This is a genomic window from Paenibacillus sp. sgz302114, from assembly GCF_056120345.1.
In genome coordinates, this window is sequence record NZ_JBVYOI010000004.1 from 173,015 (window position 1) to 403,700 (window position 230,686).

The 230,686-nt window shown below is 48.0% G+C and carries 219 protein-coding genes, 7 pseudogenes, 2 riboswitches and 1 other annotated feature (1 of these 229 only partly in view); of the genes and pseudogenes, 189 read left to right on the forward strand and 37 right to left on the reverse strand.

The window, feature by feature from the left end; genetic code table 11:
• Positions 1 to 683, forward strand: partial view of an SDR family NAD(P)-dependent oxidoreductase gene (locus AC0LWF_RS12825; RefSeq protein ID WP_474651923.1) — the 3' portion only. It extends 91 nt beyond the left edge of the window; the window shows 683 of its 774 coding nt (coding positions 92-774); its start codon lies beyond the left edge, outside the window; the stop codon is at positions 681 to 683.
• Between the two features lie 265 nt (positions 684 to 948).
• Positions 949 to 1,176, forward strand: coding sequence for a hypothetical protein (locus AC0LWF_RS12835; RefSeq protein ID WP_474651924.1), 228 nt, complete (start codon positions 949 to 951; stop codon positions 1,174 to 1,176).
• Positions 1,177 to 1,295: 119 nt separating this feature from the next.
• Here the strand turns inward: AC0LWF_RS12835 and AC0LWF_RS12840 are convergent, their stop codons facing one another.
• On the reverse strand, positions 1,296 to 1,526 hold the full coding sequence (locus tag AC0LWF_RS12840; RefSeq protein ID WP_474651925.1) for a hypothetical protein: 231 nt from the start codon (positions 1,524 to 1,526) through the stop codon (positions 1,296 to 1,298).
• Positions 1,527 to 1,616: 90 nt separating this feature from the next.
• Between AC0LWF_RS12840 and glgP the strand changes: the two genes are divergently transcribed.
• A complete protein-coding gene (gene glgP, locus AC0LWF_RS12845) occupies positions 1,617 to 3,800 on the forward strand; it encodes an alpha-glucan family phosphorylase (protein WP_474651926.1) in 2,184 nt (727 codons plus the stop codon).
• 66 nt (positions 3,801 to 3,866) lie between these two features.
• On the opposite strand, the gene AC0LWF_RS12850 is transcribed toward glgP, so the two are convergent.
• Complete coding sequence (locus tag AC0LWF_RS12850; RefSeq protein WP_474651927.1) at positions 3,867 to 4,511, reverse strand: YjgB family protein; 645 nt, start codon at positions 4,509 to 4,511, stop codon at positions 3,867 to 3,869.
• A 234-nt stretch (positions 4,512 to 4,745) separates the two neighbouring features.
• On the opposite strand from AC0LWF_RS12850, the gene AC0LWF_RS12855 reads away from it, so the two are divergent.
• The 7 genes from AC0LWF_RS12855 to AC0LWF_RS12885 all read left to right on the forward strand — a co-directional run bounded on the left by AC0LWF_RS12855 (position 4,746) and on the right by AC0LWF_RS12885 (position 11,313).
• A complete protein-coding gene (locus AC0LWF_RS12855) occupies positions 4,746 to 5,048 on the forward strand; it encodes a hypothetical protein (protein ID WP_474651928.1) in 303 nt (100 codons plus the stop codon).
• Positions 5,049 to 5,306: 258 nt separating this feature from the next.
• The gene (locus tag AC0LWF_RS12860; protein WP_474651929.1) at positions 5,307 to 6,314 is read left to right on the forward strand and encodes a ubiquinol oxidase subunit II; all 1,008 of its coding nucleotides are present in this window, start codon (positions 5,307 to 5,309) and stop codon (positions 6,312 to 6,314) included.
• Positions 6,315 to 6,335: 21 nt separating this feature from the next.
• Entirely contained in the window at positions 6,336 to 8,309 is a 1,974-nt protein-coding gene (locus AC0LWF_RS12865; protein WP_474651930.1) for a cbb3-type cytochrome c oxidase subunit I, read from the forward strand.
• Position 8,310: 1 nt separating this feature from the next.
• The gene (gene cyoC / locus AC0LWF_RS12870) at positions 8,311 to 8,937 is read left to right on the forward strand and encodes a cytochrome o ubiquinol oxidase subunit III (protein ID WP_474651931.1); all 627 of its coding nucleotides are present in this window, start codon (positions 8,311 to 8,313) and stop codon (positions 8,935 to 8,937) included.
• A gap of 1 nt (position 8,938) precedes the next feature.
• Positions 8,939 to 9,283, forward strand: coding sequence for a cytochrome o ubiquinol oxidase subunit IV (gene cyoD, locus AC0LWF_RS12875; protein ID WP_474651932.1), 345 nt, complete (start codon positions 8,939 to 8,941; stop codon positions 9,281 to 9,283).
• A gap of 163 nt (positions 9,284 to 9,446) precedes the next feature.
• Positions 9,447 to 10,403: an ATP-binding protein gene (locus AC0LWF_RS12880; protein ID WP_474651933.1), complete on the forward strand. Its 957-nt coding sequence runs from the start codon at positions 9,447 to 9,449 to the stop codon at positions 10,401 to 10,403.
• Positions 10,404 to 10,431: 28 nt separating this feature from the next.
• The gene (locus AC0LWF_RS12885; protein ID WP_474651934.1) at positions 10,432 to 11,313 is read left to right on the forward strand and encodes a tetratricopeptide repeat protein; all 882 of its coding nucleotides are present in this window, start codon (positions 10,432 to 10,434) and stop codon (positions 11,311 to 11,313) included.
• A gap of 254 nt (positions 11,314 to 11,567) precedes the next feature.
• Here the strand turns inward: AC0LWF_RS12885 and AC0LWF_RS12890 are convergent, their stop codons facing one another.
• Positions 11,568 to 12,371, reverse strand: coding sequence for a GerAB/ArcD/ProY family transporter (locus AC0LWF_RS12890; protein ID WP_474651935.1), 804 nt, complete (start codon positions 12,369 to 12,371; stop codon positions 11,568 to 11,570).
• Positions 12,372 to 12,613: 242 nt separating this feature from the next.
• Here AC0LWF_RS12890 and AC0LWF_RS12895 point away from each other — a divergent pair, with 242 nt between their 5' ends.
• The 20 genes and pseudogenes from AC0LWF_RS12895 to AC0LWF_RS12990 all read left to right on the forward strand — a co-directional run bounded on the left by AC0LWF_RS12895 (position 12,614) and on the right by AC0LWF_RS12990 (position 29,741).
• On the forward strand, positions 12,614 to 13,075 hold the full coding sequence (locus AC0LWF_RS12895) for a carboxymuconolactone decarboxylase family protein (RefSeq protein ID WP_474651936.1): 462 nt from the start codon (positions 12,614 to 12,616) through the stop codon (positions 13,073 to 13,075).
• Positions 13,076 to 13,096: 21 nt separating this feature from the next.
• The gene (locus AC0LWF_RS12900) at positions 13,097 to 13,783 is read left to right on the forward strand and encodes a YjjG family noncanonical pyrimidine nucleotidase (RefSeq protein ID WP_474651937.1); all 687 of its coding nucleotides are present in this window, start codon (positions 13,097 to 13,099) and stop codon (positions 13,781 to 13,783) included.
• 173 nt (positions 13,784 to 13,956) lie between these two features.
• Positions 13,957 to 14,106 (forward strand): 50S ribosomal protein L33, encoded by a 150-nt coding sequence (gene rpmG, locus AC0LWF_RS12905; RefSeq protein WP_474651938.1) that lies wholly within the window; start codon positions 13,957 to 13,959, stop codon positions 14,104 to 14,106.
• Positions 14,107 to 14,164: 58 nt separating this feature from the next.
• Positions 14,165 to 14,433, forward strand: a binding site (T-box leader).
• 62 nt (positions 14,434 to 14,495) lie between these two features.
• Complete coding sequence (gene metG / locus AC0LWF_RS12910; RefSeq protein ID WP_474651939.1) at positions 14,496 to 16,127, forward strand: methionine--tRNA ligase; 1,632 nt, start codon at positions 14,496 to 14,498, stop codon at positions 16,125 to 16,127.
• Positions 16,128 to 16,149: 22 nt separating this feature from the next.
• Positions 16,150 to 16,569, forward strand: a complete 420-nt coding sequence (locus AC0LWF_RS12915) for a GNAT family N-acetyltransferase (protein WP_474651940.1) — start codon at positions 16,150 to 16,152, stop codon at positions 16,567 to 16,569.
• Positions 16,570 to 16,580: 11 nt separating this feature from the next.
• Complete coding sequence (locus AC0LWF_RS12920; protein WP_474651941.1) at positions 16,581 to 17,075, forward strand: DinB family protein; 495 nt, start codon at positions 16,581 to 16,583, stop codon at positions 17,073 to 17,075.
• 212 nt (positions 17,076 to 17,287) lie between these two features.
• Positions 17,288 to 17,713 (forward strand): DMT family transporter, encoded by a 426-nt coding sequence (locus AC0LWF_RS12925; RefSeq protein ID WP_474651942.1) that lies wholly within the window; start codon positions 17,288 to 17,290, stop codon positions 17,711 to 17,713.
• 33 nt (positions 17,714 to 17,746) lie between these two features.
• Positions 17,747 to 18,454, forward strand: coding sequence for a Crp/Fnr family transcriptional regulator (locus AC0LWF_RS12930; RefSeq protein ID WP_474651943.1), 708 nt, complete (start codon positions 17,747 to 17,749; stop codon positions 18,452 to 18,454).
• Entirely contained in the window at positions 18,448 to 18,948 is a 501-nt protein-coding gene (locus AC0LWF_RS12935) for a DMT family transporter (RefSeq protein WP_474651944.1), read from the forward strand. Before AC0LWF_RS12930 ends, AC0LWF_RS12935 begins: the two co-directional genes overlap by 7 nt.
• A 340-nt stretch (positions 18,949 to 19,288) precedes the next feature.
• A pseudogene (locus tag AC0LWF_RS12940) lies at positions 19,289 to 19,486 on the forward strand (GNAT family N-acetyltransferase); the annotation flags it as partial.
• A 131-nt stretch (positions 19,487 to 19,617) separates the two neighbouring features.
• Positions 19,618 to 20,373 (forward strand): SDR family NAD(P)-dependent oxidoreductase, encoded by a 756-nt coding sequence (locus AC0LWF_RS12945; RefSeq protein ID WP_474651945.1) that lies wholly within the window; start codon positions 19,618 to 19,620, stop codon positions 20,371 to 20,373.
• Between the two features lie 14 nt (positions 20,374 to 20,387).
• Entirely contained in the window at positions 20,388 to 21,398 is a 1,011-nt protein-coding gene (locus tag AC0LWF_RS12950; RefSeq protein WP_474651946.1) for a sugar phosphate isomerase/epimerase family protein, read from the forward strand.
• Positions 21,395 to 22,177: an SDR family NAD(P)-dependent oxidoreductase gene (locus AC0LWF_RS12955; RefSeq protein ID WP_474651947.1), complete on the forward strand. Its 783-nt coding sequence runs from the start codon at positions 21,395 to 21,397 to the stop codon at positions 22,175 to 22,177. Before AC0LWF_RS12950 ends, AC0LWF_RS12955 begins: the two co-directional genes overlap by 4 nt.
• 23 nt (positions 22,178 to 22,200) lie before the next feature.
• Positions 22,201 to 24,195: a YjhG/YagF family D-xylonate dehydratase gene (locus tag AC0LWF_RS12960; RefSeq protein ID WP_474651948.1), complete on the forward strand. Its 1,995-nt coding sequence runs from the start codon at positions 22,201 to 22,203 to the stop codon at positions 24,193 to 24,195.
• Positions 24,196 to 24,201: 6 nt separating this feature from the next.
• Entirely contained in the window at positions 24,202 to 24,975 is a 774-nt protein-coding gene (locus AC0LWF_RS12965) for an SDR family NAD(P)-dependent oxidoreductase (protein WP_474651949.1), read from the forward strand.
• A gap of 118 nt (positions 24,976 to 25,093) precedes the next feature.
• Positions 25,094 to 25,948, forward strand: coding sequence for a phosphotransferase (locus AC0LWF_RS12970; protein WP_474651950.1), 855 nt, complete (start codon positions 25,094 to 25,096; stop codon positions 25,946 to 25,948).
• Between the two features lie 25 nt (positions 25,949 to 25,973).
• Entirely contained in the window at positions 25,974 to 26,813 is an 840-nt protein-coding gene (locus AC0LWF_RS12975; protein WP_474651951.1) for an MBL fold metallo-hydrolase, read from the forward strand.
• 131 nt (positions 26,814 to 26,944) lie between these two features.
• Complete coding sequence (locus AC0LWF_RS12980) at positions 26,945 to 27,889, forward strand: phosphotransferase enzyme family protein (protein WP_474651952.1); 945 nt, start codon at positions 26,945 to 26,947, stop codon at positions 27,887 to 27,889.
• Positions 27,890 to 28,143: 254 nt separating this feature from the next.
• On the forward strand, positions 28,144 to 28,776 hold the full coding sequence (locus AC0LWF_RS12985) for a phosphotransferase (protein ID WP_474651953.1): 633 nt from the start codon (positions 28,144 to 28,146) through the stop codon (positions 28,774 to 28,776).
• A gap of 35 nt (positions 28,777 to 28,811) precedes the next feature.
• On the forward strand, positions 28,812 to 29,741 hold the full coding sequence (locus tag AC0LWF_RS12990) for an aminoglycoside phosphotransferase family protein (protein ID WP_474651954.1): 930 nt from the start codon (positions 28,812 to 28,814) through the stop codon (positions 29,739 to 29,741).
• Positions 29,742 to 29,898: 157 nt separating this feature from the next.
• On the opposite strand, the gene AC0LWF_RS12995 is transcribed toward AC0LWF_RS12990, so the two are convergent.
• From AC0LWF_RS12995 to AC0LWF_RS13005, 3 genes are all read right to left on the reverse strand, one after another.
• Positions 29,899 to 30,267 carry a VOC family protein gene (locus AC0LWF_RS12995; RefSeq protein WP_474651955.1) on the reverse strand — a complete coding sequence of 123 codons (369 nt, stop codon included), beginning with the start codon at positions 30,265 to 30,267 and terminating at the stop codon, positions 29,899 to 29,901.
• Between the two features lie 85 nt (positions 30,268 to 30,352).
• A complete protein-coding gene (locus tag AC0LWF_RS13000) occupies positions 30,353 to 31,114 on the reverse strand; it encodes an SDR family NAD(P)-dependent oxidoreductase (RefSeq protein WP_474651956.1) in 762 nt (253 codons plus the stop codon).
• A 29-nt stretch (positions 31,115 to 31,143) separates the two neighbouring features.
• Positions 31,144 to 31,839, reverse strand: a complete 696-nt coding sequence (locus tag AC0LWF_RS13005; protein WP_474651957.1) for a GntR family transcriptional regulator — start codon at positions 31,837 to 31,839, stop codon at positions 31,144 to 31,146.
• Positions 31,840 to 32,054: 215 nt separating this feature from the next.
• On the opposite strand from AC0LWF_RS13005, the gene AC0LWF_RS13010 reads away from it, so the two are divergent.
• The 16 genes and pseudogenes from AC0LWF_RS13010 to AC0LWF_RS13085 all read left to right on the forward strand — a co-directional run bounded on the left by AC0LWF_RS13010 (position 32,055) and on the right by AC0LWF_RS13085 (position 51,676).
• Positions 32,055 to 32,849 (forward strand): SDR family NAD(P)-dependent oxidoreductase, encoded by a 795-nt coding sequence (locus tag AC0LWF_RS13010; RefSeq protein WP_474651958.1) that lies wholly within the window; start codon positions 32,055 to 32,057, stop codon positions 32,847 to 32,849.
• A 48-nt stretch (positions 32,850 to 32,897) separates the two neighbouring features.
• Positions 32,898 to 35,831 carry a glycoside hydrolase family 2 protein gene (locus AC0LWF_RS13015; RefSeq protein ID WP_474651959.1) on the forward strand — a complete coding sequence of 978 codons (2,934 nt, stop codon included), beginning with the start codon at positions 32,898 to 32,900 and terminating at the stop codon, positions 35,829 to 35,831.
• Between the two features lies 1 nt (position 35,832).
• Positions 35,833 to 37,407: an RICIN domain-containing protein gene (locus AC0LWF_RS13020; protein WP_474651960.1), complete on the forward strand. Its 1,575-nt coding sequence runs from the start codon at positions 35,833 to 35,835 to the stop codon at positions 37,405 to 37,407.
• 368 nt (positions 37,408 to 37,775) lie between these two features.
• Entirely contained in the window at positions 37,776 to 39,260 is a 1,485-nt protein-coding gene (locus tag AC0LWF_RS13025) for an amidase family protein (RefSeq protein WP_474651961.1), read from the forward strand.
• Between the two features lie 187 nt (positions 39,261 to 39,447).
• Positions 39,448 to 40,001, forward strand: a pseudogene (locus tag AC0LWF_RS13030) (undecaprenyl diphosphate synthase family protein); the annotation flags it as partial.
• 36 nt (positions 40,002 to 40,037) lie between these two features.
• Entirely contained in the window at positions 40,038 to 40,709 is a 672-nt protein-coding gene (locus AC0LWF_RS13035; protein ID WP_474651962.1) for an HAD family hydrolase, read from the forward strand.
• Entirely contained in the window at positions 40,688 to 41,302 is a 615-nt protein-coding gene (locus tag AC0LWF_RS13040) for a GNAT family N-acetyltransferase (protein WP_474652243.1), read from the forward strand. The genes AC0LWF_RS13035 and AC0LWF_RS13040 overlap by 22 nt, the downstream gene beginning before the upstream one ends.
• Positions 41,303 to 41,376: 74 nt before the next feature.
• The gene (locus tag AC0LWF_RS13045; protein WP_474651963.1) at positions 41,377 to 42,309 is read left to right on the forward strand and encodes a phosphotransferase; all 933 of its coding nucleotides are present in this window, start codon (positions 41,377 to 41,379) and stop codon (positions 42,307 to 42,309) included.
• 41 nt (positions 42,310 to 42,350) lie between these two features.
• Positions 42,351 to 42,698: a VOC family protein gene (locus AC0LWF_RS13050; RefSeq protein WP_474651964.1), complete on the forward strand. Its 348-nt coding sequence runs from the start codon at positions 42,351 to 42,353 to the stop codon at positions 42,696 to 42,698.
• 197 nt (positions 42,699 to 42,895) lie between these two features.
• On the forward strand, positions 42,896 to 44,641 hold the full coding sequence (locus tag AC0LWF_RS13055; RefSeq protein WP_474651965.1) for an ABC transporter ATP-binding protein: 1,746 nt from the start codon (positions 42,896 to 42,898) through the stop codon (positions 44,639 to 44,641).
• Positions 44,638 to 46,422 carry an ABC transporter ATP-binding protein gene (locus tag AC0LWF_RS13060; RefSeq protein WP_474651966.1) on the forward strand — a complete coding sequence of 595 codons (1,785 nt, stop codon included), beginning with the start codon at positions 44,638 to 44,640 and terminating at the stop codon, positions 46,420 to 46,422. Before AC0LWF_RS13055 ends, AC0LWF_RS13060 begins: the two co-directional genes overlap by 4 nt.
• Positions 46,423 to 46,565: 143 nt before the next feature.
• Positions 46,566 to 47,012 (forward strand): NUDIX domain-containing protein, encoded by a 447-nt coding sequence (locus AC0LWF_RS13065; RefSeq protein WP_474651967.1) that lies wholly within the window; start codon positions 46,566 to 46,568, stop codon positions 47,010 to 47,012.
• The gene (locus AC0LWF_RS13070; protein ID WP_474651968.1) at positions 46,990 to 47,166 is read left to right on the forward strand and encodes a DUF402 domain-containing protein; all 177 of its coding nucleotides are present in this window, start codon (positions 46,990 to 46,992) and stop codon (positions 47,164 to 47,166) included. Before AC0LWF_RS13065 ends, AC0LWF_RS13070 begins: the two co-directional genes overlap by 23 nt.
• 375 nt (positions 47,167 to 47,541) lie before the next feature.
• A complete protein-coding gene (locus AC0LWF_RS13075; RefSeq protein WP_474651969.1) occupies positions 47,542 to 48,396 on the forward strand; it encodes a sugar phosphate isomerase/epimerase family protein in 855 nt (284 codons plus the stop codon).
• Positions 48,397 to 48,402: 6 nt separating this feature from the next.
• Entirely contained in the window at positions 48,403 to 51,111 is a 2,709-nt protein-coding gene (locus AC0LWF_RS13080) for a UxaA family hydrolase (protein ID WP_474651970.1), read from the forward strand.
• A gap of 25 nt (positions 51,112 to 51,136) precedes the next feature.
• Positions 51,137 to 51,676: a P-loop nucleotide/nucleoside kinase family protein gene (locus AC0LWF_RS13085; protein WP_474651971.1), complete on the forward strand. Its 540-nt coding sequence runs from the start codon at positions 51,137 to 51,139 to the stop codon at positions 51,674 to 51,676.
• A 108-nt stretch (positions 51,677 to 51,784) separates the two neighbouring features.
• Here the strand turns inward: AC0LWF_RS13085 and spoVB are convergent, their stop codons facing one another.
• Entirely contained in the window at positions 51,785 to 53,332 is a 1,548-nt protein-coding gene (gene spoVB / locus AC0LWF_RS13090; RefSeq protein WP_474651972.1) for a stage V sporulation protein B, read from the reverse strand.
• 195 nt (positions 53,333 to 53,527) lie between these two features.
• On the opposite strand from spoVB, the pseudogene AC0LWF_RS13095 reads away from it, so the two are divergent.
• Positions 53,528 to 53,731: pseudogene (locus AC0LWF_RS13095) on the forward strand (zinc-ribbon domain-containing protein); the annotation flags it as partial.
• A 96-nt stretch (positions 53,732 to 53,827) separates the two neighbouring features.
• Positions 53,828 to 53,986, forward strand: a complete 159-nt coding sequence (locus AC0LWF_RS13100) for a hypothetical protein (RefSeq protein ID WP_474652244.1) — start codon at positions 53,828 to 53,830, stop codon at positions 53,984 to 53,986.
• A gap of 74 nt (positions 53,987 to 54,060) precedes the next feature.
• On the opposite strand, the gene AC0LWF_RS13105 is transcribed toward AC0LWF_RS13100, so the two are convergent.
• Positions 54,061 to 55,131 (reverse strand): lactonase family protein, encoded by a 1,071-nt coding sequence (locus AC0LWF_RS13105; RefSeq protein ID WP_474651973.1) that lies wholly within the window; start codon positions 55,129 to 55,131, stop codon positions 54,061 to 54,063.
• A gap of 111 nt (positions 55,132 to 55,242) precedes the next feature.
• Here AC0LWF_RS13105 and AC0LWF_RS13110 point away from each other — a divergent pair, with 111 nt between their 5' ends.
• From AC0LWF_RS13110 to AC0LWF_RS13130, 5 genes are all read left to right on the forward strand, one after another.
• Positions 55,243 to 56,001 (forward strand): hypothetical protein, encoded by a 759-nt coding sequence (locus tag AC0LWF_RS13110; protein WP_474651974.1) that lies wholly within the window; start codon positions 55,243 to 55,245, stop codon positions 55,999 to 56,001.
• 111 nt (positions 56,002 to 56,112) lie between these two features.
• On the forward strand, positions 56,113 to 57,090 hold the full coding sequence (locus tag AC0LWF_RS13115; RefSeq protein ID WP_474651975.1) for a phosphotransferase: 978 nt from the start codon (positions 56,113 to 56,115) through the stop codon (positions 57,088 to 57,090).
• Positions 57,091 to 57,143: 53 nt separating this feature from the next.
• The gene (locus AC0LWF_RS13120; protein ID WP_474651976.1) at positions 57,144 to 58,592 is read left to right on the forward strand and encodes an RCC1 domain-containing protein; all 1,449 of its coding nucleotides are present in this window, start codon (positions 57,144 to 57,146) and stop codon (positions 58,590 to 58,592) included.
• A 9-nt stretch (positions 58,593 to 58,601) separates the two neighbouring features.
• Complete coding sequence (locus AC0LWF_RS13125; protein ID WP_474651977.1) at positions 58,602 to 59,234, forward strand: P-loop nucleotide/nucleoside kinase family protein; 633 nt, start codon at positions 58,602 to 58,604, stop codon at positions 59,232 to 59,234.
• Positions 59,235 to 59,263: 29 nt separating this feature from the next.
• Positions 59,264 to 59,884: a GNAT family N-acetyltransferase gene (locus AC0LWF_RS13130; protein WP_474651978.1), complete on the forward strand. Its 621-nt coding sequence runs from the start codon at positions 59,264 to 59,266 to the stop codon at positions 59,882 to 59,884.
• An 80-nt stretch (positions 59,885 to 59,964) separates the two neighbouring features.
• On the opposite strand, the gene AC0LWF_RS13135 is transcribed toward AC0LWF_RS13130, so the two are convergent.
• On the reverse strand, positions 59,965 to 60,813 hold the full coding sequence (locus AC0LWF_RS13135) for a helix-turn-helix transcriptional regulator (protein ID WP_474651979.1): 849 nt from the start codon (positions 60,811 to 60,813) through the stop codon (positions 59,965 to 59,967).
• A gap of 151 nt (positions 60,814 to 60,964) precedes the next feature.
• Here AC0LWF_RS13135 and fabF point away from each other — a divergent pair, with 151 nt between their 5' ends.
• From fabF to AC0LWF_RS13215, 16 genes and pseudogenes are all read left to right on the forward strand, one after another.
• On the forward strand, positions 60,965 to 62,215 hold the full coding sequence (gene fabF, locus AC0LWF_RS13140) for a beta-ketoacyl-ACP synthase II (protein ID WP_474651980.1): 1,251 nt from the start codon (positions 60,965 to 60,967) through the stop codon (positions 62,213 to 62,215).
• Between the two features lie 164 nt (positions 62,216 to 62,379).
• Positions 62,380 to 64,044: a glycoside hydrolase family 13 protein gene (locus AC0LWF_RS13145; RefSeq protein ID WP_474651981.1), complete on the forward strand. Its 1,665-nt coding sequence runs from the start codon at positions 62,380 to 62,382 to the stop codon at positions 64,042 to 64,044.
• Between the two features lie 166 nt (positions 64,045 to 64,210).
• Positions 64,211 to 65,221, forward strand: a complete 1,011-nt coding sequence (locus tag AC0LWF_RS13150) for a phosphotransferase (protein WP_474651982.1) — start codon at positions 64,211 to 64,213, stop codon at positions 65,219 to 65,221.
• Positions 65,222 to 65,432: 211 nt separating this feature from the next.
• The gene (locus AC0LWF_RS13155; RefSeq protein WP_474651983.1) at positions 65,433 to 66,413 is read left to right on the forward strand and encodes a GyrI-like domain-containing protein; all 981 of its coding nucleotides are present in this window, start codon (positions 65,433 to 65,435) and stop codon (positions 66,411 to 66,413) included.
• A gap of 139 nt (positions 66,414 to 66,552) precedes the next feature.
• Complete coding sequence (locus tag AC0LWF_RS13160) at positions 66,553 to 67,143, forward strand: isochorismatase family protein (RefSeq protein ID WP_474651984.1); 591 nt, start codon at positions 66,553 to 66,555, stop codon at positions 67,141 to 67,143.
• 242 nt (positions 67,144 to 67,385) lie between these two features.
• Positions 67,386 to 67,949, forward strand: a complete 564-nt coding sequence (locus AC0LWF_RS13165) for a hypothetical protein (RefSeq protein WP_474651985.1) — start codon at positions 67,386 to 67,388, stop codon at positions 67,947 to 67,949.
• 156 nt (positions 67,950 to 68,105) lie between these two features.
• Positions 68,106 to 69,116, forward strand: coding sequence for a Delta(5) desaturase DesA (gene desA / locus AC0LWF_RS13170; RefSeq protein ID WP_474651986.1), 1,011 nt, complete (start codon positions 68,106 to 68,108; stop codon positions 69,114 to 69,116).
• A gap of 257 nt (positions 69,117 to 69,373) precedes the next feature.
• Entirely contained in the window at positions 69,374 to 69,718 is a 345-nt protein-coding gene (locus tag AC0LWF_RS13175) for an ArsR/SmtB family transcription factor (protein ID WP_474651987.1), read from the forward strand.
• Positions 69,719 to 69,735: 17 nt separating this feature from the next.
• Positions 69,736 to 71,046 carry an arsenic transporter gene (locus AC0LWF_RS13180; protein ID WP_474651988.1) on the forward strand — a complete coding sequence of 437 codons (1,311 nt, stop codon included), beginning with the start codon at positions 69,736 to 69,738 and terminating at the stop codon, positions 71,044 to 71,046.
• Positions 71,047 to 71,062: 16 nt separating this feature from the next.
• Entirely contained in the window at positions 71,063 to 71,497 is a 435-nt protein-coding gene (arsC, locus tag AC0LWF_RS13185; RefSeq protein ID WP_474651989.1) for an arsenate reductase (thioredoxin), read from the forward strand.
• A 266-nt stretch (positions 71,498 to 71,763) separates the two neighbouring features.
• Positions 71,764 to 72,129 (forward strand): DUF2089 domain-containing protein, encoded by a 366-nt coding sequence (locus AC0LWF_RS13190; RefSeq protein WP_474651990.1) that lies wholly within the window; start codon positions 71,764 to 71,766, stop codon positions 72,127 to 72,129.
• Positions 72,130 to 72,142: 13 nt separating this feature from the next.
• Positions 72,143 to 72,565 (forward strand): hypothetical protein, encoded by a 423-nt coding sequence (locus AC0LWF_RS13195; RefSeq protein ID WP_474651991.1) that lies wholly within the window; start codon positions 72,143 to 72,145, stop codon positions 72,563 to 72,565.
• A gap of 3 nt (positions 72,566 to 72,568) precedes the next feature.
• Positions 72,569 to 72,856, forward strand: a complete 288-nt coding sequence (locus AC0LWF_RS13200) for a hypothetical protein (RefSeq protein ID WP_474651992.1) — start codon at positions 72,569 to 72,571, stop codon at positions 72,854 to 72,856.
• Positions 72,857 to 73,003: 147 nt separating this feature from the next.
• A pseudogene (locus AC0LWF_RS13205) lies at positions 73,004 to 73,252 on the forward strand (DUF1801 domain-containing protein); the annotation flags it as partial.
• 139 nt (positions 73,253 to 73,391) lie between these two features.
• Positions 73,392 to 74,288 carry an aldo/keto reductase gene (locus AC0LWF_RS13210; protein ID WP_474651993.1) on the forward strand — a complete coding sequence of 299 codons (897 nt, stop codon included), beginning with the start codon at positions 73,392 to 73,394 and terminating at the stop codon, positions 74,286 to 74,288.
• 437 nt (positions 74,289 to 74,725) lie between these two features.
• Positions 74,726 to 75,642, forward strand: a pseudogene (locus AC0LWF_RS13215) (glycoside hydrolase family 183 protein).
• A gap of 50 nt (positions 75,643 to 75,692) precedes the next feature.
• On the opposite strand, the gene AC0LWF_RS13220 reads toward AC0LWF_RS13215, so the two are convergent.
• Complete coding sequence (locus AC0LWF_RS13220) at positions 75,693 to 76,295, reverse strand: YjgB family protein (RefSeq protein WP_474651994.1); 603 nt, start codon at positions 76,293 to 76,295, stop codon at positions 75,693 to 75,695.
• Positions 76,296 to 76,895: 600 nt separating this feature from the next.
• Here AC0LWF_RS13220 and AC0LWF_RS13225 point away from each other — a divergent pair.
• The 14 genes from AC0LWF_RS13225 (at position 76,896) to AC0LWF_RS13290 (ending at position 90,598) form a co-directional block, all read left to right on the forward strand.
• A complete protein-coding gene (locus AC0LWF_RS13225) occupies positions 76,896 to 77,396 on the forward strand; it encodes a hypothetical protein (protein WP_474651995.1) in 501 nt (166 codons plus the stop codon).
• A 174-nt stretch (positions 77,397 to 77,570) separates the two neighbouring features.
• Positions 77,571 to 78,662, forward strand: a complete 1,092-nt coding sequence (locus AC0LWF_RS13230; RefSeq protein ID WP_474651996.1) for a nucleotidyltransferase domain-containing protein — start codon at positions 77,571 to 77,573, stop codon at positions 78,660 to 78,662.
• 460 nt (positions 78,663 to 79,122) lie between these two features.
• Positions 79,123 to 79,461, forward strand: a complete 339-nt coding sequence (locus tag AC0LWF_RS13235) for a hypothetical protein (RefSeq protein WP_474651997.1) — start codon at positions 79,123 to 79,125, stop codon at positions 79,459 to 79,461.
• 251 nt (positions 79,462 to 79,712) lie between these two features.
• Positions 79,713 to 80,618, forward strand: coding sequence for an aldo/keto reductase (locus AC0LWF_RS13240; protein WP_474651998.1), 906 nt, complete (start codon positions 79,713 to 79,715; stop codon positions 80,616 to 80,618).
• A gap of 78 nt (positions 80,619 to 80,696) precedes the next feature.
• Entirely contained in the window at positions 80,697 to 81,269 is a 573-nt protein-coding gene (locus tag AC0LWF_RS13245) for a 2-phosphoglycerate kinase (protein WP_474651999.1), read from the forward strand.
• A 128-nt stretch (positions 81,270 to 81,397) separates the two neighbouring features.
• Positions 81,398 to 82,642 (forward strand): multidrug effflux MFS transporter, encoded by a 1,245-nt coding sequence (locus tag AC0LWF_RS13250; protein WP_474652000.1) that lies wholly within the window; start codon positions 81,398 to 81,400, stop codon positions 82,640 to 82,642.
• Positions 82,643 to 82,932: 290 nt separating this feature from the next.
• Entirely contained in the window at positions 82,933 to 83,943 is a 1,011-nt protein-coding gene (locus AC0LWF_RS13255) for a LacI family DNA-binding transcriptional regulator (protein WP_474652001.1), read from the forward strand.
• A 35-nt stretch (positions 83,944 to 83,978) separates the two neighbouring features.
• Positions 83,979 to 84,803, forward strand: a complete 825-nt coding sequence (locus AC0LWF_RS13260; RefSeq protein ID WP_474652002.1) for an ABC transporter permease — start codon at positions 83,979 to 83,981, stop codon at positions 84,801 to 84,803.
• Positions 84,804 to 84,920: 117 nt separating this feature from the next.
• Positions 84,921 to 85,958, forward strand: a complete 1,038-nt coding sequence (locus AC0LWF_RS13265; protein ID WP_474652245.1) for an ABC transporter ATP-binding protein — start codon at positions 84,921 to 84,923, stop codon at positions 85,956 to 85,958.
• A 32-nt stretch (positions 85,959 to 85,990) separates the two neighbouring features.
• On the forward strand, positions 85,991 to 87,193 hold the full coding sequence (locus AC0LWF_RS13270; protein ID WP_474652003.1) for an extracellular solute-binding protein: 1,203 nt from the start codon (positions 85,991 to 85,993) through the stop codon (positions 87,191 to 87,193).
• On the forward strand, positions 87,193 to 88,035 hold the full coding sequence (locus AC0LWF_RS13275) for an ABC transporter permease (RefSeq protein ID WP_474652246.1): 843 nt from the start codon (positions 87,193 to 87,195) through the stop codon (positions 88,033 to 88,035). The genes AC0LWF_RS13270 and AC0LWF_RS13275 overlap by 1 nt, the downstream gene beginning before the upstream one ends.
• Before the next feature lie 205 nt (positions 88,036 to 88,240).
• Positions 88,241 to 88,705, forward strand: a complete 465-nt coding sequence (locus AC0LWF_RS13280) for a glycerophosphodiester phosphodiesterase (RefSeq protein ID WP_474652004.1) — start codon at positions 88,241 to 88,243, stop codon at positions 88,703 to 88,705.
• A 146-nt stretch (positions 88,706 to 88,851) separates the two neighbouring features.
• The gene (locus AC0LWF_RS13285) at positions 88,852 to 89,574 is read left to right on the forward strand and encodes a class I SAM-dependent methyltransferase (RefSeq protein ID WP_474652005.1); all 723 of its coding nucleotides are present in this window, start codon (positions 88,852 to 88,854) and stop codon (positions 89,572 to 89,574) included.
• A gap of 115 nt (positions 89,575 to 89,689) precedes the next feature.
• Entirely contained in the window at positions 89,690 to 90,598 is a 909-nt protein-coding gene (locus AC0LWF_RS13290; protein WP_474652247.1) for a dihydrodipicolinate synthase family protein, read from the forward strand.
• A gap of 156 nt (positions 90,599 to 90,754) precedes the next feature.
• On the opposite strand, the gene spoIIP is transcribed toward AC0LWF_RS13290, so the two are convergent.
• Positions 90,755 to 92,236 (reverse strand): stage II sporulation protein P, encoded by a 1,482-nt coding sequence (gene spoIIP / locus AC0LWF_RS13295; RefSeq protein WP_474652006.1) that lies wholly within the window; start codon positions 92,234 to 92,236, stop codon positions 90,755 to 90,757.
• Positions 92,237 to 92,475: 239 nt separating this feature from the next.
• Here spoIIP and AC0LWF_RS13300 point away from each other — a divergent pair, with 239 nt between their 5' ends.
• Complete coding sequence (locus AC0LWF_RS13300) at positions 92,476 to 92,742, forward strand: hypothetical protein (protein WP_474652007.1); 267 nt, start codon at positions 92,476 to 92,478, stop codon at positions 92,740 to 92,742.
• A 587-nt stretch (positions 92,743 to 93,329) separates the two neighbouring features.
• Positions 93,330 to 93,731, forward strand: a complete 402-nt coding sequence (locus AC0LWF_RS13305; protein WP_474652008.1) for a VOC family protein — start codon at positions 93,330 to 93,332, stop codon at positions 93,729 to 93,731.
• A gap of 87 nt (positions 93,732 to 93,818) precedes the next feature.
• Here AC0LWF_RS13305 and AC0LWF_RS13310 read toward each other — a convergent pair whose 3' ends face one another.
• The 3 genes from AC0LWF_RS13310 to AC0LWF_RS13320 are packed head-to-tail and all read right to left on the reverse strand — an operon-like array spanning position 93,819 to position 95,209.
• Positions 93,819 to 94,460 carry a ThuA domain-containing protein gene (locus AC0LWF_RS13310; protein ID WP_474652009.1) on the reverse strand — a complete coding sequence of 214 codons (642 nt, stop codon included), beginning with the start codon at positions 94,458 to 94,460 and terminating at the stop codon, positions 93,819 to 93,821.
• Positions 94,461 to 94,485: 25 nt separating this feature from the next.
• On the reverse strand, positions 94,486 to 95,079 hold the full coding sequence (locus AC0LWF_RS13315; protein WP_474652010.1) for an SDR family NAD(P)-dependent oxidoreductase: 594 nt from the start codon (positions 95,077 to 95,079) through the stop codon (positions 94,486 to 94,488).
• On the reverse strand, positions 95,042 to 95,209 hold the full coding sequence (locus tag AC0LWF_RS13320) for a hypothetical protein (protein WP_474652011.1): 168 nt from the start codon (positions 95,207 to 95,209) through the stop codon (positions 95,042 to 95,044). Before AC0LWF_RS13320 ends, AC0LWF_RS13315 begins: the two co-directional genes overlap by 38 nt.
• A 337-nt stretch (positions 95,210 to 95,546) precedes the next feature.
• Between AC0LWF_RS13320 and AC0LWF_RS13325 the strand changes: the two genes are divergently transcribed.
• From AC0LWF_RS13325 to AC0LWF_RS13395, 15 genes are all read left to right on the forward strand, one after another.
• On the forward strand, positions 95,547 to 95,876 hold the full coding sequence (locus AC0LWF_RS13325) for a low molecular weight protein tyrosine phosphatase family protein (protein WP_474652248.1): 330 nt from the start codon (positions 95,547 to 95,549) through the stop codon (positions 95,874 to 95,876).
• Positions 95,877 to 95,887: 11 nt separating this feature from the next.
• Complete coding sequence (locus AC0LWF_RS13330; RefSeq protein WP_474652012.1) at positions 95,888 to 96,364, forward strand: hypothetical protein; 477 nt, start codon at positions 95,888 to 95,890, stop codon at positions 96,362 to 96,364.
• A 207-nt stretch (positions 96,365 to 96,571) separates the two neighbouring features.
• On the forward strand, positions 96,572 to 96,772 hold the full coding sequence (locus AC0LWF_RS13335) for a cold-shock protein (protein ID WP_090577021.1): 201 nt from the start codon (positions 96,572 to 96,574) through the stop codon (positions 96,770 to 96,772).
• A 315-nt stretch (positions 96,773 to 97,087) separates the two neighbouring features.
• A complete protein-coding gene (locus AC0LWF_RS13340) occupies positions 97,088 to 97,441 on the forward strand; it encodes a DUF952 domain-containing protein (protein ID WP_474652013.1) in 354 nt (117 codons plus the stop codon).
• Positions 97,442 to 97,477: 36 nt separating this feature from the next.
• Positions 97,478 to 98,440 carry a homoserine kinase gene (locus AC0LWF_RS13345; protein ID WP_474652014.1) on the forward strand — a complete coding sequence of 321 codons (963 nt, stop codon included), beginning with the start codon at positions 97,478 to 97,480 and terminating at the stop codon, positions 98,438 to 98,440.
• Positions 98,441 to 98,604: 164 nt separating this feature from the next.
• A complete protein-coding gene (locus tag AC0LWF_RS13350; protein WP_474652015.1) occupies positions 98,605 to 99,513 on the forward strand; it encodes a helix-turn-helix transcriptional regulator in 909 nt (302 codons plus the stop codon).
• 32 nt (positions 99,514 to 99,545) lie between these two features.
• The gene (locus AC0LWF_RS13355; protein WP_474652016.1) at positions 99,546 to 102,020 is read left to right on the forward strand and encodes an alpha-mannosidase; all 2,475 of its coding nucleotides are present in this window, start codon (positions 99,546 to 99,548) and stop codon (positions 102,018 to 102,020) included.
• A 148-nt stretch (positions 102,021 to 102,168) separates the two neighbouring features.
• Positions 102,169 to 102,525: a YciI family protein gene (locus AC0LWF_RS13360; protein ID WP_474652017.1), complete on the forward strand. Its 357-nt coding sequence runs from the start codon at positions 102,169 to 102,171 to the stop codon at positions 102,523 to 102,525.
• Positions 102,526 to 103,301: 776 nt separating this feature from the next.
• Positions 103,302 to 104,180: a methyltransferase domain-containing protein gene (locus AC0LWF_RS13365; protein WP_474652018.1), complete on the forward strand. Its 879-nt coding sequence runs from the start codon at positions 103,302 to 103,304 to the stop codon at positions 104,178 to 104,180.
• Positions 104,181 to 104,282: 102 nt separating this feature from the next.
• Positions 104,283 to 104,906: a hypothetical protein gene (locus tag AC0LWF_RS13370; protein ID WP_474652019.1), complete on the forward strand. Its 624-nt coding sequence runs from the start codon at positions 104,283 to 104,285 to the stop codon at positions 104,904 to 104,906.
• A complete protein-coding gene (locus tag AC0LWF_RS13375) occupies positions 104,842 to 105,315 on the forward strand; it encodes a hypothetical protein (RefSeq protein WP_474652020.1) in 474 nt (157 codons plus the stop codon). The genes AC0LWF_RS13370 and AC0LWF_RS13375 overlap by 65 nt, the downstream gene beginning before the upstream one ends.
• 532 nt (positions 105,316 to 105,847) lie before the next feature.
• Positions 105,848 to 106,744, forward strand: a complete 897-nt coding sequence (locus tag AC0LWF_RS13380) for an AraC family transcriptional regulator (RefSeq protein WP_474652021.1) — start codon at positions 105,848 to 105,850, stop codon at positions 106,742 to 106,744.
• Between the two features lie 199 nt (positions 106,745 to 106,943).
• Positions 106,944 to 107,384, forward strand: coding sequence for a hypothetical protein (locus AC0LWF_RS13385; RefSeq protein WP_474652022.1), 441 nt, complete (start codon positions 106,944 to 106,946; stop codon positions 107,382 to 107,384).
• A gap of 113 nt (positions 107,385 to 107,497) precedes the next feature.
• Positions 107,498 to 107,983, forward strand: coding sequence for a 2'-5' RNA ligase family protein (locus AC0LWF_RS13390; RefSeq protein ID WP_474652023.1), 486 nt, complete (start codon positions 107,498 to 107,500; stop codon positions 107,981 to 107,983).
• A gap of 27 nt (positions 107,984 to 108,010) precedes the next feature.
• The gene (locus AC0LWF_RS13395; RefSeq protein WP_474652024.1) at positions 108,011 to 108,928 is read left to right on the forward strand and encodes a phosphotriesterase family protein; all 918 of its coding nucleotides are present in this window, start codon (positions 108,011 to 108,013) and stop codon (positions 108,926 to 108,928) included.
• A gap of 108 nt (positions 108,929 to 109,036) precedes the next feature.
• On the opposite strand, the gene AC0LWF_RS13400 is transcribed toward AC0LWF_RS13395, so the two are convergent.
• Positions 109,037 to 110,449 (reverse strand): MFS transporter, encoded by a 1,413-nt coding sequence (locus AC0LWF_RS13400; RefSeq protein ID WP_474652025.1) that lies wholly within the window; start codon positions 110,447 to 110,449, stop codon positions 109,037 to 109,039.
• A gap of 173 nt (positions 110,450 to 110,622) precedes the next feature.
• Positions 110,623 to 111,168: a TetR/AcrR family transcriptional regulator gene (locus tag AC0LWF_RS13405; RefSeq protein WP_474652026.1), complete on the reverse strand. Its 546-nt coding sequence runs from the start codon at positions 111,166 to 111,168 to the stop codon at positions 110,623 to 110,625.
• A gap of 259 nt (positions 111,169 to 111,427) precedes the next feature.
• Here AC0LWF_RS13405 and AC0LWF_RS13410 point away from each other — a divergent pair, with 259 nt between their 5' ends.
• Both AC0LWF_RS13410 and AC0LWF_RS13415 read left to right on the forward strand, forming a co-directional pair.
• On the forward strand, positions 111,428 to 112,528 hold the full coding sequence (locus tag AC0LWF_RS13410; protein ID WP_474652027.1) for a phosphotransferase enzyme family protein: 1,101 nt from the start codon (positions 111,428 to 111,430) through the stop codon (positions 112,526 to 112,528).
• A 250-nt stretch (positions 112,529 to 112,778) separates the two neighbouring features.
• Positions 112,779 to 116,024, forward strand: coding sequence for a carbohydrate-binding protein (locus AC0LWF_RS13415; RefSeq protein WP_474652028.1), 3,246 nt, complete (start codon positions 112,779 to 112,781; stop codon positions 116,022 to 116,024).
• 254 nt (positions 116,025 to 116,278) lie between these two features.
• Here AC0LWF_RS13415 and AC0LWF_RS13420 read toward each other — a convergent pair whose 3' ends face one another.
• A complete protein-coding gene (locus tag AC0LWF_RS13420) occupies positions 116,279 to 117,466 on the reverse strand; it encodes an MFS transporter (RefSeq protein ID WP_474652029.1) in 1,188 nt (395 codons plus the stop codon).
• Positions 117,467 to 117,583: 117 nt separating this feature from the next.
• Here AC0LWF_RS13420 and AC0LWF_RS13425 point away from each other — a divergent pair, with 117 nt between their 5' ends.
• The 8 genes and pseudogenes from AC0LWF_RS13425 (at position 117,584) to AC0LWF_RS13460 (ending at position 123,338) form a co-directional block, all read left to right on the forward strand.
• Positions 117,584 to 118,474: a LysR family transcriptional regulator gene (locus AC0LWF_RS13425; RefSeq protein ID WP_474652030.1), complete on the forward strand. Its 891-nt coding sequence runs from the start codon at positions 117,584 to 117,586 to the stop codon at positions 118,472 to 118,474.
• 80 nt (positions 118,475 to 118,554) lie between these two features.
• Entirely contained in the window at positions 118,555 to 119,160 is a 606-nt protein-coding gene (locus tag AC0LWF_RS13430; RefSeq protein WP_474652031.1) for a pentapeptide repeat-containing protein, read from the forward strand.
• Positions 119,161 to 119,295: 135 nt separating this feature from the next.
• On the forward strand, positions 119,296 to 119,835 hold the full coding sequence (locus AC0LWF_RS13435) for a sigma-70 family RNA polymerase sigma factor (protein ID WP_474652032.1): 540 nt from the start codon (positions 119,296 to 119,298) through the stop codon (positions 119,833 to 119,835).
• A 4-nt stretch (positions 119,836 to 119,839) separates the two neighbouring features.
• Positions 119,840 to 120,535: a DUF4367 domain-containing protein gene (locus AC0LWF_RS13440; protein ID WP_474652033.1), complete on the forward strand. Its 696-nt coding sequence runs from the start codon at positions 119,840 to 119,842 to the stop codon at positions 120,533 to 120,535.
• A gap of 387 nt (positions 120,536 to 120,922) precedes the next feature.
• Complete coding sequence (locus tag AC0LWF_RS13445) at positions 120,923 to 121,810, forward strand: fructose bisphosphate aldolase (protein ID WP_474652034.1); 888 nt, start codon at positions 120,923 to 120,925, stop codon at positions 121,808 to 121,810.
• Between the two features lie 70 nt (positions 121,811 to 121,880).
• A pseudogene (locus AC0LWF_RS13450) lies at positions 121,881 to 122,156 on the forward strand (glycoside hydrolase family 2); the annotation flags it as partial.
• Positions 122,157 to 122,322: 166 nt separating this feature from the next.
• Complete coding sequence (locus AC0LWF_RS13455; RefSeq protein ID WP_474652035.1) at positions 122,323 to 122,634, forward strand: DUF1806 family protein; 312 nt, start codon at positions 122,323 to 122,325, stop codon at positions 122,632 to 122,634.
• On the forward strand, positions 122,631 to 123,338 hold the full coding sequence (locus tag AC0LWF_RS13460) for a PIG-L family deacetylase (protein ID WP_474652036.1): 708 nt from the start codon (positions 122,631 to 122,633) through the stop codon (positions 123,336 to 123,338). Before AC0LWF_RS13455 ends, AC0LWF_RS13460 begins: the two co-directional genes overlap by 4 nt.
• Before the next feature lie 140 nt (positions 123,339 to 123,478).
• Here AC0LWF_RS13460 and AC0LWF_RS13465 read toward each other — a convergent pair whose 3' ends face one another.
• Complete coding sequence (locus AC0LWF_RS13465) at positions 123,479 to 124,642, reverse strand: acyl-CoA dehydrogenase family protein (protein WP_474652249.1); 1,164 nt, start codon at positions 124,640 to 124,642, stop codon at positions 123,479 to 123,481.
• A 6-nt stretch (positions 124,643 to 124,648) separates the two neighbouring features.
• Complete coding sequence (locus AC0LWF_RS13470; protein WP_474652037.1) at positions 124,649 to 125,629, reverse strand: aldo/keto reductase; 981 nt, start codon at positions 125,627 to 125,629, stop codon at positions 124,649 to 124,651.
• Positions 125,630 to 125,831: 202 nt separating this feature from the next.
• On the opposite strand from AC0LWF_RS13470, the gene AC0LWF_RS13475 reads away from it, so the two are divergent.
• Positions 125,832 to 126,275 (forward strand): cell wall hydrolase, encoded by a 444-nt coding sequence (locus tag AC0LWF_RS13475; RefSeq protein WP_474652038.1) that lies wholly within the window; start codon positions 125,832 to 125,834, stop codon positions 126,273 to 126,275.
• Between the two features lie 42 nt (positions 126,276 to 126,317).
• Here the strand turns inward: AC0LWF_RS13475 and AC0LWF_RS13480 are convergent, their stop codons facing one another.
• Positions 126,318 to 126,953 (reverse strand): lysoplasmalogenase, encoded by a 636-nt coding sequence (locus AC0LWF_RS13480; RefSeq protein ID WP_474652039.1) that lies wholly within the window; start codon positions 126,951 to 126,953, stop codon positions 126,318 to 126,320.
• 233 nt (positions 126,954 to 127,186) lie between these two features.
• On the opposite strand from AC0LWF_RS13480, the gene AC0LWF_RS13485 reads away from it, so the two are divergent.
• The 19 genes and pseudogenes from AC0LWF_RS13485 (at position 127,187) to AC0LWF_RS13575 (ending at position 148,314) form a co-directional block, all read left to right on the forward strand.
• A complete protein-coding gene (locus AC0LWF_RS13485) occupies positions 127,187 to 128,056 on the forward strand; it encodes an AraC family transcriptional regulator (protein WP_474652040.1) in 870 nt (289 codons plus the stop codon).
• A 238-nt stretch (positions 128,057 to 128,294) separates the two neighbouring features.
• Positions 128,295 to 130,307, forward strand: a complete 2,013-nt coding sequence (locus AC0LWF_RS13490; protein ID WP_474652041.1) for an ABC transporter substrate-binding protein — start codon at positions 128,295 to 128,297, stop codon at positions 130,305 to 130,307.
• 104 nt (positions 130,308 to 130,411) lie between these two features.
• On the forward strand, positions 130,412 to 131,410 hold the full coding sequence (locus tag AC0LWF_RS13495) for an ABC transporter permease (protein WP_474652042.1): 999 nt from the start codon (positions 130,412 to 130,414) through the stop codon (positions 131,408 to 131,410).
• A complete protein-coding gene (locus AC0LWF_RS13500; RefSeq protein ID WP_474652043.1) occupies positions 131,407 to 132,567 on the forward strand; it encodes an ABC transporter permease in 1,161 nt (386 codons plus the stop codon). The genes AC0LWF_RS13495 and AC0LWF_RS13500 overlap by 4 nt, the downstream gene beginning before the upstream one ends.
• A gap of 12 nt (positions 132,568 to 132,579) precedes the next feature.
• A complete protein-coding gene (locus AC0LWF_RS13505) occupies positions 132,580 to 133,599 on the forward strand; it encodes an ABC transporter ATP-binding protein (RefSeq protein WP_474652044.1) in 1,020 nt (339 codons plus the stop codon).
• A gap of 43 nt (positions 133,600 to 133,642) precedes the next feature.
• A complete protein-coding gene (locus tag AC0LWF_RS13510; RefSeq protein ID WP_474652045.1) occupies positions 133,643 to 134,662 on the forward strand; it encodes an ABC transporter ATP-binding protein in 1,020 nt (339 codons plus the stop codon).
• On the forward strand, positions 134,659 to 135,066 hold the full coding sequence (locus AC0LWF_RS13515) for a hypothetical protein (protein WP_474652046.1): 408 nt from the start codon (positions 134,659 to 134,661) through the stop codon (positions 135,064 to 135,066). The genes AC0LWF_RS13510 and AC0LWF_RS13515 overlap by 4 nt, the downstream gene beginning before the upstream one ends.
• A complete protein-coding gene (locus AC0LWF_RS13520) occupies positions 135,041 to 135,505 on the forward strand; it encodes a hypothetical protein (RefSeq protein ID WP_474652047.1) in 465 nt (154 codons plus the stop codon). Before AC0LWF_RS13515 ends, AC0LWF_RS13520 begins: the two co-directional genes overlap by 26 nt.
• 33 nt (positions 135,506 to 135,538) lie before the next feature.
• Entirely contained in the window at positions 135,539 to 136,303 is a 765-nt protein-coding gene (locus AC0LWF_RS13525; RefSeq protein WP_474652048.1) for a DeoR/GlpR family DNA-binding transcription regulator, read from the forward strand.
• A 14-nt stretch (positions 136,304 to 136,317) separates the two neighbouring features.
• The gene (locus AC0LWF_RS13530; RefSeq protein ID WP_474652049.1) at positions 136,318 to 137,457 is read left to right on the forward strand and encodes an acyltransferase family protein; all 1,140 of its coding nucleotides are present in this window, start codon (positions 136,318 to 136,320) and stop codon (positions 137,455 to 137,457) included.
• A 364-nt stretch (positions 137,458 to 137,821) separates the two neighbouring features.
• Positions 137,822 to 138,961: a Gfo/Idh/MocA family protein gene (locus AC0LWF_RS13535; protein WP_474652050.1), complete on the forward strand. Its 1,140-nt coding sequence runs from the start codon at positions 137,822 to 137,824 to the stop codon at positions 138,959 to 138,961.
• A 205-nt stretch (positions 138,962 to 139,166) separates the two neighbouring features.
• Positions 139,167 to 141,806: a phosphoenolpyruvate synthase gene (gene ppsA, locus AC0LWF_RS13540; protein ID WP_474652051.1), complete on the forward strand. Its 2,640-nt coding sequence runs from the start codon at positions 139,167 to 139,169 to the stop codon at positions 141,804 to 141,806.
• A 203-nt stretch (positions 141,807 to 142,009) separates the two neighbouring features.
• A pseudogene (locus tag AC0LWF_RS13545) lies at positions 142,010 to 142,602 on the forward strand (thioredoxin family protein).
• Positions 142,603 to 142,713: 111 nt separating this feature from the next.
• On the forward strand, positions 142,714 to 144,000 hold the full coding sequence (locus AC0LWF_RS13550) for a M20 metallopeptidase family protein (RefSeq protein WP_474652052.1): 1,287 nt from the start codon (positions 142,714 to 142,716) through the stop codon (positions 143,998 to 144,000).
• Positions 144,001 to 144,178: 178 nt separating this feature from the next.
• Entirely contained in the window at positions 144,179 to 145,513 is a 1,335-nt protein-coding gene (locus AC0LWF_RS13555; protein WP_474652053.1) for an LLM class flavin-dependent oxidoreductase, read from the forward strand.
• Between the two features lie 37 nt (positions 145,514 to 145,550).
• Positions 145,551 to 146,213: an SDR family NAD(P)-dependent oxidoreductase gene (locus AC0LWF_RS13560; RefSeq protein ID WP_474652054.1), complete on the forward strand. Its 663-nt coding sequence runs from the start codon at positions 145,551 to 145,553 to the stop codon at positions 146,211 to 146,213.
• A gap of 14 nt (positions 146,214 to 146,227) precedes the next feature.
• Positions 146,228 to 146,758, forward strand: coding sequence for a GNAT family N-acetyltransferase (locus tag AC0LWF_RS13565; protein WP_474652055.1), 531 nt, complete (start codon positions 146,228 to 146,230; stop codon positions 146,756 to 146,758).
• 134 nt (positions 146,759 to 146,892) lie between these two features.
• Positions 146,893 to 147,909: a Gfo/Idh/MocA family protein gene (locus AC0LWF_RS13570; protein ID WP_474652056.1), complete on the forward strand. Its 1,017-nt coding sequence runs from the start codon at positions 146,893 to 146,895 to the stop codon at positions 147,907 to 147,909.
• Positions 147,910 to 148,035: 126 nt separating this feature from the next.
• A complete protein-coding gene (locus AC0LWF_RS13575; protein ID WP_474652057.1) occupies positions 148,036 to 148,314 on the forward strand; it encodes a hypothetical protein in 279 nt (92 codons plus the stop codon).
• Positions 148,315 to 148,413: 99 nt separating this feature from the next.
• Here the strand turns inward: AC0LWF_RS13575 and AC0LWF_RS13580 are convergent, their stop codons facing one another.
• Both AC0LWF_RS13580 and AC0LWF_RS13585 read right to left on the reverse strand, forming a co-directional pair.
• Positions 148,414 to 148,845, reverse strand: a complete 432-nt coding sequence (locus AC0LWF_RS13580) for a hypothetical protein (RefSeq protein ID WP_474652058.1) — start codon at positions 148,843 to 148,845, stop codon at positions 148,414 to 148,416.
• The gene (locus AC0LWF_RS13585; RefSeq protein ID WP_474652059.1) at positions 148,842 to 149,048 is read right to left on the reverse strand and encodes a helix-turn-helix transcriptional regulator; all 207 of its coding nucleotides are present in this window, start codon (positions 149,046 to 149,048) and stop codon (positions 148,842 to 148,844) included. The genes AC0LWF_RS13580 and AC0LWF_RS13585 overlap by 4 nt, the downstream gene beginning before the upstream one ends.
• Before the next feature lie 288 nt (positions 149,049 to 149,336).
• Between AC0LWF_RS13585 and AC0LWF_RS13590 the strand changes: the two genes are divergently transcribed.
• Together AC0LWF_RS13590 and AC0LWF_RS13595 are read left to right on the forward strand one after the other, a co-directional pair.
• Positions 149,337 to 150,218 carry a TolB family protein gene (locus AC0LWF_RS13590; protein WP_474652060.1) on the forward strand — a complete coding sequence of 294 codons (882 nt, stop codon included), beginning with the start codon at positions 149,337 to 149,339 and terminating at the stop codon, positions 150,216 to 150,218.
• A 135-nt stretch (positions 150,219 to 150,353) separates the two neighbouring features.
• The gene (locus tag AC0LWF_RS13595; RefSeq protein ID WP_474652061.1) at positions 150,354 to 151,133 is read left to right on the forward strand and encodes a squalene/phytoene synthase family protein; all 780 of its coding nucleotides are present in this window, start codon (positions 150,354 to 150,356) and stop codon (positions 151,131 to 151,133) included.
• A gap of 301 nt (positions 151,134 to 151,434) precedes the next feature.
• Here the strand turns inward: AC0LWF_RS13595 and AC0LWF_RS13600 are convergent, their stop codons facing one another.
• Entirely contained in the window at positions 151,435 to 151,617 is a 183-nt protein-coding gene (locus AC0LWF_RS13600) for a hypothetical protein (RefSeq protein ID WP_474652062.1), read from the reverse strand.
• Positions 151,618 to 151,728: 111 nt separating this feature from the next.
• Between AC0LWF_RS13600 and AC0LWF_RS13605 the strand changes: the two genes are divergently transcribed.
• On the forward strand, positions 151,729 to 152,583 hold the full coding sequence (locus AC0LWF_RS13605; RefSeq protein ID WP_474652063.1) for a serine/threonine protein kinase: 855 nt from the start codon (positions 151,729 to 151,731) through the stop codon (positions 152,581 to 152,583).
• 48 nt (positions 152,584 to 152,631) lie between these two features.
• Here the strand turns inward: AC0LWF_RS13605 and AC0LWF_RS13610 are convergent, their stop codons facing one another.
• Entirely contained in the window at positions 152,632 to 152,994 is a 363-nt protein-coding gene (locus AC0LWF_RS13610; RefSeq protein WP_474652064.1) for an ArsR/SmtB family transcription factor, read from the reverse strand.
• A gap of 124 nt (positions 152,995 to 153,118) precedes the next feature.
• Here AC0LWF_RS13610 and AC0LWF_RS13615 point away from each other — a divergent pair, with 124 nt between their 5' ends.
• From AC0LWF_RS13615 to AC0LWF_RS13635, 5 genes are all read left to right on the forward strand, one after another.
• Positions 153,119 to 154,252, forward strand: coding sequence for an NADH:flavin oxidoreductase (locus AC0LWF_RS13615; RefSeq protein ID WP_474652065.1), 1,134 nt, complete (start codon positions 153,119 to 153,121; stop codon positions 154,250 to 154,252).
• Between the two features lie 479 nt (positions 154,253 to 154,731).
• Positions 154,732 to 155,160 (forward strand): DUF1641 domain-containing protein, encoded by a 429-nt coding sequence (locus AC0LWF_RS13620; RefSeq protein ID WP_474652066.1) that lies wholly within the window; start codon positions 154,732 to 154,734, stop codon positions 155,158 to 155,160.
• 38 nt (positions 155,161 to 155,198) lie between these two features.
• Complete coding sequence (locus AC0LWF_RS13625) at positions 155,199 to 156,377, forward strand: NAD(P)/FAD-dependent oxidoreductase (RefSeq protein ID WP_474652067.1); 1,179 nt, start codon at positions 155,199 to 155,201, stop codon at positions 156,375 to 156,377.
• Positions 156,378 to 156,531: 154 nt separating this feature from the next.
• On the forward strand, positions 156,532 to 157,896 hold the full coding sequence (locus AC0LWF_RS13630; RefSeq protein ID WP_474652068.1) for an immunoglobulin-like domain-containing protein: 1,365 nt from the start codon (positions 156,532 to 156,534) through the stop codon (positions 157,894 to 157,896).
• Between the two features lie 191 nt (positions 157,897 to 158,087).
• On the forward strand, positions 158,088 to 158,624 hold the full coding sequence (locus AC0LWF_RS13635) for a DUF6688 domain-containing protein (protein WP_474652069.1): 537 nt from the start codon (positions 158,088 to 158,090) through the stop codon (positions 158,622 to 158,624).
• A gap of 100 nt (positions 158,625 to 158,724) precedes the next feature.
• Here AC0LWF_RS13635 and AC0LWF_RS13640 read toward each other — a convergent pair whose 3' ends face one another.
• Positions 158,725 to 160,314 carry a phytoene desaturase family protein gene (locus AC0LWF_RS13640; RefSeq protein ID WP_474652070.1) on the reverse strand — a complete coding sequence of 530 codons (1,590 nt, stop codon included), beginning with the start codon at positions 160,312 to 160,314 and terminating at the stop codon, positions 158,725 to 158,727.
• 347 nt (positions 160,315 to 160,661) lie between these two features.
• On the opposite strand from AC0LWF_RS13640, the gene AC0LWF_RS13645 reads away from it, so the two are divergent.
• Both AC0LWF_RS13645 and AC0LWF_RS13650 read left to right on the forward strand, forming a co-directional pair.
• The gene (locus AC0LWF_RS13645) at positions 160,662 to 163,505 is read left to right on the forward strand and encodes an alpha-L-rhamnosidase (protein ID WP_474652071.1); all 2,844 of its coding nucleotides are present in this window, start codon (positions 160,662 to 160,664) and stop codon (positions 163,503 to 163,505) included.
• Positions 163,506 to 163,895: 390 nt separating this feature from the next.
• The gene (locus AC0LWF_RS13650; RefSeq protein ID WP_474652072.1) at positions 163,896 to 164,882 is read left to right on the forward strand and encodes a hypothetical protein; all 987 of its coding nucleotides are present in this window, start codon (positions 163,896 to 163,898) and stop codon (positions 164,880 to 164,882) included.
• Between the two features lie 68 nt (positions 164,883 to 164,950).
• On the opposite strand, the gene AC0LWF_RS13655 is transcribed toward AC0LWF_RS13650, so the two are convergent.
• The gene (locus AC0LWF_RS13655; RefSeq protein WP_474652073.1) at positions 164,951 to 165,721 is read right to left on the reverse strand and encodes a TIM barrel protein; all 771 of its coding nucleotides are present in this window, start codon (positions 165,719 to 165,721) and stop codon (positions 164,951 to 164,953) included.
• A 24-nt stretch (positions 165,722 to 165,745) separates the two neighbouring features.
• Positions 165,746 to 166,714, reverse strand: coding sequence for a Gfo/Idh/MocA family protein (locus tag AC0LWF_RS13660; RefSeq protein WP_474652074.1), 969 nt, complete (start codon positions 166,712 to 166,714; stop codon positions 165,746 to 165,748).
• Positions 166,715 to 166,940: 226 nt separating this feature from the next.
• Between AC0LWF_RS13660 and AC0LWF_RS13665 the strand changes: the two genes are divergently transcribed.
• The 7 genes from AC0LWF_RS13665 to AC0LWF_RS13695 all read left to right on the forward strand — a co-directional run bounded on the left by AC0LWF_RS13665 (position 166,941) and on the right by AC0LWF_RS13695 (position 173,389).
• Positions 166,941 to 167,291: a VOC family protein gene (locus tag AC0LWF_RS13665; protein ID WP_474652075.1), complete on the forward strand. Its 351-nt coding sequence runs from the start codon at positions 166,941 to 166,943 to the stop codon at positions 167,289 to 167,291.
• A 45-nt stretch (positions 167,292 to 167,336) separates the two neighbouring features.
• A complete protein-coding gene (locus AC0LWF_RS13670; RefSeq protein WP_474652076.1) occupies positions 167,337 to 168,092 on the forward strand; it encodes an alpha/beta fold hydrolase in 756 nt (251 codons plus the stop codon).
• A 428-nt stretch (positions 168,093 to 168,520) separates the two neighbouring features.
• On the forward strand, positions 168,521 to 168,817 hold the full coding sequence (locus AC0LWF_RS13675) for an alpha/beta hydrolase (protein ID WP_474652077.1): 297 nt from the start codon (positions 168,521 to 168,523) through the stop codon (positions 168,815 to 168,817).
• Between the two features lie 365 nt (positions 168,818 to 169,182).
• Complete coding sequence (locus tag AC0LWF_RS13680; RefSeq protein WP_474652078.1) at positions 169,183 to 170,805, forward strand: RNA polymerase sigma factor; 1,623 nt, start codon at positions 169,183 to 169,185, stop codon at positions 170,803 to 170,805.
• 99 nt (positions 170,806 to 170,904) lie between these two features.
• Positions 170,905 to 172,317 carry a VOC family protein gene (locus tag AC0LWF_RS13685; RefSeq protein ID WP_474652079.1) on the forward strand — a complete coding sequence of 471 codons (1,413 nt, stop codon included), beginning with the start codon at positions 170,905 to 170,907 and terminating at the stop codon, positions 172,315 to 172,317.
• Positions 172,318 to 172,488: 171 nt separating this feature from the next.
• The gene (locus tag AC0LWF_RS13690) at positions 172,489 to 172,794 is read left to right on the forward strand and encodes a YolD-like family protein (protein ID WP_474652080.1); all 306 of its coding nucleotides are present in this window, start codon (positions 172,489 to 172,491) and stop codon (positions 172,792 to 172,794) included.
• A gap of 25 nt (positions 172,795 to 172,819) precedes the next feature.
• A complete protein-coding gene (locus AC0LWF_RS13695; protein ID WP_474652081.1) occupies positions 172,820 to 173,389 on the forward strand; it encodes a dihydrofolate reductase family protein in 570 nt (189 codons plus the stop codon).
• Between the two features lie 99 nt (positions 173,390 to 173,488).
• On the opposite strand, the gene gcvPB is transcribed toward AC0LWF_RS13695, so the two are convergent.
• The 3 genes from gcvPB to gcvT are packed head-to-tail and all read right to left on the reverse strand — an operon-like array spanning position 173,489 to position 177,461.
• Positions 173,489 to 174,952 (reverse strand): aminomethyl-transferring glycine dehydrogenase subunit GcvPB, encoded by a 1,464-nt coding sequence (gcvPB, locus tag AC0LWF_RS13700; RefSeq protein ID WP_474652082.1) that lies wholly within the window; start codon positions 174,950 to 174,952, stop codon positions 173,489 to 173,491.
• A complete protein-coding gene (gcvPA, locus tag AC0LWF_RS13705; RefSeq protein ID WP_474652083.1) occupies positions 174,949 to 176,313 on the reverse strand; it encodes an aminomethyl-transferring glycine dehydrogenase subunit GcvPA in 1,365 nt (454 codons plus the stop codon). The genes gcvPB and gcvPA overlap by 4 nt, the downstream gene beginning before the upstream one ends.
• Before the next feature lie 44 nt (positions 176,314 to 176,357).
• Positions 176,358 to 177,461, reverse strand: a complete 1,104-nt coding sequence (gene gcvT, locus AC0LWF_RS13710) for a glycine cleavage system aminomethyltransferase GcvT (RefSeq protein WP_474652084.1) — start codon at positions 177,459 to 177,461, stop codon at positions 176,358 to 176,360.
• A 122-nt stretch (positions 177,462 to 177,583) separates the two neighbouring features.
• Positions 177,584 to 177,695, reverse strand: a riboswitch (glycine riboswitch).
• Positions 177,696 to 177,698: 3 nt separating this feature from the next.
• Positions 177,699 to 177,802: riboswitch (glycine riboswitch) on the reverse strand.
• A 202-nt stretch (positions 177,803 to 178,004) separates the two neighbouring features.
• Here gcvT and gcvH point away from each other — a divergent pair.
• From gcvH to AC0LWF_RS13770, 12 genes are all read left to right on the forward strand, one after another.
• Positions 178,005 to 178,391, forward strand: a complete 387-nt coding sequence (gene gcvH, locus AC0LWF_RS13715; RefSeq protein ID WP_474652085.1) for a glycine cleavage system protein GcvH — start codon at positions 178,005 to 178,007, stop codon at positions 178,389 to 178,391.
• Entirely contained in the window at positions 178,372 to 179,289 is a 918-nt protein-coding gene (locus tag AC0LWF_RS13720; RefSeq protein WP_474652086.1) for a lipoate--protein ligase family protein, read from the forward strand. The genes gcvH and AC0LWF_RS13720 overlap by 20 nt, the downstream gene beginning before the upstream one ends.
• Positions 179,290 to 179,417: 128 nt before the next feature.
• Positions 179,418 to 180,254, forward strand: a complete 837-nt coding sequence (locus AC0LWF_RS13725) for a gamma-glutamyl-gamma-aminobutyrate hydrolase family protein (protein ID WP_474652087.1) — start codon at positions 179,418 to 179,420, stop codon at positions 180,252 to 180,254.
• Entirely contained in the window at positions 180,196 to 181,680 is a 1,485-nt protein-coding gene (locus AC0LWF_RS13730) for an NAD-dependent succinate-semialdehyde dehydrogenase (protein WP_474652088.1), read from the forward strand. Before AC0LWF_RS13725 ends, AC0LWF_RS13730 begins: the two co-directional genes overlap by 59 nt.
• Before the next feature lie 3 nt (positions 181,681 to 181,683).
• Positions 181,684 to 183,102, forward strand: a complete 1,419-nt coding sequence (locus AC0LWF_RS13735; protein WP_474652089.1) for a glutamine synthetase family protein — start codon at positions 181,684 to 181,686, stop codon at positions 183,100 to 183,102.
• On the forward strand, positions 183,050 to 183,892 hold the full coding sequence (locus AC0LWF_RS13740) for an SDR family NAD(P)-dependent oxidoreductase (protein WP_474652090.1): 843 nt from the start codon (positions 183,050 to 183,052) through the stop codon (positions 183,890 to 183,892). The genes AC0LWF_RS13735 and AC0LWF_RS13740 overlap by 53 nt, the downstream gene beginning before the upstream one ends.
• Before the next feature lie 191 nt (positions 183,893 to 184,083).
• Positions 184,084 to 184,770, forward strand: coding sequence for an ankyrin repeat domain-containing protein (locus AC0LWF_RS13745; RefSeq protein ID WP_474652091.1), 687 nt, complete (start codon positions 184,084 to 184,086; stop codon positions 184,768 to 184,770).
• Between the two features lie 171 nt (positions 184,771 to 184,941).
• Positions 184,942 to 185,175, forward strand: a complete 234-nt coding sequence (locus tag AC0LWF_RS13750; protein ID WP_474652092.1) for a hypothetical protein — start codon at positions 184,942 to 184,944, stop codon at positions 185,173 to 185,175.
• A gap of 174 nt (positions 185,176 to 185,349) precedes the next feature.
• Positions 185,350 to 186,093 carry an SDR family NAD(P)-dependent oxidoreductase gene (locus AC0LWF_RS13755; protein ID WP_474652093.1) on the forward strand — a complete coding sequence of 248 codons (744 nt, stop codon included), beginning with the start codon at positions 185,350 to 185,352 and terminating at the stop codon, positions 186,091 to 186,093.
• A 97-nt stretch (positions 186,094 to 186,190) separates the two neighbouring features.
• A complete protein-coding gene (locus AC0LWF_RS13760; protein ID WP_474652094.1) occupies positions 186,191 to 186,808 on the forward strand; it encodes a TetR/AcrR family transcriptional regulator in 618 nt (205 codons plus the stop codon).
• Positions 186,809 to 186,934: 126 nt separating this feature from the next.
• Positions 186,935 to 187,336: an epoxide hydrolase N-terminal domain-containing protein gene (locus tag AC0LWF_RS13765; RefSeq protein ID WP_474652095.1), complete on the forward strand. Its 402-nt coding sequence runs from the start codon at positions 186,935 to 186,937 to the stop codon at positions 187,334 to 187,336.
• Positions 187,302 to 188,135, forward strand: coding sequence for an alpha/beta hydrolase (locus AC0LWF_RS13770; protein WP_474652250.1), 834 nt, complete (start codon positions 187,302 to 187,304; stop codon positions 188,133 to 188,135). The genes AC0LWF_RS13765 and AC0LWF_RS13770 overlap by 35 nt, the downstream gene beginning before the upstream one ends.
• Before the next feature lie 25 nt (positions 188,136 to 188,160).
• Here AC0LWF_RS13770 and AC0LWF_RS13775 read toward each other — a convergent pair whose 3' ends face one another.
• From AC0LWF_RS13775 to AC0LWF_RS13790, 4 genes are all read right to left on the reverse strand, one after another.
• Positions 188,161 to 189,252: a Ger(x)C family spore germination protein gene (locus AC0LWF_RS13775; protein WP_474652096.1), complete on the reverse strand. Its 1,092-nt coding sequence runs from the start codon at positions 189,250 to 189,252 to the stop codon at positions 188,161 to 188,163.
• A gap of 20 nt (positions 189,253 to 189,272) precedes the next feature.
• The gene (locus tag AC0LWF_RS13780; RefSeq protein ID WP_474652097.1) at positions 189,273 to 190,652 is read right to left on the reverse strand and encodes a spore germination protein; all 1,380 of its coding nucleotides are present in this window, start codon (positions 190,650 to 190,652) and stop codon (positions 189,273 to 189,275) included.
• Positions 190,645 to 191,727 carry an endospore germination permease gene (locus tag AC0LWF_RS13785; protein ID WP_474652098.1) on the reverse strand — a complete coding sequence of 361 codons (1,083 nt, stop codon included), beginning with the start codon at positions 191,725 to 191,727 and terminating at the stop codon, positions 190,645 to 190,647. Before AC0LWF_RS13785 ends, AC0LWF_RS13780 begins: the two co-directional genes overlap by 8 nt.
• A gap of 167 nt (positions 191,728 to 191,894) precedes the next feature.
• Positions 191,895 to 193,241 (reverse strand): APC family permease, encoded by a 1,347-nt coding sequence (locus AC0LWF_RS13790; protein WP_474652099.1) that lies wholly within the window; start codon positions 193,239 to 193,241, stop codon positions 191,895 to 191,897.
• A gap of 200 nt (positions 193,242 to 193,441) precedes the next feature.
• Here AC0LWF_RS13790 and AC0LWF_RS13795 point away from each other — a divergent pair, with 200 nt between their 5' ends.
• From AC0LWF_RS13795 to AC0LWF_RS13835, 9 genes are all read left to right on the forward strand, one after another.
• Positions 193,442 to 194,257, forward strand: coding sequence for an XdhC family protein (locus AC0LWF_RS13795; RefSeq protein ID WP_474652100.1), 816 nt, complete (start codon positions 193,442 to 193,444; stop codon positions 194,255 to 194,257).
• 11 nt (positions 194,258 to 194,268) lie between these two features.
• Positions 194,269 to 194,586, forward strand: coding sequence for an XdhC family protein (locus tag AC0LWF_RS13800; protein ID WP_474652101.1), 318 nt, complete (start codon positions 194,269 to 194,271; stop codon positions 194,584 to 194,586).
• A gap of 20 nt (positions 194,587 to 194,606) precedes the next feature.
• Positions 194,607 to 195,218, forward strand: coding sequence for a nucleotidyltransferase family protein (locus AC0LWF_RS13805; RefSeq protein WP_474652102.1), 612 nt, complete (start codon positions 194,607 to 194,609; stop codon positions 195,216 to 195,218).
• A gap of 23 nt (positions 195,219 to 195,241) precedes the next feature.
• Complete coding sequence (locus AC0LWF_RS13810) at positions 195,242 to 197,392, forward strand: xanthine dehydrogenase family protein molybdopterin-binding subunit (protein WP_474652103.1); 2,151 nt, start codon at positions 195,242 to 195,244, stop codon at positions 197,390 to 197,392.
• A gap of 6 nt (positions 197,393 to 197,398) precedes the next feature.
• Positions 197,399 to 197,863, forward strand: coding sequence for a (2Fe-2S)-binding protein (locus AC0LWF_RS13815; protein WP_474652104.1), 465 nt, complete (start codon positions 197,399 to 197,401; stop codon positions 197,861 to 197,863).
• Positions 197,857 to 198,723 (forward strand): FAD binding domain-containing protein, encoded by an 867-nt coding sequence (locus AC0LWF_RS13820; protein ID WP_474652105.1) that lies wholly within the window; start codon positions 197,857 to 197,859, stop codon positions 198,721 to 198,723. Before AC0LWF_RS13815 ends, AC0LWF_RS13820 begins: the two co-directional genes overlap by 7 nt.
• A 411-nt stretch (positions 198,724 to 199,134) precedes the next feature.
• Positions 199,135 to 200,151 (forward strand): Gfo/Idh/MocA family protein, encoded by a 1,017-nt coding sequence (locus AC0LWF_RS13825; protein WP_474652106.1) that lies wholly within the window; start codon positions 199,135 to 199,137, stop codon positions 200,149 to 200,151.
• 92 nt (positions 200,152 to 200,243) lie between these two features.
• The gene (locus AC0LWF_RS13830; protein ID WP_474652107.1) at positions 200,244 to 201,098 is read left to right on the forward strand and encodes a phytanoyl-CoA dioxygenase family protein; all 855 of its coding nucleotides are present in this window, start codon (positions 200,244 to 200,246) and stop codon (positions 201,096 to 201,098) included.
• Positions 201,099 to 201,135: 37 nt separating this feature from the next.
• Positions 201,136 to 202,719 carry an FAD-dependent oxidoreductase gene (locus AC0LWF_RS13835; protein ID WP_474652108.1) on the forward strand — a complete coding sequence of 528 codons (1,584 nt, stop codon included), beginning with the start codon at positions 201,136 to 201,138 and terminating at the stop codon, positions 202,717 to 202,719.
• A gap of 332 nt (positions 202,720 to 203,051) precedes the next feature.
• On the opposite strand, the gene AC0LWF_RS13840 is transcribed toward AC0LWF_RS13835, so the two are convergent.
• Both AC0LWF_RS13840 and AC0LWF_RS13845 read right to left on the reverse strand, forming a co-directional pair.
• On the reverse strand, positions 203,052 to 203,429 hold the full coding sequence (locus AC0LWF_RS13840) for a hypothetical protein (protein ID WP_474652109.1): 378 nt from the start codon (positions 203,427 to 203,429) through the stop codon (positions 203,052 to 203,054).
• Positions 203,430 to 203,477: 48 nt separating this feature from the next.
• Complete coding sequence (locus tag AC0LWF_RS13845; RefSeq protein WP_474652110.1) at positions 203,478 to 203,735, reverse strand: hypothetical protein; 258 nt, start codon at positions 203,733 to 203,735, stop codon at positions 203,478 to 203,480.
• Positions 203,736 to 204,449: 714 nt separating this feature from the next.
• Here AC0LWF_RS13845 and AC0LWF_RS13850 point away from each other — a divergent pair.
• The 12 genes from AC0LWF_RS13850 to AC0LWF_RS13905 all read left to right on the forward strand — a co-directional run bounded on the left by AC0LWF_RS13850 (position 204,450) and on the right by AC0LWF_RS13905 (position 220,828).
• Positions 204,450 to 204,953, forward strand: a complete 504-nt coding sequence (locus AC0LWF_RS13850; protein ID WP_474652111.1) for a HEAT repeat domain-containing protein — start codon at positions 204,450 to 204,452, stop codon at positions 204,951 to 204,953.
• 104 nt (positions 204,954 to 205,057) lie between these two features.
• Positions 205,058 to 205,873: a CPBP family glutamic-type intramembrane protease gene (locus tag AC0LWF_RS13855; RefSeq protein WP_474652112.1), complete on the forward strand. Its 816-nt coding sequence runs from the start codon at positions 205,058 to 205,060 to the stop codon at positions 205,871 to 205,873.
• Positions 205,874 to 206,075: 202 nt separating this feature from the next.
• Positions 206,076 to 207,137 (forward strand): DUF4184 family protein, encoded by a 1,062-nt coding sequence (locus tag AC0LWF_RS13860; RefSeq protein WP_474652113.1) that lies wholly within the window; start codon positions 206,076 to 206,078, stop codon positions 207,135 to 207,137.
• A 228-nt stretch (positions 207,138 to 207,365) separates the two neighbouring features.
• Positions 207,366 to 209,591 carry an ABC transporter ATP-binding protein gene (locus AC0LWF_RS13865; RefSeq protein WP_474652114.1) on the forward strand — a complete coding sequence of 742 codons (2,226 nt, stop codon included), beginning with the start codon at positions 207,366 to 207,368 and terminating at the stop codon, positions 209,589 to 209,591.
• A complete protein-coding gene (locus AC0LWF_RS13870) occupies positions 209,588 to 210,151 on the forward strand; it encodes a DUF1854 domain-containing protein (protein ID WP_474652115.1) in 564 nt (187 codons plus the stop codon). Before AC0LWF_RS13865 ends, AC0LWF_RS13870 begins: the two co-directional genes overlap by 4 nt.
• Before the next feature lie 37 nt (positions 210,152 to 210,188).
• On the forward strand, positions 210,189 to 212,435 hold the full coding sequence (locus tag AC0LWF_RS13875; RefSeq protein ID WP_474652116.1) for an ABC transporter ATP-binding protein: 2,247 nt from the start codon (positions 210,189 to 210,191) through the stop codon (positions 212,433 to 212,435).
• A gap of 145 nt (positions 212,436 to 212,580) precedes the next feature.
• On the forward strand, positions 212,581 to 213,513 hold the full coding sequence (locus AC0LWF_RS13880) for an acetamidase/formamidase family protein (RefSeq protein WP_474652117.1): 933 nt from the start codon (positions 212,581 to 212,583) through the stop codon (positions 213,511 to 213,513).
• A 422-nt stretch (positions 213,514 to 213,935) separates the two neighbouring features.
• A complete protein-coding gene (locus AC0LWF_RS13885) occupies positions 213,936 to 215,024 on the forward strand; it encodes a GerAB/ArcD/ProY family transporter (RefSeq protein WP_474652118.1) in 1,089 nt (362 codons plus the stop codon).
• Complete coding sequence (locus tag AC0LWF_RS13890) at positions 215,021 to 216,493, forward strand: spore germination protein (protein ID WP_474652119.1); 1,473 nt, start codon at positions 215,021 to 215,023, stop codon at positions 216,491 to 216,493. The genes AC0LWF_RS13885 and AC0LWF_RS13890 overlap by 4 nt, the downstream gene beginning before the upstream one ends.
• Positions 216,490 to 217,638 carry a Ger(x)C family spore germination protein gene (locus AC0LWF_RS13895; RefSeq protein ID WP_474652120.1) on the forward strand — a complete coding sequence of 383 codons (1,149 nt, stop codon included), beginning with the start codon at positions 216,490 to 216,492 and terminating at the stop codon, positions 217,636 to 217,638. The genes AC0LWF_RS13890 and AC0LWF_RS13895 overlap by 4 nt, the downstream gene beginning before the upstream one ends.
• 562 nt (positions 217,639 to 218,200) lie before the next feature.
• A complete protein-coding gene (locus tag AC0LWF_RS13900) occupies positions 218,201 to 218,842 on the forward strand; it encodes an HAD family hydrolase (RefSeq protein ID WP_474652121.1) in 642 nt (213 codons plus the stop codon).
• Positions 218,843 to 219,109: 267 nt separating this feature from the next.
• On the forward strand, positions 219,110 to 220,828 hold the full coding sequence (locus tag AC0LWF_RS13905) for an ABC transporter ATP-binding protein (RefSeq protein WP_474652122.1): 1,719 nt from the start codon (positions 219,110 to 219,112) through the stop codon (positions 220,826 to 220,828).
• 78 nt (positions 220,829 to 220,906) lie between these two features.
• Here AC0LWF_RS13905 and AC0LWF_RS13910 read toward each other — a convergent pair whose 3' ends face one another.
• On the reverse strand, positions 220,907 to 221,851 hold the full coding sequence (locus AC0LWF_RS13910; protein WP_474652123.1) for a ribose-phosphate diphosphokinase: 945 nt from the start codon (positions 221,849 to 221,851) through the stop codon (positions 220,907 to 220,909).
• 339 nt (positions 221,852 to 222,190) lie between these two features.
• On the opposite strand from AC0LWF_RS13910, the gene AC0LWF_RS13915 reads away from it, so the two are divergent.
• The 9 genes from AC0LWF_RS13915 to AC0LWF_RS13955 all read left to right on the forward strand — a co-directional run bounded on the left by AC0LWF_RS13915 (position 222,191) and on the right by AC0LWF_RS13955 (position 230,390).
• The gene (locus AC0LWF_RS13915) at positions 222,191 to 222,565 is read left to right on the forward strand and encodes a hypothetical protein (protein ID WP_474652124.1); all 375 of its coding nucleotides are present in this window, start codon (positions 222,191 to 222,193) and stop codon (positions 222,563 to 222,565) included.
• A 317-nt stretch (positions 222,566 to 222,882) separates the two neighbouring features.
• A complete protein-coding gene (locus AC0LWF_RS13920) occupies positions 222,883 to 223,740 on the forward strand; it encodes an aldo/keto reductase (protein ID WP_474652125.1) in 858 nt (285 codons plus the stop codon).
• Positions 223,741 to 223,940: 200 nt separating this feature from the next.
• Complete coding sequence (locus tag AC0LWF_RS13925; RefSeq protein ID WP_474652126.1) at positions 223,941 to 224,876, forward strand: phosphotransferase family protein; 936 nt, start codon at positions 223,941 to 223,943, stop codon at positions 224,874 to 224,876.
• Positions 224,877 to 225,181: 305 nt separating this feature from the next.
• Complete coding sequence (locus AC0LWF_RS13930) at positions 225,182 to 227,431, forward strand: glycoside hydrolase family 76 protein (RefSeq protein WP_474652127.1); 2,250 nt, start codon at positions 225,182 to 225,184, stop codon at positions 227,429 to 227,431.
• A 165-nt stretch (positions 227,432 to 227,596) separates the two neighbouring features.
• On the forward strand, positions 227,597 to 227,881 hold the full coding sequence (locus tag AC0LWF_RS13935; RefSeq protein WP_474652128.1) for a hypothetical protein: 285 nt from the start codon (positions 227,597 to 227,599) through the stop codon (positions 227,879 to 227,881).
• 218 nt (positions 227,882 to 228,099) lie between these two features.
• Positions 228,100 to 229,119, forward strand: a complete 1,020-nt coding sequence (locus tag AC0LWF_RS13940; RefSeq protein ID WP_474652129.1) for a potassium channel family protein — start codon at positions 228,100 to 228,102, stop codon at positions 229,117 to 229,119.
• A gap of 49 nt (positions 229,120 to 229,168) precedes the next feature.
• Entirely contained in the window at positions 229,169 to 229,441 is a 273-nt protein-coding gene (locus AC0LWF_RS13945) for a hypothetical protein (RefSeq protein ID WP_474652130.1), read from the forward strand.
• A gap of 57 nt (positions 229,442 to 229,498) precedes the next feature.
• Positions 229,499 to 229,666, forward strand: coding sequence for a hypothetical protein (locus AC0LWF_RS13950; protein ID WP_474652131.1), 168 nt, complete (start codon positions 229,499 to 229,501; stop codon positions 229,664 to 229,666).
• A gap of 487 nt (positions 229,667 to 230,153) precedes the next feature.
• The gene (locus tag AC0LWF_RS13955) at positions 230,154 to 230,390 is read left to right on the forward strand and encodes a hypothetical protein (RefSeq protein ID WP_474652132.1); all 237 of its coding nucleotides are present in this window, start codon (positions 230,154 to 230,156) and stop codon (positions 230,388 to 230,390) included.
• The last annotated feature ends 296 nt before the right edge of the window (positions 230,391 to 230,686 follow it).

The following is a 230,686-nucleotide window of genomic DNA, read 5'->3' on the forward strand; positions in this document are numbered from 1 at the left end:
GCGCGAACGTCGTCGTTGCCGGCCGGAGTGAACAAGAAGGTGCGGCGGTTATCCGGGACATCGAACAATTGCATGGCTCAGCCGGATTATTCGTACGGACCGATGTGAGCAAGACGGAGGATTGTCAGCAGCTGATTGATAAAGCTGTAGAGCGATTTGGTCGTATAGACGGTCTCGTGAACAACGCAGCTATCTTCCCGCGTGGGAATCTGCTTAATACGTCTGAAGAATTGTTCGATACAGTGTTTGATGTGAACATCAAAGGATCTTTCTATTGTTCTAGCTACGCGGTCGCCTCGATGCAGGAGACAGGGGGTGGATCAATCGTTCATATTGGCTCTACCAATGCCTATATGGGTCAGATGGATCTTGCCGCTTATTCTTGCTCCAAAGGCGCGATGCTGACGCTAAGCAAGCATATCGCTTCGAATTTCGCAGCGCAGCGTATTCGCTCGAATTGGATCACGGTAGGCTGGGTTGCTTCAGATGGCGAAATCGAGCTGCATCAGAAGATGGGAATTAGCGCTGAACAATTGGCTTCCATGGGGGAAGCAACCGTTCCTCTTGGGCGGCTTCAAACGGAAGAGGATATTGCATACGGCGCGGTCTTCCTGCTAAGCGAAGAGTCCGCTTCTGTGACGGGTACGGAGCTGGCGATTACCGGTGGACATCGGTTGCGATAACATGGCTTCGAAGCCTAACACGGCAGAATGTCATAATTCTAATACCATTCCTTTCGTTCCTATAGCGTCAAATCCGGTCCGCTCTGGCAATAGAATATAGCCGCTCATTGACGGAGAGCCTGCTTGATGTCCTGAATCGGGCAGCGGACAGAGGGCTCTGCTTCGACCATTCGTATTCGCTGGGATCGAGCCAAGCCGGGCTATTATCAGCATCAGAAGAGATGGATCATTGACGCAGACAATGCAGCGGAGACGGCGTTCCTGGGTGGAATTAATCTCAATCCCCTTGAATGCCGCTTTCTGGTGCAGCGAGACAGCTCGTGCACTTCTAGATGAACTGCTCTATGAGCATCTCGGCATGGCTGTAGCTGAGCTGGATGATCTTGCTGCGCTGCAGCTCTTCGGGAGGATTGCCCGAAGCAATCGCCAATTATTCGAAATCGGCGACAGCAGTTGGCAAGGCCTCGCTTATAGCTTAATTCCAACGTTATAACTTGCTCTCAAGCCCGCGGGAATCGCGGGCTTTTTGTATGGCCATCGTAGTAGGCATCTATACCCGAGCAATTGCACCCCTGCCAAGTACCCAATCCATTCATGCACCTCGGACATATTCTAAACAGACTCTAATTCTTCAGGAGGTGCAATACATTGAACGGTTTTAACGGTGGTCACGTTGGTGGTGCGTTTACTAGCTCCGGTTCGATTCTGGTGCTTTTCATTCTGCTTGTCATTGTCATCTGCGGTTGCTTTAGATAACTTGAGCAATGAGCATAGATCAATAGTTCGATCCAAGAAGGCAGTTGTCCAATCGGACAGCTGCTTTCTTTCGTTTTCGATCTCCATGGGCACTCGCACCACCAAGCGGCATATAGTAAAGGGGCGCCAGTTAGGCGCTTACATGACGAAGTGCATCTTGCTAAAAGAGGTGACATCATGAAAAACGCAAGTATCGCGTATTTCTCGGCAGAGTTTGGACTCGATGAATCATTACCGATTTACTCGGGCGGCCTTGGCATATTGGCGGGCGACCATATCAAGGCAGCAGCAGATAAGAATATTCCGCTCACGGGCGTAGGTATATTTTATGGCAAAGGATATTTCCAGCAGCGAATCGACGAGGGGGGCTGGCAGCAGCATCTATACCCCGAGGTCAATCTAGACGCAAGTGTTTATCCGGTTCAGCTCGTAAGGGACGATAATAATCAACCGCTCGTTATCGAGGTACCGTTAAAAGGCAGAAAAGTGTATGCAAACGCATGGGCTGTCCAAGTGGGCTCAGTCACCGTGTATTTGCTTCATACAGATGTTGAATCCAATAGCGAAGCAGACCGCCGCTTGACGGATACGTTATACCCGGGCAATCAAGATGTGCGCATCAGCCAGGAGATTCTACTCGGCATCGGCGGTACACGCCTTCTTGCGGCTCTCGGCATCCAGCCGGAAGTTTGGCATATGAACGAGGGGCACTGCGCGTTTCTGACGCTCGAGCGAATTCGGGTGTTGTCTGCACAAGGTGTGTCTTTCGAGACAGCACTTGAAACGGTCAAAGCAAGCACTGTCTTCACGACGCACACTCCGGTGCCTGCTGGTCATGACGTGTTCTCCATTGAGATGATGGACCGTTACTTCGGCGAATACTACTGGCAGCTCGGGGCAGACAGAGAGAAGATACTGTCGCTTGGTCGCATGGACGGTGCATTCAATATGACACGGCTTGCTGTCAGCGCCTCTTCGAAGGTGAACGGGGTGAGCAAGCTGCATGGCGAGGTGACAAGGGAGCTGTTCCACCACTGGATGCCGCATATTCCGACGCAAGACATTCCGGTAGATTCCGTTACGAATGGCATTCATATTGAAACATGGCTGGCTGCTGGAATGAAGGAGCTGTTCGACCGGCATCTCCCTTCGGACTGGACCTCTCGCACAACGGATCCGAAGATCTGGTCTGCTGTTCGAGATATTCCAAGCATAGAGCTGTGGCAGGCGCATCTGAAGGCAAAATCAGACATGTTCGAGGAGCTTGGACTACCACTTAGCTTGGCTAGCAGAGGTCCGCTCGTCATTGGTTTTGCCAGACGGTTCGCGACTTATAAACGGGCGCTCCTTATCTTCAGTGATCCGCAGCGGCTTGCGCGTATTTTAGGCGATCCTGCGCGTCCGGTATGCCTTATTTTCGCTGGAAAAGCACATCCCGCAGACGCACCCGGACAGAATATGATTCGCCAAATTGTAGAATTGTCTCGAGAAGACAGGTTTAAGGGCCGCGTTCATATTGTGGAGAACTATGCGATGGATAAGGCGAAGAAGCTTGTCCAAGGCGTCGATGTCTGGCTCAACACGCCAACAAAGCCAATGGAAGCTAGCGGTACCAGTGGGCAAAAGGCTGCGGTTAACGGCGTACTCAACTGCAGCGTGCTGGACGGATGGTGGGCAGAAGGCTATAACGGGCGGAATGGATGGGCTATCGATGGTGAGATAGACCGCGACTACGATAGTCAGGTGAAGCAGGATAGCGAAGCGCTTTATCGGCTGCTTGAGGAAGAGATCATACCGCTCTACTACAATCAGGATGAACAGTCGCTCCCCATAGAATGGGTCAGCTTGATGAAGGAATCGATTTGCACACTTGCGCCGGCTTTCAATACGCACAGAATGATCAACGATTACTGGCACAAGGTGTATGTTCCTGCCATGGCAAGAGGGAAGAGGTTCGCATCGGATCACTTCGAGGTCGCGTCAAGAGTCGCAGCATACAAGCAATTCATTCGCAATAACTGGACATTCGTCCGCGTCGGCAAAGTAGATATTGTGACAGACAACCATAGCGGCAGAATTGGGCTGCACAAGACGACCTTTCGAACTGAAATTAGGCTCGGTCCGATATGGCATAAAGACGTCCGCGTGGAGGCGGTCGGCTCGGATGGCCGCGAAGGCATATGGAAAGTGAAGCTGGAGCCGGTACAGCAATCGGCAAAAGGGACATTCGTCTACGAAGGCGCCACTTTCGACACTTCGATCAACTTCTGGAAGGCGAACGTGAACGTGCGGGTCACGCCGATCAGCCCGGACTTCGAGAACGACTTCGAATTGGAGCTGGCTGCGTGGGGTTTCCAGTGAAAAGCGTCTTCTAGCAATAAAGGAGATATCCCGCCAAGATAGACGAGGAAATCTCCTTTTGTTTGTTTAGCCTGCCATATTGTTGACCGCATCCGCAGGTGCATATACGGAGATATGGTCAACCTTACCTGTATGCTTCGAGATAATGAAGCGCAGCTCGAAGGTTTTGTTGGCTTCATATGCGTAGATCGTGTCGCTGCCATTCTTGGTGACATTCTTCGCCTTGCCAAGTGCTGCTTCGATTTGTTGAAGCGTCAACGACTGCAATTCAGGTGCATCGGAACGGACATCAAAGATCTGGCTCCCTTTATTGAAGCCGATCACCGCGTGCTTCTTCGCATAAGTAGCATACATGCCTTTGCCTGCGAAATCCGTCTTGTCGGATTTGCCCCAATCTTTCTCAACATCCTCGATAAGCCCTGTATCTGCCTTAAACGGAATCCCTTTGATTTTCCCATCCTTCGCGAGCGTTAGAATCGCCTTGAGGTCCTTAGTCGATTGGCTTTGCTCATTGGATGGCGAAGTTGCATTGTCAGGCGCCGAATTCGAGTTCGTGTTTGTATTCGCCGAATCTGCAGGGGAAGTGGCATTATTGGAATTGGCTGAACCCGTATTGTTAGTCGTAGTATCGCCCGAACATGCAGTAAGCAGCATTGTGCTTGTCAGCAGCACGGCGGCCACGAGTATTTTCACAGATTGGTTCTTCTTCATTCGGTCCATCTCCATCTCCATCGTATATAAGTTTCGATGCTACATCCTCTAAACGAGAATAAGGGCGACAAGGTTACAGGCAATAGTATCGTCCAGAAGATACCAGACTATTACATGGAGAAAGTGAATGAGGGATAAGCATCTATTTCGAAAAAAATGAACAAAAAGTGAACACCCGGTGACAAATTTGTGATATAGTAAACGTATACAATACGTCATCGGGAGTGTTTCATAATGAACAAGAACACGAAAGCAGCAGGTGCTGACATTCAAGTTCCGTCGCAAGCACAGAAAATAAACTACTGGACATCGCTGATGCCTCGCATCGGTTTCGGCTTGATGCTGCTTGGCATCATCCTTAGCGCTTGCTTTGCTCACGACTTCAAAGATACGAATCTAGGCCTTATGATTGGCTTCGGCTTCATTATCGGAGGCATTCAAGTGCTGCTTCTCGGCTCGTTGTTCCATGCTTTGCAGCCGAGCTTCGCTAAGGAACGGCAGAAGCTTCACGCCGAACAGCAGGCAGAACGCGTTTAATCTTTGACAGTCATACACAATCTTAATCAGCTCTTTCACTTCCCCAGGAAGTGGAAGGGCTTTTTTGTATTTCCTGAATTTGAGTATGAAAGCCCTTTAATGTCCTAATCTTGAACGACTGTTGAACACAAAGTGTCTGAAAAGAAACAGAAGATTGACGGTTTTGTTAACGACGGTAACAATTGCACAAGACTCTGATATGCTAGCGACAAAGGGCCATGAAAGCACGCCTCGAGCGTGCAAGGAGATGAGTAGCATATGAAGAAAAGATCCAAACTCCGCGGCTTGCTGCTGCTGATTACCGGACTACTAAGCGTCATCCTTTTGTCCGGATGTGAAGGCAAATTTGTTGTGTTTGATCCGCAAGGTCCTGTCGCTGAAACGCAGTATCGGCTGATCATTCTGTCCGCAATCCTTTGCGCGATCGTCGTGATCCCTGTGCTCGCGATAACAGCGTTTATCGTCATCCGATATCGCGACAAGCCAGGAAATACGGCTCCATACAAGCCGCATTGGGACGACAGCAAAGTGCTTGAAATGCTTTGGTGGGGCATCCCGATTGTCATTATCGGCATCCTCGGCGCCTACACGGCTCGCGATACTTACGGTCTTGCGAAGAAGCCGCCAGTAACGGATGTCAAACCGATCAAGATCCAAGTTACATCACTTGACTGGAAGTGGTTGTTCCAGTATCCAGACCAGAACATCGCGACGGTCAACTACGTGCATATTCCGGCAGGCGTACAAGTCGACTTCGAATTGACAAGCGATGCACCAATGAACTCGTTCTGGATTCCGCAGCTCGGCGGACAGGAATACACAATGCCAGGTATGGCGATGTCATTATGGCTGCAGGCTGACCGTCCAGGCACGTATTACGGAACAGGCGCTAACTTTACGGGTAAAGATTTTGCACATATGAGATTTAACGTTGTCTCGGAGTCGCAAGCAGACTTCAACAAATGGGTTGAGAACGTCAAGGGCTCGAACAACGAGCTGACGAAAGCCGGCTATGAGGCGCTAGCTAAGCCAGGTCAATCCGAAGAGCAATCATTCTCCTCGTATCCATCAGATCTGTTTGATTCCGTCGTGATGAAGAACGGTGGTCACCATATGGATATGAACAAAGATGAAGACACAACAGATCCTGCCGAATCAGACGACAAGGCGAAGTCCGATTCCAATGAAGCTCACGATATGGACGATATGAGCGGCATGGATATGAATAATTCGAATTCAAGTGAAATGAATCACAATCATCAGTAGGATGAGGGAGGAGCACAAGCTATGTATGCAAGTATCAAATCATTCGCTTCCTCTTTTTTTGTGACAGGCGATCCTCTAATTTATGGTGCAGACGTCTCTATCGGACTAACTACCGTCGCGATTCTCTTCGTACTCTTCTACTTTAAGAAGTGGGGCTGGCTTTGGCGGGAATGGTTAACGACCGTCGATCACAAAAAAATCGGAATGATGTATCTTATCGCATCGCTGCTTATGCTGTTCCGCGGCGGGGTTGATGCGCTGCTTATGCGGGCTCAGCTCGCGATGCCGAACGTGCATTTTCTACAAGCGGAGCATTACAACGAAGTATTTACTACACATGGCACAATTATGATTCTGTTCATGGCGATGCCAATGATGTTCGGCTTGTTTAACATGGTTGTCCCGCTGCAGATCGGAGCGCGCGATGTCGCGTACCCGTACTTGAACGCCGTCAGCTTCTGGCTCTTCTTCTTCGGCGCGATGCTGTTCAACATCAGCTTCGTTATCGGCGGTTCGCCGGACGCGGGCTGGCTGAGCTATCCTCCGCTATCGGAGATGTCGCATAGTCCGGGAGTCGGGCAGAACTTTTACATCTGGGGCATTCAAATCTCGGGCATTGGTTCACTTGCAACGGGGATCAACTTTATCGTTACGATTCTAAAAATGCGTGCGCCAGGCATGAAGCTGATGAAGATGCCGATGTTCTCCTGGTCGGTGCTCTCCAGCAGCATCATCATTATCTTTGCTTTCCCGATTCTAACGGTTACGCTGGCATTATTATTCATCGACCGCTTCCTCGGCGGCCATCTGTTCACAATGGATGGTGGAGGCAATCCGATGATGTACGTCAACTTAATTTGGATGTGGGGACATCCGGAAGTCTACATCGTCGTATTGCCGGCGTTCGGAATCTTCTCCGAAATCGTAGCAACGTTCTCGCGTAAACGGATTTTCGGTTATAAATCGATGGTGTTCGCACTTATGAGTATTAGCATTCTGTCGTTCTTCACATGGGTGCATCACTTCTTCACGATGGGCGCTGGAGCGGACGTCAACGTCTTCTTCGCAATAGCGACCATGGCAATTGGTATTCCAACCGGGGCCAAGGTGTTCAACTGGCTGTTCACGATGTTCCGAGGCCGGATTAGGCTCGAGCAGCCGATGCTGTGGACGCTTGCGTTCATACCTTGCTTTGTGGTCGGTGGGGCAACAGGCGTCATGCTCGCGGTAGCGCCTGCGGATTACCAATATCACAACAGTTACTTCTTAATCGCGCACTTCCATCAGGTGCTGATTGGCGGCGTCGTGTTCGGATATCTCGCGGGCATCTATTACTGGTGGCCGAAGCTGTTCGGCTTCAAGCTTAATGAGCGGCTTGGTAAATGGGCGTTCTGGCTATGGAATATCGGCTTCTATGTCTGCTTCATGCCTCAATATGCACTTGGATTCATGGGCATGACACGCCGAGTATACACATACGGCTGGGATTTGGGCTGGGGACCGCTCAACCTCGTGTCGACGATCGGTGCATTCTTGATGGGCATTGGCTTTGTGTTTCAAGTATGGCAAATCCTATATAGCGTCAAATATGGCGAGCGCGATACCACAGGCGATCCGTGGAATGGTCGCACGCTGGAGTGGTCGATTCCGTCGCCTCCGCCGATGTACAACTTCGCAGTTGTTCCTTATGCAGATGAGCAAGACTCGTTCTGGGAAGAGAAGGAGCGCCGTAATTTTGAATCGGCTCCGCCAGTTCCAGTCGCACAGCTGGAAGCGATCCATATGCCGAAAAACTCCGGTGTTCCGTTTATCTTCTCCGCTTGCTGGTTCGTTGCGGGCTTCGGATTCGTGTTCGACTGGCTGTGGATGGCGATTTTAGGAATGGTAGGCGTTGGCGTAACGCTGCTGGTTCGTTCGTTCCAATATGATACCGATTATTATGTTCCGGTCGAAGAAGTTATCGAGACCGAAGTAGCAGCAGGGAGGGCGATTTAACATGCAGCATGCCATTCATAACGGTCATTCGCACGGCGCGGATTCGCACTCGCATGACCATGGTCATCACGACCAAGAGTCGATGAAGGTGCTTGGCTTCTGGATCTTCCTCGTCACCGACTGCTTGCTGTTCGGTACTTTGTTTGCCACTTATGTCGTCCTCAAGGCGCATACAGACGGAGGCCCGACAGGGAAAGAGCTGTTTGAAATTCCGGGCTTCGTAGCGGAAACGTTCATCCTGCTTACGAGCAGCTTTACGAGCGGACTCGCAGTACTCGCTATGAATCGGAAGAAGGTCAATCAGCTCATCGGCTGGCTGATCGTAACTGTCTTGCTCGGCGCAGCGTTCGTTGGGCTCGAAATCAACGAGTTCGTGAACATGGTACACGAAGGCGCGACGATCTCGACGAGTGCATTCTTAACAGCCTTCTTCGTCTTAGTTGGTACGCACGGATTACACGTATCGGTCGGACTCATCTGGATGATCGCGCTCATGGTTCAATTGAAGATGCGCGGAGTCACGCCTGTCACAAGACGTAAAATAACGGTTATCAGCTTGTATTGGCACTTTCTCGACGTGGTCTGGATCTTCCTCTTCACGATCGTATATTTGATGGGGGTGATGTAACATGAGTCAGCATCATGCAGGCACAGCTGGACATGGCCATCATGACGAACAGGAGGATCATGGTTCTCTGAAGGCTTATATCACTGGCTTCATTATCTCCATCGTATTAACGGTGATCCCGCTGCTGGTCGTGTTCGAAACGAGCATGAATAAGACCGGTGTCATCGTCACCATTATTACGATGGCGGTCATCCAACTGATCGTGCAGTTGTTCTTCTTCATGCATATCCGAGAAGGAGAAGGCCCTAAGTACAACGTCATGGCGCTTATTCTCGGGCTGTTCATTGTACTCGTTATCGTAGCCGGTTCCGTATGGATTATGTCCTTTAACTCGGTCGTTCAATAAGCGAAGGAAAAACAGAATGAAGCACGGCTATGCTCCTCCGAAGCGAGTAGGCAAGTCGTGCTTTTTTGTTTGAGAATAACTTCCATTTTACGAGCATCATCTATGATTTTTGCTAAAATTGGTGATATGATTTGTGTAATGCGTACCGAGGGAGGCTAACAACATGTCAGATCATGATGAATTAAATGAACGACGCAAAAATAAATTAAAGCTCATTCAGTTCAGCAAGGATGATCAATCTTTAATCGAGTCGGATAAGCCGAAGGAAACCTTCGAGGATGTAGGCGGACTTGATGATGTGAAGAAGAAGATTCGGATGAACTTCATTCTCCCGCTTAAGCAGCCTGAAGTATTCAAAGCCTATGGTAAAGAAGCAGGAGGCAGCTTGCTGCTGTACGGTCCACCGGGATGCGGGAAGACGTTTCTCGCACGTGCAGTAGCAGGGGAGATTGATGCGAATTTTATTCATATCGAGCTGCAGGCCATACTGTCGATGTACGTTGGGCAAAGTGAACATAATTTGCACGATGTATTCCAGAAAGCACGCGAGAACAAGCCTTGCGTCATCTTTATTGACGAACTCGATGCGATGGGCGGCAGTCGGCATCAGATGAGGCAGCATCATGAGCGTATGCTCGTCAATCAATTGTTGACTGAGCTCGACGGACTGCAATCAGGCAATGACCAGGTGTTCGTCATTGGCGCAACGAATACTCCGTGGTATCTGGATTCCGCATTGCGTAGGCCGGGAAGATTCAATCATCTTGTGTTCGTTCCGCCTCCGGAGGAGGAAGAACGGAATACGATACTGGGGCTGAAGCTTGCAGGCAAGCCGACCGGTTCGCTCAATTTGTCGAAGCTGGCAGCAGAAACGAAGCTGTTCTCCGGCGCCGATCTAGAGCAGGTAGTGAAGGATGCTGTCGATTCCGCGATGGAGCGGACGTTCGAGACCGGAGAAATCCAACCGATCGAACAGGACGATCTACGCAAATCGCTCAAGTCACGGAAGGCTACGACCATTGATTGGTTCTCGACGGCAAGAAACTATGCCACTTTCAGCGATATGAATGGCGACTATCAGATCGTGCTTGATTATATAAAGAAGCATGGAATTAAATAGCCGGGCAGGCAGGAGGATGGATATCTAAGTGGACGAGCTAATAACTCCAGCATCTGCTTCATCCTATAGCGCCGTCTATCAGCTCATTGCATGGAGGCGTTATAAGGAAGCTTTGGCAGAAACGGAAGCGCTGCTGCGGGATGACCCTCATGATCCATATCCGTATGCCTTGTATGGACAGATCCATCTGTTGCTGAGCGATTACGAGAAAGCTCAGCATTGGGCGACTGAAGCGTTAAAGCGGGATCCTGAGCATGAATTAGGGTGGTATGTACGTGTATCGGTATATTATGAGACCGAGAATGAGAAGGACTTCTATAAAGCACTTCCGGAAGTGCAGCGGATTGACCCCTATGAAGCCCACTATTATTTCTTAGACGCGAATCTACTGAATAAGAAGGGGAAATTCAAAGAGTCGAAGGAGCGAATGAAGGCTGCGCTTGAGCTGGATTCCGAGAATCCTCAATATCTTGCGATGCTCAGCTATATTGAAGCGCTGCTAGGTGATGATGACGAATCAAGAAGGTTGGATCGTGAGGCCATTCGCTATGGGACGGAAGAGCCAATGGTACTCTTGTATCTCGCTTGGGCAGCTGCTCGCCGTTGTGACTATAAGCTGCAAGAGACCTACATGCGAAGTGCGGTCCAATTCAATCCAGATAACAAACAGTATCAGGTCGAATACTTGGAAGCACTTCGCCATCGTTATGTATTTTATCGAATCTGCTTGTGGCCCAATAAGCTATTGCGCCGACTGAAGCCATGGCAGCTTTTTGTGGCATGGGCAGTCAGTTGGATGTTGTTCAAGCCTCTCGTAGTCGTCTTTATTGTCCTTCATGTTCTGGCACACTGGTCGACTAGAGCCATTATTCATATCAGAATATTCGGCTGGCGTAGACGGCGCAAATAACTTGCAACCATTTAGGAAGACTTGCCGGAAGGCGAGTCTTTTTTTATTTTCACAGCGATCCAATGGATGACAAACAGTAGCGGGATATAGGCGAAGATGAAATAAAATCCGAGATCATTGATGAACGATTCCAAAGCTTTGATCTGCGTTCTCTCATTAATGGTCAAAATCGCAATGTAGAGGGCCATCAGTACGATAGGTAACGAAATTCGCGGTTTAAGAGAAGTAACTCGCTTCATAATTCGTGTACAGCATCAGATGGGGATACAAACCGTGGGAATGATAATTAACAGCCACATAAAAATAAACAGATACTCGAACCTGGCAAGAAACGATAGCTCAATGATCTTCGTCATCGCAAGCGTTGGCCATAGCGTATGTTTCAGAAGTCCTTGATTGAAATACATAAGCGTTATGATCATGATTGCCGCATACTTAATTGTTGAGAACAGGATGGCAAGGTGAGCCCACTTGACGTTCTTCTCGGAAGCTTTCAAGAAAGGAAAGTAAATAAGCATTGCTTCGATTCCGAAGAAAATGAAGCCAATAGATCTGGAGCCTTGAATTAAATCAAGCAACGAATGATTGAGTACAGGCAGCAATCGATGGAGTTCGCCCTGGCGGACGGGGAAATTGAACCAGATAAGCATCGGGAACATAGCCGCGTAGAAGAAGCTAACCCCCGCGACAACTCTGAACCCGCCGGAAACGACATAATAGATCAAACAAATGATGAGTCCTGTCATAGCCCATAATCGAGCGGATGGAAAGACCCACACTTGAATAATTTCGATATAAGCGCGGAGGAAGAACAGCGTCATCAAGAAGTAATAACCGACTAATAGCAGAGAAACGGTATTGCCAATGAATTTGCCGAACAGCGTTTGGTGGATTTCGATCGCATCTTTCGATGGATTTCTAAGCATTCGATATATCATCCAGACGATTAGATGCATGCTCAATCCCAGCATAATGATGGATATCCAAGCATCTTGACCGGCGCCGACAAGCACAAGACTTTGAAAATTAAATATGGTCGCTGCAGGTGTGCCGCCCAAGATATACCCTTATATGCAATGTAAAAAGCCTTAGTAAGGTATCAACCGTACTAAGGCTATTCATGCTGTTTTCCGCACTACTGAGTATTAACTGCTGCTGCCGTTAGCAAAAAACGAAGCGTTTCTTGGCGAGCCTGAGTTGTTAGCGGAATGAGGCATTAGCCCGCAGGAAATTCTTGAATCGATTGAAGTTGAACTTGTTTTGATTATTAAACTAAACCACTTAAGGAGCGTGTCTACAAATGGAAATCAGAATGGATTATATGAAAGTGCGCCCGGAATCCTTGCAAGCCTTGTTGAAATTAGAAGGGTATGTAAATAAAAGCGGTCTAGACAAAACGTTATTGGAGCTAGTGAAAACTCGCGCATCGCAAATCAATGGTTGTGCCTTCTGTCTGGACATGCATACGAAAGATGCTCGTGCGATGGGGGAGACAGAGCAACGACTGTATTTGCTCAATGCTTGGCGTGAAGCGCCGTTCTATACGGATGCAGAGCGCGCAGCTCTGGCGTTGACAGAAGCGGTAACCAAGATTTCGGAGGGCGGCGTGTCCGCTGAATTGTATGAGCAAGTGCGCAAACATTTCGATGAAGGACAATTTGTCGATCTGCTAATGGCGATCAATGCGATCAACGCATGGAATCGTATGGCGATCTCGACAACCATGGTTCCGGGAGCTTATCAGCCAGCAGCTCATAAATAACGGATCATAAATGGAGGCACTATGGGCTACAAAATACTTCTATTTGATCTTGATGACACGCTGCTGGATTTCGGAGCGAATGAGACGGATTCACTGACTCAATTATTTCAGCAATATGGTCATACATTCTCGGATGAGTTGTTTCAATTATATAACTCCGTGAACAAACAGCTGTGGACCGAATATGAGAATGGAACGATAACGCTCGACGTCGTTCTGAACTCGAGATTTTCAGAGACGATGTTGAAGATGGGATCTGTCGTGGATGGTCCTGAATGGGAGAGTCGATATCGAGAATTGTTAGGAGATGGAGAACAGCTTCATATCGAAGGCGCTTTGGAAGTGTGTCAGCGCTTATCTGCAACCCATCGACTGTTCATCATTACGAATGGGATCACCCGCACGCAGATAAAGAGACTGAAGACGGCGGGGCTATATGACTACTTCGAAGATATCTTTGACTCGCAAAGTATTGGCTATTCGAAGCCTTCTCCTAAGTTCTTCGATCACGTCATCAACCAGATCTCGAATTTCAACAGAGAAGAAGCGCTTATTATTGGGGATTCGCTTCAAACAGATATCAAAGGCGGCTTGCTGTCAGGTATAAATACTTGTTGGATCAACCGAAATTCGAAGCAGAATCCAACAGATATTCAAAGCACTTATACGATCTCGAACTTAACGGAGCTATTCGCAATCTGCAAATAAATTACCGTATTTGGTGGCACTGGCCTTATTTGTAAAGTCTGTCTAAGCTGCTAGAGAAAATGTACAAGCAGAAATTTGCCAAATTCTCGCATATTTGATCCGTTCCATGTGCCTTCGATTGTCACCCAGATTCCTTCAGTCATACCATATGACAAAGGAAGGTGATAATCATCATGCGCGTAATTATTACATTGGCATGCACAGAATGCGGTGGACGCAACTATATGACGACCAAGAACAAGAGAAACAACCCACAGCGTCTGGAGCTTAAAAAATATTGCCCGACCCATAAAAAGATGACGCTCCACAGAGAGACAAGATAGCTGGGATGATCGTTGACAACATGAAATTAACTGTATATAATTGGAAATAACTTTAATAAATAAGGCAACGATGAGAACGAGTAACGGGAAGACGACTTGACCAGAGAGCTCCGGACCGGTGAAACGGAGTAAAGAAGTCACCCGCGAATATGGTCTCTGAGCCGCGCACCGAACCCTCAATTAGCAATAGGCTGCGCCGGGAACCTGCACCCGTTATCGTGCTAGAGTATAACCGTTTGCGGCGGCGTACTCGAAGAGGTATATGCCGTGAGGCATCTACGAAACTGGGTGGTACCACGTGAGTGATAACAGACTCTCGTCCCTTTTGGGATGGGGGTCTTTTTTGTGCGCAAAATAGTCCGCTAAAAGGGAATTAAGGAGGGGATACGATGAGAAAAATTTTTATTGGAGGGGCATGGCCTTATGCGAATGGCTCACTTCATCTAGGGAGATTAGCAAGTGTTCTGCCTGGGGATGTGTTGGCGCGGTACCACCGAGCACGTGGAGATCATGTATTATACGTTTCGGGAAGCGATTGTCATGGTACACCAGTTGCTGTGCAAGCCGCGCAAGAGGGAGTGAGCCCGAAGGAAATTGCTGATAAATATCATAATGAGTTTTTGGATTGTTTCTCAAGGTTAGATTTCTCTTACGATCTATACGCTCGAACCGATGAGGAACATCATCACAGGACGGTTGAGCATCTATTCCTTCAGCTTCTGGATAACGGCTATCTTGACCGCAGAACCGTACTACAAACTTATTGCGAGAATGATGCGCGTTTCCTTCCAGATCGTTATGTTGAAGGAACCTGCCCAGTCTGTGGAGAAAAGGCAAGAGGTGATCAGTGCGACTACTGCTCTACTTTGTTGGATCCATCGGAGCTACTAGACAGAACATGCAAGCTTTGCGGACATTCGCCGGTCGACAAGCAGACCGAGCATTATTATCTGTTGCTATCCAAGCTTCAAGAGGAGCTTCATGCTTATAAGAAAGAGGCCGTAGGCTGGAGAGACAATGCGGTTCAGATGACAGAAAGGTATTTGAAGGAAGGGCTTCAAGATAGGGCAGTAACCCGGGATTTGGACTGGGGAGTCGATGTTCCCGTCAGTGGATTCGAAGGCAAGAAGATCTATGTCTGGATAGAAGCAGTGAGTGGGTATCTATCAGCAAGTATCCGATGGGCGGAAACTAATGATACAGACTGGAAGCCATTCTGGGAGCGGGACGATAACACGACCATTGCCTATTACGTACACGGTAAGGATAACATACCCTTCCACACGTTAATTTGGCCTTCCATTCTATCAGGAGCCGTTGATTTGCATCGTCCAGATCGTATCTTCTCCAGCGAATATATGACTCTGGAAGGTAAGAAGTTTTCCACGAGTCGGAATTGGGCAGTTTGGGTTCCGGATATACTTGAGCGCTATTCCAACGATTCGATTCGCTACTTCTTGATTGCCAATGGTCCTGAGAAACGAGACAGCGACTTTTCGTGGAGAGAGTTCATTCACAGTCATAACGGAGAGCTTCTTGGAACTTTCGGGAATTTTGTGAATCGGACCCTTGCTTTTGTTATGAAGTCCTTCGATTCCCGGATACCTGCTGGAAACCTTGATTCGGACTGGTCGTTGACACTCGAAAACCTTTATCACCAAGTAGGTGAGCTGATTGAGGCGGGGCGCTTTAAAGAAGCGTTGGAAATGATATTTAGTGCAATTCGGAGAGCAAACAAATATTTCGACGAGGAGAAGCCTTGGCTCACCTATCACGACAATCAAGCAGCTTGTTCCCAAACCCTGTTCGTCTGCACGCAAATTATCGCCAATCTTAGTTATTTGCTGAATCCGTTTATACCAGCATCATGCAGACAAATACGAGCTTTTCTAGCTATCGGAGATCCGGGCTGGAAGCTTACTTCCGTTCCGACAGGCTTGCAAATATATGGCGTGAATCACTTATTTGATCGCATTCCAGTTGAGCGGATTAAGGAAGAGGAAGCTCGTTTACGTAAGTAATAACCTCGGGGGGGTGGTCCAAATGAACAGTAATGAGCAATGGCAGCAGCCGCAGCAAGAGATTGTCATTAATTTATCGATCGAGCCGGACGAAGTCCCCAAACTAAGAGAGACCGTTGGTTGGGAGGGGAGACATTCTGATTATCCGATTTTGTTTGAGCGCTGCAATTTCTGGGCGGGAGTCCGGGATGAGCGTAATGAACTGATTGCCTTCGGTTATGTTGCAGGAATGGGCTTGCAGCATGGCTATATGGAGGACATTATCATACATCCGGAACATCAGAGGAAGGGGATTGGCGAAGCACTTGTAAAGCGATTGCTTCAAGAAGCAGAGCTTGCCGGTCTTGAGATTGTAACGTTGACGTTCGACACGAAGCACGCATCGTTCTATACAAACTGCGGGTTCGTTCCTTGTGGCGGCGGGGTATGGAGAAAAAAATAGGAGGTTAGTCCATGTTGAAGCTATTTCAATATAACTGGCAAGTTCGAAATGATTGGTTTAGCTGGTGCGAGTCAGTGGCCGAAGAAGAGCTAATGAGAAAGCGCACCGGTGGACTAGGTTGCATTTTGCCCACACTCTATCATATTGTTGCAGTCGAATATGGCTGGCTAAGTGGCGGAATCCAAAACAAGCAGATCACAATCCCGTCATTTGAGGAAATAGCCACGTTGCAGCAAGTAAAGGATTTCTCCGCACGCTGCCATCAGGAGCTTATGCCATTTGTCCAATCGTGGAATGACAGTCTGGAAGATCGCATTATGATTGATATTACTGACGATGGAGAACAGGAAGCCCATACTTACGGAGAGGTGATGCGACACGTGATCGCTCACGAAATTCATCACATCGGTCAATTGTCGGTGTGGGCACGGGAGGCCGGAAAGAAGCCGGTGACAGCGAATTTTATTGGAAGAGGATTAATTACGATAGACGGAGCAGTGAAGTAATAATGCTGATACCATGCGAAACTGCGCCCACGAAGCGCAGTTTCGCTTTTTTAGTATGAGAACAAGTTCGTTTTATTTGCAGGTATGATGCCAGACGATGCGAAAGCAAGTATGTTTCTGCTACCATGAACAGTTAGGACATATGTCCTTTTCGAAATCAACCGTCCATTGTTAAATAAAGAGAGCAGTTGGATTGGGGAGGAAGAAGAGGAATGAAAGGAATTGGTTATGCGATACTTGGCGGCGTATTTCTAACGATGCAAAGTACCGCCAATGCCGTAATCGGCACTCGGCTCGGAACATGGCAAGCGGCGACTTTAACGCAAGGAACAGGGTTTGTTGCTGCTTTGATGGTCATATGGATGATGAAGGATCAATCTTGGAGGAAGCTCTCTCAGGTAAAGTTCCATTATCGGATGGGCGGCATGCTGGCAGCGATTATCATATTCAGCAGCATTACTGCTTTTCATCACAATGGCGCAGCTTTAACGGTATCTTCATTAATGATCGCTCAAGTATTGGCCACGCTTGGCATGGAGAAGGCCGGATGGTTCGGGACGCGCACGCTGCAGCTTCGTTTGCCGCACTGGATTGGAATTGGACTCATGATTACGGGAATCTTATGTCTATCCTATTAGGCTGCGATCGCATGAAGGAGAGAGGACGCTAAGATGAAGGAATTCGATAACGCAGATCGGATAAAACAATATCTCGACCAATATGAACTGGGTAATGTCTTCCCGAATGCACTTCGACAGCATCTCGTGCTGTTCAAGTTTGGCCCAGAGGAAGCTCTATGCAGGCAAGGCGAGACGCAGGAATGGATATTCGTACTCGTGAGCGGGAAAGTGAAGGTTTATACGACGTCATCGGATGGGAATACGCTGCTGGTCAATTTCAACTCGCCGCTCGGGGTCATTGGCGAGATCGAGTGTCTAAGCGGGCTGGACACGTTGAATACGGTAACGGCCGTTACGGCCGTTGAGGCGATTGGTATTCATCAACGTTCGCTGCATCTGTACCGGGAAGAAGTGTCGTTCCTGCAGTTTCTGCTGCATCTGGTCTCGCACAAGTTTCACAGCAAGTCGATCTCACTCAGCTTCAATCTGTTATATCCGGTTGAGGTGCGATTGGCCAGCTACTTGTTATCCGTGACAGCTCCGGAAGAAGCGAAGGTGAGCACTACGAATTTGAAAGATATAGCGAGTTTAATCGGCACAAGCTATCGGCATTTGAATCGAGTCATTCTGAAGTTTTGCAAGTCGAAGCTTCTTGAACGAAGCCGGGGAGCACTTATTGTTCTTGACCGTGCGGGGCTTGAAGCAGTCGCCGGCCAAAATATATACGAACGTGGAGAACGGAGGAAGCAGCATTGCTAATCGGTATTGTATTGGCACTCATGGCAGGTATGCTCGTAAGCGTACAGACTTTGTTTAATAATAAAGTGAATCATGCGGTTCACACTCGCACGACAACCGCGCTCGTGCTGGGGATGGGGTTCATCGCTTCGCTGGGGATGGGATTGTTAGTAGAAGGCGCTGATTTCACAAAATGGCCATCGATGCCTGTCTGGTTCTGGTTCAGCGGTTTATTAGGAATTGGCGTAGTGACCTGTGTCGTTAATGGAGTTCGACTTCTCGGTCCAAGCGCTTCGACTACGATAGTCATGGCGTCTCAGCTGATTTGCGCGCTATGGTGGGATTCAGCAGGCTGGTTCGGACTCGAACAGGTTCCGTTCAGCTGGCAGAAGGCTCTCGGGATAATGGCGCTGATCGCAGGGTTACTTTTATTTAAAAGGCCGCATAAGGTGAAAGTTCCAATGGATAGCTCGAGCAGCCATAAACAACCTGACATCTCCAGTGCTTTATCATGAAAAATCCGCTTCCCTAGCGGATTTTTTTCGTTTCTAAAAAAACGATACATCGCCGAAAGTAATTATCACTATTCAGCTTCGGCTTTTCTCGTTTAAGATGGGGCTAACTACAGAGCTAACTCAAACTTGAAAGCGCTTAACCAAGCTGGATATTTGACTAGAGGAGGAGGGCACAATTCGTTTCGCAATCTCCCATACGTCAAGGAGGTATTGAGACATTGAAATTGAGAAGAAGAATTTCTGGTTTCGTCGTCCTAACTATGCTAGTCGCATTATTCTCGGTATTTGGCGCTTCAACGGCTAGCGCTTACAGTGTTCCGAACTTGAGAGGAGGCATCAGGGGAAAGGGATGGGGAAGGAGCTTCTGAACCTCGCCAAACAGCAATCTGATGGAACTTTGTTCTTATACACCTTTGACGTTAATAAGAAAGCAGAGCGATTTTATGAGCGAAACGGATTTCGAATTGTTGGCAGAGGATTTGTTAATGAAGAGCAGCTAGATGATATCAAGTACGAGTGGAACAAGCCGCGCCATTAGAAAAATTTTACGATTCGACCTATTTCGACAGACTTTGCACTTATAAAGTATAATATTGGACATGAACAAGGAAGCGCTTTCCTAATAGACTTTACTATGATGAGGTTGTGGAAGGAGTGTACGCTGCAAACATGTTTACTTTGGAAGGAAAAACAGCGCTAATTACGGGGGGCACGCAAGGGTTAGGTCTTGAATTCGCCCGTGCGCTAGCCTCTGCCGGAGCACAGGTTGTCGTTACCAGCCGGGATCTCGGTAAAGCTGAGCAAGCAGCAGCGTTGTTGACCGAAGAAACGGGCATTAGAGCGGCGGGAGTGGCGCTTGATGTGCTGGATTACACACAGATCGAACGAGCAGCCTTGGAAGTCATCGAGAAGTTCGGGCGTATTGATATCTTAATTAACAATGCTGGAGTGAACGTGCGCAAGCCGATCCTCGATTACGATGAGGCGAGCTGGGATCTCGTGCAAGGGACAAATTTGAAAGCGCCTTTTTTGTGCGCGAAAGCAGTTGTTCCGCATATGATCAAGCAGAAATTCGGCCGTATTATTAACATCGCATCCATGCTGGGAACGGTTGGTCTTGCAGAAAGATCCGCATACTGCTCCAGCAAAGGCGGTCTTATTCAACTGACGAAAGTAATGGCGCTGGAATGGGCGGAGCATAACATAACCGCGAATGCAGTCTGCCCGGGTCCTTTTGCCACGGAACTTAACCAAGTCGTTATGAACAATCCTGAGGCCAATCAATTCTTTATGAATCATCTGGCGATCAAACGCTGGGGCAAGCCGGAGGAGCTAGCGAGTTTATTAGTATACCTCGCTTCCGACGTATCGAGCTTTATGACTGGGTCATCCATCGTCATAGACGGCGGATGGACGGCAGAATAAGGAGGAGATCGTAGATGAGATTCGGACTTACTGCTTACGGAACGGTATATCATATGGGGCTTGCTGGCGCTTCTAATCGGGTGCGCATTACGGCGAAGGATCAGATTGACATGGCTGAAGCTTACGGCCTTGAAGGCGTGGAAATTCCTCTAGATGTGTTAACGCAGAGCGACCCTGTGGAAGTTGCCGCTTACTCGAAGCAGAAAGGGATGTTCGTCAATGTTGCGATGGGCGGTTTCGAGCCTGCCGCACTTGTGAAAGCGCTTCATGTTGCGAAGCTTGCTGGCGCGATTACGCTCCGTACTGTCGTAGGCGGTGCTAAATTCGGCGGAGATCGCCGTCATATGGCGGGAACCTGGCAGCCTTTTCTCCAGCAAATCTTGAGCTCCTTCCAGGAAGCTACGGAAGTCGCGGAGACACTCGGCGTCAATCTCACTGTGGAGAATCACCAGGATATCGCTTCCGAAGAAATACTGTGGCTATGCGAAACGATCGGCTCCGAGCGGTTCGGGATCACGCTTGATACTGGCAACCCGCTTGCTACAGCCGAGCATCCCGCCGATTTCTTCCGAAAAGTTGCACCGTATGTCAAGAATGCTCATCTGAAGGATTATAAGATCTACCGTTCAGAAGATGGATACCGTCTCGTTCGCTGTCCAGTCGGGCAAGGCGTCATCGACTTCCCGGGCCTCTTCCAGCTATTAAGCGAGGTTAACCCGAATGTAACGATGTCTGTTGAACACGGTGCGCTTGAAGCGCGGCATGTGCGGGTGCTTCAGGAGGATTACTGGACTGAATATCCACCTCGCAGCGCAGCTCAGCTAACCCGAATTCTACGCTTTGTGGAGGATAACGCCCGAGCAGGCGGCGATTGGAGAACGCCATACGAGCAAGGGAAGACGCCGGATGAAATCGCCCAGTATGAGCTGGAAGAGATGGATATCGCGATGGGTTACCTTTCGAATCAGATCCGTAAGTTTGGAAGCCGCAGCGAATCTACAATATCGCAGGGGGGATCATTGTGAATACGACAGGATTGCAAGGTAAAAATGCGCTAGTTACCGGTTCGAGCAGGGGGCTTGGAAAGCAATACGCGCTTGATCTCGCTCGCGCTGGCGCTAACGTGATTATTCATGACATTTCGGATACCTCAGCAGCTGAATTCAATGAAGCGGCTTCCGGCCATGCGGTTGCCGAGGAGATCAGGCAGCTTGGCGTGAAATCGGCGTTTATCACAGCTGATCTGGCCGATCCGGCTCAAGTCGAGTCGCTCATCAACGGCGCCATTGCCGAGCTAGGCTCCTTGGATATTCTCGTCAATAACGCGGGAGGCGACATCGGTCTGAACACGCCTCGCCCTGATCCTAACGATGCGCTTGATATATCCGTCGAAGATATTCGTTCGGTTGTCGAGCGGAACCTGTTGTCGACCATGTATGCCTGCAAGTTTGCGGGTTCGTATATGAAAGAGAGAAGATCGGGCAAGATCGTGAATGTCGGATCGATTGCAGGACATGTACCGGTGACGTCGGGAATTATCTACGCATCGGCTAAGGCTGGCATTTCGTTCTATACACGAAGCCTTGCTGAGCAGCTGAGAAAGTATGATGTAAACGTGAACTGCATCTCGCCTGCTCCAACTTATACCGGAAGATTCCTAGCAACGCGGACTGTAGGCAGCGAAGAAGGACGGTCCCGCCTGCAGCGCATCGCGCAGCCAGAAGATATGTCTAGCATCGTTATGTTCCTGTGCGGCTCCGCTTCGGATGCCCTATCTGGCGAAACGATCGTATGCTGGAAATAACAAACCTGAGGTGAGGTAACACGATGTCCGAAGCAATACGTTTCATTATGGGCGCAGAAGATCCGAATCGTTATGACATCTTCACCCACGCAGCCGGTCCAGAGGGTAAGCTTCCGCTAACTTCCGATATGCTGATGAATCTCCCAAGCGGAGATTTATTCGGCATGAGTCAAAATGTCGGCATGGGGTGGAAGCCCGAGCGACTTCTCGGCAAGCAGGTACTTATCCTTAGCACGCAAGGCGGTCTCCGCAGCGAAGACGGCACGCCGATCGCGCTCGGCTACCATACGGGCCACTGGGAAGTAGGCATTCTCGTCAAAGAGGCTGCGCTTGAAGTGAGCGCGCTTGGCGGAGTTCCCTTCGCCGCCTATGTAAGTGATCCTTGCGACGGCCGGTCACAGGGGACGACCGGTATGTTCGATTCACTGCCCTACCGCAATGATGCCGCGATGGTGTACCGGCGCTTGATCCGTTCGCTTCCGACAAGAAGCGGCGTCATTGGGGTGGGAACCTGTGACAAAGGACTTCCCGCCATGATGATTGCCCTTGCAGCGATGCATAATCTTCCTGCAATAGTCGTGCCAGGAGGCGTTACGCTTCCGCCGACTGTCGGTGAAGACGCGGCGAAGATCCAGACCATCGGTGCACGCTATTCCCATGGTCAGATCACGCTGGAAGAGGCGGCAGATCTAGGCTGCCGTGTATGTGCGACGCCAGGAGGCGGCTGCCAGTTTCTTGGCACCGCCGCCTCCGCACAGGTTGTCGCCGAGGCGCTTGGCATGTCACTGCCGCATTCGGCGCTCGCACCGTCCGGCCAGCAAATCTGGCGTGACATTGCTAGTCAATCTGCTAGAGCGATTCAGCGGATGAATGAAAACGGCATTACGATGCGAGATATCTTAACAGATGCTGCCATCGAGAATGCGATGGTCGTTCATGCGGCATTCGGCGGCTCGACGAATTTGCTGCTGCATATCCCGGCAGTTGCTCATGCGGCAGCATGCCGGATACCTGATGTTGCGGATTGGACCCGGGTTAACAAGGCGGTTCCGCGGCTTGTGAGCGTGCTGCCGAACGGACCTGAGTATCATCCGACCATCCGCGTGTTTATGGCAGGGGGCGTTCCGGAGGTTATGCTTCATCTGCGTAAGCTCGGTCTGCTCAATCTGAACGTCAAAACAGTTTCGGGAGAAACGCTAGACAACGTCCTAGACTGGTGGGAAGATTCGGAGCGGCGCCAAATCGTTCGCAAACGTTTACAAGAAATCGACGGCATTGATCCAGATGAAGTCATTATGAGTCCGGAACGTGCATATGCAAGAGGATTGACGTCCACGGTTACTTTTCCAATAGGCAATCTGGCTCCAGAAGGCTCGGTTATCAAGTCAACTGCAATTGATCCAAGCGTTGTCGGGGAAGACGGGGTATACCGCCATCTCGGTCAGGCCAAAGTATTCACCTCCGAGAAACAGGCGGTTAAAGCCATTAAGCTCAGTCAAGTTCAGGCTGGCGATATTGTCGTATTGATGGGCAGAGGGCCTTCAGGTACAGGGATGGAAGAAACGTACCAGTTGACCTCCGCGTTAAAACATTTGCCATTCGGCAAGCATGTGACACTGCTGACAGATGCAAGGTTCTCTGGCGTGTCTACGGGAGCTTGTATCGGGCACATCAGTCCCGAAGCGTTGGTTGGCGGTCCAATCGGCAAGCTGCAGAACGGCGATTGGATTGATGTCCGTATTGATATCAATAAGCTGGAAGGCAGCATTGATTTCGTAGGTCAAGGCGAAGCGCGCTTCAGCCCGGAGGACGGCGCCGCGATATTGGCAGCTCGCCCGTCTCATCCGGACCTTGGTGCCGACCCAGGACTGCCTGATGATACGCGGTTATGGGCTGCACTTCAAGCAGCAAGCGGAGGAACGTGGAGGGGCAGCATCTACGATGTCGATCGAATCGTCGAAACGCTGCAAGCAGGTATGGAAGCGCTAGCGAGATCCAAGCAGGAGACGGGAGGCTAATTATTCATGGGTAATAATCGTCTGGAAGGCAAAGTGATCGTAGTTACCGGCGGAACGAGAGGAATTGGAAAAGGTATCGCGCGAATGTGCGCAGCCGAAGGCGCGAAGGTTGTCATTAGCGGCAGGAACGAGCAGGACGGAAGCCAAGTCGTCTCGCTGATTGCCGAGGATTTCGGTGCGGAAGCGCTGTTCATTAAGAAAGATATTAGCAGCGAGGCAGGCTGCCGCGAATTAATCGAGGAGACGGTCGCGCATTTCGGACGCGTAGATGGTCTTGTCAATAATGCAGGCATCTTCCCGAGAAGCTCGATACTGGAAACGACGGAGGAGTTCTTCGACTCCATCTTCGATGTCAACGTCAAAGGGGCATTCTTCTGTTCGAAGTATGCGATTGCAGAGATGCAGAAGACAGGCGGCGGCTCCATCGTTCAGATTGGTTCCACGAATGGCTATAAAGGCTCCAAGGATCTTGTGGCATATGCTTGCTCGAAGGGCGCGCTGCGCACTCTTAACCGTAATATCGGCGTCCATTATGCCGGGGATGGCATCCGTTCGAACTGGGTAACTGTTGGCTGGGTGGCGTCCGAAGGCGAATTGGAGCTGTATGGGAAATTGGGCTATTCCGAGGAGCAGCTGCAGGAATGGGCGACAACGCGCATTCCAACTGGACGCATGCAGACTTCGGATGACATGGCCTATGGCGTCGTCTACCTGCTGTCGGATGAATCTACTCAGGTAACGGGAACGGAGCTCTCTATCGCAGGTGGAATGGGCATCTAGTCTCTAGTATGGAATTGCTAGCACTCTTTAAGCTTCTCATGCGTTCTTAATGAGAAGCTTTTTTTTCTAGCGCACGTCGTAACTAATCCACTTACAGCTGTTAGGGAGAGGGACTCACTTGTATAAACATCCGTATTTCGATTTGCTTTTGCACGATGACGAAGAGCTTGAATCCATCCTGGGAGCTTCCATTACAGAGCGATCGACGCTACACCAATGGCCGCTTTCCTGTGTCCAGCGTATTCGTATGAATGATGAATCGACGATTATTTATAAAGTGCAAGGTGAATTTTCGGTTGAGGCTCCGTTCTATCGGGCAGCGCGATCTTCTCTCTTAGTAAACGCGCGAGCGATTGAGCAGAATGATTCGCTTCATGCGTTGCTCTTAGAGGATATTCAGGCTCCTTGCCTATCCGAGCTTACTCTGGATAGAGATGAAGCGCTACGGCTCGTCGATGACATTACCGATCAAATCTCTCACATTGAAGTTGGCGGAGATCTCCCTTTTCTAACTAACATTAGCGGTCTATCTAATTGGGAACGTTACACTAGCGCGTTAATAAGAGATCTTGAAACGTTAATTGAGCGTGGAACCTTCCATGAGACCAATCGAGATGTACTGGGTCGAATCGCAGAGGTGTGTAAGCATTTCTCGGTTCTCGCCGTGATCCAATCGGAGAGCGGTTTAGTACACGGAGATTTGAACCGCGGCAACATCATTATGCATCCAGATGGAATCAAGGTCATTGATTGGCAGAAAGCATTTTACGGACCCATTGAACTTAATCGAGCAAATCTGTTAGAAGAATTAGGTATGGACCCTAAACCACATGTAAACGCTGGTGTGATAGACTTGTTAGGTATTCTGAAGATTTCCTGGTTCACTGACTGTGCGCTGCGCTGGTTTCCAGATGGTGCGGAAGGTTATGACAGAGAAATTGCCAAGCTCCGCTTGTGTTTAACTGAATGCTGAAATTTTAAGGGGGAACAGAGAGAACATGGACAATCCTAACGTTCGTACGGGCGAAGCGTTAATTCAGGAGATCAACGAAACCCGAGTCCCTTATGGCATGCTCGCTATTTGGTTTCTCGGGCAAGTAAGCGTCGTCATCAAAGGTGGAGATACGATTGTATATATAGATCCCTATTTGGCCGATGCACCTTACAGGCGGTTCAAGCCACCGCTCCGACCGGAAGAGGCGGTCAATGCCGACTGTGTGCTGATTACCCATGATCATATTGATCACATGGATCCAGATACGATTCCAGGGATGGCGAACAATCGCAGCGATACGGTATTTGTTGCGCCAGGCTATTGTCTGAACGCCCTCGCTGAATATGGCGTGCCACTGGAGCGACGCGTTCATGCGAAGACAGGCGAGTGGCAGGAGGTAAAAGGCCTTCGATACATGCCGATCCCGGCTGCCCATGAGGATCTAGAGTATGATGAGGCGCTTGATCATCGTTTCGTCGGCTACGTGATTCAGCTGAACGGTGTGACATTCTACCATGCGGGAGATACGACGATTTATCCGGGAATGATCGATGCCGTGAAAGCGGAGAACGTCGACTGCGCGCTGCTGCCGATTAATGGCCGCGATCCTTTCCGTTTGGCGCGTGATATTGTGGGCAACATGAACTTCCGCGAGGCGGCCGAGTTCGCAGTCGCTGCGGGTATCGACACCGTCATTCCAGCGCATTACGATATGTTCGAAGGCAATTCGGAGAATCCGGGCTATTTTATCGACTATTTGTACAAGAATCACCCTACACAGAAGAGTCATGTTCTGGCACGATTCGAGAGGTACGTTTACGTATCTGATCGAGCACTGAAGTAGGAAGATAATGAGTCGTAAAGTCCGCGTATTCTGCGGGCTTTTTGATTGGGTATTTCGACAAATAGAGGTAGGAAAGTCTCGTACATATACGGAAATATGGAGATAAGCTTTAATTGAGAAAGGGGATTGAAATGCTAAAGGATAGCGTATTGGACGCAGCAGCAGACGCCTTTGGGCTGGATGCTAGTCTTCTTACTTATATAGGCGGCAATGTTAATGCTGTATTTCAATCTCCCGCACATAACGGTCACGGTGATCAGATATTACGTGTATCGAGAGAAAGCTGGCGTAGCGAACAAGAGATCGTTGCTGAACTGCACTTTATGAAATACATGTTTAAAAATGGAGTATCTATTCCTCAGCCGTTCACATCAAGAACAGGTAGATGGGTTGAGCATGTTACAGAGGGCTATCATGCTTCATTATTCGCTAAAGCTCCTGGCAGAACTCCGACGGAGGAAGACTGGACCCCGAACATGTTTATTCACTGGGGACGGACTCTCGGACAGATGCACTTGCTAACCCAATCCTATGTTCCCTTGCACAATGCCAAACGACGGGATTGGAAGCAAGAGCCGTGGATGGATATGTTGCAGCACTTGCCGGAAGAAGAGGTTATTGCAAGGAAACAAGCGACCGAGTTGTTAAATTGGTTGGAAACGCTTCCGACAGACTCGCGGAACTACGGCCTTGTCCACTGTGATCTGCATGCACACAACATTTTTGTAACGGAAGATGGTACCATTACCGCGTTTGACTTTGACGACTCCTGCTACCATTGGTTCGTTTATGACATTGCCATCATCTTATACTCGGTCAGCGTAAGGCATAAGCGACTGAATATAGAGGGGAATCCGAACAACCATGCAGCGTGGTTCCTAGAATGGTTTCTGAAGGGCTATCAAGAGGTACAACCCATCGAGAATTGGTGGCTTGAAGCATTGCCGAGATTCATTAGTTACCGAAGGCTGCTCGATTATAATTTCTTATTCCAACGTTATGATTGGGAGACGGTAGATAGTGAGCTGAAGGTGAAATGGCTGCGCTTGAAAGCTGAGATTGAAGCAGATGTTTAGCAGACCTAACAGGAGAGGTGTATACAGTTATGTACAGACATCCATCATACGATATATTGCTGCATGACGACGACGAGCTAACCAAATTCCTGCATAGTTCGGTATCGGAGAGAACCACGATTCACGAATGGCCTCTATCATGCGTCCAGCGCGTTCGAACCGCGAGTGGCAATAGCTACATCTACAAGGTGCAGGCTCCGCCGACAATTGAAGCAAGCTTCTACGCTCAGGCTCGATCGGAGATCTTGGTGTCTGTGCGAGCGATCGAAGCAGAAGGCGGCATGACGGCAATAATCATGGAGGATGTCACTGCACCGCGGTTGAATGACATTGGGCTAGAGCAGACAGAAATCCTAAGTATTGCTGCAGAACTACTAAGAAAGATCGGGGAGATAGAGGGAGATCTGCCGATATTTTTAGATATTAGTACTGAAGAGCGCTGGGTTGCTTATACCGAAGAGGTCTTCGAGGACATGCGTTTCTTGATTCATGAAGGGAGTTTTAAGCAAGTCGATCTCGAGCTGGTAAGCAGCCTCTCTGAATGGAGTAAAGGTTCTACGATTATGAATGCGCTCCGCACTCAGGCAGGCTACGTCCATGGGGACTTGAAAGCAGACAATGTCCTGGTTACATCTGATGGTTACAGAGTCCTCGACTGGCAGCGGCCGATTCGTGGACCGGTCTTATTGGATACGGCTACGCTGCTTCTATCATTGGGAATTGATCCAACACAGCATGTTCCCATTGGGATTGTACAACTCTATCATTTCCTTTATCTTGCTTGGTTTGCACAGGCCGCTAGGAGATGGGTTCCTCAAGGTAAAGCATGGTTCGATGGCATTGTTAAAGGCATGAGCGGAGAAATCGCACGTTTGCAGCACCAATGAGTTCATTTCCGATATTCATGAGGGAGAAATAGAGAATGGGGACGCTTTTTCACAAAGAAATCTTCGATTGGCCCACCTGGTCATCGGTCTTGCAGTCCATAGAAGAGTTCAGTCCGTTAATCCGCGCCATATTCGAGAGGGAAACGCTTGTTGGTAGCGACCAGCTCGCATTGCTTACGCCTGCAACGAATGCGGTGTTTAGAGCCGGAAGCTATGTCATCAAGATCTTCGCACCGGAAGAACTTGGCATGGGATCTGACGCAAGTTACGAATTGGAGGTACAATCCACGCGAAGAGCGCATGAGCTAGGCATTCGTACGCCGAAGATCGTTGCAGCTTCCTACTTGCAAGACAAGTACTTATTTCCGTACATCATCTCGGAATTCATTGAGGGCGAGGTCGCGGGAGAAGTTTTCAAGAAGCTCGATGCTGCCAAGAGGATGCGGTTTATCCAAGATCTTAAGAGCAATATGGCTCTGTATAACACCAAGCCTGAGCAGGAGATGGATGCTTCGGGCATTCGTGATCAGGCAAAACTAAACCACAGATGGCAGCCGTACCCGGAGTCCGTGAGGAAGCAAGCTGCAGCGCTTATCGACGAGCTCGACTTGTCTTCTTGCGTCTGTGTACATGGAGATATCAACGCCAACAATCTCATAGTCGATAAGAATGCCGAGCTCTACATGATTGATTTTGCGGAAAGCTCATTCGCCCCAGCTTGGTATGAGTATCCTCCCATATTGTTTGATCTCTTCGACCAAGATCCAGCAGCGATCCAAGCATTTGTCGCAGATGTCGATCATCCGGATACGGTTACGATGGTGTTTGCCGCATTGCTCCTGCATGATTTCGGCGCTGACTATATGAGGGAGATCTACGTAAGACATACAGGGAAAACGGTTCAAGAGATGAGAGATATTTACGAAATCAGGGGAATATTGCAGGGGTTGCTAGGCTTGACTTGACGGTTAAACGGAACGTAGAGCTCTTATTCGCCGTTAGAGGAGGAAGCGGAGCCATTGTTAAAAAAACCGAGAGGAAGTCCCAATAGCCTTCTTTCTCGAGCATGAACAGGCTGCCAATACGGCAGCCTGTTCTGCGTTATTGTCCATTCTGCGTGAACTAAAGCGCCTCGCCAAAATATATCGTATGTCCCTGGTCATCCTCAATAATAAATTCCTTCGTATTCCATTCCGTCTCGCACACATCTCTAGCCAGAGTAACTCCGCGGGCTTTTAATTCCTCTGCGAAGCTAGCTACATCGTCCGTCTGCAGGTAAAGATGGAAATGATCACCGTCTCGAGTAAAGGGGATCGAGGGGTCCTGTTCATCAGCGAGCTTTAGATGGATGACCTGGTTCCCTGCACGAATGCCGGCATAGAAATCCTCATATCGGAACTCGAGCTCGAAGCCTATCTTCATCGTGTAGAATTGAATCGTACTGTCAAGATTCATCGTTCGTAGCTGCGGAATAACACCTGATATGGTCATTGTTTTCCTCCTACAGGATAGTGACTTCGATTGCTGATCATCTCGGCTCGTCTCTAATTATATCATCTCAATTGGTATATGTTCTTTATTGCAGGAAAAATCGAGTGCTCGATCCACCATCGACGGTAAGGATCTGACCTGTAATAAAGTCAGCGCCAGAACTCGCTAGAAAAGAGACTGCGGCGGCGACGTCTTCTGGATAACCGATTCGTCCAAGCGGGATTTGCTTGCCCACCGCATATTTGTCATGATTCGGATTTTCTGAGAATTTCTCTACTTCCGTCGCACCTGGAGCAACTGCGTTAACGTTGATGTTATAAGGGGCCAGATCGAGAGCGAGTTGTCGGGTCAATGCGTTCATACCGCCTTTGGTCGAGGCATAGACGGCGTATTGCGGCATTGTAAGGTTACCATGGACGGAGCTTATGTTAATGATTTTGCCTCTACCGGTCTGTCTCATTGCAGCGGCGCAAGCTTGCGCGCAAAAAAACGCGCCTTTCAAGTTGGTGTCGACAACCCGATCCCAGAAGCTTTCCGTCACTTCGAAAAAATCGATCGTCGGATCGATAGCGGCATTATTGACGAGAATATCGATTTTGCCGAATCTTTCAATCGTTTTCTCTACCATTTCGTGAATCTGACTTACATCGGATACGTCTGCCTTGTGGGCAAAGCTTTGCCGGCCTAACTTTGTAATTTCACTAACGATTTCGTTTGCTCCTTGTTCGCTGTTCGCATAGTTTACGACAACAACCGCGCCGCACTCAGCAAGTTTCAAAGCAATTCTCTTACCGATACCTCTCCCAGCGCCTGTGACAAGCGCTACTTGCCCTGTAAAATCATACATTTTGCAAGTCCCCTTTTGTGTGGTATCTATTAGCGGCTCTTAAGTCGATCAAGAACGAGTCTCTTGGCTTTCGAAATATGTTCCACGATTTTTTCGAGCACGATCGGGTTGCGTTGAATGATCAGATCCGAGAAGGCTTTGTGATCTTTGTAATAATCATGAAAACTATTGAAATTGCTGCTATTCGAAATCGTTAAAGCCGTATACATCGTGCTCGCCATTAGGTTCCAAGCTTGCAGCATGGGAACGTTCTCGCTCATGATCATGATGCTGCGATGAAACTGAATATCCACTGCTGTAGTAGCTTGCACCCAGTCCTCGGCAGGTTCGTTCCCTTCTTGGATGGTTGCGTTCATCTCACGAATTTGCTCAATGATGGAGAATAGGGGATAGAAATCAACCATATCGTTCTTAATGATCAGCTCCAATGCTTTGTATTCAAGCATTAAGCGAAAATCGAACGTATCCTCGGCAGCTTTAAGCGAGAATCCAACCACGACGGTACGACCATTAGGCAGCGAACGGACAAGACCCTCTTGTTCCAGGTTTTGCAAAGCGGTTCGAACAGGACCGCGACTGACGCCAAGCTCAGCAGCGATTTGGTTCTCCACGATATGAGAATCCGGTGCTAGCACGCCTAAAATGATGTCCGTACGAATTTTATTCAAAACGTCTTTTGTATGTGGAGTCCTTGCGTAGGGTTCAGGTGACGGTTTTTTCAACATACTCTAACCTCGTTTCTCTTTCGTTCAATTTCGTCTGCGTATCTTTGTCTAATAGTATAGCGAACATCGCAGCTTTAGCCAACAAATATGAAGGAATGAAATCAAATAAATTAATTTGTTAACAAATAAACTGTTATGTTGACGATAATGCACGCCAGGAGTAAGATGGAACCAGATACGAATTGAAAGCGTTTACGGATTGGGAGGGGAAGACGATGAGATTGCTTGAAGACCGAATTGCGGTCGTCACGGGAGGCGGAAACGGAATAGGAAAAGCCATCGCATTAGCGCTTGCTGAGGAAGGAGCGCGAGTCGTCATCGCCGACATCAAAATAGAGGCTGCACTAAAAGTCGAGGAGCGAATTCGTCAAAATGGGGGAGCCTGCCTAGTTATTGAAGCGGACGTTGTTCGTAAAACCGATGTTGAACGCGTAATCGATGAAACGTTACGTGTATTCGGCAAAGTGGATATTCTCATTAACAATGTCGGAGGCACAATTCGAAAGGCAATGGTCGATTTCTCGGAAGATGAATGGGATCAAATTATCGACATTAATTTAAAAAGCACATTTCTTTGCTCACAGGCAGCCGGAAAATTCATGCTTAAGCAAAAACGCGGAGCTATCGTTAATGTTTCTTCGATTCACGGATTGGGAGGGATTCCAAAACGGAGTCCTTATGCCACGGCAAAGGCTGCGATAAACAGCTTCACCAGTACGATCGGCTGTGAATGGGCAGCGGATGGGGTTCGCATGAACGCGGTTGTGCCCGGCTATATTTTGACGGAAGGTCTAGATCGTACGTTTAACGCGGGATTGCTCAGCCGGGAAGATATGGTTAGACGTACTCCCCAAGGGAGACTTGGGACGCCCGAAGACATCGCAGAAGCGGTTCTGTTTCTCGTATCCGATAAAGCGAAGTTTATAACAGGCACGACCCTATACGTGGATGGCGGTTACTCCGCCTATCATGCCCCTGAACTGCAAACCTCCGTCTATCATGAAATTTGATCATTTATAACATAACATTTCAGCATCCTTAAGAGAGGAAGTACATGCGTGAAGAATAACCTGCAAGTTCTGTCGGGGGCGTGGTGTCTGGCGAGAGATCCCGAGAATAAGGGTAAAGCAGAGAAATGGTTTGAATCGAATATCGTGGAAGAATCGGAGCTCGCGCCGGTTCCCGGTCTCATTCAACAAGTATTTCCAGATTACCAAGGCGTGGCCTGGTATTGGCATCGGTTCGTCCCGAGTGTTCCATTCGCTCTGGAGCATAGACAATTTCTGAAGTTCGAATTCGTAGATTACTACGCGGAGATTTGGCTCAATGGCATTTATGTAGGCTGTCATGAAGGCGGGGAAATGCCTTTTGAATTTGATGTGACCGATCATTTGATCAGATGCAGAGAGAATTTATTAGCCATTCGGCTTCTTAATCCAATTGATGTCGAAATCGACGGGATCTTACAGAAACAAACGCCAAACCGCCATAAAAGTACGAGAGAGGTTGCGCCGGGAACGGGTTTTAATTTTGGCGGAATTTACTCGGACATCCATCTGATCGAGCTGCCGCAAGTCCGTATCTCCGATTTATTTGTAAGACCCAATATCGAGACTGGCGAAATCAATATCCGATTAACGGTCGCGAACAGTTCTTCTTCACTAGCGAAAGGCAAAATCGCGATAGACGTAAGTCCAGGTGAAGCTGGTGAGGTACTGGTATCGTCAATTGGAGATTACCAATTTGCTTTCGGAGAATCATTCATCGATACGGTGCTAACGATCGATAAGCCTCGTCTCTGGAGCTTGGAAGTTCCGAATTTGTACAGAGTAAACGTTACCTTGGAAAGCTCATCGAGTGAATGTAAGCAAACCCATCATTCTTCCGTGAGATGCGGTTTTCGAGATTTCCGAGTTGAGAAGGGTTTCTTCCGCTTGAACGGCAAACGCATGTTTGTTCGGTCTACTCACACGGGAAATCACTACCCTGTCGGAACCGCTGTTGCGACGACAGATCCCTATCTCATAAGGCAGGATCTCATCTATGCCAAAGCGAGCGGATTCAATATGATCCGATTTATCGCCACGGCGCCTCTGCAAGAACAATTGGACTTTTGCGACGAGATTGGACTGATGGTTTACAACGAGTGCGCCGCATCATGGGGAATGGAAGATTCGCCTAAGATGCAAGAGCGATTCAACAGCTCCACACTAGGGCTCGTAAAGCGTGATCGCAATCATCCCTGCGTCGTGATCTGGGGACTGCTGAACGAAACGATGGATGATCCGATATTCCGGCACGCGGCATCGATTCTGCCTCAGTTAAGAGCTGTCGACGATACAAGGCTCGTATTGCTCGGGAGCGGCCGTTGGGATCGCCAGCTAGGAATAGGTACGGTATGTAATCCGGGTGAGGTTAATTGGCAGTTTGAATGGGGAGCCGAGGAAGCCGGTGCGGACGAAATACCGAACAGATCGCCGTTTACTTGGGAGTGGGGTTATCCGACAGGGCTTTACGAAGGGATGGGAGATGCCCATTTCTATCCGGTCGAGCCTCGCACAGCTCCGATTAACGAACTGGTGCGAACGCTGGGGAAAGAAACAAAGCCAGTCTTCTTGTCGGAATGGGGCTATGGCAGTCTGCTAGATGTTATTCGGACAACGAGATTCTTCGAACAATATGGGGCCCGCAGCGACCTGCACGATGTCGCATTGTTTCGTAGGATGGCAGATCGATTCGAATCGGAACGGAACCGCTTTGGCACGCAGGATGTCTATGCATTCCCGCAGCATATGCTCGAAGAAAGCAATCGACTGCATAGCAAGCAGAGGAGAAGGGTGTTCGATCATGTACGCTCGAATCCGAAATTGTGCGGTTACAATTTAACGGGAATGTTAGACCATGGCTATTCCGGCGAAGGACTTTGGACTTTCTTCCGGGAATGGAAGCCCGGCGTAATCGAAGCTTTGCAGGACGGGTGGTCACCGCTGCGCTGGTGTCTCTTTGTGGAGCCGATGCATGTATATGCAGGAACTCCATTCCAGGTAGAGGCTGTTCTGGCCAATGAAGACGTGCTTCAGCCTGGCGAATATCCGGTTTGCTTCCGAATCTCCGGCAAGAGCGGAGTCGTATGGGAGAAACGCGCCAATGTTTGTATTCCGGTAACAGAGAGCGGTGAAGACGGTCCTCTAGCAATTCCTGTCATCCTCGAACAAGTCGTATTGGACAATGTGAGAGCAGGAGAATACGAGCTATCGGCATATATGGAATCCGGAGGAGCGCCATCAGGAGGTCGACTAAAGTTTCATGTGGCAGACAACCGATTGCAACGGACGACTAGCGAGGAACCCATTACGGTTATCGGACTCGATATTAATACCGAATCTTGGTTAGGTTCGCAAGGTATCCAGAGAAAGCCGCTCACAGACCGCTCTTCTGAGATTGATAGCCTTATCTTAGTGGGGGACTTTTCCGGAGAAGAGCAGACCGCGGCAGTTTGGAATTCGTTAATGAAACAAGCCGAAGCAGGCAGTAGCGTCATCTTCCTCTCACCGCATGTTTGGAAGCGTGGAGAAGACAGCATGGGCTGGTTTCCATTTACCAATAAAGGAAGGTGCTATAAATTTATCGATTGGCTGTATCACAAGGATTGCGTCGCCAAGGAGCATCCTTACTTCGAGGGTCTGCAAGCAAAGGGAATTATGGACATTGATTATTACGGTCAAGTCATTCCCGATTATATTTTTGACGGGCAAGATACGCCTGACGAAGTTATTGCTGCTTCTTTCGCTGTCGGTTACCCGTGCGAGACCGGTGTCGCAACCGGAGTATTGCTAGGAACCTATGCTGTAGGCGCCGGACGTATCGTGCTGAATTCGTTCCGTATTATGGCTAATCTTGGCGTTAACCCAACTGCTGGCATGCTGCTTATGAACTTGATTGCATATGAACAAAGCCGAACAGCTCCTATATCAATAAAAATGGAGGTTTAGCATGATGAGAATGCACAAGAAAATTTCATTGGCCCTCGTTATTGTATTGTTCGCGGCAACACTACCGGTTCTTCAGATTGTTCACGCATTTGGACCTGTTACGATATGGCAGCAACCTAATTCATCTGTCAATGCGAAGTATCCTCGGGCAATCAAGCTTGAGCATCAGAGCAATGCAGCAAACAATGGCAAGCTACTCGCTTCAGAGCAAATAGACGCCTATACCAGCTTACCCATACATATTAGCTCAGATCGAGGGCAAAGCTGGTCGATCGTTTCAACAGTAAGCGATGTCCATTCCGGCGAGAAGCTGGTTAATGCTAACAATCTATATGAATTGCCGCAAGCGATTGGGAGTATGCCGCAAGGCACGATTCTTTTTACCCCAACCGCAGCAGACAGCTCTGGTAATTTAATGATCGAGCTTTATAAAAGCAACGATGTCGGGCAAACGTGGCAGTTTGTATCGAAGATCGTCGTTGGCGGTCCATATGCAGGCGCAACTTTAGCGAGTCAAGGTGTTTGGGAACCGCAGCTTCTTGTTGCCAATAATAAGCTGATTTGTTTCTATACCGATGAGACGGATGCTAATCATAATCAGAAGGTTGTCCATAAGACAACTACGGATGGCGTGAATTGGTCGAGTGTCGTAGACGATGTGCGGATGGGCTTGAATTATCGACCTGGCATGGCTGCTGTTACGAAGATGGGCAATGGAAATTATATTTTGGCGTATGAGATCGTAGGGTATGCCAATTCTCAGGTTTATTACAAGATCTCATCCAATCCTGAATCATGGGCTCCTGATAATGCGGGCTCGCCAATTAATAGCCCGGGATATACGATTGGAAGCACGCCGTATATCATTTGGACGCCGCTAGGCGGACCGAATGGGTCGCTGATCTTATCCGCATGGTCCGATAATCATTTGTTCGTGAACTACAACAATGGAGTAGGGGATTGGTCTGCTCTTGATAGCATTATTCCAACAGCTTATAGCAGAAGCTTAGTATATACAGGCGGCTCAAAAGTAGGCGTGCTGGCTTCTGATTCTACGGATTCCAAAATCGTATTCGGAACTGTCGACATCGGGGTGGCTAGCAGCATCATATCAGGTCGCACGTATAAGCTTTTGCCGCAAGCAGGTGAAGTGAACAATCAGGCGCTAGATGTAACGGGATGGGGATCCACGAACGGAACAAATGTGGAGACGTGGGAGGATCTTGATAATCCTGCGCAAAAGTGGAAAATCGTTGACGTAGGCGGCGGATATTACAAGCTGCTGCCGAAGAGTGGTGAAGTAAACAGCCAAGCACTTGATGTTGCAGGCTGGGGGTCGACGAACGGGACGAACGTAGAGACTTGGCAGGATAACGGTACCCCTGCACAGAAATGGAAAATTGTTAATGTAGGCGGCGGGTATTTCAAGCTGCTGCCACAGTGCGGCGAAGTGAACAATCAGGCACTTGATGTAACCGGTTGGGGATCCACAAACGGGACGAATATCGAGACATACGAAGATAACGGAACTCCAGCACAGAAGTGGAAGCTTGTTGAGGTTACTCCGAATTATTGAACCGTTCTACTAAAGTGAAGAAGATAGTTGATCAGAGATGATCGACTGTCTTTTTCTTTTTTACTTGCACGCAATAGGATAATATTAGTAGAGAGGGGCTGTACATCTCACTCCCTAGGGAATTGCTCACGAATGAGTACATCCGCAACTACCAGATTACTCTCGATCGAATGAAGTCAGCTAAGCCCAATGCCATATTGAATCCGTGTCACCCGTTTTCAGAGGAGAAGAGGTAAGCGAAGACGCAATTGATTCGGATTATTTCGTTGGTTATTCATTTAAGAAGAATCTACTCTATGTACAACAAGCAATCGTGCTATATAGCTGTTGGAACGAACCTAACTAGCAGTGAAGGAGAGATGCTTTAAATGGAAAAAACAACAAATGAATTATTAATGGAAGCAGACATTGCTTCGTTGCAGCTGGCGATGGAATCAGGTGAGTTAACGTCGGAGGCTTGCGTTCGCTGGTATTTGGAACGGATTGAACGGCTCAATCCAAAGCTGAAGGCGGTGCTGGAAGCTAACCCGGATGCGATTGCTATCGCGGTGGAGCTTGATGCAGAGCGGCGGGATAGCGGATCTCGCGGACCCCTTCATGGAATCCCGATTTTGCTCAAGGACAATATTGATACAGGCGATCGTATGCATACGAGTGCGGGCTCGGTTGCTCTAGCGGAGCATATTGCTCTGGCGGATTCGGCCGTGGCATCGCAATTAAGAGCAGCAGGAGCCGTTTTTCTTGGCAAGGCAAACATGACAGAGTGGGCGAATTTCATGTCGAAGTGGATGTGGGCAGGGTATAGCTCCAGAGGTGGTCTGACACTTAATCCATACGGTCCTGGCGAGTTGTTCGTGGGCGGCTCGAGTTCGGGGTCTGGAGCTGCGGTTGCCGCGAATCTTTGTACCGCTGCCATCGGCACTGAAACTTCGGGTTCGATCATCAACCCGTCCTCGCAAAATGGAATTGTCGGCTTAAAGCCGACGATCGGACTCGTAAGTCGTACAGGCATCATCCCGATTACGCATAGCCAAGACTCTGCCGGTCCGATGACACGTACAGTCAGAGATGCCGCGATCTTGCTCAGCGCCATGACGGCGGTTAATCCAGAAGATACGGCCATGCATGAGAAACGGAGAATTGCGTATCCGGATTATACCACTTTCTTGGACGAGAATGGTTTGCAAGGCGCACGGATTGGTTTTCCAAGGCAGTATTATCAAGGATTGAACGAAGCTCGTGCGGAGATTATCGAGAGGGCGATTACGTTGTTCAAGGAATGTGGGGCAATCGTCGTCGACCCGATATCATTGCCAAGTGAGAATTCGAATTGGGACTTGGAAGTCATGCGACATGAGTTCAAGAGTGGACTGAACCATTATCTGGCCAAAGCGGGTCCAGGCGCTTTCGTTCGGTCGTTAGATGAACTCATTGCCTATAACGAAGCCAATCACGACGTCGCGATGAAGTATGGGCAAGACCTCTTAATCTGGTCGAACGAGACAAGTGGAACATTGTCTGAACCGGTGTACAGCGAGAGCTTGCGCCTTAACCGTGAGATATCCCGGGACCAGGGCATCGACCGCTTGATCCGCGAACATCGTCTGGACGCGCTGCTCTTCCTAGGGAATGAAGATGATCTCGATTTGTCCGCGCGCGCAGGTTATCCAGCCATTACCGTGCCTGCCGGGTACACAGAAACAGGCATCATCGCACCAGGCGGCTATACGACCAAAGGACCGCAGGGAATCACTTTCATTGGCACCTCTTACAGCGAGCCCGTGCTTTTCCGACTTGCTTACGCCTACGAGCAAGCGAGCAAATTCCGTTTTGCGCCTTGTGATCCAGTTTAGTCCTGAACTGAATTAGGTGTTAAGTATAATGGAACCATCTTTGGAGCAGTTTGCCGTCGGCTGCTGCTCTTTTTTTATTATGCTAACGAGTACTTTTAAGTGGAATTGCCCAATTGAAAATATGTAATAACGGATCCCTAAAGTTACAGTTTTTGGGTTAAGCCGCATGTAATATAATGGACATCTAATAAACGGGGATGCATTACCAAAGCATGTTGCCATTATGATGGACGGAAATGGTAGATGGGCTACAAGACGAGAACTGCCTCGTACTGCGGGACATTTTGCGGGAATGAAGGCAATGGAAGATACGATCTTCGTCCGTAATAAAGTGAAAATTAAATACTTGACGCTGTAATAGGGGACATATCAAGGTTCTCAGAAGACACGCAGCAAGTCATGCGTAGCGTGGTAGACAGCACCGGTGGGAATACAGGAATGATTGTTATCTTTGCTATGAATTACGGGGGACGCGCGGAGATTATCCAGGCCGCAAGGGCAATCGTTGCCAATGGTACAGATAATATCACGATAGGAGAGTTTGAAAAATACCTACATACAGTTGACTGTCCTTCTCCGGAATTGATAATAAGAACAAGCGGTGAGAAAAGACTCAGCGGCTTCTTGTTGTGGCAAGCTGCCCAATCCGAATTGTGGTTTACCAATGAACTGTGGCCAAGTTTTAATGAATATCTTTATTACCAGGCTTTTTATGAGTACCAGCAGCGTATAAACCGGGCGTAAGTGGAATCGAATGAACGTAAAGAGGTGACAAAGTTGAACTCATTCAAGGTTAGAGGAATTATTTTTGATATGGACAATACGATCCTTCGGTCTAAGATAAATTTCAGTGCGATGAAAGATGAGATTTCCCGTTATTTAATAGACAATAGACTCCTACATGAGAGTTTCCCTATAAATGACCACACAACCTCTACAATCATCGAACATGTCCAGCGTTCAGAGCATTGGAACAAACGATTGCAGGAGATTTTATGGGATATTGCCAAAAAGCATGAGCTAATGGGCATGTCGGACGCAGATTTAGAGCCAGGCGCGAGAGAAGTGCTGCTTGAATTACATGGTAAGTTCAGAATGGTCATTCTAACGAATAATTCATATGCGGCAGCGATGTCAGCTTTAACAAACCATCGTATAAATCAATATTTTGATTCGGTTATTGGCAGAGAACAGATGAAGTTTATGAAGCCAGCCCCAGACGGCGTGCATGCTATTTTTGAGAAATATCCCGACTTCTCTCCTGATGATTGGATATCTGTAGGCGATGCATGGATAGATGGTAAAGCGTCGCAAGATGCGGGGGTAAAGTTCATCTCCTACAAAGGGGATGTCGAGAAGATGAGGAGTAGAGATGTTTATCCAATCGTATTTATTCATGATTTAGCTGAGATAACCGCTTGGATAGAATGGGCAGGAGAGTTTCATTAAGAGGAGGCGCGATTAATTTGAATACCGACCCGATATTAATTTCAATACCTGAGGCATTTGAAAGCGAGCGGTTAATCATACGTGCTCCCTTATGGCATGATGGAAAGATGCTGAATGAAGCAATTAGAGAAAGTCTCGATGAATTGCGTCCATGGATGGACTGGGCTCAAAGCTCGCCTTCAGTTGAAGAATCGGAAATAAATATACGTAAGGCACGATTGAAATTCATAGACCGCAGTGACTTAAGAATGCTGCTATTCCTTAAGGATACAGGACAATTAGTAGGAAGTAGCGGCCTTCATAATATAGATTGGCAATCTCGAAGATTTGAAATTGGTTATTGGGTTCGAACATCATTTGGAGGAAAAGGTTACATAACGGAAGCAGTGCAATCTATTACTGACTACGCCATCCAGCATTTACAAGCAAACCGCATTGAAATTAAATGTGATGCCAGAAACGTAAGAAGTTCACGGGTAGCTGAGCGTCTAGGTTTCACCTTAGAAGGAGTTTTACGTAGTATTGAATTGTCTGTAGATGGTTCATTAAAAAATAAGATGCTTTATTCTAAAATTCGCGGTGTAGAGTTTTAATGGAATTCCAATATGGTGAATGTCTAGGTCAGCGTCATACAATCCTCTTCATTTAGAGAAAAGGGTGAGAGTCTATGGAGTTAGCTCTAGGGCATTTTGGTGCAATTGAAACTCGCTTAGGAACTCCGAAGACGCTTCTACCCATGTCTAGCGGATTCAGTAACAATAATTACATCTTAACGACGAGTCAGAGGAAGTATAGAGTCAGAGTTTCGAAGTATTCGAAGCCTACAGATGAACTGCTGGCAGAACAATTGATTCTGAACAAGGCGGCGGAGCAAAATAATTTGATCGTTCCGATACTTGCTCTGTTAAAGCTGGCTAATGGGATGGACGTTAGCATTTTCCCCTACATAGAAGCTGATTCGGATTTCAATATTTATAACGAAGAGTTAATGCGTGACGCGGGTGTGGCTTTAGCAAAGTATCACCTATCTGTTGATGGGTATACGTCTAACTTGCCGTGGAAACCCTTAACGGAAGCATTTAGTCATGAGTCGATCCACGCTGGTGAACTAAGCGAATTTATAGATGACCAGGCGTTATCAGAGTATCCAAACTTATGGACAAGCATTGAAAGCCTGCTGCAACGTATGGAAGATGCAGATGTTCTAATGAACGCAGAGCCATACACGTCGCTGCCCCAACTCCCTTGTCATGGAGATTTTGCACCTGCTAATCTGCTGACACACGGTAATTATATAGCAGGCATTATTGATTTTGAGTGCTGTCGCTGGGCACCGAGGATATATGATTTATCTACTTTTTTATTGGCTTTGCAGGAAGGCGAAGGATATGAGCTCCAAATGACAAACTGGTTTATGGACGGCTATGACTCCATCCTTCCGTTATCTGAGATAGAGCGGAAACTAATACCTAAGCTTCAATATATCCGTTCGTTAGAGGCAGCAAGAAGACATTTAACTAAAGTCATCAACGGAGATCACCACATGCACTTTGGTTTAGTTATGTATTGGGAACGTGTTACGATAAACTTGATGAAATAGCGGTTTAGTGAAAATTTGAAGATAGACTGGAGCCAGATACGATGATAAAAGGTTTTGGAGGAGTCTTCTGGAGAACGAAGAATATGGAGGCTGTGAAAAAATGGTACAGCGAGGTCTTGAAGCTTGATATCAATGATTGGAACGGAACCATAATCAAACCCGAGTTAGGAAATGAGACGATCTTCTCTTTCTTCGCTGAGGATAACGATTATTTTCCAACAGATCAACAAGTGATGTTGAATTTCCAAGTACATAGTCTGGACGAGACGATTAAGCATCTTGAGCATGTTGGTGTGTCTCTTGCTAAGAAAGAGGAGAGCGGTGATTTCGGGAGATTTGTTTGGATAGAAGATCCTGATGGACGATTAATCGAGCTTTGGGAGAAATAACGAATAGGCAGTCCCTGCAGAGCATGTTCGCGGGGGCTGCCTATTTTGATGAGAGCTGACAAGACGAGAGAAAATTCATTTATAATCGTTTCTTCTTTACTCTTCATTGGTAAAACCAGTTAAACTATATTTTAGGGGATTAGCAACGTTATAGTGCCTATTATCTAAAGTCATGTGTCGAATTGGGAGTGTATGTTTTGAAACCTGAACGAAAATTATCAATCTTCTGGCTGTTACGTTATCTCGTTCCCGTCAAGGGGCGAATCGTCATTCTATTGGGAATGCTGCTTACTTCAACAGCACTTCAATTGATCAATCCGCAAATAGTCCAACAGTTCATCGACACGGCTTCCGCCAAAGGAGCAATCGAGGGTCTGCTCAGGCTCGCCGGCATCTTCCTCGTCATAGCTGTTATCAACCAACTTCTCACCGTGGCCGTTAGCTACATGGGTAACGACGTGGCCTGGCGAGCTACTAATCGGCTGCGGGCCGATCTGCTTAAGCACTGTCTACGGCTCGATATGCGCTTTCATAATCTGAAAACTCCTGGTGAAATGATTGAGCGCGTTGACGGCGACGTGACAAATATGTCGAACTTCTTCGCCTTATTTATTGTGCAGATTATCGGCAGCTTTGTTCTCCTTGCAGGCATTCTGGGTTATATGTTTACTACGAATTGGCAGATTGCGATCACAATGACCGTGTTTACCTGTATTTCCATAGGGGTCATGGTATATATTCGCGACCTCGGAGTTACCGCAACGCAAGCTGAACGTCAAGCCAGAGCATCGCTGCTCGGTCTTATCGAAGAACGTATCTCCGGAATAGAAGACGTGCAGGCGAACGGTGGCGTACCGTATGTGATGAATCGCTTTCATCGAGCCATGCGCAGTGTGTTCCTGACCGGGCGCAAGGCATGGATGCTTCGCGTAGTCCCTTGGAACGCCACGGTCGTCTTATTCGCGGTAGCTGTCACCGTGGTACTGTTGATTGGCATTAATATGTATCTCAAAGGTCAGATCACCCTTGGTATGTTATATCTTGTCTATCAATATACACAAATGCTGAACGATCCGATCGAACAGCTCGGTAACCAAGTGCAGGAATTTCAAAGAGCCAAATCGGGAATGCGCCGCTCCCGTGAGATTCTATCTTTGCAAAGCGAGATTCGTGAAGGAGCGGAGGAGACGCTTCCTGATGGAGCTCTCGGTGTTGATTTTGACCAGGTGAGCTTCAGCTATAACAATGACAACTGCGTTCTTCAAGACATCAGCTTCTCCTTACGACCGGGGGAACGGCTTGGCATTGTAGGACGTACGGGGAGCGGGAAGTCTAGCATCAGCCGTCTACTGCTTCGTTTGTATAACACGGATAGCGGCGTAATTCGAGTAGGCGGTACGGATATTCAAGCTTTACGGTTGGAAGCGCTGTACAAACGGGTCGGCATGGTCACGCAGGATGTACAGTTGTTTGACGGAACGCTCAGGGACAACTTGACGCTGTTCAACAGCAAGGTCTCGGATGAAGAAATTATGGAAACCACCGGAAGACTTGGATTACGAAAGTGGATTGAGAAGCTGCCACACGGATTGGATACTCATCTGGCGGCTGGCGGAGCTTCGTTGTCTGCGGGTGAAGCTCAGTTGTTCGCGCTGACGCGGGTTTTCTTAACGAAGCCTAGCCTTGTCATTCTGGATGAGCCTTCTTCCAAGCTCGATGCAGCGACGGAAGCCGCCTTGCAAACCGCTGTAGATCAAATTATGGAACAATGCACAGGTATCGTTATCGCACATCGTTTATCAACGTTGAAGAAAGCAGATAAGATCATGGTGCTTGGCAACGGACGTATTCTCGAGTTTGGTGAGCGGGAAGCGCTAGCGCAAGATTCATCTTCCCGTTTCGCGAAGCTATTACGAACGGATCGTCAGGAGGAATTGGCATGAATGTAGCTCATTTTGCAAAGCAGCTGCTTCGATTTCGATTATCGTTATATATAATGAATGCGGTGCTATGGTGTTTGTTTCACTCCATCCCTTTGCTATTCGGCATTGGAATGCAATGGTTCTTCGACCGTGTTACAGGCGAATCACATAACTTTATTTGGATTGCGACGCCGCTGTTGATTGTTGCAGTTATTCGATTTACCAGGGTAGGCATGTTTTTCATCGCCTTCTATAAATGGATTACCTATTCGTATCACTTGCAAGCCATATTGCGTACGAACATGCTGACTGGCATCATGCAGTGGCCAGGGCGAAATCTTCCCGCCTCTCCGGGCGAAGCGATGACCCGGTTCCGGGATGATGTTGACGAAGCCGTAGAATATATGGAATCCTGGGTAGATTTCTGGGGAAAGTTAGCTTACGCGATTGTTGCCATCGTAATTATGGCACGAATTAATTGGCCTATCACCGTTGTTGCGATTATTCCCTTGTTATTGGTTACGCTGCTGAACAACCTCTCCAGGGGCAGGGCGAGAAAATACAGTCAGCTAAACCGCGAAGCGACCGGCCGTATCACCGGTTTTATTGCTGAAACGTTTGGCAGCGTTCAAGCCGTGAAGCTTGGGCGGGCGGAAGAGAATGTCTTAAATCACTTTTTAAAACTTAACGAAGCTCGTAGACAGGCGGCACTTAAAGATAACTTGTTCATGCAATGGATGCGGTCACTGTCTCAGCACGTGTTAAACATAAGTACCGGGATCATTTTATTGATGTGTGCTGCACAGATGCAGGCCGGCCGTTTTACCGTCGGCGACTTTGCTCTATTTACGATGTACGTGGGCTCCTTCGCAACCGGGATCTCCCTATTCGGCTATATGGTCTTTCAGCATATGCGTTTGAAAGTGGCCGTTGACCGGATGCGGATGCTGTTTCGCCCAGGAACGCAAGACAGCATTGTGGCGCATAATGACATCCACTTGGACGATGCGCCGCCGGATGTACCTGTATTTGATAAGAACAAGGAGGAGCATCTGAACAGCCTAGAGGTAAAAGAACTCTCCTATGCATATCCGAATTCCGATAATGGGATTCAAGACGTTAGCTTCCGCTTGAAGCGCGGTACATTTCTCGTCATTACAGGGAGAGTCGGTTCTGGCAAATCAACATTAGTACGCACGCTGCTTGGACTTCTTCCCAAAGAAAGCGGGACGATCGCTTGGAACGGAAAGACGGTTGACCATCCGGCTTCATTCTTGGTTCCACCGAGAGCGGCATATACACCGCAAGTACCGCGCCTGTTCAGCGATCCGCTTCGCGAGAACATTACTCAAGGCAGCGGAGTTTCCGCGGATTCACTAGACAATGCGATACACATGGCCGTGATGGAGCAAGATGTTCAAGATCTCGAGAACGGCCTCGAGACGATGGTGGGTCCGAGAGGCGTCATGTTGTCCGGCGGACAAATTCAACGCTCGGCTACCGCAAGGATGATGCTAACGAAATCAGACCTGTTCATCTTTGACGATTTATCCAGCGCGCTGGATGTAGAAACGGAGAATGTGTTATGGGAGCGTCTGTTTAACGAACAGGACGTTACCTGTATTGCCGTATCTCACCGCAGAGAGGCGCTGGCACGTGCGGATCATATTATCGTCATGAAAGACGGACGTATTGAAGCGGAAGGATCACTGCAAGAGCTGCTGACCTTCAGCAGTGAGATGCAGTTACTATGGCAGGGGGAAGAACGGAACGCTGAGGAAGATGTGGAGCAGCTGGTATAAGGAACTAGACTTCGGGAGCGCATTCGGAAATGTAATCATTTCTGGTTGCGCTTCTGTCTTTTTGCGAATACGTACATAGAGATAAGAAGGTTTTACCATATTTTTGATGAATAGTAGCTGATGAATGAGATTGGAGGGATAGAATGCTAATACCTTTAAATGGCACTATGCCAACTGATAAAAAAATTGCGGGTATACACAGCATTCCAATTACTGATGATGGCTCAATTGTTATGGTTTGGGATAAGAACGAGAAAGCTCTCACGACAGTAGGTGGACGGATTGAAGCCAACGAAGAGATTGATCGTGCCTTAAACCGTGAGACCATTGAAGAAGCAGGCCTTATTTTGGAGTCGAAAAGAGTGCCGATTGCAGCTTGGTATTGGGAGAATACGGATACATACACTGTTTTTGTTATGGCTAAAGTAAAGAGTTGCGAACAGATGCCTGATGGGTTCGAAACAACTGGAAGAGTGACCATGAATTTCGAAACTGCGCGCCAAATCATATCAAAAATTGAAGGTGATGGTTTTCGACTTGAGCTTCTAGAGATTGCTGAATCGATATTTGAACAACAATTCAAACGTTAAAACTCGCTCACATATCAACGTAACCAAAGGGGGATATAATGTGCCATGGATGGACGATTTGTTTCTGGATTTAATCGTATTGCCTTCTGGCGAGATGATTCACAATGACACTGATGAGCTTGGAAGAAGCTTTTATAAACGGGATTATAGATAAGCAGCTGTATGAATAGCTATGGATGAATCGACCAAGCTCAGTGAATTAATTAGCGAGAATGAGTTTGCTCTGTTAAAGCTATCGCAAGTACATAAGGATTTATTGCTTCAGAAGATGTAATTTAAGCGAACGCTAGGAGGCCATGAAAATGACTTTTCCGACACATATCGTATCCGCAGGCGGAATTGTAGAAGACGGGAATGGAAATATTCTATTGGTTAAGCGGGTCTTAGTTTGTATTCGCTTGATTTTATTAACTCCTTCCTGCATGAATGGGAGGAAAAGACATGATGTAAATGGAATATGTTCCAATAAGAATCGACACAAATAGATTCGAATCACTCATTACCGACGTAACCATAGGAGGGATACCGTATGAAAATCAGTATTTGTTCTTTCAGTTTTCACAGAATGTTGGCGGCAGGGGAGCAAGATATTTTCCAATATATCAAGGATTGTAAACAATTAGGATGTACGCAGCTTGATCCTTGGAATGCGCATCTCGCGCAGTTGAATCATGGAGCCGATGCACTGCACGCTGGTGCCAACCCGGACCAATCCCAGCATCTGAAGGCGGTTGACGATGAGTTTCTAGAACGTGTGAAGCTAGCGGCCGACGAAGCTGGCCTGCCATTCGGGTGTATCGCCGTTGACGGGGCGCATATCTATGAAGATTCGGAAGAAGCAAGACATAGCAACAGGCAGCGCGCATACCGCTGGATCGACATTGCCGAGAAGCTCGGCGCTTCCTCTATCCGTATCGACTCAGGCGGACCACAGCAGTGGACGGACGAAGTGTTCGACATCGTTGTTGAAGGATATAAAGATATCATTGCCCGTGCAGATAAGGCTGGAGTAAAGGTAGTCGTAGAAAATCATTGGGGTCCAACCGTAGATCCGGATAATACAGTCAAACTTCTGGAAGCGGTTCCAGGGCTCGGGTTGTTGCTGGATTCTTGGAATTGGGCGCATGGGAAGCAAGCGGATGGCTGGTTGAAATGCGCGAAATATGCAACTGCCACCCATATCAAAACATTCCGTTTCACGGAGGATGGTCAAGAACTAACCCAGAATGTTACCGCATTCTGCAAATTGCTGGTAGAGAACGGGTTCGAGGGCACTTGGGGCGTCGAGAGCGTGCCAGCAGACGGCAACGAAATCGAAGGTGCTCGCAAGACGATTCAGCTGATCGAGCGGTCAGTAAACCATAATCTTTCAAGTCAAAGGTGAGTGAACATGATGACCGCAATATTCCCATTCCATGAGGTAGCCAGACTCCCCTTGCCGGGAGATAACTGTGCCATAGCCATTCGGCGACTAGAAGCCGGCTCCGCCATCGAATTTGAAGGGCAAACATTGACTTTGGATTATACGGTGTTGGAAGGCCATCGCTTCGCAGTCAAGACCATAGAGCCGGGCGAAAGCCTGCTTTCTTGGGAAATGCCCTTCGGCGTGGCAGTGCAGACAATTCCGCCTGGACATTACGTAATTAATGGTGCCGTATTGGGCGAGCTTGGTGTGCGCCAGCTGAACTTCGCACTTCCAGCCGAGGCGAATTTCGAAGACCGCGTTCCGGACTATGTGCTGGATGAAGCGAGCTTCCAGCCTGCACCGGCAGCGCCAGCCTATTCGGACACGCGCACGTTCATGGGCTATCGCCGCTGTGATAGCCGGGGCGTCGGTACACGCAATCACGTGGTATTGCTCGGCATTTCGTCACGTACCGGCAGCTACGTGAAGCAGCTTGCGCATCGTCTGCAGGACGACTTGAAGCAATACTCGAACATCGACGGGATCGTTCCCGCGGCGCATACGGAGGGCGGCACCGACAACCCGAATAACCTCGATTTGCTGCTGCGGACGCTAGCCGGATTCACAGTGAATCCCAACGTCGGGGCCGTCTTGGTCGTTGATTACGGTATCGAAGCAGTTACGAACGAGATGGTCCAAACCTATTTGCGCGATAATAGCTATCCGATTGACGACGTCATTCATAAATTCGTGTCGCTTCAAGGCGCATTCGAAGCAGATTTATCCGCAGGCGAAGCGATCGTGCGGGGGTGGCTGCCGGCCGTAGACGCGATGCAGCGGACGAGCGAATCCATCAGCCACTTGAGAATCGGCTTGCAGTGCGGGGGGTCGGATGCGTTCTCCGGAATTTCCGCAAACCCGCTTCTAGGCTGGATCTCGGAAGAATTGGTTCGGCACGGAGGCGCAGCCAGCATTGCGGAAACCGATGAGTTGATTGGCGCGGAGCCATATGTGCTGTCGAAAGTGCGAAACGTAGAAACCGCTCGTAAGTTTCTGGAGCTGGTAGACCGTTTCAAGGAGCGCACATCCTGGCACGGGTCGAGCGCGGAGGGGAACCCATCCGGCGGCAACAAATATCGCGGACTCTATAATATCTATCTCAAATCGATCGGCGCTGCGCGCAAGAAAGATCCGATCACTCGCCTTGACTTTGCCACGGAATACGGGGAGCTGATGAAGGACGGCGGCTACTATTTCATGGACAGCCCAGGCAATGACCTCGAGAGCATCGCGGGTCAGGTCGCTGCAGGCTGTAATATGATCTTCTTCACGACTGGCAATGGTTCTATCACGAACTTCCCGTTCGTCCCAACCGTTAAGGTTGTCACGACGACGAACCGTTTCCAGCTGCTGTCTAATGACATGGATGTCAACGCGGGGCAATATTTGGAAGGTGCATCCATGGATCAGCTTGGCCAGGAGACCTTCGAGCTGACGCTCCAAATCGCTTCCGGTCAACGCAGCGTAGGTGAGAAGGCGGGCCATGCCCAGGTGCAGATTTGGCGAAATTGGCAGCAAACCGACGCTAGCCGGTTGGAAGAACTGCTTCATGCTTCGGCACCGTCGGGAGAACCGATCGACATTCAAGCCTACGCGGAATCGGAAGTCAGCCCAATCCAATTTACCCTTGCAAGGCATGCGGACAACAGCGTGGCTAGCGACAGTATTGGTTTGATTTTGCCGACGAGCCTGTGCGCTGGGCAGGTAGCTACGATGATTACGCAGCGGTTGAACAAGCAATACGCCGATCATCCCGAGGTTTCGCGATTCGTTGCTTTAGCCCATACGGAGGGCTGCGGGAATTCAGGCGGACAAGCCGAACAGCTGCATGCGCGAACGTTGATCGGCCATGTCACCCATCCGATGGTGAGCCATTGTTTGCTGCTCGAGCATGGGTGCGAGAAAACCCATAACGACTTCATGCGCCATGAGATGGAGGAGATGGGAGTTGACGCAAGCCGTCTCGGGTTCGCGAGCATTCAGCTGGACGGCGGCATCGCGAAGGTGTCGCAGAAGGTGGAAGCATGGTTTGCCGAGCGGCTCACGGCAGGCGTAACGTCCGATGAGGCGATCGTCGGATTGGAAGGGCTGCGAATCGGTATAATGAGCGACGGTGCCATCGAAGGAGAGGCTGGAGCGCTGCTGGCGAAGCTGACACGATTGGTCGTAGGCGCAGGCGGTTTGGTCGTCGTGCCGCAGAACAGCGGATTGTTGTCTGCCGATGCTTATCGCTCATCGGTAATCGCGAAGTCCGATGTCCAGCCGTCCCTTGCATACGGTGAGCATGTTCGCCGAAATGGCTTCCACATCATGGAAACCCCTACTGAGCATTGGGTAGAAACGGTGACCGGCCTTGCGGCTACAGGCATCGAAATCATAATCGCGCTCGTCGGCGAACGTCCGATGCAGACGCATCCGTTCGTGCCCATGCTGCAAATCGCAACAACCTCGGCGAATGCAGCGATCAACGAGAACGATTTGGATCTACGGCTGGCAGGTAATTCGGAGGCTTGGACGTCGCAGCTGCTAGAGCGTATCAAACAAACATTGGAGCATGACTATACGCCGCGTCTGTACCAGCAAGGCAATGTCGATTTCCAATTAACGCGCGGCTTCCTCGGCTTCTCATTATAAAAGATATAGAGGGGTTTTCTATTCGATGGGCAATGTAATTCTAATTTCTGGTCCTAGCGGCAGTGGCAAAACATCGCTTTCGGAATATTTCGGCGATAAAAGTCATTTTGCCGTCGTAAGCGAGGATAAATTCTGGGGTGAATATAAGGCGAACTGTCCGGTGAATGAGGGACGAACCCTTGAAGAGGAGCTTATTATTCAGAAGCGAGTTGCAGCTGAAGTACAACAATTGCTTGACGAGGGAAAAAATGTCGTGCTTGAATTCATTCTGTATTGTGATCCGCCAAGACCGCTACTTGCATATCAGAATGCTCTCCAAGCTAAGGCTTCGAACCTTGTGACGGTTCTGCTCAAACCAACTGTGGACGTTATACTGGATAGAAAAAGACTCCGTGGGCGTATAAACGAGCAGAATGCCGCGAATGAAACGGCTATAGGCGTGAGCCAACTAAGCTGTCTGGACAGCCCTTACATTAAGAAGGAATGGATAGTTAACAACGATTCCCTCACAATATCAGAAACTTATGAAATGCTTGCCCGTGACCACAGGAACATCTTTGAGTAATTTAACCAACCCATTCGTCCTTTAGGAGAGTGTTGGTTCCTTAAACTTGTACCAGAAACGTATAAAAAACCGACTCTGGCCATTGCCAGGTCGGTTTTTCTTCATTATTTAACGGGGTATTAATATCGAACGGCTTACTCTTCGCAATGCATTCATCGATAGAAGTGCAACGAAGTAGACGAGCAAAGAACTGAGAATGGAGCAGGTGACGCTCCATATGAGCGAGAGGTGCTCTACAACGGTTAAATATTCGAGCGCCCATCGCCCGCTAATCGCCATCAGCAGCATGCACGCGCCAACCTTCAGGTAAGGCCCAATACTCATATAGATGCCGATCGAGCTAGATATCGAGAAGAAGTTGAGCATTGCTTGCATCATAATTCCGATTCCAATGCCGAAGGTGACGCCGACAATGCTGAATTGGCTGCCAAATACGAATATGGCGATCGCCTTAAACGCCGTGGACACAACATAGTTCCAAAGCGTGGCATTCGCGCGGCCAAGTCCCAGTAAGATGGCATGCATGGGAGCGTCGAAATAGTGGAGGAAAAATATAGGCGCTAAAATCTTCAGCAGCAGTCCCGCTTCAGGCGCATGATAGACAAGTGTCGTAAGCGGTGTTGCCCATTGAAATAGGATAACAGTAGCGGGAGCGCCGATCAGTAAACCTAAGCTGAGCGCTTGATTCATCCGTTCATGCATCAGCCGGTCATCCTTATTCGCAGCAGCCTCTGAGGCAGCCGGCACAAGTGCAGTAGATAAAGATTGCGTAATAAAGCTAGGCATGTATAGCAGCGGAAACGCATACCCAGCCAACATCCCGAACTGCTTCGTAGCGAGCGCCGTGCTTACGCCGGCCATCGCGAGGCTAGTTGCAATGAGCAAAGGTTGGAAAGCGCTATACACCGAATGCACTAACCCTGTACCCGTTGTAGGCAGGCCGATCTGCAGCAGCTCGGTGAGGGTTTGTTTGCCATTCCTCAGATGTCCAGACCATGTCTCGCCCGCAGCTTTGGCTTCACCGTATAGTTTGTAGCTAATAACGAGGAACGAGAGGCTGATCGCCTCGCTAATAACAGAGGCAGCCATTGCGCCGGCTGCCGCGTAAGCAACGCCATAAGGCAGCAGCAAATGGACTAATGCGAGAACGCAAGCAATCTGAACCGAATACTCGAGCACATCGGAAGCGGCGATGACTTTCATTCGCTGAATGCCTCGGAAGTATCCTTTCAGCACCGCGGATACTGCGACAATCGGGGCAATCGGTGTTATCGCAAGCATGGCATAATAAGCGCGCTGATCGCTCAGCATGATTGAAGCAATCCAATGGGAGCCAAGCAAGGAAAGAGTCGTCAGCGCTACACTCAAGAAGCCAGTCAGAGCAAGCGATACGTGCAGAATTCGCCTGACTTTCAACAACTCATCGCGGGCATAAGCTTCCGCAACCAACTTGGATATTGCTACAGGTAAGCCGAGCTCCGTAATGGTAATGACAAGCGGCACGAGAGGATGTGCCATCATTAACAAGCCGATTCCTTCCGCTCCAAGAAAGCGAGCCACGTACATGCCGCTAATAAAACCAAGAATGCGGTTGATAAAAGCAGCGACAGATAAGGCCATCGTCCCTCTCATGAACGATTCCTTCTTTTGTGCCATCTCCTTGTCCTCCTGATCCTCGAATACTTAAATGTATTCATGAATCGGAAAAGCATGCGGACATGTGGCGGAGGAGATGCCTGCGTTGATTATTGCGGCGGTCCAAAAAAACGCAACTTTATCTTGCTTCATACGTCTTATCTGTAAAAGGAACCCATTAGTGGGCATTTTATTTAATCTTCATTGCAAAGAAAGGTGGGCTGCAAATTGGCTGTTAAGGTATGTACGAAGTGCGGTGAATCTAACTCCGAAGGTTCATTATTATGTATGGGCTGCGGCAGCTCCCTCAAGGATGCAACAATAGAAGGCATTCCAAACGCGGATAAGTTGTATTCAGGCAACGCGAGTACCATTTGCGGCCATTGTAATGAGTCTTTAGAACAAGGAGCTTTAAAATGTAAATATTGTGGAACCGTCGTATCCAGAAGTGTAAAAAGCTCTCGTTATTATAGTGATCAGCCTCCTTCTAGCGCGGTGAGAGGAGGGTCCTCATCCATGGAAACGTTCGGAAGAGGCTGCTTATGGCTTATACTTGGTGCAGTAGGATTGTTGTTCCTCGCTTTCCTCACCCATAGTACGATTAACATTCCCTGGTTCATATTTATTCCAATCGTGATTGTCGTCTTCTGGTTGGCGTCAAAGAAAAGCAAATAATAATCTCCAAACAAAGAAGAGGGCAACCGCTGCATAAACGGTTGCCCTCTTCTTTAAGAACCGAAATTTAAGCTTTACACGATTTCTGTGAAACGGATGCATACCGGCTTCGACACATGAAGCTCGCTGCCAGTCGGCTTAAGCTTGCCCGACTCCGCATCACGGCTGAACGTCACGATATTGTTGCCATCACGATTCGCGACAAGCACGAAGCGGCCGTCCGGTGAGATCCCGAAATTCCGCGGGTGTCCTCCGAGTGTAGGTGCATATTCAATCGGCTCGATTCGGCCATCAGCCGAGTCGACGCGGTAGACAGCCAAGCTGTCATGCCCGCGGTTAGAGCCATATAGGAATTTACCATCCGGTGATAGATGGATGTCCGCAGTAGCACTGTTTCCCGCGAATGATTCCGGCAGCGTGGAGATCGTTTGAACGACGCGGAGTTTTCCTTGATCTGCATCGTACGCATAGACTGTGATCGTGTTGTTCAATTCATTAATGCCATATCCGAATGGCAGCACGGGATGGAAGACAAAGTGTCGCGGACCAGATCCGGGTGCGATGGTTGTTTTATTGTGCAATTGCATACGTTGATTCGGTGAAACTAACTCATAGACGAAGAGAGTATCAAGTCCGAGGTCGGACACTACTGCATACTTGCCAGCTTTATCGACCATGACCGAATGTGCTCTTGCTTGTGTCTGTGCGGGATGAACGCTGGAGCCTTCATGCTTGTGTATGTCGGTCGTTTGACCGATGCTGCCATCTTCGAGAATAGGCGAGAGGCTGATCATACCGCCGTGGTAGCTCGCAGTCATAGCGAACTGGTGTGACGGGTCAAGCGTAATATGGCATGTCGTTGCGGGAAGCGTGATCGCTTCATTCTTTTTTAGCAGGCTGCCTGTTGCAGGATCGAAGCGGTAAGCAGCGGCTGCACCGCATTTATTTCCTTCGGAATCTTTTCCCTCCATAATCGTATAGAGCGTCTGGTTCGTCTCGTTAGGAACGAGGAATGTCGGATTCTGAAGGCCATCCGCTTGACAGATCAAGGTTAATGCGCCAGTTTGTTTGTCATAAGCACAAGCGTAGATACCGGGCTCATTCGCGTTCGCATAGGAACCGATAAAGGCAAATGTCGAAGCCATAATCAAGCATACCTCCAAGATTCTAATTATAATCGTTCTAAGTTAGCATTTTACCATTATTCGCTTCATATGGCACTCTTGGATCGTTAGGACAGAGTGGCGGGATTCCTTTTGACATTGATAATCATTACAGATGTGACCGATTGTCCATCTCCAGATATTTTGTCCGTCAGCGCCAGCTCGGATGTCATGTTCGCTGCTGCTTTTCGCAAAGGCATTTTCCGTAAAAGCAATGATGATACATGGTCGGAAGCAGTTCAAGGGCTTCCAGACGGAGTCATTGTCAACCGATTGCAGGTCATTGACAGGTCGGTTTACCTCTGCACGAATAAAGGCTTATTCTACTATGTCGCGAATTGCTGGTACCCGACCGATATTACGATTGCGTGCTACCAAGTCGTCAAACAAGGCGTATTCTTCGCTGCAGCTACGGCGTACGGGATTTGGTGCAAAATCGGAACAGTTTGGAAGAATATCGCTTATCCGAACCTGCCAGTGTATGATCTGCTTCTTACTCCGCAGTATTATATCCTCGGATCGAATCAAGGAATATCCCTCTATGACCGTTATACGGATTCCGGGGCAGAATTCCCTCTCGGAACAGCAGTTACAAGCTTGGCGGTGGTTCAAGGCCGATTGGTTGGCGTTAGTATGGATGGAAAGCTGGTTCAAGGAAACCAGAGGGGCGGTTTCACTCTAAATAGCTTCGAAGGGTTAAGCATGTATGCCTTGAAATCAACCGAAACCTCGTGTGATCATGCGATCTATGCTCACTGGTTATCCGGTAACCGATATGTGTTGTTCCGGGGAGTGCATGTATGTCTCTACTATAAATTGGGGACTAAAAAAGGTTGTTCTCTGAGAAGTTAAGGCAGCTGGCCGTTATGGTCAGCTGTTTTTCTTTAATCATTTGAATATGGACACCTATTGGATAATGAATTATATTGAAAATACTAAATATGGTAGCGGGTACTCGGCATTTTGAAAATAAAGATCCGCTACTTTTGGCGGATTTTTATTTTGTATTCTCTAGTCATACTAAAGGGTGTGTTGAAACTGGTCTCAAGAGATGAGTTCGTTTCTCAAGTTGTAGCATTCGTAGAGACAATCGGCTTAACGGAAGTGAAGCCAGTTGTTCTTAGTGAGGGTGGTAACCTCATTATTCATCTAGCTCCACATCCAGTTGTAGCACGGATTTCAACAATTTTATCGTTGCACGACAGAGATCATGCTTATACGGTACTTAATCGAGAATTACACGTAGCGAGCTACCTACATAACAATGGTGTTCCCGTGTTATTACCGGCTGGTCGATTAGGTTCTACCCCATACAACGTAAATGGGACATGGATGACTTTGTGGAATTATGAACCATGGACAGATTTGCAAGCGCTATCATCCAGTGAAGGGGTTCAATTGGTGAGCTTACTATCAGGAGCGATGTTGCATTATCCGGGTGAACTGCCCGCACTTGGCGTTTGGGAAAGAACCTGCCAATCCGCTGCAAGACTTGCGAAACAATCCGATCCCCGAATAAAAAGCTTGTTGAAAGTCTTTCAAAAGATTAATGAACAGTTACATGCACAGGAGACGGACCTCGTTCCTTGTCACGGAGACGCTCATAAGCGAAATCTATTACCAAGCCCGAGAGGCTGGCTATGGATGGACTTTGAAGATGTTTCTCTGATGCCGATTCACTGGGACATGGCTTCTTATGTTGGTAATCTCGTGCTGTTTGGAGGTCTTCAGGAACTTACTTTCAGGTTCGTGTTAGAACAGTTAGCACAAAACGATATTTCGTCTGATGCTGCGTCATTTACATTTACAGTGTCCGCACGAATATTGATGTCAACGCTTGGAAATCTGGATTTTGCGTTAGAAGGACATGGCGATTTGCAATTTGCTATTCGGCAGCTTGAACTCGCAGAAGGCATTGTGAGTGAGCTTCGGCGTTTTTGACTATTGCAACTCACGTTGCGTGAGGATGTACGATGATTTCGGAGGTGATGTTAATGTCCTTAAAGGTGAAGGAAGTCGCAGCATTGATAGGGGTGAGCATCCGTACTCTGCATCATTATCATGATATCGGTCTTCTTCTGCCGGAAACGGTAAATCAAGCGGGGCATCGGCGATATTCCGACGTGCAGCTTGAACGGCTGCAGCAGATTCTATTCTTTCGGGAAATCGGATTCTCGCTAGAAGAGATCAAGGAAGTACTGGACCGTCCTGACTTCGATCGCAGCCAGGCGCTTATCATTCATAGGGATCTGCTCCTTCAGAAGAAGAAACGACTGGAAGAAATCATTGAAACGGTCAATCGTACGATCAAATTCGCAGCTGGAGGAATGAAGATGGACGCAAAGGAAATGTTCGAGGGCTTCTCTGCAGATGACATCATGAAGCATAAGAAAAGATATGCAGCTGGAGGCTTTGAGCACACATTGGCAGTGAAAGCGGACGGTACGGTTTGGGGCTGGGGAAATTTCGGAATAGGCAAAGATTCCAGCGATTCAGAGGCGGCACCGATTCAACTTCTATCTGATGTCCGAATGGTGGCGGGAGCATCGGGTCATTACCATTCCTTCGCCGTGAAGACGGACGGTACCGTCTGGGGTTGGGGAAGCAACAGCCATGGGCAGTTAGGGAGCGGCGGTAAGGATGCGGTGTATGTGGAATCGCCAATCCAAGTTGAAGGAATCGAAGAGGTTGTTTCTGTCTCAGCTGGCGTCTTTCACACATTGGCGTTAAAGGAAGATCACACGGTCTGGTCCTGGGGACCAAACTGGTATGGACAGCTTGGCGACGGAACAGATACGACGCGGAATGAACCGGCACTGGTAAAAGGAATGACGAACGTGCAAGAAGTCGCTGCGGGGTTCTTTCATTCGTTAGCTTTGAAAGCGGACGGCACCGTTTGGCGCTGGGGAGGTTACGGCGATAGCACGGAATCGTTCCCGGTATTGGATGAGAGCTGGGTTCCTGTGAAGTTGAAAACACTGAAGCACATTGTTGCAATTGCAGCCGGCGGATCGCATGGCGTTGCATTGAAGAAAGATGGCACCGTATGGACTTGGGGCTACAACAACGAAGGGCAACTAGGTGACGGTGAGGTAGTGAACGGCTCTTCATCTGAATCGCGTATCGTATCTGGTTTGACGGAAGTTGTAGCCATCGCGGCAGGCGGCGCTTTTACAATGGCTCTACGTAAGGATGGAACGATATGGTCATGGGGAGACAATACGTTTGGCGAGCTCGGCGACGGAACGACTGAGCGCAGAAGCAAGCCCGTACAGATTGAGGATCTTGCTGATGTCGTACAGATTTCCGCAGGAACCAAACATGCAATGGCGATGACCAAAGACGGACAGATCTGGCTTTGGGGAAGTAACGACCATGGTCAATTAGGTGATCGTACGGTTATGATAAGGAACCGTCCGCATCAACATTTTCAGGTGGGATAGGTGAGATGAATGTTCAACGTATGTCCAGCTTGTGGTGAATATCGTGTTGATAAAAGCATTCAGCAAACCGATGGCGGCACCTACGCTATCTGTCCCGTTTGCGAGCATCCGCATCCCTTTCTGCAATTGCCGCTGTTTATCGTGACGGGAGCGAGCGGTGCGGGGAAATCCTCTTTAGTTCTTCAGTTCTCTAATCTAACGAAGGACCTCGTAGTGATGGAAACGGATATTCTGTGGGACAACCGATACAATGAGCCGGAGACGAATTATCGCGATTACCGGGAAATGTGGCTGAGGATGGCTAAGAACATTGCGCAAGCAGGGAAGCCTGTTGTACTTTGCGGATCAGTGACACCGGAGCAGCTTGAGAATTGCGTGGAGAGGCGTTATTTTGGTGAAATCCATTACATCGCACTCGTTTGTGAGAGTGGCTTGCTTGAGGAAAGGCTGCGGAGTCGCCCTTCATGGAGAGGCAGCAGCAGTGATGATTTTACAAAAGGCATGATCGGTTTCAATCAGTGGTTTATCGAGCAGAGTCAGGTGACAAGCAAGCCTACGATTAAAGCTATCGATACTAGCCACGACACTCCTCAAGAAACGGCGCGCAAGGTCTATGAGTTGATCGGTGAATTATCCTCTTGATTGGACGTGATCAAATGAGTATCCAAAGCTTGGATCTATTTATGATGTGTACATCATTAGATCGATCAGCCATGCGAGAAGTACCGCAAGGATTTCACGTTAGAGCCTGCAGGAAGGATGAGCTGGATTTCTGGAAAACGATCCATTTCGATGATCCCGAAACCGCGAGAAACTATGACGAGTTCATGACGAATTACTTTCAAGCTGTGTATGCGCAGGAAGGTGAATTGTTCTTCGATAAGTGCTTGTTCATCTGTAATGAAGAGGATGCGCCTGTTGGAACTTGCTTCATATGGAAAGCTTACGGCACGATCAATACCCTTCATTGGCTCAAAGTGCTAAATTCATACGAAGGCAAAGGGTTAGGCAGGGCTTTAATTTCTGAAGTGATGAAGGAGCTTGGAGAGGAAGACTACCCTGTTTACCTCCATACGCATCCAACGAGCTATCGTGCTATCAAGCTTTACTCGGACTTCGGTTTCTCTTTATTGTCAGACCCTGTAATCGGAAGCAGGAAGAACGACTTAGAGGAATCTCTCCCTATCTTGCAAGAACATATGCCTGCTGAAGATTTTAACAATTTGCGCATCTGCCAAGCGCCAGAAGAATTCTTAGAAGCGGTATGCTCGTCAGCCATTAATCAGTTTTAAGTTATGCTAGGTAGTCTTTGAAACGAGAGAGAAGCTGTCAACTGAATGGGCAGCTTCTTTCTTTTTGCGTTGCGGCTTGATTAGCTGCGGGATGGCGTATCAACCAGCTTTCGCAGCTTTGCTTCGGTCTTCGTGTCTGCGGCTGGGGTATACACGCTGCAGCGCAGGTCATCTTCACCTTGTACTTGAAGTGAGGTCAGCTGGAACAGCATTTTGCCAGCAGCTGCATGGCGGAACTCGATCAGCATATCTGGTGAGAGACTGACGCGGCTTTGCTCCCAGAGGGAATCGAAGTTGGGGTATGACTCCCTCATTTCCGCGAGGAAGCTGCTATACCACTCATCCTCCACGTATCGTCCATAGTAGGCTCGGAAGATCGCTAGGAAATCCAATACAAAATGCTCCCAATTAACCGCTAGCCTGCGGAAATCCTTACGCTCGAATAATAATCGGATCAGGTTGCGCTCTTCCGCATGCAGCGTGTTGAAATCAATAAATACGCGCGAAGCGGCTTCGTTCCAGCCTACGATTCGAAATCTCCGATCCGTAACGATGGTCGGGCAATAACGGAGCTCCTGCAAGATGCGCTTCAGGGATGGATTAATCTCCAGCGTCGGCTCTAGTCCCGGAGCCGGCGCACTCGTGGACTCCATCGCCAGCGAGAAGAGATACTTCCGTTCGTCTGTCGTTATGCGGAGTGCCGAAGCAACACAGTCCAGCACGGAAGCGGAAACTTGAATATCGCGGCCTTGTTCAAGCCACGTGTACCATGTGGTACTCACGCCTGCGAGCTGCGCGACTTCTTCACGACGCAGCCCCGGTGTCCGTCGACGAGTGCCAACGGGAAGGCCGACCGTCTGAGGCATCAGCTGTTCGCGGCGCTTTTTAAGAAAGTCGGAAAGAGCTTGCAGTCTAGCTTGGCGATTCATGATTCGGATCGCTCCTCATTTATGGTGTGGGATAGTCTGGTAGTCTTTATACTAGGATAAACGATAACTTGTAATAGGATAAATTCTAGCGCAATATAGGACTGTAAGCAAGAACGGCGCGTATAGTTAATGGTGAGAAGGAGGAATTAGGATGGAACGTGTAGTCATTACGGGTATGGGGATTATTTCGCCGCTTGGCAACGAAACGGCTTTGTTCTGGGAGAAATTGAAGAGAGGCGATTCCGGGATCACCGCGATTGATACGATAGATGCGAGCCGGTTGAAGTCACGCATAGCCGGTCTCGTACGCGATTTCGACGGAGAAGCGAGATTCGGGCGTAAGGAAGCGAGAAGAATGGACCGCTTCGTTCAGTTTGCGCTGGCGGCGGCCGAGCAAGCTTGGACGGATGCGGGATTGAATGCCGCTTCCATCGATCATGAACGATTAGGCGTGTATGTCGGATCGGGGATCGGTGGACTGCATACGCTGCTCGAACAAGATGGTGTCCTGCGAGAGCGGGGCGCGGACAGAGTTAGTCCGACACTCGTGCCGATGATGATCTCGAACATGGCATCTGCTATGATCAGCATTCACTACGGCGCGCTCGGACCATCGATGTCGCCTGTGACCGCATGTTCGATAGGCAACACCGCGATCGGCGAAGCTTTCCGGCTCATTCGATATGGAGGCGCCGACGTCATATTCGCCGGGGGCTCGGAAGCTGCGATAACGGAGCTGTCGCTCGCCAGCTTTGGAAACGCGACTTCGCTATCGACCAACAATCAGAATCCAACCGGAGCGAGTCGTCCATTCGACCGCGGGCGCGACGGCTTCATCATTGCCGAAGGCGCGGGCATTGTGATACTAGAATCATTAACCCATGCGCTTGCAAGAGGCGCTTCGATATATGGAGAAGTGATCGGATACGGGGCCAGCTCGGACGCTTATCATATCGTTGCCACACATCCGGAAGGAACAGGCGCTTACCTCGCGATGAAAGCGGCGCTGCGAGATGCGGGATTAACACCGAACGACGTGGACGTCATCAGCGCTCACGCGACAAGCACGCATGTAGGCGATATATCCGAGACCAGGGCGATCAAGCGGCTGTTCGGTGAGCATGCTTACCGCGTGCCGGTTACGGCAAACAAATCGATGACTGGGCATATGCTCGGCGCAGCGGGCGGAGCCGAAGCAATTGCACTCACAAATTCGCTTCGAGAAGGGATCATACCGCCGACGATCAATCAAGAAGAGCGCGATCCGGACTGCGATTTGGATTACGTGGCGAATACCGCGCGCGAAGCGGAGCTTCGAATCGGCATGTCCAACTCATTCGGATTCGGGGGACATAACGCCGTTATCGTGCTTCGACGCTATGACGACGAGAAAATAAGATGAAAATTTGCAATAGCAGACATAATCATTTAGTGTATAAAAGTCGCTCAAAAAAAACGGCTTTTTTGTTTGGCAGCAATCGTCGTTCATTGCAGCTCCAAGGTATGTGCAGGAGAAAATATGGGCATGAACGAGGTAGGAAAATGTTTGAAAGGCGGAATAAGGCAATGAACAAGGTTTGGTGGAAAGAAGCGGTAGCATATCAAATTTATCCTCGCAGCTTTATGGACAGCAACGGGGATGGCATAGGAGACCTGCAAGGCATCATCTCGAAGCTTGATTATTTGAAGGACCTAGGCGTCGATGTGTTATGGGTATGCCCGTTCTTCAAATCTCCGAACGACGATAATGGTTATGATATCTCCGATTATCAGGACATTATGGAAGAATTCGGAACGATGGATGACTTTGACCAGCTGCTGAAGGAGACACATGCGCGGGGCATGAAGCTCATTCTTGATCTGGTCATCAATCATACGAGCGACGAACATCCATGGTTTATTGAATCCCGCTCATCCAAGGACAGCCCGAAGCGAGATTGGTACATATGGCGGGACGGTAAGAACGGTCATGAACCGAACAACTGGGAAAGCATCTTCAGCGGTTCCGCATGGCAATTTGACGAGAAGACGGAGCAGTACTACTTGCATATTTTCTCAGTGAGACAACCGGATTTGAACTGGGAAAACTCCGACGTGCGCGATGCGCTCTACGATACGGTCAACTGGTGGCTCGACAAAGGCATTGATGGCTTCCGCGTCGATGCGATCAGCCATATTAAGAAAATTCCGGGGCTGACGGATATGCCGAATCCAGAGAAACTCGACTATGTTCCTTCGTTCGAAGGCCATATGAATCGCGAAGGAATACAGACGTTCCTGAAGGAGCTGAAGGAGCGAACGTTCGATAAATACGACATCATGACGGTCGGCGAAGCGAACGGCGTCAGCATCGAACAGGCGGATGATTGGGTTGGCGAGCAGAATGGCAAGTTCGATATGATTTTTCAATTCGAGCATTTGGGATTATGGGATATCGGTATCGACAACGGAGTTGACGTGCTTGCACTCAAGGAGACGTTAAGTAAATGGCAGAAAGGGCTTGAAAATCGCGGTTGGAACGCCTTGTTCTTCGAAAATCACGATCAGCCTCGCTCGGTATCCACATGGGCGAATGACGCCGAATACTGGGAGCAAAGCGCCAAAATGCTTGGAGCCTGCTACTTCTTCATGCAAGGCACGCCATATATTTATCAAGGCCAGGAGCTTGGCATGACGAATGTCAAATTCGAATCCATCGATGATTACAATGATGTCGGCATGATCAATTATTACCGCATCGAAACGGGAAAAGGGCGTCCGCATGAGGATGTAATGGAGGTCGTCTGGAAGCGAGGCCGTGACAATTCGAGAACGCCGATGCAATGGTCGGATGCGGCGAATGCGGGCTTTACGACAGGCAAGCCGTGGATGGGCGTCAATCCGAATTACGCGAAGATCAATGTAAAACGAGAGCAGGAAGATCCAAACTCGGTGCTGAATTTCTATAAAGATATGATTCGCTTGCGCAAGGAATATCCGCAATTCGTATACGGCACATATGAACTGCTGTTGGAGGACGATAAGCAGATATTCGCTTATACGCGCAGCGGCGAAAGCGGCAAGGCGCTCGTTATTTGCAACTTCTCGGCGGAAAACGCAGAGTTGAAGCTTCCAGCGGGGACGGCAGAAGGCAAGCCTCTGCTTATGCTGCATAACTATCCGGTCGAAGAAACAGAAGCGCTTCGGGATTGCACGTTAAAGCCTTATGAGGCGCGTGTGTATGTGATGTAATATTTCGAGTCATCGTGGCAACAAGAGAAGAGGTCATCCAGATAATCTGGCTGACCTCTTTTATTTAGGTGGAAATCCTATAAAAACTATTTACAACCGAACATATATTCGCTATTCTGAATTTGGATAAGAATTCCATGTTTCTAAAAAGGGGAATCATCATCTAATGATTGATATTCAATACAACATACAATTTAATAAATTATGTCATGGTTTGCAGCTCGGCGAATTAATCGGTATTCCTGAGCCGATATCTGGTGGACTATTACACAGAATGTATAGGGTTGATACCGATCAAGGGAGCTACGCTGTAAAAGCATTAAATCCTCAAATTATGATTAGACCTACTGCTATGAAAAACTTTATAAATTCAGAACGAATTGCTAATATTGCGGCTAATCAAGTACCTGCTCTTCCAGCTAAGCAATTTAATGGAGCTTCCATACAGGAAGTAGACAATCAATACTACCTTGTATTTGATTGGATAGAGGGCAGAAGTCTAAAGCCTGACGAAATTAAGACAACTCACTGCGAGAAGATGGGTGAGCTTGTTGCGGGTATCCATCTGACTGATTTTTCCGAGTTAGGTATGACTAGTCATGGATCAATAAGTGCGCAACTGACGGATTGGAGTGAATATGTGCAGCAAGGACAAGACAACAATGCTCCGTGGATAGACCTTCTACGTGACAATATGGATCAGCTTCACATATGGAACAATCAAGCAAACCAAGCAGCGGAGCTGCTTTTATCTAATATGCTCATTAGCCACGGGGATATGGATTCCAAAAATGTGATGTGGCATCAAGATCGCCCAGTCATTATTGATTGGGAAGCATCCGGCTATATAAATCCGATGCAAGACTTGGTAGAGACGGCTATTTACTGGTCTGAAAATGAAAACGGTGTCATTGACGAAGAACGGTTTTTAGCATTTATTCGCGGTTATAAAGTAAGATGCGGAAGCCTTCAAGCTAACTGGAAAGCTGTATTAGAGAATGGCTTCCTCGGCAAGTTAGGTTGGCTAGAATATAACTTGAAACGGTCTTTATGGATCGAATGCTCGGACGAGAAAGAACAACAGCTGGGAACGGAGCAAGTATTCTCTACAATTAATGCCATTAAGTGTTACGCAGATCAGATCTCGCAAATAAAAAAATGGCTAACTGATAGATAATCTGTTCTTCTGGCATCCCCTTTCGGTAACGCTTACAGGGGGGACAACCAGACGATCCGAAGGTTGCCGAGCAATCGGTACAACTGCTGCGGGCAGCCAAGGAATCCGAGGTGTTAGGGGTAGAGGTCTTGGAACGATTGCTCGATTTCATGAAGGGATATTGGTCGGAAACCTGGGTTAACTAATTCTGCTGCTTATGGATAAGGAGACGATGATTACAGTGAATATTTCACCAAAGCTCATTGAATATACAGAACGTAAGATTGTTGGCATAGGCAATATTGGTGAACCTACCAATCCGGGAGATGTCTGGCCTGCGTTGTTTCAGAGGATCGAGGAAGTTAATGGAAGGGTAAATCAACTAGAAACGATCGGTTTGATGAAACGAGATGTTCTTGGTTATTTGGCTGGCGTTGAGACTCAGCTAGAAGGTGCAGACGGTGTAGTACCAGAAGGAATGTATTCTTATACAATTCCTGCTAGCAAATATGCAACAGCCGTACATCGGGGACCAATAAGCAAGATTAATGAAACGTTCGAACAACTCATGAGCTGGCTCGGAACAAACCATTACGAACAATTCGATATTGTCTGCTTCGAGGTTTACGACGAAAGATATAAAGGCGAAGAAAGCGATAGTGAATTCGATATGTTTGTTCAGATTAAACCGGTTGTGCAAGAATCGATAGTGATTGATCTGGTAGAAGTAGCCCCATTCAAAACATTGGCAGTTAGAACGGGAATGACACCGGACAAGAGCGGGACCCGTGTAGCCTGGAACAAGCTTACAGCGCAAATTCCGCTGGAAGATGCACGACTTTCAGAGAGCCCGTCTGCGTATGTGTTCATTCCGCAAGAGCAGTGGAGCAAGGAAGTCGAAACGCTGTGGGTTGGATTGGAAGTTCGTGAATTTGGGGATGTTCCGGATGGAATCGAGCCATTGGAAGTAAGCGGAGGGCTTTGCCTGAAAGCCAGAGTATATGGGAATGAGGCCCATATGTGGCGAGTCTATGATGCGGTATTCGCTTGGCTTGAGCAGTCACATGAATTTGAAATCGATACGCGTGAAGGTGTTCTAGGGATGGAGACAGTCCCTCTGGAACCAGTGAACGCACTTACGATTCCGTATTCAGAGATCGAGATATTTGACTTTACGATGCTCTATCCGATTCGTAAGAAAGCTGTCGGATGACAAACTATACCTGTCTAAGCAGCCGCTAACAGCGGCTTTTTTTGACGATAGATTGGTCCGCTTTGTGGCAGGACAGTATTATCCCTTAATCGAATAACTATCATGCAGCTACAAGAAGCATGATCTGCGGAGGTGCAGGATGTCGGTCATTTTCCTATCTATCGATTTGCAGAACGACTTTGCATCAGAAGGCGGTGCCCATTACAGCCCACGGCCTTGTGTACAATTCATTAGGGAAACCATATTCCCGTATGTTCGCGAGCGCGGTTACAAGGTTGTTGAGATTATATCGGACTATCGTGATACCGAGCCTGGCAAGGGTACTTCTGTGTGCGTACCAGGTACGTGGGGGTATGAATCTCTCGTCCCTAACGACTTGAAACAGCAGTCAACGTGGGTCAAATCCGAACCATCGCCAGTGTGGATACGTGAAGGAGCTGGGCAAGTGAACGAACTCCCAGGTGTCCCATATCCCTCTCCAAATGACTTCGACAGGTGGTTGTCCGAAACGATCGGACCACCGAGCTCCGAGCATGAAATTGTCTTAATCGGACTGGTGTTCGAAATCTGCGTTCTGAGCACTCTCCAGGAACTGCATCATCGCGGCTATCGTGCCAAGGTTCTGTTTGAAGGCGTGGACACTTACACGGGTAATGTGGATCAGAAGAGGGGACTTTTCGAGACGCTCTTCCCATTCTGGGGTTCGCCTCTTTATTGGAACGAGTGGTAAATACGAACCATTTCGAAATTGAAATTGTTTGTGAGTGAACAAACTCAGAAACAAGCTAAAGATTTAATTCTCCGTGGTTTAGAGGATACGGCAAAAGGATTTTCGAAAGCTAACCTTGAAGGTGAAAGTATTACAATGATTAAAAATTTGTCTTAAGAATCGATACATGAGCCCTCTTAAACAGCAACACTCTTTTGTCCCATTGGAATATAATGTTAGCAAAAAAGATGGGAGAGAGGAGCATGAGTGGAGAACCACCCAAACCTCAGTCTTGGTGGCAAACGTTGCCGGGAATATTGACAGCAATGGCTGGAATTATTACTGCAGTAACTGGTTTAACTATCGCACTAACTCAAGCGGGTGTTTTCTCTATTGGTGACAAACATGAATCTCCCTCTACGGAGACGAAGACGATAACCTCGCCTGCTGAGATATCTAAGCCTTCAACAGAAGGCATTACAAACGATGTAGGCGAGTTGGAGAAGAGATTGAAAGGTGTCAACATCGAGCTTGGTCCAACATCTGCAGACGCCGCGAAAGTACGGGGATATCTCGCAGGCACGAACAAAGCTTACCGCCTGCTTGCCGCCAGCTGTATACAGATTTTGGACAATCAACGTTTGAGAGAAGTAGGCTATCTGGATGTAATAGATGACCAATATACAAGGCTAGTCGGCCAAGAGAATTACGCTTCCTCCGATGGTAAATTGAATTTGGAGAAATTGAAAGAAGCGATGGTTAATGCGCAAAATGAGATCCACGGTGCCGAAGCGACGACTTACGATCAAATCGTAGTGTCTCATTAAAGTTGCAAAGGACAAAACATATAGGCTTTAGAAGCCGTAAATTGGCAAAAAAGAAAAAATAAAAATAATTGGAACTACTTTGCCCTATCCACGTAATACCGTTGTTGGTACAATTAAGTTCTATGATGGCAGGCAAAGAGAGGATAACCTTACAACATGAAGGATTCAGAGCAGGATAACTGGCGCAAAGAGATTGCAGCCTACGAAAAACCGCGATTAAAGAACAGTATTTGGCAGCTCGTCAATACGATCGGGCCTGTCGTGCTGCTGTGGCTTGCCGCCTATTGGAGCTTATCTCTTTCGATTTGGCTGACTCTAGGACTATCCGCCGTCGCCGGAGGATTTCTGGTGAGGACGTTTATTATTTTCCATGACTGCTGTCACAAATCGTTCTTCAAGCAACGCAGAGCTAATGATATTGTAGGGACCATAACTGGAATTATGACTTATGTGCCTTATCTTCAATGGAAGCATAGTCACACTGTACATCATGCGACTTGCGGCAATCTCGAGAAGAGAGGCACAGGCGATATTTGGACGATGACGGTTGACGAATATTTAAAGGCTTCACCATTGCGCAAACTCGTGTACCGGTTGTACCGCAGTCCCTTTATCATGTTTACGATCGGGCCCGTGTATATCTTCTTGATCGACTACCGCTTTAACCGGAAGCGCGCGAACGCGAAAGAACGTTACAATACCTATTTGACCAATGCAGGTATCGCCGCTGTTGCGGGATTGCTTTGCTGGGCAATAGGCTGGCAATCATTTCTCCTTATTCAAGGAACGGTATTCTTCGTTTCAAGTGTGGCTGGGATTTGGCTGTTCTACGTTCAGCATCAATTCGAGGACTCCTATTATGAAATGAACGATAAATGGGATTACGTACAAGCTGCGATGCAAGGCAGCTCCTACTATAAATTACCCCGTGTCCTTCGTTGGATATCTGGCAACATCGGGTTCCATCATATTCACCATTTGAGCCCAAGGATTCCGAACTATAATCTCGGAACTGTCCATCATTCCAATCCGCGAATGCGGCAAGTGCAGGAAATTACGCTGCTCTCGAGTCTAGCTTCGCTAAATTTCAGACTGTGGGATGAGACGAGTAGAAAGTTTATTGGATTTCGGGCATTGAAGCGGATACAGAATGCAGCAGCTAATTAGCTGTAATGCTTTATAAATAGTAGGATCACTAGGCAGCCGATCTCGAGAATCGGTTGCCTTTTTTCGCTTTAATAGCAATAGCACAATAGAAATTGGTTAAATCAATTTTATTTGATTAAACATTGATCTGAAGATGATTGTGTGGTAAGTTTTACTCAAGCTTTTAAATCAAGAAAATTTGATTAAATACTTTTGATTAATCCCATCTGAATAACTGGTGCTACACCAAATGCAGAGAAGAAGGTGAAGTGTTCGTGATGAAGAGAACAATTCCAGTCAATGAACAAACAACTCAACCGATTTCATTTGAAAAATACGAACAAAAATTCAAGGCACTAGCTGATGCAAAGAGACTTCAAATTCTGTATGAGCTGTGTCAACGCGGCAATACTTGCGTCTGTGATTTAACTGAGGTAGTGGAAATGCCGCAGTCCAAGCTGTCGTATCACCTTAAGATATTGCTAGACGCTGGCCTTATTACGAAAGAGACAAGAGGGACTTGGAGCTATTATGAGCTGAATCCTAACGAGATAAACGCTTTACTTTCTGAGCAGCTCTGCTGCATTTTTAGACCGGCGGACAATAATTCAAGATGCTGCTAAGTCAAATGGAGGGCCAAATGGCATTTATCGCATTACTCATTTTTCTTCTCACATTACTGTTTGTTATTTGGCAACCGAGAGGGATTAATATTGGATGGTCCGCGAGCGGTGGAGCAATTCTTGCTTTGATTTTTGGAGTCGTTGATATAGCAGATGTCGGTACGGTTACGGGTATCGTCTGGAATGCAACGCTCGCTTTCGTCGCCATCATTCTGATCTCACTCTTATTAGATGAGATTGGATTCTTTGAATGGGCGGCGCTGCATATGGCACGTCTTGCCAAAGGCAACGGTAAGCTGATGTTCGTGTACGTCATTCTTCTTGGTGCGGCCGTAGCTGCTTTCTTCGCAAATGATGGTGCTGCGCTCATACTGACGCCTATTGTTCTCTCTATGGTGCGCGCGCTTAAATTCGATCAAAGAATGATATTGCCGTTCATCATGGCGAGCGGTTTTATTGCAGATACGACGTCATTGCCGCTTGTGGTCAGTAATCTCGTTAATATTGTGTCAGCCGATTATTTTGGTATCGGATTTGTCCAATATGCTAGCCGGATGATCGTTCCGAACATCATTTCTTTATTGTCGAGCCTTCTTGTATTATTCCTATTTTTCCGAAAGAGCATTCCAGCCAATTACGATCTCAATCAGCTCAAGCGACCGGTCGATGCCATCAAGGATAAGATGATGTTTCGTCTTTCTTGGGTGATCTTGACTGTACTGCTCGTAGCGTACCTTGTGAGTCAATTCATTCACGTTCCTGTATCTGTACTTGCAGGAGGCGTTGCCATTTGGTTTATTCTCTCCGCGAGGCGCAGTCCTGCGATTCATACCTGGAAACTTGTTAAAGGCGCACCTTGGGCAGTCGTCATCTTCTCAATTGGAATGTATGTTGTCGTTTATGGACTCCGAAACGTTGGGCTGACAGATGCCCTTGGAAATGTTATACAAGCGATCGCAAATCAAGGCTTGTTCGTTTCTACGGTCGGTACAGGGTTTTTAGCCGCGATATTATCATCCATTATGAACAACATGCCGACAGTTATGATTGATGCGCTTGCTATTAAAGGGACGTCCGCGCAAGGCGTTATTCGTGAGTCACTCGTGTATGCCAATATAATCGGTTGTGATTTGGGACCAAAAATTACGCCAATCGGTTCACTGGCAACGCTTTTGTGGTTGCATGTATTATCCCGTAAAGATGTGAAGATTACATGGGGCGGATATTTCAGAATCGGTATCATACTGACTGTTCCGACATTATTAATCACGTTAACCGGATTGTATTTCTGGCTTCACTTGATTCAATCAACTGGCATTTCAAGATAGGAGGAGATCACCAATAATGAACACGAAGCAGAGCAAGCCACTCGTTTATTTTCTCTGTACCGGAAATTCTTGTAGAAGTCAGATTGCGGATGGTTTCCTGAGAGCACTTGGCGGTGAAAAATTCGAAGTGAAAAGTGCTGGACTGGAAGCCCACGGATTGAATCCCCGTGCGGTACATATCATGAAGGAAGCAGGCATCGATATTTCATCTCATACATCGGATGTTATTGAACCTGAAATCCTGAAACAGGCGGATTACATTATAACCCTCTGTGGACACGCAAACGATAACTGTCCGGTTGTCAGCAATGACAAAGCGCAGCGATGGCATTGGGGCTTCGATGATCCAGCAAAAGCAACCGGTTCTGAAGAAGAAATCAATAATAAATTTCGTGAGGTGCGCGATTCGATTCGAAACCGAATCGAGCGATTTGTGGCAGAAGGAAAATAAAGCCTTCAACCTGAGATCGAGTCGCAAATGAAACGCGACAATTATGAAAAAAGTCTCGTCGAGTCGATAGGGATGGACCAGGTTGAAACTTGGCTCATCTCGATGAATTCGACGAGGCTTTCTTTTTTTAATGGAACACTTAAAGATTTCTAGTGGTACTACGTCCAAAATCAATAAAATTAATTTTCTTATTAACTTTATTGATTCAAATCGTTTACAAATTGAATATATTGATTTATACTTTAAGAAAAGGAAAGGAGTCGGGTATGAAATATCCCATCATTACACAATGCCCTGTATGCGACAATTCGCTGTACGCCGTCAAGCTGGAATGCGGACATTGCAGGACGAGAATTGAGAATACATTTGAATTATCAACGCTCGCTCAACTTTCGCCCGAACAGCTCCATTTTGCGATCACCTTTCTAGTGAACAGAGGCAACATCAAGGAAGTGGAGAAAGAGCTCGGCATTTCTTACCCGACGGTGCGCGGCAAGCTCAATGACATCATCACGGCCCTCGGATACGATACGCGGAAGAAGTCGGAATTCGATGAGAAGAAGGTCATATCCATGCTGGAGAATGGTGAAATCACTGCGGACGAAGCGGTCAAATTGTTGAAGCATGAATAAGGAGGATGAAACGATGAAAGAAGAAATCGGTAAAGTGCTGTCCATGATGCAGGAAGGTAAAATTGATTCAGCCCAGGCTTCAGAATTGATTAACGCGTTAAAGGAGAAGCAACCAACTCAAGCCGTACAGGTGCTGGCGAGACCCGACTATTCGAAGAGACTCTCATCGACATCCGGCGGTTATTTATCTAAGACGCTGAAAATACGAATTACCTCCCAAGATAACGACAATGTCAACATTAATGTGCCTATCAAACTGGTGAAGGCAGTACTCGGAGCGGGGCACAGCATCGCGTCCAATATTCCGCAGGCTGCGCAGTATGTGAAGGATATCGATATCCATCTGCTGATCGATGCAATCGAGAACGAGCTTGACGGGCAAATCATTGACATCCGCACCGGTGACAATGATACCATCAACGTAGTGATTGAGTGATAAATGATGATAATGGTGAAGGTTAAGAATAATGAGCATGCTTTTACGATTCTCGTTCCATATTTAATATTGCGCATAGGGAGCGTAATTCTGACCTCCAAATTCGTCCATCGCAAAATGATGGATTGGCTGCATAAGAAGAACGGAATTGAGCTGGTGCTGTCCATTCTCGGCAATCGTAGCACGAAGCAAGCGATCAGGCAGCTTATTAAGGAGTTGCAGCGTTCCAGAGGGACAGTGCTAGTCGATGTCCGGGCTCAGGACGGCACGGAAGTGTTGATTCGTTTGTAAGTCGTATGAAGTCCGCGTAAATCGCGGACTTTTTTTATTATATGCGATGATAGCGATTAACTGATCGGTAAAGACCAGCAGCAGGATAGTTTAATCTTCTTGAAGAATTTGTTTATTATAGTCTTCAATAAATGACGATTTATGTGGAGAGGAGAGTACAAGAAGCCACATTTTCTGCTAAACAAGAAGTATGCAGCAGTGATCTCGACTTCTAAGGACGCCGTAAGCTTCACGATCTTTAACGCAACTGGGCTCGAATTGCCTGAAGGGCTGTTCGATGGTCCTCCGGAACGAAAGACGATCAAGTTCCGTAGTGGTGGGCAAATGGATGATGGAACATTAACTCAATTAGACAAAAACAAGCCTCTAGTACGCTCTAGCATAAATACCGCTTAATTGAACCCCGCTAATTCGAGTTACTATACATAAGTTTAGCTGCTGACAAAATTTTCACTTCTTTCTAAACATTAGCGAGCAGCCTATAATGAGAGACATCAATCCAAGTCCAATCATCGAAAGTGAGGCGGCATGCAGGGTGGAAAAAAGGCAGTACGGCAGAACGGACATGAAAGTGAGTATTCTAGGCTTCGGCGGCGCAGAGATCGGCTTCGAGGGCATCAGCGTTGAACAGGCGGACAAGCTGCTCAGCAGTGCGCTCGACGCGGGACTGAACGTCATCGACACGGCGGAATGTTACGCAACTAGCGAGGAGCTGATCGGGAAGACGATTGCGAAGCGGCGTGGGGATTATTATTTGTTCACCAAATGCGGCCATGCGTCCGGCTTCGACCAGCCTGACTGGGATCCGGCCATGCTGGAGGCCAGCATCGACCGTAGTTTGAGAAGGTTGCAAACAGACTACGTCGATGTCGTGCATCTGCACGGATGTTCCGAGGAGCTGCTGCGCCAAGGCGACGTCATTGACGTGCTGAAACGGGCGAAAGAGAAAGGCAAGACGCGCTACATCGGTTACAGCGGAGACCATAAAGCCGCACTCTACGCCGTGCAATGCGGTGCTTTCGACTCGCTCGAGACGTCGGTCAACATCGCCGACCAAGAAGCGATAACTCTGACGATTCCGGAAGCTCAACGCCTTGGCATTGGCGTCGTCGCGAAACGGCCGATCGCGAACGCGGCGTGGAAGACGGGCATGAAGCCGGAATCCGGGTATCATCACACCTACTGGAATCGGCTGCAGGAGCTCGGCTACGATTTCCTTCAAGAAGACCTGAGCGATTCAATCGGCACGGCACTCCGCTTCACTCTCTCTGTTCCAGGTGTGAACGCTGCAATCGTCGGCACGACAAAGCCGGACCGTTGGACGGAGAATGCGCGGCTGCTGGCACAGGGCTTGCTGACAGTGGAACAATACGAAGCAATTCGTGAGCAGTGGAAGGCGAAGGCATTGGCTGATTGGATCGGCCAAGGCTGAGAACACAGATATGGCTGCCGAAAAAGGCGGGCAACGAATAGGGAGGCTGGCGAATCTGCCAGCCTCCTTTTCGAATGCATATCGAACGCGCGTGCAGCAACGAGCAGAAGCATGTTCATCCAACTGGCAGGAAACGATGGGAAATTCTTGAAGTAGTAGTAGATGTTCATAACAGCATCCACGATTACAATACGGAAAGGCAGTGACACCTTGAAATCCAAAAGTTTGATCGCAGCCGTAGGCTTGGCTACTGCAATAGCCTCGCTGCTCTTATCGGCTGGCTGCGCGGAAGATGGCAACAATGCTATGTTGGACGCAAGGGGAAGTCTCTTGTCTTGAAGAACGTGACCGATGTTCAGAAAATATCGCAAATTACAGGTGCAGATTCATCTAGTAAAACGGAACGTTACGGAGTACACGGTACGGATCTCGGTTCGATGTTTAGCGTTGGGGACAAAACATACTTCGTCTTTGGCGATACGTTCGGTGCACGCGACACAGATCAAATCGGCGCCGGAGGCAGTTTCTGGCGTTCCAATACAATTGGCTATACGACGGATGATAATCCGGCAGATGGCATTAAGCTGGACGGCATGATAACAGACGATACGGGGCTTGCGAAAGAGCTTCTGCCGTCCAAGAAGATCGACAATGACGAAATGACGACTATACCGACGCACGGGTTGGCGGCGAACGGCGAAATGTACATCTATTATATGTCGTTCAATCATTGGGGCGCCCCCGGCAATTGGGATGCAAACTTTGCAAGCGTAGCGAAATCGACGGATAAGGGCCGGAATTGGACATTGCTGGATCAGTTGAAATGGCCGGGTGAGAGCAACTTCATCCGAGTTAGCCCGTACAAGACTGAGAATGGTGCTGGTATCTCGGACATTTATTTCTGGTGTATTCCCTCGGGACGGTTCGGCGGTGTGCAGCTGATGAAGGTGTCCGAGCCGGATATCGAGAAACCGGATGCTTATTTGTACTATGCTGGAAGCAGTGAGCAGGGCAAACCCGTCTGGAGTAAGGAGCAATCGAAAGCGAAGACGATCATTGATGCGAACTGTCAGTAGTATGGAACTCCTATTTGAACCGCTGGTTAATGACGTATTTGAAGGAAGGCGAAGGTGTTGTCCTTCGCGAAGGGCTTACGCCTTGGGGACCATGGGGAGAAGCGCTCGATCTCGTTACAGCCTCGGAGCAGCCCGGACTATACGCTCCTTTCATGAACAGCCGTTATACGACTGATGGGGCAAGACCATATATTTCACTTTGTCGCTGTGGAACCCGTACAATGTGTTCTGGTTTAAGGCGACCTTGCAGAAATGATAAAAAAACATGCTGCCGATAATGAAATTCGGCAGCATGTTTAGCTAATGGGTAGTTTTTCTATGTTAAGTGTTACGTGTTCGCTTTGGCAGAGTAGACGTTGATGTGGTCAATATGCGCGATTTTACCTTTGGAGACTTTGCTTGGGCCGACGAATTTCAGTTCGTACGCTTTCGCAGGATTGTATACGTAAATTTTGTCTGTTCCTGAGAAGCGAACTTCTTTGGGCATGCCGAGTGTTTGGATGACCGAAGCGAAGGTCAGCGACTTGACGCCAACTGTCTGATCAATGGACTGCCCGAAATTGCGCAAATCATAGATCACACCGGATTTGTTGATGCCGAAGCCGTAAGCGCCTTGTCCCATGCCGAAATTGTACATTTCGTAATGGTTCCCTTTCAGGTCGCCGCCAACTTCCGGATCGCCCCATTTGTAATGAACGGCCGAGATCGGCGTTTTGCCAGCGATGGCGTTTAATCCAGGGATTTTCCCAACACTAGCAAGTTTGTAGATGTTCTTAATATATGTGCTGCCCTTCTGCGCGCTAAGGCCGGCATCGGCTGTTGCTGCGTGGGCATTCAGATCGGAGATAGCGGTCGTGGAGCTTACCGCAATCAAAGCGGCCAATGCAATCTTATTGACTAATTTCAAGGAGTTTTTGGGTTTGTTCTTCATAAATCAATCACCTCTTCAAGTTTTGTGGAGACTAGGGACAGTCAACTTACAACCTTATAGTAACTAACCTTGTCTCGGAAGAGGTGACAGAATGGTAACGAAAGAGTTACAAGAAGGTAACAAGCCTCCACTCATGAAATGCTGGCTTACAGTGGCTGCCGAACTGCGCAGCGTATACTTCCGATCATCCATAAAATCAAAGGGATAACAATGTACACGAAAGGGTAGAAGCAGCAAATGAGGTAGAAGTTATTAGTATTCGCAATCTCAACAACGATCTTCACGTTCGTCATTATGTTGGCAGCGTATCGAATACAGATGCAAACAAAGCTACTTAATGGTGCTGTGACAAATCGCAAAAAGACAGATACGCTCATAATCAGCATCATTCTATGCCTTTGGATTGGATTCGCATTCGTCAAGAAGGCTGAGCCCAGGGCGGCGCAGCCTTCTTGCGTTCAGTAAATGGAGCATATTCCACGCAACCTCCGCCTTGCAGCGGGTTATTTTTTTGGTCGAAACAGGAAGATTTTTGGCGCATAAGTGGCTTGAGTGTGGGAGAGCGCATATACATAAGAAAACCTGGAAGGGGTGAATGCCATGAAATATACGGTTCAGTATATCCCCCTTAGCAAGATCAAACCCGGATTAACGGGTGGGCTAACGAATCGAATCAAGGAACTCAAACGGACCGCACAGGATTGCATGCAGCTCATGATTGTTCGCAAGAGCAGGAAAGCTGGTGGCTACGTCTTGGTAAGTGGCAGCAGCCATTATGATTACCTCAAGAAGTACACGAGGAAAACAGCTGCAGCCTGTCTTGTAGACGAGTCTAAGGCGTCGGCCAAGCTAACTTCGTTGATTCAACGGATACGCAAGCAGAATTTGCCGTATGAAGTGCCGTACATCAAGCGGGAACGAACCCCGTCAAGCAGCTGGGCGATTATCCGGCGCTTCATGAAGCAGGAACCTCGGTTCAAGAGCCTATCTCGCAGGGAGCAATTACAGGTGCTTCGGCTGGGACTTCAATATAAGAGAACGACCGTATCTGCGATGAAAGAGATGGTTAACAAACACGTAAATAACAAGAAATCGGGATGAAATTTTGTGAAAAAGACGAATCACATCCGCTAAGCAGTCAAGAAGACTGTTTAGCGGATTTTTGTGTATAAGATGAGTTAAACCAACTTCTACATAGCAACCGCAGGGCGTGATCGATAGACTTAAGTTGAAAGTGCTGCCTGGGAATGACGGCTCCAAGAAAGGGTGTAACGAATGAACGAAATGATAAAAAAACAGCTGATGGACAAAAATGAAAGGCTAATCAATATGGTGATTGAACGTGCGAAGAGGGATTTTCCCGACGATATAGCAATCATTGGGCTAACAGGTTCTATGAGCACCGGAGATTTTCACGAGAAGAGCGATCTTGACTTAATTATCATTAATAACACAGACCGGGCTTGGGGAATATCCTATTGCTTTATATTAGATGATGTCGGATATGATATCTATTGCACACCGTGGGATACTCGAATACAGGCGCAAGCAAGCTTGGAGAGTCCGGGGGTTTCGAGCCTTACCGAGCTCAAAATACTCTATTACGCAAAGCCTGAGGATTTGGTGAAATTTAATCGATTTAGACAAAAAGCTCTAGATGCGCTCGCGAATCCAATTGGAGAAGAGTGTCTTAATCGAGCCCGAAAATGGATCGATATTGCAAAGCAAGAATACAGCAGTACCATGCTGGCTGATGATATCGGCTCTGTGCGTCATGCATCTGCTGGTGTTGTCTATAATCTGGTCAATGCTTTGGTTAGCATGAATAACACTTGTATCAAACGGGGGATCAAGCGGTATTTGGAAGAAGTTAAACAGTATCGCTACATCCCGGATGGGTTTGAGTCCTTATACATGGCAGTAATAGAAGCTCGTACGATCGAAGATATTCGAACTGCGACATTAAATATTTTGAAAAGCGTTACGGAGTTGCACAGTGCGATGTGTAATAACTTTATCGTTAAGCCTACTCCGACTTTCGATAATCTTAGGGGAACTTACGAAGAATTGTGGTGCAACTGTCGCAATAAAATTATGAACAGTGTTGAGTCTAACGATGCATCGTATGCTTTTCATGCGGCGTTAGGAGCTCAACAATATCTCGATGAAATGGCTGCCGTCATCGGAACGCCAAGGTTTGATTTGATGCAGCACTTTGATGCGAGTGATTTGCAAGTTATGAAAGAGAAGTTCCTTGAAATAATGGATGAGTACATGGACGAATATGTAAAGGTCGGCAGAAAGGTAGAGCGCTTCGAAACCATTAAGCAATTGCATGCACATTATATGAGTGCGTTTAAGTTCTGAAGGGCTGCCAATGGCAGCCTTTTCCGTTATTTCCATACCTGTCAATGAATGGCCGGAGGGATGAGTGACCACACGTCCGGTAGCTCGGCAGAATACGTATGTTTAGGAGAATACATGGTGCGATGAGCTCAATTAAAGGATGTGATTCCGTGGAGCAGCGTGTGACACTGCAAGCCATCAGCATGCGGTTGCGTTCCCGTCAATTCCGGTATTTTATAAAAAAGCTTGGTTGCCGAAGAAGCCAAACTTTGCATTTTACGCTTGTCCACGACACAATGCCACGGAAATCTGTTCAGCCGACTTCACAGAGCAAGAAGCGTGCGATGACGTTGCATAAACGGATGAAGCAGCTACGATTGGGCTTGATCAGCTGTTTCACGACGATATAGAGGAGGTTAAGGTAAAGGAAATAGGGGAATGAATGCTTCAACTATTCTCCAGAACCAAGAGGTGAATGACGATGGATGCAATTCTGATTATCGTTGGTGTCTCTGTGTTCTTCTTACTTGCCGTAGTCATATTCCGCACAAGCCGATGGAAAACAGTACTGGTTGCACCAGGCAATCAGGCGGATGAATTACAGAACAAGCATGCCTATTTACACGGACGGGGTATCCGCTCCCGCATCCGCGTGGAGGATGGACAGCCGGCATCTGGCATTACCACCGGCACGATGCACGCATCAGACCAATATGCTGCCATAAATCTTCAGGTTCACAAGGATGATCTCCAGGTAGCAAAGGATGTGCTCGAGGATTACACACATGAGCTTCATACCTCACACACGCCAATATTATAATAATGACAATAAGAACTTGGAGTGGTTGCCGACGGCAGCTGCTCCATTTTTCATATGAACGGGAACTTAAAATTCTCCTACCAAACAGTAGTTACTTTAAGGTTAGTGAGTAATCATTTTTTCACTTCTTATGTTAGATGGGGGCTATTGATATAATAGAACATGGTTGATGCGTTCAGGATGATACTCACGGAATATTTGCATATCCATTTTGGGTTTAAGATTCACTAGTCTATTGAGGAGGAATCAGAATGCAAAAAGCAGTGCTAGGTAGAACAGGACTCGAGGTAACTAAGCTAGGATTTGGCGCTATGGAAATTCGTGGCCCGCGGATATGGGGCGGCCGATCCGTCACGGACTCCGAGGCTGATCGAATCTTGAACACCGTGCTGGATGCGGGTATTAATTTTATCGATACCGCTTATGATTACGGCTTAAGCGAAGAATACATCGGCCGCTTCATAAGCAAACGCCGTGACGAATATATTCTAGCAACTAAATGCGGATGTACAGTAGTGAATTGCGGCGATCACGACGAAACGCCTCATGTTTGGACAAGGGATAACCTGCTGCACAACATTGAAACAAGCTTGCGTCGGATGAATACGGACTACATTGACTTGCTGCAGCTCCATAATCCGACTGTGGAGCAGACAGAAGAAGGAAACTTGGTGGAGGTGCTTCGGGAAATTCAGGCTTCCGGCAAAGTGCGCTGGATCGGTATTTCCTCGACGTTGCCACACATTGCAAGCTACATTCAGTCCGGTGTGTATGACAGCTTCCAAATTCCATATTCTGCGCTGGAAAGAGATCATGAGAACATCATCTCGGATGCGGCGATTGCCGGTGCAGGCACGATCATTCGCGGCGGAGTAGGTCGCGGTGAGCCTGGCGCGGGACTTGGCAATGAGGATCGCTGGGCTGTTTGGGAGAAGGCGGAGCTCGATGAGTTGCTGGAGGAAGGCGAAAGTCGGACAGGATTTATTCTCCGGTACACGCTCAGCCATCCGAATTTGTCCACGACAATCGTTGGAACGAAGAATCCAGAGCATCTTGCCGAGAATTTACGAATTGCCGAGAAAGGCGCACTTTCAGGCGAGATTTACGAGGAAGCGAAGCGTCGCCTGCAAGCGGCTGGACAAGGTCCAAAGAGCTAATTGTAATTCGAAACGACCGATACATCACAGGTACAATCCAAGTGATTGTACCTGTTCTTTATCCAGAGGGGGAAATCGATGATTATACTTATTAGCGGCAACAGTCAAATGGGCAAAACCTATATGGCTCAAAAGCTGCTAGAAACCTATAAGATTCCTTACTATTCCATTGACCATCTGAAAATGGGAATATATCGGAGCAATGCCGATTGCGGCTTCACGCCTATGGATAGCAATGAACACATTGGTGATCGATTATGGCCTATCGTTAAAGGGATCATTATGACAGCGATTGAGAATCAGCAGAGTCTGGTCATTGAAGGGTGCTATATTTTACCGCATTATCTGCAAGAGTTTGAGAAATGCTACTCCGACAACATCATACCTGTGTTTCTCGGCTTCTCCAATCGCTATATCATGGAAAACTATGAAGAGAAGATACTGAAGTACAGAAACATCATTGAAGACCGAGGCGAGTTGAAGCCAGACGATACATCCGAGTCCACAGTCGAGGAATATCTCAAAGAAAATGATGTGTTTAGGCGGAGCTGCGCAGCTACTGGGAAGAACTTCTTCGAGATTGATCGCTCATACGAGGAGGAAATAGCCCGCGTTTATGAGTATATTGCTACCCGTAAAGAACAGGTGTGAATGTTCAGTGGAGTTAATGCTAACGTGGGTGGTAATAAGATATGATTTATTTTAGTAGAACAATTTTTTATGATTAGAAGATTCACTATAAATAGAGTGATGGATATGGAATAGGAGATTACTAGAACATGACTAAGCAGAACAGTCTGAATGTATTTAAACTAGCTTTACTACTGGGGATATTTTCAACACTCGGGCCTTTTACGATTGATATGTATTTACCGGCTTTTCCGGAGATTGTGAAGCAATTCGATACATCGGCGTCGCTTGTGCAAATCAGCCTAACCGCTTGTTTGCTCGGACTCGGTATCGGTCAGCTCGTCATGGGCTCGCTCAGTGACGCTCACGGTAGACGTAATCCGCTGCTTTTCTCAATGGTCGCTTATGCCATCGCTTCCTTAGCTTGCTCCATCTCGCCCAATATTGGTCTATTGATCGCATTCCGATTCATACAGGGCTTTGCTGCCTCGGCAGGCATTGTCATCTCGCGCGCTATCGCACGCGATCTGTACAGTGGACACGAGCTCACTAAATTTTTCTCAATGCTCCTGCTTGTCGGTAATTTGGGTCCGCTCGTAGCGCCGGTTACCGGTAGCGGGGTTCTGTCCTTCACGAATTGGCAAGGTGTATTTATCGCGTTGGCATTGCTCGGATTATATCTGCTGACAATGACCAAATGGAAACTTCAGGAAACGCTTCCCGTTGAAAGCAGGGGGCCAAGCAATTTCATGCAGCAGCTGGGGAACTATGGGACGCTCTTGCGAGATCGCCAGTTTGTCGGCTATATGCTGGCACAAGGGATCATGATCGCGGGTGTTTTCGCATATGTCTCGGGAACGCCTTTTATCTATCAAAATATTTACGGGGCATCACCGACCGTGTTTGCGCTTCTCTTCGGAATGAACGGCATTAGCCTAATGATCGGCTCCCAGCTTGTCGGGCGCATGGCCCATCGAGTATCCGAACATACCTTCTTGCTATTCGGCTTGCTGCTTGCCTGCTTGGCAAGTGTCGCTGTTATCGTAGTAGCCGTCGTTCATGGACCGCTATTCACATTGGTCATTCCACTATTCTGCTTCGTAGCGGCAATCGGTATCACATCAACCGCAGCATTCCCGCTGGCTATGGAGAGCCAGAAGCATATGGCGGGCAGCGCAGCTGCTTTACTCGGCGTCATTCCCTTTTTACTCGGAGCGGTCGTTTCTCCGCTAGTCGGGATTGCGGGTGAAGACACAGCTGTTCCGCTCGGCGTCATTATATTAATTACGAGCGTTGCGGCCATGCTGGCTTACTTCTTACTAGGCAAGAAGAAGCCAAGCCGTTCTTCGATTCAAGCAGCATCGAATCAACAGATGAATGAGAAAGCGATCTAATATTAGTTGGAAACCTACCTATATACGGTAGGTTTTTTTGTTAGAAGAGAATGTATAGAAAAGATAGCCGGACATGTCCATGATGCCTCCTGTAAAATTTACATTTTACACAAAACCACCGAAATCAATCCTTTGATTCGGTGGTTTTCCTTTTTGTGGATATTCGAAGCGCTTACTTTACAATTCATTAGGTTAGGTTTAACGCAGAAGAAACATCAGATCATTAATCTATAGATGTGGGAACGATCCCATGTGGGAACGGTCTCACAGCAGTGAAAGGGAGTGCATCCGTGGATAATCCGACTATCAAAGAAATTGCCCGGCGCGCTGGTGTGTCCAAATCCACCGTTTCGCGAATCATTTCCGGGAATGGTTATTCCAGCCTGGAAGCGCGCGACAAGGTGCTTGGGCTAATCGAAGAATTGCGATACAAACCGAATGCGGTCGCAAGGGCAATGGTGTCGCAAAGGACGCATAACATCGGCGTACTTCTGTACAGGCGGGAGCATCCAATCGCCTCTCATCCCTTCTACGGAAAAATCGTCGACGCTGTCTTGTTGGAAGCGACGCGCTTGAACTACTCGATCTTCGTGACAACAGATCATGATATGTCGTACCGGTCGGCCGACTTCATGATGGAGAAGCGGGTGGACGGGCTCATCCTCATTAGCCGGCTGCAGCAGAATGTCATTGATCACATAACGAGCCTCGGCCTTCCTTACGTCATGGTGAATGGCTCGACAGACGTCGACGGCGTCATCCATATCGTTAATGAGGACGAAGCGGGCGGAAGGATGGTCGCAGAGCATCTGACAAGTACCGGGCATGAACGGATTTTCGTCATCGCTGGACCTCAGAGCCACCGTAGTCACAATCTGCGCTTGAAAGGATTCATGACGTACATGAGGCAGGCTGGTATCCCGGATACTGATGCTGCGATTCAAGCAGCGGGGACGTCGACTTCCGGAGAAGGCTACGAGATTATAAGCCGCCAATGGGATGCTTTCCGAGAGGGCGGGTATACGGCGCTCTTCGCCACGAACGATATGCTAGCAATGGGCGCTATGAAGTTTCTGCTGGAACAATCGGTTCGCATTCCCGAACAATTGTCTGTGGTTGGATTCGACGACGTCGATTTCGCAGCCATGTTCTCACCATCCTTAACGACGGTCAAGGTAGATACCTCTGATATGGGCGCGCAGTCCGTCCGTCTGCTGGACCAGCTGATTAGGCAGGAGCCGAACATCACGCATCCCAGCCAGCTAATGCCCCGGCTAATCGTCAGACAGTCGAGCATTTGACTATTTATCTATTACGAGAGGAGAGACAACCGTTCATGCGTTGGTATTACAAAGCATTAGGCACCCGAAAGATCGTTGAATTTATTGTGCTTGTGCTCTTCGTGATCTTCTTTCTAGGGCCGCTGCTGAACTTGGCGATTCTGGCCTTCACCGGAAAATGGAACTATCCAGAGGTCATGCCGCATCAATGGTCCATGAAATGGTGGACCTTCGTCTTCAAACAGGAGGACATCCCGCAATCGATCGGCTTGTCCTTCATGATTGCCGCCATTGTAACAGGGTTGTCCATCGTGCTGTGCATCCCGGCAGCTTATGCGTTCGCTCGGATTCGGTTCCCGCTCAGCCGATTCTTCCTATTCTCGTTCCTGCTGACGCATGCCTTTCCGAAGATGGGCCTATATGTCTCAATCGCGGTGCTCTTCTACAAGCTAGGTTTGATGAATACGCTGCTTGGCGTTGTATTGATCCATATGATCAACGTGCTTATGTTCATGACGTGGATTCCGACCGCCGCTTTCCGGAATGTGCATCAGGCGCAGGAAGAATCGGCGAGAGATGTGGGAGCAGGGCCAATCCGGGTGTTTCTTAAGATCACTCTGCCAATGGCGCTGCCAGGCATTATCGTTGCTTCCATCTTCACGTTTCTGAACTCGCTCGACGAAGCACAGGGCACTTTCCTGGTTGGTATTCCGAATTATAAAACGATGCCGATCGTCATGTACTCCATCATTAGCGATTATCCGGCTTATGCCGGTGCTGTGTTCTCTATTATCCTGACGGCCCCGACGATCATTCTGCTGCTCGCAGCCAAACGGTTCGTAAGCGAGGATGTCATGTCCAGCGGGTTCACATTGAAATAACGAAGCATCTATTGCAAGACTAAGGAGGCTAATATGGGCATTCGGGAAACGCAAGAAACTCTAACTGTTCAACGTACTCACTACAATGAAATTCAAGGTATTCGAGACAACCACGAAATGCGAGACATCCAGGTTTCCGTTCAACAATTAACCAAACGCTACCGCACTGGGGAAGGCGTTACATCCATTTCGCTCGATGTGCGCAAGGGAGAGCTAATTACGCTGCTCGGCCCGTCCGGCTGCGGCAAAACGACAGTGCTGCGCAGCATCGGTGGCTTTCTTGAGCCGGACTCCGGCAACATTCTCATTGAAGGCGCGAGCGTGTTGAAGTCTCCGCCGGAGAAGCGTCCGACTTCGATGGTATTTCAAGGCTACAATCTATGGCCGCATATGACGGTGTTCGATAACCTCGCATTCGGTCTTAAAATACGCAAGGTGAAGAAGGATGACATTCGTAAACAGGTGGACGCTGTCTTGAAGCTGGTACGCTTGCCTGGCGCAGACCAGAAGTATCCCGGTCAGCTCTCCGGCGGCCAACAGCAGCGAATAGCGCTTGCAAGATCATTGCTCTTGAAGCCGGCCGTGCTGCTGCTCGACGAGCCGTTCTCCGCGCTTGATGCCAAACTTAGGCACGAGATGCGGGAGGAGCTCCGTGAAATTCAAGCGGAGACCGGTCTTACGATGGTGTTCGTCACCCATGATCAGGAGGAAGCGCTGTCGATTTCTGACCGCATCGTTGTAATGAATCACGGCAACATCGAGCAGATCGCTACGCCGCAAGAGATTTACGACCGACCGAATACGCTGTTCGTCGCGCAATTCATCGGCAAAATGAACTTTTTGAAAGGGGTGATTTCGGAAGGCCAAGTGACTGTCTCGAAGTTGAGATTTCCAAGTTCGAATTCGTTGTCCGGTGGGGTACGGCTGGCAATCCGGCCAGAAGATGTCATCTTGTCGAGTCAAGAGCAAGAAGGAATGCCCGGCGTCGTCAAACAGATCATGATACTGGGCCATTATGCCGAAGTGACGATTCAATTGCCTGAGCATGGTGTTATCCGGGCGTTCCAGCAGCGGGATTCCGTCAAGGAGCTGCATTCGGGCGATCCGATTTATGTCAGCTTCAAGAAAGTGCTCACTTATTCGGAAGACTACTAAACCATTCCCAAATGCCAAGGAGGCAAACAAACATGTTACGCAAAAAAACCGCTCTAACGTTAGTGACCCTGACGACTGTAACCGCAGCGCTTCTCACAGGATGTGGAAGCACGAATAATGCCGACGAAGCCAACGCTGGCGTGGCGAACAACAGCGCGACGAATGCAGGCGGCAATACGACGCAAACGGACGCGGCGGCGAAACCTGTGGAATTCAACTTCTATTTTACCGGCTCGGAGAATGTCAAGAACCTGTGGGATACCATCATTCCTATGTTTGAGAAGGAACATGCGGACGTGAAGGTTAACGAGGTATATATCCCGTCAGGTACAGGCGCGCAGCCGACATACGACCGGATTCTCGCGGCGAAGAAGGCGGGCAAAGGCTCCGGCGACATCGATCTCTACGAGGATGGCTTGAATAACGTGACACAAGGCCAGAAGGACGATCTGTGGGAAACACTCGACCCGGCCAAAATCGCCAACCTTGCCTCCATCGACGGCAAAACGTTGACTGATGTCTCCAACCTGGCGATTCCGTATCGTTCATCCGCCGTCGTGCTCGCATACAATAGCGAGAAAGTCGCAACACCTCCGAAAACATTGGATGAACTGCTCGCATGGATCAAGCAGAACCCAGAGAAGTTCGCCTACAACGATCCGTCCACAGGTGGCGCAGGCAGCTCGTTCGTAACGACGACGTTGTACAGTACTCTGCCGGAAGATGCGCTCCACAACTCCGATCCGAGCATCGAGAAGCAGTGGGACAAAGGCTTCGAGACACTGAAGGGTCTTGGCAAATACGTGTACGGCAAGGGAATCTATCCGAAGAAAAACCAAGGCACGCTGGATCTGCTGATCAGCGGCGAGGTGGATATGATCCCAGCATGGTCGGATATGGCGCTCGAACAAATCGGCAACGGCCAGCTGCCGGCGACAACCAAGCTTGCGCAGATCACTCCGGGCTTCACAGGCGGCCCAACATACTTAATGGTTCCGAAGCTGTCCGAGAAGAAGGACGCTGTCAATGAATTCCTAAACTTCGTGCTGTCTCCAGAAGCGCAGTCTGTCGTCGTGACCAAAATGCACGGTTTCCCAGGCATCCAGCTATCGAATATGCCGCAGGATATCCAAGATTCCTTCAAAGGCGTGGCGGATGGCTTCCGTACCTTCAACATCGGCGATCTCGGCACTGACATCAACAAACGCTGGCAAAGCGATGTAGCCGCACAATGATGAAGAAACAGGTGAAAATGGGGATTCTGGGATTGCTTCTGGTCATCCCCTCTTTTTTATTGCTGTTCGTCACAGTGGTCATCCCGATCGCGGTCTCTTTCAAGGAAAGCCTCTCCAACAAGGAGGGCGGCTACGATCTATCGAATTACAAGTTCCTGTTCACCGATAAGCAGATGCGCTCCAATATCGTATTCTCACTGGAAGTAACGGTCATTTCGGTCGTAATTGTGCTCATCGTTAGTTATGCGCTGGCTGCTTACATGCGTTTCAACAAAGGAAAATTAGTCGCATGGATTCGGAATATGTACATGATCCCGATCTTCATCCCTTCGGTAATCGCGACCTACGGCTTGATTCAGTTGCTCGGCAACCACGGCTGGGTATCCCGATGGGTGCTGCTGCTAGGCGGCGGGGAAATCCCGCGCATCATCTTCGATATGAAAGGCATCATCATCGCGAATTTGTGGTTCAACATTCCGTTCACCACGATGCTACTCGGTTCTGCTTTAGCTGGTGTTCCGGATTCGGTCATGGAAAGCGCGAAGGACGTTGGAGCAGGAAGACTTCGACTCTTCACCCGGTTTATACTTCCGCTCACTTACAAAACGCTGCTCGTGGCAGTTACCTTCGTCTTCATGGGTGTTATCGGCTCGTTCACCGCACCCTTCCTACTCGGACCGAATGCGCCACAAATGCTCGGCGTATCGATGGAGCAAATTTTCGGTGTGTTCCAGGATAAACAGCAGGCTTCAGCGCTGGCGTTCTTCACGTTCCTGCTCTGCTCGTTCATGGGATATTTCTACATCCGGAGCATGATTAAGGAAGAAGGTGCGCGTTCTTGATAAGACGTCTTGTTCTGGAAGCGGAGGGACAGGTGAGTCCGGTCTGCTCCAAAACGCATATTGCATACAGCTTTCACTTGAATCGACAAGGTGGCAAGCTCTGGATCGACTTCGTATACGAACCTAAAAACCTTGATGATCGTGAACAAGCGATGGGCATCGAGAGCTCGCGAAGACAACCGGGCTCCTCAAGCTGGAAGAAATTTTGCCGATCGTGCTCGCTTCTGGTAAAATCTTGAACTTGGATATAAAAGTCGATGCTGCTATTGAGCCAACTGCGGCGCTGATCCGCAAATTCGACCTGTCGCAGCAATCCTTCTTCTCGGGCTGCGAGCTGGAACGGGCACTGCTGGCTGAGCGGCTGGGGCCGGACATTCGCAGGCTGCTTAACACGGACGTCGGGCTGTTCAAGACATTAAGTTACCGTGAAGCAATGGTTCAAACTTGTGCGGATGCAAGCGCAGCCTCCTGCTTTGGCGTGAATATATTTCACGGTCTTTTGAATCAAGAATTTGCAGATTTTGACTCAGGGCTAGGATTGCCTGTATATGCGTGGACGGTCGAGGATGAAGTGATGATGCGCCAATACGCGGAGTGGGGTGTCCATTCCATTACGACCCGAAATGTTGCGGCACTGGTGCGAGTGAAACAGGCATTCCAGCTCCAATAGCCTACCTTCTTCTCAACGCTCAGAACCTACCTAAAATGGTAGGTTTTTTGGTTTTGCAATCCAAAATCCGTTGAATATATTTACAATGGTTCGTACATAGATTACGCTTACATTTACCTGATAGTGGAAACAGAGGAGGTACAGTGATGGTAGATAAAATATTTGAAGAGCCGCGGCTAGCAGAAATCTATGATTGGTTTGATTCACCCGAACGCCCCGATCTTGCCCCCTATATTGCGCTTGCAGAAGAATTCGGAGCTCAGTCAGTCATTGATCTTGGCTGTGGAACTGGCATTCTTGCCTGTCGACTAGCAGCGCTTGGTAAGGAAGTCGTTGGAATCGATCCGGCACTTGCTTCGCTTAACGTTGCAAGAGGAAAGCCGGATGCGGAGCGCGTAAAGTGGATTCACGGAACAACGGCAATGCTTACTGGCTTGCAAGCGGATCTGATCACAATGACTGGCAATGTTGCTCAAGTGTTTGTAACAGATCAAGAGTGGATATCCGTACTTCGCGATTGCCGAGCGGCTTTACGGTCAGGTGGACGGCTTGTCTTCGAGGTCCGGGATCCAGCAAAGGAAGCATGGAAGAACTGGAATCGTGAAGAGACCTATCAGATGGTTGAAGCACCTGGTATTGGAAGGGTAGAGTCGTGGACCGATCTCATTGATGTGCAGCTTCCGCTTGTAACGTTCCGCCACACATTCATTTTTCATAATGACGGTTCGGTACTCACTTCAGAATCGACACTGAGGTTCCGGAGCCGATCCGAGATTATTGATTCTTTAGCCGCAGCGGACTTAATAGTCGATGATATTCGCGATGCACCTGATCGTCCTGGATTGGAATTCGTATTCATCGCTCGCTGACGGAAAGTGCTTATTACGGTAATGGATTCACAGGATAATTTAATTTCTTCACGAATACTTCAGACAGGGAAAATTTACGGAGGTGAGCTGCTTGGGAGTTGGGATTAACGGAGGAGTGTGGCCTACGATGGTCACGCCTTACACGAGTGATAATCGGATTGATTATGCAGGGCTCGAGAAATTGATTGAATGGTATATAGCACGCGGTGTTCATGGGTTATTTGCGGTGTGCCAATCCAGCGAAATGTTTTACCTGAGTCTCGAAGAGCGGGTTGCTTTGGCATCTTTCGTCAAACGTACTGCCGCGGGGCGCGTACCTGTCATTGCTTCCGGTCACATCTCTGAAGCGTTCGAGGATCAGGTCGAGGAATTAAACAGCATATCCGAAACCGGAATCGATGCACTGGTATTGATTACGAACCGCCTCGCATCACAAGAGGAGTCCGACGAGGTATGGATACAACGGATGGAGCGGCTGCTGCAGCAACTCCCGGAGGAGTTAACGCTTGGCTTGTACGAGTGCCCGTATCCGTATAAGCGGTTATTGTCACCTAAGGTAATTAAGTGGTGCGCGGACAGCGGAAGATTCCGGTTCTTAAAGGATACCAGCTGCGACCTCGAAGACATTCGGCTAAAGCTGGAAGCGGCGGGCGGGAGCGGACTGCAGATTTTTAATGCCAATGCAGCAACTGTGTATGAATCGTTGAAACTAGGCACGGCAGGATTCAGCGGCGTCATGGCAAATTTTCACCCGGAGCTGTACGTTTGGTTAGTGGAGAATTGGAAGGATCGCGATGAAGCAGCAGCCAGCTTGGCCGACTTGTTAAGCGTGTGCTCATTGATCGAGAGACAGCTCTATCCTGCGAATGCCAAGTATCATCTGATGCTGGAAGGTATTCTATCAAATGACTTCTGCCGGAATTTGAATGGACAGACGCTGACCGCGACCAATCGGCTGGAAGTCGAGCAACTTCGGCGGTTGTTCGGTGAATACTCGAATCGTATTAGCAAGATTACTCAATAAGAACAGTAAGGTGGTTTTCCAATTCTTTAGAAGAGTGATCAAGCAAAAATAGCTCTTGTCCGCCATCTGGAACGTGAGGATGCTCCAAATAATTAATGCCTTTAAACACAAGGATTCCCTAGTGTTTAAAGGCATTAATTATTTGTCCGTCTTAACTCACTTCTCGCTCAAACGGATTTGATTGATGGCTTGAGCCAAAATATCCATCGTTCGATTCGATTCCGCTAGTGTATTTGCCGTTCCGCCGACTTCGATTAATGCGCTGTTAGGAGAGTAGTTTTGATTGTACCATCCGTTACCGACGCTTTTATCTTTATAGTAGATTCCTCTGGACAGAACTGGGTATTTGGCCGTGACCAAAGCTTGTAATTTAGTGGCGAAGGCAGCGTTCTGCTTCCAATTCGGATTCTCGAGTCCGATTACGAAATATAGCTTGGCATAGTTCATACCGCGAATGTTCGCTGTCGTCTCGATTCTCGGACTCGTGTCGCGATGAAGATCAAACATGTACTTGATTTGCGGATGCAGAGCAAGCTGATTGGCAATCGTTTTGCCCGAGTAGACGTATGACTTCCCATAACTGAACTGGCTGCCGTATATAGATGCGTAGTCATAGGAAGTATGATAAACCTCCGCGCCCATCGCTTGCAGCATACCAGTGAGCCGAGCTCCTAGCATGGAGACATTCGTTGTCGCATTAAATGCGAGATCGGGGTTCGTTACGCCTGGCAATTCGGGGATCCACGATTCCCGATTATGAGACTGGTAAATATAGATCGCTGACTTAGAGACTGGATTTACAGGTGCCGAATTCATACGGATGACCAGCTTAGTCGGATCGCCGCTATTTACAATTTGATAGCTCACTTGCTGTTTTAAATCTGCTACGACTTGAATGGTCGACGTTTCCGAATCCTTCATGATGTAACGGATCCCAGATATATAAGGGTTACTCGTAGTAAGGTTAGACACTGAACCAACTGTATTCTCGGAAGGCTCGCTAATTGGCCCATTAAACGTTACACCTGGCAGGTCGACGACCAGACGATCCGGATTAGTTAATGTGGAGACGCTAGGAGAGAAGCTGCCGTCGGTTGCGATTGTGAATATATTATTCTCCAATTGAATAGCTTGCAGCGCAGGATATTGTTCCGGAGGTAATGTAGGTACGCTCGGATCGGTGGCAGGATCGCTGCCGGATACGCCGCTATTCGTTCTCCATAAACTGACTGCATTAGCTGAAGCATTCCACTTCACGATAAGACCAAGACTCTCGGCTACAAAACGAATCGGGAGCATCGTAACTCCATTAATGACGATTGCTGGCTGCTTCAAAGGCATTGTTTTGCCGTTCATTATCGCATAGGCGCCGTTAATCGGCAGAGTGATTGTCGTGTTATCGCCCGATAAGGTTGTAATTTGGCTCTTCTTATTCCAGATGATGCTAGCGCCTAACCCTTCGGCAATGACGCGAATCGGTACCATCGTGGTTTGATTAATCATACGGGGAGCAACGGCCGATTTTAGCTTTTTACCGTCAAGGAACAGCCCGATCGTTGCGGGTGCCGCATAGGTAGCCGGAAGAGCTAAGGTAAGCAAGAATAAAAACGAAATCAAAGCAAGAACCAATCTTCTCATCGTGCACCTCTAGTCTAGTTGTCAAATCTAGCAAACTCTTGTCATATCAAAAAAATGAACGCCTCTTTAAAAATAAGAAACTTTCACCATTTATACAAGACCATATTATTGGTAATGACCAACTAAGGACCAAGGATAACAAAGATTAGAACAGATTCTATCAAAATCCCAGTCATCCTTTTATACGATTGAATAGATTAATAATGTAATAGTCGTGCAGAGTAGAAGGGGGATACCATATGGCTGTCAGCAAAAACCAGATTTCGAAATATTACGGCAAGAAGATCTATGCGGTTAAGAAGGACGGAACAATCGTTACAGGGGTACTGACGCAAGTTCAAGGTAATCGTGTGGTTCTGACACAGTATAGACAGGAAGAAGGGAAAGCTGTAAAAGCGAAATTTCTTCTTCCCTTGTTGTTATTTGATTTACTCGCAATTGGGCTGTTTGCTGGGTTTGGCGGATTCGGTGGTTTCGGAGGTTTTGACGGAGGTTATTACTATTAATGAATGATGAAGAAGGTATGGTCATATATCCATTAGAATCCGCGATTTCAGCGGATTTTTTTTGTGCAAAGATGGCGAAGCTACACGATCGGAGAGCAGTGGAAGACAGGTACTAGCTTGATATGGTACTTATCAGAACTTCTATGGAATTAGATAATGTGAGCATAGGACTTTAAAGTGGAGGACGGAAATGGTTATAAATTATAAAAGGGTACTTTGCGTTATATTGCTTGTCATGGAAGGCATCCCATTAATAAGCTATCCGTTTGTATTAATTGCAGACATGATGACATTAGCTGCAGAACGGACAGGGAATGAAAGCATCTTACTCGAATTCATTGTTTCAGCTTTTCTTATCGCGTCTAGCTCGTATCCCCTAACGTATTTTCTAAGTGTGATGTATTATTCCAGAAAACATAAGCGAAACTATGGCAAGCTGTGGGTACCTCTAGTTCCATTCGTTCATCTCGTTATTACGGTCTTACTGGCTTATCTGTGGAGCATTTCAGAGTAAGCTGCGGCTATAGCTGAACACTTGTTCAAATCATGCTATTGTATAAATAGAGAATCTTAGGAGGGTTTGGAGCATGGTTCAATCAATCATACATATCGCTCTTGTTGTAAAAGATTATGATGAGGCTATTGAATTTTATACGAAGAAGTTAAATTTCATAGTAGTTGAAGATACGTATCAGCCAGAGCAAGATAAAAGGTGGGTAGTCGTCTCTCCGCCTGGTTCAGTTGGCACCACCATATTACTCGCAAGGGCATCAAAACCTGAGCAAGAGTTGTTTATAGGTAACCAGTCCGGCGGCAGAGTCTTTCTGTTTTTAAACACAGATGATTTTTGGCGAGATTATAATGAAATGCTCTCAAGAGGAGTAGAATTTGTGAGAGAACCAGTACATCAATCCTATGGTACCGTAGCCGTATTTAAGGATTTATATGGGAACCTCTGGGATTTAGTGCGGATGGAAGAAAAACGCTAATTGAATGTCATAGTCAAAAACCTCCTATTTAGAAGCAATCTAGAATGAATTGCTCCAATAGGAGGTTTTATTATGAATTCAAACGAGCTATGAGTTCGAGGTCAGCCATTGCGCACTGTTCTGAATGAGCATGCGGCAGGATGGTTGTAAGAACGATGGTTTGTGATGGCCGGGCATTAAGTACACGATCCGGCCTTGCCCGCGGACCGCAGTCCATGCAGCCGCAATGCGCCGGTCGCCAAGCGTATATTCGAGCAGCACTTCAATGCGTGCTTCGGAATCAAACTCGAATTGATACGGCTCTTCCTCAAGCGAGAAAGGCTCGATGCCACTCGTAACCGGATGATAGGCCGTGGTTTTGTAGAAGTCTAAACGCTGATAGTCCGGGTGACCGGTAAATTTGCCGCCAATGAGCATCGCGCACTCCTTATGCGACTGCAGTGAAATGCCGTTATGTATGACGAGCAGGCTGCCTCCGCGCTGCACGAATTGGACGAGCGACTCTGCGAGGTGATCCGCCACCGGCACCGTCCAGCAGTCGGTGTAAGCAATTATTAAATCGTACGAATGAATGATATCAGGGTCAAGCGCACTGTAGTTATCGGTAAAATCGGTTGCATAGCGGTCGCCAAGAATAGCAGCTAGCTCGTCTTGAATATGAATCAGCGGGTGGTAGGGTGCTCGTTCATTGTTGTCGCCTAGCACAAGAATATGTTTCTGGACAGTCATCTCGTAATCCCTCGCTTTCTTTGGCTTACCAAGGCAATTCGTTCCCTGCATAATCGAGGTATCTTGGCCTCTCTCCCGGTGAGGCGGATATTTCTTCCTCAATCCGAAGGATGAGATGAGACGCGGACTCGTCCGCAGTTAATGTCGCTTCTGTATTTAAGGAGCCGCTCATGTAAGATTGCACCCATCCCGGGTGGAGAAGCAGCACTTTTCCGCCGGACTTCTTCACTTCGTTATGAATGAGAGTTCCTTGCATATTGACGGCTGTCTTCGACATGCAGTAGCCGAACCAGCTGTTGCGCTCGCAATCGGCAATGCTGCCGGCCTCCGAGGAGATTTGCACGAATAGCTTCGATTCGCCACAAAGTACGAGCGGCGCTACAGCGTTTGAGACGCGAAGCGGACCAAGCGTATTGACATTATAGACGTGCTGCATGTCCGCGAACGGAAGCGTATCGAGGATCGTCGCTTGAATATCGCCTAGAATGCCCGCGTTGTTGATGACCAGCTCCAAGGTGTCGGTGATGCGGGCAATTTGCGCAGCAGCATCGGCGACGCTTTGATCGCTAGCGACGTCCAGCTCAACGAGAAGACAGCTGGTCCTTCCACAATTCAGCAAGCTCAGCCAGCTGCTGATTGTCAGCCATGTAGCGTCCTGCAATGACGTAATAGTGACGATTAAGTAATTCCTTGACGAGCGCAAAACCGAGACCGCGGTCTGCGCCAGTTACGAACGCATATCGTTTCATGGAAAAGTGCCAACTCCTTCACCGGTGAACTAGTGGTTGCAGGTACACTTGTACCTTTTTCCATTTTACTCTTTTTCCGCTAACCGCGATATTCATATTCATATTCCGTGCCGGCATGGGTGGATCACTGGCAATAGATGGGGCGGCCGCTCTGGCTGACGCTTTTCACAAATACGATGGCGATTTTGAACTTGCGTTCCAAGAGTACAATAAGAGTTTCCGTCCTTTCATCGAGGAAGTGCAAGCGAGCGCGGCAAAATTCGGTGTAGAGTTTCTTGTAAGCCATACGCGAAAGAAATTCGCAAGCGTAAGGACTTTTACTAAGGGGATGTCAACCATAAAAATACTTTTTATATGCAGCAGAAACAAATGGAGAAGCCCAACGGCCGAAAAAATTTTTCATAAATGGAATGGCCATGATGTGAGATCTGCAGGAACAGAAGATGGTGCTAGGATTAAGGTAACAAGCGGGCACATTGGATGGGCAGATGTCATATTTGTTATGGAAAAAGAGCATATGAGCCGACTCAAACATAAATTCGGATACGCACTAAATGAAAAGACGCTCTGGAGCCTAGATATACCTGACGATTATGGTTATATGGATGAAGAGCTCATTGAAATAATAAAAGCGAGGGTTTCGGAATATATAGAAGTCCCAGGGTAGAGGGTATGAAGATGACGGATAACAAAAAACGGATTGTTGTTTGCAATGATGTAGGTGGATATGTAGACGCTCTGACAAGAGGAAAGCAGTATGAAGTCATTGCGGAGGACGAAACAAAGGATCAGATTAGAATCGTTGGTAATAATAATCGATCAAGGTGGTTTAGAAAGTATCATTTTGTCCCTGAAGGCAGTAGCGTGCCTGTAATGATTGATTGGAAATTCGACGATCCGATTGAAGATACAACTGAAAATTCTCTGCAGCACGTTGAGATTACCATTACCTTAAGTGAAGGTACTAAAAGATGGTGTTCGCTTTGTACGAAGGCTGGATTACTGGACTACATCAATCGGAATATGGACGGGAATGGTTTCTTTGTAGAGAACCAAATTATTGTGAAGAACTTTACGCATGAAGTGGTCAATGATGCACTAAAGCATTTAGATCAACAGAATCATTTAGAAAAATTGACTCGGTTGTTAAGGTAAAAGGATTAAACTAACAGGCATAAAAGGATATGAAGTTGACTGTTTTTATCAACTTTTTGGAATCAAAAAAAATTATCACACACAAAATTCTCAATTTAAAATATTTTTAGACAAATTTCAGAAGCTTTTTTATCGATTATGGGATATACTTGTGAATAGTCCGCTTTGAGCGGCATTATGTTTTTAAACTTTGGAGGTTTTTAGTTAATGGAAACAGGTACAGTGAAATGGTTTAATGCAGAAAAAGGTTTTGGCTTCATTCAAAGAGAAAACGGTGACGATGTATTCGTTCATTTCTCTGCTATTCAAGGCGACGGTTACAAATCTTTGGACGAAGGTCAACGCGTTGAATTCAACGTAGTTAAAGGCCAACGCGGTCCACAAGCTGAAAACGTTGTAAAAGTGTAATTTGTAAGCCTGCTTCCTGACGTCGAGTCAGGGACAGGCTTTTTATTATGAATTGCCCATGAAGCGGGTTAGCGTTAGTTAACGAACGCAAAAAAAGAGTCGAGTTAGAAGGCCAAGTGCCTCCTAACCGACTTTTTTTATGCCCGAAAATGCGACTGAACTATGGTTGTTGATTCAACTACTTTATATCCATAACTTGGATGGTAAGGGGTGGTATGAAAGGCTCATGTTCGAAAAAAATAGTGGTGAATCCATTTGTCATCGAGTAAACTCCATATTTAGGACCTCATGTAGAGATCAAGCTCAGAAGAGGAGATGGCAGCAGCAATGATACTACATATTGTAGATAAATCAGAATGGGAAGAGGCACAGAAGAATGGTCTATACGCTCCCTCCAGTTTAGAGACGGACAAATTTATTCATTGCGCCACCAGCGAGCAAGTCATTGGTGTTGCAAACGACTTCTTTAAGGGTTCCACTGGCTTATTGCTTCTTTGCATTGACGAGAATAAGGTTAGCGCTAAAATCGTTTATGAGGATTTATATCACACAGGCCTGTTATTTCCGCACCTATATGGCCCTTTAGAATTGGACTCCGTATATAAAGTCATTGATTTCGAACCTAACATAGACGGACTCTTTAGCCTTCCAGCTGGTATATCCACGTAGCAATGGAATTTTATCATCAGGAGGAGGGGGACGTAAATGGCACTCAAAACCAAGTTCAGCGACAAGGAACTTATCCATATTCTTTCACACTACGATCTAGGTGAATGCATTCATTCAGAACCATGTGCGGGCGGGACCGTGCAAACCAATATCGTCCTCTACACAACCAAGGGACGGTACGTGTTCAGATATTATGAGAATCGCAAGGAAGGATCCGTCTTATTCGAAGTGAGCCTCCTAAGCTACTTGAAGGATCGACAGTATCCTTGTCCGGCACCTATATGTAATAAGCACGGTGGCTTTATCGGCGTTCATCAGCTGAAGCCTTATGTCCTCTTCGAATTTATGGACGGTCAACATATCAGTAATCCGACGATGAAGCAACGGAAACAGCTCATTCAAAAAGCGGCCGAGCTGCACAGCCTTACTCAGCATTATTCCCCAGTAAATCGTGATGAACGATTAAATTACAGTATGGATCTCTGCCGAGAGCTTGCCTATCAAGCATCCCAGAGGATCAACACCAGGGATGCGGCGGAGAAGTTCTCCTGGCTTGATAAGGAATTGCATCAGCTTCAGCTGCCTCAGTCACTGCCGATGGGAATCTGTCATGCGGATTTCCACTTTTCTAATGTTCTATATCGGAATGGTGAGTTTCATGCATTGCTGGACTTTGACGATGCCAATTACACGTATCTGCTATATGATCTCGTAGGCTTGATCGAATCCTGGGCATGGCGTCACGATCATGACAACATCCTTGAATTTGTGAAAGCTAGACAGGTTCTCTCCGAATATACGAAATGCAGGGCGTTGCAAAGCTTGGAAGAAGTGCATCTGTTTGATGTCTATAAGCTAAGCATCTTAATTGATTGTGTTTGGTATTTTGATCGAGGACATGTGCAGGATTTTTATGAAAAACGAAAAATCGACTTTTTAAATGCAATTGGGCGAGAACAGTTTCATCATCAGCTGTTTGGAGCTATTTCATCTCTTTGACTTTAACCGCGCTCTGCGCGGTTTTTTTTGTTATAGGTACATCATTGTCGAGGGAGGAGGTTTTTTCTCAAGATGGCAGAATTTTATAAAGAACTCGATCATTTTGTCATACGCGCTACCTGATCTTCTTCTATAATTTTGAATTATGAAGGGGGATAAAAGTAATGAAAAATGGCTCAGCTGCATATAAGATTCCTCTTCAGCAGTTACGCATGCTCATGCTTGAACCAATTCGAATCGGCGGCCTGACGATTACTTTGCTAGACGCGTTGTCAGCCGATCATGATGTAGATTGGTCGTATCCATCTCATCGACATCCTTGGTATGAATTTAATTACGTGTCTGATGGTGGCCTGTACACGACAATAGCTGGGGACGAATTCCGTATTGAAGCGGGACAGTCCTACCTTATTCCACCAGGTATCGTTCACTCGCATCGGCATCGGCAAGGGGAGAGTGACGAGGGGTTCTGCCTTCGATGGCAAATCGTAGAGGAAGCCCGTGATGATGTCGGAACGGGTACTGGCGAAGAAAAGGAATTTCTACGATGCTTCGCGCAAATACGCCCTTATGCGTTAAAACCCGAAACGGCTGCTCCTCTGCTAGCGCTTCGTCCAGAGATGAGCGTGCTTGCACTGCGATCGGCTTTCGCGAGCTGGATAATCGGGCTGTTTGAAGACTGGCGCGCTCATACGCATATTCATTTATTGCAGACTCACGATCACAGCGACGTGATTGTGAGGCAAACGCTGCTGTACTTGAACGCCTATTATGCGACCGAGCTGCGCGTACAGGATATCGCTAGTAGCCTGCACGTTAGTTACCGGACGTTAGCGAGGCTATTCAAACAACGAACTGGCGTAACGGTCATCGAGAAGTTGAACGATATTCGCATCAGACAGGCGAAGAAGCTATTGATCGAAACGCAGCTGACGCTGAAACAAATTGCGCTTGCCGTAGGATTGAAAAATGAGTTCTATTTCTCCACTTTATTTCGTCAGGTAGCGATGGTGACACCGTCTTCATTTCGCGAGTTACATAAGCCCTGGTCGGAACGATTGACTGTTACTTGAAGCATCTAATCGAGAAGGGTGAGGTTCAAATAATGACGCAAATCGGAAAAATCCATTTGATTGGCAATGCCCACTTAGACCCTGTATGGCTATGGCAGTGGCAGGAAGGCTATGGTGAAATTAAAGCGACGTTTCGTTCTGCGCTTGATCGTTTGAAGGAGTATCCGGAATTCGTCTTCACCCGATCCTGTGCAGCCTATTATGCCTGGATTGAAGAAAATGCGCCGGATATGTTCGAAGAGATCAAGGTACGCGTCGCAGAGGGACGCTGGATCATCGTCGGCGGCTGGTGGATCCAGCCGGACTGTAATTTGCCCTCTGGGGAATCATTCGCGCGGCATGGCCTATATGGTCAGCGCTATTTTCAAGAGAAATTCGGTGTGATGGCAAAGGTGGGATACAATGTCGATTCCTTCGGCCATAACGGCATGCTGCCACAGTTGTTGAAGAAGAGCGGCATGGATTATTATGTATTCATGCGCCCTGAGAAGCACGAGAAGGAACTGGAGCAGAATTTGTTCTGGTGGGAATCGGAGGATGGCAGCCGTGTCCTCACATTCCGTCTCTCCGATAACTATTCGACAAGCTGGGGAACGCCGTTTGAGGATAAAGCGTTGAACCATGGATTAATGGCAGATGCTGACGGGCATCCACATATGACGTTCTACGGAGTTGGCAATCACGGTGGCGGACCGACAATCGGTAATCTGGAGGTCATCCAAGGACTACAGGAAAAGTTCGGTAAAGACCGTCTTGTAATCAGCACGCCTAATCATTATTTTGCCGATATCGAGTCGGCTCAGCCTGAGCTGCCTGTATTGAAGGATGAGCTGCAGATGCATGCAGTAGGCTGCTATTCCACGCATTCGGAATCGAAGGAGAACAATCGCCGTGCCGAACATCGTCTCCTAAACGCTGAGAAGTTCTCTTCGACCGCAAATGTGCTGCTTGGGCTAAAGTACCCGAATGAGCAATTGAAAGTCGCTTGGGAGAATGTGTTGTTCAATCAGTTCCACGATATTATGGGCGGCTGCAGCATACGGGAGGCATTCCAGGATGCTCGTGAATCGTACGGTGAGGCGCTGCATATTGCGGCAAAAGCATTGAACGCGGCGACGCAGCGCATTTCTTGGGCGATTGATACGATGAAGCCGGAAGTGCGCACACTTAGTAAGGATAAGAACTGGATGTCGTGGGAGCAGGGCGATCTCGGCACGCCGTTCGTCGTCTTTAATCCGCTGTCTTGGGAAGTAGAAGTACCCGTTCACGCCAACCGCAAGATGTCGGCTGTTTCAGATGAGCTAGGGAACCCTGTACCGATGCAAACGGTTCGTGCTTCAAGAACGAACGGACAAGACAATTGGGATACGCTCTTCATCGCACAAGTCCCGGCAATGGGCTATCGCGTATACTGGTGCTACCTAACGAACGACTCTCTATCTGCGTCGGTGGACAACCCTGTGATCGCAGAAGGAAATGTGCTGGAAAATGCATTCCTTCGCGTCGAATTTAATGCGAATTCAGGTACAATCAAGCGGCTGGTAGACAAACGGACAAATACAGAAGTGCTAGACGGTCCAGGTGCAGTGCCTGTTGTAATCGACGAGTATCATAGCGATACGTGGGGACATGGCTTGCATAGCTACCGTGATCTAATCGGCTATTTCTCGGATGCCGAGGTGAAAGTGCTTGAACACGGACCACTGCGTGGTATCATTCGCGTTACGAGCCGCTATAACGGCTCAACCTTGCGTCAAGACTTCACTCTGCATCACCATGCCGCTGAAGTTCAAGTTAACGTGCAGCTCGACTGGAGAGAGAAGCACAAGATGCTGAAGCTGTCGTTCCCAGTCGCAGTCGAGCAGGCGGAATCGGTGTCGGAAATTCCGTATGGTTTCATTCGCCGTGAGACGAACGGCAGGGAAGTGCCGGGGCAGCAATGGTTCGATGTGTACGGACAGGCGCAGGGGACAGGTGAATTGCGAGGTCTGGCTATTCTTAACACTGGCAAGTACGCATACGACGTGATGGGGTCCGAAGCTCGAATGACGGTTGTACGCAGCCCGATCTTCGCCGATCACTACGGAGAACGTGACGATCAAGTGGAATATATGGATCAAGGCATACAGCAATTTAGTTATGCGCTTGTCCCACATAGCGGCTCCTGGCAGGAGAGCGGCATCGTGCGCAAAGGCTATGAACTGAACGTACAGTCAATCGGCGTATGGGAAACTTACCATGAAGGTCCGCTGTCGCAGCGTATGGAAGGCATCCAAATCGCTTCTGATCAAGTGGCGGCAACTGTGTTCAAGCAAGCAGAAGACGGTGACGGCTGGATTGTGCGCTGTTACGAAACGTCGAACTCTTCGGTGGAGACAGATATCGCTCTTCCGTTCTTGAATCGTTCTTGGAAGGCAAGCTTTGGCAAATGTGAAATCAAGACTTTCTTCATTCCAAGCAATACGGACCAGCCCGTACAGGAAGTGAACTTGATCGAGTATCAATAAACCGATCCTAACGGGAGATAGTGATTATTTGAAATTTTATTATTCTTATGTCGATTCTGCTTCTTCCTGTTCGTTGTATTGCTATGGAGGCCGGTTATGGATGGTCATCTAGAGAAAGAACTTGTCTCAACAATGAGGAGGAAGATGCATGTTATTTATGTTGATAGTTAAAGCTTCAAAGTATCCGGAAGGACCGAGCCCTGAGCTCCATGAAGCCATGTCGAAGTACAATGAGGAATTGGTTGAGGCAGGCGTGCGGGTTATGGCTAAAGGACTTCATCCAAGTTCAACGGGGATTCGCATTTCGTTTCCAAACCCAGGGGAAAAGCCGGTCGTTACAGATGGCCCATTTACGGAATCGAAAGAACTGATTGCTGGGTTTATTCTTATTGATGTGAATTCGAGAGAGGAAGCCATCGAGTGGGCTATGCGAATGCCGGACCCGCAAGGACGTGGAGAAGGTCAGATTGAATTGCGTCAAGTGTATGACCAGCGCCCAAGTTAGAATCCCTTCTGTTTATTTCACTTGCTGTCCATTGCCGCGTATATCGCGGAACTCCAACGAGCCGATGATTTCTCCATGCATATTGACTGAAAGTGGACATCTACATCCCTATGACAACCAGAATCCAGCGGTGCAGCTGCCTGAGGGAATAACGCTGGAGCAAATGCTGTTCCTGTTAACAGAGATCAATGAGCAATTTCAATCGCGGGAACCGCATGTAGGGTTCATACACCCCGTCATACACAAATCAAGTGCACTCCGTCACATTGGCGGATATGATTATCGCTTTCTTCCAGGGAAACAAGGCTATGAATCTTAATAATCTCGTCATAACACTATCAACCGTCTTAGGTTACTTTATAAAAACATATGCAAGCTGGATTAAATGTGCTTAGACCGAACGGGGAGCGACACTTCAATAAATGTAATACGATTGAAATCCTATCTTCATCTCCGTTTAATGATGTGCGTCTATAATAAAATTCAACCCCCTTTTATAAATATAACTTAGACCCGCGGCCTGTTGCTGTGGGTCCCTTTTTTTGTTGGGGAAGCTGGCAGATATGCAGGATCAGCTGCCATCATCGAAGTAAAGGTCATTATAAAACAGACAAACCGGCACATTAATGTGCCGGTTAAAACCCTTCCTAAAAATGCCATAGATAAATAATAGTTTATATAAAAATTCAACATAAGTCTATTCCTTTTTTCGCATAGATTGTATTGTAATTATGCGGCCGCGGCGCAAATTTTTTTGCTCAGAAGGGGATATTCGAATGGACGATTACTATTGGGACAATAAAATTGAATATTTAAGCAAAACGAGATGGTTGAATTACAACGATGATTATTTGAACTTCCTTCTAAGAAGCGTTTGGAATATTTCATCTCCTGTTCGGATCATCGATTTTGGTTGCGGCTACGGATATTTAGGGACCAAGCTGATGCCGCTACTCCCTGAAGGGTCCACGTATACGGGTGTAGATGTCGGTCGCAAGTTAATTGATTATGCACAAGAAACATTTCAAAACGCTCCATTTCAAACCGAATTTATACTTGGTGATATTCAGGAAATGGATTTTGATCAAAAGTACGATGTTGTCGTTTGCCACGCCTTCTTAATGCATGTGGAAAATCCGAAGGAAATTGTTCAAAAAATGATAAATTGTTTAGTGGATCAAGGCAGGATCATATGCTTTGAGCCTCACTGGATCTCAAGCATGGCGAGCTACTATCTTGACGGCCACTATCCATCAGATGTCGTTCAACTAGGGTTACTTCAGGAGTTATTTGAAAGAGATGCACAGCGGAGTGGGAAAGACGGTAATGTAGGGATTAAGTTGCCCATCTATTTAAGTCAACTAGGGGTTAGGCAAATTGAATGCAGAGTCAGTGATAGGGTGAATTTTCTAAATCCCAAATCTGATTCTGAAGAAAACAGTGTATTGTACAATTCCTTAAAGGAAGATGGCTTTGGTGCTGATCCTGGGGAAGAAGAATCATTTATTACAAAATTGGTGAACCGTGGCGCTAGCATCGAAGAAGCTCAGAAAGAGTACAGGCTGGAATCGTTCTTATCAAAAGCTTTTAACAAAGACGTCTTCCTCACTTATGCTCCTAATATGAAGATAACTACTGGAATCGTTGAACGATAAATCCGCACAAAAAAATCCCGCATCCCGATCCGCGTAAAGAACTTGTTATGATCAGCGACGAGGAGGCGGGCAGTAAACAATAAGAAGGGGTTGATGACCAGAATGCCTACTAAAGAATTTGTGAGTTTTCCTATATTGCCCGAAAATGAAGTCATAACACAACCTCTCATTCTCCCACCGTATGCTACTCAAGCGGATAAGGAGTTCTGGGAAGAAGAGAGAGACAACCGAGATCCCTTTTACGAAAATACTCTCCTGCTTCATTATCCTACCATTCGTAATCGCATGGGGTATGACCTTGCGAAAGGTTCAGGAAATGCTTTCGTGTCCGAAGATGTTGTTGTACAACTCCAAAATGAAGGTCGCTTTAACTATCCAGCGGAATTCTATCAGCAGTATCATTACAAGTACTTCGAAGCAATTTCAGAATTATGGGCTTGGCGTCATACAATCGATCAGCCAAACAAGACCAAACTCAAAAAGTGCCAAGTGTTTGCTGCCGCACTGTATGACTGCGTAACCGGTTTAATCGAAGGGGATTACCCGGATTTTATAAGCAAAGCACATAAAGATGCTTTTTCTGCGTTGCTTTTGCTGTTAAAAAACGAAGGTCCAGCTTCCCCGCTTCATAGTCTGCAAATTATGTATTCGTTGCATTGGATTGGCTGGATGGCAGAACTGCCAATTACATGCCGAACAAAAGTCTGGGCAGGAGTATGTTGCTAATACAGCATACAAAGCTTATCAATATTTAAAAAGTGCAGGAACGACATTCGAAGATATCAATAAAGAAAACCAGTGGGACGACTTAACTAGGCGAGGAGCTCAGCGAATTTGGCTGGCATATACTTACCAGAGTCTCCTAAACGCCAATAATGCATGGCAATATCTCGATTCTGTACCGGGTACCTCTAAACAAAATATGAATGATGTTTATTTTAGTTTTTTGGATTGGTATCCCAAAGCCATGGATATTCTCGGTAAAGATGGGGCCTTAACTCAAGACGACAAAGCATTTCTTTTAAAACTAAGCCGCGTCACCTCAAAGGTGGATTTACCAGTGAAATGGAATGATTTCTACGCAATGACTGATTTAATTGAACGGCTACTTAAGGAGTGGAAGAAAGCAGGTTGAATACATACATTGGTTCAGTACTGCTGATGACGGCCGAAAGCCAAGTCATAAGGTGATTATCATTTATAGATGGATATGTGGAGGGCTAGTTGTTTTTGGTAGCTCATTTTTCTTTATTAAATAAGGAAAGTGGTAAAATATTGAGAGTGCAGTGTCCTTGTTGGGACTATTTTACTTTCAGTATCATGAAAGAAGCATTCTTTGAAATCTGTGAAGCATGAAGAGCTCCCGATAAACAACGTACACTCGTTCAATTAATGTAACACGATTGAAATCTTATCTTCATCTCCGCTTAATGAAGTGCGTATATAATAAATCTCAACCCCCTATTAATAATATAACCTAGACCCACAGCCCGTTGCTGTGGGTCTCTTTTTTGTTGAAGTACTGGCAAAGATCAAATAATATTCAACGTTCCATGCGAAACAATATTTTTACTATGTTCAGTAATCTATCAGTCAAAACTCATATCTCGATTAGCGGGTTTCTTAAGTAAATATCCGTTATATTGTATCAGAAGGGAGGTTATGGGATGAATACGATGAAGAACCTGAATGAAGCAATGCAGTACATCGAAGAGCATTTATGCGAAGAAATCAATTATGAACACGTATCGAGAATCGCTTGCTGTTCCGAATATCATTTTAGACGGATATTTTCGTATGTTGCAGGGATGTCATTGAGCGAATACATTCGCAAGAGAAAATTGTCATATGCAGCAAGCATCCTACAAGCTGGTAAAGAGAAAATCATTGATATCGCATTCAGACTGGGTTACGATTCACCCGACGCATTCAGCAAGGCATTTCAAGCCATGCACGGTATTAATCCATCTCATGCACGGAAAGATGCTGTTAATCTTAAAACATTCCCTCCTTTAACCTTCCAACTCACATTAAAAGGAGGATATGAAATGAATTATAGAATCGTTGATAAAGGTAACTTCTATATGATGGGTGCCGGGGGTAGAATTCCTTTGATCTACAACGGTCCGAACCCGCACACCGCAAATGTATGGAGAAAGTTGAGACAGGAAGATTTGCTCGTGTTAATGGAATACTCCAAGATGGAGCCGAGAGGCATATTGAATTTATACTCAAACTACGATGATAAACGAGTTGAGGGGACCGAACTGGATTTATTCGTGGGCATCGCTATGGAAGAACAAATGCCTGACCGTTTCAAATCCAGATTTGATGTCATGCCGGTAGAAGCTTCTACGTGGGCGGTATTCACAACGATCGAACATCGACCCTATGAAACACAGGAGACTTGGGGCCGAATTTATTCGGAATGGTTTCCCACATCCGGATATGAAATGACGGATGGACCGGAAATGCTGTGGTATGAAAGCTTTGATTTCAGTAAGCCGGATTTCAAAACTGAAATTTGGGTTCCAATTAGAAAAATAGTTGCTGAAACGAAATGATTAGTCGAACGAAATAGATATGTAGAGACGGCAGCTGGCCAATGTAACCGGCTGCTGTTTTTTGGTTCAAGTAAAGGATTGCTTACTCACATCATTGAATACTTAATATGGGATTTGATGTAAGGGGCATGAATCGGGAATTTACTACTCGAGAGTATACAGGTACGATAGCGCAATAAAAACAGAGGGGGATTATTGGATGCTACCTTTATCATTTACAACCGAAGAGTCAATCGAATTCGCTAAGCACGGCTGCATCGAAGAGTGGGTGCACCTTTTTCTAAAGACAGCGGGAGGCAACGAGCCATTTTCTGAAGGGCTTAAGCTTCAGCCAAGATATTGGGCAGGTCCTGTGCGTTTACCGCTTCAAGAGCTAATCCGGTGCTGCGGACCGGAAGAGGAGATGGAATATTGCGTCCCGCAGGACAGCTGGGACCTACACGTAGCAGAGCTGATGGAGCTCTATCGCAAAGATTGGTCATATCCGCCGTTGATCGTTCAGCTCGTGGCCGGGCAGCTGTCGATTCGGGATGGCAATCATCGTCACGAAGCGATGCGGCGTTTGAATTACTCGGAATGCTGGGTCATATTATGGGACAGCGAAAGTCAGGAGAACCTGGCTCAGTATGCTGAGCGTTAGACAGTCCGAGAAAAACGCAGAAACAGCCAGAAATTAGGAGGGCATAAAGTTGGCAAGTTTGTCGCACATTCACTCCTTAATCGGTTCACCGGTACGTACAGGTTTGGGAAGAGTTGAGCGATAAATCAATTTCCAACTATGCGGAGGAAGTACAGGATCGACGACCGCATATTACGTTAGCAGGGTATAACTCTGATTTGGCAATTGAACAATTCATCAGCGATTTTGACCGTTTCTACGAATCTAGCAAACCAATTCCAATTACACTGAGCTCTTTAGGAACTTTCTTGCACACAGGAATCGTATTCCTCGCTCCTATTCCTTCCCTAGAGTTGTTAAAGTTACATGAGAATCATCTTAATCACTTTGATAAATATCGAGCGAATGCCGAAACGCATTATCTCCCCAATAACTGGGTGCCACACTGTACAATTGCAAACAGATTGAACGATGAGAAGTTAAAGGAGGCTATCGTATACTGCACGAAGAGAATCGAACGCCTAACCGCTTCAATCGTTGAAATATCTGTAATCAAAGCGATTTATGAAAATAATAGATGCATAAAGTCACCATCCATTCATACGAACGTATTTGGTTAATGAGATACTCGAGAAGAGGTGCTGTTCATGCTGCAAACGGTTACAGGTCAAATTACTGCGCAGGAAGCTGGACGAATATTGGAACATGAGCATGTGCTCGTTGGGTTTGTGGAAGACGGAAAGCTGACACCGGCTATGTATGACCGTGACGAAGTGGTCAAATCCATCCTTCCGTTTTTGTTGAAGTTGAAGGAAGCCGGATGCAGCACGATGGTGGACTGTGCACCGGAGTATTTAGGGCGGGACCCTTACATTTTGCGGCGGTTGACTGAACTGTCCGGAGTCCATCTAATCACGAACACCGGATTTTACAAGAAGCCGTATCTGCCTTCTTTCGCGTATGAGATGTCAGAACGAGACTTGGCCGATATATGGATTCGGGAAGCGAGGGACGGCATTGGAGAAAGCGGGGTGTACCCGGGTTATATCAAAATCGCGCTTAATGACGGAACGGCAATCGACGAGATGCAGCTGAAAATCCTCCGTGCAGCTATGCGAACCTCGCTGGAAACCGGCCTGCAGATTCAATGTCATACGATAGGCTCTGAAGTCGCCATGCACGCATACGAAATTATGAAATTAGCGCAGTTCGAACAGGATCGATTCATTTGGGTCCATGCGCAAACATTCAAGGACACTGATGTTTACAAGCGGCTTGCGGAGGCAGGAGGTTGGATCTCAATCGACTCCATTCTGCCTGGGACATATGAGGAGCATGTGGATCTGCTAGGTCAATTACTGGGCTGCGGCGTCGGTGACCGAGTGCTGTTGTCTCAGGATACCGGGTGGTACAATGTAGGACAGGACAAAGGCGGCAATATGCGTCCTTATCATCACTTATTTACCGACTTTTTCCCTGCAGCAGCGGCCAGTGGTCTCGATCCACAGTGGCTTGAGGAATGCGTTACTAGTCATGCGTTTCAGGCTATGAGTATGCGATCCTAACATCTAATACCGGATCATACAACGCTTGGTGGAGGCACGCGGAGCATTACCATACAAAACCATCGCCTTAATAAGACGATGGTTTTGTGATTTATATGAAGAACAGCATCAGCCGAGCTCATTAACAACTTGAGAATGGCGAACCGTCTGCTTGCTTCTGCTGTAAAAGAAGCTAACGCTGAGTACGCTGAGCAAAGTCATGGCTGCGCCAGTAAAGAGCGCCGGCACAATGTGGTCACCGAAGTCGGCTGGTGACTGGATAACAGCGCCGGATTGGAAGACGAGACCACCAATCGCGATGCCGAACACACCTCCGAGCTCGCGCATCGCGTTGTTAACACCGCTTGCCTCACCTGCGGCTGATTCAGGTACCGAGGAGAGGACTCCATGCGAGAGCGGCGTGAAGCTTAGTCCCATGCCGGTTCCGGCCATTATCATGAACGGGACCATGTAGCCAAACGGAAAATCGACACCTAAATCGAGAATTTGAAGCCCGAATCCGAGCAATGCGCCTCCTTGGAGCAGTAATCCAGTCAGCAGAACGGTGCGGGTGCCGAGCTTCCCGACAGCCAGACCTGCAAGTGGCGCAGCCAGCATGGTACACCCGGTCCATACCATCTCGCGTACGCCGGCTCCCAGCGCGGAATTGCCTTGTGCTTGTTGAAGAAACAGCGTGAGCAGGAAGATAGCGCAGAAGATGCCTGCATTCATCCAGAAGCTAGCCAGAACGAGGCCGGTGTATTTGGAACGGCGGAAGAGCTCAAAGCGGATCAGGGGATATTTGCGGGTGCGTTCCCACAGATAGAAAAGTGCTAGCAGTACCGCGCCTCCGACAAGATAGGATAGGACGAGTGCGGAACCCCAACCGTCGTTATTGCCGCGTTCGAGTCCGAAAACGATACCGAACAGACCAGCTCCAAGAAGTAAAATGCTGGGCACGTTGACCGGTTTGCGTTCGCCACGTGCTTCGGGCAGCCAGCGCAAGCCAAGCAAGAAGGCTAGGACCCCGACGGGAACGTTGACCCAGAATATGAGCTGCCAAGGAGCCCCGTTGACGATCAGACCACCGACAAGCGGCCCGACGGACAAGCCGAGTCCTGAAATGCCAGACCAAATTCCGAGCGCGACTGCTCTTTTTTCCGGAGGAAATGCGGAATTGACGAGTGTCAGACTAAGTGGAACGACCGCAGCGCCTCCGATGCCTTGGAGTGCACGGGATAGTATAAGCTGAATTGAGCTTTCGCTAATACCGGAGAGGGCGGAGCCGATCGTGAACAGCACAATGCCAGTCAGGAACATCCGCTTGCGGCCGAAACGCTCACCAAGGACGCTGAATGGAATAAGCAAGACGGAGAACGCGAGAGTGTAAGCGTTCATGAACCATTCCAGGTCGGAAATACTGGCATGAAATGATTTCTGAATCGCAGGCAGCGCGACGCCGATGACGAGATTGTCGAGCATTGCCATGAATAGCGCAGCACAGGTGATGGTGAGCAGTTTGACACGTGAGGATGTAAACATTGCTATCACTCCTTTTTGTTATTTATTAATAAATAAATAATTAGCCGCAATTTTCTAATTATTTATCAATAAATAAATACTTCATCAAACAATACGCAGCGGGATCGATTGACAGAAAGCCATGGTAGAGAGTCCGCTGCGCTTCATTACTTCATTCAAATAGAGTCGTTCCGTTAATGTTCGTGTTGCTCTGGATCATTCTCCCGCCATCGACACAGATACGGTAGGTCAAGCGTTTCCGACATTGCAATCAGTAGACCGAAGCTGATGAAGCTGCTCGCTTTTTGCTTAGGCTCAGAAAGTCCGGCTTGCGTGAACCGGTTCAAGACGCGATCGTAGACCATCTCCATTTGACTGCGTGTATGTTTGCGGATCGAAGGCTCGGGAGTCGCATATGCCATCATAATCAACAGAATCTCGTCCCGGTGATCAGCTAGCAGATCGATAAATGCTTTGCCCATTGTTTCCTGAAGCATATTTGGCGGCGCCTGAACGGAGCTGAATGCATACAGAATTCGCTGATAGGCGCGCTCTAAGACAGCTAGATATAACGATTCTTTCGTCTTGAAAAAATGAAATACGTAAGGCTGGGTAACGCCAACGGCCTCTGCGACTTTAGCGGTCGTCGTCTTGTAATAGCCGTTCTCTGCGAAGAGAGTCGCAGCAGCATCAAGGATCTGTTCTTTGCGGTTTAGGGAAGCGTCTTCCTTGGATGTCATTTCGAATGTGCCACCTTAAGCGTTATTTATTGACTAATAAATTAGTAACATATGGGACAAGTGTCTGTCAATGACCTTACGAACATTTAGGCAAGTGGGAGGAGTTCAATGCGGATTGGCTAATGTTGCCTAACTGTACGATCAGCGTTTAGTTATAACTATTATTTCTATTGCAAAACCCAAATATGGAATGTTAAATTTTGGGTAATTGGAGTTATGTTTATCGCACTTGTACTGGTAGTAGTTAAAGGAGGAGTTTATGACTTATAACGAGGTTGTTACAATCGCTGATGCCTATTTGATTCCATTGTCATTAAAGTCGTACGGGTTGGATGGCTATGAAACCAAGCCGGTTAAGGCGCATTCCGGTGGGCGTAATGTCGTTTATACGTGTGAGAAAGAAGGCACCGATGTAAAAATGCTCAAAATTGCCTTCTTAAATGACAGAAGCCGGGAAGAATTGATGAGCGAAGTTGAGTATATTAGGTATTTATTTGACCATGGCGGAAGTGTCTCCAATGTAGTCAGCTCCCAGAAGGGGAATCTGCTGGAAGAGATAACCCATCATAATCATACCTTTTTTATCTGCTTGTTTACTAAGGCCAAGGGCAAAATACTCGTGGAGAATAGTTACCAGTACCGCGATGGAGCTCCAATCACGGAATATTATTATAATTGCGGTAAAGTTCTTGGGAAGCTGCACCAATTATCCAAAGGATATCGTCCTGTCTCGCGCCGGTATAGCTTCTTTGACAAATTCAATGCCGAATATATCGATAAAACGATACCCGGCTCGTTATCTCTTCTAAAGGGGAAGGTGGTTGAGCTACTTAACACTTTAGAAGGATTGGAGAATAACAGTGCATCCTTCGGTATGGTCCATTTTGATTACAACGATGGGAATTACTCGATCGACTTTGATAGCGGACAAATAACCGTCTATGATTTCGATAATTGTTGTTACTGTTGGTATATGTTTGACTTGGCGAGTCTCTGGACACAAGGAATGGGCTGGATACAGTTTGAGCCTGACGCCGGTAAACGCAAAAGATTCATGGATGATTATTATGAAACAGCACTCGCGGGATACAAATCAGAGACTGAGACCAAGCATTCGATGTTCGAAATGCTGCCCTTATTTATCCAAGTAAACCTCATGGAAAGTATAATAGATGCATTTGATGTCATGCGGAACAACGGCGAAGTGCCGGAGTGTGATGAGGCGTTGTCCTATCGGATCAAATGTCTGGTGAACGATATCCCATATATGGGGTTTTTCCATGAAATGTATTCGTGTGAAGAACCCTTTGAGTGTGAAAAAATAAATATTTTGCTGAGTTCAAGTAGCAGCCGAAAATAGTTTTCATGGAAAGCCGCGTATATCGCGGCTTTTTTTGCGTCGACTCTGTTCGACAAATTATTGGAAAGTAGTTCTTTATACTTAATTGACATAACATGATATACTATTTACATGTAGTAAGATGGATATAAATGTCTATGTTATATTGACATAATATTAATATATTCTATATTATTAAGTGGCTGAAGCCGATAGTATACCCGCATGCGAATAGGCTTTTAGTGTAGTCAAATATAGAGGAGGACTGTAATTGACCAGTAAAATCAAGATACCCAAGCTTATTGTTCTGCCCATTGCACTTGCGCTTTCGATTGCACCGTTAATGCCTAATGGAGTGCCCCGTGCTCATGCCTTTGAAGCCGCGGATGCCAAAACAGCGATTGAGTCGTACAATGCTACTTTCTGGGACGCAAATGCCAAGTATTTCTGGAAAACCTCTAATCATGACGGATATCAGGACTTTTGGGTGGAAGCAGAGCTGTGGGAGCTTGTCATGGATGCTTACCAGAAAGCCACCGATCCGGTTCTAAAAGCGAAGCTGCGTACCCAGATTGACGATGTGTTTGACGGAGCGGTAGCGAAGTATGGACAGGACTGGAAGAATAACACGTTTAACGACGATATTATGTGGTGGGCGATGGGTAGCGCAAGAGCCTATCAGATTACGAATGACCCGAAGTACCTCGAGAAAGCGGAATATTATTTTAATTATGTTTATGATACGCAGTGGGACGATGAATTTGCCTCTGGCGGTATTTGGTGGAAGAGCGATGACCGTACAACGAAGAATGCTTGCATCAACTTCCCTGCTGCAGAAGCAGCTGTATTTCTGTTTAACGCGACTCAGAACGAGCGCTATCTGAATGCAGCGGAGCAAATTTACCGTTGGGGAAAAACGATGCTGACAGACGGAAACGGGAAAGTGTTTGACCGGATTGAGACGCAGAGAGGGCCAGTCCCGGATGCTACTCACTATAATCAAGGAACGTTTATCGGTGCAGCCGTTGGCCTGTATCAGGTAACTGGAGACAAGATCTATCTCGATGACGCAATCGATGCAGCCCAATTTACGAAAGAAAGACTAGTGGATGCGAACAAGCTGCTGCGCTATGAAGGCCCTAATGGTGACTTGAAAGGCGGCAAGACGATACTTGTCCGCAATCTCGGCTATCTTCAGCAGGCCGTAAATACTCGCGAGGAGAGCGCGTACCAGACTTTCGCCGAAAGTTATAACGAGTGGCTTGCCTTTAATACGGATATGGCATGGAGCCACCGTAATCCGACCAATATCGTGGATGGGAACTGGGCAGGACAACAGCTGTCCGGAACGTTTGAATCGTGGAGCTCAGCTGCGGCTGTAGAAGCTTTGACAGTGCTCGAGCCGCATAATAACGTGTTGAACTATGCAAGCAAGAATCCGTATAGCAAGATTGAAGCGGAGAACTTTAATGTCATTAAAGGTCCGGGAATGGAAGAAAGCATTGAAGGCTCGCTTCAGCTAGGCGGGATTCAAGATGGTTACTATGCCGCTTATAAAAATGTAGATTTTGGTACGGGACAAGGTGCAAGCGGTTTCATTGCGCGGGCGTCAAGTGGAACGGGCGGCGGTAATATCGAGATCAGGCTGGATGCACTTGATGGTCCGAAGGTTGGCACGTTACGCGTCGATGGCACAGGCAACTGGAACAACTTCATTGATGCTGTAACGCTGCTTAAGGACGATCAAGGCCAAACAAGCTCCGTGACAGGCGTCCATGATGTTTATCTCGTATTCAAGAAAACGAACGATAACTATTTGTTTAATCTGAACTGGTTCAAATTTACGAAGACCGATCCGACTAAGACCGACGCCTATGCTAAGCTTCAGGCGGAGAAATTCGCAAGCAGCGCAGGGCTCGGCATTGACGGCAGCGGACAATTCGCAGACGGAATTCACAATAACGCTTATGCTTCTTATAGCGATATTGATTTTGGCTCAGGGGCGGCAGGGATTACGCTGCATCTCACAAGCGGCAATAAAGGCGGCTCCGTTGAAGTGAAACTGGACAGTCTCGATGGCGAGACGGCAGGCGTGATCGACATCCCGGCACTCGGCAGCTGGCAGAATTGGGTCGATATCACTTCGATTATCGATGATACGAAAGCGGTTGGCGTTCATGATGTGTATCTGATCTTCCATGGAGCTGACGGCAACGACTATCCGTGCAATCTGGACTGGTTCACCTTCTCTACGATAAAAGGCAAAGCAAGAGATGCCTACAGCAAGCTGGAAGCAGAAAATTTCACGAACAGCGTACAAGTAGGTACGGAGAACGGCGGTAATCAGACGTACTTGGCAGGTGTATATGGCCCGAATAATCCGTATGCGATGTACAACTACATTGATTTTGGCAATACAAGCCCGACTGAATTCCATATCCAGGCAGCAAGTGCAACAAACGGAGGAACGATAGAGGCACGTATTGACGGTATTAACGGCCCTGTCATTGCGACTGCCGCGGTAGGCGGAACTGGCGGCTGGCAGAATTTCCGGGTGTTTGATGGCCAAGTTAAGGCTCCTGTAACGGGTAAGCACCTCGTCTATCTATTGTTCAAAGGGAGCGACTGGTTATACAACTTTGACAAATTCACCTTTGGTATCTCCTCCGTATTTACGGCGCAACCTCCTGCTCCTGAGCCTGTCGCAGATGACACTGCGCCAGGTGAGGTAGAGAACGTTCAAGTGACTCGCAATAACAGCGATATGACCGTGTTATGGGATGGTCCGTATGATCTTGATGGTGACGTTGTGAATATAACGCTGCAACATGACGGAGTGCAGGTTGGGGCTGTCCGAGAAGTGAAGCGAGGTGTTCAGACGGCCGTGTTTACTGGCATTGAAGCTGACCAGAGTTACTCGCTCCGGTTCAGCACTGCTGACAAATCCGGTAATGAATCAGCTGGTATTACGGTAGACGTGAAAGTTGCGCCGGTCTATGCCTTGACGGTGAGTGGAGCGACTTTATCAGATGGCGCAGCAGTAGACGATAACGGATACATTAGCTTCCAAGCAGGAGATGGCCTGACTACAATTAAAGCAGCTAGCGTGACCTTTGACGGCAAAGTGTATCCTCTTGCTTCCGGTAGTTCGAGTGAAGTTCGAATCGAACTCGCCGGCCTACTTGGGACAAAGAGCGTTGCAGTCCAAGTAGAAGATATTGCAGGGAACAAGGTTCAGAAGACGATTTCGATTCAAGTTGTGACGAGTTTCGGTAGTCTGAATAATCTCGTTGCCAGATACAAAGCTGCAAACGAAATAAGCGGTTCATTGGCTTCGCAGCTGACGAACAGCCTAGATCAGGCGCAGCATCAACTGGACAACGGCAAGCACGATCAAGCGATTAAGTTTATGAACAAATTTATTGATCAGGTTAACAAGGAGAACAAGAATAACATTTCGGATCAGGCGAAGTCCGTATTAACTACGGATGCGCAGTCGCTTATTGGAAGCTGGTAGGCGAGGAAAGTGATTAACGGGTAGAAGAGAAGAGACGAATCGATTTGACCACTGTACTGGGCAAATTCGATTCGTCTCTTTTTGATAGCAGCCGTTTTATTTAGTTTCATTTATCTTTGCTTGCATGGAGGGAAGCTGATCGAGAACTTGATTCAAATAAGGCTTACCTTCCAAGTTTATTTACAAAAAAAATCAATGATTTTTTTAAAAAAGATTGAAACAGGAAGCTGCTGCAAGTACCTATAACCACTAACTCAGCTCTTTTCGAGTGACGGCCTATTTGCTTGTGCCCCAAGGAGGCGCCGCGACAACAGCAAGGCATAAGCCAGAAATACGAATACGATAAAACCATACAACAGGTAATAGCCGCCGATATTGTAGATTAGACTGCCAATGATCGGGCTGCAGGCCATCCCCATATAACGGAAAAAGTTATAAGCTCCGACGGCTGTCGCACGGTTTTTCGTGAATGCTCCGGTCAGCAGCGTCGTCTGCACGGGGAGCGAGAGCCCGAGGAATAATCCGAAAAGAATAATTCCGACTAGCAGCCAAGCTATTGAAATGGAGTAAAAGATGAGGAAAAACAACACCGCTATGGCATTTAGAAAAGTCGTTAGAACGACCAGCTTCTCTCCATCAATTCGTGATTGGAGCTTGCCGCCTAAATAACTGCCGACCACGATGCAGAGTGACATCGGCAGAAACACCAATCCCTTTTGCTCGGCTGACAGGCCGTATCGATCGCTTAAGATGTTCGGCAGGAAAACAAGAAAATCGTAGAACACATAATACTGAATAAATCCAAGATAAATAATGGACGACCCGATCCGATTCTGAAGAATCGCTGCAAAATCCCGCAATTGAAAGCGTCCGGCTTCGACGTTGTCCAGCTTCGTTTCCTTCAAATACAGGTAGTTGAATATCAGCACAAGCAATCCTGTTGCTGCAAGAGCGAGAAAAACAGAGTGAAAATTGAACAAACCGCTTAGGAAGCCACCGATAACTGGCCCGAGTACAGGACCAAGCGAAACCAACATTTGAAAAGTTCCCATCGCTTGTCCGCGTTCTTTGCCATCGAACAAGTCGCTAATGACCGTAACGGCAACGACTGATCCCGCAGCGATTCCGATAGCTTGCAGCGCTCGGAAGAATATAAGCAGCTCTATGCTTCCGGAGAAGAAGCACCCGGCCGAAGCGATAACATACAGCGATATTCCGAACAGCATGACTTTGCGGCGCCCCTTCGAGTCCGTGAGCGGACCATAGATCATCTGCATGATGGCAAGAAATAAGGTGAACACTGAAATCGTCAAATTAACGACGAATGAGGTGGAGTGGAGTTGACTAGCCACCTCCGGTAATACCGGGGTGTAAATCGTTTGCGTGAACGGCCCAAGAAATGCAGCAAACGCAACGAGATAAACAATGAATTTACGATTCATGACGTTCAATCCTTTCTATGAAATGCTATTGCCATCGTACTTGATATCCATTATTTATTCCAACGCATTGCATGCTATAATCTCATTGACTAGAAGGAATGAATGGAGCGTGCGAGATTGGAACTTCTTCAGCTGCACTATTTTCTCACAGTAGCTCGTTCGGAACATGTGACCGAAGCTGCTCGGAGTCTACACGTCACGCAATCGTCATTAAGTAAAACGATTCAACGCCTTGAGGAAGATCTAGGAGTATCGCTATTTGATCGAAAAGGCAGGAAGCTGCAATTGAATGCGTTCGGAAGAAGCTTTCTTCGGCGTGCTGAAAGGGCTTTGTTTGAATTGGAGCAGGGGAAGCTGGAGCTGAGCGACTTGCTCAACCCCGATCACGGCACCCTTGAATTAGGGGTGACTAGCGCAAGTGTATTGCCGGGCATTCTTCGAGAATTTCGAAAAAAGCGGCCTAATATTCAATTTCATGTGCAAATGCTGACCACACAGGAAATGGTTATGCTTCTGGAGAGAGGTGAGGTAGATTATTGCTTATCATCACCTCCTATCGAAATGGATGACATCGAATGTCAAATCGTGCACATCGACCCTATTCTTGTGGCCGTTCCTAGGGGGCATCGATTGGCAGATCGAAGCAGCGTATCCTTGACCGAGCTGAGGGATGAATGGTTTGTTGGAGTAAAGGTCGGCTTCGGCACGCGCGATCTAATGGACGCGGTATGCGGATCAGTCGGATTTGCCCCTCATTATGTGTACGAAGGGGATGAACCGGCAAGGCTGATCAATCTGGTGGAAGCCGAGATTGGCATCGCCTTCATACCAAGCACGGCAAGGAATGAACGAGCACAAATCCACTATCTCCAGGTGGAGACTCACGAAGTGGTACGGGAAATCGCATTGTTGTGGCATAAGAGTCGATATCTATCGCCGCCTGCAGTGGAATTTCGCGAGATCGTTGTAGAGTTTTTCGAGACCATATCCAAACAGACAAATAAATAAGCCATAATTAACAGGTACTTGACTTCCGTATGCTATATTAATAAGGTGATTTTCCTAATAATTCGTTACGGAGGCACCTCATGTTTCAGTATAGCAATCAGAAATATACCGAAGTAGAATTTGGCTCACAAGATTTAAGGTATGGCGAGCTAATAAGCTGTACGTTTGATCGTTGCTCGTTCGCTAACGGAACATTAAATGAAATCGTCTCCAGCAACTGTCGGTTTATAGAATGTGATTTTCGCGGGGCATTGTTGAATGGTTCTATTCATAACGAAACTGCATTTGAGAATTGCCGTTTTAACGGAGCCAACCTGTTTGTTTCGAAATTTGAAGCTTGCAAAATGACAGGCTCGGATTTCTCCAGCACCACTATGGATGGAATCTCTATTATTAAAGGTGACTGGTCCTATACAAATTTGAGACATGCCAATTTAGTCAGACAGGATTTGCGTGGGGTTAAATTCCATGAAGCAGATTTGTCAGGAGCCAATTTAGAGAGGGCCGACTTAAGGGATTGTGATCTGAACATGGCGATACTGGGCAATGCGAAGTTGCATGGCGCAGATGTAAGAGGGGCAAAGTTGGAAGGAGTGGATTTCAAATCACTCAACATTTCAGGAATGCGAATGGATAGGGAGCAAACGGTGCTGTTTGCCCTTGCTCATGGTGCTAAAGTAGGTTAATCAAGGCAACAATGCTACAAGGGCTGTTCATTTTGAGCAGCCCTTGTTTGTTATTGAATAGCTATACCAAAAATGTTTCTGCACGATGAAGCGGATTTACTACTCATGCCGTCTAATAGGTTGGAGGTGGTTATAGTGAAGCCCGCCGGCTTGAAATCCCACGAAAACTTTAGGAAAGACCCCGCGCAAGCGCTTGAGCAGCTTATGGAGGCGTTCGGTTCCGTCGTGATGCGCACAGCTTATTTCTATACTGGCGATCGTCATCTCGCTGAGGATATAAGCCAGGAAGTATTTTTGCGTGCCTATCGGAATTGGTCATCATTTCGGGGGGACAGCGCCGTGAAAACATGGATGACAACCATTACGGTCAATGTATGTCGAGACAAAATGGGGGTTCGGATGTTCACAGAGCAGCCGACCGACCTCAGTCATATGGAGCTCGGACGAACGATTAGCGTCGAGGATCAGGTCCTTGAACAGCTGAAGAAGAGCGAAGTCCTGCAGCATGTGCTGTGCTTGCCATTGCCCTATCAGGAAGTATTATATCTGTATTATTACTTGGAACTGAGCACGAAGGAGATTGCAGTTGCAACACAGGCTCCTGATGGAACGGTGCGGGGAAGGCTGCATCGAGCGCGCGAGGCGCTCGCCCGGCGAATGAATAAGGAGGAATAGACAAATGACAAACATAGATCAGGATCATCAATTCAGTCAGCAGTTTCGAAAGGAGTCGGATGAGATGCTGTTTAGTACTGTTGAATTAAGCGATCGATTGAAGCAGAAGATACGGCAGCAAGCAGCTGTGGAGAAGAAGCGCCGCTTCTTCGTTTTCTCGAAAGCTTGGATGAATGGAGTCGCGGCAATGGCTGCGGTAGTTCTCATTGTTGCTGGCATTCTAGTGTTTCAAGGGCCGTCCGCACAGCCGACTGCTCCAAACCAAATTGGCAATGTAGATATCCCATCGACTAATGAAGGGAGCTCTGGATCGGAGCTGTCCCAACTGGTCACCACTAAGCTAAATACGGTGGAAGAAGCACGGCAAGCTTTCGGACCAGGACTGCTTGTCCCGAACGAGTTGCCGGAAGGCTTCACACTCAAGGAGATTTCTGCTGTGGGGATGGAAGGAGAACCGGTGAGGGATGTCAATTTCACGTATGTATCTGGCGACAAGACGATCACGTATGTCGTAAGCCGTATGCAAGCAGCTTTTCCGACTGATCTGTTCACCAAGACGCAGATTGGCGGAAATAACGGTTTCATTTTTGAACAGGCAGAGCTCACTGAATTGTATTGGATGGTGGACGATGTCCAGTACTCGATTGTCGGCAATCTGACTGGATTAGAAGCAATGAAGGCAGCAGAGTCTGTAAAATAAGGGAAAAAGAACGCGGGGCTGAGAATTCTAACGGTTTCTATAGAGCTTATTTATACGATAATAACCATTCTGGAATTCTAACGGTTACCATAGAGCCTATTCGGGTCAAATCGGGAATCAATTCCTGCAAAATCACCTAATAGCGTTGCCGGTAACCGTTAGATGACCAGAATTGCGATTTGAGACGAAATAGCGTTCCTGACAACCGTTAGCGTATGCATGGGACCCGGACTTGAGCGTTTTCTCCTCAGGAATATCGTGTGATGAAGAAAGAAGGATTGACGATAAAACAGGGCGTCTGATTATGGGACTAAATGGAATTCGTGTATAATGGAACCGAGGTCATTTTGATGTGACTATTTCTTTTTTAAAGGACGGAGGCTCACGATGAAAAAGGAACAAATGGAACGTATTCACTCGGGCAAAGGCTTTATCGCAGCATTGGATCAAAGCGGAGGCAGTACGCCTAAAGCGCTCTTACAGTACGGAATCAAAGAGGACCGTTATTCGAATGAAGAAGAGATGTATGAAGTCGTTCATGAAATGAGAACACGCATCATTACGAGTCCAGCATTCGATTCTGCTTATATCTTGGGTGCCATTTTGTTTGAAAATACGATGAACCGTACGATTGAAGGTAAGTTTACGGCTGATTATCTATGGGAGAACAAAGGGATTGTGCCATTTTTAAAAATTGACGAAGGTCTCGCCGAACTCCAGAACGGCGTACAGCTCATGAAGCCAATTACGGGGTTGGAAGACCGTTTGAAGCGCGCAGTGGAGAGAAATATTTTCGGTACGAAAATGCGTTCGGTCATTAAAGAAGCGAATAACGATGGTATAAGAGAGGTTGTCGAGCAGCAATTCGATGTTGCCAATCAGATTATAGCTAAAGGCCTCGTTCCCATTATAGAGCCTGAGGTTGATATACATAGTGCAGATCGGGATCAAATCGAGCAGATCTTGAAAGCTGAGCTCTTGCGAAAATTAGCTGCACTTGATCCGGACGTGAAAGTTATGCTTAAACTCTCAATCCCTGCGGAAGATAATCTATATAGCGAACTTATGCAGGAGCCGCATGTTTTGAGAGTTGTTGCATTATCCGGAGGATTCGAGATGAAGGAAGCTAACGAACGATTGGCTAACAATCACGGCCTAATCGCCAGCTTCTCGCGTGCTCTGTCCGAAGGTCTTACCGCCCAGCAATCTGCCGAGCAGTTCGATGCGAAACTGTCTAACACCATAACTGCCATATATAACGCTTCGATCACTTAAGATAAAACTTCTCAGTCCCGTAGGGCGAGCAATCGCTGATCGGGACTTTTTTATTCTTCCGTAAACCCCGTACGAGGGACAGCCGATACTCGTCTCGGAATTCGGCGGTATCTTCTGCAATAAGAGCCAGCGCGATGGCTGGGGATATTCCGCCGCTGCCGACGAAGAAGACTTCAAGAAGCGCCTCCGCGATGTCGTGCAGCCCATATATCTAGCTGGCGTCGTGCAGGGCTTCTGCTATACGCAGCTGACGGACGTGGAACAAGAGATTAACGGACTCTTGACTTACGACCGCGAGCCGAAGCTGCCGCTCGATGCGATCAAAGCAATCATTGAAGGCCGCTAAAGCGCAGAGCGCAAAATACGCAAGTAAGCTCGCAGACTTAGTTGTCCGCGAGCTTTTTTCAAGTTTCCAAATCTCAAAGTCGGTCCAGGCGGCAATCGAAAGCGGCATGCCTTACATGCTACAATAAGCTGGTAATCAAAATCCCTATAGAAAAGAGATACGTACCATGATCCCGATTAATAGGTTGGAAGTAGAAGCCGAGCTCCGAAAATTCGTCGGTGCTGAGGCTTATATCCATAGCGAAGCTACTTCATTCGTATTCGTACGCAATTTCAAGGTGCGAGTAACGCACGCTTTTATCGCAGGGGAAGGGTCTTTCCGAGCCGCGCTACGTTTCGACGGTCACGGCTGGCTGCGGATGGAAGCACTCACGCATTTCGAGGTGGACGGGCTCGGCCGTCTGTTGCTGGCGGGCTATGATGACAGAGGGCGCATGAACGTTGCGCTGCATCTAGGAAGGGAGCCTTTTGAAGAATGAATCATGAACAAGCGCCGAAACGCAAGCTGCTGGCGGTATTCGCCCATCCTGACGACGAGTCGTTTATCTGCGGAGGCACGTTGGCCAAATACGCCTCCGAAGGCGTCGAAATCACACTAGTCAGCGCAACGAAGGGCGATATGGGCCGCCGAATGGGCAACCCGCCATACCTCAATCGCGAATCAATGGCCAGCGCTCGCGAGCAGGAGCTACGGGAAGCCTGCGACTGCCTGGGCATCGGTAGGCTGATCTTCTTCGGCATCCGCGACAAAACCGTCGAATTCGAGGACGAAGCATCGCTTATTGGGCGCATCGAAGCGCTTATCCGCGAATTGGAGCCGGACGTCGTGCTGACGTTTCATGAACGGTACGGAGGACACCCGGACCATTGTGCGATCGGCAAAGCCGCGACGGCTGCCTTCCGGCGTTCAGCGGACAAGAGCAAGCTGTACTTCATTACGTTCGGTGATGCGCTGAAGCATCCCGAGAATTATGGGCACACGAAGAAGGACGTTGTTCGTGTCGACGTGCAGGCGCACAATGTGGCTAAGCTTGCCGCGTTCCGAGCTCACCGCTGCCAGACCGAAATCGACGAATGGGTATGGCAATCCGATCAAGCAGCGCTGTCTCGGTTCGGAAAGCATGAATATTTCCTAAAAGGGGACGTCAACGCGCGGCAGCAGGCAAATGACGATTTGTTTTAATCCCGTTTACGTTCAGTAACGACACAGAAGCCGCTAGTAGAATCTAGCGGCTTGTTGTGTTCGCTCTATTGGCGTAGTACGCGCCTTGTTTCATAACGATGCGCCATGGCGTCGGTCGCGCATCATCTACAGCGGCTCACCTAAGAAAGCGATCCTTCGCCAAGCGCGGAAGCGGCAAGCGTCTGGATGACCGAGCTGTCCATCGGCGGGTTGTGCAAGCCAGCGCGGACGTCGCGGTAATAGCGCTCCAGCGGATTCGCGCGCGACAGGCTGGTGCCGCCGACGATGCGCATTGCCAGGTCTACGACACGGATGGCATTGTTCGTGACCGTATATTTCGCTAATCCGAGCTCCGGCTTCATCGCGGTCCTCTCCGGCGGTTCCTTGTCCCATCTTTCGGCAGCCGCATACAACAGCGTGCGGGCAGTGCGAAGCTCGATCTCCATCTCCCCGATCATCTGCTGAACAGCAGGGAGGGTGGCAATCGGCTTATCCAAGGAATTTGGCTTATAAGATCGGGCGAATGTCAGCGCATAGTCGCGCGCAGCCAGAGCGATGCCCATGTAGCAGGCTGGAATATGAAGCAGCCAGCCGCCGCCGTCATCGGTGCCTTTGCCGGTCAGCCGGTTGTCCTTGCCGGTGAAAGCGCCGTCCAGCACGACGTCATGGCTGCCCGTTGCACGCATCCCGATCGTATCCCATGTCTCCACGATCGACACCCGGTCCGACCGATGGACGAGAAAATTGGCCGTACAGTCTTCGTCCGGGATATAGGCGGACACGACGAAACGATCGAGAATCGGCGACAGCGTGCTGAATGTCTTGCGTCCCGATATCCGCCAGCCGCCGTCCGCTGCAACGGCGGTCGTTTCTGGACGGCCGCCGCGACTCGGGCTGCCGGAGGACGCTTCGCTGGCGAATGTGTTGATCATCGTGCCGTCCTTCACGACAGAGCGGCACAATGCTTCGAACGTCTTCGCCGGCCACTTCCCGGTCGTACGCAAATGCATGATTTGGCCGAGATGCCAGCCGACGGCAAGCGCGGTCGAGCCATCCCCGTAAGCGAGTCGTTCCTGCAGTAAGACGAACTCGTACAGCGGGATTTCATCTCCGCCGAAAGCCCGAGGAACGGTCAGCTTAAGATAGCCGTCCTCCCGCAGGTCGGCAAAATTATCAAACGGAAAAGAGCCCTCGCGATCGTACTTAGGCGCTCGCTCCGCGAATCGGACTGCCAGCCGCTCGGCAAGTGTGGCTCGGCCCCGTTCTTCATCGTTGCGAATCGGGCTGTCAATGAATCGTTTCATCATGGCTCACTGGAAGCCCAGTATCGGATGCGGCTGGTACAGTTCTTCGAGCTCATGGATTTCCTCTGCAGTGAGCGTAAGCGAGAGCGCCGCGGTCGCATCGTCCAAATGTTCGGGCTTCGTCGCGCCGATGATTGGCGCCGTGACAGCGGATTTGCTCAGCAACCAGGCCAATGCCACTTGGGCTTGCGGTACTCCGCGCTCGGCCGCGATGCTCCTGACGCGTTCGACGATCGCGCGATCCGACTCGACCGCGGACGTATATAGCGTCTTGCCGAACATGTCGGTCTCCGACCGTTCGCTGATTTCGTCCCAGCCGCGCGTTAAGCGGCCGCGGGCCAGTGGGCTCCACGGGATGACGCCTACACCGAGCTCTTGGCAGAGCGGAAGCATTTCCCGTTCTTCTTCGCGGTACAGCAAATTCAAATGATTCTGCATGCTCACAAATTTGGTCCAGCCGTGCTTCTCCGCCGTGAACTGAGCTTTGAGAAACTGCCAGGCGTACATGGACGAAGCGCCGATATAGCGGGCCTTGCCGGACTTGACGACGTCGTGCAGCGCTTCCATCGTTTCTTCGATAGGCGTATGCGAGTCAAAGCGGTGAATTTGATAGAGATCGATATAATCCGTGCCGAGTCTTTGGAGGCTATCGTCGACTTCGCTTAGAATCGCTTTTCGCGATAAGCCGGCGCCGTTCGGGCCGGGCCGCATACGGCCGTGAACCTTGGTCGCGATGACGACGTCCTCGCGCCGGGCGAAATCCTTCAGCGCGCGTCCGACGATTTCCTCGCTCGTGCCATCCGAGTAAACGTTGGCCGTATCGAAGAAATTAATGCCGAGCTCGATCGCCTTGCGGATGAAAGGACGGCTCCGCTCTTCGTCAAGCGTCCACGAATGCGATCCTCTTGACGGTATGCCGTAGCTCATGCAGCCCAGACATAGTCTGGATACCTCGAGGCCAGTTTGGCCCAGGCGTGTGTAATCCATATTCGATTCCTCCTCTGATTTCGTCGATCCATTAGGCGAATGAAATCTGCTAATCTAGCTGTTGACTCTATCGTAACGTTTTTTCGATAGGATCACAATTTCGTTCGGAGTCGCAAACGAGCATGTACTTTCTAGTTTGCAAGAGTAACACATCGGCCTCACCTACAATATGATGAGTCTAGAAATCTAAAGAGGTGAGCCAATGGCTGTCGTAAAATCCAGGAGTCAGGATATTGATATGCTGGCAAGGCTGCTTCGAGCTGAAGCTGAGACCGAAGGCGAGATGGGCATGCTCCTTGTTGGAAATGTTGGCATTAACCGAATAAGAGCGAATTGCTCTGATTTTAAAGATATCCGGACAATTCCTCAAATGATTAACCAACCGCATGCGTTCGAAGCGTTGCAGCATGGGATGTACTATCAAAGTGCAAGAGATAGGGAACGCCGACTGGCGCAACGGGCCGTGAATGGGGAGCGGAATTGGCCAGCCAAATTCTCGCTATGGTATTTCCGTCCAGGATCGTTCGATAATCCAGGGCCATGTCCGGAAACCTGGTATAATCAACCGTTCGTAGGTCGATGGAAGAAACACTGTTTTTATGAGCCAACCGGGGCAGAATGTGAAAATATTTATAATACTTTTTAAATTTATAAACGAAAAAAAGCCCAAACGGGCTTTTTTTTATTATCACCTCGGAGACGATTCCCGTAAGCTGCTGGCAATGAAAAACTGCGCTGCATAGTAAGTGGTCATAATCCATATTGTGGAATAGGAGATGTCCGAGACGAACATGTTCCAAGAGAGGATGGAGTCGGAGGCCAGGAATAGCAGCGATCCGATTATCGCGAAACGATTGCCTGTTAATATCGCCGTCCAAGCCATCAACGAGATAACGGTGATATAAAGTAGAACAGGTACGATCAGTCCGCCGTCCCCGCTGTCTTGAAGCGCGTTCACAAGGCGGTGACCCATATATCCGGCATAGAGAGCAATCGGGAGAAGTGTTGCGGCTCGCGACCAGGAGAATCGGAGATGCCGCGCGAAGGATGCGATGTAGAACAAATGCCCGATCAGAAACGCGGATAGCCCGGCAACGAACCATTTCATGAGTCCGTCTCCGCACATGGAGAAGAATAGCCCGAACAAGAGCAGCCAATGCAACGGCCGTCTTGCAGTTGGACAATGCAGGTTGGCATATGTCAGGATGAGCGCCATTGGGATCAGCTTGAAGAGCAGCTTTATGCCTTCTGGTTCGGCTGGAATGATGAATACATACAAGATGCTCATAAGCGCGATGGCATATGGAAGTAGCTTTCTGATCAAGGGCTGCTCCTCCTACAGGAAAATGTGATTGATTACACCATTCGATAACACTCACCTCGGTTCCTGCTATAAGACGACGAGAACAGGCTTATAAGGCTATAGCCTAATTTTTAACAGGAGTAATATCGGTTAGGAGGGAATGTTTAGGGAATGGCGAATGTAGTACTGTCACCCAAAATAATCGCAGCTGGCGATTGCAAATTGGCTTCCTGCGGAAGAGAGAGGGCGAATTAATGAATGTCTACCAAGCTATTGATTTCATTCAGAACGATGAGCGAATCGCACTGCTAAAGCTGTCGAATCACTCGCATGAGCCCGAGCACACCCATAATTTTGTCGAACTTGTGTATATTTTGCGAGGTGTTGGTAAGCACCAGGTAAACGATCAAACGTATAAGGTCCAGCGTGGTGATTTGTTGTGGATGAATGTTGGCGATCGTCATTCATTCGAGGATGTAGAAGGCATGGAGTATATGAATATCCTGATTCAAACTGATTTCTACAACAGACAATTGATTTCGCTTGAACCCGATGAAAGCTTTTTCTCACAAGAGCTTTTTCTGGAATTTCATCCTACTTTGCAGCGTTCTTCGCGCCAAATCCGGTTTATAGGCGGCTCCATATTGGAGCTGGAAGAGCTGCTCGAAACGATGTACATGGAATACACGAATAAGAAATTCGGCTATCGAGCCATGCTAAGCGGCTATACAACGCTGCTGCTCACTTCTGCTTTTCGTACGATGCAGGACAATCTCCAGAACGGAGCAACCCAAGACATTCAGGAATTGCTGCCCAAGCTATTATCTTACATCGAACAGAATTATGCATCCCCGATCACACTCCAAGATCTTGCCAAAGAAAGCTATTATTCCCCTTATTACATAAGCAAAATGTTCAAAGTTTGCTGCGGCTATACGTTTACCGAATACGTCCAGAAAGTAAGACTTCGAGAGGCGAAGCGCATGTTGCTCGAGTCTATCGAATCTGTGGGTTCTATTGGGAAGAGTGTGGGTTATTCAGATAAATCCCAATTTTATCGTTTGTTCAAACAGTATTACGGGCTTACACCGCAGCAGATGCGCGAACAGCATTTAGTAAATTGAAATCGCTCACATCCGACAAAAAGTCCCCTTGCGGGGCTTTTTTTGTTTTATGTGGGCATATGTACCGCGAAATTTGTCACGGAGTGGGCGATCATTGCTTCTTATTCAAAATTCAGAAAAAACAGAAATCTATTATTGAATTTGTGGGTAATCTCACATAATAATGATGGTGAGTCCAATAAACTCAAAAACAAACAAAGGTATCGGAGGGTTGTAAATGAAGTTAAGGAGAAAACTTTTGCTAGTATCTCTTGTAACCGCTCTCATTTGTACGCTCGCTTTAACAGGTTGTTATGGCAGTAATAACGGTTCAAATTCATCAAACTCGAAAGACACTTCGAACGCAACCACCAAGAATGACAACACAGCAACGGATACCGCAGACAACACCGCCAACAATTCAACAGACACAGCAACGAACGATGCAACAAACGATTCAAAGAACGATGCAACGAACACATCTACCGATGGGCAGATTACAGAATTCCATCAGTCACCGGCATTAGATAGCCTAGGCCTTCCTGCTGTAAAAGACCGTTTGCCTGCAGACTATAAACTTACGAATGAAATGACAGAGGATGAGCTGAAATATGAAGTGGGCTCATACGGCGGAACTTTGAGAACGGTTACATCGGTTGCGAACTGGGATGCGGACGTATTCGTTATGGACAACGAGCCGCTGCTCAACACCCCAGGTATTCAAGGAGAGAAGCTTACAGGCAACGTGCTCAAAGATTATCAATTGAGCGATGACCAGAAATCCATTACGTTCCAAATGCGTAAAGGACTGAAATGGTCCGATGGAGAGCCAGTGACGACGGAGGATATCCGGTTCACAGTTGAGGATGTTCTGATGAATAAGGCACTGACGCCAATCTTCCCATTATATCTTCAATCTGGCGGTGTAGCTGACGGTGCACCAATGAAGCTTGATGTTATCGATGATTTCACTTTCAAGCTTTCGTTTGACCGTCCTTACGGCGGACTCCTGATCCGACTTGCCATTCAAGGCTGGCGCGGATATACAGAGCTTCTGAAGCCTGCTCACTTCCTCAAGAAATATCACACCAAGTACACACCGCTCGATCAATTGGAGCCGGAAATCAAGAAAGCCGGATTTAAGAAAGGCGAGTGGGTCAATCTATTCAACTACAAGGATATTACAAACTGGAAATTGAACCATTCGGAAGCGATTGGATTCCCATCCCTATATCCTTGGATTATTACAAAAGCAACGAAAAGCGTAAGCACGTATGAACGGAATCCATACTACTTTAAAGTCGATACGGCTGGTAACCAGCTTCCTTACATCGACAAAATCGAAAGCACGCTCGTAACGGACATTGAAATGGTTGGTTTGAAAACGATCGCCGGCGAAGTTGACTTCTCCCGTGAATCGGCCTCCCTCGTTAAGATGTCTCTATACAAAGAAAACGAGAAGGACAAATACAAAGCCGTACTTAACAACATGCACGTTACACCGACAGATATTTTCCTCAACTTGACCTACAAAGATCCGAACTGGCAGAAGGTTGTCCAAGACGTTCGATTCCGCAAAGCGCTTAATCTGGCGATCAACCGCCAAGAGCTGATCGATACGATCTATTATGGTTTCGCGAAGCCGGGCGACATCGTTGATCCTACGTTCGATTTGGATCAAGCGAACCAGCTGCTCGACGATATGGGTATGAAGAAAAACTCGGACGGCAAACGGTTAGGCCCTGACGGAAAAGTATTTACGATTCCGTTCGAAGTAGGTGCTCAAGCGCCGGATATCGTTCCGTATACGCAGCTCATCGTCGAAATGTGGAAAGCACTCGGACTGAACGTAACGATGAAAACGATCGACCAAACGCTATGGGGTCAACGTAATACGGCCAATGACCTTCAAGCGACAGTAATTTGGATGCATACTCCGCTTTGGTACATGGGCGACTGGGGTCAAGGCATGTGGGCTCCGCTGTGGGATCAGTGGCATTCAAGCTCAGGCAAGAATGGTAAAGAGCCGCCTGCAGACGTGAAGAAGCTGTACGATCTCATCGACCAAGCATTGGCTACTGATCCTGACAATGCGAAGAAAATCATTGAGCAGGTGAAGCAAGAAATGAATAAAAACGTGTGGGCATTCGTTCCGCTGAGCGAAGTAAAACAACCGCTCATCGTCAACGCGAAGCTTCATAATATTCCGAGCGATAGCAGCTTCGCGATCGCAACAGACTTTAGCGGCGAGCAATTCTTCTTTGGTAAATAATAGGTAAGTCAACGAACCTTACAGGAGCCCAGGGAGCCGAAACAAGGTGGCTGGGCTCTTGGTTCGTTACTAGGTTTGCGGCGTACAATGAAGGAGGGAACCGCATGCTAAATTATATTTCGTATCGCGTATTACAGCTTATTCCGTTGTTGATCGCGATTAGTGTTATCGTATTTGTCATCATCCAGCTGCCTCCAGGCGACTTCTTGACCAACTATGTTCAACAATTGAAGCTAGCAGGCAATGATGTTTCTGAAAGTGCGATCTTGAGCTTAAAAGCACAATACGGTCTGGATCAATCGTTAATCGTACAATATGTCTATTGGATTAAAGATATCATTTTCCACGGTGATCTGGGTCGTTCGTTCCAATATAACATGCCAGTTGCTGACGTTATCTGGCCAAGACTTGGTCTGACGGTCACCATTTCGCTTGTATCTCTTATCTTCGTTTGGCTCGTAGCCATTCCGATCGGCATTTATTCGGCAACACACCAATATTCAATTCTCGATTATGTGTTTACCTTTCTTGGATTTATCGGCGTTGCGATCCCGGGCTTTCTAATCGCGCTTATGCTCGTCTACTTTATCTTCATAGAGACGGGAGTTTCGATTACGGGGCTGTTCTCCGCGCAATACGTCGATGCACCATGGAGCTTCGCGAAGCTGATGGACATGTTGCCTAGGTTGATATTGCCAGTTGTCGTCATCGGGATGTCTGCCGCTGCCTCGCTCATCCGTGTAACAAGAGGGATGCTGCTTGATGAATTATCGAAACAATATGTCATTACCGCTAGAGCGAAAGGTGTTTCGGAAGGCAAGCTGCTCTTTAAATATCCCGTTCGAATGGCGATCAATCCACTCATCAGTACGATCGGATGGACGCTTCCCGCGCTCATTTCCGGAGAAGTCATCGTCTCGATTGTTCTCAACCTGCAGACAACAGGACCGATGCTGCTTAAGGCGCTCATGTCTCAGGATATGTACTTGTGCGGCAGCTTTATATTAATTACCAGCGTCATTACGGTGCTAGGAACACTGCTATCGGATATTTTACTTGCAGCGATTGACCCTCGAATCCGCTTCGGAGGTGTATCAGAATGAGTGGAATATCAACCGTGCTTAACCAGCTTCGCCGGCAATCGCGAACGAAGCGAAAAAAGTCAGCCGATCCAACAAGCTATGAAGTAGCCTCGCAATGGCAACTTATGTGGTGGAAATTCAAAAAACATAAACTGGCGGTTATTTCGGGGATTCTCTTGATTATCATGTATCTAATCGTTATGTTTTGTGAATTTTTGTCTCCTAATTTGGCAGGGACGCGTTTCACAACCTATAAAGATGCCCCGCCCCAAAAGATTCATTTCGTCGATCCCGAAACCGGCTTTCAAATTCGACCTTTCGTTTACGGGATGAAAGAAAGGGTAAATCCAGACACATTTTTGCGGACGTTTACCGAGGATAAGACAAAGAAATACCCGATCCGCTTCTTCGTAGCAGGTGAGTCTTATAAGATGTGGGGTTTTATACCGTCCAATATTCATCTGTTTGGATTGGGTGATTCGAAAGCTGCGCTCATTCTGATGGGTACGGACCAGCTCGGACATGATCTGTTCTCTCGCATCATATATGGTGGCCGCATATCATTATCGTTTGGACTCATCGGTATCGCATTAACGCTCGTTATCGGCCTTCTGCTCGGCGGCATTTCCGGATACCTGGGCGGAGTATCCGATACGATCATTCAACGTATTATTGATTTTCTCATTTGTATTCCAACCATCCCGCTCTGGATGGCGCTATCTGCGGCGGTGCCCCGAGATTGGTCGTCTATAAAAATCTATTTCGGTCTTATTATCATCTTCTCCATCATCGGCTGGACAGGGCTCGCCCGAGTTGTGCGGGGTAAAATCCTATCTCTTCGCGAAGAGGATTTCACGATGGCGGCACGGCTTGCTGGAGCAAGCGATCTGCGTATCATCAGAAAGCACCTTCTTCCCTCATTTGCAAGTTACATCATCGTAAGCGTGACATTGTCCATACCAGCCAATATTTTAGGAGAGACTGCACTTAGCTTTCTCGGTATTGGCCTACAAGCTCCCGTAGTATCATGGGGCGTCCTTCTACAGGATTCGCAGAACTTGAATACACTTGCACATCATCCATGGTTACTCATGCCGGCAGCCTTTATTATGGTAACCGTGCTCATGTTCAATTTTCTCGGCGACGGACTTCGGGATGCTGCGGATCCTTATAAATAGGGAGGTGGAAGCGTGACTCAGCAAGAGACCGTAATATTGGAAATGAAGGACGTCAAAGTACAATTCCGACTTGATGAAGGGCTTCTGAAAGCAGTAGACGGAGTCGATCTGCGGATAAAGCGCGGCAAGACATTAGGCATCGTTGGAGAAAGCGGCTGCGGTAAAAGCGTAACTTCGCAAGCGCTGCTGCGCATCGTGCCGAAGCCGGGAGAGGTTCAAGGGGAAATTCGGCTTACCCGGAAGAAGGCAGATGGAACCTATGAAACCGTCGATCTTGCCAAGCTCGATGCCCGGGGCAAAGAGATCAGAGATATTCGCGGCGGGGAAATCGCCATGATTTTTCAAGAACCGATGAAAGCGTTCTCTCCGATTCATACGGTCGGTAACCAGATTATAGAGGCGATCTTGCTTCATGCGACTGAAGATAAGAACGAGGCTTACCAAATTGCAGTCGATATTCTAAAGAAGGTAGGCATGTCCAATCCAGAGCAGCGGATGAGCGAATATCCTCATCAGCTCTCCGGTGGGATGCGTCAAAGGGCGATGATCGCGATGGCACTCTCATGCAGCCCCTCCATTCTGATTGCCGACGAGCCGACCACAGCGCTTGATGTTACGGTGCAGGCACAGGTGCTGCAGCTGATCAATGATTTGAAAGCGAAGCATGACACTTCAGTCATCTTCATTACACATGATCTCGGTGTAATCGCAGAAATGTCGGACGATGTAGCGGTTATGTATTTAGGCAAGGTGGTCGAGTATACGGACGTGGATACGTTGTTCCATAACCCTAAACATCCCTATACGAAAGCACTTCTCAATTCAATACCTTCCGTCATGCGGGAGAGTCAAAGACTAGAATCGATTGAAGGCACGGTGCCATTCCCGATGAATTTACCTAAAGGCTGCGGCTTCTATTCGCGCTGTAAGTTAGCGAAGGACGGCGTATGCAATGTCGAAGATGTACCGCTCTTTAATGTGGGGGAAGGTCATTCTGTCCGTTGTTTGCTGGTAGAAGGAGTTATTAACTGAAATGTATGCTAACGAAGCGCAAAAACTCTTAGGAGGTTGAGCAATGATCCAGGAGGAATTCGTACTAGACGTCCATGCCATGAAGAAATACTTCCCTATTAAACAGGGCTTCTTAAAGAAAACGGTTGGGTTTGTCAAAGCAGTCGACGATGTACATATTCAAATTCGGCCTGGAGAAACACTTGGTCTTGTCGGAGAATCAGGCTGCGGGAAGACGACTCTCGGACGCTGTGTATTGCGAGCGATCGAGCCGACATCGGGAAGTGTGATGTTCCGCGACCGACAAGGTCAAACCAAAGATGTATTGAAGCTGAACAATCAAGATCTGCGGTCCATACGAAGAGATATGCAGCTCATCTTCCAAGATCCGTATTCGTCGTTAAACCCTCGGATGACGGTGCTCAATATTATTGCGGAGCCGCTTATATGCAACGGAATGGCTCGCGGAGAGGAACTCAAGGAACGTGTCAAGCAGCTGATGGAAATGGTCGGATTGAACAGTCGGCATTTGGAGCGTTACCCGCATGCATTCAGCGGCGGACAGCGTCAGCGGATCGGAATCGCGCGGGCACTCGCAACGAATCCGAAATTTATTGTCTGCGATGAGGCGGTTTCGGCGCTCGACGTATCCGTTCAAGCGCAAATTATTAACTTGTTGCAGGATTTGCAGGAGCGGCTGAATCTGAGTTACCTGTTCATCTCTCATGACCTTGGCGTTATTCAGCACATATCCAATCGAGTCGGCGTCATGTATGTCGGAAAGATGGTGGAGACGGCTGAAACGAAGACGTTGTTCCGAAATCCGCAGCATCCGTATACGGAGGCGCTGTTATCCGCCAAGCCTTTACCAGATCCGCGAAAAAAATCAAATCGCATCATATTAGCAGGGGAGGTCGCCAATCCGGCGAATCCGCCTTCCGGCTGCTACTTCCATCCGCGTTGTCCGTATGCGCAAGACGTTTGCAAAAGCACAGCTCCAGAGTGGAAGCAAGTAGGCGAGGGACATTATTCCGCTTGTCACTTTGCCGGAGAGCTGCAACTGCAAGGAGCGTCAACCGTATGAGTGCAATCGCGCTGATTTTGCTCATATTCTTAGTTAGCTTATGTCTCATCATGCTGGCCTCGATATGGTACATGCGGTTTATGCTCGAGAAGATCTTCGGTGAGAAGCATCGCGACATTGATGCCATCACCTCATCCGGCATGATCCCGGAGCGTTGGTCGCGCAAAAACAATATGAAACTCATCCAGCTTCATCAAAGCGGTAACGAAAAGGCGATTCAAAGATTGCAGAAGGCGGCTGCCCGCAGTTACCTGCGGAAACTCCGCCGTTTAACGGCCTATGTCAAACGTACAAACCTCGTTGAGAATGAGGAAGCTCGGAAAGCAATGCTGAGAACACTTCAGCAGCTCCATCGAGAGTGGAGTGAGGAGGGAACGAATGGATCCGTTGTTGCAGGAGCATAAGAAACATGCCTTGGCCGGATTTCTATCCGTTTTCCTTACTGCTGTCGTATCGCTCATCGGTATTGTTAATTGGCTATCGTTAAGAGGACTCGTAATTGCATCTCTAGGCTATTTTGAAGTGGATCCTTTCAAATGGCAGGCCATCGACTATAGCTTGTTTATTATTCTCGGTATCGGATGGCTCGTATTTGTCTATTACAGTCAATATCATTTTAAGAAACAGGCCTTATCCGGAGGAATTTGGAAGTCATTTACTAAGGTTCTTTCTATCCAAGCTTGGATTCTGTTCGCCTGTGGGCTTCCTTACTTATTAGCTGGAATGCAGAGCAAGATGGAGAGCGATTGGATTCTCGTCGTAGTCGAGGGAATTGGCGCATTGGTTCTTTCGATCTTATCCGCAGCACTCGGGAAGAAAGCGGTTGCTTCCGATCAAAATTAATGTAGAAGCGAGCTTGGTAAGGAGGTGGCAATCATGCTCGTAGCGGAGAGGTACCAATACATTGTTCGAATCGTGAATGAAAAAGGCAGCATCCGCGTTGCTGAGCTTAGCCAATTATGCAGAGTCACCGAGGAAACCATACGTCGTGATTTGGATCGACTAGAGAACGAAGGCCGTCTGCTGCGCAGCTATGGCGGCGCCATACGCATTCAGCCGCAAACGCTTGAAACGCCCTACTTACTTAGGGAGTCGGCGCATGTGGCGGAGAAGCAAAATATCTCGATGGAAGCCGTCAAGCTCGTCGAGCCGAATGATCGTATCGTCATTGATGCGAGTACGACGACATGGCATCTCGCTGCGCTTCTGCCTGACATCCCGCTGACCGTATTGACGAATTCGTTGAATGTCGTATACGTGCTAAGGGAGAAGAAGAATGTAGTCGTCATTAGTACAGGCGGTACACTCGTGCCGAATTCACTCTCTTTCGTTGGTCCTTTGGCCGAGCAATCACTTGAAGAATATCACGTCGATAAAGCATTCATATCCTGTAAAGGAGTTCATATGGAGCGCGGCATATCCGAATCAAACGAGCTTCAGGCCAGAGTTAAACGGAAAATGGTTGGCATGGCGGATCAAGTGTATTTACTGGCCGACTACAGCAAATTTAATATGCAGGCATTCACAACGATTACGGGCTGGGACCGGATCAATCATCTAATTACGGATACGCAAACACCTGCCGAATATGTGCAGCAGCTCCGCCGCCGATCTATTGATGTTATTCAGCTGCTGAATTGAAGGAGTGCATCATAATGGAACGCAATGCGGGATTGGATCTCATCCGCAGCATCGCTATTTTTCTCGTGTTATTCTGCCATGCACTCGGGTTCTTCTTCATGCAATATCACGATTTCAACCCGCTCAACTATGTAACCGGCTACTTAGGGGTAGAATTGTTTTTTGTATTAAGCGGATTTCTGATTGGGCGGATTCTGCTAAAGGACATCGTTGAGAATGGATCCCTCTCTGGATTAAAGCAATTCTATCTCCGCCGCTGGTTTCGGACGCTGCCGCTTTATTATTTCGCGGTGTTCTCCACCTATTGGTTAGTTAATAAAGATATGGATTTCTCAAACCTTGTATTTCTGCAAAACTTTAACGAACAGCATTTGTCGTTTCTGCCGATCTCATGGAGTCTTTCCATCGAGGAATGGTTTTACCTATTGATTCCGATTCCGCTGATATGGGTAGGTAAATTTCGCAATAAATCGGCTGCCTTCTTCGTTATGACATCACTGCTCCTTATTCTGTTTCCTCTGCTGCGAATGGCTGAAGTCCAGGGCGGTCAGCCGCTTTGGGATTATGGGATTCGCAAGCAAATCCCGCTGCGGCTCGATAGTCTTGTGTTCGGTGTCATGCTGGCAGGTTTCAGAACGTACCATGCGACTTTCTACCGAAAAATTCTGGCTGGCAAAACGTCCTTCGTGCTCGCGATAGCCGGGCTCACTTATTTCAGCGGCTACCTCGTTTACAAAGGTATTCAAGATCAAACCATGGATCAATCCTGGTTCGCTAGGACGATCCTGTTCAGTCTTGTTTCCTTGTTTATCGCGCTGCTGATTGCTGTGCTGGAAGTGCATTTCCCTCGTCTGGATAGGCATACGAAGCTAAGGGCTGCCATTCGTTTCTTCAGCGCTCAGAGTTATGGGTATTACTTGTTTCATTGGAACTTGTTCATCTGGTTCAGTAAGGAAAATACGACAGATAGCATCGGTCATAGCTTGTACTTGCTCATATTTGCGCTTATTGTGCTGTTCACGTTTACTTTCCTCATGCATCGGTATTATGAGGTCCCAATCATGAGGATGAGGGACCTGATAACGAGGAGCTCCGGTCGGACAGAAGTTGCGCTTCCAATGAAGCGAGAGAATGAACCGCTTAAATACGATTAGCGTATAAGCTTCGTACCATACAAGCAAATAAGAGAGCCAAGACGCTAAAGTCTTGGCTCTCTTTTGACGTTTGCGATTCCCATCCAGCGTCTTCACATTCTGACAATATTTTCATCATAGTTATTATATGATGTTCTTATTAATATGGAGGAGTTGAGGGAGAGGTTATGGACAATTTTTTAAAGTATCGTGTTTGGTACAAGTTCAATGGACGCTTTAACAACGAAATCATCTACGGACCAACCATTAAGACTCCCAGTGATGCGCTATCCTACTTTAAAAAACACCATGGTATTCAACCAAGCCATGCCGAACTGGTGTAACCGGGGCTAATAGACTAACGTAAAGAAGAGGTGGACTGATTATGAGTGCGCCGTTGCGGGCAGTCGTTATTGGTGCCGGTTGGGCTGGGGAAGGCCATACGATTGGATTAAGGAGTGCCGGTGTTGAAGTGGCCGCTATTTGCGCTCGTAGCGCGATTGTCGTCAAAGAGGTTGCAGATAGGCTGCAGGTTCCTGTAGCTTCGATTGATTGGCGCACGACATTGCGTGAATTGAAGCCTGATATTATTTCGCTGGCGACACCTGCTGCATTACGAGAGGATGTTATCCAAGAGGCGCTCGCCCTAGGAGCACATATTGTTTGTGAGAAGCCCCTTGCTGTGTCTGCAGCTGAAGCACAACGTATATGGAATGCGGTCGAGAACACCGGTATTAAACATGCTTACGCAGCAACTCAAGCGTATGATCCGACAACCTCCTGGATTCAAGAACTGGTTCAATCGGGAGTACTCGGACGGATAAAGGCAGTAGAAATGAGTGCCTTCGTACCCATGTTCCACTCAAACTCTCCATGGACTTGGACATTTGACCTCTCACTCGGTGGTGGGGCCATGCATAATGTTCTTACGCACTTTCTAGGGATTCTGAGCAAGGTGTTCGGCAGTGATCCCATCCGTGTGATGGGAGAAGCGCGACTTGGTAGAGATAAGGCACCCGTTATAGGCGAGATTCATGATTGGCGGCAATCCTTTGCGAATCCGAGCAACGAGGAGATTGCTGCCGCCGAGTGGAAATCGGTTGATGCAGACTCATCCTTTAATGCTATATTGGAATATCGTCTTCCATCTGGAGACAGCTTTGCTTGCACGATTCAGTTCGATGCTATGATGCCATTTTCTCCGACAGCCCCGTATTTTCGAATCTATGGAGAGAGTGGAACGATAGATGCAAAAGGCATTTTTTCTTACGATGTAAGCATTGTTAATCATGAGGGTACGATCTCCAAAACAATGCCGGATCGATTACTAGAGGGATATGCTGATACAGATAATGGAGAACAGAATAAATGGAATGCTTTCTTCCGTGAATTTGTAAGAGACGTCAAAGGCGAGGCCTATCAAGCCTATCCTACTTTCCGAGAGGGTTGTCGTGATCAGCGTATTATTGAAGTGATCCGATCAGGAAGCGGATGGACTTCCATTCTAACGGGAAACGATAGTTGAACGTCTTCCGACGAGGAATCAAAAAAAAGAACCTGGACGGTTGTCCAGGTTCTTTATATATTGCACTTATTTAGACACGAAGTTATAATCAGAATACAATTTATTTTTTTGTAAAATTAACGCAGTTAGTTCATCTTATAATTAAATCGTACCATGGCAGCAAGCTCTTGTCAATTGTTAATTTTATAGTGAGGAGAGAGGTTGAATGAGTACCTATGTTCTCGAATTTCAGCAAATGGATAAAGAGCAGCTCTCGCTCGTTGGCGGAAAAGGGTTGAATTTAGGGGAGTTATCAAAGATTCAAGGGATACAAGTACCGGATGGATTTTGTGTGACAACAGTGGGATTCCAACAAGCTATCGAGCAAAACGAAACGTATCATGAGCTGCTCAATCGACTAAACTTGCTAAAAGTAGAGGATCGAGACCAAATCGGTGAAATCAGCAGGAAGTTAGGGCAGATCATTACGGAAGCAGAAATTCCTTCTGATGTCGTGAAAGCCGTTGCTCACTATCTCTCCCAGTTTGGCGAGCAGCATGCTTATGCCGTACGTTCTAGTGCGACTGCTGAAGATTTGCCGCATGCCTCCTTTGCCGGTCAACACGATACTTATTTAAATATCATCGGCATAGAAGCGATTCTAATGCATATCAGCAAATGCTGGGCTTCCCTGTTCTCGGAGCGCGCGGTATTATACCGTATTCAGAATGGGCTCGATCACAGGCAAGTTCATATATCCGTTGTCATTCAAAAGATGGTGTTTCCACAGGCCTCGGGGATTTTATTTACCGCTGATCCCATCACTTCTAACCGCAAATTGCTTTCCATTGAAGCCAGCTTTGGACTTGGGGAAGCGCTGGTCTCCGGCTTGGTATCTGCCGATTGTTATAAAGTACGGGATGAGGAAATCGTCGAGAAGAGGCTCGCAAGCAAGAGATTGGCGATCTACGGAAGGAAAGATGGCGGAACTGAGGCAAAGCAGATCGAGCCTGATCAGCAAATGGCCCAAGCGCTCACCGAGCAACAAATTTTACAGCTGGCTCACATCGGAAGAAGAATCGAAGCATATTTTGGCTGTCCTCAAGATATCGAATGGTGTTTGGCGGATGATACCTTCTATATTGTACAGAGCCGGCCGATCACGACTTTATTCCCGATCCCCGAATCGAATGATCAAGGAAATCACGTCTATCTCTCTGTTGGCCATCAACAAATGATGACAGATCCCATAAAACCGTTGGGATTGTCTTTTTACCTGTTAATTACTCCTGCACCTATGCGCAAAGCCGGTGGGAGGTTGTTTGTTGATATTGCAGCTAGGCTAGCTACACCAGGCGGCAGGGCAGGTTTGTTGAAAACCTTGGAATCGGATCCGCTCATTATAGGCGCAATCACGACCATAATAGAGCGAAATTTTATCAAATTGTTGCCAAGTGATCCATCAGCAGCACCGCCACAGAGTAGAAGTAATACGGATATGCTGGCTCAATTCGAGAACGATCCAACAATTGTTTCTGACTTGATTACACGTAGTCAAACCTCGATCGAAGAGTTAAAACAAAACATCGAAGCGAAATCGGGATCGGATTTGTTTGATTTTATACTAGAAGATATCCAGCAATTAAAGAAGCTCTTATTTGACCCGCAAAGTACGGCAGTGTTTATGGCTGCTATCAATGCTACATCATGGATTAATGAAAACATGAACGAGTGGTTAGGAGAAAGGAATGCTGCAGATACGCTCTCTCAATCTGTACCTCACAATATTACTTCGGAAATGGGTCTGGCATTATTGGATGTCGCGGATGTCATTCGGCCCTTTCCAGAAGTGATTGAATATTTGCAGGAAACTCAAGACGACAACTTTCTGGATGAACTGGTTAAGTTTGATGGAGGAAGGGAAACGAGGGACGCTATCTCTGATTATCTCAGCAAATACGGAATGCGATGTGCCGGAGAGATCGATATTACGAGAACGCGTTGGAGTGAGAAGCCGATCACACTCGTCCCAATGATTCTTGGTCACATCAAGAACTCTGAGCCTAATGCCGGCAATCGTAAATTTGAGCAAGGGCGCCAGGAAGCTTTGGAGAAAGAACAAGAGTTAACGGATCGATTGAAGCAATTACCGGATGGTGAACAAAAAGCCATAGAAACAAAGCGAAAGATCGACCTTATCCGGAATTTCATCGGCTACCGGGAATATCCGAAATACGGCATCGTAAGTCGCTACTTCGTTTATAAGCAGGCTTTATTGAAAGAAGCCGAATCACTCATTCAAGCTGGCGTTATTCATGACAAAGAAGATATGTTCTATCTCACTTTTGAAGAGCTTCACGAAGTCGTACGTACAAGCAATCCTGGTAATCCTGCTTGTTTGGTCGAGAAGCAAGGGGAGCTTGCGACCAGACAGATCATCAACCAACGAAGAGAGGATTATAAATTTTTCAGTAAACTAACTCCGCCGCGAGTCATCACGTCTGATGGTGAAATCATTGCAGGTGAGTACAAACGTGAGCATTTGCCGGTTAATGCGATTGTAGGACTACCTGTTTCTTCCGGAGTGATTGAAGGGAGAGCTCGTGTCATTCTGAACATGGAATATGCGAATCTTGAAGATGGAGATATATTAGTCACCACCTTTACTGACCCTGGTTGGACACCGTTATTTGTATCCATTCGAGGTCTGGTCACCGAAGTTGGCGGACTGATGACCCATGGAGCGGTTATCGCTCGTGAATATGGCTTGCCGGCCGTCGTTGGAGTGGATAATGCTACCACACTGATCAAAGATGGGCAACGAATTCGCGTGAATGGAACAGACGGGTATATTGAAATATTGTAAATGATCGATAATGCGAGGCTGCCACGAAAACAATCGGCAGCCTCGTTTCTATTTACGGGCGAGTTTCTATAGGTGCTGCATCTAGACATTTTACAAATCTTCTATCATCCGATAGAAAAAGTCAATTAGCCACCATTCATTTGCTAGGCACATAATATACATATAAACCAATAAGAATAATCGGATAAAACGGAGGTATTCCCATGACCTTATCTAAGACGTCCAGCTTATCTCAAGAAAGAAGAGAGCGCGCATTTCAAGAAGCAGTCTCTTTCGGTACGTTTATCGAGCAGGCGCAAGTGAACCAATCGGAACTGGCAGCTAATTTCGAAGCTTATGCACCGGATCAGCAACAGTTGGAGTTCCTGAACGACCGCCAGGAGCCGGTGGACGTTCTCGTCCTTGCACACGATTGGTGCGGAGACGTCGTCGCGAATCAGATAAGCTGCGACTGCATATTTTGAACCGCGACCCGGATAATCAAGATATTGCCGACCTGTATAAACATGCCGACGGACGCAGTCATATTCCCACCTATGTATTCTTCGACGAATCGGGGCAAGAACTCGGTGTCTTCATTGAACGTCCTGCGGAGATCAGCGCTCTTCTTGGCCAATGGATCGAAGCGTTCTGGACCGAGCATCCGGAGCTGGAAGGCCGTGGAAAACCGATCAGTTCGCTCGAAGAGACAGAGAGGAAGGAGCTGCTTCACTTCTTGAAGCTTCGTAGAACGGAAGTCATCGGGCAAGAACAGGATGCCATTCTTCGGGAAATTCAGTCCATCGTTAGCCGATAGGCCTTTATAAGGGGACCGCTATAAAAGTCGTCGGTGACGGCTTCCAAAGCGGTCCTTTGCGATTAAAACCGAGGATCCGGATGGGGAAATTGAGGAGGGTGGTTACTGGGAATGGACAAGTTCAATGGACAAATAGACGCATCATGGGAAACAAATTCGGACATTCAAAGGCAATACAGATTAAATGCCGCGCAGGTGTTCAGCTTGCTGGAGGAGAGAGAAGCGGAATGGATCGCCTTGCGCAGAGACTTCCATCGTCATCCCGAGCTGCTATATGACGTGGATCGAACCGCAGCGCGAGTCTCCGGGCTGCTCAACGAATACGGCTTGGAGGTGCGAGACCAAGTCGGTGATCATTTCGGCAAGGGGGTCATCGGGATACTTGGAGGGGGACGTCCTGGCCCCGTCGTTCTTCTTCGGGCGGACATGGATGCGCTCCCGATCAGAGAAGCGAGAGATTCCGATTATCGCTCAGAGATAGAAGGTGCGATGCATGCATGTGGACATGACGCTCACACGACAATGCTTCTTGCGGCGGCATACGGGCTCAGCCGTTGCCGCGAGAGTCTGGCCGGCAAGGTGCTTTTCGTCTTTCAGCCGGCGGAGGAAGGTGCCGCGCCTAGTCCGAAGGACGGCGAGCTGCGCAGTGGCGGGCGGGATCTGGTAGAGAGCGGAGTGGCGGATGAAGCGGACGCTGCATTCGCACTGCATGTGTGGCCCGAGCTCCCAATCGGTCAGCTCGCCATTCACCGAAGGGAAGCGATGGCGGCCTCGAGCCATTTTCAAGTGAAGTTCCACGGCAGATCCGGTCACCACGGAGCTCCTCATTTGGCAGCGGACGCCTTGCTCATGGCTGCGCATTTCGTCGTCGAAGCACATAGCGCCATCGCGGCATCGGTACCGCCCCTGGAGCCTTTTTCATTTGCATTCGGCAAGCTCCAAGCGGGAACGGTCGTCAACACGATCGCTGATTCTGGCGAAGTGCTCGGCACGTATCGTGCTATCGATCCCGAGACAATTGCTCGCGTCCGTTCACTGCTTCAACGTTCTGCTGAAGCGTGTGCCGATCGTTTCGGCGGAACGTGCGAGCTGCGGTTCCGGATGGGCAAAGCGTTAATCAACGATGGCAATGCGGTTCATGCCGTTCAGAAGGCGGGAGCCAAGGTGTTCGGACAAGAGCGAGTGACTCTGCTTGACAAACCGAGTCTAGCTGGCGAAGATTTCGCTTATTATCTTGACCGAGCACCGGGGGCGATGGCGCTAATTGGCGTTCGCAACGAAGAACGAGGCATCGTCCATCCTCTTCATCATCCGTCGTTTGATCTGGACGAGCGCGTGCTGACACTTGGGGCTAAGCTGCTTGTTCAACTGGTAGCGGATATGCAGCCGAGTAATTGAATTTGTGAACCGTATCCTGTACGCACCAATCGATATCCCCTATTGGTCATTCAAACAATTCTATTAGCGAACAATCGATAATTACCTTATTGTTACAGGTATATACTTGTTTAAAACTAGTGGATTACTCGGAATTAAAAATGGCATGACGCAAATAGAAACGGAGTGGATCATGATTATGGCAAAACAACGAAAATTGAAACTCGGCGCGGCTATCCACGGGGTAGGCTCGAGCGTATCGGCCTGGCGGCATCCCGACATTCAATCCGATGCTAGCATTAATATCGGCTTTTACCGAGAACAAGCAAGCAAAGCGGAAGAGGGCAAGTTCGACTTCGCGTTCATCGCAGACGGCTTGTATATTAACGAACAATCCATACCGCACTTCCTGAACCGGTTCGAGCCAGTCACGCTATTGTCGTCTCTTGCCGCCGTCACTTCCAATATTGGACTCGTCGGCACGCTGTCGACATCGTATAGCGAGCCGTTTAATGTGTCGAGACAGTTCGCTTCGCTCGACCATATCAGTGGTGGACGTGCCGGCTGGAACGTCGTAACCTCCCCTGGCGTCGGTACCGCTGGCAACTTTAACAAAGGCACCCATCCGGAGCACGCGTCACGCTACGAAATCGCGGAAGAGTACCTTGAAGTCGCCAAAGGGCTATGGGATTCATGGGAGGATGACGCTTTCGTTCGCGACAAGGAGAGCGGAGTATTCTTCGATCCAAACAAGATGCACCGTCTTGATCATCAAGGCAAGCATTTCTCCGTCCAAGGACCGCTGAACATAGCCCGTTCCAAACAAGGGCATCCGATCGTGTTCCAGGCCGGCTCTTCAGACGCCGGACGCAACCTCGCGGCCAAGACGGCCGATGCCGTATTCACCGCACACGAAACCATTGAAGAGGCGCAAGCCTTTTACGCCGATGTGAAGCAACGCGCTGCCGCTTACGGTCGTTCGGCAGATGATATTCTCATTTTACCGGGCATAGGTCCGATCGTCGGCGCGACGCTCGAGGAAGCGGTGCGTAAATTCGAGGAGACGGCGAGCCTTGGCTCGATTGAAGACGCGCTGCGTTATTTGGGCCGATACTTCGATCATCACGACTTCACCCAATACCCGCTCGACGAACCGTTCCCGGAGCTTGGCGATTTGGGCTCGAATGGCTTTAAGAGCACGACGGATCTAATCAAGCAGAAGGCGAGGGAGCACAACCTAACACTGAGACAAGTCGCTGTCCGTTCGACGACGACGCCGCGAGGCAATTTTATCGGGACACCAGAACAAGTGGCGGATGAGATCCAGCTCTGGTTTGAGACGGGCGCTGCCGATGGCTTCATTATCGGCTCTGGCGTTCCGAACGCTCTCGATGGCTTCGTGGATCAAGTCGTTCCGATTCTGCAAGCACGCGGATTGTTCCGCGCTGAATACGAACACGACACGCTGCGCGGCAACTTGGGCTTGCCGTTCCCAATCAACCGCTACGCGTTACAAGCCATAGCTTCTAATTGAAGAGAAACCGCCTCTATCGGAGAAGGAGAGATTATTTATGAGTAAACCTATCATAGCCATTGTTGGAGCAGGTCCCGGCGTCAGCACGGCAGTCGCGCGCAAATTCGGAACTAACGGGTACCGTATCGCGCTCGTCGCGAGAAACGCAGCTTCTTTGGACGCTCTAGCAGCCGAGCTGCGCAAGCAAGAAATCGAGACGTTCATCGTGACGGCCGATGCATCGAGACCAGATTCGCTCTCTATAGCGTTCCGAGCCATTCGAGACCAACTAGGCGAGCCGGACGTATTGCTGTACAACGCTGCAGCCATCACGAAATCTATAGCGACGGAGCTTACCGAACAGCAGTTGATCGAAGACTTCAAGGTGAATGTCGTCGGCGCGCTTACGAGTATCAAAGAAGTCGTGCCACGCTTCATCGAGCGCAAGGAAGGGGCTGTTCTCATTACAGGTGGAGGGTTGGCTTTGCACCCAAACCCCGACTATACATCGCTCTCCATAGGCAAAGCCGGTGTTCGCTCGTTAACGTACGCGCTGGCGCAAGAACTCAAACCAAGCAACGTCTACGTCGGAACCGTCACGATCAGCGGCTTCGTGTCACCTGGAACGTATTACGACCCGGACCGTATCGCCGCTAAGTATTGGGAGCTGTTCACGGATCGCAACCTGATCGAATTCGAATATGTGGAGTCTCAATCCTAAACGAGGTGACGAAAATGAGTGATATATATCGATTGGCAACGCAAGATGATGCCGAGGAATTGCTTGGCGTCATTCTGAGGGCGTATGAGACGATTCGGGAGTTGGGCATCAATTTCCCTGCGGCTTACGCGGACATTGAGCTGGTACGGGACACAATCTCGAGCCATGAATGTTACGTGCTTGAACGTGACGGTACAATCATTGCGACAGTCACCATCTCCGAGCCAGTGGAGCAGTTAAAGGCATTCGCTGATTATCCATTTATTATGAAATTTGCAGTTGAGCCAGCTTTCAAAGGTCAAGGAGTCGGCAACCGTCTTCTCACATGGGTAGAAGAAGACATAGCCCGCGGCAAGTGGCAAGCGGAGGCGGTTACACTAGGTACGGCCGAACGTCATCCGTGGCTCGTGCAGATGTACGAGCGAAGAGGCTACGAACGCATTTACGAGATCGAGACCGCGGATGACGGCAAGATGGTTCTGTTGAAGAAGCAGCTAACCCGATCGGAACATTCGTTTGGCGAAACAATGATCGCACAGACCTAAGAGGACAAGGACATGATATCTACAAAAGCCGTGATTTTCGCGGCTTTTATTTTCGTCTGTTGCATATCGGATTTTTTTCGTTTATGAGAAAATAATATGGCATTCAACTTTATTTCGAGAAATGAGGGACGAGCGTGAACCATTTTCCAATTGGAATGATCGGTGCCGGAGGGATTGCAATTTCCCGGCATTTGCCTAATTTGCAGAAGATCGAAGGTGTCGAGTTCGTCGCTGTAGCCAATCGCAGTCTGGAGAGCAGCAGGAAGGTGGCGGACGCGTTCGGTTTCGCCAAAGTATATGAGCATTGGAAGGAAGTCGTGGACGACCCGGAAGTGCATATCATCTTCAATTGCACACCGCCTTATATGCACAAGGAAATCAGTTGCTACGCGCTATCCAAAGGCAAGCATGTATTCTGCCAGGCGCGCATGGCCATGAATTTAGCCGAGGCGGAGAAGATGCTTGAAGCGGACCGGAATACTACGCTTACGACAATGCTTTGTCCTCCTCCTACCTATATGGCAGTCGAACCTTTCGTGATGAAATATTTGGAGGATGGACGTCTCGGTGAAATTCGCCATATCGTGCTCCATCATGCGACGAGCTCGCTCAATGATTCGGAGAAGCCTCTGCATTGGCGCCAGCGGCAAGATCTACAGGGGATCAATCTGCTGGACGTTGGCATTATGGGAGAGGTGCTGAACCGGTGGTTCGGTCCGCTTAGCCACATAAGCGCGCTCGGCAAAACCTGGGTAAGAGAGCGGCCCGCAGACCGTGATGGCAAGTCCATGGTTGATTTGCCGGATTCGGTTACCGTCATTGGGCAGTTCAAGATCGGAGCAACTCTCACAGCCTTGTTCACCGGAGCGGTCACGAGCGACGCATCCAGCTTGACGATTCACGGAAGCAAGGGGACGCTCCGATGCATCCCAGGCGAGCCCTTCGTGTTTGTGCAGACGGTTGAGGGGGAACGTAGAATCGACATCCCAGAAGATTTAGTTGGAAAATGGGAAGTAGAGCAACAATTTCTACGGTCCGTGGCAGAAGGAACGAAAGGCGCTCCTTCGTTCGAGGAAGGTGTAGGGTATATGAGGTTTACGCAAGCAATTACAGATTCAATGGAGCAGGGGATGCGACCGGTTCAGCTATAAACAGCGGCTGATGTGGTGTGATAGCCGTTCTCGATGGCTTGTTTAATTGTTGGTATAATTTAAAACCAAAGCGATATGTTTGAAGTAGGACTCCTGTCCTAAAATGGCGCAAAGGTGGAATTATACATGGCAATTGCAGTCATCGTTGATAGCCCCGGATTTACCCAAGAACAATATGAATACGTTTTACAACAGCTTGCACTACAAAACGGGATTCCGAACGGTTGTTCCGTTCATTTTGCCGGACCAAACGATGGAGGATGGCAAGTGGTTGAAGTTTGGGAATCCGCTGAAGCTCAGCAAGCTTTCTTTGAAAACACTTTAGGGCCCATCTTCGCTACGATGAGCCTGACTCATTTTCCAACCGTTCAAATCATTCCCGTACACAAAATTATAAAGGATTAACGCAGCTGCTCTTAGCCATTTAACTCAAGGGAAAGCAGTACTTACATAAAATAAAAAGGCGTATTCAAACATAGCGTTTGAGTTCGCCTTTTTGTTTTATTACATCTCTTTAAAGTACTTGACGCGGTAATAAGTGCCATATACAAGGATAAATAGATAGGCAAAAACCAATACAAATAACGTTGTTTTATCTATTCCCATAATGGAAAATGCCAATATTAAAGCTCCAAACATAAAAACGATCATGTCATATGCTTTCGCTTTAGCCCGATTAGCGATTGTCAAATTACGCTCATCTTTCATGTCAATCTCCAACTGCTTTGCTGCGGCAGAATTGCTCTTCATAGCGAATTGGAGGAATGATTCTCCCATACCGTGACCGAAAATAGCACAGCCGAGCCCAAAGCTAATAGAAGGTAATACTCGCCATATACCTTGTGGATCTTCAATTGTTTTAATGAAGTACAAACCAACTGCAAATAGTGCTACACCTACAATGGTAAGAATAATCGATGAAATCATTTTATTCATGCAGTCTCATCCTCCTCATAAATAAAGATTTCTTCGATACTCATACCGAAATAGCGAGCAATCTTGAAGGCTAGAAGGATCGATGGATTATAACGTCCTTTTTCCAGCGAACTGATCGTTTGCCTGGACACTTCAAGAGCTAATGCTAATTCTTCTTGCTTAATTCCGCGTTGCTTACGGATTTCTTCTAAATGGTTGTTCATGTGCTCACTCTCCTTATGGAAAGCTAACTTTCCATAAGCTGAGAATATCGTGCAACGGAAGTAATGTCAAGCTTACTTTACATTTTGAACGAATGGCAGCCAATGGGGATTACGCAGCGATGTATCGCGTTCAGGCAGAATGGTACCAGGAAGACGCCGGCGCTTCTTAATATTTTTCAACGGGCAGATTACTTCAACCATTTCAGATATAATTTAAGGTGATCCGTTTGATGAATTAAATTAATTGGCAATTATGATGGAAGAATATATGACCGAGGTGAATGTAGGATGAAGCGGTTAGAAGAACCCCGTAAAGAAGTAGGAAGAAATGTAACGAGTATCCTGGAAACTATTGATGTGGAAAGCGGCGAACGTTACATCTTGGCCGAGTTCGATTATCTAATAGAGGCACCTAATTGGACTCGCGACGGTAAGCATCTCATCTATAATAGCTTGGGACGGCTTTATACATTCAACATCGGTACGGGTGAAAGCACGATCATCGAATCGGGTTTCGCCATTCATTGTAATAACGACCATGTACTTTCACCAGATAACTCGCATGTAGCAGTCAGCCATCATACCCACGAGGATGGTCAATCCCGTATTTATATTTTCCCCTTGCAGGGCGGCAATCCGGTGCTTGTCACGCCGATGGCTCCTAGCTATTTGCATGGCTGGTCACCGGACGGAACCACGCTTACTTATTGCGCCGAACGGGACGGTGAATACGATATTTACGCCATTCCCGTAAACGGAGGCATCGAAACGCAATTAACGCATACTGCTGGACTTAATGATGGGCCTGAATATTCACCGGACGGCAAGCACATTTGGTTCAATTCCGTACGCACAGGTCTTATGCAGGTATGGCGCATGAATGCCAATGGCAGCGAACAGATACAGATGACATATGATGAGAGCAACAGCTGGTTTCCACATATCTCTCCAGATGGAGAGAAGGTCGCCTATATTACATATCGCAAAGGTGATGTCGAACCCGGTGATCATCCCCCCAACAAGGAAGTAGAAATCCGCATCATGCCTAGCTCAGGCGGTGAATTCCGTACGCTTGTTAAGCTTTTCGGAGGACAGGGAACCATTAACGTCAATTCCTGGTCTCCCGATAGCAAGCGATTGGCATTCGTTAGCTATAGGATGAATGAGTGATATTGTTCGAAAAGATGTAACAATGGGTGAGCTACTTATTAACATCCCTAATTCGTGTTATCATGTATAATAAAGCGATAACTCAGTCAAAATCAATGGACTATCTTGGAGGGAATTCCCATTAATAAACATGCAATGGATATGTTGAAGAAAACGAGCCGTACTTTTTATATACCGATCAGTAAATTGGATGGAGCGTTGAAAGATGCAGTCGCATCTGCTTATTTATGTATGCGCGCGCTTGATGAAATCGAAGATCATGAAGAGATTCCCGTACAATTGAAGGTGAGTCTGTTAAGCGGGATCCACGAGGCATTCAACTCCCCGCAAGTCATCGAAGCCACTCAAAAGTTGTTGGCGCCTTATCGTGAGGTATTGCCAGCAGTTTCAATGCAGCTTGATGAATGGGCGATTCTGTGTCCTCCTACCGCAGCTCCGATTGTTTTTCGCTACATAAGTAAAATGGCGCTGCAAATGACCGATTGGGTTCAGAACGGATGGAGTATTCATACGGAAGAAGACTTGGACCACTATACGTACAGTGTAGCCGGTATGGTTGGCGAAATGCTGTCCGAGCTTTGGATGTGGAATGACGGAACGATATCCGATCAAGTCAAGTCCGTTTCCTTCGGAAGAGGACTACAGGCCGTTAATATCATCCGCAACCGAGACGAGGATCTTAAGCGCGGTGTGGATTTCTTCCCGGATGGCTGGGATCTCAAGGACATGTTGAAGTACACACGCCGTAATTTGGAAATCGCCGATTCCTACATTGAAGATTTGAAAAAAGGACCGGCATTGAAATTTTGCAAAATCCCATTAGCTTTAGCCCATGCTACAGTGAATCTCATCTCCGTAGGCGGAGGCAAGTTAACGAGAGATACCGTTTTGAAAATTGTAAATCACATTAATTAATTGATTGAACGAACAACCCGGTCGGATTATTAAGTCGATTAAGGACACCTGTATGGTGTCTCCAGGCGATCGATGTTAATTTGACGCAAGCAGCGCACGACGACACCTGATCCGGAACCGCCAGTGATGCCAAACTTCCCAGCGGATGTCTGGTGTTCCGGTCATACAGAGAGAAGCATAACGATGTCGTGGACGGCATAGACTGCTTCAGGAGAAGCCGAGCTTTAGACGTTAATCGCATAATGAGCTAACTTGGTGCAAATAAACCCGACCTGAAAAGGTCGGGTTTATTGTTTTATAATCAACTGCTGCTGTCATACTTCTTCTTGTAGTGTCCATGCCCGTATTTCGAATGCTGTGAAGAGTAGTAATTTCCTTTCTTGTTGCCGCTGCCACTGGACTGGTGACCGTACTGACCGTGCTGGCCATAATGCTTTTTGCCACTCAGAGAGCTTAATAGCCTCCTAAGAAGGTGTCTTATCATAAGGGTTCCTCCTTTTTTTTGGTGAAAGCGCTTGAGACTTACTTACCCACTAATACGTATTTACAAGTATCATGTTTCATTTTGTGTACCCATTTGATGGGAGGGAATCGGATGCTAAATGCGTGGTGGCGGCAATGGAGACGCGACTGGCTGGATTTTCCACTGCGCCAAGGCTCGGTCTGGTCGGGCAGGTACCGGATTGAGCAATTCCTTGGCATGGGCAGCTATGGCCAAGCGTATCGCTGTACCGATCTGACGACTGGAGCAGCCGTCCTAATGAAGCGCGCAAAACCAAGCAAACAGAAATTCGCTCGGATGATGCTAAAACAGGAGAGCGAGATTCTCCGGCAGCTCGATCATCCGCAAATTCCTAAATGGCTGAATTATGTCGTGAAGCGGAAAGAAGAAGTGCTCATCATGGAGCTTGTGGAGGTTGGTAGCCTCGCTTATGCGATCATGGAGCAGGGACGGATATATAGCGAGCGGGAAGCTCTGATTCTAATCCTGCAATTATTGCGTCCGATACGATACATGCACGAAGCCGGATTTATTCATCGGGACGTTCGTATCCCCAATGTGCTGGCCTATAAGGAGCGTATTTATTTGATTGACTTTGGCTTAGCCTGTCGCATCAATGAAGAGTCATTAAGCGATATATACGATGAGCAGGACGGCGGTAGAGAACGAAAGGGATTCACGGACAGCTGGGGGCCTGTGAAGAATCGGATGCGGGGCCCTAATCCGGCCAGTGATTTGTATGGCCTCGGCCACCTCTTCCTGTTCTTGATATACGCTGGCTATACGCGTAATGAAGGGCAAAAGGAGCTATCTTGGGAGGAGGAGTTGGAGCTTAACCCGAAGGTAGTAGCTTTCGTGCAAGGTCTGCTTGCAGGCAAGCTGCGTACGGCTGCTGAATGTGAGCAAGTGCTGGGAGATGTGTTGACATCGATTGGGACTATCGTTTAACCTTTTTCCTGAATTTATATAAGAATTTGGACAGTTTGTCCACTGCGGTCACGTTGGTATATGCACGTTTGAGCCTTTGTAGGCGTTTAGAATGGAAGAGAGCAAGCCGGGGAATCTTTCTTCTAGATCAGCCGATCGAATGGTCAAGAAACGCTGGGTTCCCTGAACGCGAACTTGAACGACCCCTGCTTCGCGCAGTGTGCGAACATGGTGGGACAACGTTGATTTCACGACGTTGGCATCGATGCCGCCGCAAGTACTTTCCCCCATTTTGCTGATTTCTGCAACAATCGATAATCGGATGGGATCACTAAGCGCGTAGAGGATGGACGAGAGATGAATATCAGCTTTGTCCGGGTGAAATAGTATCTTCAGGATGGTTTCCTCCTTGTTGAGATGTAGTGATTGCATTTTACCATACCCCATGCTATATTTCTATTGTTCGATAACAATCGAATTATATGCAATTATGCGTGGAAATGTATGTTACAAATGAAGTCAAAATAGAAAAAACAATTGGAGTGGAGGAACAACCATGACAAATCAAAATACCAAGCAAGCAACGAACTCGCATTCTGTTGAAGCATTGTTCAAGCCTTTCTCAGTAGGTAATCTCAGCTTAGCTAACCGGATCGTAATGGCTCCGATGACGCGAGCATTCTCACCTGGTGGTGTACCTGGACAGGACGTAGTGGATTATTACCGTAGACGTGCGGAGAATGGCGTTGGCTTGATCATTACGGAAGGCACGCTGATCAATCATCCAGCAGCAACCGACAATCCCAATATCCCTAACTTTCATGGAGAAGACGCGCTTGCAGGTTGGAAACGTGTCGCTGACGCGGTGCACGAAGCGGGAGGGCGTATCGTGCCGCAGCTCTGGCATGTCGGAATGACCCGTCCGAACGGTTCGCTCCCTCATCCTGAAGCGCCGTCGATAGGACCTTCAGGACTCAATCTAATGGGTGAACAAGTGAATGAACCGATGACGCAAGCGGAAATCGATCAAGTCGTACAAGCTTTCGCACAAGCGGCAGCCGATGCCAAACGGATTGGCTTCGACGGTATCGAGCTTCACGGTGCCCACGGTTACCTGATTGACCAATTCCTCTGGGAGAAAACGAATCAACGCACGGATAAATACGGTGGCGATTTAAAGGCGCGAACTCGATTTGCCGTCGAGGTCATCGAAGCTTGCCGCCGCTCAGTAGGCCATGACTTCCCGATCATCATTCGATTGTCGCAATGGAAATCGTCCGAATATACGGCCAAACTTGCTGCTACGCCTGAACTGCTCGGTCAATTGCTCGCTCCTCTCGTAGAAGCAGGCGTGGATATATTCCACTGCTCGACTCGCAGGTTCTGGGAACCCGAGTTCGAAGGATCTAGCTTGAATTTCGCAGGATGGGTGAAAGAGTTAACGGGCAAGCCTACGATCACTGTAGGGTCCGTCGGTCTCGATGATGAATTCATGGGCTCCTTCAGAGGAAAGAGCGCAGGAACGTCCGACATCAACGAGCTGCTTAAGCGATTAGAGCAGAACGAGTTCGATCTCGTCGCTATAGGACGTGCCCTGTTGGTGGATCCTGCTTGGGCTGAGAAGGTTCGGGGCGAACGATTCGATGAACTCCTTCCATTTTCCGCTGACGCATTGAAGCGTTTGTACTAATTTGACTCCTTGAAAACTCAGAGTAAAAAGAGATGACACTTCAGTCATCTCTTTTTTTGCTTTTGTAGCAAGCTAACTCAAATGAAAATTCGTGCTAAATCGGGAGGAATAGATGCGGAAAAACAAGACCTAATTGATGGCGTTTTCATTTTGTACAGTGCCTCTAGTCTCTGAGTTTTCTACGCTGGCAATATTTTCTCGCGTGATTAATTATTTTTATTGGTACAATAAAAAAAATTTTATAATTAATCTATAGTCTAGACGAGCAAAAAGCAGTACAGTAGAGAAAGAAAAAAGGTTGCTTTCATCTTCAAAATGTCTTGTGATTTATTTCACACTCCCTCATTTTTTTGCGTTGGAATGCTTTACCGCGTTGCACGTTTAATGGGATTAAGTCTGCTTTGCCATCATCGGCAGGCAGGGGGTTCATCTTGTATGATGATCGCAGCTGAGTGACTACATCTGAAGGAGGCAATACAATGAGTGAAACAATGGTAAAGGATTTGGAGCAGCAGGAAGCCGTATCGGCACTAGCGAAATCGGATGTGCTTGATCAACTGCTGAAGCCTGAAGTACAAGAAGCGCTGACGCAATTGGTGGACCAACTGCCGAAGCTGTCCGAAATGATGAGCTTGATGACGAAAACGTACGAACTTGCACAAAAGGTTGCTTCCGACCGCGTCCTGATCCAAGACACAGTGGGTGGCATTCAAGAAGTCGTCAAACCGCTGACAGAGAAAGTGAAAGGCTACGCTTCCGCTGCGATTGAAGCAAGCGACCGCGCGGAAAGCAGCGAGAACGTAATCGGTTTGTTTGGCATGATCAAGCTTCTGAAAGATCCGGAGCTGCAAAAGATGCTTCGTTTCAGCCAAGCGTACCTTGATATTTTGGGCGAAAGAAAGAAATAGTATCATCATACTAAGCGAAGCACGGAGGATGAGATCCCATGAAAAAAGAAATTTTGATTCTAGGCGGCGGCTACGGCGGTTTGCTGAGCGCGCTGTCAGCACGCCAGCATCTGACGACTGAAGAAGCGGGCATCACGATCATTAACCGCGTCGGCTCCCACCAAATCATTACGGAGCTTCACCGTCTTGCAGCAGGCAACGTTGCTGAGAAAGCTGTTGCATTGCCGCTCGCGAAACTGCTAAAAGGCAAATCCATCAACATCGTCGTCGGCGAAGTGCAAACGATCGACGTTGAAGGCAAGAAAGTCGCTTTGAACGACGGCTCCTCGTACGGTTACGATAATCTGGTGCTTGCGCTGGGTAGCGAAACAAACTACTTCGGCATTCCTGGATTGCAAGAAAACAGCCTGACGCTGAAATCCGTCGTTGACGCTAACCGCGTATTTAATCACGTGAAAGACCGTGTCAAAGCTTATGCTACAAGCAAAAACAAAGCAGACGCTACATTCGTTATCGGTGGCGGCGGCTTGTCCGGCGTAGAACTCGTCGGCGAGCTTGCAGATGAGCTTCCGGGCATCTGTCGCGAATTCGGCGTCAACTTCTCGGATATTTCGATCTCGCTGGTTGAAGCAATGCCTTCGATCCTGCCTATCTTCTCCCCTGAGCTGATCCAGCGCGCGGTTACTAGCCTGGAAGCACGCGGCGTAGAATTCCTGACAGGTCTTGCGATTACAGAAGTGAGTGGCAACATCGTTACGCTCAAAGACGGCAGAACGATCGAGACAAACACTCTTGTATGGACAGGCGGCGTTCAAGGCAGCCCGCTCGTTGGCAACTGTGGCATCGAAGTGAACCGCGGCCGTGCAACGGTCAACGAGTTCCTTCAATCCACATCGCATCCTGAAGTTTCCTTGGCTGGCGACTGCGCAGTTGTATTCACTGCGGAAGGCCGTCCATACCCGCCGACTGCCCAACTGGCATGGCAAATGGGCGAGCTTGTAGGCGCGAACATCGCAGCATCCTACAAAGGCGCTGCAATGGGTACGTTCAACCCGGTATTCTCCGGAACGCTAGCAAGCCTTGGCCGTAAAGACGGCATCGGCGTCATCGGCGAGAGCGGCATCGTAATGAAAGGCACGCCTGCTTCCTTGATGAAGAAAGCAAGTAACGCCCGTTACCTGTCGCACATCAACGGTTTGTTCTCGCTCGCATACTAAGCTTAAGCAGCTTGAACCTGCTCGGCATATAAGCAAGGCAACAGCCCCGGCTCATCATGAGTTTGGGCTGTTTGTTTGGGAAAATATACCGTGCAACTTTCTTGATCCGATCGCGTCCATAAGGTCATCTCAAACGAACGAGGAAACTTACTCAATGAATAACAAATGGCTGTATGGTACAGCGATCGCGGTTGCTGCCGCAATTACCGCAATTTCCGTCCACGGATCGGCGTCGGATCGTGTTGCAAGCATGGAGTTACATAATGACGGTTTCGATGTTCAAGCCGATATTCACATCGTCGATGAGCTTTTAAAGAAGCATTTTCCGCATTCGGCGGACTACCATGGACCTAGCTTCGAAAACTTCGGCACGATGTACATCGATAACGAAGCGAATCAGTACGTGTTTCTATTGGACGATATCGGCACAGAGAAGGCTCAATATTTCATTCGGGATTTGAAGTCGAAGCTCGGCACCCATGTCGTGATTAAGCAAGCGAGGTATCCTTACAAGAAGCTGAGGGTCATTCAAGCCGAAATCGGGAAAACCTATGAGAAGCAACACGTGTTGGAAAGCGTGGCCGTGGATATCATCCATCAAAAAGTGAAGGTAAAAGGGAACTTTACGGAGGAGATGGCACATTCGATCTTTCGGAAGTATGGAGCGGATGCGGTCGATATCGAGATTTACGATCCTGGGGCTATCGCGAAGGATCAGAGCCGTTTCGAGCCGAGCTTGCCCGAACCGGTGCAGCAGGTCGGCGGTCCGAATGACAAGTTATATTGGCCGCCTAATGGTCTTCTATTCGTTGACGAGAAAGAAGCAAAAGCGTTGGACGATACGGTGTATGCGAAGACAGGCTTTCCTCGATACAACGGGAAGTTGCTAGAAAGTTTCGGGCTCTATACGCAAGTAGGGGGACAGGCGTTGCCTGAGGGCAATCTCGTATTCGGTATCAACAGGCTTCCAGATGGGATAAAAACGCGGATCCGCGTGACGGAACTCGAACCGTATCCATCGCTGAAGCCGCTTCGCGAAATTTCTGACGAAACATTCGGTAAACCACACGGCATGAAAGTGAAATTCCCTGATCGCAGAAACACCATTTATGCCTTGCGGCTCGAATTGTTAAACGCAGCCGGAGAAACCATGGACGGGAAAATGAGCATATACGCCTTCCCTGCGGACGAGATCAATGCCAGAATGGAAGCGGATCGCAAAACATACAAGCCGTCGGACACGGTGAAGATCATGCTGACGAATTGGGGGCCGACTTCGCTGAGTTATGGTTCATGGTTCGGGGTGCAGACATTGGATTTTGGAGAGTGGAAGTGGCTGAACGGTGGTCAAGCCTTCACTTCGGAAATGAGAGGGCTTGGTCCGGATGAAGAGACCGGGGAGAAATTTTCGCTGCAGTGGTTAAGCCTCGATCCTGGCCAATACCGGATCGTTAAAACGTTCGGCGCCGGTACGAAGAGCGCAGTTCTTGCCGCGCCGTTCGAGGTCCTAGCGGAATAAAGCCATAATAAGAACCCACAGAACCCTTCGTAAGAAGGGTTTTTGTATATACAATATGCGCAGCAAGTCCTGATGCCCGTATCTCCGTTTGGTAGATCTAGTAGTGGATCGCGTTAATGACCGTTAAATAGGAAAATGTTGGTTTTCATTTTTCTCTTTAATGGGATATGAATTTTAAGTAAGTACTTGTCTTGTTCGGGCAGCTGCCGGATGGCATCGTGCGGGCGTTTTTGGATACGAGCGGCTTCCACTTATCGAGGTTGCCAGCACCTCTTCCAGAGCTGGTGCCGGGAGACGGCCATTATTTGTGCACAGTCGCCGCTCAAGGGCATCGTCGCTTGGTCAAGCCAATTCGGCCGGGAATCCGACATGGCATGGCTATAACAGTGAACCTCCAGCTGATGATCGCTAACGCGTTTGAGAATCCGCTGGAACAGTATTCGCCAGCCTGTCACCGGAAAATCCGCCGAATATACGATAACTACGGTTATCCACTGAGCCGGCAGATTCGCACCAAGATAATGGCGGATGTGGTCTATGTGGCAATGAAGCCGCTGGAATGGTTCTTTCTGCTCGTGCTGTATACAGTCGACATCCGCCCAGAAGACCGGATTCAAATCCAATACAGCGGTTTAGGTAAAAAAAAGCCGAGCATACACCGGATTGATGTAGGGTTGTGGAGGTCTATGACCCAAGCGTTCTGGAAAGCCAGAAGGTTGGGGAATTGAGCTCCATAATGGACACTTTATTTGGGGTTAACAACAATGAACAGGCTGCCGAAGCAATAAGCCGGCAGCCTGTTCTGCTAACTGGAGCGTACAGGACACGTTACCGATCGAGGGATAGAAGTTGCTTCGCCACGATGTAGCCCGACCCTCCATTGATGCCGTGGCCTGGCCATGTGGCAGCGCCAAGCATATATAGATTCGCGATTTCTGACCGGTGACCTGGCTGTGAAGGCAACGGTCTGAATAAGTAGCTCTGCATGAAGTCGTGAGATCCGCCATACGGATCACCAGGTCCGGAATTGGGGTTGAAACGGGCAATGGTGTCAGGCGTGACGACGGACTTGCCAATAATAGCATCCGGAATGTTCGGAATGTGCTTACCTACAATGGCGATAACACGCTCAGCGAATTGCTCGGTTAGTTCCTGTGTCCACGTTCCATCTCCGACGTCAATCTGATCAGCAGCATCACCACGGGGACGGCAAGGAACCTCAAGTACCTGGACCCGCATGATCGCTTTGCCGACTGGAGCTCGGCTCGGATCAAGGTTGGTCGGGCAATCGACCGTAAAAGTCGGTTTAGCCGGCAGAAGATCCGCCATCCCTTGTGCAATGGCTAGGGTGAAGCCGTCGAGCCCATCGGTCAGATGCGGCTGGCCCACTCTAGCAAACCTCGGATCTGGCCATTTCGGCGCTTCTTTCAGTGCCAGATGGATCTGAACACAGCCTCTTCCATAGCGGTATCGTTTGGCTTGGCTGCGAATGCCGGAGCTGACTGGCGCATCCGCCAGGAGCGATAGATACAACTGGTCAGGACCAGTGGAGGCGATGACAGCATGTTTAGCGTGGTATTCCTCGCCTTCTGCTGTACGCACGGCGACAGCCTTGCCGTTATTGACGATAATCCGCTCAGCATTAGTACCCGTTATGATCGTACCGCCTTGGTCCTGCACTAACCGAGTCAATGCCAGAGCAAGCTGTTCACTACCTCCTTCGGGTATAGGCATCCCGCCGCCCATAAGCGCCATCGTCGTAAGAGGCACCCATATACCGCTGCCGATTTCATCCGGAGTCCGTCCCAGATGAGTGACCCACGATGCCAGCATCGAACGCATGGCGGGAGACCGGAAATCTCGAACCACATTACGGGCGGTGGAAAAGAGGGATGCGGCGAATGCCGTGTAGCTTTTGCCCCCAGTTCGTTGATCATACAATAGATTCTGAATAATATGGGAACCTTTCGAACCTGACAGGTCTAGAGAAAACAAATCGAACACGTTCCCCGCATATGGTGCGAATTCTTCAAACATACGTCCTAACACAGCGCCGTCTCCGGAGGCAAGACGCTCAGCTTCAGCGGCCAAATCCTCGCTCGAGCGTGTTAAAACGGCTGTTTCGCCATTCTCCATAGAAACGCCGGTCGGCAGTTCCGTGTTCACGTAACGCAGCCCTCGCGACTCGAGCTCATCCTTAAAGTCCGCATATGCAGGGCCTGTCAGGAACAGCGGGTGTGCTGCAGCGTAGACGTCATGCCTGAAGCCGGGAAGCGTCAGTTCTTCTGTGCGCAGGAATCCGCCGGGGCGGTCATTCTTCTCCAGCATAAGAACGCTTCTCCCGGCTCGCGTCAAATAAGCGGCCGCGATCAGCGCATTATGGCCGCAGCCAATTATGATTACGTCGTACTTGTTCAACGTCAATACCTCCTCCACATCTATAAACCAAAACTAGTTTAACGTAATATAGCTGCGAGGGATGGCACTTGCTGTCGACGACTCAAAATACCAAAATAATATACGATTCAACTGCGAAGAAGCGGTTCCTCCTCGGATCGAAGAACATCATATAGAGCACGAGCAAGGTATTCCTCACAAGGACACTGACTACTGAAAGTAGATGACATACGATGTCATAACTTATATAATTAGATACGTAATGTATCTTACGATACAACTCTGACTTTATCTCCATTCATCCTGCGATTCTTCGTAAACTGCATTACTGACGAAGCCGTAAAATGATAGATAAAGGAGTGCTTACAATGAAGATTACAAAGCTGAAGACAAACCGGATTACAAATCCGTTAGGGTTCGAGCTAGGAAAGCCTCGCTTCTCCTACGTCGTAATCGAAACAGCCGCATTCACACAGATCGCTGCACGAATCGAGGTATCGCTTGATCATAGCTTCGAACAATTAATCTTCGATACCGGAAAAAGCGAAGAGATCAATAGTCTCGCTTATGAGCTGCCTCTACGCTTAGAACCACTAACCAAGTATTTTTGGCGAGTAACGGTGTGGGCAGATAACGGAGACCAAGCAATTAGTGAAGCAGCGTGGTTCGAAACTGCAAAGCTAGATCAAAAGTGGGAAGCGGGCTGGATTACACCGAAGCTCGATAAGGATATTCACCCTGTAATGAGCACGGAATTCACCTTGGCCAAAGAAATAAATAGCGCACGAGCTTACATATGTGGACTTGGACTTTACGAACTAGAGTTGAATGGAAAGAAAGCAGGCGACGAGTACTTAACCCCATATTTCAATGCATACGACAAATGGCTCCAATATCAAACCTACGACATTACCGATATGCTCCAGCAAGGAACAAACACGATTGAAGTTCTGCTTGGAAACGGATTGTACAAAGGACGCTTCGGGTTTAATGGTGGCAAGGATGAGATATACGGTGATCGATTTGCATTACTTTGTGAGGTTTTAATCAGATATGCGGATGGAACATCGACCATCGTTCGCTCTGACGACTCTTGGAAAGCAAGGAAGAGCTCAATCATGGAGAGCAGCCTGTATGATGGTGAGGTCTTCGATGCCACCTTTTGCGATACGATTTCTTATGGCGTAGATAAGATAGAAATTGGATACGAACGGCTTCAAGCTAGGCGAAGCCTGCCAGTTATTGTCCATGAGAGGTTGAAGCCTATTGAGGTGATCAACACGCCAGCGGGCGAGACGGTATTGGATATGGGCCAGAACATGGTTGGTTGGCTGGAGTTTCAAGACCGCGCAGCCGAGGGAGCGGAAATCGTCCTTCAATTCGGCGAGCTCCTTCAAGAAGGCAATTTCTATCGAGATAATTTGCGATCTGCAAAAGCGGAATACAGGTATATCTCGAGCGGGGATGGCGGTCTCGTTAGACCTCGCTTCACGTTTTACGGCTTCCGTTATGTGAAAGTCACTGGCTGGTCAGGGGAGCTTGATCCGTCTGACTTTACCGGATGTGTGCTCCACTCTGAGATGGACCAAATAGGCAGCATAGAGACAAGCGACCCGTTAGTGAATAAGCTGTTCCTCAACGCGCTATGGGGACAGAAAGGTAATTTCCTGGATGTGCCGACTGATTGTCCGCAACGGGATGAGCGGATGGGCTGGACCGGAGATGCGCAAGTGTTCGCGGGAACAGCATCTTTTAATATGGATACGTATGCCTTCTTCTCCAAATACAGCTATGATCTCTGGCGGGAGCAAGATGCTGCTGGTGGCAAGGTGCCTTTTGTCGTGCCAGACGCAACCTTGCATGAAGGCGGTTCAAGTGCATGGGGGGATGCCGCAACTGTTATTCCATGGACAATTTACCTTCATAGCGGGGACTCAGCCATTCTGGAGCAGCAGTTCGATAGTATGAAAGCTTGGGTAGACTATATCAAAAGGATTGACGACGAATCAGGAGCGAGGAGGCTCTGGACGGAAGGCTTCCATTTCGGAGATTGGCTCGCGTTAGATGGACCAGATCCGAGTTCGCCGATTGGAGGGACCGAAACGGCTTTCATCTCCTCCGCCTACTATTGCTATTCTTCGATGCTAGTTGCCAAGGCTGCCAAAGTGCTTGGAAAGGTGGATATTGCTAGCACGTTTGAAGCGCTGTCTACTGAAGTGAAGGCAGCCATACAAGCTGAATATTTCACCCCAACTGGCCGTATGGCATTGGATACACAGACCGCTTTGGTTGTCGCTTTGTATATGGATCTGGCTCCAGAGAAGGATCTGCCTCGAATAGCAAACGATTTGCGCGCACGGATAAAGAAAGATCACAACCATTTAAAAACAGGTTTCGTTGGGACGCCTTACTTGTGCAGAGCGCTGTCGAAATCCGGAAATTCCGATATTGCCTATACCCTTTTGTTGAACAGAAATTATCCGAGCTGGTTGTACGCTGTCACAATGGGGGCAACCACGATTTGGGAGCGTTGGAATTCGGTACTTCCTGACGGTACAATCAGCGGTACAGACATGAACTCCTTAAACCACTACGCATACGGTTCAATTGCGGAGTGGATGTACAGGAATGTGGCAGGGATCAACCCGGTTGAGGAGAAACCTGGCTTCAAGCACGTCCGTCTGGCCCCGCAGCCGGACTTCCGATTGAAGTACGTGTCTGCATCTGTCGACTCTGCGGCGGGAAGGTTTGAAAGCAACTGGAAAATAAACGATACAGGGAGCTTGAGCTTCCGTTTCGTCATCCCTTTCGATGCAACGGCTACGATCGTGCTTCCTGATGCCAAGCTTGAGCATGTACTCGTGAATGGCACGCCTCTTAATAAGGAGGCGATCACAGCCGAACAAGAGGCGAATGCAGTTACAGCCCAATTGAGAAGCGGGACCTGGGTATTCGACTATTTGCCAGAAGTCGAATATATCAAATTCTGTTCCTTGGATTCTTCTTTGATCGAACTGATGCAAATCGGTGAAGCGAAGAAAGCACTGTCCGAAACCATACCTCACTTAGAAAAACTGCCGCAAGACATGCTTCGAAATATAGGCTCGCATTCTTTACGAGAGCTTTCGAAAATATCCTTTCTAAACATACCGTCGGAAGCAATCCATTTATTGGAGGCACGATTGAGCACGATAATAGCAATAGCCGATTAATGCGTGGAGGCAGCCAATCAACTGATTGGCTGCCTCTGTTTATTTTATATGAAATATTCATACATTGATCAAACCAGCGCCTGATTACAGGAATTTACACCAGAGGTGCAGAATGGAATAGTGATTGCTTTTTTATTCTAAAATGGGGAGGGTAGTCAATATGAATAGAGTTATTTTATTCGCATTATCCATGTTACTTATCTTACTGCCTGCATGTGGAAAGCGAGTGAATGAAACCAATCATACTGCTGACTACGAATCCACTATGATGTCGGATCAGAACCCTTATTTTTTGAACAGGAAATGAAATATGTTGATCTTGTCATTAGAGGAACGATTATAGATCTACAAGAAACTCGCAAACGAGATTCGGGGATAAAGAATACGAAAGTGAATACAGACTATGATGTTACTCCCGCAACAGTTAAAGTAAGTGAAGTGTTGTATGGCGAGCCCCTAACCTCAGATAGGATCACATTATTGCAACATGGTTCAAACTCTGGCGTTGAATCAAAAGATTTCGTACGGCAAGGTGAGGATGTCATTCTACTTTTAATGAAAGCTCCGGACGGTGTATATTGGTCTTATAGCTATCAAGATGGCATTTGGCATGTCAAGGACGGTATCGTGACTTCTAAAACAATCAAAGAACTGTTAATACCTTTTAATCATCGTAGTGTGGAGGAGTTTCAAAAAATCATATCGACGGCGGCTAGGAATAGTAAACAAAAAGACCCCGCGAGCAAATTTACTGACATCCTTCAAATTCTTAGTGATCGCAAAATTGTAGAAGCTAGTGTTCCTCTAAGTACAATGGGGATTGAGTATCCAGATTCCATATATGCTTATAAAGCACAAGTTATTAATTCACTTGTTTTATTATCAGAAAGAATAGCGTTAGAATCCATATCTGAGAGCTTGGATAAAGGAAGTAAACGCAGGAGCGCCGCAGAAAACGATGTAGATTCGAATATTACAGAAATTAATGAGTATATGAACAATAATTGGATAGCATCGGGGCTTAACGAACATACAGAACAAACGATGAGCTATGTAATCAATCATTTCAGCATGGATATAACGAATGAAAAGGTTGAAGATATAGACTTATCCGATCCCACAATTGTCAATCCGCTGCAATCTTATGAAGAAAAGGGCGGCATGAATCCCCCCAGTTTGAGTGAAGCCGTTATCTATTTCGTTGCATTGTCTAACAAAGAATTTAAAACCATCTACCAAACTTACTTTCATGATGGGAAGCTAGACTATGTCAAATACTTTAATGAGTTCGCTAACGTATTCAAAGAGTCCCATTCCCCATTATCAGAAGATTGTCAGAAAATAGCTGAAGTGCTCATACAATCACAAAAGAAATGAATAGTGTCGAAACGATAAAAGCGGGGAAGGAACAAGTGTCACTCACGCCGCTTTTATCGTTCCAACTATTAACCTAGTGCAGGTGTTACGATGTCACGCTTGAATTCTTCGATCGCAATGTCCGTGTCAACGGTATAGCCGCACTCGAGACCGACAAAACCGTCGAATCCGGTTCTATGAATAGCATTAATGATGTGCACATAGTTGAGCTCGCCAGTACCTGGCTGCTTGCGGCCGGGGTTGTCAGCGATATGGAAGTGGTTGATCCGATCGATGTAATTCACAGCATTACGAGTGACGTTACCTTCCGTAATCTGCTGGTGGTACACATCGAATACGAGCTTCACATTCGGGCTGCCGACTTGGTCAACGATGTAGACGGACTCGTCAGAACGCTGCGAAAAATGTCCGGCATGGTCAACTAAACCGTTCAGCGGTTCTATCTCGAGAACGACGCCTGCTTCTTCAAGCAGCGGTGCACAGTGCTTCAGCGTCTCGATCATGTTCGCACGTTGAATGTAACGCGGGATGCCGTCGAGAACGTTTCCCGTTTGGGAAATCATCGAACGAATGTTAAGGATTTTACAAGCTTCGATCGATTGACGTACGCCTTCGATATAAGCTCCGCGAAGCGATTCATTCACGAGGCTGATAAACTTCGTGCAGGTTGCGTTGATGCCAACGCCGATGCGCTCCTGCTCCTTCGCCGTACGGCGAATGTCGGGCAGATCCCACCAAGCATAATACTCAAGGCCTTGAAGGCCGTGTTCTTTGATTTTCTCCAGATGATAGATTTCGTCTTTACCGGAGTAAGCGCCGATACAGAGTGAAAATTTCATTGTAGCTGACCGCCTTTGCTAAAATTATAAAGTGACTGGCTTGCCCGATAGAGCAGATTCGTTCGCAGCAATCGTCACAGCGTGTGTGAGAAGCGCATCATCGTAATTCGAAAGGATTTTAGAACTGTCGCCAGTACGCAGCGCATAAATGAAAGCTTCGTCTTCGGTGTTGTAAGGGTTCGTGCTGCCGCTGTACGTGTTGATGCCTTCTGGAGTGATCTCGCGAAGCGTTCCGCCTCTGATTTCGAGCACGCCGCGGTTCGTATACAAGTCGAGTCCGACATGGGAGCCGACAGGAATTGCACATGTGTTGGAAATCGTTGCAATGGTACCGTTCGCAAGCTTCATCGTTACGGAACCTACATCTGGAACGTCAGTGCCTGGAACTTGCTTATTCATGATTTGAAGAGCATAGGCCGCATATACTTCTTTGACCTCACCGCACAAATAACGGAGCAAATCAACGATATGTGTCGTTTGCTCTACGAATTGACCACCGGAGCCGTTCATGACTCTCCACCACGGAACCATCGGCATGCCGCCCATCCAGTATCCAAGTGCCATACCTTGCTGAGCGCCTTCGAGAAGCTTTTTCGTCTGAGCAGTTGCTTCTTCATATCTCCAGTGATATCCGACAGATGTGATTAATTTCTTGCCTTTCACCTTCTCAGCGATGAGAGCAGGAACTTCATTGTTAATGCCAAGAGGTTTCTCAACGAGAAATGGAATTTCGCGTTCTACGAGCTTCAGCTCTGCATCTCCATGAGCCATTGGAGGAACACAGACGTATACGCCGTCAAGCTTGCGATCCTCCAGCATGTTGTCAAGGTTAGTAAACGCTTTCGCTCCAGCGAATTCTGAAGCCGCTTTGTCGGCACGCGATGAGTCAACGTCGAAAAATGCAGTCATCTCGACCCCGTCCATCTTCGCGAGGTTCTTCAAATGGTGATTCGCGATTCCTCCGGTACCAATAACACCCAGCTTTACGGACATAGCAAGCTCACTCCCATTCAATATATTAGTATAAAAAAAAGCAAATCTTATAATTATTCTAATTCAATAGATATGCGTTAAAATTTGAGATATTTCATCATTGGTATAAAAAATGAGAGCAGGTTATCGTGTGGGCACCTTAGACTGTTAATATTTACAAAATAGAACATATGTTCTATAATGGAGAAGTGTTCGATTGTAAGAGGTTGTGTAAAGGAGTGATTGCATGAACCGCGTCGTTTTGTTTGATTTGGGTTCTCAAGATCCGGATGGGGCAACAAGGTTTTATTCCAGTGTGTTCGATTGGGGAATAGGGCAGCCCAACTGGGATTACTGGCCTGTAAAGACAGGATCAAGTGAATTACCGGGTATTGATGGCGGTATCACACGAGCTCCTAAGGATATTTCACAGCGAGTGCAAATCACAATTCAAGTGGATTCCATCGAAGAGACGATTTCAAAAGCTTTGGAAAATGGTGCAAAGCTTGATATGGATAAAATGGATTTCGGCGATTTTTATCTTGCCTACTTGTTCGATCCGCAGTTTATTCGGTTTGGACTGATCCAATACAAATAACTACAAAACGCTAAAAAAAAAAACCTGACAGAAAGGACGGTTCAAATGGCTGCAGAGGTTAAAACATCCGAATGGGAGGGCCTGACCCGGCTGGATTTCACGTTTAAGGGCCGCGAGTGCATCCTTATTCAGCCTGAGAAGCGTTCAGACAAGTCCGATGGTGGCAAAATGGTCATGTATATGGAGTATTTCGGCGCCTTTCCCAACACAGCGATCTCTCTTCTCGAGCAAGGCTACCATCTTTCATATATAAAGAACAGCAACCGGTGGGGAACCGATGATGATCAGCACATGCGCCGGGATTTTGTGGATTTCCTGGCTGAGGCATATGGTTTGTCCCGGAGGTTCGTGACAATCGGGATGAGCGCGGGCGGTGTGACCTCGGTAAATTTCGCCCACCTGTACCCTGACTACGTGTCGGTGCTTTACCTTGACGCGCCGGCCATGAATCTATTGAGCGCTCCGCTCGGCTACAACAAGCCCACTAGAAGTGAGGAGATTGTAAAGGAAGTTCTGGACGCGCTCGGCCTGACCGCTTCGGAGATGCTGAGCTTCCGCGGCCATCCCATGGACAAGATGGGCACGCTTGCCGAGCACAACATTCCAGTGGTGCTGATCTACGGCGACAGCGACACCATCGTCCCCTATGAGGAAAACGGCAAACTACTGGCAGACTTCTACGAAAAACTCGGAAAGAGCGATATCATCACCGTGTTCGGCAAGGAAGGGGGCGGGCACCATCCGCACGGACTGCCGGATCCCCAGCCGATCGTGGATTTTATATTGAAGCACGACAACTGACGCGATCCAATAAAGTCCCTCATTGAGCTACGGGATAAGTTTCATTATGAACTCAGGAGATGTGAGATATGAAGATCGCTGGAGAACTGGTCACAGGGACACTCGATTATGATGGTGGTCGGCAGGTTACGGTGTACGTCCCTCCGAATCCACCCCGGGCAGTCGTGTTCGCCGGTGATGGTCAGCTGATCTCGCAGTGGGGCGGATGCCTTGAGGCTGCCGACGTACCGCCAACGATGATCATCGGTGTCCACCGGACGTCAGATGCGGACGAGATGGTGCGCATCATGAGTACTCACCGCCGTTCGACCAGGAACGGTTCAAAGCACACGAGAGGTTCTTCGTCGATGACGTCCGCCGGTGGGTGCGATCGCGCTTCAGCGTCTCGCTGCCCGCCGAACGCACCGCGGTGTGCGGCGTGTCGGCGAGTGGAGAGCTCTCACTCGCCATGGGGCTTCGGCATCCGGAAGATCTACGGTACGGTATTCTCCGCGTCGCCAGGCGGGGGCTATCGACCACCTGCCGTGATGCCAACCCCGCTACCGCGCACCTACCTCGTAGCCGGCACACTTGAGCCGTTCTTCCTCGAGAACGCGATTCGATGGGCGGATGCGCTGCGCGATGCAGGTGCGTACGTTGTGATGAAAGAGCGGGTCGCGTCGCACGACGATGCGATGTGGCGAGATGAGTTCCCGCTGATGGTGTCGTGGGCATTTGGACGATAACCATCCGCCGCCAGGCTCGGCAATCAATATTGAAAACACAAAAAAGCAACCGTAGAAGTGATCGGTTGCTTTTTCATTACTAAGAACTATCAAAGATACGTAGAGGATTATAGGTTCTTGGACGTACTTTGGCAGAGGAGGTAATAAATGAAGAATCAATTAAAAAGTAAAGCAATCGTTATTTTAATAATAATAGCTTGTTGCATTCTCTTACTATTATTTGGATGGTTGTATTATAGGGTGGATACTCCAAATCCAATGGATCCGTGACTATTGACGGAGCATATTATACGTTAGAAAATGGAAATAAGAAGATCATTTCCTTTACAGAACCGATAATAATCCTTTATTGATAGGGGACAAGCATGACGGAACATGAAAATTTCGTTCATTACTCGCTCGTAGAGCGCGCTCGGACAGGGGATAAGGAAGCATTCTCGGAACTTGTACGCCGGCATAGAAGCAAGATGATGGGCTGGGCCAAACAAGTGGTGAACAATCAGACTAACGCAGAGGACATCGTTCAGGAGGCCCTCCTTTCTGTATTGAAACGCATTGACCGTCTGCAGGATCCAGACAAATTCCTGCCTTGGCTTCGGACAATCGTTCGGAATCAAGCTCTTGCTTCTGTTCGGGGATTGCGGCAGCAACGGGAAATATTGTCGGGAACGGCTCAGCCGGATGACGATCATGTTAATAACACTTGGGATATCAGTAAAGACGATCCGCAGCTGCTGACTATGCAGAAACTGGCAGTGGAGCAAGTAGAGCGGCTGCTATGTACATTAGGCGAACGGGAACGGACCATCGTTCAGATGCAATGGATTGCCGGTATGTCTGTCGGTGAAGTCGCAACAGAGCTCGGTATTAAAAACGGAGCCATCTATACCGCATTGTCACGAGCCCGCTCGAAAATGCTCGATGCCAGATACTCTGATGAGATTCAAAGCTATCTGAGTATGAGAAGAAAGAATAATAGACCTCCAACCATCTTTCTTGATCGCGTTAGGTATTACGGATACGCAGCAGCATACCACACGTTGGCATCTAGTATGCTGATTGCCCTTACTTCGATGGGAAGACATCCTTTTATGCTGTCAGATGTTATGGGTGCGACGGGACTAGCCTTCCGATTCCAGGTTTCGTCAGACCTCGGGCTCAGCGGACCCTACGGATTCGATTGGGCGCCTGCCGCCATTTTAGGTTTCCAACGTTTAGGGTACAAGATGAACGCCTTTGGTGGAGCAGGGCGTTTTCTGGAGCGGACCGATGATCTTCTGTCATCCTTTGATGCAATTTTTGAAAGTCTGGAAAAAGGGATCTCGCCGATCGGATGGAACTTATCCAGCCCGGAATTCGGGTTGATCACCGGATTTAACGATTCGGCAAGTAGTTGGAGCGTGATGGATACCTCGTCCAGCAGTAGAAAAATCCCTTATACCAAGCTCGGCCGAGCATATGACGACTCGGAATGGTTCTTTGCCGTTCCGCTCAGCCGTCATCAACCAGAAGATAGTGTTGCTTTGCTTAGCTCGGTATTGCGAGAAGGCGCTCGTCATATCCAGGGTGAAGCTTCGACTCATATGACGGACCTGTACCTTTGCGGGAAGGAAGCCTATAGATTCTTGATAGAAACGATGAAAAGCCGGCAGACAAACAGTCCGCTGAACATCGCCTATCAGTCTGCGGTTGTGTCGGAGGCGCGTGCGCATGCCATTCGCTTCTTAAATACTCATGCTACCGCATTGAAAAGCCGAAATTCTTCGGTGCTTCCCGCCTTAACGCATGCCAGCAGGCTATATGAACGGATTTGGGAATCATGGTCCCAGATCTCCAAGATGTTCCCTCTTCCTTACGGCGGCGGCAATACCACGGCCCCCGGGCCTGCGGAACGTACAGTCCGCCTGTTGGAACAAGCTTTGGCCGCCGAGCTGGAAGCGGCTGATGCTCTAATCGAGGCGTCTGATCGTCTAGATTGCCATATCTAAAAAAGTTTCTGTTAAGGATGTAAGATATTTCACACATCTTGCATCTATCTAGGCAGAGGCTAAACAGCGCCTCTAATCCGACCCCAGGGGGGTATATCGATGAAGGAAACAATCAGTACGCAGCATACCGTTCATCCGGTAGCGAACACAATCGGCGGTGTTTTTATGCATGTCAGCAACATGGAGAAGTCCGTCAATTGGTATCATCAGTTGTTCGGGATGCCGGAACGGTCAAGTACGACTGACAAAGTGCATGCCATCCAAATGGATGGCGGATCTGATTTTGTACTCGATCAGCATGGGTTTGATCGTGGACTGAGCAGAGAAGACCGGCCCATTCTGATGTTCAATTCGCCGGACGTACATGCAACCTATCGTTTTATCAAGAAGCAAGGAATCCCAATTGAGTGGGAAATTGAAGAATACCCCGGAATGGCATTTTTTACAATTCGCGATCCGGACAAAAACTTATTGATGGTTTGTGGCAACCCTGGCAGCAAGGAAGAGAATGGCGAAGTGGAGTCTCAGACGCAACTTCAAACACGCTACGACGGTGGCGGTACTTGGCTTTACCCGAGTTCTTCGTCGTATCATTGCGTAGAAACGAAGGATGGTCTCGAACTGACAGGTCGTGCATACTCGGAGAATGCAATGTCGACACCGATGCGAATCGAAACGACAGTACGGATCGAAAGCGGGTGTCTCCGATTGGAATACGGCACTCATGGTCAGCTTACTTTTAATTATGGCCCATCAGCCAATCATGGTTCCGGAGAAGAGTTCTATGTTACTCATCCGAAGGTGCACAAGCAATTCGGTTACTTAACTAAAGGCGCTATTCCTACTGGAGAATGGTTGCGCGTGGAATGGACGATGTATGAGCGCCGCATGGAAGTGAAGGTGAACGGAGAACTGTTTCATACGCAGGAGGGCTACTTCGGTGAAATTTCGGGTAAAGCCGGCATAGGGAGTGACAACGGGCTGGTTACGGTAAAATCATTCTCCATGGAACCGCTCTCGGAACAAGATAAACTTCCAAGGCTTCCCGTATTTCTTCGAGGGGTTCAGGTGGACACGCTAATACCGGACCAGTCCTGCTACCCGTGCTTAAAAAGCGACGGATTATGGCTTACGCAGAACGAACAGTGGGGCAATGCTTGGACGACCGCTGAATTCACTGCTCCATTTACATTTGAGACAGTTTTGCGCAGCGATATGAATACGTTTATTTTGTACGGCGGATTATCGGCGCAAGTTAAGTTCCATTCGAATGGAGATTTAAGCTTCCGTAACCCTCAGACAAAACAAGAAATCTGGCTTGAAAAGGCAGGGACGCTGCCAGATGGTTTCTCCACGGTGCAATGGGGCATGGATGCAAATCGTACATGGGTTAACGTGAATGGCGATCCCCGATTCGAGTGTGAGGGTGACTTCTCTTCATCCCGCTTCCGTTTAGGAATCGGCGCCGATCTTGGAAGCGCAGTGACGGTGAAATCGGCCCAGATTAGTTGAATATTCATGATTGCTTTTGGCGATAAAAAGGATGGAATACACCATCCTTTTTTGTTTGGATCAAACGACTTATCAGTCAAAGTAAATGTCATTCGAGTGACGAAAAAAGTCTAGATACTAGAACATTTGTTCTGTTATAATGGAATCACCACTTCATAAAGGGTGATCATTATGGACAACGCTCATTTGGAATCAATTGAACAACAGGCACACCAAGTCAGCCTCAACTTCCGAAATCGATATCGACGACAAAAACCAAACTTAGAGCAGTCAGATCGAGATAAAATTGTGGACGTGCTGGTGGAGTCATTAGGATTGCGTTGCACAGTACGTCTGCGCCTGTATCATGAGTTTGAAGATTGTGGCGTTATTGGCGTGATTGATAAAATCAATCCCTATACAAGGCAGTTCTTAGTCGATGGAGAATGGTTTAATATCGAGGACGTTATTAAAGCGAATTCCGAAAAACAGATCTAAATTCGAAATCGAAGGAGAAGCAAACATGAGAAAACTCGTATTGTTCATGCATGTGTCGCTGGATGGGTATGCGTCCGATTCGAACGGAGGACTAGGTTGGATTCCGTATAACGAAGAATTAGAGAAATACGCCGAGGAGGTTGTAGCCGAAGTCGGCTCTCCCGTATACGGACGGACGACCTATCGAATGATGGAGAGTTATTGGCCCACGGTACTAGACGATCCGAATGCGTCGACGCACGGTATTGAGCATGCCAAATGGATACAGGATGTGAAAAAGGTCGTCATTTCCAGCTCGATGGACACTGTCGAATGGAACAATACGATGCTGATCAAGGACAATATCGCTGAGCAAATCAATGCGCTCAAGGAGCAGCCTGGTAAAAATCTCGTTATCTTCGGCAGCCCGGGGGCGGCGAAGACGTTGCTTGAGCTCGGATTGATCGACGAATTCCTGCTGACGATTTGTCCGGTCATCTTGGGCGGCGGCAAATCGGCATTCCACGGCGGCGGTGAGAAACTCAAGCTCAAGCTGCTGTCCAGCCGAACGTTCAATTCGGGCATTATCGCGGCACGCTATGAGTTGGAGAAATAGCCGTGCCGGACAAGCTGTTCCACTAACAAGAAAAGTTCGTTCCACACACAAGGCTGCCGTCTCAAACCGGCACCCTTATGTTTTTATTTGAAAATACATTCATAATCCGCATGAGCAGTTTAATATCGGCTTGCGCGCTGCGTTCGTCTCGTCTAGCCGGCGCACGACTGTGCCGTAAGGGGCGCCTATGATGAGTTCGGGAGTCGTACGCGCTTCTTCGGCGATCTGTATCATCGTATCGATGAAGTGGTCGAGCGTTTCTTTGCTTTCGGTTTCGGTTGGCTCGATCATTAAAGCTTCCTCGACGTTGAGCGGAAAATAAATCGTCGGCGGATGGTAGCCGAAATCGAGCAGCCGCTTAGCGATATCGAGCGTCCGGACGCCGTAGACCTTCAAGCCGCGCCCGGACATGACAAATTCATGCTTGCAGACGCCGGGATAAGGAATCTCGTAATGGGATGAGAGGCGGTGCATCATGTAATTGGCATTCAGCACGGCGCATTCGGACACCTGGCGCAGCCCTTCCGGTCCATAAGTGCGGATGTACGTGTAAGCCCGAACTAATATGCCGAAGTTGCCATAAAACGCTTTGACCCGACCGATCGATTCAGGACGGTCATAGTCAAAATAATAGGTCCCGTCGCTATGAATGCCTACGATCGGCTTCGGCAGATATGGAACCAGCATGCTTTTGACACCGACAGGTCCCGCTCCTGGTCCGCCTCCGCCATGCGGGGTGCTCATCGTCTTGTGCAGGTTCAAGTGAACGACGTCAAAGCCCATATCGCCGGGGCGGGTAATGCCCATAATGGCGTTGGAATTGGCGCCGTCGTAATAAAGCAGCCCCCCGGCCTCGTGGACAATTTGCGCGATCTCAAGAATGTGCTCCTCAAATAGGCCAAGCGTGCTCGGATTCGTTAGCATGAGCGCGGCAGTATCGCTGCCGACTGCCGCGCGCAAGGCATCCAGATCGACCATGCCGCGCGCATCCGATTGAATCGTTATCGTCTCGAACCCAGCGGTCGTCGCGCTTGCCGGGTTCGTGCCATGCGAGGAGTCGGGAACGATCACCTTCGACCGCTTTTCGCCCCTGCTCTCATGATAGGCACGGATCATCATGAGTCCGGTCCACTCTCCATGCGCGCCGGCAGCGGGCTGAAGCGATACCTGATCCATGCCAGTCAGCACGGCCAAATCGTTCTGCAGCGTATAAAGAAGCTCAAGTGCCCCTTGAATGCTAGTTGCCGGCTGATAGGGATGGATGTGGGCAAATCCGCTGAGCCGAGCAGTATCCTCATTAATCTTCGGATTGTATTTCATCGTACACGAGCCGAGCGGGTAGAAGCCGTTGTCGATGCCGAAGTTCCGCCTTGAAAGCTCTGTGTAATGGCGAATGACGTCGACCTCATAAACCTCTGGAAGCTGAGCGGGCACTTGCCGGAGCATCGTTGCTGGAATGGAGGTGGCAGCCTCTACTTCAGGAACGTCGCACGCCGGCAGCGAGTAGGCGATACGGCCCGGTTTGCTTAGTTCAAAAATGAGCGTCTTTTCCGCCTTGTTCATGCCAATTCCCCCAATCTGCTCGCAAATTGATCGATTTCTTCGCGCGTTCGTTTCTCCGTCACTGCAACCAGCATATGCCCTTTAAGCTCCGGATAAGCCAGACCGAGGTCATAGCCGCCGAGGATGCCGAACTTCAGAAGCTGTCGGTTGATCTCGCTCACAGATGGTCCATCTTCCGGCAGCCGGATGACGAATTCATTAAAGAAAGGAGCGGCAAAAGGAAGCTTGATCCCGTGTTGGTCGGCAAGCTGGCAGTTGGCGTAATGCGCCTTCCGGAGATTCAGATTCGCCACATCAATAAGGCCTTGCTTGCCTAAAGTAGACAGGTAAATCGAAGCGCATAGAGCGAGCAGCGCCTGATTCGAGCATATGTTGGAGGTTGCCTTCTCGCGGCGAATATGCTGCTCGCGCGCTTGCAACGTCAGCACGAAGCCGCGCTTGCCATCGATATCCTTCGTCTGGCCGACGATTCGGCCTGGCATCCGGCGCATCAGCGGTTCAGCGACAGCGAAGAAGCCGCAGGTCGGTCCGCCGAGCGATTGCGGTATGCCGAGCGGTTGCGCATCGCCGACGACGATGTCGGCACCGAGCTTGCCCGGCGCTTCGAGAAGTCCGAGCGAAATCGGATTGGCGCTGACGATGAATAGCCCTTTGACGCCATGGATGACCGGCTCGATCGCGGCAAGGTCCTCCAGGCAGCCAAAGAAGTTAGGGGATTGAACAAGCACCGCAGCCGTATTGACGGTAACCGCTGCTTGCAGTGCCGCCAGATCGGTGACGCCGCTTGCGGAATAGCCAACCTCAACGATATCGAGGCCAAGTCCCCGCGCCATCGTTCGAACTGTTTCTCGAGCTTCCGGGTGAACCGTTCGGGAGACGACAAGCTCGCGCCGTTTGGTCGCACCGGCTGCCAATGCGCCTGCTTCCGACAGCGCCGTCACGCCGTCGTACATGCTTGCATTTGCAACGGCCATGCCCGTCAATTCACAAATATAGGATTGAAATTCGAAAATAGCTTGCAGCTCGCCTTGGCTTATTTCCGGCTGGTAAGGTGTATAGGCGGTATAAAATTCGGAGCGAGAGATCATATGGTTGATGATTACCGGGATATGATGATCATAAATGCCGGCACCGAGGAAGCTGGTGCAGCTCCCAGTATCGGTGTTGCGTCCGGCCAGCTCTTTCATATGGGTAAGCAGTGAAATTTCATCCAGTGCAGGCGACATCGGCAGGACGCCGCGGTAACGGATCGCATTTGGAATATCGCGGAAGAGATCATCGGCCTTGGCAACGCCGATCGCGGCCAGCATTTCGGCTTTATCCTGTTCGGTCATCGGGATGTATCGGTGCGGTCTCGTCATTACGCACTCTCCTTAAATCGAGTATTTAATGGCGTTAATCTTGATCATCGTTTATAGAAAGGGGTTTTGACGACCGCGGCCTTGAGCAGCTTGCCGCGAATCTCGACCCAAACTTCCGTTCCAATCCCGGAGTAGCCAGACTCGATTAGCACAAGACCGAGGTTCCGTTTCAGCGTAGGGGATTGGGTGCCTGACGTGACCTCGCCGATTGGTGTGCCATCGGCCGTGCAGACGGGATAATGGCTGCGGGGGATGCCGCGGTCGATCATCTCGATGCCGACCAGCTTGCGGGGCACGCCGTCCGACTTTTGCCTAACCAACGCGTCGCGGCCGATGAAGTTGCCTTTATCAAGCTTCACAAAAGGACTTAGACCTGCTTCGAGCGGCGAAATCCGAGCGGACAGCTCCTGACCGTATAGCGGCAGTCGGGCTTCAAACCGGAGCGTATCTCGCGCGCCAAGACCGGCGGGCTGGAGTCCGAATGCTGCTCCCGCAGCAAACAGCGACTGCCACACATGCTGCGCCTGATTGGCAGACACATAGATTTCAAAGCCGTCTTCGCCGGTATATCCGGTACGGGAAACGAGAGATTGGACTCCGCCGACCGAAACCGCGGACGCGAAGCGGAACGGAGCAAGCTTATCGCAATCGTATTGCTCCGAGATCAAAGCCATAATTGCGGCTGCTGACGGCCCTTGCAGCGCAAGCAAGGCAAGCTCGCTCGATTTATTGTCGAGTATAACGTCGCCTATCAGATGCTCGCGCATCCAATCGAAATCACTGTCGATATTGGCGGCATTGACGACAACCATGAAATGATCTGCCGTTATCCGGTACACGAGCAGGTCATCGACGACGCCTCCGTCCGGGTAGCACATCATCGTATACTGCGCCTGACCGTCAACCAGCTTCGAAACATCGTTCGTGGTTATATGCTGGAGAAAGGCTTCGGCGAAGCGGCCAGTGACAAAAAATTCACCCATATGCGATACATCGAAGAGTCCAGCTTGCTGACGCACCGCATCATGTTCTTTTTGAATGCCGGAGAATTGAACAGGGAGCTCCCAACCGCCGAAATCGATGCACCGCGCACCGGAATAATCGGCATAGAGCGGATAAAGCGGCGTTCTCTTCAGGTCGATTGCCATTTCGTTGCCCTCCTAGACGAGAATGCAAGACTAAGCCCTATACGCCTTGAATTTAAAAAAGACAGCAGCAAAAAGCTTTACGAACGCACAGCTTGGCTGCGCTTGCCCGTACTCGCTCTTTGCTCTGTCCTTTGTACCTGAGAGTTGCCCCGAACGAAGAAGGCGCATACGTTCAGGTTTCCCCGTGGGTGACGCCGAGGCAGCGGTAACCGTCCTCGCACGTGCTCTCCAGAGATGCGTCCGGTAAAGGTCCTTTTGCCTGAGAGATTCACTTCCTGCGAAGCTTACCCCTTCGGCGCCGCCGCTATAAGTCCAATGGCGGTCTCTCCCGTTACCATCATCCGCTTATTCGGTTTTCTTATATGGTATGGCTAGAGTGCCTACCATCTTACATTAAGATATACACGCCCAAGGAAGAAGATGTTAATGAAAAAAGTCGATTTACAGGTACATTTGTCAGGTATATTGACACAGGTTTAATTACTCTATTACGCTTAGCGTGTCTAACGGAGCGTTTCATAACGATTTCGGGAGGAAGTTAAGATGAGCTTAGTCAAGCCAGGATTAGGCTATACAAAGGAGCATGAATGGGCGGAAGCAGGAAGCGGGACTGTTAAGATCGGCATTACCGATTATGCTCAAAATCTATTAGGCGATATCGTGTTTGTCGAGTTTCCGCAGATTGGCCAAGAGGTAGATGCGGGACAGCCGATGGGGACCATTGAATCGGTTAAAACGGTTTCCGATCTGTACAGTGCGGTAACGGGAAAAGTGAAAAAGATTAACGAAGCGCTGCTGGATGCGCCTGAGCTCGTCAATTCGGATCCGTACGGCGAAGGCTGGATCGTCGAAGTCGAGATCGATGGCGATGCAGCCGATATCGTGAACACGCTGCTCAGCGCCGACCAGTATGAAGCCTTTAATAAATAACGGGCGGTTGCGGCAAGATTCCGGCTATGATCGGTTGCCATGGCGGTTCTTGCATACAGGAAACCGATCTCCTGCGGAAAACATGGCGATTGACGAGGCGATCTCGATCGCACACCGAGAAGGCGCTGTACCGCCGACGGTACGTTTTTACGGTTGGAACCCGGCGTCTCTATCGATTGGCTACTTTCAGCAGGCGGAGAAGGAAGTCGATTTCCATGCGCTTCGCCAGCATGGCTTGGGTTTCGTCCGCCGATCGACGGGAGGACGAGCGGTCCTGCACGATCAAGAGCTGACATACAGCATCGTCGTCTCCGAACGGTATCCGGGCATGCCGGCGAATGTCGCGGAAGCTAGCGCCGTGTTAAGCAGCGGTCTGTTGATTGGCGTTCGACAGCTGGGACTGGATGCGGCGATGACGGGACAGGTTGGCGAGCAGGAGGGTAATAGCGATAGCGGGAGCGAGCGCGTTTCCGCTCGGAAACCGCTTACCGCAGCCTGCTTTGACGCGCCTTCCAAGTACGAGCTGCTTGTCGACGGACGCAAAATCGCCGGCAGTGCACAGATGCGCAGTTCCGGCGTTATTTTGCAGCACGGCTCGATTCTGCTCGAGCTAGATGACGAGAAGCTGTTCTCCGTGCTTCGATTCGGAAGTCCGGACATCAAGCAGCGGATGCGGAGTCTATTTGGCCGTAAAGCAGCTTCTATCAACGATCGTCTGCGACGGAGGGAGCTGCCGACCGTCTCGATACAGCGTCTTGAAGAAGTATTCCGTGAGAGCTTCGCGGAAGGCCTTAAGGTTGAGCTCATGAACGGTCAGCTAACCGAAGGCGAACTGGAGCTGGCGAGGCGGCTCACCAGCGAGAAGTATGGAGCGGATAGTTGGAATTATCGCAGATAGTTATAAATAATAAAAAGCTGATTAAGCGGCCTTCGTCCTAAATTCCATTGGACGAAGGTCGTTTCGTTTTGCTTGGTCATTTGTCCCACTGGCTCGGAATAAAATGAAGCGAGAAGGAGGGAGATCGGATGAGAACGATGCCGCTTATCGGCATTACGGGCTATCATGTCGCCGGCGAGGAGGGAGTAGGCGGGACGTTCCGCGGCATGCCCGGACAAGGGTTTGGCGTGATCGGTCACGATTATATGCATGCTGTGCAGAAGGTCGGAGGCGCGCCGGTTGGCATACTCGCGTGCGACCCTTCAGCTTGCGGGCGAATTGTAGAGGCGCTGGACGGCCTCATTATGGCCGGCGGAGAGGATGTCGATCCGCAGCTGTATGGGGCGAATCCCGATCTGCGCTGCGGGATCATTGCGCCCGAGCGTGACCGGTTCGAGCTGCGATTGATTGAAGAGGCGCTTCGGCAGAAAAAACCGATTCTAGCCATATGCAGAGGGATGCAGCTGCTCAATGTCAGCTTTGGCGGCACGCTGTATGTGGACGTAGCGGATCACTCGACGGATGTGCTCGCGCATCAGTACGCCCGCGCGCCACGTTGGTATAAGGCGCACCGGGTGAAGCTGCTTACGTCGGAGCTTCGGCGGTTATATGGAACGGACGCAGTCAAAGTGAACAGCTATCACCATCAAGCGGTTCGAAGACTCGGGGATGGTCTTGTTGCTGCTGCTGTCGCTGAGGACGGTATTGTCGAAGCGATCGTTCATCTTGGGTCTCCGGGCGTGCTCGCTCTGCAATGGCATCCTGAGATGATGGCCGTCCACGATGACGAAGGACTAATACCGTTCCGCTGGCTGATTGATCAAATCAACGGAAGGAGCGGTAGCCTTGACGAGGGGGAACGAGGAGATGGATCCGAGACTGGAACTGGAACTGGATTTGGACAGATGGAACTGCCAATGGATTAACGGGAAGAAAGTGACAGAGGCGCTAGGCAGCATAACCGTCTACAATCCGGCAACAGGCGAGGCGGTCGGCAGAGTTCCGAGAGGGGACCGCGAGGCTGCCGCTCGAGCCGTCGATGCCGCATCGCACGCGCTGCCCCGATGGGGGCGGCTGACTGCGATGCAGAGGGGAGCTTTTCTGAACCAGTGGGCGGATCGGATCGAGCGGGAACGGGATGCGCTCGCGCGCTTAATGTCGCGGGAGCAAGGAAAACCGGTCCAGGAAGCAGCGGGCGAGCTGGAAGGGTCGGTGCAGTTTATCCGCTGGTATGCCGAGGAAGGCAAGCGCGTCTATGGCGAGACGATACCCGGCTCCCGCCCCAATCAGCGCATTATGGTTTGGAGTCAGCCGGTCGGCGTCGTCGGGATGATTACACCATGGAATTTTCCCGCTGCGATGATTATCCGTAAAGCTGCCCCTGCATTGGCTGCAGGCTGCACGATCGTCGTCAAGCCCGCGAGCCAGACGCCGTTGATCGCCGTCGCATTAGTTGAGCTGCTGATGGATACCGGCATTCCAAGTGGCGTCGCGAATCTAGTCACCGGCAGCGCAGCAGCGATTAGCGACGTGTTCTTATCGGATGCCCGTGTCCGCAAAATCTCCTTTACAGGCTCGACTGAAGTGGGCAAATCGATTATGGAGCGGGCGGCGGCGGGGCTGAAACGGCTGTCGCTGGAGCTTGGCGGCATCGCGCCGGTCATCGTTTTCCCCGATGCCGACGTTGAGCGGGCGGCGGAGTCGATCGTTGGCAACAAGTTTGAAAATTGCGGGCAAGTGTGCAACGGCATTAATGTGATTTATGCTCATGAGGCGATTCGTAAGGAGCTTTGTGAGCGAATCGTCGCACAAACCCGCTTGCTTCGAGTCGGCTCTGGCGATGAGCCGGACGTCGACATCGGTCCGCTGATCGACCGGGAGGCGTTGCTACGAGTCGATAGACTTGTAACCGACGCCCAGACGAAGGGGGCTACGATACAGACTGGCGGGTACCGCTTGTTGGAAGAGAAATTTGCGAATGGACATTTTTACGCGCCTACTGTACTGACGGACGTCAATGAAGAAATGGACGTGATGAAGGAGGAAATATTCGGGCCGATTGCACCAATTGTGTCATTCACTGAAGAAGACGAGGTGATTACTAGGTGTAATGCGACGCCGTACGGGCTGGCGGCGTATGTGTTCACCCGCGACGTGAGCCGAGTGTACCGGATGTGCGAGCAGCTTGAATTCGGCATGGTCGCCGTGAATGGAACCTCGCTCAGCGTCCCCCAGGCGCCTTTCGGCGGAATCAAAGAGAGCGGGACGGGACGGGAAGGCGGGCATCACGGACTGGACGACTATCTGGAGCTGAAATATATCAATTTGTTCGTGGAGGGCAAGGGGGTATGACCGATGGATGACAATCCGAAGAGGACCGAATCAGGATCAGGGTCCGGCGGACTTATCACCAGAGCGGAGCTGGAAGAAGCGATGAAAGCCGGTGAAATCGACACGCTGATTCTCGCTTTTTGCGATATGCAGGGCCGATTAATGGGAAAACGGCTGACCGGTGAATATTGTCTAGCCAGCGGGCTGACGAAAGGAACCCACTTCTGCGTCTATTTGCTCGGCACCGATATGGAGATGAATACGCCCAGCGGGTATGCGCTGATGAACTGGGAAAACGGATATGGCGACTGGCTGGCGAAGCCGGATTGGAGTACTCTGCGTATCATTCCTTGGCAGGAGAAGACTGCGCTCGTTCTCTGCGATGTCGAAGATGAACATACAGGAAGCCGGATCGCCGTTTCTCCACGAGAGATTTTACATGGGCAGCTTAAGCGGGCGGAGCAGCTCTCCTTCCGCATCATGATGGCGAGCGAGCTGGAATTCTTTCTGTTCCGGGATACGTATGAGCAGCTCCATAAGGACGGCTATCGCACGATGCATATGAACGTCGCAGGACATTACAACGAGGATTATAATTTGCTGCAGGGTACACGCAACGAACCGTTGTACCGGCTCATCCGCAGCAGCATGAATGCGGCGGGCATTCCCATTGAATCGACGAAGGGGGAAGCGGCTGTCGGACAGCATGAGATTAACATGCGCTTTGCGGATGCGCTGACCTCGGCTGATCGGCACGCCATCCTGAAGCATGGAATCAAGGAAATATGTATTCAGCAGGGCTGCTCTGTTACGTTTATGGCAAAGCCTCATCATAGCTGGACAGGATCGAGCGGCCATATCCATATTAGTGTCTGGGATCATAAAGGGGAGAGCAATCTGTTCAATGACCCGGACCAACAGCCGTATGGGATGTCGGAGAAAATGCGGTATTTTCTCGGTGGAATATTGGCCTGCACACGTGACTTCTCGCTGTTCTTCGCCCCAACCGTCAATTCCTATAAGCGGTTCGCGCCCGAGAGCTGGGCGCCGGTGAGCATCGTCTGGAGCCGGGACAACCGGACGAGCGGGCTGCGCATTGTCGGCGACCGGCAAAGTCTGCGGATCGAAAGCCGCATCCCCGGCGCGGATATGAATCCGTATCTCGCCTATGCGGCCATGATCGCTGCGGGTCTGCATGGCATCGAGAACCGAATCGAACCACCGCCGGAATGGAAAGGAAACGCTTATGCGGCCGAAGGGCTGCCCCGTGTTCCGGCATCGCTTAATGAAGCGATGGCGGCATGGAAAGCAAGCCCGCTTGTGCGTACCGCATTCGGCGATCTGGTGACGGACCACTATTACAATATGGCCCGCGTGGAGCAGCAGGCATATGATGCATTCGTCACCGACTGGGAACGGATGCGGTATTTTGAACAAGGGTGATGGAGAGGAGATGGCTGCGATGGGACGCTTGCAGGATCGAGTATGTATCATAACCGGCGCAGGCAGCGGCATGGGACTGACGGCGGCTCGAATGTTCGCCCTAGAAGGCGCGAAGGTCGCCTTGTTCGAGGTGAACGAGCAATCGGGGCAGGCAGCAGCCGGCGCAATCGGGGAGCAAGGCGGGGAGGCAGCTTTCTTCCAGTGCAACGTCGCTGATGAGCAAAGCGTGCGGACCGCGGTCGGCCTGGCAGTGGAGCGCTTCGGTATTGTCGATGTGCTGTACAACAATGCTGGCATTATGCCGGCGGAGGACGGCTCCGTCATCGATACGACGGTCGAGGTATGGGACCGGGTGATGGATGTGAACGTGAAAGGGACTTATCTCATGTGCAAGCACACCATCCCGCATATGGTGCAGCGGCGAAGCGGCTCGATCATCAATATCGCTTCGTTCGTCGCATTCATGGGGTGCTCGGTGCCGCAGGATGCTTATACTGCTTCTAAAGGAGCGATCGTGTCATTGACGAGATCGCTCGCGATTCAGTTCCGCCCTTATGGCGTGCGCAGCAACGCCATTTGTCCCGGTCCGATTGAGACGCCGCTGCTTACTGAATGGCTCCTCAAGGACGAGGAGGCGAAGCGGATTCGCCTGAACCGCCAGCCGAGTGGTCGCTTCGGACTGCCGGAGGATATCGTGAACAGCGCAATCTACCTCGCATCGGATGAATCCGATTGGACGAACGGCGCGATTCTGAATATCGACGGCGGAATTACGTGCAATTATTTTTAAGCTGCTGCTGCTGGTGATCTAAAGGCCCTAAGAAATACAAAACAAGTCCCTTTATCGGGGCTTGTTTTTTTGAGTTGCATTAATTTTGCAGGTAGCATCCTTCTATCTCAGAAAAAGGATTTATGGGAGGTAACCGTGAATCAGTGTAGGTATGATCAGAATGCGCATCTATAAGGGAGTTGTCATGGATCATGAACAAATACATTCGAGCATTGAAAGCTCTAGATGTTGCGGTCATCAAAGAGCTGTTGCAAAAAGAACCTAAGTGGCTGCAATGGTCAGAGGAAGATGGCAAGAATGCGCTCCATTACGTGTGCGGACTCGATATCTCAGATGATCCACGGAAAGTGGATGCGATTCTTCAAATTGTAAAACTGCTCTTAGCAAGTGGCATGGAATTGAATGGCGTTCACCGAATTCCGGATAACAAATGCGGATTCTTCCCTGCTACCCCGCTCTGGTACGCATATACACGCGGAAGAAATGAGAAGCTTTACACCTATCTGCTGAACGAAGGAGCAAACCCGAATCACTGCATGTTTGCGATTGCATGGTATAACGATGTTACGGCGGCCAATCGCTTTAAAAAGCACGGAGCAGTAATTGAAGATGCCGTATTTCTCGAAGCGTTCAATTGGAAAAAATTCGAGATAGCAGAATGGTTCCTAAAGAACGGTACAAATGTTGACTATGCCGATTCGTATGGCAATACAGCCCTTCATCAAGCGATACAGCGAAAATATAAGCTGGAACAAATTGAAATGCTGCTGCAATTCGGGGCAGATTGCAATCAAGTAAACAAACACGGAATTTCACCGAAAGCATTGGCTGAGCTAAACAAGCGGACAAAAGTGCTGCTTTTATTTGAAGCTCAGTAAACAAAGTGATTGAGCGACCTATCGTTGTATAGTTGCACCTGCAATTATTTTGAAGCAATGGCAACAAGGGTATGCGGACACACATTTATTTTATGTACATAGAATATTGAAAATCAATTTAAGCGAATACATTAAAAGAAATGGCGTCATTTGAATGGAGTGGCATCATCTATGTACGACTCGTTAAGAAGCGCCAAAATCATTTCGTTCATTCTAATCGCACTTGGTATCGTCTTCTTTTTATTAGAATTAGCAGCCGCAGGAACGATATCCATACTCGGTCTAATCTTGTTCATGATCGGATTCGGGCTGAATTCTTTGATGCGCGCGGTAAGAAGCGAGCTCGAGAAGCTACGGTTGGAGAACGCCGACTTGAGGAGACAAATGAAAGAAAAATGGAAATGAATATCCTTTTACGATAAACCGCGCTCTGCGCGGTTTTTGCATTTCTATTTGCTCTTGTCTTAAATTTCGGACAGCCCCATTCATTTTTGGAGTTGACAATCCAAAATCCGTTTGTTAGTATGAGCCTCATGGATTGGATTGAACACTCCAAAAAATGAAGGGAGATAGGATAATATGAATACGAAACAAACTACAGCACTAATTACAGGAGGAACAAGCGGTATTGGTCGGGCAGTTGCGAATCAGCTCGCTGCACAAGGCATCCATGTCATGGTTGCGGGGCGCAATGCGAATCGTGGCGAACAGTCGGTTGCGGCTATCCGCGCTGCGGGAGGAAAGGCAGATTTCGTGCAGACGGATCTTCTCGACGCGTCGAGCGCAAGACGACTGGCGAAGCGCGCAGTCGAGCTGGGTAACGGTCGAGTCGACATTCTTGTCAACAATGCAGGAGTCTTCCCGTTCGGACCGACGCATGAAACGACGGAGGATGACTTTGATCAGGTGTACGCACTGAACGTCAAAGCGCCATATTTTTTAGTCGCCGAACTGGCACCGCTGATGGCGGAAAGGGGCAAGGGGGCAATCGTCAACATTTCGACGATGCTTGCCGATTACGGAATGTCTGGAATGAGTTTATACGGTTCGAGCAAAGCGGCGATCAACCTGCTTACCAAAGCGTGGGCGGCCGAATACGGCTCAAGCGGCGTCCGTGTCAATACTGTCAGCCCAGGTCCTACGCGCACGGAAGGAACTGACGCAATGGGGGAAGGTCTTGATCAACTTGCTGCCCAAGCACCGGCAGGCCGTCCTGCTTCAGCGGATGAGATTGCAGAGGCTGTCGTCTTCCTTGCGACGGATCGTGCCAGCTTCATTCACGGCTCAAACCTTGCCGTCGACGGTGGACAAACCGCAGTTTAATTGTTTATAGTTTCTCCGTTTTTTAGAACTCATCTAAGTTGGTAGTATTCTGGATTGTAAATTCCATTTTTGATATACTACATGCATGGAAAATATAATGGATGTCAAAACACATGAGCAGAAGCTGACGAAAAAGGGAAAAGAGACACGCGCGCGTATCGTCGCCGCCGCGGCCAAATTGATGTTTGAACGCGGAGTTGCCGGTACAAGCGTGGAAGACGTGCAGCGGGAGGCCAAAGTCAGCGCTTCCCAGCTCTACCACTACTTCAAGGAGAAGCGGGAGCTCGTATTGGCGGTCATTGTGTATCAGACCGAACAGGTACTGGATGCCCAGGAGCCTCTGCTGAGCCATTTGGACAGCATGGAGGCGCTCCGAGCATGGCGTGATGGGATTGTGAAGCTTCAGATTGAACGGCAATACCAAGGAGGCTGTTCGATCGGCTCGCTTGCCAGTGCGCTGGCGGATACAGATCCGGCAGCTCGAAGTGAGCTCGTAGCTGGATTTATGCAGTGGGAGCTTGCTATACGCAAAGGAATTCGCACGATGTATGACCGCGGAGAGCTGAGAGCCGATGCGGACCCGAACAATCTCGCGCTGGCGTTACTGACTGCGCTTCAAGGAGGACTTCTTCTTACTCAAGTTCGAAAGGAGACGAGCCCGCTCGAAGCGGTATTGGATGCCATGCTCGCTCATATCCGTACGTTCATCGTCTGAATTATTAACATTGCCGCCGATTATGGGCGGCTTTTTTTGTTCCTTTTTTCCTGTTCGGAGTAAAGAAAGCACTGTAACCTAATGATAAGGATAACCCTTACCTTACTGAAAGGAGCTTACAACTATATGAATTCACACATCAGCAAGATCTGGTTTTGTTTGGCAATGCTTGCAGCCTTATCCCAGCAATTTACGACTTTCGGCCCGATGACGCAAACGGTTAGCGCGAATTCGTATAGAGCCCCTCAACAATCCGCAGCGGATTCGAAAGCTATTCGACCTTTTCAGGTACATATTCCGGATGCGGAGCTTACCGATTTGCGTAGGCGCATACTTGCGACAAGATGGCCTGACAAAGAAACGGTGTCTGATCAAACGCAAGGCACGCAGCTTGCAACGATGAAGAACCTAGCCCATTATTGGGCGAACGATTACAATTGGCGCAAATTTGAGTCCAAGTTAAACGCTTTGCCGATGTTCGTCACCAATATTGATGGGGAGGACATTCAATTCATTCTATGGCGGTAAGGCATCGGATGCATTCGATGTCGTCATTCCGTCGATGCCTGGCTATGGATTTTCGGGCAAACCAACCTCGACTGGCTGGGGCCCTGACCGCATTGCTCATGCTTATGGAGAACTGATGAATCGGCTTGGTTACAAGAAGTATGTGGCGCAAGGCGGCGACTGGGGCGCCATTATAGCAGACGTAATGGGTATCCAACAGCCTAGTGGACTGATCGGCATTCATACCAACTTGCCCTTTGTAGTTCCGTCCGAGCTCGAGATGGCGATTCAAGCCGGCAAGGGCTGCCCGCCTGGTCTGACAGGCGAAGAAAAGCGCGCATGCGAGCAGCTGGACTTCTTTTACAAGCATGATGGATATGCCCTGATGATGGGAACGCGCCCGCAGACGCTTACGGGACTCGCAGATTCGCCTATTGGTTTGGCCGCCTTTATGCTGGACCATGACGCGAAAAGCCTGGAGCTGATTACTAAAGCATTCAACGGACAACCAGAGGGCCTTTCCCGAGACGATGTTCTCGACAACATCACGCTCTACTGGTTGACGAATACGCCGATTTCTTCGGCACGCCTATACTGGGAGAATAAATATTCGTTCTTTGGCATGAAAGGTGTCAACATTCCCGTTGCCGTAAGCGTGTTTCCCGACGAGGTCTATGAAGCGCCGAAGAGCTGGACACAACAGGCGTATCCGAATCTTATCTATTACAACAAGCTCGACAAGGGCGGACACTTCGCGGCATGGGAGCAGCCGACGCTCTCTGTGGAAGAACTACGCAATGGACTCAGGTCACTGCGCTAATTTAGCTCTTGGGATCTGAGTCCCATTACTCCCTTAGCTCGAGCATGCTTGTAGCCATAAGCTTAACTTTGACATGCACCTCAATTCCTGGAATCTCGTCGCTCACGGCTAGACCTTTGCGATACCAGATTTCGTTCAAGGAGTAAATATCAACGGATCGTTGCTTGGCTACCTCATAGGTTTTCATAATCTCGTCGTATAGACTCTTCTCGAGCAGCTTATTCATTTCTTCTAATCCATTCGGCTGCCTCTGTTCTCGGAGACCCGCGTCCATGCTGATATTTAGAATAACAAATCGTTTGCCGTTCTTATAGGCGGCTGTTTTCTTCACTTTATTGTTCTTCAGAGCGGCAGTTCCAACGAAGTGTCCTTGATCATCCTTAATAGGGAGAAGACCGCGCTGCGTCTTCTCCTTTAACCATTTCACGCCGGTTGCTTCTTCACGGTTGAATCTGGCTTCGCTCTTGCCATCCTTTAATGCGACCAAGCCATCCACGATTGGCAGCGTAAACGGTTTATGGCCTTTTTTCCAGTTTTTAGTTAGCTTTACATGGTCAAGCAAGGTCGTCTCGTACGGCTCTCTTGAAGATCGGATGAAATGCTGATATTTTATCGGCTCAAAGGAAGATTGCAGCTGCTTATATAAGAGATCGGGCTGGTAATACAGCGTGGATACATAAGAGCTTCCTGTGATCGGCATTGTGATAAGAATCTTAGCAAGATCTTCATTCGTTGCAAACACCCATGGCGTATAGCGTTGATCGCGTGTTCGCATTAATTCATCATGGATCTCGAAGATTCCTTTGGCAAGAACGCGATCGCTAAATATTAAAGCTTTATTCTGCGTCCAGTCCATTCGCATCTGACTTTCCTTTTGAAGATCAAAGATAGCCATTCCAATACTTTCACCTTCTCCAGTTCCAATAACGACAGGTCTAGGACTTTGTGCTGCGCCTTCTTGCTTCGCCATCGTTGTCAGGTCATTGATTTGCGCATAAATTTTATATTTTCCATCGACGTAATCAATTCCGATCACGTTGACGAAGTTGAAGTATTGAATGTTCTTTACATCCCAGCAGCCGCAAAGGGATAACACAATGCAGTAGACCAAAGCCATCCTCAAAGCCCGCTTCATGGTTATTCGTCCTTCATCTTCGTATCGTCCTGCAAATGGAGGTTCTGAGGCCGTTTTCTCATGTTATTCGCCGGTTTCTTCAGCAACGCCCCAGTGAGATCCTTCCAGGATGGCGGTGCGATCGGGGAGAGGTACGGAACCCCGAACGATTTGAGATCGGATAAATAGGCGACGACAAAGAAGATGGACATGAAGAAACCGAACATTCCTAGGATCGAGGAAATAATCATAATTCCGATACGGACGATAGAGACGATACCGCTTAGCGTGGGGTTCACCAGCGTATATCCAGCGATAACGGTGGTTGCAGCTACGACAGTAACTGCAGGTGACGTGATGCCAGCTCGTATGGCAGCATCGCCTACGATAATACCGCCGACGACGGTTACGGTTGGCCCTACCGATTTGGGCAGCCGCTGCCCGGCTTCCTTGAACAACTCGAACAAGACGAGCACGGTAATCGTCTCGAAAGGAAGCGATAGCGGTAGCCCAATGCGGTTGGATGCGATCGTAGCTAACAAAGGAAGCGGCACCTGCTCGAAATTGTATCCGATCAGCGCGATGTAGAATCCGGGTAAGAACAAGGCCAAATACCAGCCGCCAAATCGGATTAAACGTTGAAAAGAGCTGAGCACCGAGCGGAAATAGCCGTCCTCCGGCGATTTGATGAGCGATGTAAGCGTAATGGGGGCGATAATGGCTAGCGGCGAGCCGTCAAGCAAAATTACGAAACGGCCGCTGATCAAGCACTCCGCGGCAAAATCGGGTCGTCCGGTATTGTCGATAAGAGGCAGCACCGTATAAGACTTATCCGAAATGGCCTCCTCTAGTTGCGAGCTAGTAATGAGCGCATCGATCTGTATTTTCCGCAATCTTGCTCTTGCTTCGTCGATCGTCTCTTTATTGGCAATGTCCTGGATGTAAAGCAATTTGATACCGGTCTGGCTCCGGACGCCGATTGTGTAAGATTCCACTTTAAGTGTTGGGGTTCCCAGTCGTTTACGGATCAATGCCAGATTGGTCATGATGCTTTCGGTAAATCCGTCGCGCGCTCCTTTCGCAGATGTCTCCGTGACGGACTCTTCCGTGGTTCTTTGGGGAGGGTCCGCGACGTATTGCGTGTAGAAGCAACCCGTTTCTAATTCGTAAAGAAGCAAGTTCCCGTTAAACACGTAAGAAGCGAGCTCATTCTTCCATTGCGATGTTATGGTTACGGGGTGCTGACACCAAATTTCTGCACCTCGTATGCTGATTTCATTGATTTGCTCACGGTTAGCCATACCTTGGCAGAAAACAAATAGAAAGCCGCCGTTCGCCTCGAAATTCACATCGCCGCAGTCTTCGAATAACAACCGTATTTCTCTTTCGCTAATGCTAGCCATTTTTCTTCACCGCCTTCTTGTTCTTTCCTGTCCAAATGCAAATTAAGATTACGATGGTACTGAAACCGCAAAAGATGCTGGAGCTCGTGTAGTAGGTTTTCACATGGTTGTGAAACCGCACGTCTGATAGCTTGAGCAGATTGATGACAAGGAGCAGCAGCGAAATTAGAATAAGCACAATTTCGGGATGCTTCCATTTTTTCACCCAAAGGGTCTGGATGATGTACATGGCTAACGAAATTCGTATAAACGCGCCTGCCAGCCATTGATAAATGGACAAAAAGTCGGTTTGACCAAACATACTTCCGATTGCCGCCATCCGCCACTGCTCATAGGCCGGATATCGCAGCAGCGTAGCTTCGAACGGACCAAACATGGCGATTACGCCTGTCAATGGCCCTAATGTCAGCTCGATCAACATAAGAACGATCAGACTGAAGTTGATTCGAGACAGCTTCCCTTGGACATCGTCCTTCAGGAAGAACACGAGGAAGATTTCCGTTATCCCCGATGTCGTGTACCAAGAACCTGTTGCTATGGATTGAGCCGAGTTTTTGAAAACAGGAAATAAATAGCCGTAATCCTTATATTGAAAGTTCACAGTCATGACGTATAAGCCGGCCATAATAATAAAGGGCAGAAGGATGCCATTGGTGATGGCGATTGCGGCCAGTCCCTTTCTTGCCGTAAAATAACAAATGCCGATGAGACATAGGCCGACTACCCATGGCGGCGTATAGGTCAAGTAGGACGAATTGGACCACACGATCGTATCCCGTATGCTGATGCTCGCCTGCGTCAAGAAATATACGGAAAACACAAGCGTGAAAATAAACCAAACCATCGTATTTGTTTTCTCTTTCACCCAGGTGGAGAGAGAAGCTGGAATATGTTTGTAGATATATACATACAGCAAGCCAAGAAGGATCGAAGGGATAATAGCTGCTAATACTGAGATCCAGGCGTCGCGGCTCGCTGTATCCAGCAAGATGGGAATCAGGATGACGTGGTTGGAGATTCCGATGAACGTAATCAGCAGCAAAGATAACTGGAAAGTGGTTATTTTGTCGTTCAAATCAATCAGTTCCTTCTTTAATGATCATTTAGTTAAAGTTTCCAATTTACACCTGTTTTATGCCGTGACAATAGGCTTCCCGTGAGGAAGCCTATTGTTGAACAATGCAAAAACTCCTGCTGACGAGTCCAGCAGGAGTTTTTGCATTACACCAAGCTTAGCAACTTTTAGGTCACAGCCTCTTCAAATTGAATGTTGACGGGGGTGACTTTGAACAATTTAGTCGTATACAGGAGGTAGATAATCCCTATTGCCGCCCAGCTGAGGCCAAGCATAAAGGAGTTGTGCTCCAGATTAAACCAAAGAATAAAGACGAAAATCGCACCAATGGTAGGAATAAGCACATGAGCGAGGAAGCTGGTGACGGATTTATACATTTTCCTTCTCCATCCGTAGTGTACAATCACAGACAAGTTAACGAACGTAAACGCAATCAGCGCCCCAAAACTAATGAATGAAGAGGCGGTTTCCAAATTAAAGAAAATAGCGGTCATGGAAATCAGTCCGACAATAATTATATTCAGTACGGGCGTTCTCAATCGAGGATGAACGTAACCGAATAATTTGTTCGGCAGTACGTTATCTCGCCCCATCACATACAGTAGGCGCGACACACTTGCATGCGAGGAAAGTCCCGATGCTACGGTAGAAGCGAATGAAGCAGCAAGAAAGAACAACTGAAAGATTTTACCGCCAACAAAGAGAGCGATCTCGGGCGAAGCCGCGTCAGGATCATTAAACATGGATACGTCAGGAAAGACTGCTTGTGCAAAATAGGAGCCTATGATGAATAGCAACCCACCGATAAGCGCTGTTAGGAAAATCGCCTTAGGGATCGTAGCAGCCGGATTCTTCGTTTCTTCCGAATACGTGGTTACAGCATCAAAACCTAGAAACGAGAAGCATAATACCGTTGCGCCGATGACCAAGGTAGAGATGTGCATATCCGAATTATATATTGGACCTGAAGCAAGAATACTTCCGTACCCAACACCGTGCAATAGCTCCTTGATGGAGAGAATGATGAAAAATACAACAACAAGCACTTGATAGAGCACTAATAAGGTATTGAATTTAACGATAGAAGTGAGGCTCCATATATTCGCACAGGTGATGACAAGCACGAAGGCTACAACCCAAATCCAATTCGGCACCTCGGGGAAAATAGCTGAAAGATAAATTTGGGATAGCAGCGCATTGACCATAGGGAGAAGCAGGTAATCTAGCAAGGACGACCAGCCTACTAGAAATCCAAGATGTGGGTTCATTGTTTTTTGGGTATAGGTATAAGCTGAACCTGCGCTTGGGTAAACCTTCACCATTTTCCCATAACTGAATGCTGTAAAGAGCATGGCGACAAGAGCAATCGCGTAAGCAACCGGCACATGTCCTTCGGTAGATCCAGATACAATTCCAAACGTGTCAAACAAAGCCATCGGAGCCATATAGCCTAGTCCAAGCATGACAATAGACCAAAGTCCAAGAGAACGCTTCAATGTTACAGTGTCGTGCAATTCATATTCCTCCTGATGTTTTACTGTGCAATCTAACTAATATATCACAACTTGGTTTATGCATAAATATAAAAAATAATGAATTCCGATACATAAAGAGTTCGCACCTCCGCTTCATTCTCTGAAAATAATTCTGCTATTTATAGCGATCCTATCATATAGATAAATATGAAGATTCGTTGCCAGAGAGGGTGAGAGAGATGGAACTTTATCTGAGACTGATCTCCTCCATTGAAAATCGCATTGGGGTTGCATTGATCACAGTCACGAAGATCAATCTTCATGCTTCTAACCATAATCGAAGGACGATAGAAGCATCTGTTGGAACGAAGCTGTTGTTGTTCTCTGATGGAGAAGTATTCTCCGAGCAACTAGTAGATCTGGAAGAATGCCAGCCTGTATTGGAACATGCAGCAATGGCGCTCATCCATCGAAAATCAAGTACGTACATCACACGACTACAGGACTGCGAAATTGAATATTTTGTAGAAGTACATCCGCCTCCATTGCACTTAGTCATTGCGGGAGCCGGTCATGTGGCAAAGCCATTGGTCGAAATGGGGAAAAGACTTGGTCTATATATCACGGTCATTTGCGATAGACCTCAATTCGCGAATGCGGAACATTTTCCTTGTGCAGACGAGGTTGTATGTCAGGAATATATGGAGTACTTCAGGAGTTTGAACATAACGGACAAGCCATATATTGTGCTGCTCACGCGCGGTCATCAATATGATGTTGCGATCCTTCGCGAGTTTCTGCAATTGCATTTATCTGTACCGTATATAGGCATGATTGGGAGCCGCAGACGCATTTCAGGTGTGTTTTCCAGGCTCCATGAGGAATTTCCGGACGCCTTGTTTCAGAACATATATGCTCCTATCGGTTTGGATATAGGCGCTCAAACACCTGAGGAAATTGCAATCAGCGTATTAGCCGAAATTTTACGGGTTAAGAATGCTGCATCTGGAAATTCAATGAAGGAAGAAATCGGCCATTTTATCGTGAACAGATAGGGGGGAGAAGAATGAGCGAGCTAGAGTTGTTGAACCGGATCGTGACGATACAAAAGATCGGTGCTCAAGCGGTTCTCGCTACCGTGATACGAACGAAAGGTTCTACCCCCAGAAAGGCTGGCGCTAAAATGATCATTTATGCGGATGGCACCATCGCCGGAACAATCGGAGGAGGCTGCGGAGAAGGGGAAGTAATCGAGATTGCGATGCAAGTTCTCGCTACAAAGCAGAGCACCCAGCACACGGTCGATCTGACTGCTGGGCTATTTTATGAAGATGGGGGGATCTGCGGCGGTATTCAGCATGTATTCATTGAACCCCTTCATTGAGAACAGAATAAGGAGGCTATATGGCGGAATCAATGGAAGCGATCATTCTTGCAGCCGGATATTCAAGTCGAGCATCTGCATTTAAAATGACTTTAAAACTAGGGACAACGACCGTGTTAGAGCATACAGTCTCCAAATTTGATGGAATATGCAAGAGAGTTATCATCGTAAGCGGGTTTCAGTGGGAACGAATCCATGATGCAGTCGCCTTGATGAAGAAGAAGAACAGCTGCGATATGGAGATCGTATGTGTACATAACCCGAGCTTTGACCAAGGTATGTTTAGTTCGGTACAGATCGGCTGCAAGGAAGTGGAAGCCTCTCATTTTTTTATTACGCCAGGAGATTGTCCGCTCGCACGGAAGGATACGATACGAAAACTAGCTATAGAAGAAGGGGTAGTCGTTATTCCGAGTTACCAAATGAGAGCCGGACACCCCATTAAACTATCGGGAGAGATAAAAACACGTATTACAGAGGCGAAGGCAGATCATAATCTGCGAAGGATTCTTCAAAGCTATCACAAGAATTTCATGAATGTCGATGACCCTGGTGTCCTGATGGACTTGGATACACCAGAAGATTTCATAAACGCAACCAAATATTACAACGAGTGCAGCAAGAACAGATAACAATCATAAGGGGTGCTGTTCACATGCAGGCGAAGGATATAAGTATCTCTGTGAAAAAGAAAGATCATGCTGGGAAAGTGTCAGGTCAACTCGCTTATATCGGCGACGTGAGTCCAGATTCCATGCTCTATGGCGTCTTGTTTCGCTCACCTGTCGCGTACGGGAAAGTACGATCTATTCAGCTGCCGCAGCTGCCTGAAGGTTACGTAAAGATAGGGGCAGAACACATCTCTGGATCTAACTTTGTGAAGCTGTTACATAATGATCAACCTATCTTCGCTGATGAATGGGTCAATTACATTGGTGAACCCCTATTCATGCTCGTTGGACCCAAACTGGATATTCTTCATCAATTAATCGACGAGGCCCAAGTGGATATTGAAGAACATCAAGCCATCGTCACCTTAGAGGAAGCCATTGAGCAAAAGGATCAAACAGGCGTATTCGCTAGTCACGAATTCGGAGAAAGTCTCGAAGTGATACAAGCTATCGAAGCAAGTGCTTATCAAATTATAGAAGAAGAATACGAGACAGGCTACCAAGAGCATGTCTATTTGGAGCCCCAAGGCATGCTAGGGATCTATAACGATCAAGAAATCCTTGTACAAGGGTCGATGCAATGTCTGTATTATGTGAAGAATGCATTGGTCAGCGCCCTGGCATGCGGGGATGATGAGGTACGTGTCATACAAAGTCCAACAGGAGGCGGATTTGGCGGGAAAGAAGATTTCCCATCCATGATGGCTTGCCATGTCGGCATAGCTGCTAAGGTTGTTCAAAAACCGGTCATGCTGCTGTTTGACCGAGCTGAAGACTTTGTAGCAACGACGAAGAGACATCCCGCCAAATTCAAATATCGAACGGCTTTAGATGAACATGGAACGATTCAATGCATGACGGTGGAGCTGTTTCTTAACAGCGGGGCAAATGCAGGCTTAAGTCCAGTCGTCCTGCAGCGGTGTTTATTAAACAGTGCAGGCGTATATCAAATCCCGCATTTCCATGCGAGAGGCTTCGCGCTGAAAACCAATACAGTGCCGAACGGAGCTTTCAGAGGATTTGGCGCACCGCAAAGCTTTGCAGCTATTGAAAGTGTTATGGGGCACATGAGTAGAAAGCTGAACATCGATCCCATTCCTTATAAACGGAATTATGTGGTGAAACAAGGCGGTCCCACCATTACGGGCGGCAGATTTAGAGATCCGGTAATGATGGACGACATGATTAATGACATGCTGCAAGCTACGGACTATTCGAAGAAAATTAAAGACTTTCATAGTTTCAATGGACTGAATAGACGCTATAAGAAAGGAATCGGTGCATCCCTCTTCCTGCATGGCTGCGGATTCACCGGAAGCGGAGAAAGAGACCATATTAAAGCTACCGTAAAGTTAGCCAAAACAGAAAACGATCAAGTGTTGATCAAGATATCCAACTCGGATATGGGGCAAGGCGCGTTAACGACGATGTGCAAAATTGTAGCGAGCGGGCTTGGGCTGCCTTACGATGCCATATCGTTTCCATATCCGGATACGAAATCAGTTCCTGACTCCGGTCCAACTGTCGCTTCTAGAACCACGATGATTGTCGGCAAATTATTGGAACGAGCTGCTAATAAACTTAAAGCGCAGTGGCAATCAGGTGTACCTCAAGAAGTAATAGAGCACTATGTTCATGAGGAAATGATCCCTTGGGATGAGGCCAAATTTACAGGGGATGCTTATCCTGCGTATTCGTGGGGAGTCAATATCGTTGAGCTTGAAGTGGATACATTAACTGGAATGGTTAAAGTGGACAAGGTATACGGCGGATACGATATCGGTAAAGCAATCGATGAACAAATCGTTAAAGGCCAGATCGATGGCGGCATGGTGCAAGGACTCGCCTATGGTTATATGGAAAGAATGACTTCCAAACGAGGCAAGATCGAGCAAAAAAGCATTTCAGACTACGGACCGCCAACTGCAATGGATGTCGTCCCTATCGAAAGCCACCTTTATGACAATCCTTTTGCCGGGGGACCTTACGGCGCGAAAGGCGTGGGTGAATTGCCGCTGACGGGAGGGGCTCCTGCGGTGCAAGCAGCGATCGAGGATGCTTTGCAAATCAACTTCTATCAAATTCCCATTACACCAGAATTGATTATAGACAGTTTGACGAAGAAGAGGGGTTAGCGATTGATGAAATTTCACTTGAATGGAAGAGAGGTAGAAACTTCAGCGTCTCGTACCCTAAGATTAATAGACTTGTTAAGAGAGGAACTTCAGTTAATCGGGGCTAAGGAAGGCTGCGGCGATGGCGAGTGCGGGACTTGCAGTGTCCTAGTCAATAATCTTTTGCAGAATAGCTGCCTCATTCCCATCGGCGCCATTGAAGGAGCCGAGATCATTACAATTGATGGGTATTGCAAAACGGAACAATTCCAATTGTTAAGCGAATGTTATTCTGAAGCGGGTGCTGTTCAATGCGGCTTTTGCATACCAGGAATGGTAATGGCAAGCGCAGCCCTATTGATACAGAATCCTCATCCTACTGAAGAGGAGATTCGTGTAGGAATCTCCGGTAATTTGTGCCGCTGTACCGGCTATAACATGATTGTCGATGCGATTGACCTAGCAGCGAAGAAGGGGGATGGCTTATGGTAATGAACTCGATAACCTCCTACCGAGATATGACTCTAGATGAAACCATCTCTAGGCTTGGCAAGGAAGACTGCCTCATCATTGCAGGCGGCACGGATGCCATGGTACAGCGTAAAAGCCCGCGAGGGGCTCCTGCCAAATTTGATAAACCGGTTGTTTTTATCGATCATTTACAGGAGTTAAAACAGATTTATAAGAGGAATCATGATCTCCATATAGGTGCTTGCTGTTCCTTTAGCGAAATTATGGAACACCTCCTCATACCGAGGATCGTAAAGAAAGCGATCAAAGAAATTGCAGCGCCAGCGATTCGAAATCGAGGAACGATTGGCGGAAATATATGCAATGCTTCCCCTGCTGGAGACACATTGCCATTGTTATATATTTGTAACGCGAGAGTGCGACTAAGGTCAGCTAATGGTGAACGGGTAGTCGAGCTTCGAGATTTTATTCAAGGTCCAAGAAAAGTGTCCCGAAATAAAGATGAAATCGTGACAGAAGTCATTTTGCCAGAGCTGCTAGAGGATCGCACTCATTTTGTTTTTGAGAAAGTGGCGAACAGAAGAGCAGATGCCATCGCGAAAATATCGTTTGCAGCGTCTATTCGCTCTGAAGAAGGCAAGGTTCGTGATGTGCGTTTTGCCTTCGGGGCTGTAGGGCCAACCGTTGTTCGCTCAATTGCTATTGAACAAACCTTATTGGGGCAAGCCTTTCCGCTCCAGAATAAGGCAATCGATGCGGTTGTTGCTGATTATGAAAGCATTCTAAACCCAATCGATGATCAGCGCTCCACGGCGGTTTATCGGAAAACAGTGGCACTTCATTTATTGCGTCACTTTCTAGAAAATACAAAGGGGATCTGAAGGATAACGAAACACATCCTATTAGGTATTAGTCGAACAGCTGAAAGCTTGAGAAATCAGACTTTTTTTTATTGTAAGAGGAGACAACTAGGCGGTAGCTGCTCCATTTTTCATACCGCTAACGTGCACTATAATATCATAACAACACAAAGGCAACCGGTTATGACCGGTTGCCTTCTTCAGCTAATGGCAGGTGTAGTTCCTAGCCAAAGCTAATCGGCTAACTATGTTCAACTAACTGGCAGGATTGCTCAATTCATTCATAGAATACCTAATATCGAACTTGATGTTAGGAGGTCGCTGAAAATGGAATTCATATTTATTCGGCATGGCCATGGAGAACATCTCAAGGGATTAATAGGATCGAACATGTCTATTGGCAGCTAAGTTGAGCCTGAAGGAGGAGAACTGATGAGGAAGCTGCGCTGGGGGATTATAGGATGTGCCCAAATTGCAACAAAGGCGTTTATTCCATCTGTCCAAGCTTCGAACATCCATGAGATAGTCGCCGTTGCAAGCCGTGAGGAAGCAAGAGCCCGAGTGTTTGCAGACGCATACGGCATACAAGACGCCTATGGCAGTTACATTGAGTTGCTTGCCAATCCAAATATCGATGCAGTCTACATCCCGCTGCCTAATCATATGCACCGGGAATGGACGATTCATGCTGCTCGAGCAGGCAAACACGTGCTAGTCGAGAAGCCGATGTCGGTGACCAAGCGCTATGCGGTACAAATGGTTGAGGCTTGCGAGCAGTACGGCGTACATTTTCAAGAAAACATTATGTATCGCTTCCATCCGCGCTATGACCGTATTAGGGAAATTATCCGTTCTGGCGAGATTGGTACCGTGAGAGCAATTCACGGTGTCTTTACGTCGGACCGCTCCAATATGGAGCGCGATATCCGATTCCATCAGGAAATGGGTGGCGGCAGTATGTATGACATCGGCTGCTATTTGCTTAGCGCGGCTCGTTATGTGCTGGAAATGGAACCCGTGGCCACAACGATGCAGGCTTTTTTCTCGCTGGAGCATGATGGCGTTGATATGATGGCCTCCGGTCTCGTCGAATTTCCGGGTGACGTAGCATTTACGTTTCAGTGCGGATTGTGGGCTGACTTCTCAAATACATTAGAAATCCGGGGCACCCGCGGAACGATCCGACTGCCGTCCGCATTCACGCTTCGCGGAGATCTGAGCCCTGACATACAGGTTACTGTGCTTGGCGAGACGCGGATAGAGCCGTTCGAGCGTGGCAATCAGCAGCTATTGCTTCTTAACAGTTTCGCTCGGGCGGCGCTTCATGGTGAACCGGAGGCAGTCAGCCCTTGGGACGGCGTGCGAACGATTCAAGTCATTGAGGCATGCCTTGCTTCCGCGAGTGAAAAGAGAAGGGTATCTATTGAACCTCTTGTAGCAGGCTCCTGAATCACGAAGGCGCCATAAAGCTATATGCGAAATATGATGCAAGAGGGTTTCTGGTAGAGTGATAAAAGCTTAAATAAAGAGGAGTGAATTCCATGTTTCAATTAAAATCTGCCTATCGACAGTTCAGGGAAGAGGGCTATATTATTTATCCGGAAGTTTTTAAAGGGCAAGAGCTGGAGAAGCTGCTGGCTGCCTGCAACGGCTCGCTTCAGCAGTATACCGAGGCATGGGATTTGGAGAATCCGAATAAGGACTTCGAAGTGATGCGGCATTTGAATAATCCTCGCTGGCACCGCGACAATCCAGAACATTTACAGACGATCATGGAAACAATAGCCGATCCGCGGTGCTTGGGGCCAGTAGAGCAAATCTTTTCCGGTCCGTCTTTGTTTCGCTGTACCAGCTACTTCGTCAATCACAGGTATGCGAGCCATAATGGAGGCTGGCATCGGGACTCGCAATTTTCATGCAGCTCGGACGAGGAAGAAAGGAACATGCTGGATCAAATCCGAAAAGCGGATTTTAACGATCATTCCGGAATCCAATTCCAGATTGCGTTGATTGATAACGATGATATTGAATATGTTCCCTATTCCGCCAATCGAAATGACTCGCCGGAGGAAGCATATATTCGATTATCCGACAATAAGAGCCATAACCAGGAAGATGGAATGCCGAATGCACTGCGCATACCGCTCAAAGCCGGGGATGCCGTCATTTTCAACCCATATGGTTTGCACCGCGGACGTTATTATAAGGATATCCCGAGACGTACGTTAATGCTGACGTATACGAGAAATACAAGTATTCAATGCGACTATTTCTCCAATCAGCCTTGGTGCGCCGAATCGGATTATCTGAATGGATTGTCACCACGGGCAACCGTATATTTTCAACAATTTATTGAGGCCTATCGTGGATTCTGGGAATCTTCTAGTACGAACTAGCTACAATAGAATTATTCGGTAGCAAGAGGAGGAACTAATGACAATCAAGATGAAAGCCGACATTGTCATCGCTGGAGGCGGGCTTGGTGGAGTCGCCGCAGCATTGACTGCTGCCCGTTTAGGCGCTCGTGTCATCCTGACCGAGGAGACGGACTGGATAGGCGGCCAACTCACTAGCCAAGCTGTACCTCCGGATGAACACCCATGGATTGAACATTTCGGGTGCACAGCATCATATCGAGAATTTCGTAATCGAGTTCGAGAATATTACCGCAATCATTACCCGTTAAATGCTCAAGCGGCAGGCAATGCAACTCTGAATCCAGGAAACGGCTGGGTGAGCCGACTTGCGCATGAACCTAAAGTGGCGCTCAGAGTGCTGGAAGATATGCTTGCACCATACGTGAATGGAGGGAGAGTCAGAATTCTGCTCCATACTCGCCCGACCGAGGTAGTTATAGAAGGAGACGAATGTCGTTCCCTTATCGTCGAGCAAAATGGTACTAGCGGTCAGTTTGAGCTCATTGCTCCGATGTATCTGGATGCAACAGAACTTGGCGAGTTACTGCCACTTGGCGGTATCGAGCATGTGACTGGTGCAGAATCTCGTTCGGATACGGGGGAGCCTCATGCGATGGAGCAGGCTGATCCGCTCGACATGCAGTCAATTACTTATGTTTTCGCCGTCGACTATGTGGAGTGCGGCGATTTTACAATAAATAAGCCGGAGATGTACGATTACTGGCGCAGCTTCATTCCTTCATTCTCACAATATTCGATCCTCAATTGGAAAACGATGGACCCTCACAATCCAGATAAAATCAAGGAATATACGATGTTTCCAAACGAGCAAGGGCTCGTATCATTATGGGACTACCGCCGCATCTTTGATCCCTCACAGCTGGAAGATCCGCATTTGTATGACGGTGAAGTGACACTTATAAACTGGCCTCAAAACGATTATTATGTTGGTTCTATCATTGGCGTTTCGGCAGAGGAAAAGGAGCGGCATTTGCATCAGGCTAAGCAACTCAGTCTGTCGTTATTGTACTGGCTGCAGACCGAAGCACCTAGACTAGACGGAGGACGGGGCTATCCTGGCGTTCGACCGCGTGGCGATGTACTAGGGACGGCAGATGGGCTTGCGAAAACGGCATACATACGCGAATCAAGAAGAATTCGTGCGCGTTACACCATTACGGAAAACGATGTCAGCCGAAGAGCTCGTGGGGCTGACGGAATTCGTACCTACGAAGATAGTGTTGGCGTCGGCAGTTACCATCTCGATTTGCATCCGACGACTAATTCGCAGCGCGGCTTTTATATCCCGAGCGTTCCTTATGAAATCCCATTGGGAGCACTGTTGCCGACTCGTGTCCGTAACCTGCTCCCGGCATGTAAAAATATCGGGACCACGCAAGTGTCAAATGGCTGCTACCGGCTTCATCCAACGGAATGGAATATTGGTGAAGCAGCCGGCGCATTGGCAGCTTTCGCTGTCCAGCGGGGTTGTTCGACTCATGACGTGCAGGATCAAGCACACTTGCTCCAAGCATATTTAAAGCAACTTGATGATTTGGGTGTCGAGCGACATTGGCCAAATCAAAATTTCTGGAACTAATATGGAAGTATGAGATTGCGATGTACTGGAGGCACAAAGTATGTTTTGGCCATCATCATATCGTCCATCACTATGATTCTGGAGAACGGGTATACAGGTGTCCGAACGCGAATTTATACTAAAGATTTTCCATGGCGTGCGAGCTGAGTTTAGAAGAGGCTTGATCTAAGATGAAAAACAACTTAAGAATCATGGGGCAGTTTGCGATCCGCAGCTGCTCTATTTTCATTGCGCTAACCGGCAGTTGGAGACCGTATTTCTCGAATCGCGACTTGTAACGAGGAAGTGACGCTTGTCATTCAGAATGAGAGAGAATTTACAGTTTCACACTATTAATTCAAACGATTCCAAAGTTCATCAAATGCTGTTTTAACTAATTTGAACAATAAAAACGAAGTTCTATTACTTACATAACCATCTTTAAAAAGATGTAAAGTAACTACACTGCCATCTTTTAGTTTGACGTAAAAGAATTTCTGTCCATTTTCGTAAACGCCTTCAGCTTCTGCAATTTTCATCTCTATGGGCTTTGCATCAAGAAGACTTTTCAAAAAGTGGTTTACTATACTGCTGTCCAATTTAACCTCCCTGTATTCTTTTTTAGAGTTTTCCCAACTCTCATATGTTTGCCACATTGTAGATTGGACATGACCGATGATTTTCATTTGTTTATATACATCGCTTCCGTCACTAACTTCAATCCCATTCAAGCATTCATAAAATGCTGGCCAAAATTCCCCGTCAAACTGAGCGTACGCCTAAATTCTGAAGTCGCTGTCGTAACCGCGAACGGTATACAAATCGAACTCTCCTGCCGTTGAAGTAAGTTCCTTCGAATCGTGGCTGTTCCATTTGGTAATTGTTCTGCCAATTTTGGTTCCACGTATTTTCTTTGCGTCGCTTGGGGATATTTCAGCATCGCTTTTCGTATATACTTTTCCTTTATACACAATGATTCCTAACCCATCACCTGTCACGTTAATGTCGTATGATTCAGGAGTCTCAATTACGGGCATATATATAGTTCCCGCAGTATAATCATTTCGCAGACTAATAAACCATACCGCACACAGTACTATATATCAAGCATAGAACGCTGCTACATACGAGGATTACTTTCTTTATTGTAAAACGCTTTTTTTGCTTAGTTACAGGGAATTCAACTTGTTCAATGGTTCCCGCTTCTTCACAATTCTGATCATGGTCCATTATCTTCACCTTCAAAATAGAAATTAATAGCAATTTAATAATACTCTTAAAACAGACCAGTTAGTAGAGTTAAGCCGTTTGTAAACCGTCTTTCGGTTTACCACGAGAATGCGTAGTTCCACGAATGCTATGAATTCCAGAAATCACTAAATAGGTAGCCGCTGATTTATTAAATGGAAGTTTGACTTAAGAATAAGAGGGAACTCACCAATGAAAACAAGAAAGTTGGGGACTTGAGAATATAGGTAATGCGACAGGATTAATCCAAGAATTCACCGACATAATGGATACCGCTAAAGAAAAAAGATAGTGAAAAATCTGAACCGCAAATATTTTTGGTAAGGCAGCTGGTCAGAGAAAACGATGATCCGCTGACTTCATTCAACTTAGGGGCAGCATAGAGAACTGCTCGTGTTCGTTGGGTCTTTTATTTCATTAAAAAGCCGGCCCCCTCACCTTGTGGTATTCGCCGCATCTATTACAATTATAGGTAATACTTGATTGAGGGGATTGATGATGCAATGGGCGAATTCAGTCATCATATTGAACTCTTATCAACGACAGAAGGATGGAGAAGTTCATTTCCTGTACTTGAACAAGCTGGAAAGGCAGCCTTACAAGATGTATTACTGGGAATGGAGCATCCAAATTGGAAAATAAGAAGATGGTGCGTCGCTCTTATGGATCACTATGCAGATGAAACATGTATTGAACCCTTAGTTCGTAGAATAAATGATACTCATCCTGATGTACGAAGACACGCCGTTCATAGCATTGGTTGCCAAACGTGCAAGGACAACCCATTATGTATTGATATCGTGCTTCTCTTGGTAGAACGGGCATTACTCGATCAGAATATTCGTGTGAGACGCTCCGCGGTTCATATGTTAGGCAATCAGAAGTTTGATCAGAGAGCTGTGAACGCGTTATTAGAAATATTGGAAAAGCAGAAAGACAAAAAAATATTATCCAATGCAGCATGGTCGTTAAAACAGCAAAATGAGCGAAAATATCAGTTTCGTTAAAAGCCTCCCTAATCCCATACATGGCATAGATACTCCAATCCTCGAATATGTTGTCTTGATCTTCCGAAGTGTGGGAACCCAGTTAAGGGGGCGAACAAAGAATAATGAGACGATACCTTGGAATGCTTGCAAATGTAGTGCTGTATGTGGCTATGATTCTAGCCGCGATTGTGATCTACAATGTGGCAGTTAACCCGCTGGTCGGCTGGGGAACATTTGGGGAAGGCGAACAATTGCCCGCGCAAGCTTTTATCGTTCTGGCTCTGTCCATCGTGTTGTGCTATCTAGCTTATAAGATGAAATACAAATTGATGGTTTCGCAGACAGCGCCTGGCTTCATACGGATGCAGCAGTACCATCCTATCTCAACGCTACAAACTGTACATATGGTCACTGTCGGCATCGGGTTTGCATTCTTCTTCACCGCTGCCCTCAAACTCCTTCTCCATCAAGGGGTTAATGAGCTGGCAAGCTTCACTGATCAATATGCTGACGTTCCAGCTGGTTATCTTATAGCCTCAGCCGTCATCAACACCTCTTTGGAGATAATCTTGTTCATGGGTATTCTCTTAAATGAAGCGCGTCGAAATGTGGCCGTCATCTGGGTTGTGATTCTCGTTTCAATTATTATCGCAGCCCTCCAGCCGGGCGGACTCGCCATGCAGCTGCTTGGTATACCACTGGGTGTCCTGTATGGCTATTTGTATATCCGCCTACGATCGATTTGGTCGGTCATCCTCATGGGATGCTCCTTTAACGTGGTGTTCTTCTCATTTGTCAAAACGACTGCTTTCGACTGGTTCGATAGGCTTCATGATGGCTGGCTTATCGTCATCATTGCTGTTGCAGCAGCGTACATGGCGGCGAGCGCGATGAGGTACGCTACTACCAAAAGCTTACCTCGCCGTTCGAGGACGTAGCGAGATCATCCAAAAGAAAGAGCCCTTCTTGCGAAGGGTTCTTTCTTTATTTACAATATGGAACTTTCAACGGGGATAGCCGTTAAACTACCGAGCAGCATAGCGCAACTTCATTCACGATTAGTCCGTCTGGTTAAAAGGATTGTTTTTCTCGCCTGTGAACCGCAATCCAATTGAATATCAGGAGGTTAACAATTAACCGATGCCATTTACCTTTGCGCACCCGACCTACGCTCTACCCTTAAAATTAATTAACCCACGTTGTTTTAGTGTAACGGGCCTCGTGCTGGGGAGTATGGCGCCTGATTTTGAATATTTCCTCTCTTTGGAGCCCCATCAAACGATCGGTCATTCGTTCTTTGGCTTGTTCGCGCAGGTGATTCCGCTATGTATCCTGTTCGCCTACCTTTTTCATACATTAGTTAAGGAATCACTCGTCCTGCATTTGCCATACGTCTTTGGTATGAATCGGAAGGCGTACAACCTATTACGTACATGGAGTCTACGGTCTCTTCGTGACTGGATTGTCTACATCGTGTCGGTCTCCGCCGGCTTCCTCTCGCATATAGCGGTCGACGCCTTCACACATGAGGGAGGGGATATGGTTCAGCAGCTCTCAATGCTGCAATCTATCGTCATTTTGGATCTTCCCGTTTATAAAATATTACAGCACAGCTTGTCGTTGATCGGTATGGCGGTTATCATCGCGCAAATAGGAGTCACGCTTTACAAAACGGATCCCCATTCAAAAGAGATCCCGTTTATCACACTAGAACGAAAACTATTGTATTGGGGCATCGCGGCGATGGTCTCTATCGTTATGACAGGGGCTAAACTGCTACTAGCGATGATTGAGATGCAGATGACGTTGTGGGGTGAAGTTATGAAGAGATACATTGTATATTGCAGTGCCGCCATCTTAATACTCGCATCGCTATTAGGCTGCACAAAGGAAAAAATCAAACAAATTCATATTTATCAAATGAAAAGTTTTCAAGAGACGAAGGAGGATTCATTAAAAGTCATTACGGATGCCACTGATATTTCCATTTTCCAAACGGCTTTTAAACACGCAAAAAAGAACCCGGGTATTGCCGATATGGCAGACCCAGAGTATAAGGTTATATTGGGCAAAGAAACCTATTTTCTATGGATAAGAAACGATGCCGGAACTATCGAGAACATAAATAATACTAATACCACTTACTCTTTATCAAAGAAGTCGGCTGGGGAGGTATACCGACTGATAAAGAGTTTCTATTGAAGGCATCGTGAGTAGGAAGGCCCTGGAGCGGAATCTAGGGCTTTTAATTTGTGACAAAATATTGACAAACCAATCAGAGACTATTAAGATGATCTATGCCCGTTCAGTATCCCATTTTATGGGATCGTTACCATTCTATTTTCGAAAGAGCTGATCACAATGCTACCAGAGGATTTAAAGCATGTTTTGAGGCAGCACGACACAGCAGAAGATGAGGTCGTATATAGCATGCTTTGCGATCGTACGACCGAAGGTGAGTTTCTGGACACGTATCTCGTCTTGACAGGCAAGCAGCTCTTCATTGCAACAAGCTTGGAAGAGCCCGCGCAAGAGAAAAATTACAAAGGATTTGGAGGGCAAGCTGGTTCAAACATCTCTCGTTCAAAATCTAGAACTTCGGGTAGCTGGTCAATAGAAGCAATTGACATCGACAAAATTGAATCCGTTTTCATTGTAAATTTGGTTGCATCCGGAATGGTCGTTCTTAAAGGTGAGGAACAACGCACAATTGCCGCATTCACGAATGGCGAGATGGGGAGAGCATCGAAGTTTGCATCCGCCTTCACGAAGCTGAAGAACCATGAATCGCTCGATGAGCTGCGCTTGAATGAGGATCGCGAACAAGGGACTTGTCCGAAATGCGGTATGGTTTACCCGGATGAAGGCAGGCAGATTTGTCCGAAATGCATGAAGAAGCATGCGATTTTCACCCGGCTGCTTTCCTTTGCAGGGCAGTACAAGAAATCGATTAGTTTAATCATCCTCTTCATGCTGTTGAATTCAGGAACCGGACTTGTCATTCCTTATCTGCAAGGCTCCGTGCTTATTGATCAAGGGTTGGGCGGGAAAGGGACATTCGCTCATCAAATCGGCCTTATCGTGACACTCATCATCGGATTTCGAACCTTGTCGCTCCTGTTCGGCGTGCTGTACGGCGTCATCAATGCGAAGATGTCGGCGAATATTGCATTCGATCTGAAAACGAGCGTCTTCTCCGCCATGCAGCGGCTGTCCCTCAGTTTCTTCCAGCGTAAACAGACAGGCCAGCTCATGACACGGGTAAACAACGACGCGACAGAGCTGCAATATTTCTTCGTCGACGGGATGTCCTACTTTATTGTTAATGCCATGAATATTATTGGAATTACAGCGATTCTGCTGGTGCTCGACTGGAAGCTGACGCTGCTCTGCTTTATTCCGCTTCCGATTGTAGTCGTTTTGATACGACAATCATTTCCGAGACTGTGGCGGCTGTCCTGGAGAAGGCATCGGACGATCAGTCGGATGAATGCCATTATCAGCGACACCATCCGAGGCACGCGGGTTGTGAAAGCGTTCGGGAAAGAACAGAAGGAAATCGATCGTTTCCATACGTCCAATATGGCTTACTCAAACGCGGATCAAACGTTCAATAAGTTTGGCGGCACCATGTTTCCGGTACTGAATATTTTGACGCAAACCGGAGGCATATTGATCTGGTCGTTCGGCGGCTGGATGGTCATGGGCGGGAGCATCTCGTTCGGCAAGGTGCTGACCTTCGTCAGCTACATGCATATGCTCTATGGACCGATTCAGTTCATGAACAATATTGTGGGCTGGTGGTCGTACTGTATGGCGGCAGCGCAGCGTATCTTCGAAATTCAGGATTCGGTGCCGGATGTTACGGAGATGCCGAATGCGGTTCACCTCGATCGCATCAATGGCGACATTGAAGTATCTAACATCGTGTTCGGGTACGAGCCGAATAAAGCCATTCTTAAACAAGTGTCTATGCGTGCGCAGCGCGGGCAAATGATCGGCGTTGTCGGTCACTCCGGAGCGGGGAAATCGACGCTGGTCAATCTGATTTCGCGCTTGTACGATGTTTCCGAAGGAGAAATCCGAATCGACGGAATCAATATCAAGGATTTAACCTTTGCATCGCTTCGCAATAACATTGGGATCGTCTCGCAAGATGTCTACGTGTTCTCGGGCAGCATTGCTGAGAACATCGCTTATGCGAATCCGGAGTGCAGCGTAGAAGATATTATCTATGCGGCGCGAATCGCGCATGCGCATGATTTTATCGAGAAGCTTCCAGATGGCTACGATACGATTGTCGGCACCGGCGGGCATAATCTGTCCGGGGGTGAGAAGCAGCGGCTCTCCATCGCGCGTGCAGTATTACATAATCCGCGCATCCTCATCTTGGATGAAGCGACAGCTTCGCTGGATACCGAGACGGAGCTGCAGATCCAGGCGGCGCTTGATTCCCTGATCAAAGGCAGAACGACGATTGCCATTGCGCACCGATTATCGACGCTCCGTAATGCGGATTATCTTATCGTCATGGATAACGGTAAAGTGGTGGAGAACGGGACGCATGAGGAACTCATGAACCGCGAAGGTGCATACTTCAGCCTCGTGAAAAAGCATGACGAGGCGCTCAAAATGAATGAGGTGATTTCGGCATGACGAATCAAACGGCGGTTTCCGCAAATGAAGTGGACAAAGAAGCAGTGAAGGCAAACTCCGATCTGTCGGATGCGGCGAATATCAGATACTTAACGCGTGATAACGCGGTATTTACGAAAACCGAAGGTCAAATGCTCGTCGTCAAAGTGGATGGCGAGGAGCATGCAGGCGTATATGTGCATTGCTCCTTCCCGCACACGAACAGAAGCATCTATCTGTCGGTTCGGAACATCGAGAATAAGGAGATTGGCATGATTCGCTCGATGGATGAATTTCCGGAGGAGATGGCGAAGCTTCTGGAAGAGCAAGTGCGTATCCGTTATTTTGCCCCTGAGATTACGAAGGTGGTCCGAGTTAAAGAAGAATTCGGCTATGCGTACTGGGAGGCGGAGACGACGGCAGGCATGTGCCGGTTCACGGTGCGCGGCGGGGGAGGCAACACGAAGCTGATCACCGCGACCCGATTGCTGATCACGGATGTCGACGGCAATCGGTTCGTCATCCCGGACCTCAGCAGCTTAAGCGACAAAGAATACCGAATGGTTGAAATGTGCATGTAAGCCAGGTTAGCGCTTGCTAAAAGGGGAGAAGGCTGAAATGAATCTCAATTTCGAGCTTGCCGAGCAGGATCTTGTCGCTGCAAGGCAAGCAGTCGGGCAGACCATTCTTTATTGCGTGCCTGCCGACTTATCGCTGACTGGACGCAGGATGTCCGGCTTTCTAGTCATCGGGGAAGAGAAATGGGCGTATATCGAGCATGGACGCGTCCTCGAACAGCAAGATATAGCAGATGCGACCAAATATAAAATCCTTCCGCTCATCGGCAATGCGGTGCTAGAAGCCGAGGTTGGCGGAACCAAACGAATTATTGTCCGCGTCACGATGCAGCATGCAGCCCGGTACGGCTTCATCGCTCAAATCTTGAACGACATGTCGGCGAAGAAGCAGATTCGAATCTTCAACAACGAAGATGAACCGGTCTGCGCTACATGCGGAGGCCCACTAATTAGAGGCACGCGCGTATGCCCGAGATGCATGAATAAATCAGCAGCGCTCAAACGGCTGTTCGCCGTTTCTCGCTCACATTGGAAGAAGCTTGCGCTAGGTCTAGTCGTATTATTTGTTACCTCGGGGATTACGCTCGCAGGTCCGTATTTTCAGAAGCTGCTGGTGAACTCCGCCCTGCAGCCCACGGATGGTGCGGCCGCTGATAAAACGATGTTCTACCTGGGTATTGCGGGGATGCTGGCTGTGCTCGTCTTCGGAGAGCTGCTCAACATTTCGAAGAATCGCATTATGGCCGGCGTGAGCTCAGGGATCGCGGCGGATTTACGGAAGATGGTGTTCGACAAAACGCAGCAGCTGTCGCTCGGATTTCTGACATCGCAGCGAGCCGGGGATATTATGAACCGAGTCACCTCCGATACCGACCGAATCCGGCAGCTGATCCAAGAATTATGTACGACAGCCATTTTCCAGCTCATTATGCTCGTTTGCGCCAGCTATCTGCTTTTTCATGCGGATTGGCGTCTCGCCATCGTTGTTCTTATTCCGGCTCCTATCGTGGCCTACCTCCATCGCTATATTTGGAAATCGGTGCTGTGGAAGCTCTTCCACAAGCAGTGGCGCGTATATGATAAAGCGAATTCGTTCTTGCATGATGTGCTCAGCGGCATTAGAGTCGTGAAGGCGTTTGGCAAAGAAGAACGGGAAATCAAGAAGTTCCGCGCCTACAATAGCGAGTTTGCAGCTGCAACAGTGAACAGCGAGAAGCTGTTCAGTATCCTCTCGCCAATTACGAATTATCTCATTGAGCTTGGACAATATTTTGTATTGTTGATCGGATGCAGCATGATTCTCAACAAGCAGATGAATATCGGCGAACTCATTCAATTCAGCTCGTATGCAGCTATGATTTTCGGACCGATCGCTTGGCTGATGTTCCTCCCACGGTGGGTTGCCAATGCCGTAATTTCCATTGATCGCGTATTCTCGGTGATCGACGAGCAGCCGGAGGTCATGGATTCGGAAAGCAGCGGAAAGCACGAAATTCAGGGGCATCTATCGTTCCGCAATGTCATCTTCGGATATAAAACCTACGAACCCGTACTTAAGGAAGTGAGCTTCGAGGTTAAGCAAGGGGAGATGATCGGGCTAGTCGGACATTCGGGCTCCGGCAAATCGACACTCATTAATCTCATTTCTCGATTCTATGATGTAACGGATGGAGAGGTTCTCATTGATGGCGTAGATATTCGGACGATCAAGCAGGAAGAACTCCGATCCCAAATCGGCGTCGTGCTGCAGGAGACGTTCCTATTCACGGGTACCATCATGGAGAATATCCGCTACGCGAAACCGGGCGCGACCTATGAGGAGATCATCCAGGCAGCGCGGGTCGCGAATGCACATCCATTTATCGTGAATTTTCCGGACGGGTATGACACCATGCTCGATGAGAACGGCAATAACTTATCCGGTGGCGAACGGCAGCGACTGGCGATCGCAAGGGCGGTTCTGAATAATCCGCGTATTCTAATTCTGGATGAAGCGACCGCTTCGCTCGATATCGATACGGAAACAGCGATTCAAGAAGCGCTGCAGCGGGTGACGAAGAACCGGACCACCATTGCAATCGCGCATCGCTTGTCCACACTACGGCATGCCGACCGCCTGATCGTGCTAGAGAAGGGTGAAATCGCTGAAGTTGGCAGTCATACGGAGCTGCTCGAGAAGAAAGGCATTTATTATAACCTGATAAACGCGCAGCGCAATATGACAAAGAAGCAGGATCAACAAGAATCTGGGAAGATTGAGTCTGTATCGGTGGAAATCACAGCTTAAAGTCTAGCCCACAATCCATGATGGAATTGTGGGCCGCTTCGTTTTTATTATGGAATCAAGTTCTTATCAAAACCAAATGACTGGGTAGGAAATTAATAACCGTTGTCGAAACAATAGACTATCCAACTGCCAAGGAGGAGTAGCCATGATTTATCAGTTCGTACCGCAGCTTTATTATAATACGATAGGCCAGCATCCACCTGTATTGACGATTCGGAATGGGGATACGGTCATTACGACGACGGTCGATGCGAGAGGCTGGGACAATAACGGCAAAAGCGCAGCTGCTCGCGGGAATCCAATGACAGGACCTTTCTATGTAGAAGACGCAATGCCCGGCGATACGCTAGCGGTTCAATTCGAATCCATCACTCCGAACCGCGATTGGGCTTGGACAACCAATATGCTTGCCCCAGCAGTTATCGAACCAGAAGTTGCTGCTTCCTTGCAGGCATCGGACATCGTACGCTGGACGGTGGATGTATCACAGGGGGTTGCTTATCTTAAGGAGCCATCGCCGGGGTTGGCTGAATTGAAGCTGCCTTTGCGACCTTTTCTAGGTTGTTTTGGAGTTGCGCCATCCAATGGCCAGTTCATCTCAACTGCAACGAGCGGCGAGTATGGCGGTAACATGGACTATAAAGGACTGGTCGCAGGTACTATATTGTATTTTCCAGTGTCGTCCAAAGGTGCATTGTTTTATTTAGGTGATGGTCACGCCTTGCAAGGCGATGGTGAAATCATCGGAACAGGGCTCGAAATAGCTATGGAAGTTCGGTTCAAAGTTAACGTTCAAAAAGGCAAAAGGATAGGCTGGCCGCGAGGTGAAACGGATACGCATTGGTTTTGTATCGGCAATGCTCGGCCGCTTGACCAGGCGCTTCAACATGCAACGACCGAAATGTATCGGCTGCTGCAGGAAGATTTCGGTTTAACGTCTTCGGAAGCCAGCTTGTTGCTGGGACAAGCTGTGGAATATGAAATTGCCAACATGTTTAACCCCGCTTACAGCGTAGTTTGCAAATTGCCGAAATCGGTTTTATCGCAATTAAGCAAACGAGATACGAGAGTTCAATAACATCAGAATGAGACTGCCTGTCAACTGCGGGGAACTATAAAGACGTAATAATAAAAGGCGGTTCTCATAAGAGAACCGCCACTTTGTATTTCAGCCTCGTTTACACAGACTGTCCTATAATGACTAACAAAACTACCATAATTACAATATAAAGCGCAAGAAGAATCGTAGCAAGCAGCAAGCCATATCTATTACGAGCACGCTTATCTGCGATTCTTTGCTCAATTCGGAACAGTAAACTTCCAAAACATCACGATTCGATCCAGTTTGAATAAGTAACTAATAGTCAAAGGCTAGCGAATTGATAATTCGGTAGCCTGTGTTTGTGTCGGGTCATTCCAGGAAACTAAGTCATTCGAATAAATTGGAGATATTGTGGAAAAATAAAGGAACAATTTTCTAATTTTAACTAGGGGGATGAAATGAAAAATAGTTCGATATCGTTCTTGCAAATAAGCATGATGTTCATGCTCTCAGTTGGATTGTTGAATCATGTCATTATCATTCCAATGACCTTAGATAAAGCACAACGCGACGGCTGGATCTCCGTTCTGCTTGCAGGCGCTATTTATATGATTTGGGTCGTGCTGCTTTATTCAGCTCTAATAAAGAATAAAGAAAAGAAGCTATTTCAATGGTTGAAGACAACCTATGGCTCAGCAGTATCCTACCTGCTGGCAGGAATTGCATGTATATACATGCTAACTTTATCGACTGTCACATTAAAGGAAACCGTTACCTGGATCCATCTTTCGATATCCAATCTCACGCCAACCGTTGTTTTAGCAGCGCCTTTGTTGTTTGTCTGCGCATTCAATGCATATAAAGGGATCGAGTCGATCGCCAATACCGCTGCCATTTTTTTGCCTCTTGTCGTTATTTTCGGATTTTATGTGATGACGGCCAACATCCCGAATAAGGATTACTCCTTGCTTAAGCCGTTTCTGGAGCATGGGATGAATCCAGTATGGCATGGCGTTATCTATGTAGAAGCGGGATTAATCGAATTGTCGCTGCTTTTATTTATGCAGCATCACATTCGTAAACGCATTTCGTTCCTATCGCTTGTTTTCTTAGCCTTGATCCTTATTGGGCTTACATTTGGCCCCCTTGTCGGGGCGATCGTCGAGTTTGGACCCAAGCAAGCTTCTTTTTTAAGGTTTCCCGCCTATGAAGAATGGAGACTCGTGACGATTGGCCATTACATTGAACACATGGATTTTTTAAGCATGTATCAGTGGTTCAGCGGGGCCTTCATGCGTATATCGCTAACTCTTTTTTTAATTTGCGATATTCTAAACATGGAGAAGAAAGGGAAAAAGGCATTGGTACTTTCCCTTATATGCGCGATCCAGTTAATAGCGGTTATTTGGCCCTTAAGCGACCCTAAATTTATTAATTTCATCACTGAAATTGTGCTGCCTGGCATACTTTGGGTGATGTCGGGCTATTTCCTCATCGTTATCGGATTAATTCATGTCGGAAATAGATGGAGACGAGTAAAATCATGAACAATACGACTGGTCAGCAGGATATTAAGAATGATGATATAGATCGAAAGCTTCGGCAGCTGTTCAAAGACTGCAGTGACGTACAGTTTAACAATCTGATTGTCACGCAACAGGACAGAAGCACATCTGAATTACTTCTCATCTATTGTGAAGGGTTGTGCGACGCGAATCGGATTCATCAGTATTTTATTCCCCATCTGATCGACATGTTTAAGCAGCATTCCATTTCAAGCGACGCGGAACTAAGGCAGCACCTGCCATTCCAACTTAGCCCCATGCCGCAAGAATGGGATGCCCAGCTCATCATGACTCAAATCTTCAATGGCGAATTATTGATTTATTTGTATGACACAGCTTGCATGTATGGCTGGAATATAGCCAATGTACCGCAACGGACAACCGAGGAAACGAATGCGGAAATTTCGATAAGAGGTCCTCGAGATGGTTTTATTGAAGAAGCGAAGATCAATGTTGCCTTAATTAGAAAGAGACTAAAGACGAATGAGCTAGCCGTAGAAGAATTTACGATCGGTACGCAGACACAGACGAGAACCATGCTGCTCTATATGAAAGATACCATTAAGCCCGCCATTTTAGAGGAGATTAAATCCAAGCTGGCGGGTGTACAGGTTAAAGGCTTAACCAGCACTACGCAGCTGGAGGAGCTGTTGGTCGGTTATGCGGCATTCTCCAAGTTTATGTATACGGGCAGACCGGATTTCGCGGTGAACTCGCTCATGCACGGCAGGTTTGTCATTGTGGTCGAAGGCTCGCCAACGGTGATCATTGGACCTATTAACCTTACTTTTTTGTTTAATACCTCAGAAGATGCCTATACATTGAATTGGTTTGTCATGTTTACACGAATACTTAGGCTATGCGGTGTCTTTCTTTCCGTGTTTCTCCCCGGATTTTGGATCGCGCTGCTTACCTACCATCAGGATCAGCTCCCGTTGACTTTGCTCGCGACACTTGTAACGTCCAGGCAAGGCGTTCCGCTGCCGGCTCCTCTCGAAGCCATGGTCATGGTCCTTCTATTCGAATTGTTTCGGGAAGCAGGCATGCGCTTGCCATCATCCATCGGACAAACAATATCCGTTGTAGGCGGATTGATCGTTGGACAGGCGGCCATTAGTGCCGGAATGACGGCACCGGGTATTCTTGTGGTAGTCGCGATTTCGGTATTGGCATCGTTTACGTTGGTGAATCAAAATATGGTCGGCCTTGTTAGCCTGCTGAGATTAATCGTATTGGTGATTAGCGGTTTACTGGGTTTGTATGGAGTATTGATTTGCATTTTGACTATTGCCATCTATATGGTCAATCTGGAATCGTTTGGCGTCAAATATTTAAGTCCTATAGCCCCAATCAGTATCCGTGATCTTTACAAGATTTTGTTCCGAATGCCTTGGGGGAAGAAGGAGGGAGCTCCTCACTTCTTCAACAAAAACGGAGATGATAAACCATGAAGATATTACGACCATTATTGGTCTGTGGTCTCGTGTCCCTATTGTTAACCGGATGCTGGGGGGCCAAAGAAATTGAACATCTTTATTATGTCAATTCGATCGGGCTTGATTATGTGGATGGCAAAGTCGTGTTTTATACACAACTCATTAGTTTTAATAATATAGCCAAGAAGGAAGCCGGGGCGGGAACGAACAAGGAGCTGATCTCCATTGGCAAGGGCGAAGGAACGACCATAGACGACGCGGGCTTTGATCTCTATAAATCAACGCAGGAAAAACTGTCCTGGAGCCATGTTAAAGCCTTGGTGTTTACAAAAGCTGCACTTCGGCCGGAAATCATCCATGGCATTTTGGAGCAAATGAACAGGTATTACGAGTTTCGGTATACCATTTGGACGATGGTCACCACGGGATCGATAGAAGATATTTTCAACGCATCTCCATTACAAAATATCTCGTCTATTTATTCGCAATTAAGTAATCCGCTTGACCGATATTCTCAAAGCTCGTTCGTGGCCCCTTTATATTTTTACAAATTCATTTGGAAATGGGAGGAAGCGGGGCAAGTATTGGTTTTGCCCGCATTAAGCGTCAATAAGGATCACTGGATGGAGAATAAAAAGTCAACAAATCAGTTACAGCAAGATGGGATATGCGCCCTTCAAAATAAACAATTGAGGGGGTGTTACAAGCTTAACGATGTTATGGGCTTGAGATGGATGGAGAAAAAAACCGTTCGCACCCCTTTACTGCTTCAGATCGATCAAAAGCCGATTGCTATGATGGTTGTGTCAAAAATTAAACCTTCCATCGAGCCCAAGTTATCGGGGCGTAATCTGGTCTTTAACATTAAGATCAAGGCACAAGGCGCGATTACGGAGCAGGAGAATCCTGCAACGGAGAAAGAATTGACGGATCTCGCTGCCAAGGAAATAAGGCAGCAGATCAAGAGCACATATCTGATCGGGCTTCAATCAGGTGCAGATCTTCTTGGTCTATCCAATTCGCTCTACCGGTCCAACCCGAAAGCGTGGCATCGTTTGAAGAACGAAGGGACACTCCCGTTAAAGCCTGAATCTTTAGGCAAGATTGATGTGAGTGTAGGTTTAAGCGATGTGGGGATCGCTAAGATATTGAAAAAATAAGTCTTTGGCTTTTACCTCGGCTTCCGAGCTGCTTGAGTGTACAGCCGCCAAATGAAAGCATTCATTTGGCGGCTGTTTGCGTTTCCAAGACGATTTTCCACCTCCAAACGTCCCTTTGTCTCTCATGTCCTTTCCGGTTGGATGATCCTTTTATTTTATGGTTTTTAATGTATAATTTTATTTAGTAAGAAAGATGGATTACGAGTTTTAAAGCCCGCAGGAATGAGCGAAGTATCATCTTGAAAAGGGAGTGTGCATGACATGGAATGGGCATTGGTATTAATGACGGGGATTATTTGTGCAACTATTGGCATATGCGTATGGATTAATCGAAATAAACCGAGAAGTGAGCATTGTGCAGAATGCAAACAAAAACTACAGAACAATTAACAAAATGAACACGACTCAAAGGTGGTGTGGACTCACATGATGCCCGTGGAACGTTTGCGGGCGACAAGAACATATACAACAAAAGTCGCTTAAACTGCGACTTTTTTATTTTTAGTATAGAAGTTCTTGTCGTGGGTTCAAGACAAAAACATTAGTAAAGGAGAGCGAAACAATGAAAAAGTACATACTCTTCGATCATGATGGTGTTCTGGTTGATACTGAATTCTGGTATTACAAAGCGGGAGAGCGCGCTTTGGCTGACATTGGATTTACCTTGGATAAGGATCAATACCTTCGCGACATGACTCAGTCATTTGGCACTTGGTCCCAAGCTAGAGCAGCAGGTATTGATGAACAGACCATCAGCAAGCAGCGTGAGATCCGCAACGTCTACTATCAGGAATATCTAAGAACAGAGGCCATAGAGATTGAAGGCGTAGTGGAAACTCTTGCCGAGCTGTCAAAGTATGTCCGCATGGCCATCGTGACGACTGCAAAACGTGCAGATTTTCAACTTATTCATGAACACCGCCAGATTAGTCAATTCATGGACTTCGTCCTTGTTCGCGAAGACTACGAACATACCAAGCCGCACCCAGAACCATACTTGACCGGCCTAAAACGCTTCGGAGCTGCCAAAGAAGAAACCCTCATTGTAGAGGATTCAAACAGAGGGTTGAACTCCGCAGTGGCGGCTGGTATCGAGTGTGCTATTGTCCATAACGACTTCACAAAAACACATGACTTCTCACAGGCCAGCTATCGAATCAATAATCTGATAGAACTAAAGGACATTATCCTGAATGTTACCTGAGAGAGCATTAGCGGCTGGGGGTTGACGTCCATCTCATGTTCATATAAATTGTATACATATCCCAGAAAGTATACAGTTGTATACAGTAATTGATAGACTTATAGTCCGTGACGGACGTAGGGATAGGTACGCACTCAGAGGTGAAACTCAAAGGTAATGAGAGTCGGGTGGAGGGGATGAGGTAAGAGACGATTGCGCTAAGAAGAGATTCAGTTTCGATGCATCTGGAGCAGTTACGGCTGATGAAGGAGAGGGGATCATTTAACCATGCTTCGTAGGTTTTTCTCGTACTACCGCCCTTACAAAGGCTTATTCATTCTCGATTTTTCTTGCGCGGTCATCGCGGGCTTGCTTGAGCTCGGCTTTCCGCTGGCGGTCAGTAAATTTATCGACGATCTGTTGCCGAGCGGCAACTGGAAGATGATCGTGCTAGCCTGTATCGGACTACTAGGAATTTATATCCTCAATACCGTATTGAACTATGTCGTCACCTATTGGGGACATATGCTAGGCATCAATATTGAAACCGATATGCGTTGGAAAATGTTTGACCATATTCAGAAGCTGTCGTTCCGCTTCTTCGACAACCATAAGACGGGACATCTCGTCGGCCGGGTCACGAACGACCTGAACGACATCGGGGAGATCGCGCACCATGGGCCGGAAGATATTTTCATCGCGATTATGACGCTTGCGGGCTCATTTACGCTGATGGCCTACATCAACCTGGAGCTGGCTTTACTCACGTTCGTGATCATTCCGTTCATGGCTTGGCTGATCATCATGTTCGGAGGCCGTATGACGAACACATATAGGCGGTTGTTCGGAAATGTAGGTAGCTTTAACGCCCGAATCGAACAGAACGTCGGTGGCATTCGCGTAGTGCAGTCGTTCGCGAACGAGGAACATGAGAAGAAGTTATTCTCCGTTGATAACAATAATTTCCGCGAGACGAAGCTGCTTGCCTATAAGACGATGGCTAAGAGCTTCTCGGTGAGTTACATGCTGATGCGACTCATTACGATTTTTGTTATGGTATGCGGCGCGTGGTTTTACATCGATCATAGAATCGAGCTAGGGGAGTTTATGGGGTTCTTGCTGCTGTCGAACATTTTCTTCCGGCCGATCGAGAAGATTAACTCTGTCATTGAGAGCTATCCGAAGGGGATCGCTGGATTTAAACGATACGTCGAAATTATCGACATGGAGCCGGATATTCAAGATGCCAAGGACGCCGTCGAGGCTCACTCGCTTCACGGAGAAATTCGCTTCGAGAACGTCTCGTTCGGCTACGAGGAAAACCGCGATGTGCTGAAGGGCGTCGATCTGACCGTTCGAGCGGGTGAAACGGTTGCCTTCGTCGGTCCTTCCGGCGCTGGGAAGACGACTATCTGCAGCTTGCTGCCGCGTTTTTACGATGTCACAGGTGGGCGTATTACTGTCGATGGCAAAGACATCCGCAAACTGACGCTGAAGTCGCTTCGTAGAAATATCGGTATCGTGCAGCAGGACGTATTCCTGTTTTCCGGCTCGATCCGTGAGAACATCGCTTACGGCGATCTGAAGGCGACTGATGAGCAGATATGGGAGGCGGCCAGACGAGCCTCGCTTGAGGTAATGATTAAGCAGCTGCCGGAAGGCATGGACACGATCATCGGTGAACGTGGCGTTAAGCTGTCCGGCGGCCAGAAGCAGCGGATGGCGATCGCACGAATGTTCTTGAAAAACCCGCCGATTCTTATTCTGGACGAAGCGACGTCGGCGCTGGATACCGAAACCGAAGCGGCAATCCAGCAGTCGCTGGCAGAGCTGTCTGTTGGCCGCACGACGCTCGTCATCGCGCACAGATTGGCAACGATTAAGAACGCGGACCGCATTATCGTCGTCGACGAGAACGGTATCGCCGAACAGGGCAGTCATCGGGACCTGATCGAGTCCGGCGGCATCTACAGCAGGCTTCATCAAGCACAGTACCAGCACGCTTAAGCGCAGTACCCGAGACAAAAAAGCAAGTGGCAATTTGCTGCCGCTTGCTTTTTTCTTGTGCCTTATTATCACGATTCCTTACATTTGCTTCGTCTTAAACAGCGTATTTATCGATCCGCCGTTATTAATAATTCTGAGCGCAGTTGCGAGAAGCTCCGCCATTGGAAGAACAACGAACTTATCCGAATGGTTCGGGTCAATTGCGATGGTATCCGTAATAACGACTTCGTTAATGTGGGGGTGCGACAGCTTCTCGAGCGCGTTTTCCGAGAACAACCCATGCGTTGCACAAATATAGGCGTCATTCGCGCCTCTTTTATGTAATGCCTCAACAACATTCACAATCGTACCGCCTGTATCGATTAAATCCTCAATAATAATCGGAGTCATGCCTTCGACTTCACCGATAATATGAGTGATTTTCGTCTTATTGTGAGCAGGGCGGTTCTTAATGAGAATGGCAAACGGACAGTCCATATAGTTGGCGAGCTTCTCAGCGGTTGTTGCCCGACCAGCGTCAGGCGAGACAACTACCGGATTCTTAATGTTCTTTGCCTTCAAATAATCCGTGATAAGATCCAAAGCGGTAATATGATCAACTGGGATATCGAAAAAGCCTTGAATCGCATCCGCATGAAGATCTACCGTAATAATGCGGTCAGCGCCTACAGTTGTCAGCACATCGGCTACGAGCTTGGCGGAAATTGGTTCTCGCGGGGCTGCTTTCCGTTCCTGACGAGCATAGCCATAATACGGCATAACGATATTAATCGTTTTGGCTGAAGCCCGTTTGGCTGCATCAATCATTATCATGAGTTCGACTAAATGCTCATTAACGGGATGAGACAAGGATTGAACGATATAGACATGAGAAGAGCGAATCGATTCGATATAGCGTAAGCTGATTTCTCCGCTTTGCAGTCTGGAAATCTCAATGTCTCCAAGCGGAACATTAAGCCGCCGGCATAGGTCTTCCGCGAGCGGGCGATTCGATGAACCGGAAAATATTTTTACATTTTGCATCCGCTTGACTCCTCCTAAAAGAATTACTGCGCAATTCTTGCATCGAAAGCACTGTCTTTATCTTCTTGCAATATACAGTTAGTCCCATTATATCTTTTCCCATTGTAAATTCAAACCGCGTATTATAATGGGCAGGAATGCTCAACAAAACCAGGAAATTAATGGCTGCGAAAATTGGACTCCTTGACATTATAAACTGTAACTAATATAATTACAGTAACAAGAAAAAAGAAGGACGGTTAGCCAGGCAAATTGCTTATGCAACGTCCTCTTTTCTAAGTCCAACTGTAATCGATTCGGATACAGTTAAGTTGTCCATTCTAACGACAGGTGGTGCTGATGATGAGCTTAGCGATCAGTGATTGGGTACAAGGCAGAACGAAGGACGGGGAACTTATTCAAGGATTTATTACGGCGATGAACGAAAAACAGAACATTACAACCGTTTATGTCGTTCAATCCGATAACGATGCGGCGGTCGGTACTACGGTCGCCGTGTTGAGCAGCTGGATCAAAGCGCAGCCTACGGTGCAGGTGCTGGACTACGAGAAGCCGATCCTAGACTTTATCGAGTTGGCACTGGCCACGCGTGACGAAGAATGGTTCACGGAGCTGACGGGGCGGCTGCACGAGGTCGTGCAAAAGCAAGCGAGCGGCAGCAACAACGCTCCGATTTTGTATAACCGAAATAGACTCGGCCGCATCATCAGCTGAGACAAGAGGAATTCATTTCATTCAACGAATATAGTTAAAGGTGAATGATACTACTGGATTGATCATTAAAGGTCGCGATAATCGCGGCTTTTTTTTGTGGGATGGGGATTATTGGCAGCGTAGTGGGAGCTTCGTTGAACTAACGAGCTGACGCATCGGCAATTTTCGTACGAAAACCCAGCTTTCCATTCAACAGAGTAACTAGATGAACTTTATTTCAGTACTGTTAGTTAAAAAGCTGTGCTGGTATACTTGAAAATGGAAGATTTCGTCACTACTCTTGGAAGCTTCATAACTATCTCTAGGGAGGTTGTAAGATGACAATGCCACAACGTAAGCTAGGTTCGACGGGAATAATCGTGGGGGAAATCGGGATGGGCGGAATGCCGCTCTCCGTTAACGGACGCCCTTCGGAGGAAGACGGCATCAGAGCGGTGCATGCCGCATTGGAGCAAGGCATTACACTGTTCGATACAGCCGATTCGTACTGCTTGAATTCGACCGAAAATGGTCATAACGAACGTCTGCTCGCCAAAGCTTTACATAATCGTCCCGATGTGGTCATCGCGACAAAAGGCGGCCACATTCGTCCGGATGGACGTTGGGAAACCGATGGCCGTCCTGAACACTTGCGTCAAGCGTGCGAGGACAGTTTGCGTGCGCTCGGCGTGGAAGCAATCACGCTCTATCAATTCCACCGTCCGGATCCTAAGGTTCCGTTTGCGGAATCCGTGGGAGCAGTCGCGGAATTGCTGCGGGAAGGGAAGATCGTTCACGTGGGACTGTCGAACGTTTCCGTTGCTCAACTGGAAGAAGCCCGCAAAATTGTAACGGTATCGTCTGTTCAAAACCGTATGAACTTGTTTGACCATTCGTCAATGGACGTGCTGAAGCGCTGCGAAGAGCTCGGTATCGCATTCCTACCATACAGCCCTTTAAACGGTATGGGCAACGCGCACGGCATCGGCAGCAACGAGACGCTTTCGCGGATCGCTAGAAGTCATGATGCGTCGCCGCAGCAGATCGCAATTGCATGGCTGCTTCGATTGTCGCCAGTCATTCTGCCGATTCCCGGCGCCAGCAAAGCGGTGAATATCGTTAACTGCGCGGGTGCATCCAACGTGGAGCTTTCCGCCGAAGACATAGCTGAATTGAATGGCATCGCTGCTCATTAAGCCACCACTTTTAATTCGTTTGAAACATCTAAACAACTAAGTCGCATAAAATGCGGCTTTTTTATTTATTGTATAAAAGTTAGCGCGAGTTATTAATGATCTAACGGGCAGGGAGTTTTAACCATTTTGGCGAATGCTATTAAATGAATCAACTTTCCAAATCGACTGTAAACAATCCGCGACGAATGAGAGGACATGCCATGAAATCTATGAGATTTGATATCTTAACGATCCAAGCTATCTTCGAGAAGCATAGTCTCGGGGAAATTGATCGTATAGAATATTCGGACCTTGGAATCGTGAATCCTTGTGTTTTTATTAACGATCATTATGTAGTTAGAGTAAATGCCAGAGACGTGGAGCTCCCGAAATTCGACAATGAACAGCAAGCGCTTCGAATGATGAAATCAGAAGGCATGCCGGTTCCAGATGTTTATGTATTTGATAACAGCCATGAACATTTACCATATGAAATATTGATCACAAGCAAGATGCCGGGCATCGATGTATGGAAGGAATTCGAAACGGCAAAAGATGAATCAAAAATCAAGATGGCATACAACTCCGGCGTTTTACTTGCCAAGATTCATGGGATTGGGCGGGATAAGTTTGGAGAGCTTGCTCTCTCGTCTAATAATCGATATGACAGCTGGCAGCAGTATCTAGTAGAGGGCATGAAGCAAAGAACCAATCGTTGTCTGAAGCTTGGAATTTTAAATCCTGAGGAAGCCGAGCGTTATGTCTTCGTGTATAAGAGAGCAACTCGTTTGTTCAGTGGAATATCAACAGCATCGTTGGTTCACAACGACTATCACTTTTCGAACATGCTGTGTGCAGATGGAGAGATTACAGCTATTCTAGATATGGAGTGGTCGATTGCCGGCGATCCGGAGTTCGACTTCAAATCGGCAATATTCACGGATGCATCTGAGATACAGCAGGCATTGATGGCAGGTTATTCAAGCCTACGCAAGCTGTCACCTTTATTCGATATCAAGCAGCTATATTATCAGCTCTTCGAAACAGTCGAGCTCATTTCGGTGTCCTATCTGCATTGGGGAGAAGAATCCTACCAGGGGTTTAAAGCTAGTGCCAAGTCATGGTTGGAGCAGATTGAAGCTGCATGGTCAACATGAGTTCGAGGGAAATCGTTTAGACGAGTTCCTTTAGTGTTGTATCGTAAAATAGAATAATATCGAAAACGGCAGAATTCTATAAAGAATTCTGCCATTTTGTCATACGGGACGAATAAGTTTCTACTATAATTTGAATTATGAAAGAGAATCGAGGAAATGAAGACGAACATCGTCTCTTTCGCGGTTTCCACTTCAGCAGCTGCAATTGCTTATGCTGCAGAGGTGTTTACCAAATCATGTTCGGTAATTTCTAATCTTAGGCTGAAGCGCTTGACAAATTAACCCTTGAGGAGTGTGTTAATCTATTGTCTAATCTTCGCAGCAAGTTTAAGAGTTTGAAATCGGTGGCAGGCAAGATTGTGCTGTCCGCTTTGATCGCCTTTCCTGTTCTAGTTGGTTCATCTGCGTCTACAGCTGATGCATTTACGAGCACGGATGCCGATACGGCGATGAACGCATTTATTAGCGGGTATTGGATGAGTGGATCCAATCAGTTCGCCATTGACACGAATAAGACGACTAAAGATGAATTTTGGAAGCAGGCCTTAATGCTTGAGGTTCTCGAAGACGCTTACGATCGGTCGGCGAATTCTACATATTATAATTATATTGTAAGCCATGCTAATTCGATATTAGCGCAGTATGGAAACGATTGGACGTATGTTGCTACACTGACGGATGATCCGATGTGGATGACGATGGCCTTCCTTCGAGCATACTCGATTACCGGCAACACCAGCTACCGGACAGCAGCCAAGAACACTTTCGACGGTGTGTGGAACGCAGCCTATGACACGCAGCTGGGCGGAGGAATTTGGTGGGATTACGCGAAGACAGCGAAAAATACGTGCAACAACATGCCGGCAGCCATAGCGGCGGTCCGGCTATCCAGTGCGCTTAGCGATTCCTCCTATTTGACGAAGGCGCAAAATCTGTACAGCTGGGAGAAGAGCCGCTTGTTCTTGAACGGTCGTGTCATGGATAACTTGCACAGTGACAACACCACGATTGACAGTTGGGAATTCTCATATAATCAAGGTGCCTTCATAGGGGCCGCCCATTACCTGTATCAGGCGACGAGTAACTCCTCATACTTGCAGGATGCCATCTCTGCTGCGGACTATTCGTATCAACACCTCACGGACACCAATTATATTATGAACTTTGACGCCGAGGATGGAGTTGAGGCAGGAGCGGGCTTCAAGGGCATCTTCGCAAGGTACATGAACTTGTTGATCAACCAAGACGGCCAAAGTCAGTATGCGTCCTGGATGAATTTGAACGCTAACACCGTATGGAACAATCGCCGTACCGCTGACAACCTTACTTACAAGGATTGGTCAGTCAAGACACCGAGTTCCTTAATAAAATCTTTTGGCAGCTCGACTGGAGTGGCGCTTCTTCAAACCACGGCTCCGGCCAGCGGCACGATTACCAAAGCGCTCGCTCCTGCGGCTACGACCACGGTCGATTTGAAAGCGATTGGCGCATACAACGAAGATGCATTCAGCACGGATGCCTCACCCGGTAGCTTCAGTTGGAGCGGCGGTTCGTATGCTTACCCTGCCGAGCAAGTTCCTTCAACGATTACATTTGAGAATACGCCTTATCTGATGGGACCGAACTATGATGGAAACTGCAATGGCACTATCAACACGGAGTGCAATGCCATAAAGGCCATTGGTCAGACCATCTCGTTGCCTTCAGGCAAATACACCGAAATTCGTTTGCTTGCTGCAGGAACGTATGGTAGCCAATTGGCAAAGGAGATAAAGATCAATTACAGCAGCAGTGGAAGTGTATCGAATCAGACCAACATCGTAATGTCGGACTGGGCGGCAAGCGATTATACCGGTCAGAAAGTCGCTAAAAATTTCACTTCCATGCACATCTCAACAGGCGAAACTTCAGGAAGTCCTAAGATGTATGCGTACTCCTTGCGGACGACGCCGACCTGGAATGTTTCGAGCATAACACTGCCGAATACGCCGAATGTGAACATTTTTGCAATCACTCTTGTCTCCTCTCAGCAAGCTGATCTGACAGCGTACTACAACGAAGATGGTTGGGGAAGCGATTCGAACCCGAGCAACAATAGCTTTGGCGGGGATGCAGGTTATGGATATTCTGCGAACGTGCTGAATCTGAATCCAACCTACAGTGGCATCAAGTATACGCTAGGAACGTCAACGGATGGCCAGAACAATCAGATCAAAGGAACAGGTCAGACCATTCCGCTGCCTCCTAACCAATATTCCGCGATCAAGCTGTTAGGCGCCAGCTCACACGGCAATAAAACGGGTACATTCACTGTGAATTATACGGACGGAAGCACAAGCGGCATCAGTGTCGCCATGCAGGACTGGGCATTGCCTAATACGACGACTTACCAGATGCAGGTCATGTCATACGCACATATTAGCGGTTCTACCGGCACCGGATCGTTCTATGTGTTCGGATATACCTTGTCGCCAACTACTGGAAAAACGGTGAAGAGCATCACGATCCCTGCCAATTCAGATATTCACGTGTATGCCTTATCACTAGTTCCTTAATCCCTCCTTGCTTGCAAGTTAACCTGCCACTCGCAGATAAGAGTGGCAGGTTTTTTACTAAGATCTCCGTTAACAAGAAAGGGGATGGTTTTGTATTTTTATTGAAAAAGAACAAACGTTTTGATAAGATGTAGTTTCAAGAATACTTCAACGGAGTTGAGCATCATGTCGATTAAACTGTTAAACCAGGTGGATTGTGTCAATCGTATACTAGAGGCTGCAAATGTTTCTGATTTCAAACGTCTTGTTAAGTTCGCAGAAGAGATACGTGACTATTTGAAATCTAATGTGCACCTTAACCCTAACGATCCAGACGTTAAACGTTGTGCTAGCTGTTTGGGGGCCTTAAAGAAAGCGTGTAAGGGAATTGAACCACTTAAATTGATTCGTACGGATGCTGTAGAAAGACTGGTACAAATTAATTTCCCAAATGCTAGCGATTTATACTAATGGTGTCGGGTGAACAGAAATTTATCTCATTAAAGGCCGCGAAAATCGCGGCTTTTTGCATTTATGGGATAAAGTTCTTGTCAAAACCAAATGACAAGAACTTTATCCCATCCCCGACAGAATAATCCATCTGGAGGGTATTCATCGAATATAACGAATTAATTTGTATATCGGGGTAGCTAGTTCACGAGCTCATAATATGAATGGGGGCACTCAGCTTGCCAATAATCGTCCGTGCGATGATGAAGGTTCTTCGAATACCGAAAACAACGGTCTTCATCGTAGCAGCAGCATTTATCCTCAGCAGCGGTACCATTGCCTATCTGATAGAGCCATCCACATTCGGAACATGGTTCAACGCCTTGTATTGGGTCATGACCACGATGGCGACGGTAGGTTATGGCGATTATTATGCGAAAACATTTTTGGGAAAGGCATTTACCCTTTACATTTACGTGTTTGGCATTGGGATTCTTAGTTTAATCATCGGAAAGATTTTAGACTCATTTACCACCATCTATAGAAGCTGGGAGGCTGGAAAATTGAATTTTCACGGAAGAGACCACATCGTTATTATCAACTGGAATAAGAAAGCGCAGTATGCGATAAATGAGATCCTTTCGTATTCTTCTTCCACTCATATCGTCATTATTGATGAATCGGGCAAGCACCCTGTCATAGATGAACGAGCAGTTCATTTTGTAAGCGGAGATCCATCAATGGAAGATGTACTTGAACGGGCAATGGTTCATACTGCTAAAGCCGTTATCATCTTCGCAGATACGCGAATTGACGAGCCTGCACTTTCTGATGGGAAAACGCTTCTAATCGCATCAAGCATTGAACGCCTTCATCCTGGTATCCATACTACGGTCGAGATTACGCAAGATAAAAACATACAAAATTTCCGATATGCAAACGTCAATGAATTCGTTCTATCACACGACGCCGTTTCAAGGCTTGCGGTGAGATCAGCTCTCCAGCAAGGGGGAGTGGAAATCATTAACCAACTGATCAACCGCGAGGTTGGGGACGACATCTATGAAGTTCCGGTTAGCAAACAATGGCAGACATATAGAGACGCTTTTCAGGGTTTATTAGAAATTGGCGCCACGTTGCTTTCTGATAGAGGGGACCTGGGGATTAATCGCAAGATGAACCAGCCTATACCTGCCGACGCTAGGCTATACGTGGTAGCCGATGAAGTCACCTATCAGAAGATCAAAAACTTGAGTTGAGGCTATTTAATGAAAAAGCGGATTGAAATCCACTAGGAGGTGGTAGGCTTTGCGATATGCAGTCGAAGGTGATATGGGCGGCCGGGGCGTTCGTATCGTTTGGATACGTGGTCGTCTGCAGGGAACGGCTGCTGCTGTGCGAGCCGTTAAGCATATGGCGAAGCTGTTGGAGGGATCCACGCTCAAAGCTACGCCGACAGGGCCGTTCTACTATTCTGACTTTCTCGTTGTTTATCATTATAATCATATTTGGGTTTTATCAATTTCAAAAGCCTATTCTCACGGAACATCAAGCCATATCCAAAGCAAAAATGTACCTTGACACCTTGAACCGTCAGAAGGATCTATCATATAACACAAAAAATGGCGCTGAAAGTAATTGGTAAATAAAGATACATTTTGGCATAAAATAACTGGAGACAGAACTTGGTATATCTCTATCGATGGCGTACTTGTTATTCTTGAAGCTGATAGTGGTGAATTTTTAGAGATGATATTTCCTATGGATGGTGTTATTACTAGAGATCAGCATCCTGACTGGTTTTAACGTGTTAGTGATTCATTAAGCTAATAGGACATGATACTTTAATGGCTGCCGCAAGGCGGTAGATATAGAACAGTGTCGGACGACAAGAACATCTATACAACGAAGTCGCATAGAATGCTGCTTTTTTTCTTTATTTATGGGATAGAAGTTCTTGTCGTTTGTTCAAGTCTAGAACTCCTATACAGAGCCGTATTAGGACAAGAACTTCTATATAAGGCCGCTGGGATTAAAATACGCTAGTTATTATTATGATCATCGCCGGCAGCAGTTTGCAATCCGCAGTTGCTCCATTTCATTGCTAACGAGCAGGATAGTTGAATACCTTCGCGAATACTTCAGGTATTGAGAGTTTGCGTATTTTAAATAGAGGTGGCTTATGGAGAAGATACAATGCTTTCCAACAATTTGGAAGGTGAAGCTGGGGACGGCAGAGCGACTAACCCCTCATCATTTTTTTGGAGGACAGGAAAGAGAAGGACTGCAAAAAATGGCGAAGCAGCCATTTCCTTTTGCCGAAGGCGCGCTTTCGGCGAAATCGACTTCTCAAGGTTTTTTGATAACGCTTCCGCTTGGTGAGGATGAGAAGCTATATGGACTTGGCTTACAATTGCAGTCGTTTGTACAGAATGGCAAAAGAAAAAGACTGCGTACGAATGCTGATGCCACAAATGATATCGGCGATGCGCACGCACCTGTGCCGTTTTATGTGTCGACGAAGGCTTAAGGGATTCTGGTGGATACGAGTCGATGCGTAGAATTCGATTGTGGCGCCACAAGACGAGTCTATTCGGAAAGCAGCAGTAAAGAGAAAGAGATCGCAATCCGGACAGAGACGTTATACAGCGAAGAGAAACGCGGAAGCCAAGTATCCATTTTTATTCGAGGAGTGGAAGGCGCAGAAATTTATATCTTTGCGGGCGAGTCGATCAAGCAAGTCGTCGAAAGCTACAATTTATTTTCTGGCGGTGGAGTATTGCCACCGATATGGGGGCTAGGAAATTTATATCGCAGCTATGGCCC

Excerpts from the sequence above, each read along its gene's own strand:
- AC0LWF_RS12840 (WP_474651925.1), bottom strand. The coding sequence starts at position 1,526 with ATGGAGATCGAAAACGAAAGAAAGCAGCTGTCCGATTGGACAACTGCC.
- glgP (WP_474651926.1), top strand. The coding sequence starts at position 1,617 with ATGAAAAACGCAAGTATCGCGTATTTCTCGGCAGAGTTTGGACTCGAT.
- AC0LWF_RS12850 (WP_474651927.1), bottom strand. The coding sequence starts at position 4,511 with ATGAAGAAGAACCAATCTGTGAAAATACTCGTGGCCGCCGTGCTGCTG.
- AC0LWF_RS12855 (WP_474651928.1), top strand. The coding sequence starts at position 4,746 with ATGAACAAGAACACGAAAGCAGCAGGTGCTGACATTCAAGTTCCGTCG.
- AC0LWF_RS12860 (WP_474651929.1), top strand. The coding sequence starts at position 5,307 with ATGAAGAAAAGATCCAAACTCCGCGGCTTGCTGCTGCTGATTACCGGA.
- AC0LWF_RS12865 (WP_474651930.1), top strand. The coding sequence starts at position 6,336 with ATGTATGCAAGTATCAAATCATTCGCTTCCTCTTTTTTTGTGACAGGC.
- cyoC (WP_474651931.1), top strand. The coding sequence starts at position 8,311 with ATGCAGCATGCCATTCATAACGGTCATTCGCACGGCGCGGATTCGCAC.
- cyoD (WP_474651932.1), top strand. The coding sequence starts at position 8,939 with ATGAGTCAGCATCATGCAGGCACAGCTGGACATGGCCATCATGACGAA.
- AC0LWF_RS12880 (WP_474651933.1), top strand. The coding sequence starts at position 9,447 with ATGTCAGATCATGATGAATTAAATGAACGACGCAAAAATAAATTAAAG.
- AC0LWF_RS12895 (WP_474651936.1), top strand. The coding sequence starts at position 12,614 with ATGGAAATCAGAATGGATTATATGAAAGTGCGCCCGGAATCCTTGCAA.
- AC0LWF_RS12900 (WP_474651937.1), top strand. The coding sequence starts at position 13,097 with ATGGGCTACAAAATACTTCTATTTGATCTTGATGACACGCTGCTGGAT.
- rpmG (WP_474651938.1), top strand. The coding sequence starts at position 13,957 with ATGCGCGTAATTATTACATTGGCATGCACAGAATGCGGTGGACGCAAC.
- metG (WP_474651939.1), top strand. The coding sequence starts at position 14,496 with ATGAGAAAAATTTTTATTGGAGGGGCATGGCCTTATGCGAATGGCTCA.
- AC0LWF_RS12915 (WP_474651940.1), top strand. The coding sequence starts at position 16,150 with ATGAACAGTAATGAGCAATGGCAGCAGCCGCAGCAAGAGATTGTCATT.
- AC0LWF_RS12920 (WP_474651941.1), top strand. The coding sequence starts at position 16,581 with ATGTTGAAGCTATTTCAATATAACTGGCAAGTTCGAAATGATTGGTTT.
- AC0LWF_RS12925 (WP_474651942.1), top strand. The coding sequence starts at position 17,288 with ATGAAAGGAATTGGTTATGCGATACTTGGCGGCGTATTTCTAACGATG.
- AC0LWF_RS12930 (WP_474651943.1), top strand. The coding sequence starts at position 17,747 with ATGAAGGAATTCGATAACGCAGATCGGATAAAACAATATCTCGACCAA.
- AC0LWF_RS12945 (WP_474651945.1), top strand. The coding sequence starts at position 19,618 with ATGTTTACTTTGGAAGGAAAAACAGCGCTAATTACGGGGGGCACGCAA.
- AC0LWF_RS12950 (WP_474651946.1), top strand. The coding sequence starts at position 20,388 with ATGAGATTCGGACTTACTGCTTACGGAACGGTATATCATATGGGGCTT.
- AC0LWF_RS12960 (WP_474651948.1), top strand. The coding sequence starts at position 22,201 with ATGTCCGAAGCAATACGTTTCATTATGGGCGCAGAAGATCCGAATCGT.
- AC0LWF_RS12965 (WP_474651949.1), top strand. The coding sequence starts at position 24,202 with ATGGGTAATAATCGTCTGGAAGGCAAAGTGATCGTAGTTACCGGCGGA.
- AC0LWF_RS12975 (WP_474651951.1), top strand. The coding sequence starts at position 25,974 with ATGGACAATCCTAACGTTCGTACGGGCGAAGCGTTAATTCAGGAGATC.
- AC0LWF_RS12980 (WP_474651952.1), top strand. The coding sequence starts at position 26,945 with ATGCTAAAGGATAGCGTATTGGACGCAGCAGCAGACGCCTTTGGGCTG.
- AC0LWF_RS12990 (WP_474651954.1), top strand. The coding sequence starts at position 28,812 with ATGGGGACGCTTTTTCACAAAGAAATCTTCGATTGGCCCACCTGGTCA.
- AC0LWF_RS12995 (WP_474651955.1), bottom strand. The coding sequence starts at position 30,267 with ATGACCATATCAGGTGTTATTCCGCAGCTACGAACGATGAATCTTGAC.
- AC0LWF_RS13000 (WP_474651956.1), bottom strand. The coding sequence starts at position 31,114 with ATGTATGATTTTACAGGGCAAGTAGCGCTTGTCACAGGCGCTGGGAGA.
- AC0LWF_RS13005 (WP_474651957.1), bottom strand. The coding sequence starts at position 31,839 with ATGTTGAAAAAACCGTCACCTGAACCCTACGCAAGGACTCCACATACA.
- AC0LWF_RS13010 (WP_474651958.1), top strand. The coding sequence starts at position 32,055 with ATGAGATTGCTTGAAGACCGAATTGCGGTCGTCACGGGAGGCGGAAAC.
- AC0LWF_RS13020 (WP_474651960.1), top strand. The coding sequence starts at position 35,833 with ATGATGAGAATGCACAAGAAAATTTCATTGGCCCTCGTTATTGTATTG.
- AC0LWF_RS13025 (WP_474651961.1), top strand. The coding sequence starts at position 37,776 with ATGGAAAAAACAACAAATGAATTATTAATGGAAGCAGACATTGCTTCG.
- AC0LWF_RS13040 (WP_474652243.1), top strand. The coding sequence starts at position 40,688 with ATGGGCAGGAGAGTTTCATTAAGAGGAGGCGCGATTAATTTGAATACC.
- AC0LWF_RS13045 (WP_474651963.1), top strand. The coding sequence starts at position 41,377 with ATGGAGTTAGCTCTAGGGCATTTTGGTGCAATTGAAACTCGCTTAGGA.
- AC0LWF_RS13050 (WP_474651964.1), top strand. The coding sequence starts at position 42,351 with ATGATAAAAGGTTTTGGAGGAGTCTTCTGGAGAACGAAGAATATGGAG.
- AC0LWF_RS13060 (WP_474651966.1), top strand. The coding sequence starts at position 44,638 with ATGAATGTAGCTCATTTTGCAAAGCAGCTGCTTCGATTTCGATTATCG.
- AC0LWF_RS13065 (WP_474651967.1), top strand. The coding sequence starts at position 46,566 with ATGCTAATACCTTTAAATGGCACTATGCCAACTGATAAAAAAATTGCG.
- AC0LWF_RS13075 (WP_474651969.1), top strand. The coding sequence starts at position 47,542 with ATGAAAATCAGTATTTGTTCTTTCAGTTTTCACAGAATGTTGGCGGCA.
- AC0LWF_RS13080 (WP_474651970.1), top strand. The coding sequence starts at position 48,403 with ATGATGACCGCAATATTCCCATTCCATGAGGTAGCCAGACTCCCCTTG.
- AC0LWF_RS13085 (WP_474651971.1), top strand. The coding sequence starts at position 51,137 with ATGGGCAATGTAATTCTAATTTCTGGTCCTAGCGGCAGTGGCAAAACA.
- spoVB (WP_474651972.1), bottom strand. The coding sequence starts at position 53,332 with ATGGCACAAAAGAAGGAATCGTTCATGAGAGGGACGATGGCCTTATCT.
- AC0LWF_RS13100 (WP_474652244.1), top strand. The coding sequence starts at position 53,828 with ATGGAAACGTTCGGAAGAGGCTGCTTATGGCTTATACTTGGTGCAGTA.
- AC0LWF_RS13105 (WP_474651973.1), bottom strand. The coding sequence starts at position 55,131 with ATGGCTTCGACATTTGCCTTTATCGGTTCCTATGCGAACGCGAATGAG.
- AC0LWF_RS13120 (WP_474651976.1), top strand. The coding sequence starts at position 57,144 with ATGTCCTTAAAGGTGAAGGAAGTCGCAGCATTGATAGGGGTGAGCATC.
- AC0LWF_RS13125 (WP_474651977.1), top strand. The coding sequence starts at position 58,602 with ATGTTCAACGTATGTCCAGCTTGTGGTGAATATCGTGTTGATAAAAGC.
- AC0LWF_RS13135 (WP_474651979.1), bottom strand. The coding sequence starts at position 60,813 with ATGAATCGCCAAGCTAGACTGCAAGCTCTTTCCGACTTTCTTAAAAAG.
- fabF (WP_474651980.1), top strand. The coding sequence starts at position 60,965 with ATGGAACGTGTAGTCATTACGGGTATGGGGATTATTTCGCCGCTTGGC.
- AC0LWF_RS13145 (WP_474651981.1), top strand. The coding sequence starts at position 62,380 with ATGAACAAGGTTTGGTGGAAAGAAGCGGTAGCATATCAAATTTATCCT.
- AC0LWF_RS13150 (WP_474651982.1), top strand. The coding sequence starts at position 64,211 with ATGATTGATATTCAATACAACATACAATTTAATAAATTATGTCATGGT.
- AC0LWF_RS13155 (WP_474651983.1), top strand. The coding sequence starts at position 65,433 with ATGATTACAGTGAATATTTCACCAAAGCTCATTGAATATACAGAACGT.
- AC0LWF_RS13160 (WP_474651984.1), top strand. The coding sequence starts at position 66,553 with ATGTCGGTCATTTTCCTATCTATCGATTTGCAGAACGACTTTGCATCA.
- AC0LWF_RS13165 (WP_474651985.1), top strand. The coding sequence starts at position 67,386 with ATGAGTGGAGAACCACCCAAACCTCAGTCTTGGTGGCAAACGTTGCCG.
- desA (WP_474651986.1), top strand. The coding sequence starts at position 68,106 with ATGAAGGATTCAGAGCAGGATAACTGGCGCAAAGAGATTGCAGCCTAC.
- AC0LWF_RS13175 (WP_474651987.1), top strand. The coding sequence starts at position 69,374 with ATGAAGAGAACAATTCCAGTCAATGAACAAACAACTCAACCGATTTCA.
- AC0LWF_RS13180 (WP_474651988.1), top strand. The coding sequence starts at position 69,736 with ATGGCATTTATCGCATTACTCATTTTTCTTCTCACATTACTGTTTGTT.
- arsC (WP_474651989.1), top strand. The coding sequence starts at position 71,063 with ATGAACACGAAGCAGAGCAAGCCACTCGTTTATTTTCTCTGTACCGGA.
- AC0LWF_RS13190 (WP_474651990.1), top strand. The coding sequence starts at position 71,764 with ATGAAATATCCCATCATTACACAATGCCCTGTATGCGACAATTCGCTG.
- AC0LWF_RS13195 (WP_474651991.1), top strand. The coding sequence starts at position 72,143 with ATGAAAGAAGAAATCGGTAAAGTGCTGTCCATGATGCAGGAAGGTAAA.
- AC0LWF_RS13200 (WP_474651992.1), top strand. The coding sequence starts at position 72,569 with ATGATGATAATGGTGAAGGTTAAGAATAATGAGCATGCTTTTACGATT.
- AC0LWF_RS13220 (WP_474651994.1), bottom strand. The coding sequence starts at position 76,295 with ATGAAGAACAAACCCAAAAACTCCTTGAAATTAGTCAATAAGATTGCA.
- AC0LWF_RS13225 (WP_474651995.1), top strand. The coding sequence starts at position 76,896 with ATGAAATATACGGTTCAGTATATCCCCCTTAGCAAGATCAAACCCGGA.
- AC0LWF_RS13230 (WP_474651996.1), top strand. The coding sequence starts at position 77,571 with ATGAACGAAATGATAAAAAAACAGCTGATGGACAAAAATGAAAGGCTA.
- AC0LWF_RS13235 (WP_474651997.1), top strand. The coding sequence starts at position 79,123 with ATGGATGCAATTCTGATTATCGTTGGTGTCTCTGTGTTCTTCTTACTT.
- AC0LWF_RS13240 (WP_474651998.1), top strand. The coding sequence starts at position 79,713 with ATGCAAAAAGCAGTGCTAGGTAGAACAGGACTCGAGGTAACTAAGCTA.
- AC0LWF_RS13245 (WP_474651999.1), top strand. The coding sequence starts at position 80,697 with ATGATTATACTTATTAGCGGCAACAGTCAAATGGGCAAAACCTATATG.
- AC0LWF_RS13250 (WP_474652000.1), top strand. The coding sequence starts at position 81,398 with ATGACTAAGCAGAACAGTCTGAATGTATTTAAACTAGCTTTACTACTG.
- AC0LWF_RS13260 (WP_474652002.1), top strand. The coding sequence starts at position 83,979 with ATGCGTTGGTATTACAAAGCATTAGGCACCCGAAAGATCGTTGAATTT.
- AC0LWF_RS13265 (WP_474652245.1), top strand. The coding sequence starts at position 84,921 with ATGCGAGACATCCAGGTTTCCGTTCAACAATTAACCAAACGCTACCGC.
- AC0LWF_RS13270 (WP_474652003.1), top strand. The coding sequence starts at position 85,991 with ATGTTACGCAAAAAAACCGCTCTAACGTTAGTGACCCTGACGACTGTA.
- AC0LWF_RS13275 (WP_474652246.1), top strand. The coding sequence starts at position 87,193 with ATGAAGAAACAGGTGAAAATGGGGATTCTGGGATTGCTTCTGGTCATC.
- AC0LWF_RS13285 (WP_474652005.1), top strand. The coding sequence starts at position 88,852 with ATGGTAGATAAAATATTTGAAGAGCCGCGGCTAGCAGAAATCTATGAT.
- spoIIP (WP_474652006.1), bottom strand. The coding sequence starts at position 92,236 with ATGAGAAGATTGGTTCTTGCTTTGATTTCGTTTTTATTCTTGCTTACC.
- AC0LWF_RS13300 (WP_474652007.1), top strand. The coding sequence starts at position 92,476 with ATGGCTGTCAGCAAAAACCAGATTTCGAAATATTACGGCAAGAAGATC.
- AC0LWF_RS13305 (WP_474652008.1), top strand. The coding sequence starts at position 93,330 with ATGGTTCAATCAATCATACATATCGCTCTTGTTGTAAAAGATTATGAT.
- AC0LWF_RS13310 (WP_474652009.1), bottom strand. The coding sequence starts at position 94,460 with ATGACTGTCCAGAAACATATTCTTGTGCTAGGCGACAACAATGAACGA.
- AC0LWF_RS13320 (WP_474652011.1), bottom strand. The coding sequence starts at position 95,209 with ATGAAACGATATGCGTTCGTAACTGGCGCAGACCGCGGTCTCGGTTTT.
- AC0LWF_RS13330 (WP_474652012.1), top strand. The coding sequence starts at position 95,888 with ATGACGGATAACAAAAAACGGATTGTTGTTTGCAATGATGTAGGTGGA.
- AC0LWF_RS13335 (WP_090577021.1), top strand. The coding sequence starts at position 96,572 with ATGGAAACAGGTACAGTGAAATGGTTTAATGCAGAAAAAGGTTTTGGC.
- AC0LWF_RS13340 (WP_474652013.1), top strand. The coding sequence starts at position 97,088 with ATGGCAGCAGCAATGATACTACATATTGTAGATAAATCAGAATGGGAA.
- AC0LWF_RS13345 (WP_474652014.1), top strand. The coding sequence starts at position 97,478 with ATGGCACTCAAAACCAAGTTCAGCGACAAGGAACTTATCCATATTCTT.
- AC0LWF_RS13350 (WP_474652015.1), top strand. The coding sequence starts at position 98,605 with ATGAAAAATGGCTCAGCTGCATATAAGATTCCTCTTCAGCAGTTACGC.
- AC0LWF_RS13355 (WP_474652016.1), top strand. The coding sequence starts at position 99,546 with ATGACGCAAATCGGAAAAATCCATTTGATTGGCAATGCCCACTTAGAC.
- AC0LWF_RS13360 (WP_474652017.1), top strand. The coding sequence starts at position 102,169 with ATGTTATTTATGTTGATAGTTAAAGCTTCAAAGTATCCGGAAGGACCG.
- AC0LWF_RS13365 (WP_474652018.1), top strand. The coding sequence starts at position 103,302 with ATGGACGATTACTATTGGGACAATAAAATTGAATATTTAAGCAAAACG.
- AC0LWF_RS13370 (WP_474652019.1), top strand. The coding sequence starts at position 104,283 with ATGCCTACTAAAGAATTTGTGAGTTTTCCTATATTGCCCGAAAATGAA.
- AC0LWF_RS13380 (WP_474652021.1), top strand. The coding sequence starts at position 105,848 with ATGAATACGATGAAGAACCTGAATGAAGCAATGCAGTACATCGAAGAG.
- AC0LWF_RS13385 (WP_474652022.1), top strand. The coding sequence starts at position 106,944 with ATGCTACCTTTATCATTTACAACCGAAGAGTCAATCGAATTCGCTAAG.
- AC0LWF_RS13395 (WP_474652024.1), top strand. The coding sequence starts at position 108,011 with ATGCTGCAAACGGTTACAGGTCAAATTACTGCGCAGGAAGCTGGACGA.
- AC0LWF_RS13400 (WP_474652025.1), bottom strand. The coding sequence starts at position 110,449 with ATGTTTACATCCTCACGTGTCAAACTGCTCACCATCACCTGTGCTGCG.
- AC0LWF_RS13405 (WP_474652026.1), bottom strand. The coding sequence starts at position 111,168 with ATGACATCCAAGGAAGACGCTTCCCTAAACCGCAAAGAACAGATCCTT.
- AC0LWF_RS13410 (WP_474652027.1), top strand. The coding sequence starts at position 111,428 with ATGACTTATAACGAGGTTGTTACAATCGCTGATGCCTATTTGATTCCA.
- AC0LWF_RS13420 (WP_474652029.1), bottom strand. The coding sequence starts at position 117,466 with ATGAATCGTAAATTCATTGTTTATCTCGTTGCGTTTGCTGCATTTCTT.
- AC0LWF_RS13430 (WP_474652031.1), top strand. The coding sequence starts at position 118,555 with ATGTTTCAGTATAGCAATCAGAAATATACCGAAGTAGAATTTGGCTCA.
- AC0LWF_RS13440 (WP_474652033.1), top strand. The coding sequence starts at position 119,840 with ATGACAAACATAGATCAGGATCATCAATTCAGTCAGCAGTTTCGAAAG.
- AC0LWF_RS13445 (WP_474652034.1), top strand. The coding sequence starts at position 120,923 with ATGAAAAAGGAACAAATGGAACGTATTCACTCGGGCAAAGGCTTTATC.
- AC0LWF_RS13455 (WP_474652035.1), top strand. The coding sequence starts at position 122,323 with ATGATCCCGATTAATAGGTTGGAAGTAGAAGCCGAGCTCCGAAAATTC.
- AC0LWF_RS13460 (WP_474652036.1), top strand. The coding sequence starts at position 122,631 with ATGAATCATGAACAAGCGCCGAAACGCAAGCTGCTGGCGGTATTCGCC.
- AC0LWF_RS13465 (WP_474652249.1), bottom strand. The coding sequence starts at position 124,642 with ATGAAACGATTCATTGACAGCCCGATTCGCAACGATGAAGAACGGGGC.
- AC0LWF_RS13470 (WP_474652037.1), bottom strand. The coding sequence starts at position 125,629 with ATGGATTACACACGCCTGGGCCAAACTGGCCTCGAGGTATCCAGACTA.
- AC0LWF_RS13475 (WP_474652038.1), top strand. The coding sequence starts at position 125,832 with ATGGCTGTCGTAAAATCCAGGAGTCAGGATATTGATATGCTGGCAAGG.
- AC0LWF_RS13485 (WP_474652040.1), top strand. The coding sequence starts at position 127,187 with ATGAATGTCTACCAAGCTATTGATTTCATTCAGAACGATGAGCGAATC.
- AC0LWF_RS13495 (WP_474652042.1), top strand. The coding sequence starts at position 130,412 with ATGCTAAATTATATTTCGTATCGCGTATTACAGCTTATTCCGTTGTTG.
- AC0LWF_RS13500 (WP_474652043.1), top strand. The coding sequence starts at position 131,407 with ATGAGTGGAATATCAACCGTGCTTAACCAGCTTCGCCGGCAATCGCGA.
- AC0LWF_RS13510 (WP_474652045.1), top strand. The coding sequence starts at position 133,643 with ATGATCCAGGAGGAATTCGTACTAGACGTCCATGCCATGAAGAAATAC.
- AC0LWF_RS13515 (WP_474652046.1), top strand. The coding sequence starts at position 134,659 with ATGAGTGCAATCGCGCTGATTTTGCTCATATTCTTAGTTAGCTTATGT.
- AC0LWF_RS13520 (WP_474652047.1), top strand. The coding sequence starts at position 135,041 with ATGGATCCGTTGTTGCAGGAGCATAAGAAACATGCCTTGGCCGGATTT.
- AC0LWF_RS13525 (WP_474652048.1), top strand. The coding sequence starts at position 135,539 with ATGCTCGTAGCGGAGAGGTACCAATACATTGTTCGAATCGTGAATGAA.
- AC0LWF_RS13530 (WP_474652049.1), top strand. The coding sequence starts at position 136,318 with ATGGAACGCAATGCGGGATTGGATCTCATCCGCAGCATCGCTATTTTT.
- AC0LWF_RS13535 (WP_474652050.1), top strand. The coding sequence starts at position 137,822 with ATGAGTGCGCCGTTGCGGGCAGTCGTTATTGGTGCCGGTTGGGCTGGG.
- ppsA (WP_474652051.1), top strand. The coding sequence starts at position 139,167 with ATGAGTACCTATGTTCTCGAATTTCAGCAAATGGATAAAGAGCAGCTC.
- AC0LWF_RS13550 (WP_474652052.1), top strand. The coding sequence starts at position 142,714 with ATGGACAAGTTCAATGGACAAATAGACGCATCATGGGAAACAAATTCG.
- AC0LWF_RS13555 (WP_474652053.1), top strand. The coding sequence starts at position 144,179 with ATGGCAAAACAACGAAAATTGAAACTCGGCGCGGCTATCCACGGGGTA.
- AC0LWF_RS13560 (WP_474652054.1), top strand. The coding sequence starts at position 145,551 with ATGAGTAAACCTATCATAGCCATTGTTGGAGCAGGTCCCGGCGTCAGC.
- AC0LWF_RS13565 (WP_474652055.1), top strand. The coding sequence starts at position 146,228 with ATGAGTGATATATATCGATTGGCAACGCAAGATGATGCCGAGGAATTG.
- AC0LWF_RS13575 (WP_474652057.1), top strand. The coding sequence starts at position 148,036 with ATGGCAATTGCAGTCATCGTTGATAGCCCCGGATTTACCCAAGAACAA.
- AC0LWF_RS13580 (WP_474652058.1), bottom strand. The coding sequence starts at position 148,845 with ATGAATAAAATGATTTCATCGATTATTCTTACCATTGTAGGTGTAGCA.
- AC0LWF_RS13585 (WP_474652059.1), bottom strand. The coding sequence starts at position 149,048 with ATGAACAACCATTTAGAAGAAATCCGTAAGCAACGCGGAATTAAGCAA.
- AC0LWF_RS13590 (WP_474652060.1), top strand. The coding sequence starts at position 149,337 with ATGAAGCGGTTAGAAGAACCCCGTAAAGAAGTAGGAAGAAATGTAACG.
- AC0LWF_RS13595 (WP_474652061.1), top strand. The coding sequence starts at position 150,354 with ATGGATATGTTGAAGAAAACGAGCCGTACTTTTTATATACCGATCAGT.
- AC0LWF_RS13600 (WP_474652062.1), bottom strand. The coding sequence starts at position 151,617 with ATGATAAGACACCTTCTTAGGAGGCTATTAAGCTCTCTGAGTGGCAAA.
- AC0LWF_RS13605 (WP_474652063.1), top strand. The coding sequence starts at position 151,729 with ATGCTAAATGCGTGGTGGCGGCAATGGAGACGCGACTGGCTGGATTTT.
- AC0LWF_RS13610 (WP_474652064.1), bottom strand. The coding sequence starts at position 152,994 with ATGCAATCACTACATCTCAACAAGGAGGAAACCATCCTGAAGATACTA.
- AC0LWF_RS13615 (WP_474652065.1), top strand. The coding sequence starts at position 153,119 with ATGACAAATCAAAATACCAAGCAAGCAACGAACTCGCATTCTGTTGAA.
- AC0LWF_RS13620 (WP_474652066.1), top strand. The coding sequence starts at position 154,732 with ATGAGTGAAACAATGGTAAAGGATTTGGAGCAGCAGGAAGCCGTATCG.
- AC0LWF_RS13625 (WP_474652067.1), top strand. The coding sequence starts at position 155,199 with ATGAAAAAAGAAATTTTGATTCTAGGCGGCGGCTACGGCGGTTTGCTG.
- AC0LWF_RS13630 (WP_474652068.1), top strand. The coding sequence starts at position 156,532 with ATGAATAACAAATGGCTGTATGGTACAGCGATCGCGGTTGCTGCCGCA.
- AC0LWF_RS13645 (WP_474652071.1), top strand. The coding sequence starts at position 160,662 with ATGAAGATTACAAAGCTGAAGACAAACCGGATTACAAATCCGTTAGGG.
- AC0LWF_RS13655 (WP_474652073.1), bottom strand. The coding sequence starts at position 165,721 with ATGAAATTTTCACTCTGTATCGGCGCTTACTCCGGTAAAGACGAAATC.
- AC0LWF_RS13660 (WP_474652074.1), bottom strand. The coding sequence starts at position 166,714 with ATGTCCGTAAAGCTGGGTGTTATTGGTACCGGAGGAATCGCGAATCAC.
- AC0LWF_RS13665 (WP_474652075.1), top strand. The coding sequence starts at position 166,941 with ATGAACCGCGTCGTTTTGTTTGATTTGGGTTCTCAAGATCCGGATGGG.
- AC0LWF_RS13670 (WP_474652076.1), top strand. The coding sequence starts at position 167,337 with ATGGCTGCAGAGGTTAAAACATCCGAATGGGAGGGCCTGACCCGGCTG.
- AC0LWF_RS13680 (WP_474652078.1), top strand. The coding sequence starts at position 169,183 with ATGACGGAACATGAAAATTTCGTTCATTACTCGCTCGTAGAGCGCGCT.
- AC0LWF_RS13685 (WP_474652079.1), top strand. The coding sequence starts at position 170,905 with ATGAAGGAAACAATCAGTACGCAGCATACCGTTCATCCGGTAGCGAAC.
- AC0LWF_RS13690 (WP_474652080.1), top strand. The coding sequence starts at position 172,489 with ATGGACAACGCTCATTTGGAATCAATTGAACAACAGGCACACCAAGTC.
- AC0LWF_RS13695 (WP_474652081.1), top strand. The coding sequence starts at position 172,820 with ATGAGAAAACTCGTATTGTTCATGCATGTGTCGCTGGATGGGTATGCG.
- gcvPB (WP_474652082.1), bottom strand. The coding sequence starts at position 174,952 with ATGAACAAGGCGGAAAAGACGCTCATTTTTGAACTAAGCAAACCGGGC.
- gcvPA (WP_474652083.1), bottom strand. The coding sequence starts at position 176,313 with ATGACGAGACCGCACCGATACATCCCGATGACCGAACAGGATAAAGCC.
- gcvT (WP_474652084.1), bottom strand. The coding sequence starts at position 177,461 with ATGGCAATCGACCTGAAGAGAACGCCGCTTTATCCGCTCTATGCCGAT.
- gcvH (WP_474652085.1), top strand. The coding sequence starts at position 178,005 with ATGAGCTTAGTCAAGCCAGGATTAGGCTATACAAAGGAGCATGAATGG.
- AC0LWF_RS13720 (WP_474652086.1), top strand. The coding sequence starts at position 178,372 with ATGAAGCCTTTAATAAATAACGGGCGGTTGCGGCAAGATTCCGGCTAT.
- AC0LWF_RS13725 (WP_474652087.1), top strand. The coding sequence starts at position 179,418 with ATGAGAACGATGCCGCTTATCGGCATTACGGGCTATCATGTCGCCGGC.
- AC0LWF_RS13730 (WP_474652088.1), top strand. The coding sequence starts at position 180,196 with ATGGATCCGAGACTGGAACTGGAACTGGATTTGGACAGATGGAACTGC.
- AC0LWF_RS13735 (WP_474652089.1), top strand. The coding sequence starts at position 181,684 with ATGGATGACAATCCGAAGAGGACCGAATCAGGATCAGGGTCCGGCGGA.
- AC0LWF_RS13740 (WP_474652090.1), top strand. The coding sequence starts at position 183,050 with ATGATGCATTCGTCACCGACTGGGAACGGATGCGGTATTTTGAACAAG.
- AC0LWF_RS13745 (WP_474652091.1), top strand. The coding sequence starts at position 184,084 with ATGAACAAATACATTCGAGCATTGAAAGCTCTAGATGTTGCGGTCATC.
- AC0LWF_RS13750 (WP_474652092.1), top strand. The coding sequence starts at position 184,942 with ATGTACGACTCGTTAAGAAGCGCCAAAATCATTTCGTTCATTCTAATC.
- AC0LWF_RS13755 (WP_474652093.1), top strand. The coding sequence starts at position 185,350 with ATGAATACGAAACAAACTACAGCACTAATTACAGGAGGAACAAGCGGT.
- AC0LWF_RS13760 (WP_474652094.1), top strand. The coding sequence starts at position 186,191 with ATGGATGTCAAAACACATGAGCAGAAGCTGACGAAAAAGGGAAAAGAG.
- AC0LWF_RS13765 (WP_474652095.1), top strand. The coding sequence starts at position 186,935 with ATGAATTCACACATCAGCAAGATCTGGTTTTGTTTGGCAATGCTTGCA.
- AC0LWF_RS13770 (WP_474652250.1), top strand. The coding sequence starts at position 187,302 with ATGGGGAGGACATTCAATTCATTCTATGGCGGTAAGGCATCGGATGCA.
- AC0LWF_RS13775 (WP_474652096.1), bottom strand. The coding sequence starts at position 189,252 with ATGGCTTTGGTCTACTGCATTGTGTTATCCCTTTGCGGCTGCTGGGAT.
- AC0LWF_RS13780 (WP_474652097.1), bottom strand. The coding sequence starts at position 190,652 with ATGGCTAGCATTAGCGAAAGAGAAATACGGTTGTTATTCGAAGACTGC.
- AC0LWF_RS13795 (WP_474652100.1), top strand. The coding sequence starts at position 193,442 with ATGGAACTTTATCTGAGACTGATCTCCTCCATTGAAAATCGCATTGGG.
- AC0LWF_RS13800 (WP_474652101.1), top strand. The coding sequence starts at position 194,269 with ATGAGCGAGCTAGAGTTGTTGAACCGGATCGTGACGATACAAAAGATC.
- AC0LWF_RS13805 (WP_474652102.1), top strand. The coding sequence starts at position 194,607 with ATGGCGGAATCAATGGAAGCGATCATTCTTGCAGCCGGATATTCAAGT.
- AC0LWF_RS13810 (WP_474652103.1), top strand. The coding sequence starts at position 195,242 with ATGCAGGCGAAGGATATAAGTATCTCTGTGAAAAAGAAAGATCATGCT.
- AC0LWF_RS13815 (WP_474652104.1), top strand. The coding sequence starts at position 197,399 with ATGAAATTTCACTTGAATGGAAGAGAGGTAGAAACTTCAGCGTCTCGT.
- AC0LWF_RS13820 (WP_474652105.1), top strand. The coding sequence starts at position 197,857 with ATGGTAATGAACTCGATAACCTCCTACCGAGATATGACTCTAGATGAA.
- AC0LWF_RS13825 (WP_474652106.1), top strand. The coding sequence starts at position 199,135 with ATGAGGAAGCTGCGCTGGGGGATTATAGGATGTGCCCAAATTGCAACA.
- AC0LWF_RS13830 (WP_474652107.1), top strand. The coding sequence starts at position 200,244 with ATGTTTCAATTAAAATCTGCCTATCGACAGTTCAGGGAAGAGGGCTAT.
- AC0LWF_RS13835 (WP_474652108.1), top strand. The coding sequence starts at position 201,136 with ATGACAATCAAGATGAAAGCCGACATTGTCATCGCTGGAGGCGGGCTT.
- AC0LWF_RS13845 (WP_474652110.1), bottom strand. The coding sequence starts at position 203,735 with ATGCCCGTAATTGAGACTCCTGAATCATACGACATTAACGTGACAGGT.
- AC0LWF_RS13850 (WP_474652111.1), top strand. The coding sequence starts at position 204,450 with ATGGGCGAATTCAGTCATCATATTGAACTCTTATCAACGACAGAAGGA.
- AC0LWF_RS13855 (WP_474652112.1), top strand. The coding sequence starts at position 205,058 with ATGAGACGATACCTTGGAATGCTTGCAAATGTAGTGCTGTATGTGGCT.
- AC0LWF_RS13860 (WP_474652113.1), top strand. The coding sequence starts at position 206,076 with ATGCCATTTACCTTTGCGCACCCGACCTACGCTCTACCCTTAAAATTA.
- AC0LWF_RS13865 (WP_474652114.1), top strand. The coding sequence starts at position 207,366 with ATGCTTTGCGATCGTACGACCGAAGGTGAGTTTCTGGACACGTATCTC.
- AC0LWF_RS13870 (WP_474652115.1), top strand. The coding sequence starts at position 209,588 with ATGACGAATCAAACGGCGGTTTCCGCAAATGAAGTGGACAAAGAAGCA.
- AC0LWF_RS13875 (WP_474652116.1), top strand. The coding sequence starts at position 210,189 with ATGAATCTCAATTTCGAGCTTGCCGAGCAGGATCTTGTCGCTGCAAGG.
- AC0LWF_RS13880 (WP_474652117.1), top strand. The coding sequence starts at position 212,581 with ATGATTTATCAGTTCGTACCGCAGCTTTATTATAATACGATAGGCCAG.
- AC0LWF_RS13885 (WP_474652118.1), top strand. The coding sequence starts at position 213,936 with ATGAAAAATAGTTCGATATCGTTCTTGCAAATAAGCATGATGTTCATG.
- AC0LWF_RS13890 (WP_474652119.1), top strand. The coding sequence starts at position 215,021 with ATGAACAATACGACTGGTCAGCAGGATATTAAGAATGATGATATAGAT.
- AC0LWF_RS13895 (WP_474652120.1), top strand. The coding sequence starts at position 216,490 with ATGAAGATATTACGACCATTATTGGTCTGTGGTCTCGTGTCCCTATTG.
- AC0LWF_RS13900 (WP_474652121.1), top strand. The coding sequence starts at position 218,201 with ATGAAAAAGTACATACTCTTCGATCATGATGGTGTTCTGGTTGATACT.
- AC0LWF_RS13905 (WP_474652122.1), top strand. The coding sequence starts at position 219,110 with ATGCTTCGTAGGTTTTTCTCGTACTACCGCCCTTACAAAGGCTTATTC.
- AC0LWF_RS13910 (WP_474652123.1), bottom strand. The coding sequence starts at position 221,851 with ATGCAAAATGTAAAAATATTTTCCGGTTCATCGAATCGCCCGCTCGCG.
- AC0LWF_RS13915 (WP_474652124.1), top strand. The coding sequence starts at position 222,191 with ATGATGAGCTTAGCGATCAGTGATTGGGTACAAGGCAGAACGAAGGAC.
- AC0LWF_RS13920 (WP_474652125.1), top strand. The coding sequence starts at position 222,883 with ATGACAATGCCACAACGTAAGCTAGGTTCGACGGGAATAATCGTGGGG.
- AC0LWF_RS13925 (WP_474652126.1), top strand. The coding sequence starts at position 223,941 with ATGAAATCTATGAGATTTGATATCTTAACGATCCAAGCTATCTTCGAG.
- AC0LWF_RS13935 (WP_474652128.1), top strand. The coding sequence starts at position 227,597 with ATGTCGATTAAACTGTTAAACCAGGTGGATTGTGTCAATCGTATACTA.
- AC0LWF_RS13955 (WP_474652132.1), top strand. The coding sequence starts at position 230,154 with ATGGCGAAGCAGCCATTTCCTTTTGCCGAAGGCGCGCTTTCGGCGAAA.